This is a genomic window from Mesorhizobium sp. ES1-4 (assembly GCF_020164745.1).
In the GTDB taxonomy this organism is placed as follows: domain Bacteria; phylum Pseudomonadota; class Alphaproteobacteria; order Rhizobiales; family Rhizobiaceae; genus Mesorhizobium.
In genome coordinates, this window is sequence record NZ_JAIUGV010000011.1 from 1 (window position 1) to 223506 (window position 223506).

A 223506-nucleotide genomic window follows, 5' to 3' on the forward strand; every position below is an offset into this window, starting at 1 on the left:
TTTGTTCGAGCCAGCCGAATGCAGAAACTTCTTCAAAGCTGCCGGATATGAGGCCAATTAATCGCGACACGCTTTAGTTGCCTTCCATGCCGCCCTGTGCGCCTTATCGCAACCGGCGGCCGCGCGTACGAGCACTGCCGGAATAGATGGCTCAACAGTACGCGATTGCGTCGCGGGAACCGTCCTGGCTGTCATTTGTCCAACCGCGTTTATCTCTGATCAAAAGAACCATGGCCACCCTAAAACGCACGACGGCAAAGGTCTTCTATTATGCGCGAAACGTCATCCGCGATATCGCACCCCAGGCGATCTTCCGGCAACGGTTGGCGGGCCGCCTGGAACAGGCCAGGCTTTCGGATGAAGCCGTGCGCCGACGGCTGAACCACTACAACAAGCTGCGGCACGCGTTCACGCCAAGCCCGGATGCAGTGCGCATCGACAAGATGCCTTTTGAACCGAGCATGTACTATTACGACCTCAAGGAATTCGCCCGCTATTTCGATCCGTCATTGCTCATCGACCTTGAGTTCGGCGACGTTATCGGCGTGCCCAAAGTGCCGACGCTCGTCAAGGATCGGCCGATCCGCGCCGGTAACGGCAATGCTATCGTCATGAAGTTCAACAAGTTCCGCCACTTCCACATGCCCGTCGATAGCGTCGCCTTCGCCGACAAACGCCCGGTCGTGGTCTGGCGCGGCGACCTCAACAATCCGATCAGGACACGGTTCCTGGATGCCGCGCGCGGCTTGCCGTTCTGCGACGTCGGTTCGCACAAGCGCAATGCACCGGCTTTGTACAGCAAGCCATTCCTCAGCATCAGCCAGCACCTGCGCTATCGCTACATCGTCTCGCTCGAGGGCAATGACGTGGCGACCAACCTCAAATGGATCATGAATTCCAACTCGCTCTGCCTGATGCCGCCGCCGACCTACGAAACATGGTTTGGCGAGAGTCAGCTCGAAGCCGGTGTCCACTATGCGCCGCTCGATCCGGATTTCGCCGATCTCGGTGAAAAAGTGCGCTATTTCGAAGCCCATCCGGCCGCGGCGGAGCGCATCGTCGCCGCAGCCAATGCCTATTGCCGCAAGTTCTCCAACGAACAGGACGAGCAGGCAATCTCCCTGCTCGTGCTCTACAAGTATTTCGTGCTTGGCGGCCAGATCGAACCTGATCCCGAGCTCTGGCGGTTCATCGAGGGTTAGATGCTACGCAGGCTTCGGCCAGCCGCGGTGTCGGCGATCGCGCTTGGGCTGCAATAAAACCGTCACTGCTGGTCTATATTGAAGTCGGCTCAGGTGTTTCCATTCCAAGGCCGCTGGCCGGCAGTTGGGGCGCCAATGGTAACCGACAGGGCCTGCAAGCGGAGCAGCTGACATGACCGAGCTAAAACAGAATTCGCCTGCCAAGGACTGGCTTGAAGCCGAGCTCGCCGACACGCTCGACGAGGACTATGAGCTCGAATTGTCGGAACCCGCGCTGTCGATGGAGATCGCCAAGATCTACAAGAACTCGCATCCGCCTTCGATCGATCGCATGCAGTATTTTCGCGACCTGATCAGCCTCCAGTCCGAATTGATCAAGCTGCAATCTTGGGTTGCCTACCACAAAAAGAAGCTGGTGGTGATTTTCGAGGGCCGCGATTCCGCCGGCAAGGGCGGAGTCATCAAGCGCATCACCCAGCGGCTCAATCCGCGTATCTGCCGCGTCGTGGCGCTCCCGGCGCCGACCGAACGCGAAAAGTCGCAATGGTATTTCCAGCGCTATGTCCCGCATCTGCCGGCAGGCGGCGAGATCGTGTTGCTCGACCGCTCCTGGTACAACCGCTCCGGCGTCGAGCGGGTGATGGGTTTTGCCAACTCCGAGCAGGTCGAGGAGTTTTTCCATGACGTGCCGGAGTTCGAGCGCATGCTGGTGCGCTCCGGCATCACCTTGGTCAAATACTGGTTCTCGATCACCGACGAGGAGCAGCAGATGCGCTTCCTGATGCGCATCCACGACCCGATGAAACAGTGGAAGCTGTCGCCGATGGACCTGCAGTCGCGGGTGCGCTGGGAGCAGTATACCAAGGCCAAGGAGGAGACCTTCGCCCGTACCAACATCCCGGAAGCACCGTGGTTCATCGTCGAGGGCAACGACAAGAAGCGGGCGCGGCTGAACTGCATCGATCATCTTTTGAAGCAGATGCCGTATGAAGATGTGCCGCACGAGGAGATCACGCTGCCCGAGCGTGTCTTCAATCCGGAATACGAGCGCCAGGTTCTGCCGCGCGAGCTTTACGTGCCGGAGAAATATTGAGCGATTTCCCCTTTCTCCCGGTTGCGGGAGAAGGGGGCGCGAATGACTGGGCTACGCTCGCTCGATCATCACGTGCGTCGCAAGTTCCGTTGCCACCTGCTCCGTGCACTGATAGCCAAGCTTCGGCATGTCGAGACCAGCAAAAAGGCTCTCGCCCGTGCCAAGCAGCACCGGCGAGATCGCCAGATGCATCTCGTCGATCAGCCTCTCCTCCAGGTATTGCCGGATCGTAGCGACACCGCCGCCGACCCGCACGTCCTTGCCGTTAGCCGCTGCTCTCGCCTGTTCGAGCGCCGAATGGATGCCGCCGGTCACAAAATAAAAGGTGGTGCCGCCTTCCATGATGATCGGCGCCCGCTCGTGGTGGGTCAGCACGAAAACCGGCACATGATAGGGCGGGTTGTCGCCCCACCAGCCTTTCCAGCTGTCGTCGAGCCATTTGCCGCGGGTCGGCGCGAACATGTTGCGGCCGAGGATCCAGGCGCCGATATTCTCGAAGCTGCGCGCCGCGAATGTCTCGTTGGTATCGGTGGTGCCGCCATCCTGTCCGAGCACCATCTTGCGGAAGGTGCGGGTGCCGAATACCCACTTGTGCAAGGATTGTCCGCCGACACCGAGCGGATTTTGCAAATCCTGATCGGGACCGGCACCGTAGCCGTCGAGCGACAGCGTGAATGCGTTGATGCGCAATTTGGACACGGGATTGTCCTTAGATGATCTTATTTCGCAAGCAGTTTATTTTAGCAAGCAGATTGCGAAAGACAACCGGGATTTCCAGGGAAGACGACGGCTCCTGCCAGATATTGCCGCAAGACGATATCCGGATCGTATTACCGGGAGTTGGACAGGGGGCCGCCATGTCGACGGCCGTCTCTGGAGGCATTCGCCATACCTGCGTCGAGGTACGGACTGCCGGCCGCCTTCGGCCTTGCGGCTACGATAACCGCAGCAGCCGCTTTGTGTCACCGGAATGCGAAGGAACCGCCGACCGGTCGAAAGAGTGGTGACATCTGTCGAAGGCCTGCCGGCGAAGTCGGACTACCCCCTCAGCATCTCCGCCACCTCAGGCGCGAAATAGGTAAGCACGCCGTCGCAGCCGGCGCGCTTGAAGGCAAGCAAGCTCTCCAGCATCGCCTTCTCGCCGTCGATCCAGCCGTTGGCATCAGCCGCCTTGATCATCGAATATTCGCCCGACACCTGGTAGGCGAACGTCGGCATCTGGAATTCGTCCTTCAGCCGACGGATGATGTCGAGATAGGGCAGGCCGGGCTTGACCATCAGCATGTCGGCGCCCTCGGCGATGTCCTGTTCGGCCTCGCGCACCGCCTCGTCCGAATTGGCGTGGTCGATATAATAGGTCTTCTTGTCACCCTTGAGCAGCCCGGCGGTGCCGACCGCCTCGCGATAGGGGCCGTAGAAGGCCGAGGCGAATTTGGTGGCGTAGGACATGATCGCCACGTCCTGGAAACCGTTGGCATCGAGCGCGTCGCGGATGGCACCGATACGGCCGTCCATCATGTCTGACGGCGCAATGATGTCGGCGCCCGCGGCAGCCTGGATGACGGCCGCCGCCGCGACCTGCTCCACGGTCTCGTCGTTGACGATGATGCCCTCGCGCAGGATGCCGTCATGGCCATGGCTGGTGAACGGATCGAGAGCGGCGTCGGTGATGATGCCGATCTCGGGCACCGCCTTCTTTATGGCGCGGGTGGCGCGGTTGATGACATTGTCGGGGTCGAGGATATGCGAGCCGCTCTGGTCGCGCAGGCCGAGATCGACATTGGGAAAGGTGGCGAGAGCCGGGATGCCGAGTTTAGCCGCGCGTTCGGCCTCCTTGACGGCAAGGTCGACCGACAGGCGAAAGACCCCCGGCATTGCGGCAATCGGTTCGCGCACATCTTTGCCCTCGACGACGAAGATCGGCCAGATCAGGTCGTCGACCGAAAGCCTGTTCTCCCGCACGAGCCGGCGCGACCAGTCGGCCTTGCGCATGCGGCGCAGGCGGCGGCTGCCGGTGACGTCGTCGACGCTGCGCGCGCCGGCAGGTTTTGCAGGGGTGAATCTGTTCATGGCCAAAACTCCGGATCGGCGGCTTTTATCACGAGCCCTTGGTGCTGACCAATGCGACACGTTTGTGCCAGCTTTTCTTCGCCGGCAGAAAGTGCCGATGGGCGGGAAAAGCAGCCGCGCGGTCCGCTCAGGGTTCCCCATTGCCGGAAAGAATCTGTGCCACGCCGCCGATGGCCACACGGAACGCCTCGTCGAAGCTGACGCCACGCACCTGCCAACGATAGGTCTTGCCATGATCGCCCAGTCGCCAATCGGCGATCCAGCCTAGCTCCTTGTCGCTCCATATGATGCTGCCGGCGAGTGCTCTGGCGCCACCGGCCTGTCTGGCCAACCGGTCCAGCCTTGCCATGTCGGCCACGCGCAGCGCTTCGTCGTCCAGGTCACCAAGCTGCGCGGCCGTCGGAAAGACGACATGCATCAAGGTTGGACCAGCGGCATTGACGAAGGATTCACGCATCGTCTTGCCACGCTCTTCCTCGGCGCTCAGCGCGAAATGGCGAGCGCCCTGTTCGGCCGTGAGGAAGACGGTGAGTGTCGGCCGCTCGCCAAGCCAGGGCCGGCTGCCAAGCGACGCCAGCACCTTGTCGATTACATCGGGCTTGTAGAGGCAGGTGAGATCATGCGGTCGGTCATGCGTGCCTTGCTCGTCATGGATCGGAATGCCCTCAAGCCGGTCATGATAGCGGAAGGAGTCGACGAAGCTGCCGGCCTTGTCGCGCAGTTCCGCCATTTCTGGTTTCTTCAGCAATCGCCGATCGCCTGAAACCCTGACCAAGACCCGGTCCAGGCAGTCCTTGAAGCCTATCTGGCGGTTCACTTCGCCCTGGCCTGTGACGATGGTCCGCGCCTGGTAGAGCTTTTCGGTCGTGGCTGCGAATGCGCGCGACGCGAGGCAGGCGATCATAAGTCCGACGGTCAAAAGCGCGATACGAAGAAATCTGGACATGGCCGAGCCTCCTCAAAGCCGCCTCCGCGCCGCAGTGTAGGCACGTCGCTTGCAACGGCGATCCTGGTAGCATCCGCCAACGCTTGCCGCCAAGACCGTGGCCGACAGGCTGTTGCCATTGACGCACCCATGCGCCGCCTTTAGCACTTCAGTCCCGCAGGCGCGGGGAAGGGATTCTCTGGCGATGGATTTTGGTGGAGGCGACGAAATTCGCTTCGAAAGGTTGGGCAGGGCCGGCGTCGTCACGCTGACGCGGCCGCGGGCGCTCAATGCCGTCACCCATCGCATGGTCAAGGCGCTGGACAAAGCCCTGCGTTCCTGGGAGCGCGACGATAGCGTGGCCGTCGTCGTCGTCAAGGCCGAGGGTAGGGCGTTTTCGGCCGGTGGCGATATCCTGCACATCTACGAGGCAGGCCGGGCTGGAAAACCGCCGGTCGAGTTCTTCGCCGACGAGTACCGGCTCAACGCCTACATCGCGCGTTTCAAGAAACCCTATGTGGCGCTCATCGACGGCATCGTCATGGGCGGCGGCGTCGGCATTTCCTTCCACGGTTCGCACCGGGTGATGACCGAGAATGCCCAGTTCGCCATGCCGGAGGTCGGCATCGGCTTTTTCCCTGATGTCGGCGCCAGTCATCTGTTGCCCGGCCTTGGCGGTTCCTTCGGCATGTATCTGGCGCTGACCGGCAACCGCATCCGCCATGGCGACGCGCTGTGGTCGGGGCTGGCCACCCACACCATCAAGGCCGATGACCAGGCAAGCTTCCTCGATCGGCTGGCGCTGACAGGCGATCCGGAAGCGGTGCTGCGCGGTCTTTTTGTTCCGGCGAAGCGGGAGACCGACGGGCCGATCCTGGAGGCGATCTCCCGTCATTTCGCCCAACCGTCGCTGCCGGACCTCATCAACAGCCTGGATCGGGCGGGCAAGGACGAATTCGCGGCCAGGACGCTGGCGACGGTCCGCATGCGCTCGCCGACCAGCCTTCGCGTCGCCTGGCGGCAGATGAGTGCCGGGCTGACATTGTCGATGGACGACTGCATGAGGATGGAGTTCCGCATCCTGAACCGCATGCTGGCGGGCCACGATTTCTATGAAGGCATCCGCGCCGCCATCATCGAGAAGGGCTCGAAGCCGCGCTGGCGGCCGGCGCAGATCGATGCGGTCGCGGAGGCGGACGTAGCGGCCTATTTCGCACCGCTCGGCGATCGGGAGCTTGAGCTGTGAGCGAGGTGACTTCGAGACGCGTCATTCTTCAGCCCTCGACCGTCGAGGTGATCTTCGCCTGGTTCCAGCGCCTCATCGCGGGCTACTGCCTGCTGTTCGGCATCCTGTACTGGATCAAGCTGATCGGATTCTATCCGGGCTCGCTGTGGCGCTTCGACCTTATGCCGGTGCATTGGCAGGTGGCGGCGGTGATGCTCGCCGTGTTCTTTCCCTTCGCCGCCGCGGGGCTGTGGATGCTGGCGTCCTGGGGCCCGGTGATCTGGTTCATGTGCGCGGTCACCGAGACCGTCATGTATGCCGGTTTCCCCGAGCTTTTCGGCCATCGTCTGCTAATCATCGTGTCGCATGCCTGTGTGGCACTGCTCTACATCGTCTTTCGCGTCGTCATCCACCTGCAGAAACGACCGGCACGGCACTAAGCCCTTGTGCGCGTTGACGACTTGGCAGCCGCCTGAATCCGGCCCCGCGACGGTTGCCTAAATCTTTAGGTTAATCATCCTTGCTCGGGTGACCGTTCGTTAAGCCTCTTCCGAAACCTCTTACCGGTAAGCTCTTGTTAGCCCTAGCGTTTAAGTCGAATTTTATGAGTATTCGATAGTGTCGCGATCAAGGTGAAAAACAAAAAATCACCAGGGCGACAAACGAGAGGCAAAGACAATGATCAATTCGCGTCCGGCGGCGAAGACCGCCAACGTTTCCGACGATCGCCGCGAGGCTATCCGTTCCCTGTACATGGAATCGCTGCAGCTGGTCGAGCGTCTGCACCGCCGCCTGCTTGATGTGATCAAGGACGAATTCGACCGCAACGGCCGTTCCGACATCAATGCCATCCAGGCGCTGCTGCTCTTCAACATCGGCAATTCTGAGCTGACCGCCGGCGAACTGCGCTCGCGTGGCTACTATCTCGGCTCGAACGTCTCCTACAACCTGAAGAAGCTGGTCGATCTCGGCTTCATCAACCACCAGCGCTCGCGCATCGACCGCCGCTCGGTCCGCGTCTCGCTGACGCCGAAGGGCAATGAAGTGGCTGATGTGGTCGCCGGTCTTTATGAGCGTCATGTCGGCTCGATCGAACAGGTCGGCGGCATCAACACCGACGAGTTCAAGCAGATGAACCGCGCCCTGCAGCGGCTCGACCGCTTCTGGAACGACACCATCGCCTACCGGATGTAAGGGCTAAGTAGCTGGCCTTACCGGCTTATAGCGAGGCAGTTTGGGCATGCAGAAGGATAGCGGGGCAGTAAAATGCCTACCGGCGCATGGTTGCGCCCAGTACCCACAGCTACCGCCCTTGAGGGGCGGCAGCGTCGGGTGGGATAGCCGCCCGCAGCGGTTTTTCGGTGCCGAAAGCGGAGTTCTTCTTAGCTTAATGCGCTGCCACTTTCTTCTTTGAAGCGGCTCTGGGTTGCCCCGACTTGGCCTTGGAAGCTGAATCCTTGGAGTGGGCAGCCATCGCAGGCGTTGCGCCGGTCTTCCTGGCAGGTGTCCTCTTGGCAGCGGCCGGCTTCGCAGCCGTAGCCTCTTTCGGAGCGGCCTTCTTGGGCGCTGCTTTTGGAGCGGCCCTTTTCTTCGCTGGTTTCTCCTTCGAAGAGAAGATGCCGGTAATGCTGTCGATGATGGACATTGAGCTACCCTCCGTTGATCCGCTACTCAATGCGCAAGGAGCCTAGACGGCTCCTGTGGGGCCATGAGGCGCCGCCATACCGTCAGACTGCCCGTTCTTTCGATGATGCGGAAAATGGTCCTGAGACTATGATGGGCTTTTTTGGGCGGTTGGTGGAACAAGGCGCGCGACCATCGGTTCGGGTCAGCTCTTATGTTCAGAAAGGCTCCGTCATGTCCGTTCAGCGCATCGTCACCGCCGCAGCATTCGCAGCCGGCGTCCTTGTCAGCAGCCAAGCACTCGCAAAAAGCGATTCGGATTTTCTGACCGACGCCATCAAAGGCGACAATTCCGAGATCGCCCTCGGGACGCTTGCGACGCAAAAGGGTGATAGTAGTGGCATCAAGAAGTTCGGCCGAACGTTGGCGAAGGATCATGCAAAGGCTAAGAAACAGGCTCTCTCGGTTGGCAAGAAGCTGGGTGTGTCTGACACGAGCGACCTCACCGACGAGGCAACCGCCGAGACGAAGAAGCTGAACGGTCTTTCGGGGACGGCTTTCGATCAGGAGTTTGCCACCTACATGGTGTCCGACCACCAGAAGGACATCGCCGAGTTCCAGGACGAGGTGAAGACCGGCAGCGGCAAGGTCGCCAAGCTCGCCAGTAAGACCTTACCGACACTTGAGAAGCACCTGAAAATGGCCCAGGCGCTGGCAAAACCATGACGAGCCAATCCAGCGTCGAAAGTCGGACGATCGAGCTGGAATACTACGACCGGCCACTCTCTGGTTTCATTGGCTCTCCCGGCTGATGCACATCGTCTTGTACATATTGCTTGCGCAGAGAGCGTGTTGGGTTCTTGTTGCGGTGGGCCCAGGGAGAGGAGTTTACGTTCTTCGGGCTATTCACGATTCCTGCCCTGATGGCGCGGAATCGAGACTTCGCCCACACTCTTGAAGAGCTACACAACTATGTCGGATGGGCGATCGTGATATTGGCGGCGGGACACGCCATCGCGCTCGTTCACCACTACGTTTTGCGGGACAAGGTTCTCGGCAGGATGTGGGCTCATCAGTAGCGGCTAAGGTATCCTGCGCACGCGGCCGCATGCATGACGCTTTCAATCGCCGCCAGTTCTGGCCCGCGCCACGGCGGCCGAAAGGACCTCCAGTCGGCGCCGGTACCGAAAAGCACCGGTCCCTTTCGTTTCGGAGCGCGGCCTAGGCCGTTTTGGGCTCAAGGCCACGTTGCCGCCATATTCCAATGGAACCGAGGATGCCGGTGATGCTGCGGTGAAGGCCGTGCGTTCATCCGAAACCGTATGGTGCTCGCGCGTTTGTGGCCGATGCGGACATGGTTGGCTGATTGTTAAGATTGCCAACTTTAGAGTGCGGGCAAGATCGCCCCTTGATTGAATGCTACAAGAATGTCTGGAACGTCCATGAGAACCAGCCGCCGCTTTTTCCTTTCCGGAGCCTCCGCACTCGTCGCCGCCGCGATGGCCGGTCGTGCGAATGCGCAGGATGTGATCGGGGATATCCTGAAATCCTCGGCCCGGGGCAATTGGGACGACCAGTTCGATGCCCGCACCAGCGAACGCGGCAAGGTGGCCTCGACACTGCCGATCTTCAGCCTGCAGACGGTCGCCTTCACCGAGCAGGCGGTCGCCCAATATCAGAACATTGTCGGGCAGGGCGGCTGGACAGACGTTCCCGCGACCAAGAAGCTTCAACTGGGTGTCGACGATCCGGACGTGGTGCCGCTGCGCAAGCGTCTGATGATTGCAGGCGACCTGTCGCAGAGCGCCGGCATTTCGACGGCCTTCGATTCCTATGTCGACTCGGCGGTCAAGCGCTTCCAGCTGCGCCATGGCCTGCCGGCGGACGGCTCGATGGGCAAATACACCTATGCCGCGATGAACGTGTCGGCGCAAATCCGGCTCGGCCAGTTGCAGACCAATCTGCAGCGTCTGAAAGAGAAGGCCGGCACGCTCGGCAGCCGCTATGTGCTGGTCGACATTCCGGCGGCGCAGGTCGAGGCGGTCGAGAACGACCGTGTCGTGCTTCGCCACACCGCGATCGTCGGCAAGATCGATCGCCAGACGCCGATCGTCAATTCCAAGATCAACGAGATCATCGTCAATCCGTACTGGAACGCACCGGTCTCGATCGTGCGCAAGGACATCATTCCGCTGATGCGGAAGGACCCCGATTACCTTAAGAACAGCCATATCCGCCTGTTCGCGCCCGATGGCAGCGAAGTCGATCCGATGAACGTGGACTGGTCGACGGACGATGCCGCCAAGTACCGTTTCCGTCAGGATCCCGGGTCGGAAAACGCCATGGCGTCGGTCAAGATCAATTTCCCGAGCCCAGATGGCGTCTATATGCACGACACGCCGCAGCAGAGCCTGTTCGGCAAGATGATGCGCTTCGATTCCTCGGGCTGCGTGCGCGTCCAGAACGTGCGCGATCTCGTCACCTGGATCCTGCGCGACACGCCCGGCTGGGATCGCCAGCATTTCGAGGCGGCCATCAAGACCGGCCAGAACACGCCGATCCAGGTCACCAACCCGGTGCCGGTGCATTTCCTCTATCTCTCGGCCTGGTCGACAGGACCCGGCGTCGTCCAGTTCCGCGACGACGTGTATGCCCTCGACGGCGCCAGCGAACTGCAGATGACGTCTTCGCTCTAACGATCTGATATTCCTGCGGAAAAGCCGCCTTCGAGGCGGCCTTTTCGTCACGGGTGCATGAGATCAGCGGCGGTTCTCACCGCTTGCGTGCGGTTGTCGGCGCCGGGCTTGCGCCTGGCATTATCGACATCAACTCTTGTATTCCATGCTAGCCCTCGGGGCGTGCAACACCGTTCACCCGGTGCTCCCAGGCAGCCGTGCGCTGAGGCCGTGTGCCGGCCGCTGCGGATTGAGCCAGGGCTGCCGCCATTCTCCACTCCCTTGGACCGGCTGGACGAAGCTCCGGCGATTGCGCATGGTCGGCGAAGCAGCCGGAATCGTGCCATGGTCGTCGCCATCTTCATTCTCGTCGTGCTGGTCTTCGTGGCGCTGTCCGGCGCGCTCGTCCGGCTGGTTCGCGTGCCGCTGCCGGTGCTGCAGATCGCCATCGGCGCGGCCTTGGCCTGGCCAGCCAGCGGCCTGCATCTCAAGATCGATCCGGAACTTTTCCTGCTGGTGTTCATCCCACCGCTTTTGTTCGGGGACGCCTTCGCGGCGCCCAAACGCGAACTCGTCGCCTTGCGCGGACCCATACTCGATCTTGCCATCGGGCTCGTCTTCTTCACCATTGTCGGATTCGGCTATGCCTTGCACTGGCTGGTGCCCAGCATTCCGCTCGTCGTCGCTTTCGCGTTGGCCGCCGTGCTGTCGCCGACCGACGCCGTGGCGGTGTCCTCGATCGTCGACAGGAATGTGGTTCCGGCCCGGCTGATGCACATACTGGAGGGCGAGTCGCTGCTCAACGACGCGTCAGGCCTGGTCATGTTCCGCTTCGCGGTGGCGGCGGCATTGACCGGCAGCTTCTCGCTCACTGGAGCCTCGCTCAGCTTCCTCTACGCCGTCGCCGCTGGCATGCTGGCCGGTGTCGCGGCCCTGTTCATCGCCGCCAAGGCGCTGCAACTGCTCAACCGCATTGGCGGCGTGCCGGCCGAGGCGCAGGTGCTCATCACGATCCTGCTGCCCTTCGTCGCCTATCTCGGCGCCGAGCACTTCGGGGCCTCGGGTGTCCTGGCGGCGGTCACCGCCGGTCTGTTGACCGGAACTACCGGTATAGTCCGCTTCCTCGGCGTGTCGGCGCGCATGCAGACCCTGTCGCTTTGGGCGACGCTCACTTTCGTCTTCAATGGGGCTCTGTTCATTCTGCTGGGCCTGCAGCTTCCCGACATCATCCGCAACGTCCCACCGGAATTGTCCAGCCGGCATTGGCTGATCGAGCCGGTGGCGACGGTGGTGATCCTGACGCTCTGCCTGATCGGGCTGCGCTTCCTGTGGATCTGGGTCGGCGACATTGGCCAGGCGGTCGCAGCGCGTCTCAGCAAGCGCGAGGCTGAACCGTTCGGATTTCGCATCCGGCTCGCCGGATCGGTGGCTGGCGTGCGTGGCGCCATCACACTGGCGGGCATCCTGTCCCTGCCGCTGGTTTTGCAGGACGGTTCGCCTTTTCCGGCACGCGATGTGGTGATCTTCCTTGCCGCCGGCGTCATCATCTGCTCGCTCCTCATTGCCAGCCTTGCCTTGCCCGGGATAGCGCGGGGGCTGGTCGAGCCAGGCGAGGATCCCGCGGCTGCGGAGGAGCGCCGGGCGCGTGTCGGCGCCGCCAATGCGGCGATCGCCAGGATCGAGAGCATCGTCAACGAAACAGGCGAGGGCGACGCGGTCGACGCCCGGCTGGTTGTCGCGGACAGCATCGTGGCAGGTTACCGTAGACGCATCGCAGCCTCGGACGAAGCCGACGACGCCCGGGCCGAGGCTCGCGAGGCCGGCAGGCTGGAGCTGGAACTCAGGGCGGCGGGCATCGAAGCCGAGCGCGCCGCGCTACGCGACATGTTCCGCGGCGGGGAGATCAACGATCACACGCTGCGCGCCCTGCTTTCCGAAATCACCTTGACCGAAGCCTTGCTGAACCAGCGGCGGGAGAGGAAATAGCGGTCCGCCCGAGCCTTTGCCGCAAACCGGCCAGCAAATTTCGCGCCGCAAACGTGGCGAGCCCCAAACAACTGTGTTAATGGCCCGGCAAACGCAAAGCATGTCGCCCAGAACGTTCAGTGGTTTGGGACGACGGCATGCACGAATTTGCCCTTCCAACCCTAGGGGAACTCAGGCCATGGCAACAGCAGCGGCGGCGTCCAACAAATTCGAATCCTTCTTCGAAACCACTTTGGAAGATGCCGATCCGGAGATTTTCGGCGCCATCCGCAACGAACTCGGTCGCCAGCGCCACGAGATCGAACTGATCGCCTCTGAAAACATCGTCTCGCGCGCCGTGCTTGAGGCGCAGGGGTCGATCATGACCAACAAATATGCCGAGGGCTATCCGGGCAAGCGCTACTATGGCGGCTGCCAGTTCGTCGACGTGGCCGAGGAACTGGCAATCGAGCGTGCCAAAAAACTCTTCGGCTGCAACTTCGCCAACGTCCAGCCGAATTCCGGCAGCCAGATGAACCAGGCGGTGTTCCTGGCTCTGCTGCAGCCCGGCGACACCTTCATGGGCCTCGATCTCAATTCAGGTGGCCATCTCACCCATGGCTCGCCGGTCAACATGAGCGGCAAGTGGTTCAAGGTTGTCTCCTATGGCGTGCGCAAGGACGACCATCTGCTCGACATGGACGCCATCGAGAAGACCGCGCACGAGACCAAGCCGAAGCTGATCCTGGCCGGCGGCACCGCCTATTCGCGCATCTGGGACTGGAAGCGTTTTCGCGAGATCGCCGATGCGGTCGGTGCCTATCTGATGGTCGACATGGCGCACATCGCAGGCCTCGTCGCAGGCGGTGTGCATCCCTCGCCCCTGCCGCACGCCCATGTGGTGACGACCACCACGCACAAATCGCTGCGCGGCCCTCGCGGCGGCATGATCGTGTGCAATGACGAGGATATCGCCAAGAAGATGAATTCGGCGGTGTTCCCCGGCCTTCAGGGCGGCCCGCTGATGCATGTCATCGCTGCCAAGGCGGTGGCCTTCGGCGAGGCGCTGAAGCCTAGCTTCAAGGTCTATGCCGAAAGCGTCGCCGCCAACGCCAAGGCGCTCGCTTCCAGCCTCAAGGAAACCGGCCTCGACATCGTTTCCGGCGGCACCGACAACCACCTGATGCTGGTCGACCTCAGGCCCAAGAACGCCACCGGCAAGCGCGCCGAGGCGGCGCTTGGCCGCGCCAACATCACCTGCAACAAGAACGGCATCCCCTTCGACCCGGAAAAGCCCTTCGTCACTTCGGGCGTGCGGCTCGGTACACCCGCCGGCACGACGCGCGGCTTCGGCCAGGCCGAATTCCGTGAGATCGGCAAGCTGATCGCCGAGGTGCTGGACGGGCTCAAGGTCGCCAATTCCGACGAAGGCAATGCCGCGGTCGAGGCTGCGGTCAAGGCCAAGGTCGTGGCGCTGACCGACCGCTTCCCGCTCTATCCATATCTCGGTTGACCATCCCTATCTCGGTTGACCAGACGCAAAGCGTCATCTTTTATCCACCGGCGGTGCGTCACCCCTAATCGGGTGACGCATGAACTGGAGAAATGATGATGCGCAATTTTTGTCTTGCCTGGCTCGCCGCCTTCGGCTGGCTGACCGTTTGCGGGCCTGTTTTGGCGCAGACGCAGCCCGCTCCCGACATGCCGGCCACCAGCACGTTCGGCCGCTGGACAACCATGGTCGATACGCTCGACACCGGCCAGGATGCGCACAAGACCTGCGCCGCTTCCACGGCCTTCTTCGACGCGGGTGGCAATTCGGGCACGTTGACATTGTCGATCTCGACCGGCGATGCGCTGCCACCCGATGCCTATCCGACCGTCTTGATCACCATCGACAACCGGACCCTGCCGACCGACAAGAAGATCGCGGCTGTTTTCGGCGATCCCGGCGTCAAGGTTTCCGCGACGGTTTACGCCAACGATGCCGTGAATGGCCGCCCCAGCTGGACGATCGACAACCAGGCCAAGACAAGTCTCGCGCTGCTGCGGGCCATGCGAAAAGTCATCTCGCTCGATGTCACGTTCGGCAAGCAGACTATAGCCAGCATTCCGATGGACGGTTTCACGAAGGCCTATCGCAACCTCGGCGCAGCTTGCGGCTTCCCAACCAAGGACGTTGCACCTTGATGGCCTGGCTTGAGCAACGGCTTGCCGCGCTGGCAATCTCCCTCGCGCCTCGCTATCTCTGAGGCACGGCAGGCCCGTCGAAGAACCGGAACTGCTTCAATCCATATCGGAAAGGCTCTAAGCCTTTTACCTCACCAGATTCGCGAACCCAAGGCTCTCCATGCGCTGTCCCTATTGCCAGTCCGAAGATACGCAGGTGAAGGATTCGCGCCCCGCCGAGGACGGCGCGGCAATCCGCAGGCGGCGCGTCTGTCCCGATTGCGGCGGCCGCTTCACCACCTTCGAGCGCGTGCAGTTGCGCGACCTGGTCGTGGTCAAGAAGTCGGGACGAAAAGTGCCGTTCGACCGCGACAAGCTGCTGCGCTCGGTCGAGATCGCCTTGCGCAAGCGCAATGTCGACCCCGAACGCATTGACCGCGCGGTGACCGGCATCGTTCGCCAGCTCGAAAGTTCCGGCGAAACGGAAGTGGCTTCCGGTGATGTCGGCCGGCTGGTCATGGACGCGCTGAAGTCGCTCGACGACGTCGCCTATGTGCGCTTCGCCTCGGTCTATCGCAATTTCCGTGAGGCCAAGGATTTCCACGAACTGCTTGGAGAGTTGAAGGGGGACGAGGAAAAGAGCGAAGAGGACGCCGGCTGAGCATGGCAGCACCGCAACACAGTGAGGCCGGACAAGCGGCCCTTGACGGCCGTTTCATGGCGGCGGCCTTGCGGCTCTCGCGCAAGCACGCCGGTCGCACCGCGACCAATCCATCCGTCGGCACGATCATCGTGCGTGACGACGGCGCAGGCCCGATGATCGTCGGCACCGGCGTCACCGCGATTGGTGGCCGGCCGCACGCCGAGACCGAGGCGCTGGCGGAGGCCGCCGGTCTCGCGCGCGGCGCCACCGCCTATGTCACGCTCGAGCCTTGCGCCCATCATGGCCGCACGCCGCCTTGCGCCAACGCGCTGGTCAACGCCGGCATCGCGCGCGTCGTGGGTGCGGCCAGCGACCCCGACCCGCGGGTCTCCGGCAAGGGTTATGCCATCCTACGCGACGCCGGTGTCGAAGTGGTGGAAAAGGTACTGACCACCGAAGCCGCCGAACAGATGGCGGGCTATTTGATTCGCTCTCTGAGAAAGCGCCCGGAAGTGATTCTGAAGCTTGCGCTTTCCAGTGACGGCAAGATCGGCAGGGAAGGCGCGGGCCAGGTTGCGATAACAGGCGACGTGGCGCGCCGCGAAGTTTACCTGATGCGCGCCGAGGCGGACGCCGTTCTGGTCGGCATCGGCACGGCGCTGGAAGATGATCCGGCGCTGACGGTGCGTTTGCCCGGACTGGAGAACCGTTCGCCCGCACGCATCGTGCTCGACCGCCAGATCAGGCTGCCGGAAGGCTCGAAGCTGGTGTCGGGCGTCGATCGCGTACCGCTATATGTCGCGGCTTGCCTGGAGGCCGATCCGCAGCGCCGGGCGGCGCTTGAGCGCGCCGGCGTGCGCTTTATCGGCACCGAGACGCACGATGGCGGCGTGGCGTTGCCCGAACTGCTTGAGGATCTGGCGGCGCTCGGCATGGCAAGCGTGCTGGTCGAGGGCGGTGCCAAGGTGGCGAGCGCCTTCCTGGCCGACGGGCTGGTCGACCGCATCGTGCTGTTCCAGGGGCCGGAAGCGATCGGCGGTGACGGCATTGCATCGCCCGTCGACTCTGACCATATCCCGGCAGGGTTTCGCAAGCTGCGCGAAATGCGGTTCGGCGAAGACGGCTACGCCGAATGGATCAGGGATTTGCAGGGATAGCGATCGATGTTTACCGGGATTGTCACCGATATCGGCACCGTGGCCGCCGTCCGCCAACTGCGGGAAGGGTTGGGACTGCGCATCGACACCGCCTATGATCCAGAGACCATCGCTATTGGCGCCTCCATCTCCTGCGGCGGCGTCTGCCTGACGGTCACCGCTTTGCCTGACGGCGGGGCGAACGCGCGCTGGTTCGAGGTCGAGGCCTGGGAGGAGGCGCTCAGGCTGACGACGGCGGCGGGCTGGAAAACCGGCACCAGGATCAATCTGGAGCGCGCGCTGAAGATCGGCGACGAGCTCGGCGGCCATATCGTTTCGGGCCATGTCGACGGCACCGCCGAGATCGTCGAGCGCAGGGATGAAGGCGATGCGGTGCGCTTCACGCTGGAAGCGCCGCGCGATCTGGCGAAATTCATCGCGCCAAAGGGCTCGGTCGCGCTCGACGGCACCTCGCTCACCGTCAACAGGGTCCAGGGCACCCGCTTCGACGTGCTGTTGATCCACCATTCGCTGACCGTCACTACCTGGGGCGAGCGCAAGGCCGGCGACCGCGTCAATCTTGAGATCGACACCATGGCCCGCTACGCCGCGCGCTTGGCGGAGGCGGCGAAAGAGGGGCTTTGAAAATTTGCATGACCGGCCGGTCATGGTGTCTCACACCCCTCCCAGCAATCTTCCGCTTGCGATCACCCCTGCTTCGGCCTAAGTCACCGGCAACCCCCCGGAGACTTTTATGGCTGGTACATCCCAACACGGCAAAGCCTTCATTCGTCCGAAGACAAAGGCGCATCTGCTCATTATCGAAGCGCGCTTTCACGATGGCCTCGCCGACGCGTTGCTCGACGGCGCGACAAGCGCGCTCGATGAAGCGGGCGCGACTTATGACGTCGTCACCGTTCCAGGTTCGCTCGAGATCCCTGCGGTGATCACCTTCGCGCTGGACGGCGCGGCGGAAGGCGGCACGCATTACGACGGCTTCGTTGCGCTCGGCAGCATCATCCGCGGCGACACCTATCATTTCGACATCGTCGCCAATGAATCCAGCCGCGCGCTCATGGACCTGACCGTGCAGGACTCGGTCTGCATCGGCAACGGCATCCTGACCACCGAGAACGATGCACAGGCGTGGACGCGGGCCAAGCGCTCGGAAGGCGACAAGGGCGGCTTTGCCGCGCGTGCGGCGCTGACCATGATCGCGCTCAAGGAACAACTGGGAGCGCGATCGTGAGCGAACCCGCTTCGCCCGGACAGCCCCCGGCGCGCCAGGCCAACAAGCGCGGTGCTGCTCGGCTCGCCGCCGTGCAGGCGCTCTACCAGATGGATGTGGCCGGCAGCGGCGTCTTCGAGATTACCGCCGAGTATGAGGCGTTCCGCCTCGGCAAGGAAGTCGACGGTGCACTCTATCGCGAAGCGGACGCGCAGTGGTTTCGCGCCATCCTGACAGGCGTTGTCGAAAACCAGAAGACCATCGATCCGATCATCCGCCAGGCGCTGACGGATGACTGGCCGCTGTCCAGGCTCGATTCGACGCTGCGCGCCATGCTGCGTGCCGGCGTCTATGAGTTGATGAAGCGCGAGGATGTGCCAGTCGCCGTCATCGTCACCGAATATGTCGACATCGCCAAGGCCTTCTACGAGGAAGACGAGCCGAAGCTGGTCAACGCCGTGCTCGACCGTGTGTCACGCCGTGTGCGTGGCGAGGGCCGCGGCAAGGACGCTTCATGACGGCCATTGCCGGGGAGGCGCGGCGCACCGCGCTGATCCTCGCCGCCTCGCAGGCGGTCATCGGTTCGGCGGCACCCATCGCCATTTCCATGGGCGCGCTGGCCGGGCAATACCTGCTCGGCGCCGACAAGTCCCTGGCGACGGCGCCCATCACCGGCTTCAATCTTGGCGTGGCGCTCGGCGCCTTGCCGGCGGCGGCCATCGTCCGTAGGCTGGGCCAGCGCGGCGGCTTCATGACCGGAACCGTCGTCACCGCGCTCGGCGGGCTGGTCGCCACCCTGGCTTTGTTCCATGGCAGCTTCTGGCTGTTCGCGTTCGCGCTGCTCCTCATCGGCGTCGGCGGCGCCTTCGTCCAGCAGTTCCGTTTTGCCGCGGCCGACAACGCACCGCCGGGGTTCAAGGCGCGCGCCATCTCCTTCGTGCTCGCCGGTGGCATCGTCACCGCCATCCTCGGGCCTCAGATCGTCATCTTCACCCGCGAATTTTTCGCGCCTGTCATGTTTGCCGGTTCTTTCGCCTCGATCCTGCCGCTGGCCGCGGTCGGCGCCATCATCCTGTCGTTCCTGCGTTTGCCGGCGAGGGCCGCCAGCAAGGTGGATGTTGCCGACGGCGATGCCAGGCCCCTTTCCGAAATCGTCACCAAGCCGCGTTTCGTCGCGGCACTCTTCTGCGCCGTCGGCAGCTACGCGCTGATGAGTTTCGTCATGACCGGCGCGCCGCTTGCCATGGTTGGCTGTGGCCTGTCCGAGGACGATGCGACGCTGGGCATCTCCTGGCATGTCATGGCGATGTTCGGGCCAAGCTTCTTCACCGGTTCGCTGATCCATCGCTTCGGCGCCGAGCGCATTGTCGCCACCGGCCTGCTGTTGCTGACCGGCTGTGCCATCGTTGCCCTGTCGGGCCTGGCGCTGTGGCAATTCTGGACGGCGCTGATCCTGCTCGGCCTCGGCTGGAATTTCGCCTTCATCGGTGCCACCGCCATGGTGGCGGGCAGCTACCAGCCTTCAGAAAAGGGCAAGGTGCAGGGCTTCCATGACTTCGTCCTGTTCGGCTCCGTCGCCTGCGCGTCGCTGATGTCGGGCATGGTCTACAACGCCTGGGGCTGGACCATGCTCAACTGGATGATCTTTCCGGTCGCAGCACTTTGCTTCGTGGCGCTCGGCGCGCTGAAGATAACGAGGCTGCGGTCGGCTTGACGCCAGGTTGAAAGTCATGCGTCCGGCGGCAGAACCTGAAGCACCCGCGCTATGAACATATGGAACTCAGCCATGTAGTTGCGCAGGAAGTCCTCGGTGGATTCAACCGTCACCTCGCCGTCGTCCGTGATCAGCCCCGGCGTGAACTGGATGTAGGCTTCGGGGGCATTCATCTGCGGCGAGTTGCAGAAACTCAGAACGCTGCGCAGACTTTGTTGGGCTATAGCGGTCGCGATGGCGCCCGGCGATGTTCCGATGACGGCGGACGGTTTGCGCGCGAATGAATTTTTGCCGTAGGGGCGGCTGGCCCAGTCGATGGCATTCTTCAGTCCGCCAGGGATCGAGCGGTTATACTCTGGCGTGACGAACAGCACGGCCTGGACGGAGGCGATCGCCTTTTTGAAAGCCTGGGCGGCCGGGGGGAAATTGGAGTCATAGTCGTAACTGTAGAGCGGCAAATCGTTGAAGGCGATTTCCGTCATTTCGAGCTCGGGCGGGGCAAGTTGAACAAGCGCCTTCGCGAGCTTGCGGTTGATGGATTCCCGGGCAAGGCTGCCGATGAGATAACCGACCTTGTGTATGGCCATGACACGCTCTCCGTGTTTGCCACCCGCACCCTCAGGCATTATCCACCGGATGGTGGCCGATCGCCAGCCCGCTGTTGCCGCCGCCCCGAAATCAGCGGGTGGGTAACAAAAATATTGCGCTGATCCCCCTTCTTATGAAACCGTGTGCCCCGACTGGCCGTTGAAGCCATGCTCATATGCGGCCGCCGCATTCCGGTTCACAGCAAGGGATTTTCACAATGTTTTCAACCAAGCACCTGGTCGGCGCCGTTGTCGCGCTGGGCCTGTCAGCCGCTTCCGCGAACGCTCAGGTCGTCGTGTCCTCGAAGATCGACACCGAGGGCGGCGTGCTCGGCAACATTATCCAGCTCGTTCTCAACGCCAACAACATCAAGACCACCGATCGCATCCAACTCGGCGGCACGCCCGTGGTGCGCAAGGCGATCACCGCCGGTGAAATCGACATCTATCCTGAATATACCGGCAATGCCGCCTTCTTCTTCGAGAAGGCCGATGATCCGGTGTGGAAGGATGCCGCCAAGGCCTATGAGACGGCCAAGAAGCTCGACTACGACGCCAATAAGATCGTCTGGCTGTCGCCGGCGCCGGCCAACAACACCTGGGCGATCGCGCTGCGCAAGGAAGTCGCCGAAACCAACAAGCTCGCCACACTGTCCGACTTTGGCAAATATGTCGCCGGCGGCGGCAAGGTGGTGCTGGCGGCCTCCGCCGAGTTCGTCAATTCGGCTGCAGCCCTGCCGGCCTTCCAGACCACCTATGGCTTCACACTGAAGCCGGATCAGTTGATCACGCTCTCGGGGGGCGATACGGCAGCAACCATCGCCGCGGCGGCCAACCAGACCAGCGGTGCCAACGCCGCCATGGTCTACGGCACCGATGGCGGCATCGCACCGTCGGGCCTCGTCGTGCTCGACGACGACAAGGGCGTGCAGCCGGTCTACCAGCCGGCGCCGATCATCCGCGAATCCGTGCTGAAGGAGCACCCGGAAATCGAGACGCTGCTGAAGCCGGTCTTCGCCAAGCTCGATCTGGTCACGCTGCAGGAACTGAACGGTCGCGTGCAGGTCGGCGGCGAGCCGGTCAAGGGCGTCGCCGAGGACTTTTTGAAGAAGAACGGGTTTTTGAAATAGTCGGCCAGAGATCTCGGCACAAGTGCAGGTTGAACAGGTGCGGTCGGCGAAGCTGCCAATCTCCCCCCTTGCGCCCCGCAAGGGGGGAGATTGCGCTTCGCCTTGGCTTTCGCCAATCGTCGGCGAAAGCTCTTCTCTCTGCCGGAGCGCTCCTCACCGGGGGCAGCCATGACCATACGCTTCGACAAGCTCGGTGTGGTGATCGCCGCGCTCGCCGCTTACGGAGCGTTTCTCGCGCCGTTCGCCACCTTCCGCGCCAACCGCATCGTTCCCGGTCAGGCACGCTCGATCCTTGAAGCCTTGCCGGAAACGGCCGGTCCGCTGCTTTTGGCGATCCTCGTCCTGGCAACCTTTGTCGCCCTGTTCAGGACGCCGCTCGTCTTGCGCCTCGCAGCCAGCGTCGTGACGCTTGTCGCGGTCGCGCTGCTCATCGGCGTCGCCGGTACCTTCCTTACTCCGGCCGGCAATACCTTTGCCCGCGTCTCGCCGGCCTCCGGCTTCTGGATACTCATTTTTGCCTTCACGCTTTTGCTCGCCGACGTCCTGACCAGGCTCGACCTGTCGCCCTGGGCGCGCATGGGCGTGCTTGTCGTTGCTGCGCTGGCCATAGGCTTGCTGCTGATTTCGGGACGCTGGGACAGTCTCTCGATCCTCAAGGAATATTACAACCGCGCCGACAGCTTTTGGGCCGAGGGCTCCAAACACGTGACCCTGGCGCTCGGCTCGTTGCTTGCCGCCGTGATCGTCGGCCTGCCGCTCGGCATCCTGTGCCATCGCGTCGAGAGCCTCCGGGCTGGCGTCCTCAACGTCTTGAACATCATCCAGACCATTCCTTCGATCGCGCTATTCGGCCTGCTGATCGCGCCGCTCGGCTGGGTCGCACTCCATGTGCCGGGGGCTGCCGCGCTCGGTATAAGGGGCATCGGCACGGCGCCCGCCTTCGTCGCCCTGTTCCTCTATTCGCTGCTGCCGGTGGTGGCCAACACCGTTGTCGGCCTTGCCGGCGTGCCGCGTGCCGCCAACGACGCGGCACGGGGCATGGGCATGACGGACCGCCAGCGCCTGTTCGGTGTCGAGTTTCCGCTGGCCTTTCCGGTGATCCTGACCGGCATCCGCATTGTCCTGGTGCAGAATATCGGCCTTGCCACCATCGCCGCGCTGATCGGCGGCGGCGGGTTCGGCGTGTTCGTGTTCCAGGGCGTCGGCCAGACGGCGATGGACCTGGTGCTGCTCGGCGCAATGCCCACCGTGGCACTCGCCTTCGCCGCGGCCATCATCCTCGACGCGGTGATCGAAATGACCGCCACCAAGCGCAGGGTAGAGACCGCATGATCGAGATCGAAGGCATCACCAAGCGCTATGACGCGACGACGGTGGTCGACAACGTTTCAATGGTCATTGAGCCGCGCACCATCGCCGTCATTGTCGGCACTTCGGGGTCCGGCAAGACGACGCTGCTGCGCATGATCAACCGGCTGGTCGAGCCGACATCAGGCATCATCAGGCTCGATGGCGCCGACAATCGATCGGTGCCCGGTTACGAACTGCGCCGCAGCATCGGCTATGCAATCCAGGGCCACGGCCTGTTTCCGCATCGCACCGTGGCGCAGAACATCGCCACCGTGCCGGTGCTGCTTGGCTGGGACAAGGCTCGCATCAAGGCCCGCGTGGATGAACTGATGACGCTCTATCAGCTCGACCCCCAGGAATTCGGGCCGCGCTACCCGCACGAACTGTCCGGCGGCCAGCAGCAGCGCGTCGGCGTTGCCCGCGCACTTGCCGCCGAACCTAACGTGCTTTTGATGGATGAGCCGTTCGGCGCACTCGACCCGATCATCCGCACCAAGGCGCAGGAGGATTTGCTGGCGATCCAGAAGCGCTTCGGCACCACCATCATCCTCGTCACCCATGACATGGAGGAAGCCGTGCACATGGGCGACAAGATCGCCGTCATGGATGCCGGCAAGCTGGTGCAATATGCCAAGCCCGCCGAGATCCTGGCAAGCCCGGCAAGCAGCTTCGTCGAGACCTTGGTCGGCGCGAGTGAGAGGCCATTCAGGCTGTTGTCGCTCGGCCGGGTGCGTGACGCGGTGGAGAACGGCACCGCCGATGGCGAGGCGATCCCCGGCGACGCCAGCCAGCGTGATGCGCTCGCGGAACTTCTCTGGTCCGGCAGGCCGGCGTTGCCCGTGGAGGGCGCCGACGGCAAGCCGCTCGGCCGCGTCACCATGGATGGCCTGGTCAAGCGGGCGGCGAGGCCGGCATGAAAGCCTGGCTGCCCCTGCTGCTCAGGCTTGCGCTGGTGGTGTTGCTGGTTGCCTTCATCACCAGCCCGGGTTGGTTCGCGCCATTGCTGAAGCCGCTGACCGAAAACAACGCTCCCGCGATCTACAACCAAGGCAGCCTGCTGACGCTGACGCTGCTGCATCTGCGAACGGTATTGATCGCGACCGTCGCGGCCACCATCGTTGCGGTGGCGCTCGCCATCCTCGTCACCCGGCCTGCTGGCGCCGAATTCCTGCCGCTATCACGCAGCCTGGTCAACATCGGCCAGACCTTTCCGCCGGTGGCGGTGCTGGCACTCGCCGTGCCGGCGGTCGGCTTCGGCGAGAAGCCGACGCTGATCGCCCTGTTCCTCTACGGCCTGCTGCCGATCTTCGAGAACGCGCTCACCGGACTGACGACGCTACCGGCCAATGTCGTCGAAGCGGCGCGCGGTGCCGGCATGACCGGCTGGCAAAGGCTCACCAAGGTCGAACTGCCGCTCAGCGCGCCGATCATCCTCGGCGGCATCAGGCTGTCGGTGGTGATCGGGTTGGCCACCGCCACCATCGGCTCGACGGTGGCCGCCAGGACGCTCGGCGAGGTGATCATCGCCGGCTTGCTGTCGAACAATCTCGCCTTCATCCTGCAGGGCGGTCTGATCGTCGCGGCGCTTGCGGTGCTCATCTATGACGGACTGTCCGCGGTCGAGCGCTACGCGGCCCGCCGCATGGGCAGAGAGGCGGACTGACTCGTGCCCGAGGCCGGGATCGATTTCAATCGATCTAACCGCCGGGCGATCACGGCGCGCACTCGCCCGTCTTCACCTTTTGGGCGAAAGCCGGGCAAGAACCGAACAATATCTTGACGTTCGCAGCCCTGTTTCGCATACACCGATGCGAAGAGGGGGATTCCATGCACGGGATTCCGTCTTTGTCTCAACGGCCCAGGGAGGGGTTCTTTTGGGCCAACAATCGAGGAAAACCCGGCAATGACCATAATTTCCGCCGTCATCGCCTGCGGCTTGCTTTCTGTCCTTTACGCCATATGGGCGACACGATCGGTCCTGGCGGCCGATCAGGGCAACGCACGCATGCAGGAAATCTCCGCCGCCATTCGCGAAGGCGCGCAGGCGTATCTGGCACGCCAATACACCACCATCGCCATCGTCGGCGTGGTCGTGCTCCTGCTCGCCTGGTGGCTGCTGTCGATAACCGCCGCCATTGGCTTCCTGATCGGTGCCGTTCTGTCGGGCGCCGCCGGTTTCATCGGCATGCATGTTTCGGTGCGGGCAAATGTACGCACCGCGCAAGCGGCTTCCAACAGCCTTGCCGCCGGCCTCGATATCGCCTTCAAGTCGGGCGCGATCACCGGCATGCTGGTTGCTGGCCTGGCCCTGCTTGGCGTGTCGATCTATTACCTCATCCTCACTCATTTCCTCGGCCTTCAGCCCAACGACCGGATCGTCATCGACTCGCTGGTCTCGCTCGGCTTCGGCGCCTCGCTGATCTCGATCTTCGCCCGCCTCGGCGGCGGCATTTTCACCAAGGGCGCCGATGTCGGCGGTGATCTGGTCGGCAAGGTCGAAGCCGGAATTCCGGAGGATGATCCGCGCAACCCGGCCACCATCGCCGACAATGTCGGCGACAATGTCGGCGACTGCGCCGGCATGGCCGCCGACCTGTTCGAGACCTATGCGGTGACGGTTGTCGCCACCATGGTGCTTGGCGCCATCTTCTTTGGCGGCACCGCCATCCTTGGTGCCGCGATGCTCTACCCGCTCGCCATCTGCGGCGCCTGCATCCTGACCTCGATCGTCGGCACTTTCTTCGTCAAGCTCGGCGCCAACGGCTCGATCATGGGCGCGCTCTACAAGGGCCTGATCGTTACCGGCCTGCTGTCGGTCGTTGGCCTCGGCGTCGCCACCTCGGCCACGCTCGGCTGGGGCGAGGTCGGCACGGTCGCCGGCATCGCCATCACCGGCAAGAACCTGTTCATCTGCGGCCTCATCGGCCTGCTGGTGACCGGTTTGATCGTGGTGATCACCGAGTACTACACCGGCACCAACAAGCGTCCGGTCAACTCGATCGCCCAGGCGTCGGTTACCGGCCACGGCACCAACGTCATCCAGGGCCTCGCGGTCTCGCTGGAATCGACGGCGCTGCCGGCGATCGTCATCGTCGGCGGCATCATCGCCACCTACCAGCTCGGCGGCCTCTACGGCACGGCGATCGCCGTCACCACCATGCTCGGCCTCGCCGGCATGATCGTGGCGCTCGACGCTTTCGGCCCGGTCACCGACAATGCCGGCGGCATCGCCGAAATGGCGGGCCTGCCCAAGGAAGTGCGTCACTCCACCGACGCGCTCGACGCGGTCGGCAACACCACCAAGGCGGTGACGAAGGGCTATGCTATCGGTTCGGCCGGCCTCGGCGCGCTGGTGCTGTTCGCGGCCTATTCGAACGATCTGAAGTTCTTTGCCGCCAATGGCGACAAGTATCCCTACTTCCAGGGCATGGGCGAGATCTCCTTCGATCTGTCCAATCCCTACGTCGTTGCGGGCCTGATTTTCGGCGGCCTCATTCCGTACCTGTTCGGCGGCATTGCCATGACGGCGGTCGGCCGCGCGGCAGGCGCCATCGTCGAGGAAGTGCGCAAGCAGTTCCGCGAGGATCCGGGCATCATGGCCGGCACCTCGAAGCCGAACTATGCGCGTGCGGTCGATCTCCTGACCAAGGCGGCAATCCGGGAAATGATCATCCCCTCGCTGCTGCCGGTGCTGGCGCCGCTCGTGGTCTATTTCGGCGTGCTGCTGATCTCGGGCTCGAAGGCGTCCGCCTTCGCCGCGCTTGGCGCCTCATTGCTCGGCGTCATCGTTAACGGCCTGTTCGTCGCCATCTCGATGACTTCGGGCGGTGGCGCCTGGGACAACGCCAAGAAGTCGTTCGAGGACGGTTTCACCGACAAGGACGGCGTCAAGCACCTCAAGGGCTCCGAGGCACACAAGGCTTCGGTGACCGGCGATACGGTAGGCGATCCCTACAAGGACACCGCCGGTCCGGCGGTCAACCCGGCGATCAAGATTACCAACATCGTGGCGCTCCTGTTGCTGGCCGTGCTCGCACACGGCTGACCGAGAGCGGTTGAAAAACAAACCCGCGGGGAGCGATTTCCGCGGGTTTTCATTTCAGGTGACTGGCCGCTTGGTCCCGGCGATCCATCCCATGGCAAGCCGGCTTGGGCTTGATCAAACAAAAACCCGTGGGATCGCTCCCACGGGTTTTCGGTCGCCTGAGACATTTGTTCCCCAGGTCGGGGAAGCAGGATTCCTAGCAATTCCAGGAAGAGTGCGTAGCAGTTTTCCGTCCGGAGTTGCGTGAAAACAAAGAGTTGGAGCGGTTCAGCGATTCCACCAAGCACTGAACCGCACTACGGATCAGGGAGTGCCGCCACCGGGAATGCCGGGCGCCAGCTTGCTCGCGCCGTTGATGATCTGGCTGAGGAAGTTCTGGTCCTTGCCGCCGGTCGGCGTGGTGCGCGAAATGAAGTCGAAGATCTTGCCATCCTTCAAGCCGTATTTGGCAATCTGGGTGACGCGGCTGTCAGGGCCGAAATAAACCGCCAGCACCTTCTGGTCGACCAGCCTCGGCTTGTCGAAGGCGACGTAGCGCTTGCGCGTCTGCGAGATGTAGTAAAACGCCTCGTTATCGAAAGTCGCCGTGGTTGACGGCGTGCCGAGCGCCAGAAGCACCTGCTCGCGGCTGGACCCGACCGGCACCGAATCGATCGCCTGCTGATCGAGGACATAACCCTGGGTGAACGTCTCGCTCGGACTGAGGTCGCCGACCATCTTATTGGTGTGGCATGCGGACAGCGCCGCTACGACAGCCAGCAAAGAGATCGCACCGGCAGCACTCGAAGTGAAAGTCGACTTGAAATTCAGCGCGCGCAACAACAATTCTCCATTCCATCGCCGCAACTTGCGCTGGGCCGCAAAACCGGTAAACCAGCTTGCTTGCCGATGCAACAAGGCCATTCAACAAACGGTCCCCGGAGACCATCCCCATGTTCCAGCGCCTTTTTGGCCGCGAACGCCATGCCAACCGCGCCATCACCGACGCGCTTTACGCACAAATCGTGGCGGCGGCGCGGCAGGCTGTTTTTTATTCCCATTGGAATGTGCCGGACACGCCGCTTGGCCGTTTCGAGATGCTTTCGCTGCACATGTTCCTGCTCCAGCACCGGCTGCGCGGCGAGGACGGCGTGGCGCAGGAGATCGCGCAGGTGCTGATCGACGAATTCTTCCTCGACGTCGATCATTCCCTGCGGGAACTGGGCATTGGCGATGTCGGTGTGCCAAAACGCATGAAGAAGCTGGCGAAGATGTTCTATGGCCGCACCGCCGCTTATGATGATGCGCTGGAACGAAACGATCATGAAGCGCTGGCTGCGGCCCTTGCCCGCAACGTCCGGCCCGATGCCGGCGCCTGGCCGGAAGCATCGCGTCTGGCCGGGTATGTCGCCGACGCCAGCCGGCAACTGAGCGCGCAGCCGGCCGAATCGATTGTTGCCGGCACTGTGGCATTTCCAGGAGCCAACGGAGGCTGATCGATGAAACACGCGGATATGAAAAGCGCGGTATCCTTTTTCGCCAATGTCGCCCGGCTGCCGCAGAAGGGGCTGCCGGTTGTGATCGAGGCCGACGCCGAACAGCGCGCCGCACTCGCCGAGGCGCATGGGCTGCTGTCGGTCGAAGCCTATCGCGCCGAACTGCTGGTCGCGTCGTGGAAGCGCAATGGCGTCAAGGTCAGCGGCCGTGTCGAAGCCGACATCACCCAGGCCTGCATCGTCACGCTCGACCCCGTCCCGGCGCATATCGATGAGCCGGTCGAGGCACTGCTCTTGCCGGAGGACTCCAAGCTCGGACGGCAGGGGTTCGAAGGCGGCGGCGAGATCCTGCTCGACGCGGACGGGCCCGACAGTCCCGAGACATTTTCGGGCGACACCATCGATGTCGGGGCGCTTGCCGAACAGTTCTTCGGATTGGCGATCGACCCCTATCCGCGCAAGCCCGGCGCCTCGCTTGGCGCCGGTGAAGATACCGGATCGGCCGAGAATGAATTTCAGCAAAAACTGCGATCCTTGCTGGGAAAATCCTGAAAACCTCGCCCACGACGGAAAAGTCGGTTGTGCGACAGCCCAAAACCGCTATTTTCGCCGAACCTTTGCGATCACTAAAGCGACTTGCCGCCTAACCGTGAGATGAATACCGCGTGATCAGGATTTCCATCGATGCCATGGGCGGCGATCACGGACCAACCGTGGTCATTCCAGCGCTCATGACGGTCGCGACCCGCCGTCCCGACATCCGCTTCGTCATCTACGGACGTGAGGAACTGGTTCGCCCCGAACTGGCCAGGTTCCCCAAATTGGCCGAGGTCTGCGAGTTCTTCCACTGCGAGATCGCGGTCGGTATGGATGACAAACCCAGCCAGGCGCTGCGCCATGGCCGCTGGAAATCGTCGATGTGGAAGGCAGTCGAGGCGGTCAAGTCGGGCGCCGCGGACGCATGCGTCTCCGCCGGCAACACCGGTGCGCTGATGGCGATGTCGAAATTCTGCCTGCGCACCATGGCCACCATCGATCGCCCGGCGATCGCGGCATTGTGGCCGACATTGCGTGGCGAAAGCGTGGTCCTGGACGTGGGCGCCACGATCGGCGCCGACGCGCACCAACTCATCGATTTTGCCATTCTCGGTACCGGCATGGCGCGTTCCGTATTCGGAATCGCCCGGCCCACGGTCGGTCTGCTCAATGTCGGCGTGGAAGAGATCAAGGGCCAGGAAGAGGTCAAGGAGGCGGGACGCATGTTGCGCGAAGCCAACATGGCCTCGATGAACTATCATGGCTTTGTCGAAGGCGACGACATCGGCAAGGGTACGGTCGACGTCGTGGTGACGGAAGGCTTCGCCGGCAACATCGCGCTGAAGACGGCGGAAGGCACCGCGCGTCAGATAGGTGGTTATCTCCGCGCCGCGATGAGCCGCACCCTGATGGCAAGGATCGGCTATGTCTTCGCCAGGGGAGCATTCGACCGCCTGCGCGAAAAGATGGATGTCGGCCGCTCCAATGGCGGGGTGTTCCTGGGGCTGAACGGCATCGTCGTCAAAAGCCATGGCGGCGCCGATTCAGACGGTTTCGCCGCGGCGATCGAACTCGGCTACGACATGGTGCGCAACAATCTGCTCGACCGCATCGAAGCCGACCTCGATCTGTTTCATGCGCGCAACCCGCATGCCCTGACATCTAGGAAATCCGACGTCGTTACCGACGCAAAGGAATAGGAAAGAATTTTGATCAGATCAGTTGTGCGCGGCACGGGCGCCGCGCTGCCCCGCCGCATCATGAAGAACGCCGATTTTGAAGGCATGGTCGAGACCTCCGACGAGTGGATTGCCCAGCGCACCGGCATCCGCCAGCGTCATATCGCGGCTGATGACGAGACGACGGCGTCCCTGGGCGAAGCCGCGGCGCGCGCCGCCCTTGCCGATGCCGGATTGACCCCGGACGATATCGATCTGATCGTGCTGGCGACCTCGACGCCCAACAACACGTTCCCGGCCACCGCGGTCGAGATTCAGAACCGGCTCGGCATGCATCATGGCTTTGCCTTCGATATGCAGGCGGTGTGCTCCGGCTTCGTCTATGCGGTGACGACAGCCGATCTCTATATCCGCGGCGGCCTGGCAAGGCGCGTGCTGGTGATCGGCTCGGAGACTTTCTCGCGCATCCTCGACTGGAACGACCGCTCGACCTGCGTGCTGTTTGGCGACGGCGCCGGTGCGCTCGTTGTGGAAGCGGGCGAGGGTGCCGGCACGATCGCCGACCGGGGTGTGCTGGCGGCCAGCCTGCGTTCCGACGGCGCCCACAAGGACAAGCTCTTCGTCGACGGCGGGCCGTCGACGACGGGAACGGTCGGTCATCTGCGCATGGAAGGCCGCGAGGTCTTCAAACACGCGGTCGGCATGATCACCGATGTCATCGAGGCGACCTTCTCGGCCGCAGGCATCGCAGCCGACGATCTTGACTGGTTCGTGCCCCACCAGGCCAATAAACGGATTATTGACGCTTCGGCGAAAAAGCTCGGGATAGCAGAGCAAAAGGTGGTGGTGACCGTCAATTTGCACGGTAACACCTCGGCTGCTTCCGTACCGCTGGCGTTGTCGGTGGCCGTCGCCGACGGTCGCATCAAGAAGGGGGACCTGGTGCTCCTGGAGGCGATGGGCGGTGGCTTCACCTGGGGCGCCGTCCTGGTTCGCTGGTAAGTGAATAACGGTCCGGTTTCGGTCCTTGACCTTGCCGGATCAATTACTTAGGCTCTGCCTTTGTTGTGCCGATTTTATGTTTGAACTGATGGGACGGTCGCATGGGGGGAAAAACACTTACGCGCGCCGACCTTGCCGAGGCCGTCTACCGAAAGGTCGGTCTGTCGCGTACTGAATCGGCCGAACTCGTCGAGGCGGTGCTGGACGAAATCTGTGAAGCGATCGTGCGCGGCGAGACGGTCAAGCTGTCGTCCTTCGCAACATTTCATGTCCGCTCCAAGAATGAGCGGATCGGGCGCAATCCCAAGACCGGGGAGGAAGTGCCGATCCTGCCGCGCCGGGTGATGACCTTCAAATCGTCCAACGTGTTGAAGAACCGCATCTTGCGTTCCCACCAGAACAGCAAGGCCAAGGGCGGCAAATAGCCTCCATTGCACGGTTGAAAAACCGGCCCCGCGATGATGGCGGGCTTGAATATTGCTTCACAAACCGCTGAAATAAGGTCCGATTCGGCAGCATGGCCGGATTGGTGTTCTGGCGTATGATCGATTCCGCGCTGGCGGAACAAGCTCTTATCCTCTTTGAGCGTGATCTCGTCTGAAGACCGTTCCGGGCCACGCTCCAGCGTGAGGATTTCGCCCATGGACAAGAGCCCTGACGCCTTCCGCACCATCAGCGAGGTCGCCGAAGATCTCGACCTGCCACAGCATGTGCTGCGTTTCTGGGAGACGCGCTTCAACCAGATCAAGCCGATGAAGCGCGGCGGCGGCCGTCGCTACTACCGGCCGCAGGATGTCGAACTGATCAAGGGCATCCGCCATATGCTCTACGATCAGGGCTACACAATAAAGGGCGTGCAGAAGCTGCTGCGCGAAAACGGCAATCATTTCCTGGTCGCCATCGGCAATGGTGACATGGCCGCCGTCGAGGCGATCTCGCAGCGCAAACAGGCCGACCAGGTGCCGCTGACGCCGGCCGCGCAGCCGCGCAGCGGAGATGATGAACTGGTTGGCCAGCCAAGGGTGAAGCCCAGCCGGCGCTTTTTCGGCATGGGCAAGAGCGACGAGGAAGGTCCGGTTGCGCCGGACGCGTCGAAACTCTCGCGTGACAATCGCGCGCTGCTGCAGGAGGCGCTGTTCGACCTGCTGGAATGCAAGCGCCTGCTTGACCAGGTGCGCTGACCGCGCCCGAGTGCCTTCGACGCCTCGAAAACCGGAACCGCCGGTCGGGTGAGGCGTTACGTTTCCTTCTGCAAGGCAAGGAAACGCGTGATGGCATCATATTCGACCCTTTCGGACATCGACCTCGAAAAGCAGGTTGCGGCTCTCTCGAGGGAACTCGCGGCGTTGCGCAAGGCAGTGTCAAAGCGGGGTGGCGCTTACTATGAAGGCGGCCGCGTTGCTGCGCTCGATACATATTCGGATCTTGCGGAGCGTCTGCGCGATGCCATGCCGGCGATCCGCAAGCAGGGCAGGGTCATCGAAAGATCGGCCCGCGACCATCCCGCGGCAGCCGCCGCGGTTGGGCTTGTGGTGCTGGGCCTTGCAGCCAGCCTGCTGTTCAGCCGGCGCTGACTGCCACCCCGGGACAGGATGGCGGTTCGCCTTAACAGGCCTGGCCGCCATTTCCATTCATATCAGCGGCTTGTGATGCCGCTCTGGCAGCTGGCACGAAGCGCGTCGGCATAAAAGCCCATCGCGCCCTTATGCCGCCCGCGCAGGAAAGCGGATTGATCGAGGCGCCACAGCCGTTCGATTTCCGCGGCGATCGCCGGATTCGTCCATGTGCCGTATCCGGCCGCCGAATAGACGGTCGCCTCGCCGCTGTAGAGACGATCGTCGGTAACCAGGAAGTCGATCCTGATATAGTCGAGGTCGCCGGCTATCCGGGGTGCGATCAAGATCGCGTGGCGAACATAGTCGATGAGCCGCGCGTTGACGGGCAAGGCCTGATCCTCGGCGGGATAGTCCGGATCACGGCCGGGCAACGGATTTGCTTCCCGGTCGAACAGCAGCGAACGCCTGGCGTGCTTATCCTCCGCCCAGACATGGCATATCGCGCCGCTGCAGACATGGACCTTGATGTCGGTGGCTATCGTGCCACCGGAAAGCGCCAGCCGCTCCTCCAAGAAAACAGTCGGTACGACAGGCCAATAGGCCCATTCGCCATTGCGCCGGCCGTAGCGTTTCTTGAGCCAGCGGCTCGCCTTGCGCACGATGGCAGTGCGATCCGGCTCGCCATCGGAGACGAATATGTTCATTGCGCTGCCATGGTTTGCCTTGACCACGATGTCTCCGGCCAGCAGGCCCGCCGGGATGTCTGCGGCGTCGCGCCCGGACCAACGTGTTTCTGGCGTGGCGATCCCGGGACAAATGTTCCGGATATGGGCCTTGGCCGAGAGCTTGTCGGTCAGCGTCACGAACAGCGGGTTGCGATCGAGGATTTTTCGCCACAGCAACAGCTCATGGTAACGCACGGGTGCGGCCGGATTGGGCAGATAGCCCAGCTTCACGACAAATCGCACGACAAGGACCGGATGTCGCAGCGTTAGCCACAATCGCGCGATTGACAGGACAATGCGATCTGTCCGGGAAAGATCGGCCTTGGCCGTCATCGGGATACCTGGCTTTGTTGGCGAAGCCTGACCCGGTGTTGCATCCAGGTCAGAAAGATCCCCTGCCGTATCGCGATTTGGCGTCGTGCGAAAGATTTCGATTATCGTCGCGGGCTTGGCGTCGAAAGTCCTGGCCCGGCGGTGTCATTCGACAGGCCCGATTTATGTCGTGCATGTCGTCGCGCAACCCAGAGAAGACCAGCCTTGAACAAGAAGGCAAGGCCGGTCTTCTCGTTGGCAGTCCGGTATGGCCTAGGCCTTCTTCATCATCTTCTTCATGTGGTGGTGATGATGATGGTGGTGATGATGAGGGCGAGGGTGGTGGCGATGATGATGATGGTGACGATGCTTTACCATCGGGGCAGCGTCCGCGCTCGTCGCGCCGATACCGGCACCGTGAAAGCGATTGCAGCTGCAAGCCCGAGGGCCGAGAGGAGGGTCTTCTTCATTGGATCGTTTCCTTTTTTTCGCGGGCATATTAAATCGGGTCGATAGCCCGACCGCCGCGCATGGAATTACGCTCCAGAATTTTTTCGTCAGTATTTCCCGATTGTAGAATTTGGTTTCTGAACTGTTTCTGGGTAACCGGAGGGCTTGCACCGTTGTCAGGGTGCTGGCCGAAAGCGGTATCGCCTCTTCTGGCTCAAATCGGCGCGTAGAATCCGCGATAAGCGTCTCCGGGAAACCAGCCAAGGCCTGCTTGGCGGATTTCCTGTTGATGCCATGGCGTTCTCCGGCAGGCTGGACTTGCCGATTTGCAGGCCGCGCGTGTTTATACATGCGGCATCCAAATCCGCGCCAATCGCATCTGCCGTGCATCGGGTCTGAACCGTGAGTTTTTCGATATGAGCCTGGACTCCGTTGTTGCCTTCTTCGCGGCTCACGCGCCTGATGTCGAAGTCATCGTCACGCAAGCGAGTTCGGCGACGGTGACGCTGGCGGCGGAGGCGCATGGTGTGTTGCCGGCGCAGATCGCCAAGACGATCTGCCTTCGCGTCGGCGAGCGCACCATGCTGGTGGTGACCAGCGGCATCGCCAGGCTGGACAACCGCAAGTTCAAAGACCAGTTCGGCAGCAAGCCGCGTATGCTCGATGCCGCCGAGGTTGTCGAGGCAACCAGCCATCCGGTCGGCGGCGTCTGTCCGTTCGGCCTGCCGGCGCCGCTGCCGGTCTACTGCGACGTCTCGCTGCGCGAATTCGCCGAGGTCGTACCCGCCGCCGGCGCCGCCAATGCCGCTGTCCGGATTGCACCGCAGCGCATGGCCGATCTTACCAGTGCCGAGTGGGTCGACGTGTGCCAAGCCCAGTAGCCGGAGCTTGAGCCGGGCAAAGCAGGCGATTCGACAATCGGGTGATGCGGCAGAAGGACCTTCGGGGGCAAGTCCTGCTTAATAATGGTCGGAGTGGCCGGATTCGAACCGACGACCCCTTGACCCCCAGTCAAGTGCGCTACCGGGCTGCGCTACACTCCGGACCGGTCGCGATGTATCGTGATAACCCGGCTCGGGTCAACCGGTTTCCGCGATAATTATCTCGCCGCGACGGTGGGTTTGAATGCGGCGGGCAATACCGGCTGCAACAGCCGCTGGTGGCGGTATTCCAGGGCGATGGCGCCCCAGATCAAGCCGAGCAGCAGGTACATATGGCGCCAGTGGTCGATGTCGATGAAGGTGCCGAGCCCGATATTGCCGATGAAGGCGACGTAGGCGCACAACAGGTAGGGCTGCCACGGCCGGTCGCGCAACAGGATGCGGAACCCGGTTGAAATCGTCCAGACGACCAGCGTCAGGAACGAGACGAAGCCGAGCCAACCATAATCCATCAGCATCTTCAGCCAGATGTCATGCGTGTCCTCGCCGTAGATCGTGCCGAAGACCAGCGGCCCGATGCCGAACGGATGCTCCATGGCCATCTGGAAACCGATCGTGTAACGGGCGAAGCGGCCAAGGCGGGCGGTGTCGTAGCTCTGTTCGAGATGGGCGCGGTTGAAAAACATCTCCGCCACGCCAGGCAACTGCAAGATGACGATGATGGCGATGGCCAGCAGCGACAGCGCGGCGATGGTCATGATCACCACGCGCAGCCGGAACATGCCGCTGGCGCTCTGCAGGAACAGGCAGCCGGTGAGCAGGACGGCCGAGACCGCGAACATGCCCCAGGCGCCGCGCGAGAACGAGAAGAAAATGCCGGCACTGATGACCAGCAGCGGCACAGCCAGCAGCGGCATGCGTGTGACCGGTCCGGTCAGCAACAGATAGAGCAGGTAGATGCCGGGCAGCACCAGGAACGGGCCGAACACGTTCGGGTCCTGGAAGGCACCGGCGGCGCGGTCGTATTTGGTGAACATTTCCGCGCCCGGGAAAGCATGGAAATAGCCAGCAATGCCAAGCAGCGACGTCGCTACCGCCGAAACGACATAGGCATTGAAGATCAGCCGGTAGAGGCTGGGCTGCGTGGCGGTGACCGATGCGAAGAACACCGCGCTGAAGGCGAGAAACAGTGACACCGCAAGATAGAGCGGCGTGTTGGCGAGGTCCGCCATCTGCGTCATCGAGATCATGCCGCCGATGTTCATCGTCACCAGCAGCACCAGCAGCGGCATGGCCGCGCGCGAAATCCTCAGGCCGAACAAGGCCCAGATGGCGATCAGCGCGGCCATGTAGATTTCGTAAGGCGCCGGCTCGCTGATGACGAAGCCGGATAAAAGAATACCGAGCACAACCGCGCCCGAGGAAATCAGTGCGATCAGCTTGGCGTTGACCGCCGCGCGCGGCAGATCATGGCTGATCGCGCTCAATAGGCGTTTTCCGTGTTGAGCAGCCGAATCGGCGTCAGGAACAGGATCCGCAGATCGAACAGCAGCGACCAGTTCTCGATGTAATAGAGGTCGTATTCGGTCCGCATGCGGATCTTTTCATTGGTGTCCATCTCGCCGCGCCAGCCGTTGATCTGTGCCCAGCCGGTGACGCCGGGCTTGACCTTGTGGCGCGCGAAATAACCGTCGACCACCTCGTTATAGAGCAGGTTGTGCGACTGCGCGGCAATGGCGTGCGGGCGCGGACCGATGAGCGACAGCGAGCCGAACAGCGAGTTGAAGAATTGCGGCAGTTCGTCGATCGAGGTCTTGCGGATGAAACGGCCGACGCGGGTGACGCGCGGATCGTTCTTGGTCACCGTCTGCTTGGCCGTCGGATCCGACCTGTCGGTGTACATGGAACGGAACTTGTAGACCTCGATCACCTCGTTGTTGAAGCCGTGCCGTTTCTGCTTGAACAGAACCGGCCCCTTGCTGTCGAGCTTGATGGCGATTGCAGTGGCCAGCATCACAGGCGAGAACGCGACGATGCCGATGAGGCTGAAGATGATGTCGAAGGCGCGTTTGGCGACTGAATCCCAGTCGTTGATCGGCTTGTCGAAGATGTCGAGCATCGGCACCGAACCGATGTAGGAATAGGCGCGCGGACGGAACTGCAACGCATTGGAATGCGCCGACAACCGGATGTCGACCGGCAGCACCCATAGTTTCTTCAGCAATTGCAGGACGCGCGATTCGGCGGTCAGCGGCAACGACACGATCAGCATGTCGATACGGGCGATGCGGGCGAATTCGATCAGTTCCGAAATGGTGCCGAGCTTGGGATAGCCGGCGACGAGGGCCGGCGAACGCTTGTCGCTGCGATCATCGAAGATGCCGCAGATGCGGATGTCGTTGTAAGGCTGCTTTTCCACCGAGCGGATGAGCGCTTCCGCCGCTTTGCCGCCGCCTACGATGACGGCGCGCCGTTCCATGCTGCCATCGCGCGCCCAGCGCCGGATCAGCTTCGACATCACCAGCCTGAGACAGAAGAGGCAGACGAAGGCGACGACGAACCACGTGCCGAGCAGCAGGCGTGAATAGTCTTGCGACATCTTCAAGGCGAACGCCGTCAACGCCATCAGGGCGAAGGTGCCGGCCCAGACCAGAATGATGCGCCCAAAATTGGCGATCGGCCGCATCAGCGACACCACCTGGTAGCAATCCGTGACATCGAGCAGCACCACGGCGAGGAACGACGCGGCGGCCATCATCAGCGGGTATTGCCAGGCGAGGTAATTGAAGAACCCGACATAATAGAAATAGACGCAGAGCCCGGAGACAAACAGCACCGCGAACTCGACCATGCGCAGCACGCCGCTGACCATGATCGGCGACATCGTATCGCGCCGATATTGCGACGCCACCTGCCGGGCAACGTCGTTCATGCCGCCAGGCTTGTCGCCGTCGGCGGGGTCGTCGAATTTACGCACCGCCTCCGATGAAAAGCGGCGCGCGGGATCAATGTCGTTCATGGAACAGTCCGCAAGCTTCCCCGGGGTGATTAGCAAAAGAGAGCTAAGAAACCCTTGAAACAACCTATGGCTTTGGAAGGGCTCGAGCTAACTTTGGAGCGCGGCGAAGTAGGCCTTCTCGATTTCGGCGGCCATGACGTCGGCGCCGAAGCGTGCCCTGAGCGTGGATTCATCGGGCATTAATTTGCGGTAGGCGGCAAGGTCTCCCAGCGCCTGGCTCATCTTGTCGGCGAGTTCAGTCGGATCTGGCCGGATCAGGGCAGGGGAGTCCGAACCGAAAATCTCCGGTATGCCACCAACCGACGTCGCGATCATTGGTCTTGCCGCGGCAAGTGCCTCCAGCACGATATAGGGCATGGCTTCGGCGCGCGAAGGAACGACGACGAGCGCCGCCAGTATAAAGGCCTCCCGGGCCGGCATCGGCGGCAGAAAGCGGACATTGCCTTCAAGCCCGAGGCGTTTCACCTGCGCATGATAGCGGGGCAGGTCGTCGCCGTCGCCGACCATCACCGCATGCGGCGCGCGACCGAGTCGGGGAGCGGCGGCGGCCAGGGCATCGAGGAAGATGTCAGGGCCCTTGAGGTCCCGCATCATGCCGATATAGAGCAAATCGGCCGCATCGGCCCTGGCGGTCACCGGCTCGAATTCGGTGTCGCGCAGTCCGTTATAGACCAGCGTGTTCGGGATCGGCGGTTCGCCCACCTTCCTGCGATAGGTCCGCCGTTCGTAGTCGGACACGAACAGCAGGCAATCGGTGAAGCGTGCCATGAAGTGCTCGAGGGCGAAGAACAGCTTTCCGGTGACGGTGTTCTCGTCATAGTGCAGAGAGCCGCCATGCGGCGAATAGAGGCGGGCCACGCGAGACCTTGATACCCGCAACAATGAGCCGAACAGACGGGCATAGGCGCCACCCTTGGCGCCGTGCCCGTGCAACACGTCCGGCCGCAATTCCTTGATGATCCTGTAGGTGCGCCGGGCCGAGGCGATATCGCCCGGGCCGACATGGCGCTGCATCGGCGTGCGATGGATGCCGAGCGCCAGCATGTCCTTCATCTGTCCGAACAGACGCTCCTCGAATTCGCCGCCTGTGGTCGAGTCGCAGACGATGCCGACCATGTGGCCGGCGGCGACCTGCGCTTCCGTCAGGTCGCGCACGTGCCGGAAAATTCCTCCGACTGGTGAGCGGAAGCAGTGGACGATCCTGAGCTTGTCCGCCACGAGGTGTCTGTCAGAACAGGCGTTCGCGGACGTAGACGGTGTCTCCCGGCAGCAGCGGATCGGAGGTGACCACGCGGCCGGTTATCACCTTGCCGTTGATGTCGCGGGTGATGTCGACGCTCTCCTGGTTGGCGCGCGGCGTGAAGCCTCCGGCGATGGCGATGGCCTTCTGCACCGTCAGGCCGGGCACGTAGGAATACTGGCCGGCGGCCCCCACTTCGCCCATGACGAAGATCGGCCGGTAACGATCGATCTCGACCGAGACGTCGGGATCGCGCAGATAGCCTTGCCGCAACTTGTCGGCGATCTCCTTCTCCATCTGTTGCGCGGTGTGGCCACGTGCCGGAATGGCGCCGACGAGCGGGAAGGAGATGTAGCCGGACTGATCAACGCTGTAGCTATTGGTCAGGCCATCCTGCTCGAACACGGTGACGCGGACGCGGTCGCCGGCACCGAGACGGTAGGGCTGGTCGAGGACCTCGTGAAAGGCGGCCGGGGTCGGCCGGTAGCTGGAGCAGCCGGCGAGCATCGATACGGCAAGCAGTGCGCGAAAGAGGGAAGCAGCGCTTTTCATGATCGGAAACGTACCTTCGACTGGCCGCTGCGGCGTCGCAGCAAACATCTGGGATCGGGTTCGTTATCATCCTGTTAGGGTTAATGGCCGGTAAAGGAGCTCGCCGATCGCGCTCGCCAGGCAAGGTTTTGCGATTTTATCGTTTTTCTGTCGCCCTCCAGTAAACCCTAACGGAAGCTTGCCGTGATCTTAACGGCTGAGTTACCATAGTTGTTTACGGTACATTCCGACCCAGTTTCGGAGTAGGGATGCATGTCCGTTCAATCCGCGGCCGCAGACGTCGACGTCGATCTCAGGCAGCTCTTCGCCAGCCTCGGGCGGAACTGGCTGCGGATTCTGATCTTCGTTCTCGTGGTGACGGGACTTGCCTTCACGGCCGCTTCATTCGCGACCCGGCACTACAAGGCCCAGACCCAGGTGGAAATCGCTCCGCGCGAATCCGTCTACACCCGTCCGTCCGGCAGCAACAATGACGCCGACAAGCCGATCCTCGACGAGCAGGGCGTTGCCACCCAGGTCCAGATAATTTCGTCCAACGAAGTCCTCAAGCAGGTTGCCCAGAAGCTTGGCCTGTCGCGGCGGCCCGAATTCGACGAAACGATCAATATGTCGCCCCTGAGCCGCCTGCTGCTCCTGCTTGGATTGAAAAGCGACCCGATGGACGTTCCAATCGACGAACGCGTGCTGAAGAAGATGCGCGAGAAGCTCAACGTCTACGGCGTTGAAAAGACTCGCATCATTGCCATCGAGTTCTCGTCGGAGGATCCGAAGCTCGCCGCCGCCGTCCCCGATGCCATTGCCGCCGCTTATATCGCGGGGCAGGGTGCGGCCAAGAGCGAATCGAACACCGCCGCCGCGGACTTCCTGGCGCCCGAGATCGCCGACCTGTCCAAGCAGGTCAAGGATGCCGAAGCCAAGGTCGCGGCTTACCGCGCCCAGTCGGGCCTCCTGATGGGCGGTAACAACTCCACCCTGGCCACCCAGCAATTGGCCGAGCTGTCGACCGAACTGTCACGGGTGCGGGCCAACCGCGCCGCGGCCGAAGGCACCGCCGAGAGCGTGCGCAAGGCGCTGCAGAATGGCGGATCGCTGGATTCACTGCCGGAAGTGCTGTCTTCCGATCTGATCCAGCGTTTGCGGGAACGGCAGGTCGAACTGCGCGCCAACATCGCCGATATGTCGACGACGCTGCTCGACAATCATCCGCGTATTCGCGCCGCCAAATCACAGCTCGCCGATCTCGACGCGCAGATCCGCAGCGAGGCCCAGAAGATCATGAAGGGCCTAGCGATGCAGGCCGATGCCGCCAAGGCGCGCGAAAGCCAGCTCGTCGCCGACGTCAACACGCTCAAGGCTGCTTCGGCTCAGGCCGGCGAGCAGCAGGTCGGTCTCGACGCGCTGCAGCGCGATGCCGCCGCCAAGCGCCAGCAGCTCGAACTTTACCTGACCAATTATCGCGAGGCCGCGTCGCGTCAGGATCGCAACTATGTTCCGGTCGACGCCCGCATCACCTCGCCGGCCTCGGTGCCGTCAGAGCCATACTTCCCCAAGATCGGGCCGATCGTCGGCGCTGCCGCCGCGGCTTCACTTCTGCTGGCGACGATATTCACGCTGCTGCGGGAGCTCTTCTCGGGCCGCGCCATGCGCCCGGCCCTGGGCGCGCGGTTTGAACCGATCGACGAGGTGGCGATGCCGCCCGCCAATCATCAGGAGCCAGCTGCCGGCCCGGAAGTCGCCAACGCGTTCGCCAATCGTGCCGCCGAGACCTCATGGCCTGAACCGCTCTCGGAAACACCGGCGCAGCCGCCGGCTGCCGCCGAGGTCGAGCCCGTGGCCAAAGTGGAGCCTGCCGCCGAACCTGAACCGGTGGCCAAATCCGGACCCGCGGCCGAACCTGGACCCGTGGCCGAGCTTGAACCCGTGGCCGAGCCTGAGTCCATGGCTGAGCCGGAGCCCGCCGTGGAGGACCGGCGGCCACGCTCCGTGCTCGGCGAGATCGACATCGAGAAAGCCGCCGAAAAGCTGATCGCCAGCGGAAGCGCGCGCGCCATATTCGTTTCCCCGGAAGGCGACGAAGCCGCGGCGTCGGCGATCCTGGTCGCACGTGAGGTTTCCGACGCCGGCCTGCGCGTCCTGTTGCTCGACCTCACGGCTTCGGGTGCTGCCTCTCGGCCGATGCTGGACAGCGGGCTTTTCCCCGGGATCACCAATCTGCTGGCGTCGCAAGCGCAGTTCAGCGATGTGATCCATTCCGATCTCTATTCCGACTGCCATGTCATTCCCGTCGGCACCGCCGATCCGGTCCGTGCCATGCGAGCCGCCGACCGGCTGCCGATCATCATGCAGTCGCTGACAACAGCCTATGATCTGGTGGTGGTCGAATGCGGGCCGGCCGATGCGCAGGGTATTGGCCGTCTGGGCGGGGAGGCCACCGAGGTGTTCCTGTCCATGCTGGAGCCCGACGACGAGGTGACGCGGGCCGCGGTCAAGCTGATCGAGAGCGGCTATCCCGACTTGACGCTGGTGACGCCGCTCGGCCACGAGCCGCCCGGCACTCCGCTGCCGGGTCGACGCTCCGCGGCTTGAAAGAACAGCTGTTGAGGCCCCATCAGGTCGATCTCAGTTCCACGTCGTCACGCCGAATATGCTGTTGGCGTATTGGGGCTAGTTTTCGTCTTCCGTGGGCAGGGGCGCTGTCTGTCCGATGGCCTTGCGGCGCAGCGTCTTAGCCAGCTTCCAGATCGTCGGGCTGTTCTTGACAAAGGCCTTCAGCCGCGCGCCCTGGCGAAGTGCCGCTGCCAGCGCACGGCCCTTGAGCGTCAGCGGGACCAGGACCTCGAGATGCTGCGTTTCGATATCGCACCATAGCCGCTTGTAGGGCTCGTCTCCGACGGAGAAATCATAAACCGCGAAGCCGGTTTCACAGGCTTCCTGGATGTTATCGAAAAATAGGAAATCGCCTGGGCTGGTGTGGGAAAGGTCATCCTCGGCGATCGCTCCGAACTCGCAGATCAGGCGCCTGCCCGAGCGGCTCGATCCGGTGACGGCGCGCAGCTTGCCCGCGACCTCCAGCCCGTGCAGCACGAAGCAAGGCTTGTCCTCGGCAAGCGCTTGGGTGAAGAGTCCCCGGAAGAAGGCGCGTGTCCGGTCATCGCCGAAAACGTTGGCAATGCCCATCTTGCGGAAGCGCTGTTCCTTCATCTCGAAGAACGCATCGAGCAGCCTCTCCACCTCGTCGGCGCTGCGCGCCTCGATGCGCCGGTGGCTCCCGACGGCCTCGAACTTGCGCATCTGCGAACGATGCTTCTTGCGTTTGCGCTTGCCGCTGGCACGCAGCAGCAGCGCATCGAATCCGCCGCTGAGATCGACGGCCAGCGAAAGATTGGGGCTGGCGAAATGATCGAGCGATGCCAGCGGATTGGCGATGCCGTCGAGATCGGGCAGCACTCTTTCCAGTGCGATGAGATCGATGTCGGGCCGGAATTTGGCGATCGCCGCGAGCATCGTCCGGATGGCGGTGAGGTCGCCGCTGGCCAGCCATTGCGGTTCGGCGGCGCAGAAATTGCCATTCGCGTGGCGGCCGCCCATGAACTGGGCGACCCGCAGGGGGCCGCGCTTGACCACCTCCAGCGCCAGTGCGAAAGCCGGCTTGCCCTCCAGTTCAAGCGTGGCGATGAGCAGATCGGGCTTGACCTCGGCGGCCCAGTTCAAGACCCACGCCGCACTTTGCGCCGGCGCACAAACCGCTGAACCACAGAATTTCGCGTAGGACGCTAGCCCCTCGGCGGCGGCAACGGAAACCGACAGTCCCGCGGCATTCCCGGGCAATGCGCGTGCCGAAGCTTGGGCCGCCGCGAGCCGCTTGCCATCAAACGACGCGGTTGCGTCAACCATACCTCAATCCTTAAGGCGTATTGATCCCGATTTGGGGGGCGCTTGGGCGTATTCCGTGCTTCGATAGCCTAGGCGCAAAAGGTGAATGAATGATCGACGGTGGGGAGGCAATCCGGAAACTGGCGCTCAACGTCGCCCGCTATACCGGCCTCGCACCACTGGCCAGGCCGTTTGTCGGCGGCATCGGCGCCATCCTGATGCTGCATCGCGTGACCGCGACGCCCGAAAAGCCCGACAGCGTCAACCGTCACCTCAACATCGAGCCCGGTTTCCTAGATGCCGTGATCGCCGACATGAAAGCGAACGGCTATTGCTTCGTCTCGATGGACGAAGCCGTGGAGCGCATCAAGGCAGGCGGCAAGGGCGGCCGGTTCGCCACCATCACCGCCGACGATGCTTATCGTGACAATATGACGGAGGCCCTGCCGGTGCTTGAGAAGCATGGCGCGCCTCTCACCATCTATGTCGCTCCCGGGCTCATCGATGGCACTGCCCACCTTTGGTGGGATGTGATCGAGGATATCGTCAATGCCCGCGATCGCCTCACTCTGGCGACATCGGACGGTTCGACGGTGATCGACTGTGCGACCCCCGCGAAGAAACAGCAGGCCATCGCCCGCCTGCACGCCTATTTCAGCACGGAGATCCGCGAGGAGGACCTGCGGACCGTGTTGCGCGACCTGGCCGCTTCTAATGGCGTCGACGCGGACGCCCCGCGCCTGCGCACGCTGATGAACTGGGACGATATCCGCACCGTCGCCGCGCACCCGCTGGTTACAATAGGCGCCCATACGATCAACCACAGCAACCTGAAGCGGCTTTCGGAGGCCGATGCGCGGCACGAGATCGGTGCCGTCAGGGATATGCTGCGGACCGGGCTTGGCGAGGAGCCGCGCCATTTCGCCTATCCCTACGGCTACGCCAGCGCCGTCGGCTGCCGCGAAGTGGGCTTTGCGCGCGACGCCGGCTATGCCTCCGCGGTGACCACCCGCCACGGCGTGCTGCGCGCCGAGCATGCCGGCTTCCTGCAGGCCTTGCCGCGCATTTCGGTAAATGGCCGCTATCAGAGCCTGGCCCATATCCGCACCATGCTGTCTGGCGTGACGACGCCACTCGCCAATGCCGGCAGGATGCTCGTCACCGTTTGACCGGCGGCCTCACCGGGCAGGGCTCAACGCTTGGCGCGCGGCTCCAGCATCAGCCATTTGATGATGCCCATCGCCGGCAGCACCCAGAGCAGACCGCTGAGGAGGAAGAACAGGAATTGCACCAGCGGCCCCGATTCCGACAGCCGGGCGACCGCGAAGATCGAGGCGACCAGCGCGTAGATGATGACCAGCGCCAACAGCAGGAACATTCCGATCAGCTTTTTCAGGCGAATGGGCATGGCACGATCTCGTTGATGGCTACCGCTTAAGCCGAACGCGGGACGCGCGCAACCCACGACACCAGGCGCGACGGCGTGCCGCGCTGCCCGGTCTTGCCAGCAGGAGTGCGATGGTTCACCAATCCGCGACATTCAACCTGCCGGGATATAGTCATGGCCGCCATCTCCGCCGCCGCGCCCTATCGGGCCCGCGACCGCGACCTGCATAACCGGGCACTCGTACGCGGCTGGCTGTATGTCGTGCTCCTGGTGCTGTTCGCGCTGGTCCTGGTTGGCGGCGCCACGCGGTTGACCGAATCCGGCCTGTCGATCACCGAATGGCAGCCGATCCATGGCGTCATCCCGCCGCTCAACGACGCCGAGTGGCAGGAGGAATTCCAGCGCTATCAGCAGATCCCGCAATACACCAAACTCAACAAAGGCATGAGCGTCGAGGCGTTCAAGTCGATATTCTGGTGGGAATGGGCGCATCGCCTTTTGGCGCGCAGCGTCGGCCTGGTCTTTGCCTTGCCGCTGCTGGTCTTCTGGGCGACGCGCCGCATCGAGCGCGGCCTCGGGCCGAAACTGGTCGGCATTCTGCTGCTCGGCGGACTGCAGGGAGCCATCGGCTGGTGGATGGTGGCCTCCGGCCTGGTCGACCGCGTGTCGGTGAGCCAGTACCGGCTCGCCACGCATCTGACGCTGGCGGCGCTGATCTTCACCGCGACAATGGTTGTCGCACGGGGCCTCGCTCCCTACTCCGAGCCCGCTGCCGATCGCTCGACGCAGAGATTGGCCGGTTTCATCGTGCTTCTGGTGCTGATCCAGATCTATCTCGGCGGTCTGGTCGCCGGTCTCGACGCCGGCATGAGCTACAACACCTGGCCGCTGATGGACGGCAGGGTCATTCCCGGCGATCTGCTTATCCTCGAGCCGGTGTGGCGCAACTTCTTCGAGAACCCGAAGACGGTGCAGTTCATCCATCGGCTCGGCGCCTATACCGTCTTTGCCGTCGCGCTTTGGCACATGATCGCCACGCGTCGGCGGCTGCCCGGCTCAACGCATGCGCGACGCGCGACATTGTTGTTCGTTCTGGTGCTTGTGCAGGCTTCGATCGGTATCGCTACGCTGCTGATGCAGGTTCCCCTGCACATGGCGCTGACCCATCAGGCTTTTGCGCTTGTCGTGCTGGGCTTTGCCGCCGCCCACTGGCGAGGCACCAAGGGCGCCTATCCCTTGCCCAACGAGATTGCCGTCGGACGCTGAGTGCGGCCAATCACATCCAGAATTCGTTCGACTGCGTTGTTTTCTGGCCGTCGAATTCGGCCTGACGCAGCGCGGCGGCGGATTGGGCGGACTGGCCCTGATTGGCCTTGGCCGCCTTGTCGGCGGCTTTGGCGGCGTCCGCGGCGGGTTTCGTCCGGTTGGCTGGCGCGTCCATCACAGACCGAGCATCAGATCCATGTTCTGGACGGCTGCACCCGAGGCGCCCTTGCCGAGATTGTCGTAGACCGCCAGCAGCAGCGCCTGCGCCCTGCTGTCGTTGGCAAAGACATAGACCTTCATGCGGTTGGTGCCGTTGTAGACCTCCGGATCGATGTCCGGTACGCGCTCCAGATGCGCATAGGGCGCCACCTCGACCACGCCGCCGGTGATCGCGGCGAAATGGTCCGCAATGGCGGCGTGAAGTTCGGCGCCCGTCGGTACCCGATCGAGGGCACCGAGCTGCAACGGCACCACTGTGATCATGCCTTGCGCGAAATTGCCCACCGCCGGCTGCATGATCGGGTCATGCGACAGCTTCGCATAGGCCTTCAATTCCGGCACGTGCTTGTGCTGCAGGGTCAGGCCGTAGGGCAGGAACTCCGGGGCGTCCTCGCCCTTGGCGACGTAGTCTTCGATCATCGGGCGCCCGCCGCCCGAATAACCGGTAATGCCGTTGACCGCGATCGGGGAACTCGCCGGCAACAGGCCAGCGGTGATCAGTGGCCTGAGCGTCGCGATCGGCCCCTGCGGCCAGCAACCGGGATTGGCGACGCGCTTTGCCGTGGCGATCTTCTTCGCCTGCTCCTTGTCCAGTTCGGCGAAGCCATATTCCCAGCCTTCGGCCACACGATGCGCGGTTGACGCATCGATGACCTTGGTGGTGGCGTTGGTGATCAGCGAGACGCTTTCCTTGGCTGCATCGTCGGGCAAGCACAGGATCGCGATATCGGCGGCGTTGAGGAATTCGGCGCGCGCCGCCGTTTCCTTGCGGCGCTCGACCGGAATGGAAATGATCTCCAGATCGCCGCGCTCGGCTAGCAGCGCCCGGATCTGGAGACCGGTGGTGCCGTGCTCGCCGTCGATGAAGATTTTCGGTTTCATTGCCTGATCAATTCCCTGAGGACTATATGCCGTTGCCTTGATTGACCGCGGCGCCATTGTGGTTGCCGTTGTTCAGCTCATCGAGCCGCGCCTTTCGCTCCGCCAGCAGGCCGAGATACTGCATGGCCACCATCGAGCCTGCGATGGCCGTTATATCGGCGTGATCATAGGCCGGCGCAACCTCCACGACATCGGCGCCGACAATATCGACCTGGTTGAGCTGGCGCAGCGTCGACAGGATCTTCGCCGAGGACGGCCCCCCCGCGACAGGCGTGCCGGTGCCGGGCGCATAGGCCGGGTCGAGGCAGTCGATGTCGAAGGTCAGATAGGTCTTCTTGCCGCCGGTGCGATCGACGATGGCGTAGGCGATGTCGGAAGCCCGCATTTCCTCGATTTCATGGCCATGGAGGATCTTGATGCCGAACGTGTCGGGCGCATGGGTGCGGATGCCGACCTGGATCGAACGGTCGGGATCGATGATGCCTTCCTTGACCGCGCGGCCGACGAAGGAACCATGGTCGATGCGCTTGCCGTCATCGGGCCATGTGTCCTGGTGGGCGTCGAACTGCACCAGGGCGAGCGGCCCGTGGATAGCGGCGTGCGCCTTGAGCAGCGGCCAGGTGACGAAATGATCTCCGCCGAGGGTCAGCAGGAAGGCGCCCGATTTCAGGATCTTGGCGGCTTCGCGCTCGATCGTGCCGGGTGTCTTCTGATGGTTGCCCGAGTCGAGCAGGCAGTCGCCATAATCCACAACCGCGAGATGTTCGAACAGATCGCGCGAGAACGGGTACTGCGGGTCGTTGTCGAGGATCGCCGAGGCACGGCGGATCGCCTGTGGCCCGAACCGGGCGCCGGGCCGATTGGTGACGGCGGCGTCGAATGGAATGCCCCACACCACCGCGTCCGCGCCCTTCACATCCTTGGTGTACCGGCGACGCATGAACGACAGCGCCCCGGAATAGGTCGGCTCGAATGCAGCGCCCGTTTTCGAGCGGGCGGTGAAGGCATGGTCGATGTTCTTGGTCGCCATTACGGGTCCTCGTTTTCATCGGGGTGCAACAACTACAGAACCGGCATGGAAGATACCAGTCACGGCTTGGGGAGACGCAACCGCGCCGCCCGGGTGCCACGGCAAGACACGATTTGTTTCGTCATGACGCAGACCGCGTTTCTTAATCCGTCGCATGCCGTGATGTCGACCCGCACGTTCGCCGGCGACCGCTTCCGGGTTCTCGATTCGTGGCGCGGCATCTGCGCGTTGTTGGTTGCACTGTTTCATTTCCCGACCGCCTCGGCGATCTCGCAGAGCAGCTTCATCGGTTCGTCCTATTTTTCGTCGACTTCAGCATGATTCCATTGCAGGGGCGCGACGGGCTCGGGCCACAGGCGGCCCGCGGATGAGCTGGACTGTTGCCGAAATGGTCATGCTGGCCGTCATCGCTCTATTTGTCTCGCTGCGGGCGACAACGACGCCGGCATTGCCGCGCCCCTGGTGTTCGCCCTGGCGCTGTTTCTCTTCGCCCATCAAGGCGACCCACGTCTTCTCTTCGCCCATCAAGGCGACCCACGTCGCCGGCCAACCGCCAATGCATGTCGCCCAAAGTGATCTCGGTTTTGGCGGAGACGACATGCATAAAACAAGACAGGCGCGTCGCCTGAATCCGTTTCGACGCGACGCGCTTTAGCCGGCTTCGTTCACCTGGATGTCACTGATGTCGCCTATCCCCGGCTCGATCCGGCAAGGAGCGATTCTCGATGCGGACGATCTGGCTGAGCCTTCTGCTTTCCACCGCGCTGGCGGCCGCCTCCGGCCAGGCGTCGGCCGGCGAAACACACGCCAGGCAGATCCTTGACCGCTTCGAACATGCCAATCAGTGGCGCGACCATGTCATGGTAGCTGCCCATCGCGCCGGCAGCATGCAGGCCGGCAAGACGCTCTACGCGGAAAATTCACTTGCCGCCGTGGAAGGCTCGATCGCCATCGGCGCCGAAATCGTCGAGGTCGACATCCGGCGCTCGAAGGACGGCGAGTTCATCGTCATGCATGACAGCTGGCTCGACCGCACGACGACCTGCAAGGGCGAGGTCACCAACTACACGCTGGCCGAGTTGAAGAGATGCCGGCTGGTGATCGAGGGCACCCATGCCGTCACCAGCGAAACCGTCTCTACATTGCGCGAGATGCTGATGGCGACAAGGGACAGGATCCTCATCAACCTCGACAACAAGCTCGACGTCGGCGACCTCCCGGGCATGATCGCGGTGGCTCGGGATCTCGGCATGGCCGACCAGGTCATCGTCAAGGAAAACCTGTGGAACCAGAGCAGGATCACGACGGTGAAGGCCGCCATGGCCGCGGCAGGCGCTGGCTTCCAGTTCATGCCGATCATCGCCGATGACGCGGTGCACGATGCCGGCTTCGCCTCGACGGTCGACCACGCTTTCGCGCCGAGCGCGATCGAGTTGATCAACTGGCGGGCTGGCGCGGAGACGTTGACCGAAACCGGCGGACCGCTGTTCAGCACGCGTATGCGCGCCGAGGCGGTAAAGGGCGACTGGCATATCTGGGCAGACACCTATGCCATCGTCAACAAGCCAGGCGGCTTCCTCGCCGGTGGCCGCGGCGACGAACTGGCGGTCCAGGCCAGCCTGCCGCGCGAAGCCTGGGGTTTCTGGGCCGATCGCGGCGCCACCATCATCCAGACCGACGAGCCGAAGGCGGCGATCGCCTGGCTGGCGGCGAACGGTTATCGCGTGCCTTACGCGACGGATATCAAGTCGGCTGGGCCGGCGCATACGGCCAGCATCAACTAAAGCATGATGCCGAAAAGTGTGAAGCGGTTTTCAGACGACACCATGCTGTATCTCTTTGATTTAGAGCCGGATGATTTCAGGTCGACCCGACCTGAAATCATCCGGCTCTAGGAGCAGGCGGGTGAAGCCGCCGGTGTTTGCCTTCCCTGGGGGATGACGGGCAGGGCAGAAGGACGTCGTCCCGGCAACCTGTCGGTCAATGAATTTGCAATCCCAAAAGAAAAAGGCCGCCGGAGGCGGCCTTTTCGATGTCCGAAATTCGAAACGCTTAGCGCTTCGAGAACTGGAACGAACGGCGGGCCTTGGCCTTGCCGTACTTCTTGCGCTCGACGACGCGGCTGTCGCGGGTCAGGAAGCCACCTTTCTTGAGCACGGCGCGCAGCGCGGGCTCGTAGTAGGTCAGCGCCTTGGAAATGCCGTGACGAACAGCGCCGGCCTGGCCGGAGAGGCCGCCGCCGACGACGGTGGCGACGATGTCGTACTGGCCCGAACGGTTGGACGCGATGATCGGCTGGTTGAGGATCATCTGCAGGACCGGACGCGCGAAATAGGTCGCGAATTCCTTGTCGTTGACGACGATCTTGCCGGAACCCGGCTTCACCCAGACGCGCGCGATGGCGTTCTTGCGCTTGCCGGTGGCATAGGCGCGGCCCGACTTGTCGAGCTTCTGGACGTGGACGGGGGCTGCCGCCTGGGCGTTCGTGTTGCCGGTGGCGGCGCCCAGTTCTGCGAGCGAGGAAAGCTCAGCCATCTTATGCGACCTTCTTGTTCTTGGAATTCAGCTTGGCCACGTCGAGGACCTCTGGCTGCTGGGCGACATGCGGATGCTCCGCGCCTGCATAGACGCGCAGGTTCTTCATCTGGCGACGGCCGAGCGGACCACGCGGGACCATGCGCTCAACAGCCTTTTCGACGACACGCTCGGGGAAACGGCCCTCGAGCAGCTGGCGCGCGGTGCGCTCCTTGATGCCGCCTGGGTGGCCGGTGTGCCAGTAATAGACCTTGTCGGTGAACTTCTTGCCGGTGAACACCACCTTGTCGGCATTGATGACGATGACATTGTCGCCGTCGTCGACATGCGGGGTGAAGGTCGGCTTGTGCTTGCCGCGAAGATGATTGGCGATGACAGTGGCGAGACGGCCAACGACGAGACCCTCGGCGTCGATCAGGATCCACTTCTTCACCACATCCGCAGGCTTCTGCGAAAAGGTTGTCATGTTTTTCTGCTCTCGGTTTGGACCTTCCCCAATCCACAAATGACAAGGAAGGCGTTTCTTGTTGCTTGGATTGGCGAAAGACGCTTGTCATCAGCCAATAACAAAACGGCGGCCTTTGCGGGCCGCTGCTTCGTGATGGCTTATAGGCGAGCGGAGTAATCGCGTCAAGGCAGCGGAAAAGTCTCGCGGCGCGGAAAATAACGTAGAAACAATAGCTTGGATCAAAGGTATTATTTTACCACATCTGCGGTGCGCTTCGGCGGGATCGAATAGGTGCCCGTGGCATGCGCTACAGTCTGTCCATCCGGACCGGCGACGATATCGATGTCGAACACCATCAGGCTCTTTCCCAGCTTCAGGATGCGGCAATGCCCCTCTATCGGCCCGGCCTCGGCCTTGCGCACGAAGTTGATGTTGAGGTTGGTGGTGACCGAGAGCGCATCCGGCCCGGCATGACTGAGCACGCAGACATAACCGCCAATATCGGCCAGCGTGAAAAGGGCAGGGCCTGACACCGTGCCGCCGGGACGCAAATGCCGTTCGCCGGCATTGAGCCGCACGATGCAGCCGCCGGGAAACACGTCGATCGCCTCGTAGGCGGCGGAACTCTCGTTGAGTTGCGGAAACACGGCCGCCATCAGCACATTGATTTGCGCTGCGGTCAGCACCGGCTTGAGATTGGTCTGGGCGGGCATGTCGGTCTCTCGTTCTGCGCAAAGCCTTAATGAACGCGGTGGGGCGTTTCTGGCAACACATACGTCGCCCTGGCGCAAGCGATGGGTGTTGGACGAAAGCCGATCCGCTATTAGATAGTCTGGCAGCCCGACCGGAATCGCGGAGACCCCAGCCATGGCCGAAATCCTTGCCATCAAGCCTGCCGCCGTCGAGGGGCCGATCGCGACGAGCCTGGACAAGGGCGTGTTGCGCTTGACTCTCGCCAATCCGCCAGCCAACGCCTTGTCGCTGGGGGTGATGGCGACGCTAACGGCGGAACTCGACCGCGCCAGGGCTGACCGGGCCGTTCGTGTCATCGTCCTGTCGGCGGCCGGCAAGGTGTTCTGCGCCGGCCACGACCTCAAGGAGATGACCGCGCGCCGCGCCGATGCCGATCGCGGCAAGGCTTTTTTTGAAGAGACCTTCGCCGCTTGCGCCATGCTGATGCAGACGATCGTGCGCCATCCCTTGCCTGTCATCGCCGAGGTGGACGGCCTGGCGACAGCCGCTGGCCTGCAACTGGTTGCGAGCTGCGACCTGGCGATCGCCTCGCATGAGGCGACCTTCTGTACGCCGGGCGTCAATATCGGCCTGTTCTGCTCGACGCCGATGGTGGCGCTGTCGCGCAATGTATCACGCAAGCAGGCAATGGAGATGCTTCTGACCGGCGAGACGATCGATGCCGCGACGGCGAAGGAATTCGGCCTCGTCAACCGCGTCGTGCCGCGCGAATACCTGAATCAGATTGTCACCAAATACGCGCAAACCATTGCTTCCAAATCATCTTTGGTGGTGAAGACCGGCAAGGAAGCCTTTTACGCGCAGGCCGAGATGGGCTTGGCGGATGCCTATGCATATACCGGTCGCGTCATGGTCGAGAACATGCTGGCGCGCGACGCGGAAGAGGGCATTGGTGCTTTCTTCGGCAAGCGCAAGCCGGAATGGACGGACGAATAGGAAACCATGGAACCGCGCATCTCCATCATCACCATCGCGACGGACGATCTCGATCGTGCGGTGCGTTTCTACGAGGCAATGGGTCTGAGGCGTCACGCCGGGATCACCGATGGTATCGCTTTCTTCCAGATGGGCGGCGCCATTCTCGGCCTGTTTCCGCGGGCCAGCGCCGAGGAGGATGCGGGGTTCGCCTTCGCCAGGGCGCCCTCGGCCGTCTATCTCGCCTACAACACTCGCTCCGATGCCGAAGTCGACGAGGTGCTGGCGCAAGCCGAAAGGGCTGGCGGGCGCGTCGTCAAGCCGGCCGGCCGCGCCTTCTGGGGCGGCTGGTATGGCTATTTCGCCGACGCTGATGGACATGTCTGGGAAGTCGCGCACAACCCTGCTTTTCCGATCGCGGACGACGGCACGATTTCGCTGCCGGATTGATGGGCTACCGCAAGCAGCTGACACGGCTCAAGGCGCCGTATCTCAAGCGTATTCTGCTTGACCCTGAGCGCGTGACCGAATGGGAAAAATACCCCTGGAACCTGCCGCTGTTTCGCGGCCACGAATTCCAGCTCGAATTCACCACGCCGATCACCATCATCGTCGGCGAGAACGGCACCGGCAAATCCACGTTGCTCGAGGCGATCGGCGCACTGGCCGGCTATGACGAGGCCGGCGGAGGCAAGGGCTATCGGCCGGTCGACCACTCCAGCGCCATCGACAAGAGTGGAGCGGCGCTGGCGAACACATTCCGTGGCCACTGGCTGCCAAAAGTCACCGCCGGCTGGTTCTTTCGCGCCGAATCCTTCTACTCGGTGGCCCGCTATCTCGACCAGGCGGCGCTGGATTCTGGTGGCGCGCCGCCGGATTTCCTGTCCTGGTCGCATGGCGAAGGCTTCATCCGCTTCTTCGAGGAGCGCTGCCGCAGGCAAGGCATCTATATCCTCGACGAGCCCGAAAGCGCGCTATCGCCGTCGCGCCAGATCGAATTGCTCAAGATGTTGCGGCGCATGGATCGATCGGGCACCGCCCAGGTGATCATGGCGACCCATTCGCCGCTGCTGATGGCCTGTCCCGGCGCGCAATTGTTCCGCATCAGCCGCTTCGGGCTCGATCCGACCGATTTCACCGACACCGATCACTTTCGCATGATGCGCGACTTCTGCTCCGATCCGCGCTCCTTTATGGAGGAAGCGCTCGAGGAGGACGACGTGTGAGCGTCAACGACGATGATCTCAACTGGCGGGTCGAACAGGCTTGCCGAGAAGGCTGGCCCGCCGCCACCGAACGGGTCTCGGATGGCTGGCTTCTGCGGCGGTCGGGCGGCAGGGTCCGTCGCCCCAATTCGGTCAATCCGTTGCGTGGCGAGCGAACCGCACCGGCTGAGGTCTTGGCGGTCGCGGAGGCCTTTTACGCGGATCACTGCCAGACACCGTTGTTCCGGGTTCCCAGTATCGCGGATGAGATGGACGGGGTGCTCGATCGGCACGGCTATGTCAGGGAAGGTGGCACGATTCATCTCTACAATAACATCGAAGACTTGGCGCAAGTGCGCGACGAGCAGGTTGCCGTTTCATCGGCGCCAACCGAAAACTGGTTCGATGCGCGCTTTCGCATGGAATCCTATGACGATGCCGAGCGCCGCATCTTCCGCGAGATGACGGCACTGATCGTGGGTGACAGGGCCTTCGTGTCGTGTGAGCAGGAAGGCATGATCGTTGCGATCGCCTTCGGCGTCATTCGCGATGGTCTGCTTGTCGTGGAGTCGGTTGGAACCGACAGCCGTTTCAGGCAGCAAGGCCTGGGCCGCCGCACCGTTGGCGGGCTGGTGGATTGGGCGCGGCGCGCAGGCGCCTCGGCGGCATGCTTGCAGGTGGTCGCCGACAACACGCCCGGCCGTGCGCTTTACGCCTCGCTCGGGTTCAGCCAGGAACTCTATCGATATCATTATCGCAGGAAGGCAATTGCCCAGTGAATCACGACAGCTACGACAATGCCTATATCGGCGGCATCCTCAATTCGGTGAAGACCATCGCCATGGTCGGCGCGTCGGCGAATGATGTCAGGCCGAGCTATTTCGTGCTGAAATACCTGCTGGCCAAGGGGTTTTCGGTGTTCCCGATCAATCCAGGCCAGGCCGGCAAGGAAATCCTCGGCCGGATGACCTATGCCAGGCTTGCCGACATACCGGAGGCGATCGACATGGTCGACATTTTCCGCAATGCCGCTGCGGTTCCCGGCATCGTCGACGAGGTGTTGCAACTCGATCCCTTGCCGAAAGTCATCTGGATGCAGCTTGGCGTGCGTCATGACGAGGCCGCCGCGCGTGCCGAGGCGGCGGGCATCAAGGTGGTGATGAACCGCTGCCCCAAGATCGAATATGGCAAGCTGTCCGGCGAGATCGGCTGGACCGGTGTCAATTCCGGAGTGCTGTCGTCGAAGAAGCCGCTGATGCGCCAGGGCTTCCAGAGTTTTGGGGTGCGGCAGAAATAGACGCGATACAGAGCGCAAAATTATTCCGCGGAATACCGCATTATCCTGCGGTGTGATCGAAGGATCGGCGCCGAAAGGTATTTTCTTCTTTGCATTCGCACGCCGCCTTCGCCAAGAATGCGCGGCCGATTTAAAAGCTCAAAGGGAGGTTTCAGTGACCCGTTCGCCCGGTTTCAACACGCTCGCCGTCCATGCCGGAGCCAAGCCAGATCCGGCCACCGGCGCGCGCGCCACGCCGATTTACCAGACGACCTCCTTCGTCTTCGACGACGCTGATCACGCCGCTTCGCTGTTCGGGCTGAAGGCTTTCGGCAACATCTACACCCGCATCATGAACCCGACCCAGGCGGTGCTCGAGGAGCGCGTCGCGGCCCTCGAGGGTGGCACGGCCGCGTTGGCGGTTGCATCCGGCCATGCCGCGCAGGTGATCGTCTTCCACAATCTGATGCAGCCCGGCGACAATTTCGTCGCCGCCAACAAGCTTTACGGTGGTTCCATCAACCAGTTCGGCCATGCCTTCAAGAACTATGGCTGGGAGGTGCGCTGGGCCGACACCAATGATCTCTCGACCTTCGAGAGCCAGATCGACGACAGGACCAAGGCGATCTTCATCGAGAGCCTGGCCAATCCGGGTGGCACCTTCGTCGACATCGAGAAGATCGGCGACATCGCGCGCAAGCACGGCCTGCCGTTGATCGTCGACAACACGCTGGCCTCGCCCTATCTGATCCGCCCGATCGAGCACGGCGCCGACATCGTCGTCCATTCGCTGACCAAGTTCATCGGCGGCCACGGCAATTCGATCGGCGGCGTCATTGTCGACGGAGGCACCTTCGATTGGTCGAAGTCGGGCAAGTACCCGATGTTGTCGGAACCGCGCCCCGAATATGGCGGCCTCGTCCTGCACGAAACCTTCGGCAATTTCGCTTTCGCCATCGCCGCGCGCGTGCTCGGCCTGCGCGATCTTGGACCTGCGATCTCGCCCTTCAATGCCTTCCTCATCCTGACCGGACTCGAAACCTTGCCGCTGCGCATGCAGCGCCACTGCGACAACGCGATCACGGTCGCCGGCTGGCTGTCCAACCATCCCAAGGTCGCCTGGGTGAACTATCCCGGCCTGCCGGGGGACAAGAACAACGCCTTGCAGAAGAAATATTCGCCGCTAGGCTCCGGCGCCGTATTCACCTTCGGCCTCAAGGGCGGCTACGAGGCTGGCATCAAGTTCGTCGAGGCACTCGAACTCTTCTCGCATCTGGCCAATGTCGGCGACACCAAGTCATTGGTCATTCATCCGGCCTCGACCACGCACCGCCAGCTTTCCGACGAGCAGAAGGTCAAGGCGGGCGCCGGGCCGGACACGGTGCGGCTGTCCATCGGCATCGAGGATGTCACCGACATCGTCGCCGACCTCGAACAGGCGCTCGCCAAGGTTTGATTGCCGATGACCGCGTTTCTTTCCGTCGATACAAAAAGCGTCGAGCCAGAATCCGGCGCGCCCGCGCCGGATCGCCTGATCTCGGGCGATCCGAAATTCCGCACCTGGAACGTCGAGGAGCGCGACGGTGGCCTCTATGCCGGCATCTGGGAATCGACCCCGGGCAAATGGCGCATCGCCTATGACGAATGGGAGTTCTGCCACATTCTCTCTGGCGTCTCGGTAATCGCGGAGGAAGGCGGCGAAGCGCGCACGGTCAAGAACGGCGACAGTTTCGTGCTGCGCCCGGGCTTCAAGGGAAGCTGGGAAGTGCTTGAAACGACTCGCAAGGAGTACGTGATCAAGCTTTGAAAGCTTGATCACGTATCGAGGATCGGATCGGATTCCGGGCAACTCGCCAGCTAGAAATCGACGGCGAGCGATTCCAGCCCATGGAAGTGGTAGGTGTCGCGGAAGCGCGGGATTTCGGCAAGACGCAGTTGCGGGTGCCGCTCGAACAAGGTCTTCAGCGAAACCTGCAGTTCAAGGCGCGCGAGCGGCGCGCCGATGCAGAAATGGATCCCGGCGCCGAACGACACATTTTTCTGGTCGGTCCGCTCCGGACGAAAGGCCTGCGGCTCGGCGAAGGCAAGCGGGTCATGATTGGCCATGCCAAGCAAAAGCCCTATCGTCTGGCCCGGCCGTACGACGATGCCGGGTGAGAGTTCGATCTCCTCATAGGCATAGCGCGTGAACATGTGCAACGGCGCGTCGAAGCGCAGGCACTCCTCGACCGTCGCCGCGGTCGCTTGCGCCGAGGTGAAGAAGCGGCGCGGGTCGCCGCCTTGCGCCAGGATGGAGTGGATGGCATTGCCGGTCTGGTGCACGGTCTTCATGCCCGGCGTTGAGCAGCAGGATGGCCGAGGAAACCAGTTCGTCCTCCGATAATTTCTGGCCGTCTTCCTGGGCCGAGATCAGCAGCGATAGCAGGTCATCGCCCGGGTTCTTGCGCCGCTCGGTGACGTAGCCGCGCAGGAAATCGGAAAATTCGCGTGCGGCACGGTTGGCGGTGTCCTCGGTCTCGCGTGTGCGGCCATGGATGTACATGGCGACCATCCGATGCGACCAGTCGAGCAGTTGCGGCCCCATATCGACAGGCACGCCAAGCATTTCGGCGATGATGATGATCGGCAACGGGGAGGCGAAGGCCGGCAAGAGATCGACGGACTTGCCAGGTTCGAAGCGATCGATCAATTCGTTGGCGAGCACTTCGACACGCGGCCGCAACCGTTCCACCTGGCGTGAGACGAAGGCACGGTTGACCAGTGTTCTCAGCCGGGTGTGGACCGGCGGCTCAAGCTCCAGCATCGAATTGGCTTCAACGCCGTCGAATGCCTTGAGATGGCTTCGGTCCTGTCCGATGCCACGGCTGTCGGGAATGCCGGCCGGGTTCTGGCGGCCGAAGCGGCGGTCACGCAGCAGTCTGTTGACATCGGCGAAGCCGCCAAAGCACCAGAAGCCGAACTCTTCCCAGAAAAACCCATTCGACGCTTGGTGCAGGAAGCCGTAGGCCTCGTAAGGGTTCAGGAAGAAAGCCGGTTCGCGCGGGTCGAGCTGGAGCCGGCGAGTGGCTGGATCAAAGGCGAGGTAGGAGAGCGTCGGTTTGGTCATGCCGGACCCATAGCGCGGCTTGCCAGCCTCATTCCAGACCGTATGTTGGCGACCCACGGGTTTAGATGTCGGCGGACCCACGAATTGAGCCAGCTGGTGTGGTTGCGGAATGCCTGAACGGATAAATGTGATCGTAGCGGCGCGGGTATCGCCGGTCTTTCCACGGCGTGGTCGCTGCGGTCGGGCGTCGTGTGGCCAAAGCCATCGGCGATAGCGATGTTGGCGGCCTCAAGGACTGGCTTCGGGCAGAGCTAGCGTAACGCGATCCTAATCCTGGCAATGCCTCGGAATATGCACACGCCGCCAGCCGGATGAGCCTTCGCGCATCAGCACGCGCCGCTCGACGGTCTGGTATGAGGCAGGAATGTCGATGAATAGCCTTTGCTCGGGCCGCACCAGCACCTCCTCGGCGATCCTGTCATGTTGCGCCGGAATGAAGACGCGGCGCGTGCGCTCGGGCTGGATCACCACCATCTCGGCGACGCGTTCGTAGCGCGCCTTGTGCCAGACCTTGCACAGCACCCGGCGGCCATGGATGACGCGCCATTCCCAGGAATAACCGCCGCCGTCGACCCTGACCGTGTGATAGATGGTCCGGGTGATTGCCGGGACCACTTCGTATCGAACCTGTGCCGGAACGGTCGTCACCAGGCGCTCGCGCGTGCCGTAGATCGGCGGGTCATAGTCGACCTGCCGGCCGGGGGGACTGACCATGACGTCTTCGTAGACCGTGTCATAAACGGCCGGTGTGCGGACGGGCTCGTAGCATTCGACGGCGCGGCCGCCGGCCGAAGTTTGCGAAATCGAGCCGAGCACGGTCAGCCCGGCAATGGCGAAGCATGCGGTTTTCCCTGACATGGCACTCCCCTGAACGGCACAATGACGGTTCAACGTAGAATTTTAGGGATGTCGTTGCGGAGAAAAGCGGTCCGACGCATTGCGTTGAGTGACGAGGTTAAGAAACTGCTACCTGGCACGGACCGGCTCCGTATTCTGGCCCGGCATTGCGTCAGCTGCTTCTAATCCTTGCCCGGAAGCTTGATTCGACTTACCCAGATGGCTAGGACGGGTCGGCCTTGCACAAGGATGAGCCGGCATCCTATTTACATCTTGACGATCCAGAACCGATTCTGCCCGAGCTGCCAGCCTGTCCGGCGCCGGAATCCCACCGCGAGACAAGAGATAACTGATGAAGAATCCCGTCGAAACCTACATGAACCTCGTTCCGATGGTGGTCGAACAGACCAATCGCGGCGAGCGGGCCTACGACATTTTCTCGCGCCTCCTCAAGGAGCGCATCATTTTCATCACCGGTCCGGTCGAGGATGGCATGGCGACGCTGGTCTGCGCGCAGCTCCTGTTCCTCGAAGCCGAGAACCCGAAGAAGGAAATCAACCTTTATATAAATTCGCCGGGTGGCGTCGTCACCTCGGGCATGGCCATCTACGACACCATGCAGTTCATCAAGCCGGCCGTGTCGACGCTGTGCATCGGCCAGGCGGCCTCGATGGGCTCGCTGCTCCTGACCGCCGGCCACAAGGACATGCGTTTTGCCACGCCGAACGCCCGCATCATGGTTCACCAGCCGTCCGGCGGTTTCCAGGGCCAGGCGTCCGACATCGAGCGTCATGCCCAGGACATCATCAAACTGAAGCGCCGCCTCAACGAGGTCTATGTCAAGCATACCGGCAAGAGCTATGAGGAGATCGAGAAGACGCTCGACCGCGACCATTTCATGACAGCCGACGAGGCCAAGGATTTCGGCCTCATCGACAAAGTGATTTCGTCGCGCGAGGCGGCCGAAGGAGCGCTGGCATAAAGACTGGTTGGCAGTTGGATGGCGCCATGATGCGCTTTTGGCGCGTCTTGCGGCATTTCGGCCACAATTGGCTGTTCCCTCGGACGTTGGGATTGCCTACGTTAAGGCTATGTTGATTTTCGACGGCTTAGCTTTGTGTGGGGAAGCTGCGAATCATTGCGACGTTTTCTGATTTGTGTTTCGTACGGAATGCGTTGCGGGAGCCGGGACACTGGCGGCGGCGCATTCCCGCGATAAATAGAGTATGCGCCCTTTCAGCCAGACCATCGGCGGGCGGCCATGAAAGGACATGAAAATGAGCAAGGTCGGCAACAACAGCGGTGATTCCAAGAACACGCTTTATTGCTCGTTTTGCGGCAAGAGCCAGCACGAGGTGCGCAAGCTGATCGCCGGCCCGACGGTGTTCATCTGCGACGAGTGTGTCGAGCTCTGCATGGACATCATCCGCGAGGAGAACAAGACCTCGATGGTGAAGTCGCGCGAGGGCGTGCCGACCCCGCAGGAGATCCTCAAGGTTCTTGACGACTATGTCATCGGCCAGCCCTACGCCAAGCGCGTGCTGTCGGTGGCGGTGCACAACCACTACAAGCGCCTCGCGCATGCCGGCAAGAACAACGATGTCGAGTTGGCCAAGTCCAACATCCTGCTGATCGGCCCGACCGGCTGCGGCAAGACGCTGTTGGCGCAGACGCTGGCCCGCATTATCGACGTGCCCTTCACCATGGCGGACGCCACGACGCTGACCGAGGCCGGTTATGTCGGCGAGGACGTCGAGAACATCATCCTGAAGCTGTTGCAATCGGCCGACTACAATGTCGAGCGCGCGCAGCGCGGCATCGTCTACATCGACGAAATCGACAAGATTTCGCGCAAGTCCGACAATCCCTCGATCACGCGGGACGTGTCGGGCGAGGGCGTGCAGCAGGCGCTGCTCAAGATCATGGAAGGCACGGTGGCCTCGGTGCCGCCCCAGGGCGGCAGGAAGCATCCGCAGCAGGAATTCCTGCAGGTCGACACCGCCAACATCCTGTTCATCTGCGGCGGCGCTTTCGCCGGGCTGGACAAGATCATCTCGGATCGCGGCCGGAAAACCTCGATCGGTTTTGGTGCCGTCGTCGCTTCGCCAGAGGATCGCCGCACGGGTGACGTGTTCCGGCTTGTCGAACCCGAGGATCTGTTGAAATTCGGCCTCATTCCGGAGTTTGTCGGCCGTCTGCCGGTCCTGGCGACGCTGGAAGACCTCGACGAGCCGGCGCTGATCCAGATCCTGACCGAGCCGAAGAATGCGCTGGTCAAGCAGTATCAGCGGCTGTTCGAGATGGAAAATGTCGACCTGACTTTCCACGAGAACGCGCTTTCGGCGATCGCCAAGCGCGCCATCGAGCGCAAGACCGGCGCGCGCGGCCTGCGTTCGATCATGGAAGCGATCCTGCTCGACACCATGTTCGAACTGCCCGCCCTCGAAGGCGTGCGCGAAGTGGTGATTTCGGAGGAAGTGGTGACCGGCAGTGCCCGGCCGCTCTACATTTATTCCGAACAGAAGGAAAAGAAGGGCAACGTCAGCGCGTGATATCGCACCTGATCCCCTGTTTTTGTGGAACGGCGCCCTTGCGGCGCCGTTTTGCTGTAAGGGCTTGAGACCTTTGCACAGGAGTGGATCGCTGACGATGTTAACTCTTGATCTTTGCCCCTCTTGCATCCACCTAACACGAGAAGGCCGAGGTGCCCGATTTCTGTGCTGTAAAACTCCCGTCACAAACGGTGGTAGGCGGAACGATCCCCGGTCGTTAATATGAGATTCGCGGTTGGCCTGATGGCGACCGCGACATGAAAGGTTGGACAATGGCCAAAATATCCAAGGCTCCCAGCGACGGCGTCTTCGCGGTCCTCCCACTGCGCGACATTGTGGTGTTCCCGCACATGATCGTTCCGCTCTTCGTCGGGCGCGAAAAGTCGATCAAGGCGCTGGAAGAGGTGATGGGTCAGGAAAAGCAGATCCTGCTTGCCACCCAGATGAATGCGGCTGACGACGATCCCGAGCCCGATGCGATCTTCGACATCGGCACGCTCGCCAATGTGCTGCAGTTGCTGAAGCTGCCCGACGGCACCGTCAAGGTTCTGGTCGAGGGCGCCTCGCGTGCGAAAATCGTCTCCTTCACCGACCGTCCCGACTTCCATGAGGCCAAGGCCACGGCACTGGTCGAACCGGAAGAGGAAGAGGTCGAGGTCGAGGCGCTGGCTCGTTCGGTCGTCACCGACTTCGAGAACTACGTCAAGCTGAACAAGAAGATCTCGCCCGAAGTGGTGGGAGCCGCCAGCCAGATCGACGACTATTCCAAGCTCGCCGACACGGTTGCCTCGCATCTTGCCATCAAAATCCCTGAAAAGCAGGAAATGCTGGCCACGCTCTCGGTCAAGGAGCGGCTGGAAAAGGCGATGGGCTTCATGGAAGCCGAAATCTCCGTCCTGCAGGTGGAGAAGCGTATCCGCTCGCGCGTCAAGCGCCAGATGGAGAAGACGCAGCGCGAATACTACCTCAACGAGCAGATGAAGGCGATCCAGAAGGAACTCGGCGAAGGCGAGGACGGCCGCGACGAGGCCGCCGAGATCGAGGCGCGCATCAAGAAGACCAAGCTCTCCAAGGAGGCTCGCGAAAAGGCGGATGCCGAATTGAAGAAGCTCAGGACGATGTCGCCGATGTCGGCTGAATCGACTGTCGTGCGCAACTATCTCGACTGGCTGCTGTCGATCCCGTGGGGCAAGAACTCCAAGGTCAAGCAGGACCTCGCCTACGCGCAGAACGTGCTCGACACTGACCATTTCGGCCTCGACAAGGTCAAGGACCGCATCGTCGAGTACCTCGCCGTGCAAAGCCGCCAGAAGAAGCTGAAGGGGCCGATCCTGTGCCTTGTCGGCCCTCCCGGCGTCGGCAAGACCTCGCTCGGCAAGTCGATCGCCAAGGCGACGGGCCGCGAATTCATCCGCATGGCGCTTGGCGGCGTGCGTGACGAAGCCGAGATCCGTGGCCACCGGCGTACCTATATCGGCTCGATGCCCGGCAAGGTCATCCAGTCGATGAAGAAGGCAAAGAAGTCCAACCCGCTCTTCCTGCTCGACGAGATCGACAAGATGGGCCAGGACTTCCGTGGCGACCCGTCGTCGGCCTTGCTCGAGGTGCTCGACCCCGAACAGAACTCGACGTTCATGGACCATTACCTCGAGGTCGAATACGACCTGTCGAGCGTGATGTTCGTGACGACGGCGAATACGCTGAACATCCCTGCGCCCTTGATGGACCGCATGGAGATCATCCGTATCGCCGGCTACACCGAGGACGAGAAGATCGAGATCGCCAAGCGGCACCTGATGCCCAAGGTGATCCGTGACCACGCGCTGCAGCCGAAGGAGTTCTCCGTCGGCGAGGATGCGATCCGCGCCATCATCCAGACCTACACCCGTGAAGCGGGCGTCAGGAGCCTGGAGCGCGAGCTGATGAAGCTCGGGCGCAAGGCGGTGACCGAGATCCTGAAGACGAAGAAGAAGACGGTGAGCATCACGGCGGCGAACATCGCCGATTACCTTGGTGTCCAGCGTTATCGCTTCGGTCAGGTCGAGGCGGACGATCAGGTCGGCGTCGTCACCGGGCTTGCCTGGACGGAAGTCGGCGGCGAGTTGCTGACGATCGAAGGTGTCATGATGCCCGGCAAGGGCCGCATGACGGTAACCGGCAATCTGCGCGACGTGATGAAGGAATCGATTTCGGCGGCTGCCTCTTATGTCCGCTCGCGCGCCATCGATTTCGGCATCGAGCCGCCGCTGTTCGACAAGCGCGACATCCACGTCCACTTGCCGGAAGGCGCTACCCCGAAGGACGGCCCGTCCGCGGGTGCCGCGATGGCCACGGCCATTGTGTCGGTCCTGACGGGCATTCCGGTGCGGGCCGATGTGGCGATGACCGGCGAGATAACGCTGCGCGGCCGTATCTTGCCGATCGGCGGCCTCAAGGAGAAGCTGCTCGCCGCATTGCGCGGTGGCATCAAGAAGGTGCTGATCCCGGAAGACAACGCCAAGGATTTGGCGGAGATCCCGGACAATGTGAAGAACGGCATGGAAATCATTCCGGTCTCACGCGTCGGGGAGGTGTTGCGCCATGCGCTGGTGCGGATGCCGGAGCCGATCGAATGGGTCGAGCCGGTCAATCCGCCTGCCGCGACCGACAGTGCCGACGATGCAGGAAAGTCGCTCGCGCATTAGTTTTATCTAAAGTTGCAGCGCACAAATGGAAAGCCGGGCCTCGCGCCCGGCTTTTTCATGTGAAAAATCCCGGAATTCCGGGCTTTTTCCGCCGTTTTCCTGCGTTTTCGACTTGGTTGCGGGAACGCTTCTTTCTAAAGTCCGTTTCCTGCCGGATGAGTCGTAAGTTCCGGTGTTCTCATGGAAGGGAATTTTTATGAACAAGAACGAACTGGTGTCCGCTGTCGCCGACGCCGCGAGCATTTCGAAGGGTGACGCGCAGTCGGCAGTGGATGCGGTATTTTCCGCGATCACCGGCGAACTGAAGAAGGGCGGCGACGTACGGCTTGTCGGCTTCGGAAATTTCACCGTGTCGAAGCGTGCGGCATCGACCGGCCGCAATCCGCAGACTGGCGCGGAAGTGCAGATTCCGGCGCGTACCGTGCCGAAATTCTCGGCCGGCAAGGGCCTCAAGGACGCCGTGAACTAAGCGCGTTTTATTTTCAAGAACCCAGAAAAGCCGGGCCAGCCCGGCTTTTCATTTTTGTACGTGTATCCGGGTGGATCGGAAGCTCCTCAGGCTGTCGGCGCGTCGGCACGCATCAAGCCTTCCTTCTTGAGATCGGTCCAGAGCGCTGCGGGGAGCTTTGCGTCCAGCAGCGACCGGTTGCTCTCGACTTCGCTGGGCCGCTGACCGCCGGGGATGACCGAAACGACTGACGGATGCAGCAGCGGGAATTGCAGCGCGGCCTCGATCAGCCTGATGCCATGGCGTTTGCAGATGGCCTCGATGCGGGTCACGGAGTCGAGCACATCCTGGGGCGCTTCGGAATAGTTATAGTAGGCGCCGGGCTTCGGACCGGTCGCCAGGATGCCGGAATTGTAGGGGCCGCCGAGGACGATGCCGATGCCGCGGTTCTCGCAAAGCGGCAGGAAGGAGGTCAGAGCCTCTTGTTCCAACAGCGTATAGCGCCCGGCAAGCAGGAACAGGTCGAAATCGCCGCGCTCGGCCAGCGTCTGCGCCACCTGCCACTCGTTGATGCCGCCGCCGAACGCCTTGATGACGCCCTGGTCACGCAAGGCGAGCAGGCCATAATAGCCAGAGCGCATGAACTCCTCGATGCGCTGGTCGGACGCCTCCTTGCTGCCGTGGGTGAAGATGTCGACATCGTGCACGAACAGGATGTCGATACGGTCGACGCCGAGCCGCTCCAGCGATGCCTCGAACGAGCGCATGATGCCGTCATAGCTGTAGTCGTAGACCTCCTTGCGCGACGGCGTGTCGAAGAATTTGCCGATGCCAGTACGCTCCTCGGGGGGGCAGGCGCGCATAATGCGGCCGACCTTGCTCGACAGCACATAGTCGTCGCGCTTCCTGGAGCGCAGGAACGGGTTGAGACGCGTTTCCGACAGGCCGAGCCCGTAGAGGGGCGCGGTGTCGTAGTAGCGGCAACCGGTCGCCCAGGCAGCCTCCAGCGTCGCATTGGCGTCCTCGTCGGAGACGGCGCGGTAAAGATTGCCGAGCGGCGCCGTGCCGAAGCCCAGTTCCGTGAAGGTGATGCCGCCATTGCCGATGCGGTCGAAATGCCGTGTCTTCATGTCCTGCCCGTTTGCCTTGCTGATTTGTCTGACATGACACTATCATGCCCGCGGCTCGGCAAAAGCACCACTGAGCGTTGGACACGCATTTTCGCGGTTGCTAGCATGAATGAAATCAAGCCGTTCCGGGGAAATGCGTGATCGCGAATTGCCAGTCGTCTTCGAGTGCCGGCACTCTGGCGGTGCTGCCGTGAGTAACTCCGGCTCGCGGATGTTCAGTACCGCGCTCGACGAGCTTGGCGCGGTGTTGGCGCGCGTCGATGGCGACCGGATCGACGCCGCCTGCGGGATGCTGGCGGGCGCCAGACAGATCGTCGCCTATGGCTGCGGCCGCGAAGCTTTGCAGGTGAAGGGCTTTGCCATGCGGCTCTATCATCTTGGCCTGCCGGTTTCGGTCGTCGGCGACATGACCACGCCGCCTGTGGGGCAGGGCGATGTCTTCCTTGTCAGTTCCGGGCCTGGTGAAACCTCGACCGTGCTTACCCTGATGGGCATAGCGCGTGAGGCAGGCGCGACGGTTCTGCTCGTGACCGCCCAGGCAGGGGGCAGCGCCGCAGGGTTAGCCGATTTGACGCTGCTGATCCCGGCGCAGACCATGGCCAACGATCAGGGGCCGCAAAAGACGTCGGTGCTGCCGATGGGCTCGGTGTTCGAGGGAGCATTGTTCCTGTTGTTCGAGATCATGGTGCTGAAACTCAGGGAATTGACCGCGGCGTCGCCGGAAGCCATGCGCGCGCGTCACACCAACATGGAATAGATCATGCGATACGAACTGATGCTGCCGCACCAGATCCGCAAGGCGATCGCGCAGAACTGGCCGGTCGCACTGCCGCTCGGCGTGCTGGAATACCATGGCGAGCACATGGCCGTCGGCATGGATACGCTGGCCGTCATAAAGACGCTGGAGCTGTTCGAAAAGGCGAGCGACATCGTCATCCTGCCGCCCTTCTACTATGGCGCGGCGAGCTATGCAGTGGCGCCGCCGGAAGGCAGCGGCTCCATTCAGGTCGGCGGCAATCAACTGGCGCCGTTCGGCGAGGAGCTGTTCTACAGCCTGCTTCGCACCGGCTTTCGCAACATCCACGCCATCATTCATCACCAGACCGAGAATTTCGCCGCCGGCATGCCGACCGATCTCGCTTTCAAGACCGCCGGCAGACAGGCGATCTTCCGCTTCCTCGAGAAGCAGCGCGGCGAGGGCTGGTGGGGTTCCGAGACGATGGCCGACTACTATGCCGGACATGCAGCGGGCGAAAATTTCTTCAACTGGGTGCAGGTGCATCCGCTGATGCCGTCCGCCATGAACGGCAAGTATCCGTTCGACCATGCCGGTATCGGCGAGACCTCGCTGATGCTGGCGCTATGCCCGGAAGCGGTGGATGCCACGCACTTCGAGGACAATACCGGCTGGTATACGGCCAGCGCCAAGGACGCCTCGGCGGAACTCGGGAACAAGGGCGTCGCCATGATCATGGATCACCTGCGTGAGGTGCTGAAGGCCTAGCGCGATCTTACCTTTCTCCCACGGAGGAAGAGGTCACTTCACCGCCCCGGCCGTCATGCCCATGATCAGGTAGCGTTCGAGCGCGATGCCGATGACCGCCAGCGGCGCGATCGCAGCGGTGGCAAGGGCGGCCATCGACCACCAGTTGATGCCTTGCGACCCCGTCTGGCTCGCTACCATCACCGGGATTGTCTTGGCGTCCGTCGAGGTCAGAAGGGCGGCGAAGAAATACTCGTTCCAGCACAGCACCATCGCCAGGATGAAGGCGGCGACCATGCCCGGCAGCGCGATCGGCATGACGATGCGGAAAAAGGCGCCCCAGATCGACAGGCCATCGACGAGGGCAGCTTCTTCCAGTTCGACAGGAATGGAATTGAACTGGTCGCGCATGATCCAGATGACGATCGGCAGCACCATCAGCGTGTAGAGCAGGATCAGCCCGACGCGGGTGTCGAGCAGGCCGACCTCGCGGTAGAGCACCAGGAAGGGCAGGGCGAGCACCACCGGCGGCAGGATCAACTGCGACAGGAAGAAGAACGATATGTCTTCATTCTTGAACCAGGCGAACTTGTAGCGGTAGCGCGTGAGGCCGTAGGCGGCGAGGCTGCCGATGACGATGGCGAGGCTCGACGCGCCGACCGACGTGATGACCGAATTCATGAAGCGCTTGAGGAACTCGTCGCGCACGGTCGATGTCTGGAAGATCGAGTCCGGCGACAGGCCTAGCGACCGCCAGCCCTTCCAGTCCGGCTGGAAGTCGACGAAGGGGATCAGATGCCCTTGCGTGACGTCGACCGCCGATTTGAACGAGGTCGTTATCGTCCAGTAGATGGGGAACAGGCAGATGAAGGCCCAGAAGACAAGCGCGCCATAGATGAAGACGCGGCTGGTGATGAAGCTCGCCGGAGACCGGATTTCGGAGACGGTATAGTCGGTGGTCTGAACGCTCATGATCCGGCCACTCAGTTGACGTTGCGCACGAAGCGGTTGGCGATCTTCAGGAGCCAGGTCACGAACACGACGATGATGACGAGATAGGCCATCGCCAGCATCGTGCCGTAGCCGACGTTCGAGCGGTCGCGGTATTCGCGGTAGATGAAGCTCGACACGGAATCGGTGGCGCCCCCCGGACCGCCCGACGTCACCGTGATGATGATGTCCGCAAGCTTCAGCTTGAAGATGATGCGCAGCACGACGGCGGTCACCGACACCGGCAGCATCAGCGGGAAGGTAACCTGCCAGAAGGTCTGCCATGCATTGGCGCCGTCGACGCGCGCCGCCTCGAGCACCTCGCGCGACATCGCCTGCAGTCCGGCCAGCAGCATGATCATCATGAATGGAATGAAGGTCCAGGCGTCCAGTATCATGACGGAGATACGCGCGGTGATCGGATCCGAGAAGAAAGCCGGATTCTGCCAGCCGAGATGGCGCGCCAGCGTTGCCGCCGGCCCGAACCGGTATTCCATCAGCGATTTGCCGATCATCCATGACACGGCGACCGGCGACAGCATCAGCGGCATCAGGAAGACGACGCGGAAGAATTTTCGCGCCCGGATCTGAGCGTTGAGCAACAGCGCCAGCCCGAAGGCGATGACATATTCGACCAGTACCGCCAGCACATAGAGCACCATGTTGAACAGCGCATTGCGGTAGTACGGGTCGGCGAGCATCTGCCAGAAATTGTCCAGCCCGTTGAATTTTCGACCCGAGAACGAACTCAGGTTCCAGTCGGTCAGCGCGATGTAGAAGCCGAACAGCGTTGGGAAGATAACCATGGCTATGGTAAACAGCAGGGCCGGCAGCAGGAACAGCGCACGCTGGCCGTCCTCGCCACGCGTCAGCACCTGACCGATGCCGATAGCCACGCCCCACAGCACGTAGGCATAGACGACCGGTCGCCACGTCTCGAAGCCGATCGTGTCGACTTCGGTCTTGTAGAGGATCTGAAGCAGGATCATCGCCAGGAGGCCGAACGTGGCCGCGGCCATCAGTGCCCAGCCGAGGCGTTTGCGGCCAGGCGGGATCAGGTCCAGTGGTGCGGAATTTGCCGGCCACGCATTCGTGGTCGAAGTCTGTTCAGCCACGCCTCTCGCCTCTTCTGCCACACTGACCGACGGGAGCCGGTCAAAATTCGGCCCGGCGATGATGTGACGCCGGGCCGTGACTTTTATCAAGGGTCCACTTAGACGCCGAGCGAGGCCTTGTAGAGCTTGATCTGCTTCTCCCGGCCGATCTGGTCGGTCAGCTTCTCCCAGGCCGCGGCGATGGCATCGGCGCCTTCCTGTGCCTTCATCTTGCCAGCGAACGTATTGGCCAGGATGTCCTCGGCGGCGCTGTAGTATTGGAAGATGCCGGGGATACGCGGCTCGATAGCGCCGTTCGGATGGTTGTAGGAGTTGAACTGGGAGTCGAGATAGTTCGAGATGAACGCCTTGTCGTAGCCGGCGGCCACCCATTCGTCGATGTCGTGCTGGCTGTTGCGGTAGCACTGGAAGCCGGACGGATACATTGCCGTCCAGATTGCCAGGTCCTTGCCACCGAGATGCGCCGCCGCGCTCCAGGCGGCCTTGTGCTTCTTCGGATCGCTGTCGACGCGGGCCATGACATAGACGCCCCAGCCGAGATAGGCGAGGTTGGGCGCGTAGTTCGGTCCGCTCGGCAGCTTTTCCCATTGGCCGGTCTTGGAATTGTAGACGTCATCCGAGCCCGGCAGGATATCGAAGCCGCAAAGGTCGCCAATCACGGAGGAATCGTTGGTTTTGACGTTGGAGCCGATGTCGCCCCACCAGGGGATCATCGACCCGGTGCCGGCCAGGAATTGCTGGAAACCGGTGGTGTTCGGGTCGGCGTTGATCTGGTCGGCGGGTTCGGAAGGCAGGGCGTCGATGACGTCCTGTATGGCGCGCACCCAGGCCGGATTGTTGATGCGCGGCTTCATGGTGTCGGCGTCGAACAGCCAGGCCTTGTCGTCGGGGTGCTTGGCGTAGGCTGTCGCGCGGCTGCCCAGGAAGTAGAAGCCGAAACCACCCCAAGGCTTTGGCGCGTCAAGGTAGCCGTAGACGTCCTGGCCGTTGAACTTCTTGCCCTTGAGGAATTTGGTTACGGCCTGCACCTGCTGCCAGGTCTTCGGCACGCCCCATTCGCCGGCACCGCCGCCGTCTTTCCACTGCTTGGCGAGGTCGGCATCGGCGAACACGTCGGTGCGGTAGTTGAAATTGTGAGTGTCGCCGTCAATGGTCACGCGGTACTGCTTGCCGTCCCACGTGCCGACCGGCGGCTTCAGGTAGTTGACCAGGTCGTCCATATCGATCTGCTTCTTGACCCAGTCGGGCATTTCCGACGTGAGCCCCTTGCCGCACACGTCGCCTTCGAAAGGCGCGCCCATCTCGGCAATGTCGAAGTCCACGGTGCCAGTGGCGATCGACTGCTGCAAGCGGGCGTTGTAGTCGGCCTGCGCCAGGTCGATCCAGCTGATCTTGGCACCGGTGTAGGCTTCCCAGGGCTTTAGGAAGCCGCGGAACAGCACGTTGTGCAGGTTCTGGTTGTTGAGACCCATGAACTTGAGCTCGACACCGGCGAACTCGCCTTCCTTGACACTGGCCTTGGTCGCATCGAGGCAGAGCTCGCCGACCTTCTGGAAATCGGCATCGGTCGGCTGGCCTTTGCCGACGCCGGGAATCTGCAGGATTTTTGCACGAAGTTCGCTTGCCGCGGAGGCAGGACGCGTCAAGGCGCCGAGGCCCGCGCCCGATGCCGCCGCGATCGCGGCCATCGACGCCGCGCCTTTCAATATGTCGCGTCTGGTGGCGCCGGCACGGACCAGTTTCTCGTAAATGTCTACTCTCATCGATTATTCCTCCCAGAACATCTGTGTGAATGGATGTGGCCAAACTTCTCAGGCGCTGGAGCGCCCACGATTCTCCCGGCTCGGAAGCGAACTATGCAGGTCCCCACCTGCTCGATTGAAGTTCCGATTTCGCGGTTCGGGCGACCAGTATTCGGACCAGCGCCAGTCACTATTCTCACAACCAAACGCCGTGTCAACGAGAACAGGTTTTTATCAATAAGAGACCGACTTGCCCTGACCGGTCGCGTTGGCTAGCTTCTGCGCCTACGGCCAGTGGAGCCGATGGGGGAACGATGGCTCAAGTCGCGATCAGCAATGTGGCCAAGGCATTTGGAACCGTCAAGGTTCTGCACGAAGTCAGCGTCGATATTGCCGATGGCGAGTTCGTCGTGCTTGTCGGCCCGTCCGGTTGCGGCAAGTCCACGCTGCTCAGGATGGTGGCCGGGCTCGAGACCGTCTCCGGCGGAACGATCGCCATCGGCGACCATGTGGTCAATCACCTGCCGCCAGCAAAACGCGACATCGCCATGGTGTTCCAGAACTATGCGCTCTATCCGCACAAGACGGTCGAGCAGAACATGGCCTTCGCCCTCAAGCTGCGCAGGACCGATCCGGCCGTGGTCGCCGAACGGGTCAAGCGCGCCGCGGACATCCTCGACCTCGGCCCCTATCTGAAGCGCTATCCGCGCCAGCTCTCCGGCGGCCAGCGTCAACGCGTCGCCATGGGGCGCGCGATCGTGCGCAATCCGCAGGTATTCCTTTTCGATGAGCCGCTTTCGAACCTCGACGCCAAGCTGCGCGTGCAGATGCGCACCGAGATCAAGGAACTGCACCAGCGGCTGAAGACCACCACCATCTATGTCACACACGACCAGATCGAAGCCATGACGATGGCCGACAAGATCGTCGTCATGCGTGACGGCCGTATCGAACAGGTCGGCGCGCCGCTGGAACTTTTCGACCGGCCGGCGAACCTTTTCGTTGCCGGCTTCATCGGCTCGCCTTCGATGAACCTGCTCAAGGGTACCGGGCGCAAGGCCGGGGTCGACATTGCCGGAACGCTGTTCCCGGTCGATCCGAACAACGCCGTCGAGGCGGGGCGCTCCGTCGTCTATGGCGTCCGGCCCGAATATCTCGAAATCCATCCCGATGGCGTGCCGGCGAAGATTTCGGTGGTCGAGCCGACCGGTTCGGAAACCCTGGTCTTTTTGCGCTTTGGCGACAGCGAAATGGTGGCGCTGTTTCGCGAGCGCCACGACTTCAAGCCCGGCGATACGCTGAAGCTTCGGCCAAGGCTCGACCATATCCATCTGTTCGATGCCGAGACCGGCAAGCGTCTCTGACCTCCAACCCAGTTCACGAGGACCATCATGCTCAAAGGGATCGATCCGCTGCTCAATGCCGACGTGCTCCAGGCGTTGCGGGCGATGGGCCATGGCGATGACCTGATCATCGCCGACACCAACTTTCCCTCCGATTCGGTGGCCCGCCAGACGGCGCTCGGCCGGCTGCTGCGCATCGATGCCTCGGCGGCGCAGGTGGTCAAGGCGGTGCTGTCGCTCTACCCGCTGGACACGTTCGTCGACGACTCGGCAGCCCGCATGGAGATCGTCGGCAAACCCGACGAGATCCCGGCGGTGCAGATGGAAGTGCAGAAGGAGATCGACGCCGCCGAGGGCAAATCATGGCCGATGGTGCCGGTCGAGCGTTACGCCTTCTACGAGCGCGCCAAGCAGGCCTATTGCGTCATCCAGACCGGCGAGCGTCGCTTCTACGGCTGCTTTGCCTTGCGCAAGGGCGTCGTCCCGCCGGATGCGGAGTAGAGGGATGGCCTCCTGCAAGCCGATCGTCATCCTCGGTGTCTTTGTAGCCGACACCGCCTATCGCGCCGATCGCCAGCCACGCATGGGCGAAACGATCCTCGGCAATTCCTTCAAGCTGGGACCAGGCGGCAAGGGATCGAACCAGGCGGTGGCTGCCGGCAAGCTTGGGGCCGACGTCACCTTCCTGACCCGGCTCGGTGTCGATGCCTTCGCCGAGATGGCCAGGCGGACCTGGCAAGACGCCGGCGTGAAGAGCGCGGCCATCGAGACGCCGGACAGCTATACGGGTGCCGCCTACATCTTCGTCGAGGAGGGAAGCGGCAACAACGCCATCATCGTCAGCCCTGGCGCGGCGATGCTGATCTCGCCCGGGGACATCGAGACCAATGCCGCACTGATCCGTGGCGCCGGTGTTTTCGTGACGCAGCTAGAACAGCCGATCGAGACCGCGATGCGGGCGCTGGAGATCGCGCGCGGGGCAGGGGTGACGACCATTCTGAATCCGGCACCAGCGGCCAGGCTTCCCGACAGCATCTACACGCTTTGCGACTATCTCACGCCCAATGAGACCGAAGCCGAGGAATTGACCGGGATGAAAGTCTCTTCGGTCGACGAGGCCCGCGCCGCTGCCGGCATGCTGCTCGAAAAGGGCGTCGGCACGGTTATCGTCACGCTCGGCGAAAAGGGTGCGTTGCTGCATTCGAAGGATCGCTCGGAGCATGTTCCCGCCATGAGCGCGGGGCCCGTGGTGGAGACCACGGGAGCGGGCGATGCGTTCAATGGTGGCCTGGCCGCGGCACTGGCGCGCGGCGTCGAGCCGCTGCCAGCGGTCCGTTTCGCCTGCGCCGTTGCCGGCATTTCCGTGACAAGGCCGGGCACTGCACCGTCGATGCCGACACTGCAGGAGGTCGAGGCGCTGCTGGCCAAGGGCGACGAGGCTTGAACGGCTTGAATGGTGGGCGATGACGGGCTCGAACCGCCGACATCTTCGGTGTAAACGAAGCGCTCTACCAACTGAGCTAATCGCCCGCTCCGGGCCGGACCTTTAAGCGGTCGGGACCAGCTTCGCAAGGCCAAATGAACAGGCGATGCCCCGATCGCCGGCCGTATTTGCGAACAAAACACCGGCTGTCAAAAAACCTTCTCCAGTTTGCTGTTATGATGGTTTGGTGCGCTTGACACCCGGTGGCGAACCCCTTATCCAGCGCCCCAACGACGAACACGGCTGACACGTGCTCGTCAATGCGCGGGTGTAGCTCAGTTGGTTAGAGTGCCGGCCTGTCACGCCGGAGGTCGCGGGTTCGAGCCCCGTCACTCGCGCCACTCTCAATCTCTTGTTATGCAAGGGTTTTAATGGGAGTGGCGCCGAAGCCGAGTTGGATAATTTCTACTCTTTTTTCTGCGCCGCTCGCGTCAGGGATTTTGAGCGCTGTTCAGTTCCTGAATTTCCTCGATCAGGTTTTTGACCAATATCTGGTATACTTTCGTGAGTTCCGTTGGTGTGAATTCGACCCGGATGTCGTACGAGCCGGCATAGTTCACCTGCAAATTCGCTGTCCCGAACAGCGTCGTGGTACCGTCGCGAATATCGGTCGCCACGATCAGGTTTTCGACAGGCTGTTCGAGCAGGATGACGCCAGCTTCGCCGGGATGGTTATGTGTCGTTGTCCTAATTCTCACGTCAGCCTCCTATCTGAACTTCCCAAACCTGCAAAAGATATAGCACACGGAACAAACTTTCGGGTCGCGGGGTTTCTCTTGCCACGTAGAGGGAGACACACATGATCCGTTGGCTGGTTAGAATTGGCTCACTGTTCCTCGCATACAAACTTGGCGAAGAGGTCGGGCGCGCGCAGGCACGCACCGACTTGCGGGCGCCGTTGGATTACGAGCGGTTGCCGGCCGACAGAGAAAGAGACGATTTTTCGGTTGAACGGTTCTGATTTGCAGCACCATTCGAATTCGCGGCGCTCTTGTGCGCTGTTCAAAGATCGAGTCGTGCCATCACGGCGGCACCATCCGGAAATCCTTGCCCTCGGGCAGCAATTGCCCGCCATCGACGACGATGGTCGTGCCGGTGATGTAGCTGGCGTCGTCCGAAGCGAGGAACAGGAAGGCGTTGGCCACGTCGCGCGGGCTGCCGAGCCGGCCGAGCGGGATCGAATCTTCCATGTTCCTGATATAGGCGGCGCCGCGATGCTGCTGGATGGCTTCGGTAAGGATATTCCCGGGTTCGACGCCGTTGACGGTGATGCCGTAGCCGGAGAACTCCAGCGCCGCGGCGCGAATGAAGCCATTGATGCCTGCCTTCGTCGCCGAATAATGGCCGTGGCCGGGACTGGTGACATGCGGGCCGGTGATGGATGAAGTGTAGAGCATGCGGCCAAAGCGCTGCGCCTTCATCGGCACCAGGGCCGCGCGGCTGGCATTGAAAGTGCCGCGCAAATTGACGGCCATGACGCGGTCCCAGTCGTCGGCGCTGGTGTTTTCGATCAGCTGCCAAGGATAGATGCCGGCATTCTGGACGATGATGTCGAGGCGGCCGTGGTGTTCCAGTGAAAGCGCCACCGCGGCCTCGGCGTCGCGCATTTGCGAGATGTCGGTGCGGATGAAGGGGACACCGAGTTCATCCGCGCTTGCTTGTCCGGCCTCGGCTTCGGAATCGGCGAGCACCAGCCTTGCGCCTTCTTCGGCGAAGCGCTGTGCGATGCCCTTGCCGATGCCGCGCGCCGCGCCGACGATCAGCGCCACCTTGTCTTTCAGTCGTCCGGTCATGCGTACCATCCTGTCATGCCAATCCCCGCCTCATGCCGATCTCTCTCATGCCAGTCTTTGGCGAATGGTTTGCTTGAATGCGTCGAGCAGCACGGCGGCCAGCACCAGCAGGCCGTGGATGACCTGGGTGAAATTGGCGGGCAGGCCCATTAGGTTGATCGCCGTGTTGATGGCAGAGAGCAGGAGCACGCCGGCGTAGACGCCGGGCAAAGTGCCGACGCCGCCCTTCAGGCTGACGCCGCCGATAACCACGGCCGCGAAGGCATTGAACAGAAGGCCGATGCCCAGATTTGCGGTGGCGCCCGAAGTGCGGATCGCCAGCAGCCAGCCGGCAAGCCCCGCGATGGCGCCGGCAAGCACGAAGGCGATGACGAGGTTGCGGTTCACCCGGATGCCGGCGCGGAAGGTCGCGGTCTCATTGCCGCCGATCATCACGAGGTGCCTGCCGAACGGCGTCTTGGCCATGATCAGCGAGAAGACCACGAAACAGGCCACCGCGATCCAGGCCGTCAGAGGCAGGCCGATCAGGCGCTGGATGCCGAACCAGCGGATGGCAGGTGCCAGATCCTGCGCCGAGCGGCCGCCCGAAATGACCAGCACGAGGCCGCGTACCCAGATGTAGGATGCCAGCGTGATGATGAAGGCGCTCATCTTGACCCTGACCACGAGATAGCCGTTGAAGGCGCCGATGAGGCCGCCGACGGCCAGCGCCAGCAGCAGCGAAACCGGAACCATCAGCCATTGCGGGTGCAACTGGACGCCGAGGCCGATGCCCGAGGAACAAAACAGGATGCCGACCGCCATCGCGCTGAGCGCGGCGACGGATTCGACCGACAGGTCCATGTGACCGGCAATGATGACCAGCGCCAGGCCGATCGACATCACGCCGAGCACGCTCGACGCCTCGATGATGTTGGCGAAGATGCCGAGCTGGAAATAGTTCGGGATGAACAGCGAGAAGACGACCAGGACAAGGAGCAGCATGAACCAGACAAGATTGTCGAGGACGAACTCCAGGGCGTGGCGTGTGCGAGGGTTCATGTGTCGATCCGGTTGGCGTGCGCAATCAGGGCCGCGGCAGATTGCCTGCGCCTCGTTTCATGCGGGCAGGGGAGGGCTCCGGGCCGGCTATGGCCCGGAGCGGTTGGGCCGTCTGTCTATTCGACCGACTTGACCGAATCCGTCGGCGGCTTCTGGTTGCCCCAGAAGGCCGGATTGTCGACGTTCTCCTTGGTGATGGCAGCACCCGGAATCTTGATGTTCGGGCCCCAGGCTTCCTTTGTGACGGTCGACTTCAGGCCAAGCACATCGTATTCGCCTGGCTTGATCTCGTCCTTCTTGACGACCTTGTCCATGAACATGGCAACGGCCGCGGCCTGTGCGTAGAGCGGCTGCTCGACTTCGACGTTGAGCCAGCCCTTGCGGATCAGGTCGAGACCGACCGGCGCGCCGTTCGAACTCATCAGCATGACGTCGCCTGGCTTCTTGCCGGCGGCCTCGAGCGAGGCGACGGCGGCGACCGAGAGGTGAGCGGCATGGCTGAAGATCAGGTCGATGTCGGGGTTGGCCAGCATCTGGTCGGCAACGATGGTGCCGGCATTGCTGGCCTCCCATTGCATGGCCGGCAGCGAGATGATCTTGACGTCCGGAAACGCCTTCATCTTCTCCTCGAAACCCTTCTGGATGTCGAGCGTGTAGGGATCGCCGGGATCGCCAAGCACCTGCAGGACCTTGCCCTTCACCGAGCCGTTCTTGGCTTTCAGAAGCTTTTCGGCCTGCTCGGCGGCAACGTAGCCGATCTCGACGGTACCCGCGACCGAGGTAAAGTCGGAAGGTGTCGACGTGATCTGGCGGTCGAACTCGATCACTGGAATGCCGGCGGCGCGCGCTGCCTCGATGGATGGTTTAAGCGCGTTGAAATCGACGGCGGCCAGGATGATCGCAGTCGGCTTCAGCGCGATGACGTCGTTCATCTGCGATTGCTGGGCGTCGGTCTTGTTGTCGGCGTTCAGCGTCTTCATCTCGTAGCCGGTCTGTTTCAGGAACAGCTCCAGTGCGCTCACCGAGCCGGTCTGGAACTCGTCGAGCAGTGTCGGCACCATGTAATAGACGGTACCCTTGGACTGGGCGAATGCCGGCATGAGCGTGGCAAAGGCCAGTGCCAGGATACCGAAGACAGCAAGAAGTATTCGCTTCATGTCGTTGGCTCCCTGTTAAGCCGGACCCCTCTTTGTCCCTCAGCCCGCCGGTCCGGCACCGGCAAGCGTCTCCCCGGTGATCATGTTGATCACCGCATCGGGACTTGTTTTGTTTCTGGCTACATCGCCGGCCACGACGCCTTGCCGGATCACCACGATCCGGTCGGCGACCTGGAAAGCCTGCTGCATGATGTGGGTGATGATGACGACGCCGATGCCCTGGCTCGCCACCTGGCGGATCATGTCGAGACCGCGCCGCGTCTGCTCGACGCCAAGTGCGGCGAACGGCTCATCGAGCAGCACCAGCTTGCCGCCCCAATGCACGAAGCGGTTGAGCTCGATAGCCTGGCGCTGGCCGCCCGAGAGATGCTCGACATTGGTGCGCAGCGATGGAATGCGGGTGCCGGCGCTGGCCAGCGCCTTGCCGACGACGGCCTCCATGGCGCGTTCATCGAGGACGGGAATGCCAAGCACCTTCCTGGTGATCTCGCGGCCCATGAAGAAATTGGCCACCACGTCGACATTGGTGCAAAGCGAGAGGTCCTGGTAGACGGTTTCGATACCCGCCGCCTTGGCTTCCGCCGGCGACCGGGCCAGGAATTCCTTGCCCTCGAACAGCATGCGGCCGGAGGTCGGTTCAAGGCCGCCTGATATGATCTTGACCAGCGTCGATTTGCCGGCGCCGTTGTCGCCGAGCAGCGCCACCACCTCGCCCCTGCCGATGGAAAAACTGATCCCCTTCAGCGCTTCGATCGCGCCATAGTTCTTGGTCACTTTGTCGAGCACCAGCAGGGGTTCGCTCACGCGGCAATCTCCCGAGCCGAAAGGATGTCGCGGCCGCGCTCGCGTTCGGCCGCGAACATCTGGCCGAAGCGGGGCGACAACACCCCGGAGACGGCGAGTGCCGCAGCACCGCGCAGCACGGCATGCTGGCCGCCGCCGGCGACGATGACACGCGCCGTCTTGCGGTCCGCGCGGGCCGAAACCGAATTGTGCAGCGGTTCGGCCGCGTCTGCCAGGCGCTCGAGCAACTCCGATGCCGCCAGGCCGCCGAGCACGACCGTCTCCGGGTCGAAGAGGTTTTCGATGATGGCGATGGCATTGCGGAAGATCGGGCCGACTTGCGCCACCCAATCGGCGTCGCTGCCGGCGCGTCGGCCTCGCGCGTCGAGCGAGAGGTAGCGCTCCAGGCAGCCTCGGTTGCCGCAGGGGCAGAGTTCGCCGTCAGGGACCACGGGAATGTGGCCGATCTCGCCCGCATTGCCCCAGGCGCCGCGCAGAACGGCGCCGTCATGCATCATCGCGCCGCCAAGCCCGACGCCGAAATAGAGATAATAATAGTCGGAATGGCGGGATCCGATGCCATAGAGCCGCTCGCCCATCGCGGCGGCGGCCATGTCGCTCTCGAAGAATGCCGGCAATCCCGTGGCGGATGTCAGCCGCTCACGCAGCGCCACGTGCTTCCAGCCGGTCATCGTGGTCGGGCCGACAAAGCTCATGGAATCGACGTCGAATGGACCCGGAAGCGCCATGCCGATGCCGATGACGCGGCCGCCGGGCCGCTTGCCCGTCAGGTCGCGGACCATGGCGCCAATCTGGTCGAACGCATGATCGGGCGCCGCATTGGGCGCTTCGCGGTGTGAACTCTCGACGACGTCGCCGCTCAGGTTGATCAACGCGGCGTCTATTCCAAGCGGCGTCAGATGGATGCCGACGGCATAGCCGCCTTCCGGGTTGATACGCAGCGTCGCCGGAGGCAGCCCGCGCCCTTTCGGCTCTTCGCGCACGGACAGTATGTAGCCTTGTTCCTCCAGCTCGCGAACGATGGTCGACACGGTCTGGACGGTGAGCCCGACATGCCTGGCAATGTCGGCACGTGCAATCGGGCCTTGACGGCGGATCGACTCCAGCACGATGCGCCGGTTGTACGGCCGCCCGAATTCCTGATTGGTCCCCCGCAATGCCATGCCTTGCGCCCCACTTGACGTAAGGTTCGCATCAAATATTTATTCAGTCAAATGGAATTCAAAAATGTCCGGAACACGGACCCAACGCCGGTCATGTGGCACCTTACCTTCGCCGGATCGGTATTTGATGATCCAGCGTACACGCGGTTTGCAGACCTCCCGCCGCTTCAATCGCGGATGGCCGACAGCGGCTTAGCGGCCAAGGAAGATGGGGGCCTGACCGTGCCGGTGGCTCCGGGCACAAGCGAGCGGGTGCCCTCGCTAGAGATATTGCGCGACTTTCTTGCCGACGGTCAGAAAGCGCAGGGGATCGATGGCTTCGCCATTGTGGCGCACTTCATAGTGCAGATGCGGCCCGGTCGATCGGCCGCTGCTGCCGGTCTTGCCGATGACGGCGCCGGCGTCCAGTTTCTCGCCTACGGTCACGTCGATTTCGCTCAGATGCCCGTAGCGGGTCGCAAAGCCGTTGCCGTGATCGACTTCCACCATGCGGCCATAACCGCCGTTCCAGCCGGCCTTGGTGACGACGCCGGACGCTGTCACCCGCGCCGCCATGCCGATGGGCGCCCTGAAATCCATTCCCGAATGCAGCGCGGCCGTGCCGAGGATGGGATCGGTGCGCACGCCGAACGGGCTGGTGACGGAATGGCCGGGGGCGGGGTTGGCAAGCGGCAGCTGGCGCGCTTCCTTTTTCAGCTGATCGAGCGTGTTCAGCGCCTCGTCCAACTCCTTGACCTTGCTGTCGAAGATCATCGAGGAATCGAGTGGGATCAGCGGTCCGCCTACATCGTTTTCGTTCTTGCCGAAATCGCCGTCGACCGGCAGTCCGGCCGCTTGCAGCGCCTGCTGGATGGCGTCGGCGCTCTTGTAGGCATTGTCCGCGAGCGTGCTGATGCGGTTGAGCTGTTCGTTCTCGATGGATTTCAGCGACTGGTTGATCGAGACGAACAGTTTGTCGGCACGATCGGCGGCTGAATCGCTGGGCACCGGATCGGTGCGGGTCGACCACAAGGAGAATGGCTTTGTGTCGGCGGCGCCGAGATCCGCGCCAAGGCTGGCAACCGCGTAGTTCCGCGCGGGCCGGTTGATGCTGCCGGTCACTTCGGCGCCCTTGTCCGGCTTGGCGGCGACGGCGGGATCTCCGGGGGGCACCGTTCCGACATCGTTTTCGGCGCGTTCGAGCAGCGGGCCGAGACGGCCATGCCGCTGGCTGAGCTGCGTCTGGCGTTCAAGCAGTTCGCTGACCTTGGTCTCCATCAATTGCTGGTCGAGCAACTGCCTGCTGGTGATGCGGTCGACTTGGGCGCGAAGCGCTGAAATCCGGTCCTCATAAGCCTGCTGCATGCGCGCCTGGCGCGCGGTGGTGGCGCCGATCAGGTCGTCGCGCAGCACGAGATAGGAGGTGGCCAGGAGGTAGCCGATGGCAATGGCCGCGAGCGCCGAACCGATGAATGCCGCGAGCCAGGGGCGGATCGTGAAGTGCCTGATCTCGTTGCCTCGGGCGATGATGACGGTGTGGGGTTCCCTGCGCCTGCCGAAGACTGCGGACTGACCGGTTGCGTTCACGGGACCAAGCTTTCGTTTACGACACCACGATAGCTCGATTACACATTATTAGGGTTAACAAAGGCTTGCCATACCGAACGGGTGGCGTCGAACGCACGCGGCGCGGGCAAGGGGTTGCATGAAAATCGCCATATCGCGGCTGCCATGTCGCGAAATCTTGACGACGAGCCCCAATATCCTGCCAGCAGCGACCAGTCACCCGCAGAGCAAGGCCCAGTTTTCTTAACTGTCTTCGGTTGCATTTAATTGACGTTTTTCGAGTAAAGGCGTGCTGGTATTTTGGATTCGTCGTGACGGTGGGAATGCTGAACGATCTGGTTGGCAAGATCCTCGACAAGATTTCAGGCGCCAGCCTGCTGGCGACTGGGCTTTTGCTGCTGACTGCCTTTGTCAGCGCGCTCGTGGCCTATTGGCGCACGGTCGAGGAGAAGAGCTGGAAGGAGTTTTTCGAGTTCGTCATTCCGCATGAGGTCATCACTCATCCGTCCGCGAAGGCCGACCTGCTGTTCTGGGTAACGAAGAAGGCCTTGATGCCTTTCCTGATGCTGCCCGCCGGAATCGTCTTCGTCACGGCGGTGGGCTACGGGACCAATTGGCTGTTTTCGACATTGTTCCAGTTCCAGCCGCCTCTGATCGAGGGGCCGGCGGGCCCGGCGACGGTGCTGATCTTCACCGTCAGCATGCTGCTCGCCTACGACATTTCCTATTATCTCTATCACGTGGCCCAGCATCGCTATCCGCTGCTTTGGGAACTGCACAAAGTGCATCACTCGGCCGAGGTGATGGTGGGGATCACCAAGGATCGGGTCCATCCGCTCGACGAGTTGATGAATCGGGCCTGGGACGGCATCGTCGTGGGGCTCTGTTTCGGCATCTGGTCGCTGATTTCGCTCAATCTTGTCGAACTGACCGTCTTTGGCGTCAACGTCTATGTCATGCGTAACATCCTGATGATGGATTTCGTCAGGCACACGCATTTCAAGATATCGTTCGGGCCGCTCAACAACGTGATCCTGTGTCCTCATTGGCACCAGTTGCATCACAGCGTCGATCCGCGCCACTACGACAAGAACTTCGGGCTGCTCTTTTCATTCTGGGATCGGCTCTTCGGAACACTGTGCGTGCCGAGGCCCGACGAGGACTTCAAGTTCGGGCTGGTCGACCGCGACGTGCGCGACTACCAGTCGCTCGCCGGCCTTTACGTCATGCCGCTGAAGCGGATGTGGGGGCATATTGCCAAGCGCATCCGGCTTGGGAAGTCACGGTCACGCACCGCGCGATCATCGGAAGGGACCCGGCCATGAACGCTCCGGTCACGCTCGCCATCCCGCGGACACGCAGCTTCGAAGTCGTGACATCGGCAGTGCGCCTTGCCGAGATCGCACCCGCCTGGCGCGCGCTCTGGCAGCAGGCTGGCGGACTTGTCTTCCAGCACCCGGACTGGATCGCGGCCTGGTGGCGCACCACCCCGCATCAGGAGCGGCGCACGCTCAGGATCGGGCTTGCCTGGAACGGCGACCGGCTCGATGGCGTGATAGCGCTCGCGACCTTCAGGCGCTCGGGCATCCGTGTGCTCGAATGGGCGGCGAAGGATCACAGTGACTATGGCGACGCGCTGGTTGCGCCCGAAAGCGACCCGCTGGTCATTTCCCGTCTCTGGCAGCATGTTTTTGACCAGGGCGGTTTCGACCTGATCTATCTCAACCGTCTGCTGCCGGATGCCGGTGTTCATGCCCTGCTGGAGCCGGCCCACGGCAAGGCGCTTCGGCCCAACCACCGTACTGAAATCAGCTATCGTGTCGCGGGTCCCTGGCAGCGTGGGGCGGAATGGTTCGAGACGTTGTCCAAGAAGGGCCGGCAGAACTATCGTCGTGGCCGCAAGTTCATGGAAGAGAGCGGTACATTGCGTTTCCGGCTCCTGGACGCGAAGGACCCGCGCGAGCCGGTGCTCGAGCGGGTCGCGACGCTGAAGCGCCTCTGGCTCGCCCGGCATGGTCGCGCTTCGGACCTGTTCGATCAGGGCTCGCCGGTACTCTCCGCGCTGATTGCGGTGCTGGCCGACCTCGGGCTGTTGCGCATCTTCGTGCTCGAGCTCGACGACACGATCGTTGCCGTCTCGATCAACTTCGAGCAACGCGGCACGATGATGGCTTTCGTCACCACCTATGATCCCGAATACGAGCGCGCCTCGCCTGGCATGGTACTGATGATGGACTATATCCAGTGGTCGCTCGACCGTGGCCTTGCCGAGATCGATTTTCTCTGCGGCGGTGAGGATTTCAAGCGGCGCTTCGCCACGCGTTCGGTCAGGCTGTCATCGATGATTGGCGCGCGCGGCTTGCGCGGTCATGTCGCCGCGCTGGCCGATCGTGTGAACCATGCTTCTAAGTCCTGGAGGACGCAGCGCCAGTCGAAGGCCGAGGCGCCTGACGAGTAACGACCACAATTGTCGATTGCTTTCGTGGGCTTTGACGGCGCGGTCAAAGCGCGCGAACGGCTTCCAGGACTTCCTCGGCATGACCCTTGACCCGGACCTTGCGCCAGATCCTGGCGATCCGCCCGTCGCGGCCGATCAGGAACGTCGCTCGCTCGACGCCCATGTACTTGCGGCCGTACATCGATTTCTCGACCCACAGATGGTAGGCCTCGATCACCTTGCGCTCTTCGTCGGCGGCGAGGTCGATGGTGAGGTCGTATTTCGCCTTGAATTTGTCGTGTTTCTTGGTGCTATCGGGCGACAGGCCAATGACCACGGCGCCGGCCTTCTCGAATTCCGGCTTCAGCTGTGAAAAGCTGATCGCCTCTTGGGTGCAGCTTGTCGTGTCGTCCTGTGGATAGAAATAGAGCACAATCGGCTTGCCGGCGGACGCGGCGAGGCTGAGCGATCCGCCACCATCCCGCGGCAGATCGAATTGCGGCGCGGGATCGCCTACGTCGAGGTCAGCCATATCGATGCCCTTGTTTGAGGTTACGCGCGAAGGCACAGGGATATAGTGTCGAGCGGGGATTCGTCCACGAGCGAATTCGTACAACGGAAGATTGCGTGGATCAGGAGCAACCGCAGCACGAGAAGATCAGGTTCAGGCGGGACGAGATCACCGACCTGGGGGGCTTGCCGTCCGCGTGCCGCGTGCCGCCGCTCGGTCAGGCTGCCATCGGCCGCGGCGTGCGTATGCTTTCGCGCGCGTTTGCCGGCCTTGTCGCATTCATCATGCTGGCCGCGGTGGCCGTCTATCTCATCGGCCTTTACGGCATCGGGTCGGACAGGCTGCGTGTCGAGGCGGAGAGCGCCATAGAGAGGCTGGCGGGCGTCGACGTCAATGTCGCGGTCGGGCCGGCGCGCATCACACTCGACGGTTCGAGCTTTGTCGCTCTCCAGGTCAGCGATGTCAGCCTGAAGACCAGCGACGGCAAACCCATGGCGGATGCTGGTCGTGTGCGTTTCGGTATGCGCCTCGTGCCGCTGCTGTGGGGCGAGGTGCGGCTGACCAGCGCCAGGATCTCGGATGCGCGCATCGTCACGGCCGCCATGCCATCGGGCGGCGACTGGACAGCCGAACTGCGCAATGACGACGGGCTGATCGATCCTGAAAAACTGTCCGACGCGGTGTTCCGCAACGTCGGCGATGCACTCGATGCGGTGCGCGAGGATTCGATGCGTCGCATCGATCTTCACAATGTGGAATTCATCCTGCCCGAGGCCGCCACCGTCAAGTCGATCAAGGTGGCCGACGCCACCGTCGTGCAATCCGGGCCTGGCGCTATCGCGTTGTCGTCGCGGGTGGACGTCGACGGCAGGGCTGTGACCACTGCCGCATCCGCCGCCCGCGATAGCGTGACCAGTCGCGTGACCGCACTGGATGCCACGATCGGCATTGCCAACGGCAACGAAGCCGCGGGTGGAAGTAGGTTGGGCGCGGTCACCATCAAGCTAAAAGGATCGCAAGGGGCAGGCGACACCGCCTCGCGGCTGACGGCCGCCCTGTCGTCCACGGGGTCCGTGCTCGATCTGGGCTCGCACGGGCAGGTGCCCGCCGACATCGATCTCAACGCTACTCTTGTCCACGGCAGCAACAAGATTCAGGTGGACAGGCTGTTGCTCAAGACCGGTCGCTCGGCCTTCGATTTCGCTGGCTCGATCGGACCCAAGCCTTCGACCGGCGCCGCGGGCGAGGAGCCTGCCTACCGCTATGACCTGACCAGCGACGGTTCGACGCTGGCGCCTTCGGAGTCGCCTGAGCCCGCCCTGACCTTCCTTGCCCGCATTGCCGGCGTCTATCAGACCAAAAGCCATAAATTGGTAGCCGAGCAGATCGCTGTTCGGTCCGCCGCTTCCAGTGAGGTGCTTGGCACCGCTGCCGTGGAATTCGTTGATGGCAAGGCCCCCGGGATCAATCTGGCGCTCAACGTCCACAATATGCCGGTCTCTCACGTCAAACAGCTCTGGCCCTGGTTTTCGGCGCGCAATGCGCGGCTCTGGGTGCTGGACAATCTGTTCGGCGGCCGCGTCGTCGATGCCAACCTCCAATTCCAGGTGGTTCCGGATCGCCTCGGCAATGGCGTGCCGCTGTCCGCCGATGAGGTCTTCGGCCGCTTCCAAATCGAGGGCGCGCGTTTCGACACGGCCGGCCGCATTCCGCCGATCCGCGACGCGGTGGGCGTCGTCGGGTTCCACGGCAACGACGTCGAAATTTCGCTGTCGTCGGGCACCGTCTTCATGCCCAGCGGCCGCACCGTGGCGGCCAGCAACGGCACGCTGACGGTCAAGGCGGCCAACCGCCCGCCGGTCATCGGCGCTCTCGATATCGATGTTGCCGGCGATGCGTCCGCCGTCGCCGAACTTGCCTCCTACGAACCGATCAATGCCATGCGTCATGTCGGCTTCCTGCCGGAAGACCTCTCCGGCGGCGTCACCGGCCACGTCAAGGCGGATATCCCGCTGCAGTCCGGCGTCGACACTTCGAAGCTCGATTGGCTGGTGTCGCTCGACTACACCGGCCTGTCACTGGCCAAGCCGTTCGAGGGACAGACCGTGACCGATGCCGATGGCTCGATCACCGTCGATCCGCAAAAGGCTGTCATTTCCGCCAAGGCGTCGCTGAACGGCATTCCGGCTGAACTCGACCTCGTCGAGCCGCTGGCGGATGACGGGCCGGCGCGCAGCCGCAAGGTAGCCCTGGTGCTCGACGACAAGACCCGCGCCGCCGCCATGCCTGGCCTGACGCCGCTGCTTGGCGGAACCGTGAAGGTCGCGATCGACAAGAGCGGCAGCGGCAACCAGAATGTCTCGGCCGACCTGACCAACGCCAGGCTGGATATTCCCTGGGCCGGCTGGAGCAAGGGGGCGGGGGTGCCTGCCAACGCCACATTCGTCATGACCAAGTCCGGCGACATCACGACGCTGTCCGACTTCAGCCTCGACGGAAAGTCATTCTCCGTCAACGGCACTGTCGTGCTGGTCGGCGGCGCCCTGTCTTCGGCCAGGTTCAGCAAGGTCGCCTTGAACAGGGGCGACGACGTGGCGGTTTCGGTAAAGCGTTCGGGCAAGGGCTATGCGGTCGACATAAACGGCAGCGCGCTCGATGCGCGTTCACTCATCAAGCAGTTCACGTCCGATGTGGACACCGCGACCAAGACGACGGGAACAGACAACATTTCCGTCAGCGCCAATGTCGAACAGCTGACCGGTTTCCATGACGAGCAACTGTCCAACCTGAAGCTCGACTACAGTGCGGCTGGTTCAAGGGTGAACGGACTGAGGGTCAGCGCGACGGCGAGTTCCGGCGCCGCCATTGCCATCAGCAACACCACCGGCGACGGCGGGCGCTCGCTCAAAGTGCAATCTGCGGACGCCGGCGCCATCCTGCGGTTCCTCAACATCTATGAGCACATGGAAGGCGGATCGATCACGCTGGCATTGACGGGGACCAGCGACGGCCCGATGAAGGGCAAGGTCGACACCACCAACTTCTTCGTCGTCAACGAACCGAAACTCGCCTCCATCGTCTCGACCACGCCGGCCGGCGACAGCCGCAGCCTCAACCAGGCGGTGAAAGGCAAGCTCGACACCTCGCGGGTGAAGTTCGAACGTGGTTACGCCGAGATCGACAAGGGCGGCGGCTATCTGAAGCTGGCCAACGGCGTGCTGCGTGGGCCGCGCATCGGCACGACCTTCCAGGGCATCCTCTACGACCAGAACAACAATATGGATATGACCGGCACCTTCATGCCGGTCTATGGCCTCAACCGCATTTTTGGCGAGTTGCCCATCGTCGGCGCGCTTCTGGGCAATGGCCGCGACCGCGGCCTGATCGGCGTCACCTACCGGCTGCGGGGCAATGCCAACAAGCCGGTGCTCGACGTCAACCCGCTGTCGGTGATCGCGCCGGGCATATTCAGGTCGATCTTCGAGTATCGGTGAGCGGTCTCAGGCCGGCCGCACCAGGACGTGCTTTTTCTTGCCCAATGAAAGCTTTACGACATTTTCCGGACTCAAGTCCTGAAGCGTGACCATGCGACGGTCGTCGCTTATTTGCTGGTCGTTCAGGCGCACGGCGCCGCCCTGGACATGCCGCCTCGCCTCGCCGTTGGATGATGCCAGCCCGGCGCTGACCAGCAGCGAGAGGATGCCGACGCCGGCCTCCAGCGCGGCCCTGTCCGTCTCGATGGTCGGCAACGTGTCGGCGAGCGCGCCTTCCTCGAAGGTTTTGCGCGCGGTCTCGCTGGCCTGTTCGGCGGCCGCGCGGCCATGCAGATGGGCGGTGATCTCGGTGGCGAGGATCTTCTTTGCCTCGTTGATCTCGGAGCCGCCCAGCCGCTCGAGCCGTGCGACCTCGTCCAGCGGCAGCGTGGTGTAGAGTTTCAGGAAGCGGGCAACGTCGGCATCCTCGGTGTTGCGCCAGTACTGCCAGAACTCGTAAGGGCTCAGCATCTCCGGATCGAGCCAGACCGCCCCCGAGGCCGACTTGCCCATCTTGGCACCGGACGAGGTGGTGAGCAGTGGCGTGGTCAGTGCATAGAGTTGCGCATCCTCCATGCGTCGGCCGAGATCGATGCCGTTGATGATGTTGCCCCATTGGTCGGAGCCGCCCATCTGCAGGCGGCAGCCAAGGCGCTTGTAGAGTTCGACGAAATCATAAGCCTGCAGGATCATGTAGTTGAATTCGAGAAACGACAGCGACTGCTCGCGATCGAGCCGCAACTTGACGGAATCGAACGCAAGCATGCGGTTGACGGAAAAGTGCCGGCCGACATCGCGCAGGAAATTGACGTAGTTGATCTCCATCAGCCAGTCGGCGTTGTTGACCATGATCGCGTCGTTCGGACCATTCCCGAATTTGAGGTAGGGCATGAAGTTGCGGCGGATACCGGCGAGATTGTCGTCGATATCCTGCGGGGTCAAAAGCTTGCGCGCCTCGTCCTTGAAGGAGGGGTCGCCGATCATCGACGTGCCGCCGCCCATCAGCGCGATCGGCCGGTGGCCGGTCTGCTGCAGCCAGTGCAGCATCATGATCTGGATCAGCGAGCCGGCATGCAGGCTCTTGGCGGTCGCATCGAAACCGATATAGGCCGTTACCGTCTCCGTGGCGAAGAGCTGGTCGAGGCCGGCATCATCCGAGGTCTGATGGATGAAGCCGCGCTCGCTCATCGTGCGCAGGAAATCGGATTTGAAGGCAGGCATGTTTTCTTTCCCGAAAGCGTACGCCCGGTCCGTCGCGGGCATATGTGACCGCGCGCGTTTAGCATCCAAGCGCAATCAGCAAAAGTGGATTCCGGTTTTGCGCTGGATTGCGCGTCATACAAGAGTTCGCAATCAGCAAAAGTGGATTCCGGTTTTGCGCTGGATTGCGCGTCATACAGGAGTTCGCAATCAGCAAAAGTGGATTCCGGTTTTGCGGTCCGCACGGATGGTGCCAGCGGCGATCCGGCTGCAATGCTTGCTTCATCGTTTCGGCTGGCGTAATGAGGCGCCGCGCCAAAGGTTCTTGCAGCCCACGACCTCAAGCCGCACCGCACGGCATTCACAAATGCCATATCCTACGACAGAGCCCGACGCGATATGCCGGACGCATTGATATCCATCGTCATTCCCTGCAGGAACGAGGCGGCAAACCTGCCGCTCTTGATCGACGAGATCGAGGCGGCGATGGCCGGCCGCGACTTCGAACTGATCATCGTCAATGACGGCTCGACTGACGAGACCGCTGCCGTGCTCGCCGAACAGGCCGCGCTTCGCCCGTTTCCGCTGCGCGAGTTGCGGCATGAAAAATCCGCCGGCCAGAGCCTCTCGGTGCGTTCGGGCGCCTGGGCGGCGCGCGGCGCCATCGTCGCGACGATCGACGGCGACGGCCAGAACGATCCGCAGTACATTCCGGTGTTGGTCGACGCCTTGCGCCAGGCCGGCCCCGATTTTGGCGCCGCACAGGGGCAGCGCCTCAAGCGCCGCGACAGCAAGGTCAAGCAACTGGCGTCGCGGTTCGCCAACTGGCTGCGGAATGCCATCCTGCATGACGAGACGCGCGACACCGGCTGTGGCCTGAAAGCGGTCCACACCGAAATCCTGCGCAGACTGCCGTTCTTCGACGGCACCCATCGCTTCGTTCCGGCACTGGTCATCCAGGAGGGGTATCGCATCGTGCATTGCGACGTCGTCGACCGCTCGCGCCGGCACGGCAAATCGAATTACGGCATTTTCGATCGCGGCCTGCAGGGCGCGGCCGATCTCATCGGTGTCTGGTGGCTGCGCCGGCGGCGCCGCAGAATGCCAGAAGTAAAGGAAATCAAGCGTGTTTAATGTGCTTCAGGAACTGGGGACCTGGCTTCACCAGGTTTTCATCAAGCAGTTCGATGCGTGGGTTCTGCTCGGTTTCATCGCCCAGTTCTTCTTCACCATGCGTTTTGTCGTGCAGTGGCTCGCCTCGGAAAAGGCCAAGCGCAGCGTCGTGCCGGTGGCTTTCTGGTTCTTCTCCCTGTTCGGTGGTGGACTGCTTCTGCTCTATGCCATCCAGCGCCAGGACCCGGTGTTCATCGCCGGGCAGGCCATGGGCATGTTCATCTACATCAGAAATCTCTGGCTGATCGCCAATGAGCGCAAGGCGGCGATGACCAAGGTCGATTGAGCTGTCGCCAAAATGATCGGAGAGACTCAAAAATGGCATTGAACAGGAACTACATACTTCTCTTCCTGTTCAGCCTGATGATGACGGCTTCGGGCCTGGCATCCATGCCGCCGATCGACCGCGATGAGCCGCGCTTCGTTCAGGCCACCAAACAGATGGTCGAGAGCGGCGACTATATCGACATCCGCTTTCAGGAGACATCGCGCTACCAGAAGCCGATCGGCATCTACTGGCTGCAATCGGCGGCCGTGGCGCTGAGCGGTCAGGGGGCCGGGGCGCCGATCTGGGTCTATCGCACGGTTTCGGCGCTTGGCATTGCCATTGCCGTGCTGGCGATCGCCTGGACCGGGACCAATCTTTTCGGTGCCAATGCCGGGATCGCCGCCGGGCTGGTGATGGCGGGGATCTTCGCCACGGCTTTCGAGGGCCGCGACGCCAAGACCGATGCGATGCTGCTGGCCTGCTGCGTGGCGGCGCAAGGCGCGCTGGCGCAGATTTATGTCGCATCGCGCCGCAACGAAACGGTCGGAGGCCATCTCTGGTGGATCTTCTGGATCGCACAAGGGGCCGCGATCCTGATCAAGGGGCCGATTGCGCCGCTGCTGTCCGCGTTGACCGTCGCCGCCCTGTTTGCATTCGAGCGCGACGGGCGCTGGTTGTCGAAGCTCAGGGTTGGGCGCGGCCTGCTGCTTGTCCTGGTGATTGCTTTACCCTGGCTCGCCGCGATTACCTGGAAAAGCCATGGCGCTTTCCTGCAGCAGGCTGTCGGCAAGGACATGCTCGGCAAAGTCGCGTCAGGCGCGGAATCGCACGGCCTGCCACCCGGCTTCTATATGCTGACCTATTCGCTGTTCATGTGGCCGTTCGGCCTGATCGCGGTCGGCGCTGGCCTGCAGGCCCTCAACCGTCTGCGCGACGATGTCCGGCTGCGCTTCTGTCTCGCCTGGTACATTCCGTTCTGGCTCGTCTTCGAACTCATTCCTACCAAGTTGCCGCATTACGTGCTGCCGGCCTATCCCGGCATGGCGCTGCTGATCGGCTGGCTGCTGACATTGCAGCCGCAGGACGCCAATGCACCGCTCAGGCGTTGGCAGCAATGGTTGTGGTGGTCGACCGCCTTCGGCCTTGTCGTGGTCAGCCTAGGCCTGGCGGCTGTCTGCGTCGGAGCGCCGATCTACCTCGCCCACACTTTCTCCTGGTGGAGCATTCCGGCGGCCGCGGCCGCACTCGGCGCGGGCCACCTTGCGTTCTCCCGGCGGTTGCAGGTGCCGTTGCCCCGCATCGGCGCCACCGCCGCCTGTGCGGGCATCGCCTATGCCTTGCTGTTCGAGGTCATCGCCCCGTCGCTGAAGCCGATATGGCTGAGCCCGGCAATCAGGAAAGCGGTGCTTGCCAACAAACCTTGCGATACGACCGTGCTGGCCTCGGCGCGCTATCAGGAGCCGAGCCTGGTGTTCCTGGTCGGCACGAAAACGGTGCTGACCAATGTCGGTGGCGTGGCGGAGCATCTGCTCGCCGATCCCGCTTGCTCCCTTGGCCTGGCGCCGATCGGCGACGAACAGAAACTGAATGGCATGCTGTCCGTGCAAGGCAAGTCGGCGAACCGCGTCGCCGAGATCGACGGCCTCAACTATTCGTCGGGAGACAAGCTGTCCCTCGGTCTCTACCGTATAGCGCAATAACTTCGATGATGGGATCGAGTTCCAAATGCTCGTGAAATCGCGCCCTCCAGTTTCCAACTCGCTCCTTGGAATAGGACGCCGATCCCTCGGCAATTTTAGCGATACCCTGCAGATCGCAAGGCGGCGCCTTGCCGTTCGCCCCGCTCGCTATCCCAACATCTCATGGTGGGCGTGGGGCCTGGTCTGGGTCTTTCTGACTGCAGCGGCCTTTGTTCGTCTCGATACGCCGGCAGGAGTAGCCCACGGCCAGTGGTCCGCGGGTGTGGCCAGGCTTGCCGAGTTCTTCACGCAGTTCGGACTGGGCGGCTGGTATCTCATCCCGTCCGCGCTGCTGCTTGTCGCTGCCAATCTGACGGATTGGCGAAGCCTTTCGCGACGCGCGCTGATGCTGGTCTACAGTTGGACCTGTCTGGCTTTCCTGGTGCTGAGCGCCGTTGGCCTGTCCGGCCTCACCGTCAATGTCCTGAAATATGCCATTGGCAGGGCCCGCCCGCTCTACTTCCAGGATTTTGGCGTCCTTGCGCTGCACCCTTTTGCCTTCGATGCGCGCTTTGCGGGCTTTCCCTCAGGCCATGCCACGACGATGGGCGCCGTGTTCGGTATCCTGCTGCTTTTGTTTCCGCGGCGTTGGTACATCGCTTTGGTGGTCACGGCCTGCATCGCCTCGACCAGGGTCTTCGTCGGCGCGCACTACCCCAGCGACACCGTCGCCGGCTTCGGCCTCGGCTGCGCCTTCGCGCTGGCGTGCGGACTGGTCTTTGCCAGGCTCGGCTTCATCTTCCGGCCGGCGCGCTCGGGATTGCCGGTACGCAAGCCATCGTTCCGCTTGGTTGCGCCCGAAAAATAGCCGGTTCCGGATAATCGGCAGCGCGGCCTTGCGTCGAGCAGGCGGGCATTGCCCGCTGCCGCGAATATGCCTGGCCCGATGTCTTAGCGCAGCCGCTTCGGTCGCGGATCGGACAACTCTCCCGCCAGCCGGCGATCGAGATAGTCGGCGCATTCCTCGATCAGCACATCGGCGTCATTGGCGAAGAAATGGTTGGCGCCGGGCAGCGTCTTCTGCGTGATGGTGATGCCCTTTTGCGTGTGCAGCTTGTCGACCAGGCCTTGCACATCCTTCGGCGGCGCCACCTTGTCGGCGTCGCCATGGATGATGAGACCCGAGGACGGGCAGGGCGCCAGGAACGAGAAATCATAGGTGTTGGGCTGCGGCGCGATCGAGATAAAGCCTTCGATCTCGGGCCGGCGCATCAGAAGCTGCATGCCGATCCACGAGCCGAAGGAATAGCCAGCCACCCAGCAGCTCTTGGAGTCCGGATGCAACGACTGTACCCAGTCCAAAGCGGCGGCGGCATCCGACAATTCGCCGGTGCCGTGATCGAATTCACCCTGGCTGCGGCCGATGCCGCGGAAATTGAAGCGCAGCGTGGTGAAATCACGCTTCTGGAACATGTAGAACAGGTCATAGACGATCTTGTTGTTCATCGTGCCGCCGAACTGCGGGTGCGGGTGCAACACGATGGCAATCGGCGCGCTCTTTTCCTTCGAGGGCTGGTAGCGTCCCTCCAGGCGGCCGGCCGGACCGGTGAAAATGACCTCAGGCATGAAATACTCCACGTGACATATACAAGTGCGCGGCGCCCGGAACGCTCTTCCTCTGGCCCCGCTTCCACAGACCTTGACGCAGGGCGAGCGTCTTCATAGAAGCTAGTTTAGAATTGTTCAAAACTGGGTGGCCGAGACGCAATCGCCCGGCCGCCCTCGCCGCAAGCCGCGTAAATAGGACGGCTTGCCTTGGAATTTCAAGGAAATAACGCCATACGTCGGCGGAATGGCTTCTGAAGGGAAGAACTGGACGAAAATGGCCGCGATACGCGCCTATCTCGACTATAATGCCAGTGCGCCGCTGCTTTCAGCGGCGCGCGAGGCCATGGTCGCGACGTTTGATGCGGCCAACCCCTCGTCGGTCCATGCCGAGGGGCGTGCGGCGCGCAGACTGGTCGACCATGCCAGGCGCGACGTGGCGGCACTGGTCAACGGCAAGGCCGAACATGTTGTCTTCACCTCGGGCGCGACCGAGGCCGCCTCGACGCTTCTGACGCCGGACTGGCAGATGGGGCGGGGCGCCATTCGCATGAGCCGGCTCTACGTCTGCGAGGCCGATCATCCCTGCCTGCTGAATGGCGGCCGCTTCCCGGCGAACCTGGTCGTGCGGATCGGCGTCGACGCCGATGGCATCGTCGATCTCGAGGCCTTGACGGCGGCGCTCGCCGGGCACGACAAGGCCGATGGCTTGCCCTTGGTCGCGATCCACGCCGCCAACAACGAAACCGGCGTCATCCAGCCGATCGATCGCATCGCCGAGGTCGTCAAGGCGGCCGGCGGCATTCTCGTCGTCGACGCGGTTCAGGCCGCCGGCCGTGTTTCGATCGATATGTCAGCGGGTTACGCCGATTACCTGATTCTGTCTTCGCACAAGATCGGTGGCCCCAAAGGCGTCGGCGCCATCGTTGCCGCCGCCGACCTGATGATGCCAAAGCCTTTGATCAATGGCGGCGGCCAGGAGAAGGGCCATCGCGGCGGCACTGAAAACCTCGCGGCCATTGCCGGTTTTGGTGCGGCCGCACGCGAGGCCTTGGCCGGATTGCAGGCTATGGACGCGGTGCGGGCTCGCCGCGACGAAATCGAAGCCATCGTGAAAATGCTGGTGCCCGACGCGGAAATCTTCGGAGCCGGCGCGCCAAGGCTTGCCAACACGACATTCTTCGCTATTCCCGGCGTCAAAGCCGAAACCGCCCAGATCGCCTTCGATCTGGCGGGCGTGGCGCTTTCCGCCGGCTCCGCCTGCTCGTCGGGCAAGGTCGGGCCGAGTCATGTGCTGAAGGCCATGGGGCGCGGTGACAGCCTTGGCGCCTTGCGCGTGTCGGTCGGTGCCGCGACCGGCGCCAGGGACATCGAACTGTTCCGCACCGCGCTGGCGGGTATTGTCGCGCGGAGGGCGGGTAAAGAGAAGGCCGCCTAGCGGTCGGAGCATCGGACCGGGAAGGTCCGATGCTTGAGAAAAACGGATTTGGGCCTTTCGGCCTGGTAGAGCCGTGCGTTTGATGTTGGCCGGGTGAATTTCCGGTCGAGACGCACTATATGGAACTTACGCTGCCGCGGACGCTTCCTGGGCGTCCATCTGGCGGTGCCATAGTTTGAAAACTGTCGGGCCTTGACCCCGGCGTGGATGGAGAACGCATATGCCTGCTGTGCAGGACACGATCGATCGGGTTCGAAAGATCGACGTCGACCAATACAAATATGGATTCCAGACCGAGATCGCTGTCGACAAGGCCCCAAAGGGCCTTAGCGAGGACATCATCCGTTTCATTTCGGCCAAGAAGGATGAACCGTCCTGGATGCTGGAATGGCGCCTCGAAGCCTATCGCCGCTGGCTGACGCTGGAAGAGCCGACCTGGGCGCGCGTCAACTATCCCAAGATCGATTTTCAGGACATCTATTATTACGCGGCGCCAAAGAGCACGCCCGGGCCGACTTCGCTCAGCGATGTCGATCCCGAGATATTGAAGGTCTATGAGAAACTCGGCATTCCGTTGAAAGAGCAGGAAATCCTTGCCGGCGTGCAGAAGACCGATGTCTCGGAACTCGAGGAAGCCAGCGACAACGTCTACAAATCGGGCCGCGTCGCCGTCGATGCGGTGTTCGATTCCGTCTCCGTCGTCACCACTTTCAAGAAGGAACTGGCGCAGGCCGGCGTCATCTTCTGCTCGATCTCGGAAGCGATCCGCGAGCATCCGGAGTTGGTCCAGAAATATCTCGGTTCGGTCGTGCCGACCTCCGACAATTTCTACGCGACGCTGAATTCGGCCGTCTTCACCGACGGCTCCTTCGTCTTCGTGCCCAAGGGCGTGCGCTGCCCGATGGAGCTGTCGACCTACTTCCGCATGAACGAGAAGAACACCGGCCAGTTCGAGCGCACGCTGATCATCGCCGAGGAGGGGGCCTACGTCTCCTATCTCGAGGGCTGCACGGCGCCGCAGCGCGACGAGAACCAGCTTCATGCTGCGGTGGTCGAACTGGTCGCGCTCGACGATGCCGAAATAAAATACTCTACGGTGCAGAACTGGTACCCGGGCGACGCCGAGGGCAAGGGCGGCATCTACAACTTCGTCACCAAACGCGGCGACTGCCGTGGCGACCGCTCGAAGATCTCGTGGACGCAAGTCGAAACCGGCTCGGCGATCACCTGGAAGTATCCGAGCTGCATCCTGCGCGGCGACGATTCCCAAGGCGAGTTCTATTCGATCGCCGTGTCGAACGGCTACCAGCAGGTCGACAGCGGCACCAAGATGATCCATCTCGGCAAGAACACGTCGAGCCGCATCATCTCCAAGGGCATCGCTGCCGGCTTTTCGCAGAACACCTATCGCGGTCAGGTCTCGGCGCATCGCAAGGCGACCAACGCCCGCAACTTCACCAACTGCGACTCGCTCCTGATCGGCGACCAGTGCGGCGCGCACACCGTGCCCTACATGGAGGCCAAAAACTCGACGGCGCAGTTCGAGCATGAAGCGACAACGTCCAAGATTTCCGAAGATCAGAAATTCTACGTCATGCAGCGCGGCATTCCGGAAGAGGAAGCGATCGCGCTGATCGTCAACGGCTTCGTCAAGGACGTCATCCAGCAACTGCCGATGGAGTTCGCGGTCGAGGCGCAGAAGCTGATCGGCATCTCGCTGGAAGGTTCGGTGGGCTGACCGCCCAGACAAATATTCAGGAAACAAAAATGCTTGAGATCAAGAACCTGCATGCCCGCATCGTCGATGACGGCACCGAAATCATCCGCGGCTTGAACCTGACGGTGAAAGCCGGCGAGGTCGCCGCCATCATGGGCCCGAACGGTTCGGGCAAGTCGACGCTGTCCTACATCCTCGCCGGCCGCGAGGACTATGAGGTGACCGAGGGCGACATCCTCTACAACGGCCGGTCGATCCTCGAAATGGATCCGGCCGAACGTGCTACGTCGGGCATTTTCCTCGCCTTCCAGTATCCGATGGAGATACCGGGCGTGGCGACGATGGAATTCCTGAAGGTGGCGATGAACGAGCAGCGCAAGGCGCGCGGCGAGGAGCCGCTGAAGATCCCGGAATTCCTGAAGCGGGTGAAGGAAGCCGCCGCCTCGCTCAACATGGACATGGCGATGCTGAAGCGGCCGCTCAATGTCGGCTTCTCCGGCGGCGAGAAGAAGCGCGCCGAGATCCTGCAGATGAAGCTTTTGGAGCCAAGGCTCTGCGTGCTCGACGAGACCGATTCCGGCCTCGACATCGATGCGCTGAAGATCGTGTCCGACGGTGTCAACGCGCTGCGTTCGCCCGACCGCGCCTTCCTGGTCATCACCCACTACCAGCGTCTGCTCGAGCACATCGTGCCCGACAGCGTGCATGTGCTTTACAAGGGCCAGGTCATCAAGTCGGGTGACAAGTCGCTGGCGCTCGACCTCGAAGCCAACGGCTATGCCGGCGTCATCGGCGAAGCCGCGTGAAATGGCAGAGGCAAGACTGATGAACATGCACCCACAACCGCAGCGGACACCCGCCGAGACAGCGTTGATCGACGCGTTCGGGGACCGGCTGTCGCTGCTGCCGGGTGACGGCGCGGTGATGCTGAAGCGTGACGACGCCATCGAAGCTATCAAGCACGGCCTGCCGACGCGACGCATCGAATCCTGGCACTACACCGACCTGCGCCGGCTGTTGAACGCGGTGCCGGATTTCGACCCGACTGCTGTAGCCAAGCCCATTGCGCCGATTGTCGAAGGCTCCGCTGTCCTGTCGATCCTGAACGGAAATTCCGGCACGAAACTACCGGCGGTCGAGGGTGTGACCGTGCAGCGCCTGACTGAAAAGCTGACCGATGGAAGCATCGCGCCGGGCCTTGATACCTATGGCAGCGACGATGCCATCGGCGCGCTGAACACGGCCTTCGTCGCCGACGGCTACTTTGTCGACATCGCCGATGGCGCTCAACTGGAAAAGCCGATCGAACTGCAGAATCTGCAAGCCGGTGGCCAGGCCCATGTGCGCCTGCCGGTGCGGGTCGGCGCCGGCGCCAAGGCCGTCATCGTCGAGCGTCAAGCCGGCGAGGGCGCTGCGCTGACGAGTTCCGTGAGCCAACTCGTGCTCGGCGAAGGCGCCGAGGTGACGTGGCTGATCGTCCAGGAGCAACCGGAAACGGCAACGCATCTGGCGCAGTTCAAGGCTCATATCGGCAAGAACGCGAAACTGACGCTGTTCGTCATGAACGCCGGCGGCCGGCTGGTGCGCCAGGAGATCATGGTCAAGGCGACGGGTGAAGGCGCCGACTTCAAGCTGCGCGGCATCAACCTTTTGGCCGGCGACACGCACACCGACGTGACCATGGTGCTCGATCACGCCGTCCCGCACACGACATCGACCGAGGTCATCCGCAATGTGGTGACGGGCAAGGCGCGCGGGGTCTTCCAGGGCCGCATCAACGTCCACCAATATGCGCAGAAGACCAATGCCAAGATGGCATGCAACACGCTGCTTTTGTCGGACGATGGCGAGTTCGCGACCAAGCCGGAGCTCGAAATCTTCGCCGACGACGTCGTCTGCGGCCATGGCGCGACGGTCACCGAGATCGACCACGACCACCTGTTCTACCTGATGGCGCGCGGCGTCGACGAAAAGAGCGCCCGCGGCCTGCTGGTCAAGGCCTTCGTCGCCGAGGTGATCGAGGAACTGGATGACGAGGCGATCGTCGAGGCGCTGGAAGCGCGGCTCGACGAGTGGTTCGTGACACACGGGTGATGCTGATGAACGCTCCAGGCAAGCCCGGAGATTTCTATGACGTCGAGGCGATCCGCCGCGATTTCCCGATCCTGTCGCGTGAGGTCTATGGCAAGCCGCTCGTCTATCTCGACAACGGCGCCTCGGCGCAGAAGCCGCAGGTGGTGCTCGATGCCATCCAGCATGCCTATTCCCAGGAATACGCCAACGTCCATCGCGGCCTGCATTTCCTGTCCAATGCCGCTACCGATGCCTATGAGAAGGCGCGAGAGACGGTGCGTCGCTTCCTCAACGCGCCAAACACCGACAACATCGTCTTCACCTCGAACACGACTTCGGCGATCAACACCGTCGCTTATGGCTACGGCATGCCGAACATCGGCGAGGGCGACGAGATCGTGCTGTCGATCATGGAGCACCATTCCAACATCGTGCCCTGGCATTTCATCCGCGAACGGCAGGGTGCCAAGCTGGTCTGGGTACCGGTCGACGATCTCGGCGTCTTCCACATCGAGGAATTCGAAAAGCGGCTGACCGACAGGACAAAGCTCGTCGCCATCACGCAGATGTCGAATGCGCTGGGCACGGTGACGCCGATCAAGGAGATTGTCCGGATCGCGCATGCGCGCGGCATTCCCGTACTCGTCGACGGCAGCCAGAGCGCCGTGCATATGCCGATCGACGTGCAGGACCTCGACTGCGATTTTTTCGTCTTTACCGGCCACAAGGTCTACGGCCCTTCGGGCATCGGCGTTCTTTACGGCAAGAAGGACATTCTCGCCGGTATGCGCCCTTTCATGGGCGGCGGCGAGATGATCGAGGAGGTGACGGAAGACATCGTTACCTACAACGACCCGCCGCACCGTTTCGAGGCGGGTACGCCGCCGATCGTCCAGGCGATCGGGCTGGGTGCCGCGCTCGACTACATGGAGTCTGTCGGCCGCGGGCGCATCGCGGCGCATGAGGAAGACCTCAAGAATTACGCCCATGAGCGGCTGCGCGCCATCAACTCGCTCCGCATCTTCGGCGACGCGCCTGATAAGGGCGCCATCATCTCGTTCGAACTCCAGGGCATTCATGCCCATGACGTCTCGATGGTGATAGACAGGCAAGGCGTGGCCGTGCGCGCGGGCACCCATTGCGCCCAGCCGCTGTTGAAACGCTTTGGCGTAACCTCCACATGCAGGGCATCGTTCGGCATGTATAATACCAGGGCCGAAGTCGACGCTTTGGCAGAGGCGCTGGAAAAAGCGCGCAAGTTCTTCGGGTGACGACCATGGATGATGCGAGCACCACTGCCGAGACCGCCCTTGAGACCGCCACCAACGGCGTCGTCTCCGCCAACGCCATTCCCGCCGATGAACTGGCGCGGCTGACCGATGACATCGTTTCGGCGCTGAAGACCGTGTACGACCCGGAAATCCCGGCCGACATCTATGAACTCGGCCTGGTCTACAAGATCGATATCGAGGACGACCGCTCGGTCAAGATCGACATGACCCTGACCGCGCCCGGCTGCCCGGTGGCCGGCGAGATGCCCGGCTGGGTGGAAAATGCCGTCGGCGCCGTCGAAGGCGTGTCCGGCGTCGAGGTCAACATGACCTTCGATCCGCCCTGGACGCCTGATCGCATGTCGGAAGAGGCGCAGGTCGCGGTTGGGTGGTACTAGCGCCGAGCCTGGCACCCTTGCGCCAGGGGTAAAACTTCACCATTTTAGGTGAGGAATCATTCGGCGGGCCTTGAACCCGCAGGGAATGGAGTAGGAAAAGAATGGGACGCTTTGCCGTCATCACGATGACCGAAAAGGCCGCCGAGCGGGTCCGCGAGATCGTCGCCACGCGCGACAACGCGCATGGCATTCGGCTTGGCATCAAGAAGGGTGGCTGCGCCGGCATGGAATATACGGTCGATCTGGTCACCGAACCCAATACCAAGGACGACCATGTCGAGCGCGACGGCGCCCATGTCTATGTTGCGCCGGAAGCGGCCCTGTTCCTGTTCGGTACCGAGATGGATTTCGAGCAGACGACGCTGCGCACCGGCTTCACTTTCCACAACCCGAACCAAAGCTCGGCTTGTGGCTGCGGCGAATCGGTCGAGTTGAAGCCGGCGGACCTGAAGGCACTGGCCGAAGCACGCGCCTCGGCCTGAGCCCTTCCTTCGCCCCGTTTACGTTGGCCCGAAGGGCCGGATGAGGGGCAGCGCCAGCCTCTACACCATTCGCCTGGCCTGCCTGCCGGAATCTTCTCCCCGTAAACGGGGCGAAGAAGCTACTCCACCCACATGCCTGTCCGTTTGTGCCAGTCGGCGATCGATTCCTCGGGGTAGAGGTCGAACGCCTTGTCGCGCTTGCCGATCTCGGGCTCGACCCAGTTCGCCTTGTATTTCAGCATCAGATGCACCTTTTCGGGCGGCTTCGGCAGGTTGCTGTCAATCGCCGAGGCGAAGGGATGGATCAGATCCGGCCAGGTCGGATCGTAGAGCCAGAGCGCCGACCCGCATTTGCGGCAGAAGTTGCGCTCCCCGGTCGAGACCTCGCAGTGGGGGCGCTCGTCGTCTTCGATCTCGGCCCGATAGACACCGAGGCTTTTCTTGCCCCTGATGTTCAGCGTCTCGTAATCGGCGCCGAGATTGATGGCGTAACCGCCGCCGCCTTGCTGCTTGCGGCAGATCGAGCAGTAGCACAGCATGAACGGCACCGGCGTGTGGCTTTCCACTTCGAAGCGCACGGCGTTGCAGCGACAGGATCCCTTGAGAAGAAGCGGCATGGCAAAAACTCCGACAGGACAGTTTCAACCTGTCAGCATGATCTTGGTTGCGGCGATGACAAGGCCAAATGCTGGTGACATGATCGCGGCATGGACAATGAGCGCATCGCGGAACTGTTCGAGGGCCTTGGCCCGGTCAGCATCCGAAAACTGTTCGGCGGCAAGGGCATCTATTTCGACGGCGTCATCGTCGCCATCGTGCTGCGCGGCGAATTGCTGCTGAAGGCCGACGAGCAGAGCGCGCCCGACTTCGAAGCCGCCGGTTGCCGGCAGTGGACCTACACCGGCACGCGTCACGGCAAGCTGGTGGCGATGCCTTATTGGAGTATTCCCGACAGCGCCTTTGACGATCCTGATGAAATGACGGAATGGGTGCGGCGCGCCTATGAAGCCGGGCGGCGCGCCGGCAAGTAGATTCCCGCTAGCGCGGGCCGCCCCCTCGCCGTTGACGCCGCAAGCTCCTCTCCCCTCGGGGAGAGGTCGGATTGCCCCGCATTGCCCCTTTGCAATTCGGTCTTGGCAATCCGGGTGAGGGGGGACTTTCTTGGCGGTCCTACAGCGCCTTCGCTATCTCTGCCGCCAGCCTGGCATTGTTCTCGACCAGCGCGATGTTGGTTTTCAGGCTACGGCCGCCGGTGAGTTCGAGGATTTTTCCCAGCAGGAACGGCGTCACCGCCTTGCCGGTAACGTTGAGGGCTTCGGCCGCCTTCTGCGCGGCTTCGATGTAGCCGGCCATTTCTTCAGCGGGGATTTCGTGGTTTTCCGGCACCGGATTGGCGATGAGCATGCCGCCGCCAAGCCCCAGCGCCAGCCGCGTCTTGTAGAAATGCGCGATGTCCTCCGGCTTATACAGGGTCAATGGCGCGCGGAACGGCGACTGCCGCGACCAGAAGGCCGGCATGGTCTCGCAGCCATGGCCGACCACGGGCACGCCGCGCGTCTCCAGCACTTCAAGCGTCTTTTCGATGTCGAGGATGGCCTTGGCGCCGGCGGACACGACGATGACCGGTGTGCGCGCCAGTTCATCGAGGTCGGCCGAGATGTCGAAACTCTTTTCCGCGCCCTTGTGCACGCCGCCAATACCGCCGGTGGCGAACACTTTTATCCCAACCATGTCAGCCGCGATCATGGTCGCCGCGACCGTGGTGCCGCCCGTGCGCCCTTGCGCGACCGCGAAGCCGATGTCGGCGCGCGACAGCTTCATGGCGTCACCCGTCATGGCCAGCGATTCGCGCTCGCCGTCGGAAAGGCCGATCTTGATGCGGCCGCCAACCACCGCGATCGTTGCCGGCACCGCGCCGCCGTCGCTGATGATCTTTTCGACATTCGCCGCCATGGCGCCATTGTCGGGGTAGGGCATGCCATGGGTGATGATGGTGCTCTCCAGCGCCACCACCGGTCGGCCGGCGGCCAGGGCCTGCGCCACCGGTGCGTGGACATCGATGAAAAGGCGGGCGGTCTCTGGGGTCATCTCAAATCTCCAATCGCGGCGCATCAATCAGAGCGCGTAAACGTCACTGCGGCGCTATGAATTTGCCGGTCTCATGCCACTTCCCTGGCATCCGGCACAAGGGCCAGCGCTTCCGCGAAGCTCGCCGCGGTGAATTCGGGCACCGCGTTGGCGCTTTCGATGGCCAGTGTCGCCGCCGCGACGCCTTCGCGCAGGGCCTGGCGCAGCGGCAGGCCGCGCAGCAGCGCCGCGACCGTCGCACCCGCCAGCGCGTCGCCCGCGCCGGTGACATCGGCGACTTTTCTGGGAGCAGGCGGCAGGATCGAAAAGGCGCCTGTGTCGTCGAAACCCAGCACAGGACCACTGCCTGCCGTGACCACGCCGCTGGTAAGCCCGCTGCATCGCAAGCCGTCGATCACTTCCCGCTCGGCGGCACTTGCATTGACGCCGGCCAGAACAACGGCCTCCCGCCGGTTCATGAACAGCTGGGCCAGCCCGCCGAGCACCGGTATCAGCCGCGTCACCTTGGCCGGTGAAATCGCGATGGCGAAAACCGGTCTACCCGCGGCAAGCGACAGCAGCCGCTCCAGCGCGGCCGACGGCAGATTGGCGTCGCACAGGATGGCATCGGCGGCGGCCACCTCCTGGCGTATCCTGGAACGCCGGATCTGCTTGGGAAAAGCTAGGTCGTACAGCGCCATGTCGGCAAAACCGACGATCAATTCGCCTTCGCGGTCGATCAGTGCGGTGTAGCTCGGCGTGGCACGGTCGAGGAACACCGCCGACAGGTCGACGATGCCTGCCTCCGCAATGGCCCGTGAAACCGTGTCGGCCGACGCATCGCCGCCGCGCACCGACAGTAGCGAAGCCGAGACACCACGGCGCACCGTGCTGCGCAGCGCGTTGAAGACGCCACCGCCGACATCCTCGCGCATCGTGCCGGGATTGGAGGCTGCCGGCACATAAGGACCGGACACCTGGCCACGCCGGTCTATGTGGGCACCGCCCACCGCCAGTATCTTCGCGGATTTCACCATGGCGGCGATATGACCTTTGTTGTTGCAGGCGCACAAGCGCTAGAGTGCGCGACAGAGCTTCGCATGCAGGACGGCGATTCGGCGGAACAGGACAATCGAGCGGTTCCGCCCAATTTGGGCCTGTTCCTGCCAGGGTTCGCGAGACAAAAAAAGAACAGATCGGAATATCTCTTGATTTTCAGTCGGTTGTCGCCCCTTGCCAAATGAGAACAAAAAAGGTACAAAGTGGCAGGGATTACGGATTGTCCGGCCTTCATTGACGACCAAGGGGTGATGTATCATGGCTCAGAATTCTTTGCGGCTGGTAGAGGATAAGGCAGTGGACAAATCAAAGGCTCTGGATGCGGCGCTGTCGCAAATCGAGCGGGCTTTCGGCAAGGGCTCGATCATGCGGCTCGGCGCCAACGAGCAGGTCGTCGAGATCGAAACGGTGCCGACGGGTTCGCTTGGCCTCGATATCGCGCTCGGCGTCGGCGGTCTGCCGCGCGGCCGCATCATCGAAATCTACGGGCCGGAAAGCTCGGGCAAGACGACGCTGGCGTTGCACACGGTGGCGGAGGCCCAGAAGAAGGGCGGCATCTGCGCGTTCGTCGATGCCGAGCACGCGCTCGATCCGGTCTATGCCCGCAAGCTTGGCGTCGATCTTGAAAACCTTTTGATCTCGCAGCCCGACACCGGCGAGCAGGCGCTCGAGATCTGCGACACGCTGGTGCGTTCGGGCGCCATCGACGTGCTGGTGGTCGATTCGGTGGCGGCGCTGACGCCGCGTGCGGAAATCGAGGGCGAGATGGGCGATTCCTTGCCCGGCCTGCAGGCCCGGCTGATGAGCCAGGCGCTGCGCAAGCTGACCGCATCGATCTCGCGCTCCAACACCATGGTCATCTTCATCAACCAGATCCGCATGAAGATCGGCGTCATGTTCGGCTCGCCCGAAACGACGACCGGCGGCAATGCGCTGAAATTCTACGCTTCGGTTCGCCTCGACATCCGCCGTATCGGCTCGGTCAAGGATCGCGACGAGGTGGTCGGCAACCAGACCCGCGTCAAGGTGGTCAAGAACAAGCTGGCACCGCCCTTCAAGGTGGTCGAGTTCGACATCATGTATGGCGAGGGCGTCTCCAAGACCGGCGAACTGGTCGATCTCGGCGTCAAGGCCGGCGTGGTCGAGAAGTCGGGTGCCTGGTTCTCCTACAATTCGCAGCGTCTCGGCCAGGGCCGCGAGAATGCAAAACTGTTCCTGCGCGACAATCCCGACACCGCGCGCGAAATCGAACTGGCGCTCAGGCAGAATGCCGGACTGATCGCCGAGAAATTCCTCGAAAATGGCGGCTCCGAGGGCAATGGCGATGACGGTTTTGAAGACGAAGCCGGCGCGATGTAGGGCAACAGCCAGAGTTTGGCCATAAATCCAGCCTATTATCTGACGCTTAAGTAATAGAGTTCTTTAGTACCGCGTTCAAAACCGCCGGCCTTCGCGCCGGCGGTTTTCGTTTTTAGGGACTGGCAAACTCCTGGATTGGCCCAATTCCGTGTTTCTGGACAGGGTCGGGCGTGCCCGCTAAAAGGCCAAGTCTATTTTCTGAAAAAGCAGAGACCAGTTTCCGCCGGCTGCGCCGGCGGTTTTCGCGAAGAGGCAGCAGTCATGAGTGGCGTGAACGAGATCCGGTCGACATTCCTCGACTATTTCCGCAAGGAGGGGCACGAAGTCGTGGCCTCGAGCCCGCTCGTGCCGCGCAACGATCCGACCTTGATGTTCACCAATGCCGGCATGGTGCAGTTCAAGAACGTCTTCACCGGTTTGGAGAAGCGGTCCTATTCGCGCGCCACCACTGCCCAAAAGAGCGTTCGCGCCGGCGGCAAACACAACGACCTCGACAATGTCGGCTATACCGCGCGCCACCTGACCTTTTTCGAGATGCTCGGCAATTTCTCCTTCGGCGATTATTTCAAGGAGCGCGCCGTCGAGCTTGCCTGGAACCTGATCACCAGGGAATTCGGGCTGAGGAAGGACAAGCTACTGGTCACCGTCTACCACACGGATGATGAGGCGGCCGGCTTCTGGAAGAAGATCGCCGGTTTCTCCGACGATCGCATCATCCGCATCCCGACCTCCGACAATTTCTGGGCGATGGGCGATACCGGACCTTGCGGGCCGTGCTCGGAAATCTTCATCGATCGCGGCGAGCACATCTGGGGTGGCCCTCCCGGCAGTCCCGAGGAGGACGGCGATCGGTTCCTCGAATTCTGGAACCTGGTGTTCATGCAGTATGAGCAGGTGACGAAAGAGGAGCGCATCGACCTGCCGCGCCCGTCGATCGACACCGGCATGGGCCTGGAGCGCATGGCGTCCATCCTGCAGGGCGTGGAAAGCGTCTTCGAAACCGACCTGTTCCGGCACCTGATCGACGCGGCGTCCTCGGCGCTTGGGCGCGCGCCTGATTCGGAAACGGTTGCGTCCTACCGCGTCATTGCCGATCACCTGCGCTCGTCCGCCTTCCTGGTCGCCGACGGTGTGCTGCCGTCGAATGAAGGCCGCGGCTATGTGCTGCGCCGCATCATGCGCCGCGCCATGCGCCATGCGCAGTTGCTCGGTGCCCGCGATCCTTTGATGTGGAAGCTGGTGCCGGCGCTGGTGCGCGAGATGGGCCAGGCCTATCCGGAACTGGTGCGCGGCGAGACGATGATTACCGAGACCCTGAAACTCGAGGAGACGCGGTTCCGCAAGACACTGGTGCGCGGTCTCGGGCTGCTGTCCGAAGCGACGGAGAAGCTCGGCGCCGGTGATATGCTGGATGGCGAGACGGCATTCAAGCTCTACGACACCTATGGCTTCCCGCTCGACCTGACGCAGGACGCGCTGCGCCAGCGCAACATCTCGGTTAATCTTTCCGGCTTCACCGATGCGATGGAGCAGCAGAGGGCGGAGGCGCGTAAGCACTGGGCCGGGTCAGGCGAGGCCGCCACCGAGACGGTCTGGTTCCCCATCCGCGAGAAGACAGGCGCCACCGAATTCCTCGGCTACGAGACAGAGGAAGCGGAAGGTCTCGTCCAGGCGCTGGTCAAGGACGGCAAGACCGTCGATAGCGCCGGCAAGGGTGAGGCGATTGCCGTGGTCGTCAACCAGACGCCGTTCTATGCCGAATCCGGCGGCCAGATGGGTGATACCGGCGTCATTTCCGGCGAAGGCTTCGCGATCGAGATCTCCGATACGCAGAAGAAGGCCGATGGGCTGTTCGTCCATATCGGCAAGGTGACGAACGGCACGGTCAAGCCAGGTGCCGCGGTCGAGTTGAAGGTCGACCATAACAGGCGCTCCAGGCTACGCGCGAACCATTCGGCGACGCATCTGATCCACGAGGCGCTGCGCGAAGTGCTGGGCACGCATGTCGCCCAGAAGGGCTCGCTGGTCGCGCCCGAGCGCCTGCGCTTCGACATCTCGCACAACAAGCCGATCTCGGCCGAGGAACTCGAAGAAGTCGAGCGCATGTCCAACGAGATCGTCGTGCAGAACGGCCCGGTGACCACGCGGCTGATGTCGGTCGACGACGCCATTGCCGAGGGCGCCATGGCGCTGTTCGGCGAGAAGTATGGCGACGAGGTGCGCGTCGTCTCCATGGGCACCGGCTTGCACGGCGCCAAGGCCAACCGGCCCTATTCGGTCGAGCTATGCGGCGGCACGCATGTCAGGGCGACCGGCGATATCGGCCTGGTGCGCATCGTCTCGGACAGCGCGGTCGCCGCCGGGGTCCGGCGCATCGAGGCGCTGACCGGCGAAGCCGCGCGCAGGCATCTGGACGAGCAGGATCGGCGCCTGAAGACGGCGGCGGCAACGCTGAAGATTTCACCGGCCGACGTGCCCGCGCGTGTCGAAGCGCTGCTCGAAGAGCGCAAGAAGCTCGAAAAGGAGTTGACCGAAGCGCGCAAGAAACTGGCGCTGGGCGGCGGCGCGGGAGCTGGTGCGCCCGCTGAGAACGAAGTGGTCGCGGGTGTCGGCTTCCTCGGCAAGGCAGTCTCCGGCGTCTCGCCGAAGGATCTGAAGCCGCTGGCCGATGCCGGCAAGACTTCGCTCGGCTCCGGCGTCGTTGTTTTCGTCGGCGCCGGCGAGGACAACAAGGCGAGCGTCGTGGTTGCCGTGACCGATGATCTCGTCGGCCGCTTCAGCGCCGTCGACCTGGTGCGCGTGGCGTCCGCCGCATTGGGTGGACAGGGCGGCGGCGGGCGGCCCGACATGGCACAGGCAGGCGGTCCGGATGCGTCGAAGGCCAATGACGCGATCGCCGCGGTGAGGGCCGCGCTCGAAGCAGCATGATCGATTGCGGTTGGGCAATCGCTTCGGGGCGAATTGCTTTGTATTGAGGGGTGGCGCAGGCGTCGACGGTTCCCCCGCCGATCGGCCTCCTTCGAGGGCGGGACCACGATTGCGGCCGTCGCCGGATCAATCGGGCTGCGCGGTATGCGTGAAGCTCGGGCGAGCAGCGATGCGCGCGTACCAGTCGCTCATGCCGGAGAAACGGGCGAGCAGTTCGCGCCCATCGGCAACCTTGACGAAATAGCCGATAATCGGCGCGGCATGCAGGTCGGCGAGCGTCAACTGGTCGCCGAGCAGCCATGGTCCTTCCACCTTTAGTGACATCAGAACCTTGAGCACCGTCTCCGCGTGGCGCAGGCCGTCGGCGATCAAGCTTTCCTCGGGCGCCTCCTTCTCCAGCCGCTCGACCGCGACGTCCCAGACCATCGCCCGGTAGCCGTAGGCGTCGAGCATGCCGATGATCTGGCCCATCCTGGCGCGGCCGCGCGCGTCGCGGGGCTGTAAAGCCGGACCGTCGAACGCCTCGTCAACGTAGCGCGCGATCGCACTGGTCTCGAAGAGCCGGAAACCGTCATGCTCAAAAGCCGGGATGCGGCCAAACGGGTGGTGTTCGAGATACCACGCCGGAATGCCGTCAGCGGCAAAGATGTCGAGCGGCACAAGCTCGTAGTCGATGCCTTTCTCCTCCAGCGCCATCCGTGCGATGCGCACGTAAACGCTGTAGTCCGCGCCGTAGAGCACCGGTTTGGTCATGCTGCCAGCCATCGCTTTTGCTCTCGTTGGCCCAAAATGCGAAGGCTCCTTTCGGAGCCTTCGGCATGTTCGCGGTTACGCCATCGCCTTCTGCAGGTTCTCGTCGATCTTGTCGAGGAAGCCGGTGGTCGAGAGCCAGGGCTGGTCGGGGCCGATCAGCAATGACAGGTCCTTGGTCATGTAACCGCTCTCGACGGTCTGGATGCAGACCTTTTCCAGCGTCTCGGCGAAGCGTTTCAGTTCGGCGTTGTCGTCGAGCTTGGCGCGGTGCGCGAGGCCCCGCGTCCAGGCGAAGATCGAGGCGATCGAATTGGTCGAGGTTTCCTCGCCCTTCTGATGCTGGCGGTAATGGCGGGTGACGGTGCCGTGCGCGGCTTCCGCTTCGACGGTCTTGCCATCCGGCGTCATCAGCACCGAGGTCATCAGGCCGAGCGAGCCGAAGCCTTGAGCCACCGTGTCGGACTGCACGTCGCCGTCATAGTTCTTGCAGGCCCAGACATAGCCGCCCGACCATTTCAGGCTCGATGCCACCATGTCGTCGATCAGGCGGTGCTCGTACCACAGCTTCTTCGACTTGAACTCGGCTTCGAATTCCGCCTCGTAGACTTCCTGGAAGATGTCCTTGAAGCGGCCATCATAGGCCTTGAGGATGGTGTTCTTGGTCGACAGATAGACCGGATAATTGCGCAGCAGGCCGTAGTTCAGCGAGGCGCGCGCGAATTCGCGGATCGACTCGTCGAGATTGTACATGGCCATCGCAACGCCGGCGCCGGGCGCGTCGAACACGTCATGCTCGATCACCGTGCCGTCCTCGCCGACGAACTTGATCGTCAGCTTGCCCTTTCCGGGAAAGCGGAAATCGGTGGCGCGGTACTGGTCGCCGAAGGCATGGCGACCGACGATGATCGGCTTGGTCCAGCCTGGCACCAGGCGCGGCACGTTCTTCATGATGATCGGCTCGCGGAAGATGGTGCCGCCGAGGATGTTGCGGATGGTGCCGTTGGGCGACTTCCACATCTTCTTCAGCTTGAACTCCTCGACGCGCTGTTCGTCGGGGGTGATGGTCGCGCATTTCACGCCGACGCCGTATTTCTTGATGGCGTTGGCCGAATCGATCGTCACCTGGTCGTTGGTGGCGTCGCGGTGCTCGATGCCGAGGTCGTAATATTCGAGCTTCAGGTCGAGATAAGGGTGGATCAGCTTGTCCTTGATGAACTGCCAGATGATGCGGGTCATCTCGTCGCCGTCGAGTTCGACGACCGGGTTCGCCACCTTGATCTTCGCCATGGAAAGAATGCCTCGTTGTTGGGAATGGGACGGCCTTGCCCGCGTGGCGTTGGCCGGGGATGCCGCCCGTATATCAAAGCGCTTTTGGCCGCGCAAACGGCGATGGTCACGAATGTGCGGCCATGGCCGCCACCATTTGCGAATGCTTCATTTTCGCGGCCGAATGTGGCAGGGACGCTGAAATGCCGCAAACAGCAGTTCATTGACGATCATGCCCATCACCAAGGATACCACTGACCCCGCAACCGCCGGCCCGGCGATCGTCCTGGTCGAGCCGCAGCTCGGCGAGAACATCGGCATGGTCGCTCGCGCCATGGCCAATTTTGGTCTTTCGGAGCTGCGCCTAGTCAACCCGCGCGACGGCTGGCCGAGCGAGAAGGCACGTGCCGCCGCCAGTCGCGCCGACCATGTCATCGACGCCGTCAAGGTGTTCGGCGATCTGGCCTCGGCGCTCGCCGACCTGAACTTCGTCTTCGCCACCACCGCCAGGCAGCGCGACGGTTTCAAATCCGTGCGTGGCCCGGTGGAAGCTGGCAGGATGCTCCGTGCCCGCCACGGAATGGGGCAACGCACCGGCATCCTTTTCGGGCGCGAACGCTTCGGCCTCTACAATGACGAGGTTGGCCTTGCCGACGAAATCGTCACTTTCCCGGTCGACCCCGATTTCTCCTCGCTCAATATCGCCCAGGCGGCCTTGCTGATGTCCTATGAGTGGATGAAGTCGGGCCTGGAGGATGAGACGAAGACCAACTTTACTGGGCCGGAGATGAATCCGGCAAGCAAGGAAGAATTGCACGGGCTGTTCGCCTATCTGGAAGGCGCGTTGGAAGCGCGCGGCTATTTTCGACCGGCGCCGAAGAAGCCGAAAATGGTCGACAATTTGCGCGCGGTGCTGACCCGCGCCGGCTTTGCCGAACCGGAGCTCAAGGTGTTGCGCGGCATCATCTCGTCGCTGGATCGGTTCTCACCGGCGATGCCGCGCGGCGATGGGTCACCGGGCGATGATCCGAGGCGTTTGCCCGCGGCCGCCGCGCGCGCCCGCAAGGCGGAGGCTGCCGGCCAGGTGCCGGACGCTGACGGCGACGATGCGGACACGCCGCCGCAGGGCGGCAAGGGAACCGACAATGACTGAGCAGCCGATCCTGATGTTCGATTCCGGCGTCGGCGGACTCACCGTTTTGCGCGAGGCGCGCGTCCTGATGCCCGACCGCCGCTTCATCTATGTCGCCGACGATGCCGCTTTTCCGTTTGGCGCCTGGGAAGAGCCGGCGCTGCGGACCCATATACTTGAGCTGTTCGCCAGATTGCTCGACCGCTTCGCACCGGCCCTTTCGGTCATCGCCTGCAACACCGCCTCGACGCTGGTGATCGACGCCTTGCGCGAACGATTTCCCGGCCATCCGTTCGTCGGCACGGTGCCCGCGGTCAAGCCGGCGGCCGAGCGCACCCGCTCCGGCCTGGTCTCGGTGCTGGCGACCCCGGGCACGGTAAAGCGCCAGTACACGCGCGACCTGATCAGCAAATGGGCGCAGAAATGCCATGTCCGCCTGGTCGGCAGCGACAGGCTGGCGGGCCTGTCCGAAGCCTATATGCGCGAGGGCTTTGTCGACGAGGAGGCCGTTCGCGCCGAGATCGCGCCCTGCTTCATCGAACGCGAGGGCATGCGCACCGACATCGTGGTGCTGGCCTGCACGCATTACCCGTTTCTGGTCAATCGCATGCGCAAGACCGCGCCCTGGCCGGTCGACTGGATCGATCCGGCCGAGGCGATCGCACGGCGAGCCCTTTCGCTGCTGCCGCCCGTCTATGAGGCGCTGCCGCAAGGCGAGCCTGACATGGCGGTCTTCACCTCGGGCAAGGCGGACTTCGCCGTCAGCCGGCTGATGCAGGGATTCGGGCTGACCGTGCGCCAGTAGACGGCTGCTGCCACTCAAACAGGTTCGAAGACGATGCTGCGTCGATCCGGATCGGCCAGGACCAGCCTTAGTTTCAGATCGTCGCCCTGTCTGAGCCCCGAGGCCTTTACGTTGGCTACGACTGGCATGTCGGCAAGCTGAACGCGCACGCCATGGTCGACGAAGTCGGTGACGACGGCCTCGAATGTCTTCCCCTCGTGTCCCCTGAGCATTACGGCTTCGGCAAGGTCGATGGCCGCGTGGTTGATCTGCGAAGCGCGGCTATCCGCACGGCCCATCGCCTTCGGCAACCTGGCGAACGCGTCGGTGACGACCTGCGGCACGGGCTGGCCGTTGGTGATAGCCAGCGCGCAGCGCACGACATAGCGATCGGCAAGCCGCCTGAGTGGCGCGGTTGCGTGGGCATAGGTCGCGGCCATGGCCTCATGCCAGGGAACAACGCCGTCCTTGTAGGCTTGATAGGACGCGCCGGAGCTTGCATGGCGTATTTCCAGCATCAGCGCTGCTTGTTGCGGATCGGCCGGATCGAGGGTTCGCTGATAGTCCCGCAAGCTGGCGGAGGCTGGCCAGGACAGTCCGAGAGCTTGTGCCGCGTTGCGCAGCCTTTGCACCTTGAAGGCATCCGGCTCCGACATCACCCGGAACAAGCCGGTATGATGCGCAAGCATGGCATCGGCAATCGCCATGTTGGCGGCCAGCGAAAGCGCGGCATTGTCCTGCTCGGATTGCAGCAGCGGTCTGAACGAAAGCCGGAATGTGCCATCGGCAAGCCTTTCCACCTCCTGCTCGGGTGGGTCGACGCGGGAAGCCCCGCGACGCTTTTCGTTCGTCGCCATGCGCCGCGCCATTTCAGCGAAGCCGGCCGGAACGTCGGATGCCTTCACGCTGTCATAGGCGAGCTTTGCCCGGCTTTGAATGATTGCCCGCTCCGCGCCGTCCAGTTTCGTCGCACCGTCCTGCGCAACCCGAACCGTGAAGATAACGGCTGGGCGGGGTCCATCCGGCAACAGGCTCGCCGCAGCCTCGGCAATCGCCGGCGGGTAGAGCCCGGCCCTGCCGTCCGGCAAGTAGAGCGTCTCGCCTCGCGTCCAGGCTTCGAGATCCACCGGGTCGCCGTCCTGGACGAACCAGGCCACATCGGCGATGGCATAATGCAGCAGAAGATCACTGCCGCTCGCCTCGATCGAGAACGCTTGATCGAGATCGGTGGAGGCAGCCGGATCGAGCGTCACGAAAGGCATCGCCCTTCGATCGGCATGCTGGTCGGGCACACGTCTGGTTGCGGCCTCCGCCGTGGCCAATACGTCAGCCGGAAATCCATCCGGCACGTGCAATTCGGTGCGGATTTTCGCCAGGCCGGCGGAGAGAACCTGTGAGGGATCTGTCAGGGATTTCATTCAGCCGTCCTACACTGGGGTTCCGGACACGGGAAGGCTGCCAACGAAAATCGTCAAGCCCAGCCATGGGCTGGCACCCAGGCGGACCGGAACATGCCGCTGGCGCTGGAACCGCCGCCCAAGCGCGGCGTTTTCTCCTGACAGCAAAGGAGACCCGCCATGCCTGCCACCTCGAAAGCCCAGCAGAAGGCCGCCGGCGCCGCCCTCTCGGCCAAGCGCGGCGAGACAAAAAAGAGCGAACTCAAGGGCGCATCAAAGAGCATGTATGAATCGATGGATGAAAAGCAGCTCGAGGAATTCGCCGAGACCAAGCGCAAGGGCTTGCCTGACAAGAAGCCATAAGCTTGCCCTCATTGCCGGTGGTGGTCGCAGCTTTCGGCAACAGTCCCCGATCACGAACTCGGCAACCTCAAAAAAGGTCGCACGGAGCCCGTTACTCTAGCTCCAGCCCGTAATCGCTCCCGGTCGATGCCCGACGGCAACTGCAAGCGAAAGGAGCCCACGACGGATCGCGGGCTCCTGGAAATTGACAAAGTATCGAACTGCGCTCTGTTGTTCGGCCGCTTACCAGCGGTGGCAGCGCCTAACTCTTTCGACGATCACCCTGCGATGGCCATGCCGCCACACCACGCGCTTTTTGACGATGACCCGGCAGACCTGCTTGTGGCCGTGCCAATGGCGCGCCATGGCCGGTTCCGGGGCAACCGCCATCGAACCTGCAAGCACCGCGGCGCCTGCCAGGGTAAGGAAGAACTTCTTCATGCAATTTGGCTCCTTTAGCTCCAGTCCCTTCCTGGTGCCGTTGGCGCAAAACCTCCCGCCATTCCGGCATCGCTCAACGCCGGCAACGCTATATGGTTGCGTTGCGCCGTGCTACTCACAAGCTTGACACCGGTTAAATCTCGGTTTAACCAGCCGCCAACGCCGGGCAGCGATGTCCGGTGTTTGTTTTGCATACGCAAGATCTGTCACCATAGCTGTTTCCGATCTTGTTTGAACTGACGTGTCCCGTGGGTTTTCCGCCGCGTTGCGTGGGAAAACCCTGTCAGGTCTCGAAAACGGAGGCCAGAGGAGGGCGCGTTTCCTTCACCCGGACCATGAGGTGCCGGGTGTGTTGTTTTGAAAAGGGAATGCGATGAGCAAGCGCGAATCCGCGAAATACAAGATCGACCGCCGTCTTGGCGAAAATATCTGGGGCCGCCCGAAGTCCCCGGTCAACAAGCGTGAATACGGTCCCGGCCAGCATGGCCAGCGCCGCAAGGGCAAGCTTTCCGACTTCGGCCTGCAGCTGCGCGCCAAGCAGAAGCTGAAGGGTCACTATGGCGACGTTTCGGAAAAGCAGTTCCGCAAGGTCTATGAAGAGGCTGACCGCCGCAAGGGCGACACCTCGGAGAACTTGATCGGCCTGCTCGAATCGCGTCTCGACGCGGTCGTCTACCGCGCCAAGTTCGTGCCGACCATTTTCGCCGCCCGCCAGTTCGTCAACCACGGCCACGTCAACGTCAACGGCAAGCGCGTCAACATCGGCTCGTACCGCTGCAAGCCGGGCGATGTCGTCGAAGTGCGCGAAAAGTCGAAGCAGCTGGTCATCGTCCTGGAATCGGTCGGCCTCGCCGAGCGCGACGTGCCGGACTACATCGAAGCCGATCACAACAAGATGGTCGCGACCTTCTCGCGCATCCCCGGCCTCGCCGACGTTCCGTTCGCCGTGCAGATGGAACCGAACCTGGTCGTCGAATTCTACTCGCGCTAAGCGAACGCTTTTCTGCGCTATCGGAAAAGGCCGCCTTCGAGGCGGCCTTTTTGCTTTGGGTCATTCGCTTTGCCGTTTCGATTTTCCGGCCGATGCGTTAATCCGGGCGGAAGTCACATTCCGGGGCCGACGCGCCATGAATATGCTGCAAGACATCGAGACGCTCGAGCCGGCCGCCGAAACCGGCTCCCATCCGCTGTTCGCTGATGTGCCGTCCTCGGTCGAATTCAACAAACTGCGCAAGCGGCTGCTGCGGCAGACCCGCCAGGCGATCGAGGACTTCTCGATGGTCAAGCCGGGTGAGCGCTGGCTGGTGGCGCTGTCAGGCGGCAAGGATTCCTACGGCCTGCTGGCCATGCTGCTCGACCTCAAATGGCGCGGACTGCTGCCGGTCGAATTGCTGGCCTGCAACCTCGACCAGGGCCAGCCGAATTTCCCCAAGCACATCCTGCCCGACTATCTCGACGCCAACGGCATAGCGCACCGCATCGAATACCGGGACACCTATTCGGTCGTCACCGACAAGCTGCCCCAGGGCAGCACCTATTGTTCGCTCTGTTCGCGGCTGCGGCGCGGCCATCTCTACCGGATAGCGCGTGAGGAAGGATGCGCGGCGCTGGTTCTCGGCCATCATCGCGAGGACATTCTCGAGACCTTCTTCATGAACCTGTTCCATGGCGGCCGGCTTGCCGCCATGCCGCCAAAACTGCTCAACGACGACGGCGACGTCATGGTGTTGCGGCCGCTGAGCTACTGCGCCGAGGTCGATCTGGAGAAATTCGCTGCCGCGATGCGATTCCCGATCATCCCTTGCGATCTCTGCGGCAGCCAGGAAGGGCTGCAGCGCAACGCCATGAAGGCGATGCTCGAGGACATCGAAAGGCGCATGCCCGGCCGCAAGGACACCATGATCCGCGCACTGTCCAACACCAGGCCGTCGCATCTGCTCGACCGAAAGCTGTTCGATTTCGCCGCTCTCAACGAAACCCTCGCGATCAGGCAAGACATTTCCGATGACGTTTGACGATACCGCGATCGACTGGCTGGCCGGCATTCTGGCCGAGGCAGCCCAAGCTGAAATCATGCCGCGCTTCCGCCGATTGGGCGATGGCGACATCCGCCAGAAGACTTCCGCCGCCGACCTGGTGACGGAGGCCGATGTCAACGCCGAGCGGCTGATCTCCGCCAGGCTGCGCGACCGCTATCCTTCGGCCATGGTGGTGGGCGAAGAGGCCTGTTCCGAAAATCCGGCGCTGCTCGACGGCCTGGGCGATGCCGAACTGGCATTCACTGTCGACCCGGTCGACGGCACCTTCAACTTCGCATCCGGCGTACCGCTGTTCGGGGTCATGCTGGCGGTGGTGGTCAGGGGCGAGACGGTCGCGGGCATCATCCATGATCCTGTCGGCAAGGATTGGCTCATCGCCGCCAGGGGCGCCGGCAGCCATATCAGGCATGCCCATGGCAGCCTGGAGAAAGTCCATGTGGCGCCGCCCGTGCCGATCTCGCAGATGACGGGCGCGGTTTCCTGGCAATATCTCGACGAGCCGGAGCGCTCACGCCTTGCGCGCAACCAGACCAAGGCATTGTCTCAGTTCGCCTATCGCTGCGCGGCCCACGAATATCGCCTGCTGGCCAGCGGGCATGCGCATTTTGTCGTCTACAACAAGCTGATGCCCTGGGATCATCTGCCCGGCGTGCTGATCCATCAGGAAGCTGGCGGCCACGCCGCGCGCATCGATGGCAGCGCCTATCTGCCTTCGCATGTCGACGGCGGCCTGCTGGTCGCGCCGGACCAGGACAGCTGGCAGGAACTGCGCCGGGAACTGTGGGCGGAATAGGTTAGCTTCCGCGTGGTGTCGGCGGCAAGCTCAATGCAGGTCGGTAACGTGCCCTGACACAGGTGCGTTCTGCGGCTGGAACATCTTGCCGCGCTCGGCAACGAGAATCATCAACAGCGCTGCGACCGAGACGCCGCAAAAACCAGCGGCCAACGGCGTCACCGTGCCGTTGAAAGCCTGGCCGATCAGCGTGCCGAGAATGCCGCCGAGAAACGTTTGCATGAAACCCAGGATGGACGACGCCGTGCCGGCCAATTGACCAAGCGGTTCCATGGCCAAGGCGTTGAAATTGGCGCCGAGGCAGCCAAACGGCAGCATGGCGCCGGCAAAGAAGGTGATGAACAGCCAGAGCGGCATTTTCATTTCCAGTGAAACCACCAGCCAGGCCAGGCTGATCGCCAGAAACAGCAGCAGCGCGCTTTGCGACAGGCGGCGCATCCCGACGCGGCCGACGAGGCGCGAGTTCAGAAAATTGGAGAAGGCGAGCACGCCCGCGACACCGGCAAAGATGACGGGAAACATCTCGCCGACGTTGAAGATGTTGACATAAATCTGCTGCGCCGAGGCGATGAAGCCGAACATGGCGCCGAAGATGAAAGTGCTGGCGAAGGCATAGCAGAGCGCGATGCGGTTGGTGAGCACGATACGGAAGCCGCCGATTATGGAGGAGACGGTCAGTGACCGGCGATATTCGGGATGCAGCGTCTCGGGCAAGCGCAGCAGCGACCATGCCGACACGACCAGGGCGCCGACCGCCATGGTGACGAATATCCAATGCCAGGTCGCGAACAGCATGATGAACTGGCCGATGCCTGGCGCCACGACCGGGATGGCCATGAACACCATGAAGATCAGCGACATGACTTCGGCCATGCGCCGCCCATCGAATGTATCGCGCACGATCGAGACCGCAATGACGCGCGTGGCGGCCGCGCCAAGCCCTTGCACGGCCCTGCATATCAGAAGCGTTTCAAAGCTCGGCGCGATAGCGGCCGCAGCGGCCGCCGCCACGTAGATGATCAGGCCGGCGACCAGCGGCGAGCGACGCCCGAAACGGTCCGAGATCGGCCCGAAGAACAGTTGGCCTCCGCCGAAGCCCAGTATATAGGCGGTGACCACATATTGCCGGTGGTTTTCATTCTCGACGCCCAGCGAGGCGCCAATTTGCTGCAGCGCTGGCAGCATGATGTCGATGGCGAGCGAATTGAGCGCCATCAGCGCCGCGCAGAGCGCGATGAACTCCCAGCGCGGAATAGGCAATTGGCTTGCCCGCGGCGAGGTGCTTGCCCCTTGCGGCGCTGATTTCTGCTGGTCCACGGCAAGTCCGATCTCTCAAACGACAACGCGCCGGTGGGCCGGCGCATTGGCTCGTCCTGGTCCCGCTCTCCGGGATGTAAAAATTGCCGAGGTGGGGCCGCCCCGGTGGCCAGGGCACGCCGATATCGACATGCCCGAAACTGAAGTCAGGCGGCGCCTTTGACGCCGACGCCCTTCTCGACCAGGAAGGTCTGCAACTCGCCAGCCTGGAACATTTCGCGGATGATATCGCAGCCGCCGACGAATTCGCCCTTGACGTAGAGCTGCGGGATCGTCGGCCAGTTGGAATAGTCCTTGATGCCTTGGCGCAGTTCCGCGGAGTCCAGCACATTCACGCCTTTATAGTCGGCGCCGATATAGTCGAGGATCTGCACGACCTGACCGGAAAATCCGCATTGCGGAAAGCCGGGGGTGCCTTTCATGAAGAGGACGACGTCGTTGCCCTTCACTTCGTTGTCGATGTAGTCGTTGATACCGCTCATGGAATATCCTTTCACGCCCGTGGGAGCCAGGCTCGAAACATGTCTTTCAAATAAACCCATAGGTTGCCCGAAACAAGACTTTAGCCGCGCCAGCGCCGAAATGGCGTAAAGGATGGGCCGCTTTGTGCCAAGCGTGTGGGCTGGAAATGCCTCAGTCGGGAACGCTGGTCTGCAGCGCCAGCGCGTGCAGCACGCCGCCCATATTGCCCTTCAGCGCGTCATAGACCATCTGGTGCTGCTGGACGCGGCTTTTTCCCCGAAAGCTCTCGGCCACGACCTCGGCCGCGTAGTGATCGCCATCGCCGGCGAGGTCGCGGATCGTCACGCGGGCGTCCGGTATGCCGTCCTTGATCAGTTTTTCGATGTCGTGGGCGTCCATTGCCATTGCAGAAATTCCTGTTTCGAGAGGGCGGCGGCGCGGCGGCCCGTGCGATGAGAGTCGGGCAAGCCTAAAGCCTTTCCAATCCGGATTGAAGCGGTTCCGTCCAGCGCCCGTTCTGTTGGTGCTCAGGAGATGGTTTCGCCCGGCTCTTGTGCCGGACCGTCCTCGCGCATCGAAAAGGCGCGGCCCAGGCTGAAGGCCAGCACGTAGAGCGGGATGTTGACCGCCATGTTGGCAATCGGCAGATAGCCGGTCACTCGCCATACGGGCGAGAAGAACGGCTGGCCGTACCCGTCGCAGACAAGTGAAGAGCCATACTCCCACAAGGCTCCCAAGACGGCCGAGACGGCAAAAAGCTTGATGCAGGTGATGATGTGCCTGGCCCGCCTTGGCTCCGGCAGGAGCCGGTTCCAAAGCCCCAGGCAGACGATCGGGACAGCGTAGATGACATTCTGCAGCACCAGCATCGGAAGCGTACCGTTAGCCGCGGCAAGGAACTCGCCACGTGTTTCCAGCCTGGGGCAAACCTCGCTTGAGGTTGTCGAAAGCAGGAAGAAGACGAACGGCCCGAGGCACCAGACGAAGAACAGCGACGGCCAGAAAACGACTGCAAGCAGCGCCCGTACGGCCAGTTTCTTATGATTGAGCAGGGTATTTTCCGAAAACCGGTTTCCACTTTTCGGAATCATGCTCTAATCAACTGGCCTGGTCCATGAAGCGCGGGAACCAGCCCTCATGGGCGGCGGTCAGGTCGCTGACCGGGATTGCTCTGGCATCGCCGAGCTTCAGCGCCTTGCCCCCCGTCGAGCCGATCCATGGCGCGAAGATGCCGAGTTCGCCCTGCTGCTTGCGGATCGCGTCCCATTCATCACCATGCGGATCGATCGACAGCGTCAGGAGATAGCGGCCCTGGTCTTCGCCGAACCAGACCGGGATCGGGTCCGTGCCGACAAGCCCGGGAACGATCGCGCCGATGCCCGACGCCATGGCCATTTCGGCCAACGCGACAGCGATGCCGCCGTCGGAGACATCATGCGCAGCGGTGACGATGCCGGACGCGATCAACGAGCGCACATGGTCTCCGACGCGCTTCTCGTGCTCGAGATCGACCGGCGGCGGCGGGCCTTCGCTGCGCCCATGGATGTCGCGCATATACGCCGACTGGCCAAGATGCGTTCCCCAGGTAGCCGGTGCGCCGACCAGCAGGATCATCTGGCCTTCCGCCGCGAAGCCGATCCGCGCCATCTTCGACCAGTCCGATATCAGGCCGACGCCGCCGATGGTCGGTGTCGGCAGGATGCCCTGGCCGTTGGTTTCGTTGTAGAGCGAGACGTTGCCCGACACGATCGGGAAACCAAGCGCCCGGCAGGCATCGCCGATGCCTTTCACTGCGCCGACCAGCTGGCCCATGATCTCCGGCCGTTCGGGATTGCCGAAATTGAGATTGTCGGTGGCGGCGAGCGGCAGCGCGCCGGTGGCGGTGAGGTTGCGCCAGCATTCGGCCACGGCCTGCTTGCCGCCTTCGTAGGGATCGGCCTCGCAATAGCGCGGCGTCACGTCCGAGGAGAAGGCGAGCGCCTTGGTCGCATGGCCATCGACGCGCACGACGCCGGCGTCGCCGCCGGGAAGCTGCAGCGAATTGCCCTGGATCAGCGTGTCGTATTGCTCCCAGACCCAACGGCGCGACGAAAGATCCGGCCCGCCAAGCAGCTTAAGCAGCGCATCGGCGACATCGGCCTGCGGAATGTCGGTGGGGGAAAGCGGCAGGGGCTTCTTCGACTCGATCCACGGCCGGTCATATTCGGGCGCCTTGTCGCCGAGATCCTTGATCGGCAAGTCGGCGACCTGCTCACCCTGGTGCAGCACGCGGAAGCGCAGATCGTCGGTGGTCTTGCCGACGATGGCGAAGTCGAGGCCCCATTTGTGGAATATCGCCTCGGCTTCCTTTTCCTTTTCGGGGCGCAGCACCATCAGCATGCGCTCCTGGCTCTCCGACAGCATCATCTCGTAGGCGCTCATGCGCTCTTCGCGAACCGGCACCTTGTCGAGGTCGAGCTCGATCCCGAGGTCGCCCTTGGCGCCCATTTCGACGGCGGAACAGGTGAGGCCGGCCGCGCCCATGTCCTGGATGGCGATGACGGCGCCCGAGGCCATCAGTTCGAGACAGGCCTCGAGCAGGCATTTTTCGGTGAAGGGATCGCCGACCTGGACGGTCGGACGCTTCTCGTCGATCTTGTCGTCGAATTCGGCGGACGCCATGGTCGCGCCGCCGACACCGTCGCGGCCGGTCTTGGCGCCGAGATAGACGACAGGCAGGCCGACGCCCTTGGCCTCGGACAGGAAAATGGCATTGGTCTTGGCGATGCCCGCGGCGAAGGCGTTGACCAGGATGTTGCCGTTGTAGCGGGCGTCGAAATTGACCTCGCCGCCGACCGTCGGCACGCCGAAGGCATTGCCGTAACCGCCGACGCCGGAAACCACGCCGGCGACGAGATGCCTGGTCTTGGGATGGTCAGGAGCGCCGAAGCGCAGTGCGTTCATCGCCGCGATCGGCCGCGCGCCCATGGTGAAGACGTCGCGCAGGATGCCGCCGACGCCGGTCGCTGCACCCTGATAGGGCTCGATGAAGGACGGGTGATTGTGGCTTTCCATCTTGAAGACGACGCAGTCGCCGTCACCGATGTCGACCACGCCGGCATTTTCGCCCGGGCCCTGGATGACCCGCGGGCCGGTGGTCGGCAAGGTGCGCAGCCATTTCTTCGAGGATTTGTAGGAGCAGTGCTCGTTCCACATCGCCGAGAAGATGCCGAGTTCGGTAAAGCTCGGTTCGCGTCCGACCAGATCCAATATGCGCTGATACTCGTCGGGCTTCAGCCCATGCGCGGCGATGAGGTCCGATGTGATCGGCACGGAATTGGAAATGGTCATGGGCGGCGATTTATGTCCATGGAGCAGGGATTTTGAGTCTCCTCTTATCGCAAGCTTTGCAGCCGATACACCCCGTCGGCGGAGGAAAAGGGGCAGAAAGCAACAGGGTGATGGCCGCGATGGATCGCGGTAGGCTCTTTTCGCGAGCAAGGCGAACGGCCAGCGATTGCCCCCGCAAGGCCAATTGGAACGCCATGATGTTCCAGCCGTTAGGTCCCTATCACTCAGGAGATAAGAGAATGGCCACCAAGCAAGGCAAGAACGATAATCGCATTTCGGACAAGGAGGCTCTGCACATGGCCGAGACAACAGACGTTTCGCCCCGGCAGGCCAAGGAACTGGCCGAGAAGCACGGCAAGAAAAAGGCCGAGAAGGAAGCCAAGAACTTCAAGGCCGAAGGCTGATCCAAGTCCGCTCGACAATTCATCCGTTCGCAAGGCGGAGTCTCGAGGCAAGCAGGGCGGGTGGCCGGGAAATCAGGAAAAACTGTCGTAACCCGCGCGGCCCTCGTCCAGCAGCCGCCGGATGACCGCGACGCCGCCGGCGATATCCTCGCGCCGCCTCGGCTGCGAAACGCCAAAGCGCACTCCATGGAAAACCCGCTCCGAGCGCCCCGCCTTGAACTCATCCTCATCATCGATCAGCACGCCCTGCTCCAGGCAGGCGTTCTTGAACGTGCCGGAAAGCCAGGGATCGGGCAGGGTGAGCCAGACGAACGGCACTTTGTCGTGCGATTTGAACGAGAAGCCTGCCAGACTTTCGCGTACCATGGACATGCGGGCGCTGATCTCCGCGATGCTGCGCTTCCGGATCTCGCTGGCCTGGCCGGAAAGCACCAGCCGGGCATTCACCTCGGCCAACAGGAACGGCATGCCACCGGTCATCATCTTGTGGGCGACCCGGATGCGGTGGCGGTAGGCAGGAGGGCAAGAAAGCCAGCCGCCACGAAGACCGGCGGCGACGGATTTCGACAGGCCGCCGGCAATGATGGTGCGTTCGGGCGCGAATTCGGCAAGCAGCGGTGTCGGGTCGTCGGTCAGGTGCCCGTAGAGGTCATCCTCGATCAGGATGATGTTATACTCACGGGCGACGCGCGCGATCGCCTCGCGGCGCGCCGCCGACAAGGTCACCAAGGTCGGATTCTGCGCCGTGGGGATCAGGAACATCATCCTGGGGTGCTTTTGCGCGCAGACGCGTTCGAAATCGGCCGGATCGAGGCCTTCATCGTCCGAAGCCACCAGCGCGGTGCGCCGGCCGATCAGGCCGGCACTGCGGGAAATCTGCGAGTAGGTAAGGTGCTCGAAGGCGACATAGTCGCCGGGCGTGGTCAGGGCGGCGATCGCGGCCATGACGGCGGCATGGGTGCCGAGGGTAGGGACGATCGTATCGGCCGTTGGCCGGAAGGCGTTACGTGAAAGCCACCTGGCGCCGGCTTCGTACCAGCGATCCGGGAAATCGCGCGTGTAGCTCGAAATCTCATAGGGGTGGTCCTGTGCGGCGCGCGACAGGACTTCGGCTACAATGGCACCCTGGCCGATGTCAGGGGCCGCGGTGCTGTCGAAACGCAGCTTGTCCTTGGGCGCATCGACATAACGCGTGCCTTCCACGCTGGTGTCGGGCACCTCCGGCTTCGTAACGCCGATGTTCTCGCCAAGCACATAGGTTCCCCGTCCGACCTCGCCACTGACGAGACCGCGCTCACGCAGCACTTGATAGGCCCGCCCGACCGTGCCGACCGTGGCGCCGATATCGTAGGCGAGGTCGCGCTGTGGCGGCAGCTTGGCCCCCGCACCGATCACCCCCCGGTCGATATCCGCCTCGATGGAATCCGCGAGGCGCTGATACAGCGGACCTGAACCGATGAGATCTGGAATCCAATTTGTCATGGTGACAATTTTCTATATTGCGCCGTTTTGTGAGTCAATACATACCTATATTGCGCTAAAAGGGTGCAATTGACAATTCCGGCAGAAAGAAAATGGATACAATCGGAACATTCCGCCTCTCAAGAACCGAAATGCTCAGCCGGCCTGGACGTCCGTTTGGGCAGCGCGGCTTCGCCAGCCGACTTGTGCAAGTGCTCAGGTCGCTGGCGAAATGGATCGACTATCTGCTGGAGCGCAGGCGCGGCCGGCTGGCACTGCTGGAGATGACGGACGACCAACTCAAGGACATCGGCATCTCACGCTGCGACGCGCATCGCGAGGGCATCAAGCCGTTCTGGGAATAGCGCCCGGCCTATCGGGCGCCTTTGCTCCTGAGGCTCCCGATACCATGGTCGACGAAAACGGCGGCGACGCAGATCACCAGGAACAACGCGATGATGGCGAGCGCCGCGACGGCGACGCTCGCCATGCCGTTCTTGGCGATGTCGAGGAAGGGGTATGGCACCTCGCCCGCCAGCGGCGCCCGTGCCAGCGTATAGGCCAGATAGGCAATGGGATAGGTAACCCACCAGGAGATGTCGCTCCATCTCGTTCTGCCATCGGCGCCTGATATCAGCCACCCAGCACGAACAGCACCGGCGTCACGTAGTGCAGCAGGACGTCGCAAAGCAGGAACAGGCCCTGTGGCTGCCAGAGCGGCGCCAGCACGGTGGCATAGACGATGAGGACCAGGGTGATCGAAACTGCGACGCCCCCTCGCATCCGCGGTCCGGCAAAGGCCGGCAGCCACGCATAGCCGCTGGATGACAACAGCGAGGTGTGGACCAGCACGGCGCCGATGTTGGTCAGGATGGTGAAGAAGCTGAGATAGAAGACGATCGAGCCGGGCAGGCCGCGGCCCGCTTCCATCGACGCTGGAATGGTGATCGAGAACTGCAGGGCGAGCGCAATAAGGCCGACAACCAATCCCGCGATCTGCAGGAAGCGGCCCACGGCAGGTTCAGGCGGTGGCTGCGCAGGCCGGATTGCCCGCCTGCCAGCGCGCGATATCCGAACTGATGCGCCCGCCAAGCGGGTCGTTCATTAACGGTCCGAAGACGTCGACGCGGCTTGAGCTTCCTTGTGCCTGCACGACCAGCAACGGTTTGCCGCCATAGTGCTTGGCCGGCACCAGCAGGAAGCGCGGCGTGCCGCTGAACGAGTTCAGCTCATTGGCCATCTGATACTGCTTGAAAGCCGGATCCTTGCTGGCGATCCAGCATTTGTGGGCCGATATCGCCACCTGTTCCATGGCCAGCAGCGCGGCGCTTTTGCCCGAGGGCACGGGCGTGCTCTTGGGGCTCGACTGGCACGATGCCAGCGCGAACCCCGCCACGGCGACGATGACGATCGTGCTGGTCTTGATCAAGCGGCACCCATCTCGAGTTCGGACAGAAAGACAGTCAGGCCGTCTGTCATCTCGCCCCACACCCTGGACAGGGCGGGATGCTGCGAGGCGATCTGCTCATAGGCATCGAATTTGGGATAGGCATCGAGCAGGTCGTGCCGGCCCGTCATGGCGCGGAAATTGTTGAAGATGAACCGCGTCGGCGTCAGCCAGGCATCGGCGAAGCTGATGTCGTGGCCGAGCGCGAAGGGACCTTGCGCCATGCGTGCCTCGATGGCCGCCAGCCCATGGTGGAGACGGACGAATTGGGCGTCGATCTCGACAGGGTTGCGCTTCGGCACGAAATGCAGCTCGAAAAGCTTCATCGTCGGCGTCAGCACATCGAGATCGGTGATGCGGGCGAACATGCGCACTAGGGCGCGGTCCTTCGAATCGGGCGGCAACAGCGCCGGCTCGGGAAACCGCTCCTCGAAATATTCCGCGATGACCACCGATTCGACGATGGTTTCGCCCGAGCCGGTGATCAGAACCGGAATCCGATTCATCGGTGAGATGGCGCGAAACTCTTCAGGAATGGGAAAACCCTGCGGCGGCGCGATGATCTTGAGCGGCACGTCCTTGATGTAGGCCAGTGCCCGCACGATCGAAGAGTAGGGCGACAACGGCCGCGAATAGAGTTTCATGACCGTCTCTCCCTCACGCTATGATCTTGAATTACCGCAATTCTTAAGGTCGCGGTTGCAAACTTCAAGCGGCAATGCCCAAGGCACCTTCGAACAGTGCCCTGCCGTCACTGCCGCCATGCGCTGCTTCTATCAGGTTCTCGGGATGCGGCATCAGACCAAGCACATTGCCTTGTTCATTGACGATGCCGGCGATGTCGTTGATCGAGCCGTTCGGATTGGTGCCTTCGGCATAGCGGAACACCACCTGGCCTTCGCCTTCGATCCGGGCAAGCGTGTCGGCGTCGGCAAAGTAATTGCCGTCGTGATGCGCCACCGGCGAACGGATGATCTGGCCCGGCTGGTAGCGGCGGGTGAACATGGTGTTGGCGTTGGCGATCTCGAGCTTGACCTGCCGGCAGACGAATTTCAGCGAGGTGTTGCGCATCAGCGCACCGGGCAGCAGACCGGCCTCGACCAGGATCTGGAACCCGTTGCAGACGCCGATGACCATGACGCCCCTGGCCGCCTTTTCGGCGACCGCCCGCATCACCGGCATGCGCGCGGCGATCGCGCCGCAGCGCAGATAATCGCCGAAGGAGAAGCCGCCCGGAATAGCGATCAGGTCGACATCGGGGATTTCCGTGTCGGTCTGCCAGACGGTTGCCGGCGGTTTGCCGGAAATCTTGGTCAGCGCCGCGATCATGTCGCGGTCGCGATTGAGTCCGGGGAGAAGGACGACGGCGGATTTCATTTTGGTTCTTAAGGCCTCTGAGCTTCGGTAAGTTCGCGCAGGTCGAGACGGCGTTCTACGCGTTCAGGTCTGTCACTTTGCGTTGCCACCATGTGCCTCGCATAACATTCAATTCGTCTCCGAAACGTCCCGACGAAGCTCACCAATTTCGTGATGCACGTGCTTCAGCAGCTCGAACATCAACTCATTCGTGACTTCCGGCATGCTTCCTCCGACACAACCTCAGGTGAGTGTCACACTATAGTTCTCGATGACCGTGTTCGCCAGAAGCTTGTCGCACATGGCCTTGAGGTCGGCTTCGGCCTTGGCCTTGTCGGTCTCCGCCAGCTCGACGTCGAACACCTTGCCCTGCCGCACCGCGCCGACGCCACCGAAGCCCAGCCCCGACAGTGCGTGCTCGATTGCCTTGCCCTGTGGGTCCAGAACGCCATTTTTGAGGGTGACGGTAATGCGGGCCTTGATCACGCTGGACATGCTCCTGTTCTGGGTTTGGGGTGGCAAACCGCTATCAGTGCGGCTTGCCCTTGAAGCCATCGGTCGAGGCGACGAGCACCGGACCGGTGGGGCGCGGCGGCTCGTTCTCGTTCATGATGCCGAGGCGGCGGGCGACTTCCTGGTAGGCCTCGACGAGGCCGCCCATGTCGCGCCGGAAACGGTCCTTGTCGAGCTTGTCCTGCGTCGCCACGTCCCACAGGCGGCAGGAGTCCGGCGAAATCTCGTCGGCGACGACGATGCGCATCATGTCGCCCTCGAACAGGCGGCCGCATTCGATCTTGAAGTCGACGAGCTGGATGCCAACCCCCATGAACAGGCCGGAGAGGAAATCGTTGACGCGGATGGCCAGCGCCATGATGTCGTCGATCTCCTGCGGGCTCGCCCAGCCGAATGCCGTGACGTGCTCTTCCGAAACCATCGGGTCATCGAGCGCGTCGGCCTTGTAATAGAATTCGATGATCGAGCGCGGCAGGACGGTGCCTTCCTCGATGCCGAGGCGCTTGGACAACGAACCGGCGGCGACATTGCGCACCACCACTTCAAGCGGGATAATCTCGACTTCCTTGATCAGCTGCTCGCGCATGTTGAGCCGGCGGATGAAGTGGGTCGGAATGCCCATGCGGTTCAAATGATTGAAGATGTATTCGGAAATGCGGTTGTTGAGCACGCCCTTGCCGTCGATCACCTCGTGTTTCTTCTTGTTGAACGCCGTTGCGTCGTCCTTGAAGAACTGGATCAGCGTGCCCGGTTCCGGCCCCTCATAGAGGATCTTGGCCTTGCCTTCATAAATGCGGCGGCGATTTTTCATCTGATTTTTCTCTGGATTTCCGGACAGGCGGCAAGCGGCCACTTCCTGTCCGTGCGCCTGAATTGGTGCGGCGACGGTGACGTACAATGCCGGGTCTATCCCAATCACATCGTTTGCTCAATCGGCAAATCCTTCCAATCAACCGCTTTCGGGACTGAAATGCCGCAGCGCAGCATATGACGAAGCATATTGACCGGCCCGCGACCTTTTGGTTTGTGCTTCGACAACACACATATTCACCGCCAACGAATCGGATTTGACCCGGAGGGACGCCATGAGCAGCATGAAAGACCGCGAAGAGGGCTTCGAGCGCAAATTTGCATTCGACGAGGAGCTTCGGTTCAAGGCTTCGGCGCGGCGCAACAAGGCGCTTGGTCTGTGGGCCGCCGAAAAGCTCGGAAAATCCGGTGCCGACGCCGATACCTACGCCAAGGAAGTCGTCGTTTCCGACATCGAGGAAGCCGGCGACCACGATGTGTTCCGCAAGATACGCAGGGATTTCGATGCCGCCGGCATCGAGCAATCCGATCATCAGATCCGCCGCACCATGGACGAACTGATGGCGCAGGCGATCGAGCAGATCAAAAACACCTGATCCATCACACTGGACCAATCGACCGCCCGGCCGCGCCGGGCGGTTTTTCTTTGCCTTCGCCATGGTTTCGGGCTGAAACTGCGATCCCTAACAAGGAAGAGATCAGATGTCCCTGAAGTCCCGTCTTGCCGCCGATGAAACCCTGGTCACCGCGTGGTCGGGCGTGCCGGACGCGCTGACAGTGGAGATACTCGCCAGGCAGGACTTCGATGCGGTCACACTCGACATGCAGCATGGCGGCCATCACGAGGACAGCGTCCTGCGCGGTCTGGCGCCGGTGCTGGCTACCGGAAAGCCGGCGCTGGTGCGCATTCCCGTTGGCCGCTTCGACATGGCCAGCCGGGCTCTCGATTTCGGCGCCGAAGCGGTCATTGCACCCATGGTCAACTCGGTGGCCGATGCAAAGCTGTTCGCCGCGGCCATGAAATATCCGCCGCTCGGCGAGCGCTCGTGGGGTCCGACCTATGCCTTTCCGCGCCATGGCAAGGGCGACTATGCCGAATGGCTGCGCGACACCAACCAGCGCACCTTGGCTTTTGCCATGGTCGAGACGCGCGCCGCGCTCGATGCGCTCGATGGCATCCTCGACACGCCGGGCATCGACGGCATTTTCCTCGGGCCATCCGATTTCTCGATCGCCTGGACCAACGGCGCCACGGTCAGTTCCACGCTGGAAAGCATGATGGAGACGGTGGCCTCGGTTGCCGAGCGCACCCGCAAGGCCGGCAAGCATGCGGCGATCTACGTCGTCGAACCGGCCATCGCCGGCCGTGTCGTATCGATGGGCTACCGGCTGCTCGCCACGGGCTCCGAGCATGCGCTTATTTCGCTGGGGGCAAAAAACCTGCTCAAGGACATCAAGGATTCGATCGGCGCCTGATGCTAGGGCTTCAGGTCCGTCAGGAACTTGGCGAACGTCATCGAACCCTCCGGCCAGGGGCCAAAGCCTGAATCCTCGCTGAGATGACCGGTCTCGCCGGCGTCGATGAACAGCGAGCCCCAGGCGCCGGCGATGTCCTCGGCGACATCGAAGGGACAGAAGGGATCGTTGCGGCTGGCGATCACGATGGACGGAAACGGCAGCGGCTCACGCGGATAGGGGCCGAAGGTCATCAGGTGTCTCGGCTTGATCTTGGGATTGGCGACGTCGGGGGGCGCCACGAAGAAGGCGCCGGCGACCAGCTTCTGAAATTGCGGAATGGCTTGTATGGCCGCCGCCACTCCCAGTGAATGGGCAACGAGAACGACAGGTTTCTCGGCCTCGTTGACCGCTTTGGCCACACTCGCCGTCCAGTCCTCGCGCACCGGCTTCGACCATTCGGCCTGCTCCACGCGACGCGCCGTCGACAGTTTCGATTGCCAGCGGGTCTGCCAATGCTCGGGCCCGGAATTGGTGTAACCGGGAACGATCAGAATATCTGCGTCTTTGACCTTCATGGCGCTGAGATAGCGAGCGCGATTGTCTCATGCAACCGTTGATGGTTGCGCTCATCTTCGAAACGGTGAACAACATGTTCGCTTTTCGCTGTCTTGTGTGAACGATCACGATCGACGATCTGTCGCGAGGAGAGAAACAGCCGGATTTTGGCGCCGGCATCACGTAGAATGATCGGGGCACGGGACTTCTGGCTTTGGAGGTCACCAAGCGCCGCAACGGAGACCAATGATGAGCGAACTGCCATTTGCCGCCACCACGCCGGTGAGCGTCGCCCGGGTCGGGCTGAAGGCGCGTGACGCCGAAGGCCTCGCGGCCTACTACCGCCGGGTTGTCGGCCTGCAGGAGCTGAGCCGCGCCGACGGCGCGATCACCCTGGGTGCTGCGGGCCGTCCGCTGTTGGTCCTCGAGCCGGACGCGTCCGCCAAGCCGGACGATCCGCGCAGCGCGGGGCTCTTTCACACGGCCTTCCTGCTGCCCAGCCGTGCCGACCTCGGTCGCTGGATCAACCACGCCATATCAGACAAGATCGCCATCGAGGGTGCTTCGGACCATCTGGTCAGCGAAGCGCTGTACCTGACCGACCCCGAGGGCAACGGGATCGAGATCTATGCCGATCGCCGCCCGCAGGACTGGAAATGGAACGGTGACAGGATTGCCATGGCGACCGAGCGGATGAACATTCCTTCTGTCGTTGCCGAGGTGCCGGCCGGCGATGCGGGCTGGCAGGGCGCGCCGGAAAACAGCATCGTCGGCCATGTCCATTTGCGCGTCGGCAGGCCGGAAGAGGCCGAAGCCTGGTGGAACCAGGAATTCGGCTTCGACACGGTCGCCAAATATGGCGGCCAGGCGGTGTTCCTGTCTTCAGGCCATTACCACCATCATATCGGCGCCAACGCATGGCAAAGCGCCGGCGCCGGCCGCCGCGACCCGTCCCGCTCGGGCCTCGCCTGGGTCGAGATGCGTTCCGACAATGTGAGCAGCGAAACGACCCGTGAAGACCCGTGGGGCACGGTGATCAGGACGGTGCCAGGCAAGGCCTGATCGAGCGTCGACACAGCTTCTCTCCCCGTCACTGTATGTACGTCTAGAGCATGATGCCGAAAAGTGTGAAGCGGTTTTCGGGCAACATCATGCTCTATCTCTTTGATTTAGAGACGGATTCAGATTCAGGTCGACTCGACCTGAAATCATCCGGCTCTAGAGACGGGGAGAGGGAAAGCTAGGCCTCTCCGAACACCCGCTTGAAGATCGTGTCGACATGCTTGGTGTGGTAGCCCAGGTCGAATTTCTCGCGGACTTGCGCCTCCGGAAGCGCTGCGGTCACTTCTTTGTCGGCCAAAAGTTCTTCAAGGAAATCAGCGCCTTGTTCCCATACTTTCATCGCGTTTCGCTGCACCAGCCGATAGGAGTCCTCGCGCGACAAGCCGGCCTGCGTCAGTGCCAGCATCACGCGCTGGGAATGCACGAGGCCGCGGAACTTGTTCATGTTGTTCAGCATGTTCTGAGGATAGACGACCAGCTTGTCGACGACGCTGGTCAGGCGTGACAGGGCGAAATCAAGCGTCACGGTGGCGTCTGGGCCGATCATGCGCTCGACCGAGGAGTGCGAGATGTCGCGCTCGTGCCAGAGCGCCACGTTTTCCATCGCGGGCAACGCCATGGAACGCACCATGCGGGCAAGGCCGGTGAGGTTTTCGGTCAGCACCGGGTTGCGCTTGTGCGGCATTGCCGACGAGCCTTTCTGACCCGGCGAAAAATACTCTTCCGCTTCCAGCACCTCGGTGCGCTGCAGATGCCGGACCTCGATCGCCAGCCTCTCGATCGAGGAGGCGATGACGCCGAGCGTGGCGAAGAACATGGCGTGGCGGTCGCGCGGGATGACCTGCGTCGATACCGGTTCCGGCTTCAGGCCGAGCTTCTGGGCAACATGCTCCTCGACATAGGGCTCGATGTTGGCGAAGGTGCCGACCGCCCCTGAAATGGCACAGGTCGCGATGTCTTCGCGCGCGTGCACCAGCCGCTCGCGGCAGCGCGAGAACTCGGCATAGGCCTGCGCCAGCTTGATGCCGAAGGTGGTCGGTTCGGCGTGGATGCCGTGGCTACGGCCGATGGTGACGGTGTCCTTGTGCTCGAAGGCGCGGCGCTTGAGTGCGGCAAGCAACGCATCGATGTCGGCGAGCAGGATGTCGCTGGCACGGGTGAGTTGCACCGCAAAGCAGGTGTCGAGCACGTCCGAAGAGGTCATGCCCTGATGGATGAAGCGCGCGTCGGGCCCGACGAATTCGGCAAGATGGGTGAGGAAGGCGATCACGTCGTGCTTGGTGACGCGCTCGATCGCGTCGATCTTGTCGACGTCGAATTCCGCCGCGCTTCCCTTTTCCCAGATGGTTTTGGCCGCTTCCTTGGGAATGACGCCCAGTTCGGCCAGCGCATCGCAGGCATGGGCCTCGATTTCGAACCAGATGCGAAACCTGGTTTCGGGCGACCAGATGGCGACCATTTCCGGCCGGGAGTAGCGAGGGATCATACGGATCGTTTTCCAGCTTCGCGTTGCGTTGGCCGCGTCCTAACAGAGGTGGGCAAAATGCTCAACGTTGCTGCCGCGCAAACCAGAGGCGTGCACTACGGCTGACGAGACGCCATCTCCCTGGTGAGAGGATCGCCAAGTCAAAACGCCGTGCCGACCACAGCCGATGCATCCAATCCGCTCGCAATTTGTTATTGTCGGCAATCCCAATGGAGAACCACCATGACCGACACCAGCAAAATTCGTGAGCACATGGAAGTCGTCGGCGCCGATGGCGTGCATATTGGCACCGTCGACAAGGTTGATGGCCAGCGCATCAAGCTGACCAAGGCCGATAGCGGCGAGGGCGCTCACAAGGGCCATCACCATTATATTTCGCTGGCCCTCGTCGCTGAGGTCGATGGCAAGAAGGTGTGGCTGTCCGCGAATTCCGATGTCGCGGTGACGTTCGAGGAAGAAAAATCCGATCCAGTTTGATCGAAGGCTTTAGCCGGACTAGCGGCGCGCCGACCAGACCGGAAACAGGTCGTTGTCGGCTCGCGTCGCGGCAAACACGCCACGGCTGATGGCGCGCGCCATCGTGGCCCCGGCAGCGGCGTAGAGGTCGACCGCCGCGTCGGCGGTGAGTTCGATCCCGCTCTTGCCGGTGGCCAGCGCGAACACCAGGTCCCCGTCGGCCGGCGTATGCGTCGGCCAGATGGCGCGCACGAAGCCGTCATGTGCCGAAATCGCCAAACGTTTGGCGGCGGCCTTGGTGAGGACCGCGTCCGTGGCGATGACCGCTATGGTCGTGTTGCCGCCTTCCGTCTGCCGTCCCTGATCCCCGCGGTATTTCAGCAAGATCGTCCTCGCGTCTTCGGGCATGGGCACGGGATAGCCGAGCTTGCCGAATTCATTGCCGATCTCGAAGGGTGCCGCCCAGAAATGGCGGGTGCTGCCGACGGTCACCGAGCCGGTCGGATTGACGGCGGCCAGCGCGCCGATGGTGACGCCATTGTCCAGCAGCGTCGAGGCGGAACCCAAGCCGCCCTTCAGCCCCGAAGTCAGCGCGCCGGTGCCGGCGCCCGCCGTGCCCAGCTGGAAATCGACGGCGGCAGCCTGCACCGAGTCATAGCCGAGGTCGCGATAGGGCGGATATCGGCCCCAGTCCTTGTCGCCGCCATTGCGCAGGTCGAACAGGATCGCCGCCGGCACGATCGGCACCCGGAACCCGCCCACCTCGAAGCCGATGCCGCGTTCGCGCAGTGCGGCCTGAACGCCCGACGCGGCATCGAGGCCGAAAGCCGAACCCCCCGACAGCACGACGGCATGGATTTTCTCGATGGAATTGTGCGGTTCCAGCAAATCCGTCTCACGGGTGCCCGGCGCGCCACCAAGAATCTGGACACCGGCTACGACCGGCTCGTCGCAAAGCACAGTTGTCACGCCTGACTTCAGCCTGGCATCGGAAGCATTGCCGACGCGCAGGCCGGCAACGTCCGATATGAGGTTGCGCGGGCCGGTACGAAACATCAGTTGTTTTCCAGGGGCACGAAGCGGGTGCCGTCGAAGCGGAACACACGGTAGGGGCTCTGGGTGAGGTCACCCTTGGCGTCGAAGCGGATCGGCCCGATCGCCGTGGTGAAGTCATGCCCGGTGAGTGCGTCGGTCAGCGGCTTGCCGGAGCTTGCAGCGTCCGCCGCCGCCTTGGCGATCTCGACGGCTGCATAGGCCGGCAAGGTGTAGCCGTCCGGCATGATCTTTTGCGCGGCGAAGCCTTCCAGCACTTTCGGGTCGGCGACATCGGCCCATTCGGGCGGCGCGATCATCAGCGTGCCCGTCGCATAAGGAACGTCGCCCGGCGGCGTGCGCAGGTTTTCGCCGCCGGCAAAGACGATGCCCGCCTGGAGTTGAGCTGCATCGCGCCCCATGATGGCGATGTCATCGCCGTCGCCGCCGGCAAAGACATGCGTGGCGCCGGCCTTTTTCAGTCGTCCGATCAGGCCGATCTGGTTGTCGAGCTGCGGCCGGAACGTGTCGACGAAGACCGGTTTCAGCGCAGCCTGCTCCGCCGCGGCGCGAAATGTCTCGGCGATCTCGCGGCCATAGATGGTGCCGTCGTCGATGATGGCGAACAGGTCGTCACGCCAGAGCCGGGTGAGGTTAGAGGCGACTGCGTTGCGCTCGTCATCGCCACGCGGCCCGAGACGATAGACCGGCCAGCCGGTCTTGGCGCGGCGGTCGGTCAGGCTTTCGGTTCGCACGCCGACGGTGATGACCGGGATGTTGGCATCCTTCAGGACAGGCATCGCGGCCTCGATCGCCTCCGTGCAGAGGAAGCCGATCACGACATTGACCTTGGCTGCGGCGAACTCCCTGGCCGCCGCGGCACCGCCGTCCCCGGTGCAGGCGTCATCCACGATCTTGAGCTGGACGCCTTTCACCTCTGCCGCCAGCCCGGCGCCGGCCTCGATCTGTTTGCCGAGGATAGCCGATGGTCCCGACAGGGGCGCGGCGACGCCGATCGTGAGCGTCTGGGCGCCGGCGGCACCGGTCAGCAACAGCCAGGCCAGCGCGATGGATATCGTTGCCCCCGATCGCATCCTGCCGAACCGTCCCTCCAAGCCCGCGACACGCGCGCGGGCACCAATTCCCGCCAAGACCTAAAGGCTGTCCGGTCTTGGTGCAACACGCGAATTCGGGATATGGGCCAAGCACTTCGCTTGTGGCATGGGATATCTGGCCATATATGTCAGGCGAACAATGGCCATGGAAAAATTCCAGTGCTGAAGAAGAACGATATTGGACCGCAAGCGTATCGCGACGCGATGAGCCATTTTGCCGGTCACGTCCATGTGGTTACCACCGACGGACCCGCCGGCAGGCGCGGGACGACGGTGATCGCCGCCTGTTCGGTGTCGGACACGCCGCCGACCATCCTGGTCTGCCTCAATCGTGAAAATGCCAAGAATGAGCTGTTCGTGAAGAACGGCAGATTTGCCCTGAACACGCTGGCTTCGCATCAGGAACCGCTGTCGATCGGATTTTCCGGCATGACCGGCCTGCCGGTCGAAGAGCGCTTTGCGCTCGGCGAATGGGACGTGATTTCCACCGGCGCACCGACGCTGAAGGGCGCGCTCGCCGTATTCGACTGCGAGTTGATCGACACCAAGGACCTCGCCACCCATCGTGTGCTTTTTGGCAAGGTGACAGGCCTGCGCATGGGCGATAATTTGCGACCGCTGATCTACCACGCGCGCGGCTACCACGTCCTGGAAAGTGGGGCGGCCGCACCCACGGAGAACGAATGAGCGACTTGAAACCGCGCCCTGCGCCGCGGACGATCGACGAGACGCTCGATCTGCTGACCGGCGCGGACTATGTCGCGGACCGGTCGCTGGCAACGGTGCTTTTCTTGTCGCTGCGCATGAAACGGCCGCTTTTTCTCGAGGGCGAGGCCGGCGTCGGCAAGACCGAGATCGCCAAGGTGTTGGCCGAGGCGCTTGGCCGCCGGCTGATCCGCCTGCAGTGCTATGAAGGGCTCGACGTCTCCTCGGCGGTCTATGAATGGAACTACGCCGCGCAGATGATCGAGATCCGCATGGAGGAGGCGGCTGGCAAGGTCGATCGCTCCGCCATGGAGCGTAACGTCTTTTCTGAAAAATACCTGATCCGCCGGCCGGTGCTCGATGCGCTGACCGGCAAGGCAAATGCGGCCCCGGTCTTCCTGATCGACGAACTCGACCGCACCGACGAGGCCTTCGAAGCCTTCCTGCTCGAAATCCTCTCGGACTTTCAGGTGACGGTGCCTGAGTTGGGCACGATCAAGGCCGAAGAGCCGCCGATCGTCATCATCACCACCAACCGAACGCGCGAGATTCACGACGCGCTGAAGCGGCGCTGCCTCTATCACTGGGTCGATTATCCCAATGCCGAGCGCGAACTTGAGATCGTGCGCCGCAAGGTGCCTCGGGCCAACCAGCGCCTTTCGGCCGAAGTGGTGTCGTTCATCCAGAAGCTGCGCCAGATCGAGCTGTTCAAGGTGCCGGGCGTCGCCGAGACCATCGACTGGGCCGGTGCGCTGACCGAACTCGACAAGGTGGCGCTCGATCCGGAGACCGTGTCCGACACGATCGGCGTATTGTTGAAGTACCAGGACGACATTGCCCGCATCGGCGCGGGCGAAGGCCGGCGCATCCTCGACCAGGTCAAGGCCGAGCTCGCGGCGGCGGAGTAGCGGGAATGAAGGCGTCCCGTCCTGACCCCAGAGAGGCGACGGCGGACGGCCGGATCGCCGACAACATCGTCTATTTCGCCCGCACCCTGCGCAAGGCCGGCATGCGCGTCGGGCCGGCCTCGGTCAAGGATGCGATCGAGGCGGTGCTCGTCGCCGGCATCGGCTCGCGCGATGATTTCTACTGGACGCTGCACGCCGTTCTTGTGTCCAGGCACGAGGATCACCAGACCTTCGACGAAGCCTTCAGGCTGTTCTGGAAATCGCGCGAACTGATCGAGAAACTGCTGGCGATGTTTTCGCCGGTGGCGCCTGACGTCAGGGAGAAGCAGAAGCCGCGTCCGGCTGAAAGCCGCGTCAGCCAGGCGATGTTCGAGGGTCATCAGAAGAACCAGCCGCCGCGGGAAATCCCCGAGATAGAGGTCGATGCCCGCTTTACCTTCTCCGGCAATGAGCTGTTGCGCGGCAAGGATTTCGCGCAGATGAACGCTGCCGAGATGGCCGATGCCAAAAATGCCATCGCGGCGTTGCGGCTGCCCGTCGATATGGTGCGGACAAGGCGCTTCAAGGCCGATGCCCGTGGCCGCCGCATCGATCCACGCGCCATGATGCGCTCGGCGGCACGCACCGGCGGTGAACTGATCCTGCCGAAATTCCGCTCGCTCCGCGAGGTCCACCCGCCGCTGGTGGTGCTCGCCGATATCTCTGGTTCGATGAGCCAGTACACGCGAATCTTCCTGCATTTCCTGCATGCGCTGACGGAAAAGCGCCGGCGCGTGCACACCTTCGTCTTTGGCACGCGGCTGACCAATCTTACCCGGCAGATGCGCCACCGGGACCCCGATGCCGCCCTTGCCGAGTGCGCGGCGGCGGTCAAGGACTGGTCGGGCGGCACGCGCATCGGCGATACGCTGGCCGAGTTCAACCTTGTATGGTCTCGTCGGGTGCTGGGGCAGGGCGCGGTCGTGCTTCTGATCACCGACGGGCTGGAGCGCGATGATGTCGTGGGCTTGTCGGAAGAGATGGAGCGGCTGCACAAATCCTGCCGGCGGCTGATCTGGCTGAATCCGTTGCTGCGCTTCGACGGTTTTCAGGCGCGCCCGCGCGGTGTGAAGGCGATGCTGCCACATGTCGACGAATTCCGCTCTGTACACAATCTCGACGCGCTCGCCGATCTCTGCGCCTCGCTGGACAAGAAATCGGCGCTTTCGGTCGATCCGCGGCGGTGGATGGATGCTGGCGCGAGGCGCGCCGCATAGCCATATGTCTCCCTGCTCCTTGGAAAAACAGACCGTGAGAGAAGCAACCATGAGCGACAGCATTTATCTCGATGAGGCCCGCGATCCGCTGATCATCGCGGAAGCCTGGATGAAGGACGGCAAGGATGTCGCTATCGCCACCGTGGTGGAAACTTGGGGTTCGGCGCCGCGTCCGGTCGGCAGCCACCTTGTCATCGATGCCGATGGCAACTTCCACGGCTCCGTTTCGGGCGGCTGCGTCGAGGGCGCTGTCGTGACCGAGGCGGTCGACGTCATCGGCTCCGGCAAAGCCAGGATGCTTGAGTTCGGCGTTGCAGATGAGACGGCCTGGCAGGTGGGCCTGTCCTGTGGCGGCCGCATCAAGGTCTATGTGGAAAGGCTCGGCTGATCCAATGGATCCCTACGCGCTGAAAACGCTCAATGCCGAGCGGCGCGCCCGCCGCGCGGCGATCCTCGTCACCGATCTCGGTGATGGCCGTGACCGTATCGTGCGCGAGGGCGACCAGGTCGCCGGCGATCTCGGAGCGGCGATCGCCAAGGCGTTTCGATCCGGCAGTTCCGGTGCCGTCGAGGCGGAAGGACGGACCTTCTTTCTCAATGCGCACCTGCCGCAGCCGCGCCTGATGGTGATCGGCGCCGTCCATATCAGCCAGGCGCTCGCGCCGATGGCCAGGATCGCCGGCTATCCCCTCGAGATCATCGATCCGCGCTCCGCCTTCGCCACGCCGGACCGTTTTCCTGATGTCGCCTTGCATGCCGACTGGCCGCAGGATGTGCTGGATCGCCAGCCGCTCGACAGTTACACCGCGCTCGCAGCCGTCACCCATGACCCGAAGATTGATGATTTCGCGCTGAAGGCGGCACTCGACGCCAACTGTTTCTATGTCGGGGCGCTCGGCAGCCGCAAGACGCATGCCAAGCGCGTCGAGCGCTTGCTGGCGCTGGGCGCGAGTGCCGACCAGGTCGCGCGTATCCACGCGCCGATCGGCCTGGACATCGGGGCGGCAAGCCCCGCCGAGATCGCCGTCGCCATTCTTGCGCAGACAATCCTTGCCTTCCGCTCGCGCGGCCTCGATGTGAAGGGCGCGGCGGCGTGAAATTCGGTCCGATACCGATCGAGGCCGCCGAGGGGGCGGTGCTGGCGCACGCCACCACCGCCGGCGAAAGGCGATTTCGCAAGGCGCACAGGCTGAGCGCCGAAGATGTCTCCACGCTCAAGAGGGCCGGCATCGTGGAAATCGTCGCGGCCGTGTTGGCCCCGGACGATCTCGGCGAGGACGCCGCGGCGCAAAGAATTGCCGAGAGCATGACCTTTGGCGGCATCGAGGCGCGGCCCGCCGCCACCGGTCGGGTCAACCTCCACGCCAAGGCGGCTGGCATCTTCACGGTCGATGCAACTGTCATCGACGCCATCAATGCCGTCGATCCCGCCATCACCATCGCCACGCTGGCCCGGCACGCGCCGGTGGAGAAGGGCCAGATGGTTGCGACGGTGAAGATCATTCCCTTCGCGGTCTCTACCGCGCTGGTCGATGCCGTGAGGGAAGTCTGCGCCGACGGCGAAATCTTTGCCGTCAACGCCTACCGGCCGGTGCGTGTCGGTGTCATTCAGACCGTGCTGCCGGGCATCAAGCCCGGTGTGCTCGACAAGACGTTGCGCGTCACCGAAGCACGGCTGGCGCGCTCGGGCGGCAGGCTGACGGCGGAGCGCCGCACGCCGCATGAGATCGCTCCTGTCGCCGAGGCCGCCATCGCGCTGGCGCGCGACAACGACATGGTGGTGATCTTCGGGGCCTCCGCCATGAGCGATTTCGCCGATGTCGTTCCGGCGGCGATCGAGAGGGCCGGCGGGACTGTCGTGCGTGCGGGCATGCCCGTCGATCCCGGGAATCTGCTGGTGCTCGGCACGCTCGCCGGCAAGCGCGTCATCGGCGCGCCTGGCTGCGCCCGCAGCCCCAAGGAGAACGGCTTCGACTGGGTGCTCGACCGGTTGATTGCCGGCCTTGACGTCACGGCGGGCGACATCGCCGGCATGGGTGTCGGCGGCCTGCTGATGGAGATACCGACGCGGCCGCAGCCGCGCGAGCCGCTGCCGGCCAGAAACCGGCTCAAGGTCGGCATCGTGCTTCTGGCGGCGGGCCGGTCGAGCCGCATGGGCGGACCGAACAAGCTGATGGCGCTGTTCGACGGCCAGCCGTTGGTGCGCCGCACCACCGAACGCGCTCTCGCCTCGAAGGCTTCGGGCACGATCGTCGTCACTGGCCATCAGCGCGAGCGCGTCCGCGCGGCATTGTCAGGCCTCGACGTTACCTTCGCCGATAATCCCGACTTTGCCGACGGCCTGTCCACGTCGCTGAAAGCCGGTATTGCCTATCTGCCGCAAGACATCGCCGGTGCAATGATCGTTCTCGCAGACATGCCGGGCGTGGCACCTGACGACCTCGACCGGCTGATCGATGCGTTCCGCACGGCCGGAGGCAATTCCGTGGTTCGCGCCTCGCACGAAGGCAAACGCGGCAATCCGGTGCTCCTGCCGCGTTCGCTGTTCGCGGCCATCGCCCATCTCGAAGGCGACACCGGCGCACGCCATCTGGTCGAGGCCGAGGGGCTCGATGTCATCGATGTCGAGATCGGCGAGGGCGCGTCCGTCGACGTCGACACGCGAGAAGCGCTGAAAGGCGCCGGCGGCGTGCTGCAGGATTGACAAACCCGGGCCGAATTACGCAAGCCTTCGGCATGGCTTTTCGTTTTCTTTTTCCTCTCCACGCCTTTGTGGCCGCTGCATCTCTTCTAGGCATCGCCGGTCATGCCGACGCGCTCGAGCTAAAACCCTTCAAGGACGATCTCTTCGCCTATCCGGCCACGCTCTCGTCTGACGGCAATGGCGCCTACACGGTCCTCGACTACCGTGAAATGCGCGACATCAACCAGCGCGACGAGGTGCCGGAAAAGCGTGTACATCCGCAATATACCGATACCAGTGTGCGCAAGGTGCAGCAGGATCTGATGCTGAAGACGGATGCCGGCGATGTCAGGCACGTCGCCGTCGGCAAGACGCAAGGCGCCGCCGTCATCGTGCTCTACCTGCACGGGCAAGGGGGCAGCCGCAAGCAGGGCGTCGACGACTTCACCTTCGGCGGCAATTTCAACCGCATCAAGAACCTGATGGCCGGCAGTGGCGGCCTCTATATCTCTCCGGATTTCCCCGACTTCGGCGACAAGGGAGCGGCGCAGGTCGCGGCCGTGATCGATCATTATGCCGACCAATCTCCGGGCGCGAAAGTCTTCGTCGCGTGCGGCTCGATGGGTGGGGCGCTGTGCTGGAAGCTTGCGGGACGCAAGGACACGGGCGGCCGCATCGACGGTTTGTTGCTCCTGGGTTCCCTTTGGGACGAGAGCTTTTTCAGCAGTCCCGCCTTCAAACGCCGCGTGCCGGTCTTCTTCGGCCAGGGCAGCCATGACGTGGTCTTTCCGGTCGCAAGTCAGGAAGCCTTCTTCCGCTCGATCCTTGCGAAATCAAAGACCTATCCGACCCGTTTTGTTCGTTTCGAAACCGGTACCCACGGCACGCCAATCCGCATGGTCGACTGGCGTGGAACGCTCAACTGGATGCTGTCGAAAGCGCCGCAATAGCCAATGCATCGGCCGCTCTAAGGCGCGGTGTTGTAGTCGACGATCGTCTGCGGATTCTCCTCGCCGTCATAGGACGCGTCGACGTCATACTGGACCAGCGAAAAATCGCCGTTGCGGAACAGATAGATCCCGGCATCGGAAGCATCGCCGACGCCGCGCCATTTGTTGAACGTGGTGATGGTGTGAGCCACCTGGTCATAGTCGGAATTGACCGCCCACCCTGTGGTCCGGAAGCCGATCACCGTCACGCTCAACAGCTTACCGTCGCTGTCGTTGTTCTCGTAGCGTATATCGGTCTCCGGCTCGGCGAACTGCAATTGCCTGACACCGTCCGCCTCGTCGGTCATGTAGTAGACCGAGCTTTCATTGTAGGCGGCGGCCGAGCAGGAGAAGTGGAACAGCCGGGTTTCCTTGTCCGGATCGCCCGGCTGAGCATTCTTGTCCTTGTACGTGATCGAAAAGACTTCCGGCTCTTTGGCCAGGAGTTGCTTGTCGCACTGGTCGCCATAGGTCGCAAGGAAAGCCTTCTTGGCCTGCTCCAGCGCCGTATCCTTCTTCGGCGGCGGCGGACCGTCACCGCAGCTCGGCGGCAACGCTTCGTCGAAATCCGCGGTGGATGGTTTCAGCGCGCCCTTGTCGATGAAGATCGGCTGGAACGGCGGCGCCTGGATCTGGGCGTTGACCTGGCGCAGCGTGTAGCAGCCGGCGAAGACCTTCGCCTCGCCCCTCTTGTCGGTTGCCTGGATGGCGACCGGCACGTTGTAATAGATGCTGCCTGCTGCGCCCTCGTCGGAAATAGCGCCGGTCTTGACCTCCACCGTATCGGTGCCGTCATAGCCTTTGACGAATGTATCGAAATCCTTTGCCGGCTTTGTATCGCCGTAATAACCCCAGGCGCGGGCGAATTCATGCCGGTTGATGGCGCTGTAGAGAGAGCGGACGACCGCATCCGCGCTCGACCGGTCATCGACGTAAGGCGCTTCAGGCCTGTCGCTGGCTGCCAATGCTGCTTGGCCTGCAGGGGCAAGGCAGAGAAGGGCAGTCGCTGCGAGAAGGACGCGTCTCATCGGGAATCTCCGCTCGATAACGAAGATTCTACCATGGCGATTGCGGCGACGTGGTGACGCCGTGCGGCTGCGGCTTGAAGAATCGTGCGCGGAGGCGCTACCTGCCTTCCGCCGGCGCTCAGACCGGACAGGAGATCTGACGTGACGATATCGATGTATGAGGCATCCGTTCCCGTGTTTTCAGCCAGGCTGAAGGCACTTTCCAGTGTGCTGGCGGCCGCCGAACAGAATGCGATTGACCGCAAGATCGACCCGCAGGTGTTTTTGACCGCGCGGCTTGCGCCCGACATGTTCGCTTTGACCCGGCAGGTGCAGATCGCAACCGACCATGCCAAGGGAGCGCCTTCGCGGCTGGCTGGCCGCGAAGTACCGAAATATGAGGACAATGAGGCAAGCTTTGCCGATCTCGAGGCGAGGATCGCCAAGACACTGGCCCATCTGTCGACTTTTTCGACCGCCGATATCGACGGTTCCGAAGACAAGACGATCGAGTTGAAGCTCGGCGGACGTAAAACGACGATAGGCGGCATGCAGTACCTGCTGCATCTGGCCATGCCCAACTTCTATTTCCACCTCACCACCGGCTACGACATCCTTCGCCACAATGGCGTGCCGCTGGGCAAGGCGACGTTTCTGGGATCGCGTTGAAGGTGCAATGCGAGATGTCCCGGATCGGTCCGGGACATCTCGCAGCCTGCTTAGCGGATGGACATTTCGCGGGCGATGCGCGGGAAATCCGCGGGCTTGATGCCGATATCGGCGCGCTCGGCATTGCTCATCGAATGAAGCAGCGCGAGCGCCGCGCGGTATCTCAGATGTTCCTGCGGGCGCGGGCGGGCGAACATTTCCGTGAAGAAACCCATGATTCAGGCTCCTGGTTGGTCCTCCACGGCAGCCAATATAGGTGAATCGTGACAATTGTGCAGTGCAGCATTTGCATGCCTGCCATGTCCGGATGATTTTTCATAAAATTCTCGTGCGGCGCGGTGAAACATTCGCGCAACGCCCGCCGTACACTTGGATGCTGGCACATGGCCGGTTTTTCCTCGCCACTCCTGGCGAATTTCCGGGCTGCACGAAGGTGCAGTCCGGCTTTTTGTTTATTGAGCCGGACGCAATCTTTCGAACAGCTAAATTCATCAAGACCGTTGGCATCTATTCTTAACGAGCGGGTCCTATGTTTCTGATAACAGAACAGTCGAGCAAGGGAGGCCGACATCGCTACCAGCGCCACGCGTGATTTCGCTTCGTTGCTCGACGACCTCTTCGTTGCCTCCAACAAGGGTGATGGCATCGAGAGCGACGAGGCGGGCGCGCGTCCGTCCATTCCGTTCGACTATCTGTCGGTGGCCGATGAGCTCCATTCCGGTCGCATCAAGGTATCCGCCGCGGAATATCGCGAGGCAGGCTCCGATTTGGCGAGCGAATTCGCCGCCTTGCTGGACCACGCCAAGCTGGCCCTGGCCGGCGAAGAGCCGAAGCCCGAGGAAAAGCTGCCGCCGATCGATCCTGAATCGATCGCTGCCGAACTGGGACTGGATCGGCCCAAGGGGGGCGCCGATTTCAGCCGCATGCGCCGCAGCTTTGCCTTCGCCAACCATCCCGATCGCGTCGCCCCGCATCTGCGCCAGCGCGCCATGATCCGCATGCAGATCGCGAATATGCTGATCGACGAGGCCAAGCGCCGGGCCTTGGCCGGCGCACGCCGCTAGAGCCGGATGATTTCAGGTCGAGTCGACCTGAAATCTGAATCCGACTCTAAATCAAAGAGATAGAGCATGATGTCATCCGAAAACCGCTTCACACTTTTCGGCATCATGCTCTAGACGCCGTTCAATTCCCGCAAAAGTCGGTCCGGCCAGGCTTGGAGAGTGTCTCCGCTTTCCTGTAAGATGCGATCTCCTCCCGCGCACCGCGCAAGCCTTCCCTCCGGAGCAGAAATTCCCATGCACAAACGCCGTCTCGGTGGGACCGATCTTCTTGTTACCCAGATTTGCCTTGGTTCGATGACCTGGGGCCAACAGAACACCGAAGCCGAGGGCCATGCCCAGATGGACCTGGCCTTTTCGCGTGGCGTCAATTTCATCGACACCGCCGAGCTCTATCCGATCCCGCCCAAGGCGGAGACGCAGGGACGGACCGAGAGGATCATCGGCACCTGGATGAAGGCCAAGGGCAATCGCGACAAGGTGATCCTTGCCTCGAAGGTCGTCGGCCGCACGGCCAACCGCTGGTTTCGCGGCGACCGGCCCTCACAATTGGTGCGGGCCGATATCTTTGATGCCATCGACAAGTCGCTGGCCAAGCTCGGCACGGACTATCTCGACCTTTATCAAATCCACTGGCCGGAACGAGACATTCCCTGGGGCGCCAACCCGACACGCGTCGGCGCGGTGGGGCGGCGTGCCGATTCTGTCGGCGCGTCAGTCGGCGAGACGCCGATCGCCGAGACGCTTGCGGTGTTCGACGAATTGGTGCGGGCAGGAAAAATCCGCCATTTCGGCCTTTCGAACGAGAGTTCGTGGGGCGTGATGCGCTTCCTTGCGGAGGCAGGCAAAGGGATCGGTCCGCGCGTCGCCTCGATCCAGAACGCCTATAATCTGGTCAACCGCACCTTCGAGGTGAACCTTGCGGAGGTCTGCGAGCGCGAAGAGGTGTCGCTGCTCGCCTATTCGCCACTGGCGCAGGGCTATCTGACCGGCAAATACGACCATGGCGCCCGCCCGCAGGGCTCGCGCTCGCAGCTCTTCAATCGCGGTCAGCGTTACGAGACGCCCAATGCCGCCGAAGCGCAGCTCGAATACAATGACCTGGGGCGCTCTTTCGGCCTGGAGCCGGCGCTGTTTGCCAATGCCTATGTGTCGAGCCGGCCTTTTGTCACGTCGAACATTGTCGGCGCGACATCGGTTGCACAGCTCGAGATGGCGCTGTCTTCCGTCGATGTCGTCTGGACCGAAGAAATGCAGAAGGCGGTGGATGCGGTTCACCAGCGGGTCGGCAATCCCTGCCCGTGACCGGGCCAGGAATTTCAAGCAACAGCAAAGGGGTGGAGACAATGGTGGATTTTTCGATCGAGGCCGTGCGTGGAAAATTTCCCGCTCTCTCGCTGACCGACAAAGGACGCCGGCGCATCTATCTCGACAATCCTGCCGGCACGCAGGTGCCTCAGGCGGTGGCCGACGCGGTCTCGCGCTGCCTGTTGACGACCAACGCCAACCTTGGCGGCTATTTTGAAACGACGGTCGCGGCGCAGCAGGTCGTTGACGATGCGCATCAGGCGATGGCCGATTTCCTTGGCGCGGCGAGCCCCCGGGAGATCGTCATTGGCGCCAACATGACGACGCTGACCTATCACATGTCACGCACGCTTGGCCGCACGATGAAGCCCGGCGACGAGATCATCCTCACCCGCATGGACCATGAGGGCAATGTGTCGCCCTGGCTGCAACTGGCCGAGGACCTTGGCCTCGTCGTGCGCTGGCTGCCGTTCGATGAAAAGACCTGGCAGGTCGAGGAGGCGACGCTCGCCGGTCTGCTATCCGGGAAGACACGGCTGGTGGCATTGAACTACGCCAGCAATCTCACCGGCTCGATCAACCGGGTCAAGTCCTTGACGCAACTTGCGAAACAGGGCGGCTCGCTGGTTTATGTCGATGCCGTGCAGTTCGCGCCGCATGGTTTGATCGACGTGCAGGAGCTCGGCTGCGATTTCCTGATCTGCTCGGCATACAAATTCTTCGGTCCGCACATGGGCATTTTATGGGGCCGGCGCGAGGTCATCGAAGAGCTGGAGGCCTATAAATGCCGCTGCTCCTCGAACGGCCTGCCGGAGCGCTTCGAACTCGGCACACCGCAGATCGAACTGATGGCCGGGCTCACCGCCACGGTCGACTATTTTGCCGGGCTCGGCGCCTCGGCCGGTGAGGGTGGGTCGAGAAGGCGCAGGATTGCCAAGGCGTTCGAAGCCTCCATCGCCTATGAAAATCCGCTGGCGCAAAGGCTGATCAATGGCATGTCCGACATTTCAGGGCTGACAGTCCACGGCATCACCGATCCGAAACGGCTGCGCGATCGTGTGCCGACGGTCTCGTTCACCGTGGACGGTATAGCGCCAGAAACGATCGTGCGGCAGATGAACGCCGAAAACATCTTCCTGTGGTCGGGCCACAACTATGCCTGGGAAATCGTCCATCAACTCGGCATTCCAGCCGAGCAAGGCGTCGTGCGCATCGGCATCGCGCATTACAATACGGCGCCCGAAATCGACGAGACGCTGGAGAGCGTGCACCGGGTGGTTGGCATGCTCAGGCAGCAACGTTCTTGACGTGGGCTCGAACGGTCACCGCGCCTTGCCGCCAAAACCGGTGAGGAAGGCGGTAAGATTGTCGCTGAGTTCGTCGCAGAGATAGCCGCCTTCCTGGACGATGACCGTGGGCAGTCCGAGCCCGGCGATGGCCTCGCCGATGCGCGAGAAGCCTGGCGTCGTCACCGAAAGTCCGCCGAACGGATCGCGCTCGAAGGCGTCGAGCCCGAGCGCCACGACCAGCGCATCGGGCGAGAAGGCGCGAATGCGCTGGAATGCCACGGCGAGCGCCTCCAGAAACGCGGCATCCGCGGATTTGCGTGGCAGCGGCAGGTTGAAGTTGTAGCCGAGGCCAGGCCCTTCGCCGCGCTCGTCGGCATGGCCCCAGAAGAAGGGATAGAAGCGCACGGGATCGGCATGCAGCGAGACGGTGAGTACGTCGGGCCGCGCATAGAAGATGCCTTGCGTTCCGTTGCCGTGATGGAGGTCGACATCGAGGATGGCCACGCGCGCGGCCTGCTTGCGCAGCACCTGGGCCGCGACGGCCGAGTTGTTGATGAAGCAGAAGCCGCCGGCGACATCTGCAAAGGCGTGATGGCCAGGCGGGCGGCACAGCGCATAGGCGCCGGAAGCGCCTGCCATGACCGTTTCCGCCGCTTCAACCGCGCTCCAGGCGCTCCACAGCGCGCTTTGCCAGGTCTCGCCGGAGATCGGGCAGGCGGTGTCAGCCATGTGGTAGCCGGCCTGGCCGACCGCCGAGGCCGGATAGGAACCGCTGCGCGCGATGGGATGGATGTTGGGAATCACCTCGGCAGAGGCGCCCTCGATGCGCTGCCAACGCTCAAAAATGTGCTTGAGGAAGTCGAGATATTCGGGCGTATGTACCGCCGCGACCGGACCAAGCCCATGATCGCGGGGCCGTTCGATCGTGCAGCCGGCAGATTTTGCGCCGGCTAACAATCTCTCGACGCGCTCCGGCTTTTCCGGATTGGGCTGCGGCGCGCCACTGGAAAGAAAGGCCTTGGGGTCGTGCCGCTTCTGCTCCTCGGCATAGAACGCTTTCATTCCTGTTCCCCGTTTTCCGGCGCGTCCGCAAAGGCGAAAAACGCCTCGCCGACGATTTTCTGAGTCTGCTCGTAGCTCGACCAGGCAATGCCCAGCCTCTCGTAAAAACCCTTGGCGCCCTCGTTGTCGGTGTCGACGGACAGCCTGAGATAGACCCCGCCATCCCTGCGGCACTCGGCCGCCACGCGCCGCAGCAGGCGTTCGCCGATCTTGCGGCCGCGAAACCGGTCCTCGACATAGAGGTCCTGCACATAGACGCCAGGCCGTCCCATCCAGGTCGAGAAGATCGGAAAGTGTAGGCAAAGCCCGGCGAATTCGCCATCAACTTCGGCAATCAAGGTCGAGAAGGCGGGCTTTTCGCCGAAACCCCAGATTCTGAGATCGTCCGCCGTCGAGATGATTTCCTCGGGCGCGCCGATATGGGTGCCGAGCTTCAGGATGGCCGCGTGGATGGTTTCGACGTCATCGATGGTGCCGGGGCGGAGGATAACAGCATTGGAGGCTGGATTAGTCACCGTCTTGTCTCAAAACGCCACCCGGTCGCCGCCCTTGAGCGCCAGCATGTCGCGCGCTTCAGCCGGCGTGGCAACCTCCAGCGACAGCCCATCGAGGATGCCACGGATGCGGCGCACCTGGTCGGCGTTGGATTTCGCCAACTGGCGGCCGTCATAGAGACTGTCTTCCAACCCGACACGCACATTGCCCCCCATGGCCGCGGCGATCGAGATCAGTGGCATCTGGTTGCGCCCGGCGGCCAGCACCGAGAACTGGTAGCTGTCGCCAAACAATTTGTCGGCGATACGCTTCATATGGATGAGATTGTCGGGATCGGCGCCGATGCCGCCCAGAATGCCCAGCACGAACTGGATGAACAGTGGCCCCGAAACCAGCCCCCGGTCGCGGAAATACGCCAGCGAATAGAGGTGGCCGACATCGTAGCACTCGAATTCGAAGCGCGTGCCACAGCCCTTGCCCAGTCTGTCGAGCACACCTTCCATGTCGGCAAAGGTGTTCTTGAAGATGGTGTCGCGGGTGGCTTCGAGCAGTTTGGGCTCCCATTCGTGCTGCCACTCCCGGGGCTTGTCGAGCATCGGGAACAGCGCGAAATTCATCGAGCCCATATTGAGGGAGCACATTTCGGGCTCGGCCCGCAGCGGTGCCGCCAGCCGCTGGTCCAGCGTCATCAGCGAGGAGCCACCGGTGGTGATGTTGATCACCGCCGATGTCGCCTGCTTAATGCGCGGCAGGAACTGCATGTAGACGTCCGGATCGGCCGTCGGCCGTCCGTCCTTGGGGTCGCGGGCATGCAGATGCAGGATCGAGGCGCCGGCTTCGGCCGCCGCGATGGCGTCAGCGGCAATCTGGTCCGGCGTCACCGGCAGGTAGGGCGACATCGACGGCGTGTGCACCGAGCCTGTGACGGCGCAGGTGATGATGACTTTTCGCGGCGCCATTCCTTTACCCCCGGCCTTCGACAGGCAGGTCGAGTTCGGAGGCCAGAACCTCAAGCGAATCGCCGATGATCGAGATGATCTCGCCGACCTGATCGCTGGTGACGATCATCGGCGGTGCGACCATGAAATTGTCGCCGTCGACGCCGCCCTTGACCCTGCGGCCATAGATGATCAGCCCCCGTTCATAGGCGAGGTCGAGCAACCGCTGCGTCGCTTTCTTGCTCTGCTCGATCGGTTTCAGCGTATCGGGATCGGCGACCATTTCGGCACCTGTAAGCAGCCCCTTGCCGCGCACGTCGGCAATGAACGGAAAGCGCTTCGCCAGCCCCTTCAATCCGTTCATCAGAACATCGCCCATGGCAGCCGCATTGGCGATCAGATCGAGCCGGTCCATTTCGCCCAGCACCGCAAGCCCGGCTGCGCAGGCCAGCGGGTTGCCGGCGTAGGTGTGGCCGTGCTGGAAGCCGCCGGAAGCGAGCAGCGGCTCGACCAGTCGCATAGGCGCCGCCAGCGCCCCGAGCGGCGCATAGCCCGAGCCCAGTCCCTTCGACAGCGCGACGATGTCCGGCTTGCAGTTCCAGTGGTCGCCGCCGAGGAACTTGCCGGTGCGGCCGGCACCGCTCATCACTTCGTCATGGATGAGCAGGATGCCGTAGCGGTCGCAGATCTCGCGGACCCGGGCATAGTAGCTGTCGGGGGCCACCAGGGCCGCGGTCGCGGCCCCGCCGATCGGTTCCATGATGAAAGCGACGACGCTTTCGGCACCTTCCGCGAGGATCTTTTCCTCCAGCATGTCGGCGTAGCGGACGCCGCGCTGTTCCATCGAGAGATTGTCGCGGTCGCGCCAGGCGGTCGGCGCCGGCACCGTCGGCATCACCCGCATCATCGGTTCAAAAGTCTCGGCCAGCGCGTCGTCGCCGGTGATCGAAAGCGAACCCAAAGTGCCGCCATGATAGGAGGGGAAGCGCGTGATCACCTTCCAGCGGCTGGGCTGGCCGGTGGCGACAGCCCATTGCCGCGCCAGCTTGATACAGGATTCCGTCGCCTCCGAGCCGCCCGAAACGAAGAAGATACGGTCCATGCCTTCCGGCAGTTTTCCCGCGAGTTCACGCGCGAGTTCTTCCGCCGGCTCGTTCTCGAAATGAAGGCGGTAGGCGAAGGTGGCGCGGTCCATCTGCCGCTTCATAGCGTCCAGCACGTTGCGGTTGGAATGGCCGATATTGGCGACCATGGGGCCGCTCGATCCATCGATGAAACGGCGGCCGTCCTGCGTCCACATGTAGATGCCTTCGGCGCGGTCGATCAGCGGCCGGCGCAGGCTGGACAGATAGAACAAATGCGATTGACGCCGGGCGTCGGCGTCTTGAATGGCAGGCTGGACCTTAGACATGTCAGGACTTTCCAAGATAGCGATCGAGGACATTTTGGGTGACCCGTTCGACCATCGGGTCTTGTCTTAGCAGGCCGGCAACCCATTCGCAGCTTCCGGCGTGGAATACTTCGCCCTTGCCGCGTGGAAAATTGACGATCATGCCATTGCTGCGTTTGACCTTTTCAAGATTGGCGTCGCTCCCCTCGCCAAACAGCGTTTCGGCGCTGAAGCGGCCATCCTCGTCGGTCAGGAACTGGTCCTCGACCGGGATGTCGGCACTTTCCTCGACCTGGCTTGCCATGCCGACGGCCAGCACCTGCAAGCCGTCGGGCGCACCGCTGGTCGCGGTCGGGTAGGGCAGGCCACCGCGTAGTTCGAAATCGAGCCCATCGACCTCATAACCATAGACATGGCTGTCGGCGCCGAGCAGGTCGCCGTAGTAGATGCCGGTGCCGGCGAAGGCCCAATGCTCGGGCCGGTAGACCGGAAAACCGCGCACGCCCCGCGGCGCGCAGCCGCCCCAGCCCGCGTAGAGGCCACGGGTGGCGTTGAGCCCGAAGGTCGCGGAACCCGGTCGGCCGATTTCGGGCGCTTCCCAGGAATTGGTGGCGCGCGTCACGTCGCCACCGCGATAGGCGGGATCTTCGGCGCGCGCGCGGTATTTGTAGCAGACCTGCCGGCGGCCTTCGTCCTCAAGCCGCGTCTGCCACATGAAATTGCCGGCAAAGCGTGCCGCATGGCCGCCGCGCTCGACATAGCTGTCGACCGCGTCGCGCATCTCCCAGGTCCAGTATTCGTCATGGCCGACAAAGGCCGCGCAGTCGTATCCGTCGAGAATCTCCGGCGAAAAATGCAGGTCGTGCTGGCTGGCGAGGTCGACGCCGTAGCCTTGTCGTTCGGCAAAGCGAAAAAAATGGCTGTCGTAGCTGGCCCAGCCCGAGGAGGCGTATTTCTTCGAATGACCGGTGGCGAGCGCCCATTCCATGTGCGGATAACGCGGCACGGTCTTCGGCGGCACCGCGACCTCCAGTGGCACGCGCGGCGCATCCCTGGGCAGCACGACGAAGCCGCGGCACCAGGGGCGCTGCGTCGACACGATGGGCGAATACCGGTCGCGGTCCGGCCCGGTGATGCCCTGATAATGGTTGGAGCCGCCCCAGGTGTTGTAGGCAAGCCAGGTACCTGTCGCCGCAACCTGCAGCATGCGGCCGGGTTTTCGGCCAGGCTGGGGGCTGACGATGAACAAATGGTGGCATTGGATCGGCTTGCCGCCGCGTCCATCGGCGGTCAGCGTCACGCGGTAGGGCCCGGACGACCAGTCGCTCCCTACGCGAAGCTCAAAGGAGGCTTCCCAGCCGCAGCCTTCGGCCGAGCACTGGTCCGGACTGTCCTGCCAGCGTGCCGCGATGCCCGATTTCTCGAACATTTTCGTCTCGGTGCCGCCGTCCCGAACGATCGTCATCCCGAAGGACGGAGCGGTCGAGCTGACATACAGCGTAACCGTCTCACCGGCACGATACGAAAACCGGTCGCTGTAGCACCAGATTTCGCCGCGCTCGCCGTCCATCCCGGGCCATTCGTAATAATGGCCGCGCACCGCGTGGCGGCGCTGCTCCACGGTCAGTCCGAAATCGGGGAATTCAGGGATCAATCTGGTCATCATCTTGCTCAGGCGGAAAGATGTTTCTTGAGGAAGGCGCGCGTGCGTTCCTTCTGCGGCGAACGGAAGATCTCGATCGGTGGGCCTTCCTCGACGACCACGCCGCCGTCCATGAACAGCACACGGTCCGCGACTTCGCCAGCAAAGCGCATCTCATGGGTTTACGATGAGCACGGTCATGTGCTCGGCCGCAAGCTGTTTCATCACCGCGTTGACCTCGTCGACCAGTCTGAATTCTGTCCTCTGGATGGAGCGCGAAGGCTTGTTCTTGGGAGGCGTTGGGGCGCTCTCCTGCCGGTAATGATTGCCTTTGCTCCAGCATTGCGCAAATAGATAATGGAAATAGAGAGCATAGATATCAGGAATGGCATTGCCGCGCCCCGAACGGCTGGTCTGGGATCTCGACTGGAACCTGCTGCGCACATTCGTCGTCATCGCCGAGGTGAAAAGCATCACGCGCGCCGCCGAGCGCCTCAATCTCAAGCAACCCAGCGTCAGCAACGCTCTGCGGCGCCTGGAGGATCGGGTTGGCCGGCGACTGGTCGAGCGCGATGCGACACGCTTCGAACTCACCGAGGTCGGGCGCCTGATCTATGAGCAGAGCGTGGAGGTGTTCGGCACCATATCGCAACTGCCGCTGCTGATGCGCGGAATCAGCGACGAGGTCACTGGCCACGTCATGGTCGCGACCGCCAGCCACGTCGTCTCACCACTCTTCGACCGGGCGCTGGCGGAATTCCACCGCAACTACCCGCGCGCCTCCATCACAATCTCGGTCGCGGCAAGCACGGAAGTCGCCAAGCAGGTGCGGGAGCGCCGCGCTTCCTTCGGCATCTGCCTTGTCGGCCAGCGAGATCCGACGCTGGATTACGCGATGGTCTACCGCGAGTTTTTCGGCTTTTTCTGCGGCCCGCGGCACAGGCTCTATGGAAAAACCGGGCTGACGCTTGCCGACCTGCGAGGCGAGCCGTCCGTGTCCTTCCAGACCGATCACATTTCGGATGCCTTGCGGCCGGTGGCGTTGCTGCGCAGCGAGGCCAAGCTGAACGCCGATGTCGTCGGTGTGTCGTCTAGCCTGGAAGAGGTGCGGCGCATGATCGTCGCTGGGCTCGGCATCGGCCCACTGCCGCTGCATGTGGCGCGGCGCGACGTGGCGGACGGGGCGCTGTGGCGGCTGCCGCCCTACGATGCGCCGCCGGCTATCGACATATTCCTGCTGACCAATCCCGATAAGGCGATGAATCGGGCGGAGAAGGCGCTTTTGTCCGGGATTCAGGCCTTGATCGCCGAAACGCCCCTGCAGGATCGTATCTACGGCGATTGAAAGGCTAGCGTCGCCCTATTCGACGAGGAAGGCCGAAGCGCGGTCACGCATTGGATCGTCCAGCGCCACCGAGGCGCGCGCGGCAAGGTCGAAGCGCACGCTGGTCGTCCGGCTCGATGCATGGACTACACCGTCGAGCGAGCCTGACATGACCTGTTCGAAGGTGACGGAGGTCCGGCCGATTTTCGCGACATGCGAGCGGATGGTGATCAGCGAGCTGGCTTTCGTTTCGTGGCGATAGTAGATCTCGGTGCGCACGTCGGCCATCCGATCCTTGACACCTGGCTGCCGTCCTGTCCGGCGATATGGCCGAGCAGCTGGAAACTGGCATCGTCGAACATCGCCGCGTATGGCGCACGTTCATGTCTCCCATCACGTCGCACATCCAGCATGGGCTACGCCGACGAAGGTGAGTAGGGATTTGGTCATGGTGCGGTGCCCCGGTTGAGATCGCGAGACGCCATATCGAAACGCGTGTGAGAAGCAAACCGGTGGACGGGACGATATTCATTAGCCGCGCCCTTGGCCCTCCTGAACAAACCGACTATCTCAGGAAGACGGCGGCCGTTCCGCCACGGGGACAGGCATGCTGAGGGTGCAAAAGGTCAAGGTCGACGACATCTACGTGCCCACCGCGCGCAAGAAGACGCTGCATCCTGAAACTGTCCGGCATCTCGCCGAGGACATATTGGAGAACGGCATGAAGACGCCGATCCAGGTCCGCCACGACGGCAAGCGCCATATCCTCGTTGAAGGCCTGCATCGGCTCGAAGCCGCAAAATGGCTCGGCGAGACAGAGATCGACGCCTATCTGGTGCAAGCCAAGCGCCACTGAGGCGCGCTCCTTCGTCCAACCCGCGCAATCTCCGAGCGAGACGGCAGGCCTGCTGTTCAGGAAACCCTGGTGCGGCGCGGCTGCCTCAGATGCTTGATGCCGCTCATCTCGACGAAGTTCGTCGCCGACTCCCAGAGATAGTCGCCATAGAGAAACGGCTCGAAGGGTTCGGCGCCCGCCAATGGCAGGGCCGCGATTTCCGCGTCGACGCGCGGCTCGTAGAAGAACGGGATGGAGAACCGCACCGTTTTTGGCGCAATGACCCGGTGCCGTGTTGCTCGCACGCGGCTGCCGGTCCAGCGTTCCAGCAACTGGCCGAAATTGACCGCCAGCGTGCCGTTGGCTGGTGGCACGTCGATCCATTCGCCGGCCAGGTTCTTTGCCTGCAAGCCGTCGACGCCGTCCTGCGCCAGCAAGGTGACGAAGCCTGAATCGGCATGTTCGCGGCCGATGATGGTGCGCGTCTCGCCTTTGTGGATCACCGAGAACTCCGGGCCGCTTGTGTCGACGCCGGCATTGGCGTCGCGCAGGGGATAGCGGATCAGGCGCAGCGTCGAGATGCCGCCGTCGAAATATGGATCGAAGATCGTTTCCGGGAGGCCAAGCCCGCGGGCGATCGACCGCATCAGCATGTTGCCGACCGTCTCCATCGCGCGATAATAGTCGGCTGTGGCGGTTCGCCAGCCGGGCAAGGCATTTTCGGCCGGCAATGGGGTCGGCTCGCACAAGGGATCGTCGGAAAGAGCCCCGCGCGCCGGATCGGCAAGGTCCGGCCCCATGTCGATACCTTCCTTGTAGGAAACGGCTTTCGGCTGCAGCGGGAACCAGCCGCGGTAGAAATTCTTGCTCGTATGATCGAAATTCCAGCGCAGCAATTCCCGCTTCCCGGCATCGGGAAGCGCGAAGATGCGCAGCAATCGCGCGCGCTTGTCCGGTGTCAGCCAGTCATCGCCGGGAAAATCCCGGACCGCCACGAAGCCGATGCCGGACGCGGCGGCCATGATCCTGGCGTCGGCGCGGTCGCGGGCCGGCGAGGGCGGTCCGAACAGGTCTATAATGCCGATCGTTTCGATGTCCGGTGTCATGAAGGTCCTGCCGCATCACGATAGTCGATGACCTTGTATCAAAGCTTTTCAATTGACCCAACCGGCCACGCCGGTACCTTCCGCCTGTTCACTCCACCAACGGATCCTGGCGATGGCAGAATATGAGGGCGGATGCCTGTGCGGGGCGGTGCGCTATCGCACCGACGCCGCCCCCGTCAACGAGAGAATCTGTCATTGCCGACTCTGCCAGAAGGCGATCGGCGCGGCCTTCAATGCGCGTGTCCTGTTCCGCATCGACGATGTTACGGTCGAGGGCCCGTGGGCCACGGTCTATACCTCGCCGGACCTCAAGCGCGGCTTCTGTCCGAACTGCGGCACGACGATGTTTTCGCGGCGCGATTCCGCCGGCACCATCGGTTTGACCACCGGCTCGCTCGACGACCCATCGCTGTTCAGGCCCCAGATGCATATCTGGACCGCTTCGAAACAGCCCTGGGTGATGCTGGACGACGGCCTGCCGCAATATGAAGGCGCTCCGCCGGCCTAGGCTTCCTCCTTCCCGTCCACACGAGAGGCCTGCCTAGGCATGGCCAAAAATTAATCCAAACAGACACGCGATAGCCGGCAAAGCGTCATTGGCAGGCCATCTTTGTCTCCCTATCTAAGCGTCGCGGGCCCGGCATTCGAGGAGACGACGGATGAACGACAGCATCAGCACCCTGGACGAGCTTTTGAGCGATCCGATGGTCCTGCTTGTGATGGAGCGCGACCGTGTGCGCCCTGAACAGGTCCGCATGCTGCTGGAGCGGGCCCGCCGGCCTTCACGCGAGGAACCGGTTGTCCCTCCGGCGCATGTGATCGCCAGGACCTGCCAGAAACTGTGGCTGTGCCCCTGAATCGCCTTGCTGATTTGCCCCTTTCCGCGACACAGGCCGGCCCTTGGGCCGGTTTTGAACTGCGTGCATTCGGCGCGGCGGCGCCAGCTTACAAATCCGTAAATTGATTATACGATCCGTGACGGTAAGGCTTGCTCCCGGACTGGCCGATAGGGGCCGGTTCATCGCAATTTAGATCTCTCGCACACGGAACCCGACATGGCTGACATCTGCACTCAAGGCGTGGATACGGGCTTCGTTGGCCTTGGATTTGCCAAGGTCGCGTTTCTAGGCCTGGTGCAGGGCATCACCGAATTGCTGCCAATTTCCTCGACCGCCCACATGCGCATCGTGCCGGCGGTGCTTGGCTGGCAGGATCCGGGTTCCGCCTTCTCCGCAGCCATGCAGCTTGCCGCTCTTGCCGCCGTGGTCAGCTATTTCTGGGGCGATGTGAGGGATCTCCTCTTCGGATCGATCAACGCCCTCACGCGCCGCGATTTTGCCGACCGGCATTTCCGCCTGGCGCTTTGGATCGTGCTCGCGACGATCCCCATCGTCATTGCCGGCGTGGCTCTCTCGGGCGTTCTCAACACCTGCAATTCGCCGCTGCGCAGCCTGAGTGTGATCGGCTGGGCCTGCATCGTCATGGCGATCCTGCTGGCGCTGGCCGAGATTTTCGCCCGCCACCGCCGCAGCATGGGGGAAGCTTCGCTTGCCGACGCGCTTCTGGTCGGCGTCGCCCAGGTCGGCGCGCTGATACCCGGCGTTTCGCGCTCGGGCTCGACTTTGACGGCGGCATTGGGGCTCGGCTTCAAGCGGGCCGAGGCGGCACGCTTCTCGTTCCTGCTCGGGCTGCCGGCCATCGCGCTCGCCGGCCTCAAGGAATTGTGGGAACTGCACAAGGTTCACCTCGATGCCTATGGCTGGTCGGTTCTCGGCCTCGGACTGGTGGTCGCCTCGATCTCCGCCTTCTTCGCCATCTGGGGCCTGATGCGTGTGCTCGAACGCTTCTCCGCATGGCCTTTCGTCATCTATCGAGGTGTGCTCGGGGTCGTCCTGCTGCTGGGCGTGGCAACCGGATGGCTTGCCTAGGCCGGATCGCACGCTTCCGGTGTTGCGCCGCTGCAACCGCCACGGTGCATCGGGCAACGCCCGAAGATGTGATCGGAAGCCTTCATTGACTCCCGCCAATGTCCGCCCTTAACGTTCTGTTAATAAAACAGGGGGCGGAGCCGCATGGCATCCTCGTTGGGTTTGCGCCGGAAGGCGAAGGGGCTGGGGCTCACGATTGCCTTGATTGCTTTCTGTTCGGCGGCGAATTCCGCCTACACGGCTCCCGTTTCCATGGTTGTCGGCGGCTCAACCTCCCAGCCGATAGGTCACTATGATTTTTGCCGGATTCATGCCGCCGAGTGCTCGATCCGTACGCCCGATAGCGAGCCGGAACGCATGACCGCCAAGCTGTCGCGGGAGATCAGCGCCGTAAACCTTTCGGTCAACACGCGCGTCAGTCCGATGAGCGACATGGACAATTACGGCAAGGAGGAATGGTGGGCTTATCCGGACAATGGCTTCGGCGATTGCGAGGATTACGCGCTGGAAAAGCGGCGCGAGCTCAACAGTCTTGGCATCGCCGTAGCCAATCTCCTGATGACGGTGGTTCGCAAGCCGGACGGCGAGGGCCACGCCGTGCTGACGGTGCGCACCGACAAGGGTGACTTCATTCTCGATAATCTCGTCGACAAGGTTCGTCTCTGGAACCAGACGCCGTATTGGTATCTGAAAAGACAGGCGAGCGACAACACGGGACACTGGGTTTCCATCCTTGCCGGCGAAGAGAAGCTGGTCAGCGCCGTCAAATAGCCGTGGCCGGGCGTCCCGGCCGTCATCCACGCTTTCCCCTGAGCAAATCCTTCATCCTGCCGGCGAGCGGTGCTATCCACGACATTTCGTTGGAACCGACAATCCGGAACGCTGATGGATTTTTTGACACTGCTGCATTCGGCGCCCTTGTTGCTGACTTTGGTCAAGGCCGCGTTGCCCCAGGCGGTCGCCACGACGATGGCGTTGGGCCAGTGGTTGGCGGCGGTGCCGCCGTGCCGTGACGTCGCCTTCGAGGCGGCCAGCTTTCTTGTCTGCGAGGTCGATCCGAAGCTGTATTCGATCGAATTGTTCTGGAAAGACCCGGCAGGCAAGCCGTTTCAATCGCTGCACAATCTCGACAGCGCCCAGCGCACCGCCGGCCGTACCATGCTGTTTGCCATCAATGCGGGCATGTATCACCCCGACCTCAGGCCGGTCGGCCTCTATGTCGAACGCAGCCATGAAATGGCCGGTGTGAAGATGGGGTCGGGCAGCGGAAATTTTTCGCTGCAGCCGAACGGCATCTTCTACATCGGCGGCGGCAAGGCCGTCGTCCGGGCGACCAGGGACTTCGTCAGGCAACGGCCAGCCACCGACTATGCGACACAATCGGGCCCAATGCTGGTGATCGACGGCCAGCTTCACCCGAAATTCCGGGCCGACGGCACCTCGCGCAAGAGCCGGGACGGCGTCGGCGTGCGAAAGGACGGGATCGTCGTCTTTGCCATCTCGAACGGCACGGTGACGTTCCATGCCTTTGCCCGCCTGTTTCGCGACGCGCTCGGCTGCGATAACGCGCTCTTTCTCGACGGCACGATATCGAGCCTGCTCGCTCCGGCCATTGGCCGTAACGACGACTACTGGAACCTTGGCCCGATGATCGGCGTCTTCAGGAAACGCGGCTGACGCCCTGTCACCCTCGATCATGACAGGCCCTAGAACGGTTCAGCGTTTGATAGAATCGCTGAACCGTTCTACTCTTTGTTTTCACGCAATTCCGGACGGAAAACCGCTACGCACTTTTCCTGGAATTGCTCTAAGCTTGTACATCGCGCTTGCCGCGCAGTCTGATGACAACCACGGCGACGATGATCGCCGCTACGATGGCGGCGGTCACCGCCAGGCCGAACAGGCTGGTCGCGTCGAGTTCGGGCAGGCTGCCCGCTCCCTTCGCCACCAGCCATCCGGGCGACAGCACGACCGGCGCCCATATGACCGCCGACAGGATGTTGGCGATCTGGAAGCGGCGCCTGTTCATGCCCATCATGCCCGCGACCAGCGGCACTGTGGCACGCACCGGGCCGAAGAAGCGGCCGACGAAAACCGCGGCGAAACCGTAGCGGTGGAAGAACAGGCGCGCCCTGGCGATCTCGCGGCGATAGCGGTTGAGCGGCCATTTGTGCACGACGCCACGCCCGAGCCATTTGCCGAGAAAATAGGATATGGTATCGCCGAGCGCCGCGCCAACCATCGCGGCGAGGAGAACGGGCAGGGGCTGGACGATACCGGCGCCCACCAGGCCGCCGACGATGATCAGCACCGTGGTGCCGGGCAACAGGATGCCGACCAGCACCAGCGATTCGCCGAAGGCCAGCAATCCGACCACGAGGCCTGCCCAGGCCTGATGGTTCTCGATGAAAGAAACGCTCTGGTCGATGAACGACTGCACGCAAGCTGCCTTTGAAAGTGTTCCTCAGCTGCCGCTGTCGAGCAGGCTCCTGAGTTCGTCGAGCTTGTCGTTGACGAGCCAGCCGTAATAATTCTCCACCGGCAGCTTGCCGCCCTTGCCACCGGCAAGGGCGGCCGCCCGCAGCCGTGGCTGGCCGACATTGTAGAGCGTCGCGGTGATCCCGGGATTGCCCGAAATGTCGAAGCCTTGTTCCTTGTAGGCATCGATGGCGTCGCGCACGATCGCGGCAATGTAGACGATGCTGCGGTCCGGATCCATGACGTCGCGATAGATCGCCTGCGGGTTATCCGGCGTGAGCCTGTCGTAGCCGCTCACCTTGTTGACCAGGTCCGTCACTTCGAGCGCGGTCAGCGGGCTGATCTGGCCGAGGCCGAAGGTCTGGCCGGCGAAGAACGGCTGGAAGAACGCCTGCTGGAAGGTCATCGCGTCGTAACCGACGCCGTCGACCAACTTGCCACGGAAATGCTCGACCCAGACCCTGTCGCGGCAGCTCCACAGGGAAGCACTGTCCTTGGCCGCCGCGCAGCTGGCGAACTCCGGACGCTTGACAAAGGACTGCACCGTGACGCCCTTGTAGCGGAAGGCGAAGTCGAGGCCGGAATAGGACAGCGCCTTCACATAGTAGGTCTGCGCCGAGCCGACGGCGGTGACGTTGTAAGTATGCTCACCGACCAGCGCACCGACGACATGGATGGGGTCGATGTCGTAGACCGCCGCCACCTGCTTGATGTGGCCCACCAGCCTCTTCTCGCGCTTCAACAGCGCGACGATTTTTTCGTACTTCTCATCGTAGGTGGTCTTGAAGGCGCGGGTTCGGGTTGCCGATGCCTCCGGAATGGCCGGCTGTGTCGCGGAACGGTTCCCCTTGGGAACGACGACCAGCCCGCTCGCATGCGCGGCCTGTATCGAAAAAGCTTCTCCGCCGGGAGCGACGAGCAGTAGGATCAGGAGAAGTCGCTGCAACGCGGTCATCGAGTGCCTTTTGAAGAATCCTGGGAACGCCTGCAAAAAACGCCGCACGCCGTTCTCAACAGCCACATCATGGCGCTGTCAAGGCTTGGCAGCGCGTCCGCCGGCGACTGTCTGAAAGCGGCCACAGCTATGGTAAAAACTTGATTCAAACTTTATTGGTAATTTCTCGTTCATAACTCGTCTGGTTGTCCGTTGGCCGTCGCCTTCGGTCTGTTGTGTTTGAGTACAGGTCCAGATGCGGTTGCCAGGCGTCGTCAGTTTCATGATCGCATCGTTGTGCCTTGCCGGCTGTTCGTCGACATCGGGCATGGACGCGCTCGACCTGCAGAAGCCCTCCAATGAAACCACCAGTTCGGTGGTCCGGCCAAGCGCGCCGATCGCATCCGTTCCGGTGGCAAGGGCGAACGCGCCGCGCAAGCGGGTTGAGATTGCATCCGATGACGACACTGCTCGGCCCTTCGGCCTGGCGGAGGAAGAGACGGTGGCGTTTCCGGCGCCTGAGCTGCCCGACAGCGTCGAGCCGCCGATCGAGGAGGCTGCCCTGGTGTCGCCGCCCAGGCTGTTGTCGCGGGCGGCACCACCCATGCTGGCGGGCCCGGTCACGCGTTACGGCTTCCGCGATGCCAAGCCGATCGACTTCGGCCGCTCGTCGCCCCGTCACCTTGCCGTGCACGGCGTCGACGTGTCGCGCTGGCAGGGTGACGTGAATTGGGAAAAGCTTCGCGCCCAGGGCGCCAACTTCGCCTACATCAAGGCGACCGACGGCGGCGACCATCTCGATCCCCTGTTCATGAAGAACTGGCGCAATGCCGACGCCGCCGGTCTGAAGCGCGGCGCCTATCACTTCTTCTACTGGTGCCGCACCGCCGGCGAGCAGGCCGACTGGTTCATTCGCAACGTGCCGAAGGTGGACGGCGCGCTGCCGCCGGTGATCGACGTCGAGTGGAACGGCGACTCCTCCTGCAAGCGGCGCCCGTCGCGCGAAAAGGTGTTGGAGAAGATGCAGGTTTTCATGGACAAGCTGGAGCGTCACTATGGCCAGCGTCCGATCATCTACACCGCGCCGGATTTCTATCACGACAATCTCCGCGGCGCCTTCCCAGATTATCCCTTCTGGCTGCGCGCCGTAGCCCGGCACCCGTCAAAGGTCTATCCCGACCGCAAGTGGCTGTTCTGGCAGTATTCCGGCTCCGGCCTGTCGCATGGCGTGACCGGCCGCATCGATCTCAACGTCTTCCATGGCGACGAGCGGCAATGGCGTGCCTGGGCTGCCGGGGGTAGTGGTCGGCAGATGATGGCTGAGTCGGACTAGAGCAATTCCAGGAAAAGTGCGTAGCGGTTTCCGTCCGGAATTGCGTGAAAACAAAGAGTTAGAGCGGTTCAGCGATTCTATCAAACGCTGAACCGCTCTAGGCGCCAGCCGCACAGGCGATCCATCCCCAGCCTATCGGAACTGGTTGCTCCCGCCGTTCTTCTCCTCGCTCAGCCGCAGCCGCGTCCTCAGGCCCATGATCTCGGCAATCGCGGCATCGATCATGGCGAGAAGCGTCAGCGTGTCGTGCTGGGTCGGATCGGCCCTTACATAGGCGAGTTGGTTCACGATATCGGTGTCGTCGTCGGCTTCGTCGCTCATGTGCATCGTCCTGGCTGTTGTCATCCTGAATCTTATCCGATCGGTTCGATCGTCAGATGGCCCTTTTAGCACGTCCAGGCAGTGGTCGAGCATACGGCGATGGTGTGTTCGTGGTTGGCGATCCTGCTCCGCCAGCAAACGTCATGGTGTTCGCAATGGACAGAATGGACCGATTGTTTTCTGGCCAGCAGGCATTGAGCCGTGTTCCGCGGTCACCGGCAACCTTCGAGCGACCGCCACCGGCGGTCGCCCTCGGTCAACAAGGTTTCTGGTCGTAAACGTAAATCTAGCCGTCTGTCGCCGCCATCCGAGCGGTGCGAGCCACCTTCAATCGCCGCGAGCGCCAGGAAAGGATCGTCGGCAGGACTGCCACTGCCGCCGCCATGACCCACAACACGATGCAGATAGCGCTGGAGAAGAGGATCGACAACTCGCCGCCGCTGATCGCGAGGGCGTTTCGAAGGTTGATTTCCATGACATGGCCGAGCACGAAGCCAAGGATGATCGGCGCCATGTCGAAGCCCGCCTTGCGCAGCAGCCAGCCGGCCATGCCGATACCGAACATCAGAAAGATCGCGAAGACGGAGGCATGGCTCGAATAGACGCCGACAATCGACAAGACCAGGATGCCGGGAACCAGAAGCCAGTTCGGGACTGTCAGCACGCGGGCGAAGATATTGACCAGCGGAAGATTGAGCAGCAGCAGCAGAAAGTTACCGATGAACAGCGACGCCACCAGGCCGCCGACGATCTCCGGCCGTTCGGTCAGCAGCATCGGTCCCGGCTGGATGTTGTAAAGCATCAAGGCGCCAAGCATGACGGCGGTAGTGCCGGAGCCTGGAATCCCGAGGGTCAGCATCGGCACGAAGGCCCCGCAGGCAGTGGCGTTGTTGGCGGCTTCCGGCGCCGCCAACCCGCGCACGTCACCCTTGCCGAAGGTGTCCTCGGTGTCCGACAGGCGCTTTTCGGTGGTGTAGGCGATGGCGCTGGAAACGGAAGCGCCGGTGCCGGGCAGCACGCCGACGACGAAGCCGATCACCGAGCTGCGCAGCATGGTGCCTGTGCATCGCGCGACGTCGGCGGCGCGCACGGTCATGCGTCCGAGTTCGCGGATCACAGTAAAGCCGCGGCCCTGATGCTCGAGGATGACCAGCGCTTCCGAGATCGAAAACAGGCCGATCACCAGCACCACGAATTCGATGCCGTCCCCGAGTTCGGGCTGATTGAAGGTGAAGCGGTAGGCGCCCGACGTGGCATCGAGGCCGACAGTGGCGAGCATCAGGCCGAGCGTGCAGCCTATCAGCGTCTTGACGGGCTGGTTGCCGACCATCGAGCCGAGGGTGGCGAAAGCGAAGACCATCAACACGAAATATTCGGCCGGGCCGAAGCCGATCGCCAAGCTGGCGAGCACCGGCGCGAACAGCGCCAGGCCGATGGAACCGAGAATGCCTCCGACGAAGGACGAGATGCCGGACAGCGTCAGGGCTTCGCCGGCCCGTCCCTGCCGCGCCATCGGATAGCCGTCGAGCGCCGTCATCACGGCGCCGGCATCGCCCGGCACATTGAGCAGTATCGACGAAATGCGCCCGCCATATTCGGCGCCGCAATAGATGGCCGACAAAAGGATCATGGTGCTTTCGGCGGGAAGGCCCATCGAGTAGGCGATCGGCAGCAACAGGGCGATGCCGTTGATGGGGCCGATGGCGGGAAGCGCACCGACAAGCGTGCCGATGAAGCAGCCGATCAGGCCGACGAGAAGGTTCTGGCCGGTCAGGGCAACGGCGAAACCATGCCAGAGATAATCGAGGTTCATGGCGTATGCCTTTCCGGTAAGGAGCGACCGACCCGCGGTCAGCCGAACAGTGTGCCCGTGGGCAGATAGACTTGCAGCAGGTACGAGAAGATGAACCACCACAGCGCCGCATGGCCGGCCGCGCCGACCGCCGCGTAACCGAGCGGTGCGCCGAAGATCAGGCCCGTGCCGAAGGTCAGCAGGAAGATTGACACCGCGAATCCCACCGTCTCGAAGATCGCGATGCAGACCACCAGCAACAGCGGGACGGCGAGCACGCGCCACAAAAGGCGTCCGGACGGAAACGCCTCGGCAGTGCCTGGCGAGCGCACATAGAGCAGGCACAGCAGCCCGAGAATGATGGCCAGGCCCACTGGCACCATGCGAGGCCCGAGCGGGTCGGACGAGAAGGCGTATTCGATGCTGGCGCCGCCTATGCCATAGGCGACGGCCAGGCCGAACAGACACAATGCCGAGATGCGGCCGATCAGATGAGCAGTTCCGGCCTTGTCAGACATTGCGGCCCTCCGTTGATAGATTTTGAAGTCATTCGTGCGGGCTTCGGCAACGGACCTCCCAAAAAATCGGGGAGGATCCGTTTCCTTTTGCGGGTTACATCCCGGCGTCCTTGGCGAGTTGCTTGAAGCGCGCGACATCGGCCTTTACGCGTTCGTCGAAGGGCTTGCCGATCATGGTGAACTCGAACAGCCCGCGCTCCTCGCGCTCCTTGGCGAATTCGGGGGTCTTGCTGGCAGCCTCGAAGGCTTTCACCCACCAGTCGAAATCGGCGTCGGAGACATCCTTGCCGACGTAGTAGCCGCGCCAGATCGGCCAGTCGATGTCAAAGCCCTGTTCGTGCGCGGTTGGAACGTCGGCCAGTGCACCCGTCAGCCGCTGCGGCGCCATGACGGCAAGGATACGGACCTTGCCGGCGACATGGTGCTTGACCATTTCGGCGGCGTCGCCCGATCCGACCTGGACGTGCCCGCCTTCGAGTGCCGTGAGAACGGCGCCACCACCTTCGAGGGCAGCGTAGTGCATCTTCTTGGGCTCCTGGCCGGCAGCCTTGGCGAGAAGCGAGGCCTTCATCCAGTCCTGCGAACCGACGGCGCCGCCGCCGGCGATGGCAAAGGAAGACGGGTCGGCCTTGTAGGCCTCGACGAGATCCTTGAGCGTCTTGTAGGGCGAGTCGGCATTCACGACGAGAACCCCGTAATCCGCGCCAAGCGCGCCGAGCCATCGTACGGCATTCTCGTCATACTGGCCGAATTTGCCCTGGGCGATCAGCAGCGCCGAGCCCGAAGAAGCGGCGGTGATCAGGTTGCCGTCCTTGGCGCGCTTGGCAATGACATGGTTGTAGGCGACCGCACCGACCCCGCCTTCCATGTAGGTCACGGCCATCGGCTGTGAAATCTGCTTGGTGGCAAGCAATGCGTTGGCGGCGAGGCGGCAGGTGAGATCGAAGCCGCCGCCGGGCTTGGCGCCGGCGAGGCATTCCGGCTTCGCCGGCTGGGCCAGCGCCGTGCCGCCCGCGGCCACTGCCACAAGGGCGGCAGCGGCCACCATCTTCGTTAGAAATCGGATCATCGTTTTCTCCTCATGGACGTGGAATGCCGGGGCGGAAAACCAAACCGCCAGCGGCGGGCGAGCGCACGAACCCTTCGATCGCCACAGCGATGGCCGCGTTCGATCAAACGTCTCGTCTGTTTCGGGGCTCTCCTCCCCCGCGCATGTCCGGACACTCCTCGTGGCGCGGACAGGCGCAGCTCTGATACACCTCAAAACTGTCACCATGCTGTCATGCCCGCCGGTGGCGGCGGTGGCGGCTTTGGCGCTTGAAAGCCGCCGGGTTCAGTGCAAGACCTTGCGGATGCGTATCCTGCTGGTCGAAGACACTCACGATGTCGGCGAGGCGATCGTCCGCCGCTTCGAGGCGGTCGGACACACCGTCGATTGGGAACCGCATGGCGATGCGGCGTCGGAGATTCTCGACTTCACCGAATTCGACCTTGTCATACTCGACGTCATGCTGCCGGGCCTCGACGGTTTCGAGATCCTGCGGCGGCTTCGGCAACGGAGCAATGCCGTGCCGGTGCTGATGCTTACCGCGCGCTCGGAAGTCGATGACCGCGTCAGCGCACTGGATCTCGGCGCCGACGACTATCTGGTCAAACCGTTCGATTTTCGCGAGCTCGAAGCGCGCGCAAGGGTGCTGATGCGCCGGCGCGGCGGCGAGGCGACGAACCTTGTCGTCTGCGGTGACATCGTGCTCGACCGTGCCAATCGCAGTGTGCGCGTCGGCAAGCGCGAGGTGCAGCTGAAGCGCCGCGAGATCAGCCTTCTCGAGATTCTGGCGACCAAACCCGGCCGGGTTTTCGGCAAGGACGAATTGCTGGACCAACTGTTCGGGTTCGACGAGGCCGCCGGCGCCAACGCAATCGAGCTCTACATCGGCCGCCTGCGAAAGAAGCTGGAAGGCGCCAAGGCGCACATCGTCACAGTGCGGCACATCGGCTATAAGCTTGTCTCCGATGCAGAGCATTGAGCGATCCCTCTTTTCGCGGCTGGTGCTGCGCGTCGCGCTGGTGTTGGCGCTGGGTGCGGCCATTCTGGTCACCGCCGCCTGGTACTATGCGCGTGCCGCCGCCGACGATGCCTATGATCGACTGCTGCAAGGCGCGGCGTTCCAGATGACCGAGAGCCTGACGGTCGAAAACGGAATGCTCACCTTCCAGCTGCCGCCGTCCGCTTTCGAACTGCTCGGCCTGGCCGGGCGGGACCGCATCTTCTACAGGGTGATGGCGCCGTCGGGCCGGACGCTGACCGGCTATGACGATCTTCCGCCCGGGATCGATCTTGGCGCGGTGCGGTCGACCCCGGTGTTTCACTCGGCCGTCTATCGTGGCACGCCGGTCCGCGTGGCGGTCACGGGCCGCGCACTGTCCGACCCGGCGGTTTCCGGATGGGCTCACATCATCATCGCCCAGACAACCGAGGCGCGGGCGGAACTGGCATCCCAGCTGACGCTGCGGGCCAGCGTCCTGGTCGCCGTCATGAGCGTTCTGGCACTTGCCGGCTCGGCCTTGGCAGTACGCTATTCGCTGCGTCCGGTGGCCGATCTTGGCGAGGCGCTGCGCTCGCGCGATCCGCAAGACCTCACACCGCTTGCCGTGGCGGTGCCGCGCGAGCTATCGCCCTTCGTCGCCTCAATCAACCATTTCATGAACCGGCTCGACGACCGGATGAAGCTGCTGCAGCGCTTCGTCGCCGACAGTGCCCACCAACTGCGCACACCGCTTACCGCGCTTTCGGCGCAGGTGAGCCTGATCAATGACGACAGCTTGTCCGACCGCGACCGCCGCCATCTGACAAGAGTGCGCGACCGCGCGGCGGAACTGTCGCGTTTCACCAATCAGCTGCTCAGCCATGCCATGGTCATCCATCGGTTCGATTCGGCGCAACTGACGCCGGTCAATCTCACCGAAGCGGCGCGCAAGGCCTTTCGCGCCGCCGTTCCGATCACCATAGATCCGGACATCGTCGTTTCCTTCGAGGCCCCGGACGAGGAGGTGACCGTGCTCGGCGACGCCCTCAGCCTGCGCGAGGCAATCGTCAACGTCATCGACAATGCCTTGCGCCATGGGACCATTTCCCGGCTCGAAGTGCGCGTTGCGGCCCGCGATGGGCTGGCGATGGTCGACGTGGAGGACGACGGCCCGGGCCTTTCGGCGGCGGACTTCGACTATCTGACCAGGCGGTTTACCTCCACCAAAAGCGGCGAGGGCAGCGCGGGACTTGGCTTCGCCATCGCTTCCGAGGTCGCGGCCGTTCTCGGCGGCGCGCTTCGGTTTCGCGAGAAGACCGGCGCACACGGTTTCACCGTGGTGCTGGAATTGCCGCTTCATGCGCAGGAGAAATCATGAGAGCGACCCTGGCCACGCTGTGCGCCCTGGCTTTGCTGCTGTTTGCCGGCGTCGCCGGCGCCGTCGAAGGCGACCGGGTGTTCTTCAAATCGCAACAGGTTCAGTCGGCGGTGCTGACCATCCATGCGGCGACCGATCTCGACGCCATGCGGCCGCTCGTCCTCGACTTCCAGCAAATTGCGCCCGGCGTGTCGGTGGAGTTCTCCGACTACGTCACCAACGACCTGTTCCGCGAGGCGGAGCAGGCGTGCCGCCAGGGCAGCGGGCCAGGCGACATCCTTTTGTCGTCGTCGGTGGACCAACTGGTGAAACTGGCCAATGACGGCTGCGCCCTGCAGCATGTCTCGGCCGAAGCGCGCTCGGCGCCGGCATGGGCCGACTGGCGCGAGGAGGTCTACGGCTTCACCTTCGAGCCGGCCGTCATCGTCTACGATTCCACGAAAGTACCGCCCCGGGACGTCCCTCATACGCATGACGAGCTCGCCGATCTTCTGCGCCGCGAGCCCGAGGTCTACCGCGGTCGCATCGGCACCTACGATGTCGCCGCCTCCGGCATCGGCTATCTGCTGGCCTTCAACGACGCACGCCAGGCGCCGACGATCTACGGGCGGCTGCTGGAAAGCTTCAGCCGGGCGGAAGCGGTCAAACGCTGCTGCAACGCTGAGGTTCTCGGCGAAGTCGCCAATGGCAACATTCGCATCGCCTATAATATTCTGGGGTCCTACGCCTATGCCGCGTACCGCAAGAACCCCAACCTGAAGATCGTCGTGCCGCGCGACTACGCGCTGATCCTGTCCAGGGGCGTGATGATCCCAACAACCTCCGGCAACCCCGATCTCGCGGCGCGGTTTCTCGACTATCTGCTGTCCGAGCGGGGTCAGCGCGTCGCCCGCGAACAGGCGTTTTTCTTCTCGGAGAAATCGCCCTTGCCCGACGGCGTCGACGGGCCGGCGGCACTGATGGAATCGGGCATAGGCCGACCCATCCGCATCGGCCCCGCTTTGCTTGCCGCTCAGGACAGGATTCTGCGTGAGCGCTTCATCGCCGACTGGGCGAGCCTGATTGCCAAACCGTTGAATTGATTCCCCTCGACAGCGATGCCGCGTTCCTTCGATTTCCGACCAGTCCGGCCGACCGCCGGACCTCGGAGGGCAACTGGTGGCTGGCAATTAGCGAATGATCAATCTTGCGGGGAAACGATGCCCAAGCGCGGTTCCACCGCGCACGGCATCAAGCGGCTACGATCGCCGGATGAATGCCGCCAATGCGACACTGCTCCACAAATTGCCGCCCCAGGCCGAGCAAAACTCCGCCTGTCGCAGCCCGCATGGCTGGCCTTCCGCGACAGCGACGCGAAGGTATGCGACGCGCTCTAGGGGACAAGGCAAGGCACGATGTACGTGCCCATGCAGGCTGCCGACGCGACCAACGCCATTCGGGATCGGGCGGTTGAGCTGGAGCCCTATGTTCGCGTCATGGCGATCGAGGAGTGATGGGGCCATCCAGTCGGATCGGCTACGCCTCTACGTATTCCGCCAAGCTGACGCCTTCGGGAGTATCTTGCCCGTCGGCAAGCAAGCCCTCGATGTGGAACCGGATGGCATCACGGATTTCGATTTTTGCCTCATCGGCAGTCGCAGCCGTTGCAATGCAGCCTGGGAGGTCCGGCACAAAAGCGGAAAAATTGTTTCCCGCTTTTTCAATCACCACCGCGTAACGCATATAGTCACTCCTTCAAACCGGACTGCTTGAGGATGCTGTTCAGCGTGCCTGGCGCAACCTCTTCAGGCGGTTTGCCGGCCAAGGATACTGGGTTGACGGCTAAGCGGGTTCATACTCTTCCCGAAGTTTTTCCGACCTTGCCAGAATCGATGCGTACAGTTTGACGAAGTCTGATTTTTCCTGGCCGTTAAGCGGAACATCTGACGGAGCAAAAGATTGGCCACGTATCACGTCGAGAATTCTGAACTCTTCTGGGGAATATTTTCCAACTGACGACATAATCGCCCAAAGTCCAAGCCTTGCTGCATCGGCGCCCAGCGGAGGATCTTCGGAAAAGTATGGGTAAATGATTCGATTCTTCGAATTCCCGATTGCCAAGGCCAACAGGTTTTCTACCTTGACCGTGCAGCCCAACTCTGGAAATTCGATTGCGCCCTTAACCGCAAGCATCTCAGATTTGGACGCCTCATTTGTCCATCGCCGCTTGTTATCCCACCAATCAAGGAAGCCATCCCTCAATTCCGGGTATAAGCGCTCGCGCCTCTTATTAGTAGCAATGCGCTCGGCTACAGAAACCCCGAGGTATTTCTCCCCGTTCACGTGACCTTTAGCATCGCGCCAAAAAGGCACATGAAAATCGCCCCCTTCGCTTTTTTCTCCAGCCTGTTTGCGAATCTCGTCACGAATGTCTCCCCGTAGCATTGAAATCTGCTTCGAGTTCTCGGCAAACATGAGGGTGAGTAGCTTCCGTAAATGTATCTTTTTCAGTGACATCAACAATCTCCAACGGGAATGGTTGCGAAGAAAAAAGGCCACCCAAAAGGGTGGCCTTTCGATTACTTTTCTTTGCGAACGCCTTTGAAGGGCTTGTCATCGGCCTTCTGATCCATGAACTTACCGGTGTCGGTGTCCCGTTTAGTCCAGCGATCATTTTGGGGATTGTAGACCTGGGACCGGTCGCGCACTGCGCCATTCCTGTGACCGTCGTCCTTGGGTGGGTTGGTGGCCATGCTCTTTGCTCCTTTCTCCCGCATCACTTGATGCCCCGCGCTTTGTCGCGCTTGACATCGGTTGATCACGAGAACAGCATGCCCACGCTTTAGCGAGCGAGTGAGCTGCAAGGGCGGCGGGTCCGCCTTGGCTGTTCACGAAAGGCGGTGCGAGAAATTGCACCGCCTTTTTCTTTGCATACATGAACCTCTGCCTCGATCCGGCGTTTGCCAAGTCCCCACTGTTATCCACATGGCCTTGTTGACGAATCAAGTTTTTGACTTTATCTCTTTACACCTACATATGCGCACGCAGTCGTAATTTGACACCATATCTATGTGGTGAGGCTAGTCAATGCCTCTGTCGCGAGAGTTGTGGACAACCGGTTTTCCACAGCCGTCATCCTAGATTTTTTCCCTGTTTCTGTCGCTGATAGCCGAATCACCTTGGACCCGAATTCGGTGCGAGTTCAGGCGTCAGGCTCACTGACCTACTCCCTGTCTAATGCTTCCATCGGCCCGATCTTGCGACCGGACCGATGATGTTACGGTTTAGCGTCTTGTAGGCATCCGCAAAGTTGTGCCCCACCCCCTTCGGATCTAATTGAAATTGTTGACGAATTTTCTAGGCATTTATTCCACACCCAAAGTTGTACCCCCAGGACACCCAAAGTTGTGCCCCCAGTTTCAAATTAGCTGACGATCGGCGGCTCGGTGGTAGCTGCGGGTAGGCTGAAAGCTTCTCCAGCTGGTGGGTTGCGAAGGCAGCCCCTTCCATGACCTGGGAGGAGCCCCCGATGACCTACAAGCATTCCAACCTCCGGAACCGGATTCAGGCGAAGGCCAACCTCAAACGGCTCATGCCTTGGGTAGAGATGAACATGAAGGAGTTCGACGACCAGACCTGGCAGGCAACCGGCATCTCGGAGGAGTTCTTCGCTCACATGTCGGAGGAGCGTTTCTCCGGCATCCATATCTACCCTGATCAGGTCAGGGGGTGGCATGCCGATCTCGTTTTTGAGGGCATTGGACAAGGTTACGCGGACAAGCTCGGCAACCCCGAGGACCGGCCGCTGGATACTAAGGAGAATGCGGAGAGGCACGCCATTTGGATGATGGTATCCCTGCTGCCTCATCTGAGGGCGAGGACGAAGAGCGGTTACGGCGATGCGGCGTATGTCGATTTCAAGTTCGAGAACGCGACGGTCAAAATCCCGGCGGGTGCGATCGACTACCTCATCTATCAGTACACGAAACCGGACCACACGCTGGCGGATCTCGAGTCCTATGCAAGGACGCGGCTGGCCGACATCAGCGATGCACTTCCCTTCGATGGTGCGACTACCAACCGGCACCTCAGGCGCATGCGTGAGGATCACCGTGGAGAGATCGAAAACGCGTGTGCCGCGGCCTTGGCGGTAGGGATCACGGAGTGGCAGCCGGAGGAGCCTTCACCGCCTATGGCGCTCGGCCACTGAGCGTCTATGGGCGGACGGTCAGACTTTTGCCTGCCGCCGGGTTACATTCGAGGTTAGATGTAATGGGCGTCCGTTCCGCGGCCTTCAGCTTGCGCAGCGCCTTCAGCGCGGATTCCTGATCGTAGTCCCAGGCAGCAGGATCGGTGCTTTCAAACTCGTCGACGGCCTCCCGGCGGTAGAAGAACGCTCCGGCGGATGCGGGTACAAGCTCGGGCAGGATGCCTGCCAACTTCAGGGTGGCTCTCACGCGCTTATGGTGAAGGCCGGTTTGCTGGCACAGTTCGCCCAGCGAAACGTAGTCGACAAGGAATGCTGCAATGCTCTCCATCGCCACGAGAGGTAGCATACGCCGCGCGTCATGACTGTATTCCTCGACCATCTCGAGATGGCCTTCGGCGATCAGCTTGTTGATGCCCCGGTCGTGCGCGCCGGGGATGAAGTCGCGAGCCTCTTCCTTTGTGAGGTGGGTACGCGTTCCCCGCGACCTGATGATCTTCGTAACTTCCTCTGCATCGAGAAGGAGGGCGCCGTAGTCTGTCCGGCCCTTCAGTCGGCCCTTCCACTTGAGTTGATCCGAGAAGATCATCGCGAGCACGTCGGGGATCGTGCACGTCGCCACCTTGCGGACGCCTGACACGTCCATCTGTCTTTCGGTGAGTTCGGAAACCTCGACGGCTCCCTTGAAGATCTGTTCCCTGACACGCTCGACCTCCTCAAGGGAAAAGCGGCGCTTGCCATTCCTCCGGTCAGTGTCGGCAAGGACGCGGATATGGCCGTGAACGACCATGTCGTTCAGGTGCATCCTCGGAACGCCCAGAACCTTTTCGACCGCCGGCGCTGTGACCGCTTTACGGAGCTCCGACACCACAGAGTCAATCTCCGCTGCTTTCACGAGAATTCGGTGGTCGAGTTTTCCAGACTGGTCGGCAGCTTCCTCAATCCCGAGGCGCTTGAACAGGCGGCGGATGCTCAGGGCGTGCATGCCGGAGTCCCGGGCGGCGGTCCGGACGGTGTGCACCTTGCGCTCCGTCGCCGTTACCCCGAGCACGTCCGTCCCCGGCTCGACGGGCATCGTCTCGAGCGCGAACTCGCGGACCAGATCCCGGGGCTTGGCCCAGGCCGGGTCCTTGGCGGTTTTTTGGAGGAGACCGTAAGCGTAGCCGTAGGTGTCCCGTGGTCCCCAGAAGCCTCGTGTCGAGGATTGCGCATCCGTCAGTCTCTGCAGCAATTGCCGCAACGCTGTCTCACCGGCGCTTGCGATCTCGAATCCAGCATCTGCGGCAGCTGCCCAATCTAGAGCGTTGAACTTCGAAGTGGGGACTTTCGGCGTATGCAGGGCGGATACTCCCAGCGCCTCGCAGAACGGGGCCGCGACGAATAGCGGAAGGTCGTCCAGCCAATTCCCTTCCGATCGACGACCTTCGATCCGGTCCTGCAGCCACGCCTGGAATGGCGACTGTCCGGCTTGTGGCGCCTCATCCGCGTGCTGGTGAAGTTCCGGGATCAGAATGCGCATCGTCTGGTTGAAATCGAATGGCGCGAACGGAATCCGCTCTGGACTGGTGACGGTCAGATGGACACGGTGCCGGCCACAAGACCGGAAATGCGAGATCGTCCATTCGAGGCGCAGCCACGGCCTGCTATACGAGACGCCGTCGTACTTCTGCATGTCCTCGATCGCGCAATGGGGACAGAACCTGAAATACGTCCTGTTCACGGACAGCCTCGGGAGAACCTCTCCTGCCACCTGATAATGTCGCGAATTCTTCTCGAATGGAGTGTATCGGAGAAGCTTTTCGATGTCGGCACTTCCCAGGATGGCGATCCTCCGGATTTCGGACTCTTCCGCCTTGTCGAGATTCCTGTTTGCGATCGCCATGTCCCTGAGAAGGTATTTCAGCGAGCGACCATTCACGGCCGCCAGCCGGGATGCGAAGCCTGCCGCAGTCTCCTGGTGTTCGAGCGGATAGGCGAAAGCGAGAGGCTTCACCTCTTTCTTCAGTACGCGCATGATCAGTCTTCCTCGACTTCCAGGAAGAGGCCCGGATCAAGCCTCATGAAGTCGTCGGCCAGGAAGATGTTCATCTCCGGCCTGCCGCGGGCGTGAGAATGCGCGGCATACGCACGTGCGAGAAAATTGCGGGTGAGTTCGGTAGAGCGCTTCCTCGCCGCCTGCTGAATGCCAGCGAGGACGACCTGAGTGATGCGACCGTACCGATAGCGCGCGGCGTGGGCGATCCGCTCCGGAACATCGCTCTGAATCGCCTGGGTAGGGTCGATGTGTGCCGCCTCGCACATTTCTCTGGTGATCCTGATGACTAGGTCGCGTTCTTCGGGATGCGAGAGATCAACGTCTGGAAGGGGCAGGGGCATATGCCGACGCTCGAACTGCTCGTCCAACTGGGCGATCTTCGTGATCTCGGGCATCCCGGACATGACGAAGCTGACTGGCCAGGCTTGATAGTTCAGCACGCCCTTCAGCGCCTTTCGCAACTTTTCCCGGTCGTGATCGGTTTGCGTAAGGTTCAAAAGGTGCTGGGTCTCGTCCAGATGGATCAGCAGCACCTTCCTCAGATGAAGCTGCGATGGAAGGATATGCCAGACCTCGCCCTGTTCGAGGTTGCGGGTGATCTCGTAGCCAATGGCCTCGAGGATCGCGATGCCAAGAAACTTGAGAGTGGCCGGCCCCATCAGCGAATAGAATACGGAAGGATAGATGGTGCCGAAGGTTCGGCGGAGTGGCTTGAACAGGGGATGCTGTGCGATGATCCGCTGCGAGATGGAAGTCTTGCCCGCACCGCTGTCCCCCGTGACAACGAAAAGGCGTCCGTCGTCGCGCCGGTCTCCCTTTTTCGCCATCATGTTCGTCACGAACTCGCCGAAGCTGTCCGTAGCAACGCGGTCGCGGCCGCATTCGACGTAGACGCCCTTAGCCCGTTCGAGGACTTCCTTGACGTACTGATCGTCCTCGGAGAGCCTGCCTGTGAGCTCCTGAAGATAGTCCTCGTCGGACATGTCGTCGTCCCAATTGGACGGAAGGTTCTTGCCACGGCGCATCTTACTCATCGTCATCCCCGTCGTAGGTGTTCATGCTGCGGCTGCGGCGCTTCTTGATCTCGGCCACTTTCGCGTCCGTCGGGTCGGCGGGGGTCGGACCGGGGCGGGTCTTCTTGGTCTTGCCGATCACGCGTCCGATTTCGTGGTCCTCCGACTGTTCGGCCGCGTGATTGATGGAGCCCATCGCAGCACGACCGCCGCGCTCCATGATCTTCTCGAGAATGTCGAGGACTGCGCGGGTGAGCGGCAGGTCGCTCGCCTTCCCGATCGCGGCGGCGATTTCCGAGACCGTCAGAGGCGTCGCGTCCGCTACGTTCAGTACGCGCTGCAGCCGGGGATGTCATGCAGATTTCCGCGAGGTCAGCGATACCGCCCGCGCTGCTCGTATGGAAGACACTCCTGACGCCAAGGCAAACAGGGATGCGGTCCCGTCGGTCCAAAGCCCGTTTTACGAACCACCATTCGCGCGGGTGTCTGGCAAGCGGGCCGTAGATTGCGCAAGGCCTAAGGATCGTGACGGGGACGCCGGCCGAGAGCAGGGCATGCTCCATGGCGATTTTTCGCGTCGAATAGGTCTGCGGTCCCGGCTCGACGGTACGAGTTTCCTCGCTGATCGGTCCGTCGAAGACAGGGAACCCAGTGTTCTGGCTTCGTCCAGCGACCTGCCAACCTCATCAGCGTAGACGCTGGACGACGAGACGACGACCAGCGAGCCGATCCGGTTGCAGGCGGCGAGCAGGTCGATGGCATCCGGCAAGTCATAGGCGGTGGGAACGAATACGGCGTCTATCGGGCATTCGAGGTCACGGATAACCCCTTCATAGCTGCCATTCGTCCCCTCGATCGGGAGAAGGCCGCGTTGCAGGAGGGCCGCGGGCGGTATCCTGTTGCCGCGCGTCGCACCCCAAACCTGCCATCCGCTTGCAAGCAGTCGGTCGGTGACAGATGCGCCAAGCTGACCTGTCACCCCAAAAACCAGGGCCTTGTTCATCGGGTCAGTTTAGGCGACTACGCGTTTGGATCAACTTTTGCCCACTCAGTTCCGATCTTCCACCTGATTGGCGGTTGCTGCCGAAGGCCGCGGACTGGCAAGTACGTCGAGCGATCAGTGCCGTGTCGTCGAGGGAAGCACGTCGATCGCCTCAAAGCATGACGCGCTGTGACAGGGCTAGCGGTTTCCATCAGCCGCTGCCTACGGCCTGGCTGCTCCGCGATGAGATCTTCGATCCGACAGGCAACGCCAGCGATACTCGCTTTCACCTTGTAGCTACACTGAAAATCAATCCCGAGCTCGTCCGATTCCTTGATGGTTTTCTCGATGACCATGTGGTTGTTGCTGTCACCGCCGTGCCGCCCGCACAGCTCGAAGGCGAATATTGAAAAGGGGAGAACTATAGATACGGCGTTGGACTTCTGCTATCGTCGTCCGGTCGGTGCACAAGCGGGGGCGCGGTGTCACAAAAGAAGTTGCTGGACCGTGTGGCCATTGCTGCACTCCCGAAAATCGATGAATCAAAGGTAAGTGAACGCCCGCTCTGGTGGTGGGTGCTTTTTTGGCCTGGGAAGCTCGTCCTGTGGGTTCAATACATGTGGCCGGGGCGTATATCTTCTGCATTTGGCAGCGCCAGACGACGCAACGTGCCGTTAATCCAGGTTCTTTACAGCCTTTACTTCTACCTTTGCGTCGTCCTCGCTTTGGGATGGCTGATCATTTCCATGCATTGAGACGAGCGGACCGGAATGGCGAGAAGAAGAAAAAATGACGACGGCGCGACCTTCGTCATAGGTGCCGTAGTGATCGTAGGGATCGTCGTTCTTACAATCCTACTCACAGCAACTGTGTTTGCCCCAGCGATCTTGATGGTGGCCTTTGCCGTGTACCAGCTAAAGGCGGGTACCCGCCCGATGGTCGAGGAACCTCATGAATCCGAACTTCTCAACCTGTCCACGGTTGAAGAGGAACTCGCCGCCAAAATTGGTCGTCTAGAGGAAATCGAGGAGGTGGCTTTTGACGCAGATTTAATGAGGAACGCAGATTACAGCTTCCACCGCGGGAGCAGGTTGGGCAAACAGCTTAATGCGGAAATAGAGTCGCTAGGGCCGCGCGTATCCGAACTCCAGCGCCTAGCGGGCGATGTCCGCGCTGCGCCGCTTGCCAGCTTTCAGCAATGGGTCCACGTGACCGCAATGCGGTCAGCCATCGGACGGACTCTTGTCGTGTACCTAGCTATCTTTGCGGGTTCGTACTGGTTGGTAATGGGCCCTTGGAAGGATCTGGGCGCTTTCACCGCCCGGCACGTCTTGTTTCACGCAGGCAATATGAGCGAAGTCGTATACGGCGCCGCATTCGTTTCAGGGTTATCAAGTACCATTGTGCTGTATCTGGTCTACCGTTCCCGGACCGGTCGTATTTTGTCCGAGCATGCTGAAATCGCCCAACGGTGGACGGAATTCGCGTCGTTTGAGGTCAGCCCGACGAAAGAGATCGCCGACGAGGAGGTCTATGAAGAAGATGTTTCGTCGCACCAGCATAGGAGCGTGCTAGACGACGCAAAACGCGCTTGGCACGAGGTTCTTGGTGTCTCCTCTCGGGCTTCAGCCGACGAGATCAATGCCGCTTACCGAGCGAAAATGATGAAGAACCACCCCGACAAGGTAGCCGAACTCGACGACGAATTCAGGCAGTTGGCTGAATCGCGGGCTAAGATGCTGAACTGGGCAAGAGACGAAGGCATTCAGGCATCAGGATGAAGCCAGGTTTGGGGCGCACTTCGCCTTGCAATTCAGGTACTGTTGCTCACCCAACAAGCAGAGGTCGACCGCAGGCCCCTCGGTGCTCCTCAATCTGTCAAGCAGAGTTAATCGCAGAGATCAAAGGGAGCCTAGGTCGTCAGGCAACCGCCACGGGGATGCAGAATGGGCGCCTGGCGGATACTACCGTCAGCGGCAATTCATCCGTCGAAACCGGATCGCCATACGAGTTCGCGTACTTTCCATCGGTGAGGCCACATGTTAGCGTCTGGCTCGGCGGACTTGTTTCGCCCGGCCGACGCTCTGAGCCAACCCACCCCCCCGCGCCCAATGAGCGTCGGCCGATTGCTCCGTCAGCATGCCCTGCATTGGCTATTAGGCCAGCGCGTTGTCCAGCTCTGGGATAGGTTTAGCCGATTCTTTTCTCGCCTGCCGCGCTGGTGTGGCGGCGCGGACTGGCACCGCCGCGAGGCAACGACGGCCTAAGGCGATCGAGATGGTGCCGACTGGCTGGCCGTCGGCGTGGTCAGTCCGGCAAAGGTCTCGCCTTGACTACAAAGCTTTCCATTCCTAGCGCAGATGCAGCAGGCGCGGCGATGCTCACCGGAGTGTTGACAAAGGCGTTGCCCGATGGAGATTATATTGACGCAGGGCGGTGCGATTTCGTGCAAGTCGATCATCATGAGCAAACATAGAGACCGTCGCGAGACGCATAGGCATCGCTATGACGATGAGCGCGCCTTCTTCTCGGAAGACCCTGTCGAGCCGAGCTACTTTCAGCGCTCCTCGGCGACGGCGGAGCCTCGCGGTGATGTGGTTCAACGCCAGCAAGGGCTTTGGATTTGTGAAGCTGTCGGACGGTGCCGAGGCCTATTGGCATATCCGCGTGCTCGAGTCTGCCGGGAGCCGTGGTGTTTCCGAGGGGATGCATCTCAAAGTCCGGATCGAAGAAGGCCCACGAGGCCGACACGTCGGGCAGGTGCTCAACATTCACGACGAAACGGCGATTGCTCCACCGCCCCCGCGTCGGGTTGAGAGTGCGGGCGCTGGCTCAAATGCGATGGCAGAAACCGAGGGCACCGTCAGATGGTACAATTCCGAGAAGGGCTTCGGCTTCATCTCGATCACGAGTGAGGAGAAGGACGTTTTCGTCCATGCCACCGCGTTAGGTCGGTCAGGACTCACGATGCTCGTGGAGGGGCAGAAAGTGTTTATTGAATGCGGACAAGGTAAGAAAGGCCTCGAGGTTCGCAGCATTCGCCTCTCGTAAGGCATCCCATCGGTATGGCACCAAACCGCATGAATGGCGGGCGGCGAGAATGAAGCTGTTTTATGTACAGGGCTGGCTTCGGCGATGCGGTGGGTCGGTCCAAGAACGTCCAACCGGCGCTGTCGGCGATCCAATCGCCAGTCTCCGCGCGAAGCTCCGCGGTACGGTCATGTCGCAGGGAATGCGAAGTTCATACGGAGATCATTCCTCCGCGGCTCCGGGCTATTTTGAGGGCGAGCTACGCCCCTTGTCGGGCAGGCCTCCCGTGAGGCAAACGGTGCTTTGCGCCTACGGGTGGGGCTCGTCCGCACCCGAGCAGGCGAAAGTGCGGATCTAGGGTTTGGGGGGTGGAGTTTTGAGAGTTTCGTGGTGACCGAACTCAGTGCGTCGCCCCGTTGCTCTCGGCCTCAATTCGTTTCAAGGAAAGTCGAAAACCACGTCCACACTTACCGCGACTAAGGCCGTCTGTTACAAAATCATAAAGGCCAAAAGGGGCTACTGTCGAAGAAGAACGCCCCCGAATTGCGCCCACAAGCGTTCGCATTCTCTCGCCCTCAGGCTCGGCGTCCCCGGCTGGCCGTAGAAGACCATCGCGCCGCGAACGTCGTATCCGAGCACCGAGGCGTTGGCGACGAACTGAATGGCCATTCCCAAGGTGACGGCACCGATCTTGGCCTCAGTTTTGTTGGTGAGGTCTATTACACCAAAAACTTCTGCACTCTCGCTCTTCACGGCCAGAACGGAGTTCGAGATCGCATTGTTCCCTAGGAGCATTTGAGTTAGTCGCCCGCTGATAACGGCTTCCCCAACTCTCTGCCCCAAAGTTTGTTCCCAATCGCCAGTCGTCGCCTATCATAGGTAATCGCGTGCTGCACTTAACGTGGCGTAATTACCGGACAAGGAGTTTTTCGAGAGAGAACGCAATGCTATATCCAGGTCGATTTTTGGAGCCGCGCGAAATCGCGATGCTCGCCCGCGTTGTTCAGACAGTCTGCAGAGAGCGCGGCCTTTCCCCTGTTTCTCAACAAGGGGAGCACTTAGCTTCGCACTTGCTCAAGCTGTTTATGAATGGTTTGACCGGGGAGCACGAGTTGCTCGAGGTCGAGAGGGGCCCGGCTCGAGGGTATGACCGACTGCTCCAGCAGGTTTCTGCTAGTCACGCAGGGACGAGGGAAGTCGCGTGATTCCTACGGTCGAGCCGCTCTCGAACGCGCTTGGCCGCTTCGCCGCTTTGGGGCAGCCTCCCAGACTTGCCTTCGATTAGCATCTGATTGCGGCGCCCGTTGAGGTGAACAAGGTCGAGGCATAGAAGACGAGTCTCGGCGAGTTTGGATTGCCCAGCTGCCGCTCGAGAGCTTGATAATGGGCGAGACGGTTGTGCCGAGCACGACATCATTGCCGTCGATGGCGGACGAACCGGCAGGGCAGTCGCTGCCCGTACGCCACAGGAGAAAAGACAACCTGGCGAGCCGATTTTCCACGCCTAAGCGAACAAGGGCAAGGAACCTACTGGGCTCGGCGAAGTTCGGGAGCTTCCCGCCCGCTCGGAGAAGTCGAATGTCCAAAGACCATCCTCATTCGTTGTCCCGACGTGAAGTCATGGCCGCGGCAGGAGTCGTCGGAATAGCGGCCGGCGTCGCGGGGTCGGCCAGCGCCCAGCAAACAAGCCTCAACCCCACAGGGAATGGACCTGCCATGCAAGATCCCCGCTCCAAGTACCCCAAGCCGCCGTTCGAAGCACAGACCCAGCCCTGGCCCGGTCTGGCGCGCGAAATGAAGCCCAAACCGGACCACGGGGAGACCAGCTATAAAGGTTCAGGACGGCTGGCGGGGCGCAAGGCCCTCATCACTGGCGGCGATTCCGGCATGGGCCGGGCTGCTGCTATAGCCTATGCGCGCGAAGGAGCGGACGTCGCGATTAATTATTATCCGTCGGAAGAGCCGGACGCGAGCGAAGTCATCCAGCTCATCCGCGATGTCGGCAGAACCGGCATCGGGATACCCGGCGATCTGCGGGCAGAGGCCTTCTGCCAAAAGCTGGTGGCCGACGCCGTACAGCAGCTCGGCGGACTCGATATCGTCGTTTGCAATGCCGGACGGCAGCAGGCGAGATCTTCCATCTTGGACATCACGACCGACGATTTCGATGCCACGATGAAGACCAACATCTACGCGCCGTTCTGGATCATCAAGGCGGCGCTGCCGCATCTGAAGCCAGGATCGTGCATCATCGGCACTACGTCGGAACAAGCCTACGATCCTTCGCCTGAGCTTTACGACTACGCCCAGACCAAGGCCGCGACAATGAATTATGTGAAGTCGTTAGCGAAGCAGCTTGGACCCAAGGGCATTCGCGTCAACGGCGTAGCGCCTGGGCCAATCTGGACTCCGCTTCAGATAAGCGGCGGTGCGTCGGAAGAAAAGTACAGGAAATTCGGCAGCACGACTGCGCTGGAACGCCCGGGCCAACCTGCGGAACTGGCTTCGATTTACGTGCAGCTGGCGGCTGACGACGCCAGCTTCGCAACCGGAAACATCTATGGCTCTGGCGGAGGTCAGGGACAGCCGTGATCAAGGCGAGGGGCAGCACCATGTTGGCGCCGCCAAGCACATCGCCGGAGTGTCGGTCGGCGCGCGGCGGGCTAATCCGGTCCGCGGCGCCCACATAATGGCATGTCTTCACCACCGTCAGAGCCATGCAAGAAGGACTAGATTTCATCCATGTCGATCTCCCGTCACCGTTCCGGCCGATCGCAGAGAAGATTCGGCCGACAGCTTCCTGGACCTCGTTCTCGGACAGCGACCCGTCAGCATTGGTGTCCAGAAGCGCGAGTATAACTGGCATCCCGACGCCGTGCATCATGCGAGAACCGTGACGGCGAGCCATCCTATGCTCACCGGCCGGCCTCCATTGCGGTGCCGCTGCCAACCGCCCCCACGGCGGGAAGCTTCCTCTTGGCGGTCGACACCCTCCTCTTGCCGATTGTTCCTTCCGAACGGGGCCGATCCCGTTTCTGCGAACCCTCGCGCATTGAGACCGAAGGCACTCGAGTGCTTGATGGACTCAAGGCAATGCTCCGGCACCTCGAACATGCCCCATTAGAAAGATCGCCGAGAATTCGCTAGCGCTTACGTCGACCTCAACCAAGTCCATCCGGTTCGTGAAAGCAACGGGCGATCGCAGAAGGTCTTCTTCTCCTTGATCGCGCGCCGTTATGGGATCCAGCTAAACTGGGCTGAGATTTCCCCGGAAGAGCATAACAAGGCCGCGATCGACGGGTCATTCGGCGAGCTTGGCCTGATGGATCAGCATTTCAGGTCGATGGCCGTACGGACCCTAATAAGGCTGGTTCTGATCGAAAGCCGACCGTGAGGATTGCAGATGTGGAGGGGCGGAGCGGTTGACCTTCTTGAGCGCCCGGTCGTCTGCTCCACAGTGCGACCTGCCGCAGGCATTCAGGAGGCCAGGCAATCGGGGGAGCAGCGCCGCGACCGCGCATAATGACAATGCCGCTCTTACGCTGGCTGTTCCTCGCTGAAATTGGGTGAAGCAGTCTCCAGGGGACCTATCCGGTCGAACCGCACGGAATGCCCCCGCTGGACGGCGCTTCGGGCCAGCAGATGATCCAGTTGGGCATCTTCAATGGGGCTGCGGACCACCTGACGAATGGCCTTGCATGCCAGTTCGGTCGACACGAAGTCATACCTCCTGCTTCTGGCGAGAACATATTGTTCAACCAGCATCTTCACGCGCCTGAGCGCGATGTCGTCGGCATGTTGCATTTGGTGGTTCCTCCTGCGCGCCGAACTGCCGAACGGCTAGGTTGTTCCACCTGATTGAAAACTTGGAAAGCCCGCGCCTCCCGGCCGGGGAGCGCGCGGGCTGATCAGGTCGAGGGGAACCCAATCGCGCAGCGTCAAACGAGGGGAGCGACGACGCCGCACGACACCGAACTTGCATCGACGCCAGTTGTTCCACTTCGCCTTCTTCGCGTTGTTCGCGCCTGAACGCACCCGAGGAGATCGCCTGCTTTCGCAGCCGGGAATTCGACCGATCCCCTCCGGAACAATCAGACGCCCCGCTGGTTCGGCCAGAACGAACCTCGGAGGACGTGATGAATAATGCGAGGCTGGCCTTGGTGACGGGCGCATCGAGCGGCATTGGTAAGGAACTTGCCAAACTGTGTGCCAAGGACGGCTATAACTTGGTCATAGCTGCCGACGAGCCGGCGGTCCAACGGGCAGCCGAGGCTCTGGCTTCGCACGATGTGACGGTTGAGGCCATTGAGGCCGACCTGGCGTCCGTCGAGGGTGTCGATCAGCTCGTCACGAAGATCGGCGATCGCGACATCGACCTTCTGTTCCTGAACGCCGGACGCGGTCTCGGCGACAGCTTCATCGACCAGGACTGGCAGAAAGTTCGCCGGGTCATCGACACCAACATTACGGGCACGGTCTACCTTGCGCATGAACTCGGCGCCAGGATGGCACGCCGTGGCTGTGGCCGAATTCTGTTCACCGGCTCGATTGCAGGCTTCATGCCCGGCACTTTCCAGGCCGTCTACAACGGCACCAAGGCATTTATCGATTCCTTCGGGATCGCACTGCGCCATGAGATGCGGGACACCGGCGTCACGGTCACGGTGCTGATGCCCGGGGCGACTCAGACGCGGTTCTTCGAACGTGCCGAGATGATGGACACCAAGGTCGGTACCGACGAGAAGGACAATCCGGCCGATGTTGCCAGAACCGGCTACGAGGCGATGATGGCGGGCGAGGAACAAGTGATCACCGGCTGGGTGAACAAGCTGCAGGTCGCCGCCGCGCATGTCACTCCGGCAGGTACGCTGGCTGAACAGCACCGCAAAATGGCCGAGCCGGGGTCCGCGTCCAGAGACTGAACGCCGACCCCTTGCGAAGGTCGCAGACTGATCCCCGGTGGCCGCTCCTTTGCTTGAATGAATGGGGCATCGCCGACACCTCAAGCAGTTAACGCAGGAGCAACATCATGAAAGCCCTCACATGGCACGGCAAAGGCGACATACGCTGCGATCAGGTGCAGGATCCGGCCATCGAGGATGACCGTGATGTCATCATCAAGGTCACCTGTTGCGCGATATGCGGCTCGGACCTGCACCTGATGGACGGGTACATGCCCACCATGGAATCGGGCGACGTGCTTGGACACGAGACAATGGGAGAGGTCGTCGAGGTCGGCCGCGGCCATTCGAAGTTCAAGAAGGGCGACCGCATCGTGGTGCCTTTCAACATTTCGTGCGGCGAGTGCTGGTTTTGCCAGAAGGGGCTGTTCTCGCTTTGCGACCGGTCCAATCCCAATGCCAAGCAGGCGGCCGAAGCGATGGGGCAATCGCCGGCAGGCCTGTTCGGTTATTCGCATCTCGTCGGCGGGTATTGGGGCGGCCAAGCCGAGTATCTTCGCGTTCCATTCGCCGATGTCGGCCCGATCAAGGTGCCGGAAGGCGTGGACGACGAGCAGGTGCTGTTTCTTTCCGACATCTTTCCGACCGGCTACATGGCAGCCGAAAACGCGGGTATCGAACCCGGTGAGACCGTCGCGATCTGGGGCTGCGGCCCGGTTGGCCAATTCGCCATCCAGAGCGCGTGGATGCTGGGCGCCGGACGCGTGATCGCGATCGACAAGGTTCCGGAACGACTTGCCATGGCTCGCGAACACGGCAGGGCCGAGACACTCGATTTTAGCAATTCCAACATCTATGACGCCCTGATGGCGATGACCGATGGTCGCGGCCCGGATCGCTGCATCGATTGCGTCGGCACCGAAGCCGATGCCGGCGCCAGTGCCGACTCCATGCTCGACAAGGTAAAGGCGGCTGCGTTCATCGGCACCGACAGGCCGCATGTGCTGCGCGAAGCAATCTACTGCTGCCGCAAAGGCGGCACCATCTCCATCCCGGGCGTCTATATCGGTCTCGTCGACCATATTCCCTTCGGCGCCGCGATGAACAAAGGCCTGACCTTTCATATGGGGCAGACCCATACGCAACGATATCTCGAACCGCTTTTGGCCAAGGTCCAGGCCGGGGAAATCGACCCGTCCTTCGTGATCACGCACAGGGCCGATCTCGAAGCCGGGCCCGATCTCTACAAGACGTTTCGCGACAAGCAGGACGGCTGCATCAAGGTGGTCATGCGGCCGCATGGCTGAGCCCATCCAACAGTGGCAAGAGCCGCTTGGTCGTGACGTGGCTCTCTCGTCAGCATCGCGCCATTGCTGTCGCGGAATTTTCAATCGTGCCGACGATTGAGGTTCGTGTGCCAGGAAAGGAACCAGAATCTGGCAGCAAAATCTTCTGCATTGTCCACGGCGGCTTCGTCAGCGCGTCCGACTTGTAACGCGCTGTGCGCTTACTCTTACGGCGAGCCCGATCGCCTCCTCTCATTGCCAACACCGGCGGGACGTCACTTCCAGGAGCGCGAGCGCCGCATCGATCTGACGCTCGAAGACCTCCGTACACAATCATGTGCCCGCAAAATCGAACCGAGGGAATTCTTCTGGAGCGGCTGCGCGCGTTGGGCGGTGAGGTCGAACGTCCGCGGATGTGGTTGCGATCGATGTGGGGGGCAACAGCGTTGATCTGGCAATCATGCGACATGGCAAAGCGGAACAGATCCGAACCAACTGGCTGATCGGCTGTGACGGTGCTCATAGCGTGGTGCGCGCCGCCGCCGGTGTGGCATTCGACGGCGGTGCATACGAGGAAAGCTTCGTCCTTGCCGATGTCCAGATGGAGTGGCCTCTCTCTCGCGAGGAGGTAAGCTTGTTTTTTTCACCGGCAGGATTGGTGGTGGTGGCGCCGTTGCCGGATGAGCGCTATCGGATCGTCGCTACCATTGATACAGCCCCCGAGCATCCCGATATTGTGTTCCTGCAGCGAATCCTTGACTCCCGCGGGCCACAGAGCGCGGGTTCGACCATCCAGGAAATAGCCTGGAGTTCGCGTTTCCACCTTCAACATCGTGTCACCGCCACGCCACGCGTCGGACAGGTGCTGCTATGCGGAGACGCCGCGCATGTCCATAGCCCGGCAGGCGGGCAAGGTATGAGCCTGGCATCCAGGATGCTGTATCACTCGTTCCACCTTTGCTCGAAGCTGTCCGGAGCGGCGCCACCACGGCGCTGGATGCATGGGCGGCCCGCCGCCATGAGATCGCGTTAGACGTGGTCACGATGACGGATCGAATGACACGGGCAGCAACACTTAAATCCGCGCCAGCACGTTTGCTGCGCAACAGCGCACTTGCGATCGCCGGCCATATTCCTGGCGTGCCCGCTAAGCTGGCGCGGCTGCTGGCCGAGCTTGATAACCGTTAGTTGTGGACCTGGAGGGCAAGGCGTGATCTTGGCTGTGGCAACACTGAGTTTTGCAAGCGCCAGCACCTGATGGCGCCAAATATGCGGTCTTATGTAGCAAACGCGCCAACTTCCCGCGCGACCTAAAGGGTGGGTTCCCATAAAATCCGGGGATGCCAAGAGTAGCGCCCATAGTCCGCTCCACCCGATACCAGCACGCCATCAACACCCTTGTCGCCAAGCGTGCGGAGATATCCGGCAGATCCGCCTGGCTGACCAGCTACAGCACATAGACGCGGTGCTGCTGATTCTTGGCTACAAGGGCGATCCGTCCCAAATCGTGCCGCTACAGCGCACGCCAAGCCGGCTCCGCAAGGGCGAGCTTTACAGGCTTATCCTCAAGCACGAAGCGGACGGCAGCGCGTCGAACCGGGAACCCGCGACTCGCATTGTGCTGGCGAGGGGATGGGATGCCGCGCTGATTAAGCCGCTCATGAACAATATCTCGGAGCCATATTGGTCAGTCCTGCCGAATACCCCCGCTTCCTTGGTATCAAAACGACGTTGAATCCATCGCGGATCGGCATTAGAAAAAGGTACCTACAATGTTAGCTATTGGGAGGTAGCGATGGTTGAAAGCCGTACAGACATCGCGCGGGCGATGATCGACGCCACCATCATCTTGCAGCGCCGCTCTTTAACTGACATCGCCTTAATCCATAGCGATCTGGACCAGTCCCGGCGGGCAATTGCTGCATCACGCGACCTTCTAAAGCGGTTCCGCCAGCGCAAGTTAGACGAAGCGATAAGGCAAGACCTCCGGATATCAGCTTTCGACGCTGACATTCTCCGCAAGGCCTTTCGGGAGTTGATCTTGGAAACGAACGCGCCGGAGACTCAATGGCGCGATCTCGCCCGGAGCCTGGTTTACGAGTTTACCGGGTGCGAGCGGGTTCAATCCGGCTTGGTGGATTGGATTGTGCGGAAGTAGGCCCCGGCACCTTGGTCTGCACCGGGGCCTTTGACATGTACGAGATACTCAAGCATGTCGGCCAGATTAGAGGCCCGGCGGGGTTGAGGGGGACTCATTGCCGAGCCTGGCTGGCGGCGCCGCCGAGTTGGTATCGTCGCCAGCTTACGGCACAGTAGCATTGTGAGCGTCGGGCTGGCGTCATTCGAACAGACGAGCAGCGCACCTCGCCAGACGGTCAAGGGATTGTCGAGTCTGGAAGCTAGGGCTCGAGCTACGTCACCGGCGACGCCGCCGCAGCCGGCGTCGCCGGTCAATTGTTCCGCCTTATCCATTCTGATTTCGGTTCGGCGACAGAGTTAAGCCGAAGCCGTGCCAAACTTTATCGCATTTCCTGATGAATGGCGCGACGAATGGCGGCCTCAGCGCTCGTTCGATCCACGAAAAATTCGGTGATCTTACGCCAATCCGCGAGCCGGGTCCCTCTGTACACCTCGGCGCTGACACAGCATCTGATTGTCAATAGGAACGTTCGATCGGCTTAAAGCTAAGCGGAGCGTCAAAGGCGGGGGTCAACCGCCGGTCCTACTACAGTCGCTCTGAGAGATGGGCGGCGAACCATGGACGATTTGCTTCCGCAAATTGCTAATTTCTATAACAAATCAATGCTTTGGTAGTAAACCACACATTCCGCCACAAGCCAGCAATGTGCGGAAAGGCCGCGAAAAAGCAACAAATACAACCGAACCGCCGGCGCCCAATGGGCGCCCTTTTATCTCGCCGTCTTATTTGGTCGTATTCTGTGAGACTTGTTTGCCATCGGCTTTCCTTTTCCAAGCTACCATAATACACTATTCTATGCTCTATGCCACGATTCCGTATTCTGGCGTCGAGTTCCGATGCGCCGTGCAGTCTTCCGCGCTCTGCGACGGCGTAGCAGCGCTGCTTATTTACAGCACGGGAACCATCGTGGCGCACTTTTCCATCGGAGGGAGGGAGCATCGTCACAGGCAATCCGGCGCGGTCCGGCCGTCTCGCGATCGGCGCGGCCGCAGGCAAGATAACGTGCGTTCCGTCGTTCCTGGTCTGCATCGCTCCTCTGGAGCGGATCTCTTGTGTCAGATGGCGCCCGTCACCGTATGTACGCCATGCATCTCAACTTCCGTAGCGCCGCTCATCCATGCGCTCCCAGAAGCCCATCGCCAGCGCCTTGAAAGCCCCTCAAATCGGCTTGGGAATTGCCATTGGTCATGTTTTAGCGGGGTTGATCGCATACCGATCCTCGCTCTTCAGGCACGTGCAGCCTATCGATTTGTGCGGTCAGTCGACACAGCATTAACAACCAGCAGGCACCCCGCGAAAGACGCGGCTCCAACTAGCAGTTCGTCTGCGGTCAGCCCGAGAAAATGGACGAAATCAAAAGCCAACACCACTGCCATCGCTCTTTACCGATCATAGGGTCCGGGAACACATCGCATAGGTAGAACCGTTAGATAGCGCTAATGTTCCGATCTGGACTCTACGCGTCATTAGCGGTGACGAACGGCGCATATTTACCGTCACTTCCCGCACGGACTTCAACAGCGCCTCGTGCAGCGCCTGCATTGCGCGATAGTGATAGCAATGCGGCGATATAAACGGCTTCACGATGCCTTTGTGCAGCGCCGCGGCCCGGCAACGTGATTTACCCCGCGACTTGGTCGCTCCGACGGCCTTTCCGGTACGCGGAGCCATGCAGGCTGAGATCGACCCCACCTCGGAACAAAACAACCGGAGGCTTGTTTGGCCGCCAGCACGGTCGAACTCCTGGCAACCGTCGAACTCCTGGCGATGACGAAGCAGGACATGTGCCGCTTCCAGGGCGTGCCAACAAGTCTGCGCTGACAAGACGGAAACGGGTGTGAGCGGTCTCGACCGAGCAGGGCAGTCGTTCGCACAGACCAGACACGACGCAGGAGCCCGGACATGAAGGTGGTAATTGGACTGTTTGACAACCATGAGGATGCAAACGAAGCCATAGATGAATTGGGTGGGACGGGGGTTCCGCTTTCCGACATCAGCATCGTGGCCAGTGGTGCGAACGGCTGGTATGCCGACCATCGCTCGCGGGCCACGGAGGATGCCGCGGCCGGGGCTGGCATAGGCGGGCTGATCGGCGGTGCGGCAGGACTTCTGGCAGGGCTTGGCATAATCGCTATCCCAGGTCTCGGCCCCGTGGTGGCGGCCGGATGGTTGGCCGCCACCGCTACCGGTGCTGCTGGCGCTGCGGCCGCGGGTGGTGCGACTGGCGGGATCATCGGCGCAATGACGAATTCTGGCGTCCCCGAAAGGGACGCCGACGTTTGCGCGGAAGGCATTCGCCAGGGCGGTACGCTCGTGGTTGCCAAGGTCGAGGACCAAGTGGTTCCAAACGCCGAACAGATTCTTCGGGCGAGGTCAGTAGATCTAGTGGAACGACGCAGCCAATATGAAGCGGCAGGGTGGACCGGCTTCCATCCCTATGCCGGCTAGACAATCCCGTTGTGCATTCCTTGCGCCTGCCGGACGGCAAAGGCTTCCCGCTCGTGATGCTATCCCTCGACGCGATGTCGATCTGGCACGCCCGGGAAGATCACAGGCGAACTGATGAGCGGCTTTAATGGAGCGTTGGCCCTGGGTGCAGGCACTGTGCTGGCGCTCGGATTGCTCGGCGGCTATGTCAAGAACCGGTTGTGGCTGGCCGAAAGCACGGTCTGCCTCATCCTGGGGATAGTTCTGGGGCCAATGGTGCTTGGATGGGCAGATCTTGCCGCGCTGCCAATTGATCCCTTCACGCTCCTCAAGGAAGCGGCACGCCTCACATTGGGGATTTCCGTCATGGCGGCCGCCCTGCGGCTGCCGCGTGGTTTTGTACGCCAGTGTGCTACCGGCCTTGCGATTGTACTGGGGCCAAGAATGCTGTTGATGTTCTTGTCAGGCTCGCTCCTCGCTGGGACAATCCTCAATCAGCGGCCGCTCGTCGCTCTGCTGGTCGGCGGGGACGGATCCGGTCGTGGCGGGGGCGATCACCGGCGGAAGAGCCGCCGAACGCATGCTTCCAAACCGTCATGTTGAGCTCCAGCCCTGAATATAAGCAATTCTAGATCAGACCCTTCGCATCCGCAATACGAAATTGTGCGCCGCACCATAGGCGAGGGGACGAGCTCGAAAACATCGATCGGGTGAGCCATTCGAGACTCTTCTCAACGGTTGGCGTCATTCGTGTCACATTCTTCCTTGCTAAATTTCCAGTCCATGGCTCCCGAAAGGTTGTCTCAATTCAGGGGAGTTCCGAGTGCATGAGTAAAACCGACGATCAATTCGCCTTCATCGTGTCCTCGGTCACCGACGCTGGTCGGAAAGGCTCCTGACGACGCCGCCGACGGCTTCATGAGATCGATACGAGGCTACCGGACGGAGTCTTGAGCAAGCCGGGCGAGGCAAGGCCAACCCAGCGGCCTGCCGATAACCGGTGCTGGCCGCCCAATCTAGAAAGAAAGGCGGGCGACGAGCTTCGCAGGCTTCACGCTTGGAGTGGCAGGCTTTACCGCCTCTGGAACCCGGAAGGCCTTCAAGTTCTGCGCCTTGGTGGTCGAACTGGCTATGATAGCCTCTGCGGCGGCGATGTCCCTTTCGCTCAACGCCGTTTGAATCGCGCGGAATTCGCTCGCGCAAGTTTATGGATTTGGACATTTGCGGCGATCATCGCCGGAAAATCCGAAGGATGATAAACAGTAGCCTAGCTAGAAGCGCCTCCTCTACTGGCGCAGGTGTTCAGGATAGGTGTCATGACCTTGATGTGCGCGTCGATGCGGTCACGGACCTTTGGCGTCACCACTTCGCGCTCGGGCAGATGCCACCATCGGTCGTTGACGAGGGAGATGGTTTCTACCACAGCATTCATGACCGCCTGCTCAGGGAGTCGCGCCCGGCGGGCAAATGCTTTCCACCGCGACACTGTCAGCGCCTTGAACGACCGCTCCCCTCCTAGTGATAAGGCCATTGAATCGTTCGGGATATAAGCCACCGTTGACAGTACGTCATAGGTTGGAGCGAGCGCTGGGCTATTGCCATCGCCTGGATAGATCAGGGACCAATTCTTCAAGTGCATGTCGCCGTTGCCAGTCACAGCAGCAAGGGTCAGCCGTCGAACAAATTCGAGAGCCGCGGCTGATGAAACAGCCTCGTTCAAGCTGGCTGCGATATTGTGATAGGCCCCTTCGTACTTGCGCGCAGGATCGACACCAAACACCTGAGCGAAATCCTCCATGTGAATCCGCTTACCCTCAGCGCTGCGGTCGAAGCGCCTGACAAGAAGAACCTTGCCCTCTGAGGGCGCGTTGAACTCCTCGGGGATCCACTCGCAATCCGACCTATCGACCAACTCCCGCTCAGGAACCTCCATTCCTATCGCTGCCGCGAGAGCAAGGTTTGCGAATTCATTCTCGGAAACACCGGGAAATGCCACGGGGGGAAATTTTGCGATGTAATGTCCCTGCTGCTCCCCCACCGGCAGCGTGAGCGGGCCATCGTTTCCCTTTGTGATCGATAGCTTCATCTGAATGCCAGCCAACGAGAAGCGAACCTTTGGCGTCTCGTTTAACCTCGGTCGATCACTGGGGAATACCTGCACGGCGCCCGACAGATCGGCGCCAAGAGCTGCTAGAAGATCAAAATCGTTGCGTCGTCGGACGCTATCTTGGTGGTGTATTTCCATAGCCTCGCGAAGGTAGCCCTCCGGCAACAGATTCGCGAAGAATGCCGGAAGGATGCCCGCAAGCGGTTTTCGAGGCTTCCGCAGTTCGCCGGTCGCTGAGTGAAAGGAAAGGCTCAAAGGCGGGGAGCCACCCCTGTCGCGATAATCCTGTTCGAACGAAAAGGTATGGACGGGGCTACGAAGAATGGTGCCGATCTTGCAATCAGCCAGAACAACGTCGAGAGAATGTGTCGACTTCGGCGATTGCAAATCGTGGATCATGTCGAACCATGCGGAGTCAGTTTGGCTTTACGGCTCTGTCACTTCGGGGTTTCGAGGGGTCATAGCGCAGGCCTTCTTGCATTCGTTGATATGCTCTTCTGCGACCCCCGCGAACCGCTTGTCCTCTGGTAATTGGGAACCCTGCCAATTCATACGCCTTCAGCATCGATCCGAAGCGTTCTTCGAAAACACGACGTTGCGGAAGTGTTGGATCGCCATCCACCAAAGCGCTCGAGACATACCCGAACGTGGCATGCAACTGTCGTATGCCATCCAAGAGCTCTGCGTCTGAGTACTGTCGGCGCCGTTGACTGCGCCTTTTCCGAGCTGCCTTGATCGTCCCCCCTTTGGTGGTCGGGAAACCTGCCAACTCATACGCTGCAACCATCGATCCAAATCGCTTAGCAAAAATCCAGTTCTTGGGAAGCTCTTCATCGGCATTTATCAGGGCGATTGTGACATACCCGAACGTGGCGTGTAACCGCCGAATGCCATTCAAGAGTTCTTGGTCAGAATGCTTTCTATCCAGCCTTGCGTATCTGGGTTTGTATCCGACAGTAGCGTACGCCGCTTGCAAGTCCCCGAAATGACTGAGATACGTTCGAGAGTTGGGCGTGTATGGGCAACTGTCTATGATTGCTCCAGTCAGTTTGCCTTTTTCTCGCAAGAGTCGCTTGAGCCTGCTTACCATATCCGGTTTCGTGTAAGCGTAGCCGCGCTTGTAGCCCATCTCCCGCTGGGCTTTTGCGAACCGCTTGGGATCCACAATCGCGTCCATCACACGCGTTCTGATCCATAAGCTTGGAGGATTTCGCTTTGTGCCTCCCCTCATTTTCCGGCACGTCTTGTTATAGACGTAGAATCCCAACATCAGCTCGCTGGATAGGACTGTCCTGACCCGCGCTACGGCCCATGCGGAGCCATCCGTAGAAGGTACTTGCTCGTCATTCAGGGTTCTCACGATGCTACTCATGCTTCGCCTTTGATCGACGAACATACGAAAAATGCGCCGAACGATTTTCAGTTCGTCGGGTGGCCCTGCAACGTAAATTACGCGGTCTGTGCTCACCCCTTTCCCTTCACCCGGGTTTAGGAGAAAGCGCGGTCGCCCTTCCTTGCTAACCAACATCCGTCTTACCCCGTAGGGGATAGCGCCACCTTGCTTGAAACCAAGTCGCGCCTGCTGAGCCTGCGCTCTTGAAACTTTGGCGGATAGCTCCCGGCTGTATTCGCTGGCCATGACCCGTTTGAGGTTTTTGACAATCGTCGACACCATACTGCCGTCGTTTTCAAAAGGTTCTCCGCAGTATCGAACCGATACACCCGAATTTCTGCAGAGGAATTCGTAGTGAGCCGATTGGTCGGTATCTTGAAATCGCCCCCATCTACTAACGTCAAGTACGAGTACCGTAGAGTACGTCTGTTCACCAGTCATCACGTCTGTCAACAGCTGCTTCAGGCCGTCTCTTCCTTTCAGACTTAGGCCACTTTTTCCGGCATCTGAATATGTGCGGACGATAGCGAAGCCTCTCGCCTCGGCATACTCCGCAATGGCAGCAATCTGATTTTCCAAGGAATACTGCTGATGGTCGGTTGACATGCGAATGTATTGAGCCGCCGGAACGCGAAGCGAACTCGTTAACGCCTTCACCTCAAAGCCTCCCTGACGCACCTTGTTGAGAGTTGCGTTTTATCTGGATAATAAATCTAAACGGCCGATTGCACAATAAAGCCTATGCTCTATATGTATGGCATTATGCTGGTGTGCACTATAGTGTACATCCGGAGCGCAGGGATTACGCATAATTGCTATGGACAGACCTATACGAACGGCAGAGCTTGCGGGACTTTGCCCGCGCGGTTTCTAGGCTGCAACCCGAAAGGCAGCCTGACCAAATGAGGGCTGCGCCAGCCCGCTCCGCCTCTTTCATGGTAATTGCACCCGCCAACGTTTCCTAATAGGAAGCAGGCCGAAACAAGGAATAGCAGAATGGACGAGGCAAGCAGGCAGATGAATTCTGATTTGCTGCAACTCACGGCGGATATTGTGGCGGCTTATGTGCAAAAGAACGCCGTGCCTGCGTCCGGCCTCCCGGATTTGATCGCCAGCGTTAATTCTGCTCCGCCGCCGCCAAACCTCACACCAGCAGTGAACCCTAAGAAGTCGGTATTTCCCGATTACATCGTGAGCCTTGAGAACGGGCGCAAATTCAAATCTATGAAGCGCCATCTTGGTCTGATGGGCATGACACCTGACCAGTACAGAACCAAGTGGGGTCTCGCAAAAGACTATCCTATGGTGGCGCCGAGCTATGCGGCTCAGCGGTCGACCCTCGCGAAGTCCATGGGCCTCGGTCGGAAACCGGCCGCTAAAGCCCCTGCCAACAAAGCCGCCAGGAATAAATCGGGTGGTCGGCAACCAAAGCCGTAAGGTTGAGGTCGCACCTCGCCAGCGCTGGCATTTCTGCACGTCGGCGGACAAGGCTTGAGCCGTGGTCGGCGCGGCCCACGAAAATGAGGGCCACGCTGATTGAGAATCAGATCAGCAAAGCGACGGCGGTCGCGAACAGTCTTGAGGTCCCGCTTCGAGGCCGACAGCCCACAGCGAGATAGGTGCATATACATCGGGTAAGAAGTTCATGCAGCTTCGGCGATGTATGGCGTCGCGGAGATGCGAGCGTTGAGCACTTCCTGCGCCACTTCGATTGCGTCGTCGTCGACATGCGCCGTCACCAGGACGATGCCTTCGAAAGAATTCGCATCGTTTTGCTTCACTGGGGCGGCTGCCATCCATCCGATCAGCGCGCCAGCAATGCTGGCGCAAACGATTCTCGCCACGTGAGGGTCGATCCCAAAGGCCGCGAATGCTGCCAAGCAGACTAATCCGCTGAACGTCCCACCCAGAATGGCGGGTGCGAAGATCCCCAAATTAGCCAATTCGTCGCGGTAAGGCCCGATAACGGTTATCTTTACGCAAGCATTTCCCGCCGCGACAAGATCGCCTGCTGCTTCGGACGCTTCGACACGGGAGTCAAAAAGTCTGCTGATCGTTCGCATAGGTGGCGACGTTGTCCAGTGGTAATTCGGTGACAAAGGAGGCGGCGATAAGATCGTCGCCGTCGACCCGGCCGAGCGCGTCCTCCATGAGCGCGGCGACCTTCTGGAAGGTTCTCAATTCGCCCTCGGTGATCTCGGCCGCCTGCATCCTGGCCCTCAGGTTGGCCACGCGTGTGCCCAAAGTACGAGACGTTACAGTTCCACCTAGCATGGTTCGATAACCTTGTGAGTTGGCAAGCGGCGCGCGTTTTCGCCGTGCGGGCGATACGATATTTTGCTACTTGCCTGTTGCAGAGATGGCGCCTGCTCATATTTGGCAAAGAGCCTAACCTTGTCAGAATAGGTGATCCGAAACTGGCGTCGACATCCCTCGCATCGGTGCAAGGAAATGACTTGGAACCAACTGCCCGCCCTTTCCAAAGCTAAATCGCAATGGGGGACATTCGAACGCCATCTTACATGCAGCCAATTTTGAAGAGAGCGACATCATACCTCCAGCATCGGGAGCAACGAAGTCGGCCTACCGCCAATGGCGGCAGGCCGAGAGTAGCCTCACTGGATTATCTTGACGATCTTGCGAGTACCCGGGTCGACCACAACGGTGCGATTGTCGATCACGGTGTAGCGATATTTGACGTTGGGAACTTCATGGAGTTCCACGGTATCGGGCAAGGCTGTGCCGATGTTGAGTTCCACACCCGGGACCTTGACTGAAGCCAGCGGCTGCTTGGTCACGTATTCCTTGATGACTGTTTCCTGCTCAGGCTGGACGATGATGTCCTCCGCGGCGGCGGCGCCGACACCAGCGAGCAACAGAACCGCAGCGGCGGCGGCAGAATACTTTCTCATAGAGAAGACCTCCAATTGAAATCAGCGCGGCCAAACGTTGTTAACGCGCAGAGGTCAAACTCCAAGTGAGGTCGAACGTTCCCAACGTGGGGCTTCGGTCGGTTGAGACCGGACTTAAGTCCCGTCGCAAGACGCAAACGTCCTGCCTGCATGCCGCATACTTTCTGACAGCAAGTTAACGATCGCAAAGCCTACCGCCTTCCTTGGTTGAAGAACTCTGCTGCGCCTTGCTGCGCCACTGAGCCTCGAGGTTTGCGCGCTCCCTACCGCATCAGGCCCGCGGCGCGCAGAGCTTCTTCTATGACCCTTTGTACCGCTTGACCCTGCGATAACTTCACGTCCATTCGAGCCGGTTCCGCAGGCCTGGCCCTCGCCGGCTCCACGGACCCTCTCCGAAGATGAGATGCTGATGGCCTCATCGCGACCCTTGACGTAGAAGACCTCGGCGGAGCGGACCTAGCCCTCGCTGACCCTCTCGCGTCGTCGGCATCGCCGAGACCCCAGAACCGTGCCATCTCCTGGGTTGAAGAAATACCCACATCGAGCATGTAAGTTGCGGCCGTGCCGAGGCCGTTGCCGATGGGCGCACCGTGGCCCATGCCCGCAATCATATTGATCTCGATCTTCGCTTCTCCTGCTTCGTCAGCCCAGATCTGCCGGCTGAGTCCGCGCTCGCTCGTCGAATACGTCGGCGCCTTGTCGAGTTTGTGCAGGGCGCGCCACTGCGCAGCGATGGACTCCGCGTTGGCTGAGGCCACCGTGTGATCGGCGGAGCCCTGCCAGATCGAAATCCTGGGCCACTGCCCGTTGTGATCGGAAGCCTTTCGCACAAGCCGTTGCAGTTCTTGCTCGGAGGGACCGCCGTGGCCGCGCATGCGATCGAAAGCTTCGGGCACGGTTGTCGCGCAGCCGAAGGGCAGCCCGGCAATGATGCCGCCGCCGGCGAACACGTCGGGATAGGTCGCGAGCATCGCTGCGGCCATGGCGCCGCCGGCCGAGAGACCGGTGACAAATATCTGCTTTCGGTCCAGGCGGTGGGTAACGACCATCGTTTCGATCATCTCCCGGATCGAAAAGACCTCGCCGCAATCTCGCGTGGTATCTGCCGGCAGGAACCAGTTGAAGCAGAGGTTCGGGTTGTTGGCGCGTTGCTGCTCGGGATAGAGAAGCGCGAAACCGACCTTGTCAGCGAGTTGAGACCATCCTGAGTGGTGGTCGTAGCCGGCGGCATTCTGGGTGCAACCGTGCAGCACGACGACCAGCGGCGCGCCGTCCGAGAGGTCAGCAGGCAGATAATATCGTGCCTGCAACGCCCCGGGATTGGAGCCGAATTTTCCGAGGGTGGAGAGGCGATCGGCGGCTGTGAAAGAGGTGGGATGTGTGTTTTGTAGCCCGCGCAGGGCTGCAAGGCGCGCGATCGTATCGGAGACTTTTCGCAATTGAGTCGTCCTTGTTTTTTGACGCCCAAGATTGGACGGCGTGTGTGCAACGCGCTCGCAGCAATATCGTTGCTGCACTGCACAATAATAAGGAGGCTGTGGCCTCTCGCTTTGTTCGTTATGACAACGCTGCGGCGAGGAAAGCAATGCAAACTAAGACGATGACTGTTATGGTCCTCAACAGGACCATCCTCAGAACGATCGCTTTCCGGCGATCTCGGGCCAATAAGCTGCCTGTCTGCAGTCGGCCCCGTTCCCGTCAGAAGCAGCCCAGCGGGATTGCGCCCAAGGTCGGTCGTTAAAGCTGCGTTGGCCGACCTCCAAAAGCGGACGTTCCCATGGCACGACCGCGTGCCAGCTGAACTTTGGATATCGACGGACTTTTCTTAGATTTGGCACTGCGCATTTTGAGCAGCAGCGCGAGGTGATCGCTTAGGCGAGCCAACATAATAGCGGCGGGCAGACTAGGTCCAGGGCGTATGGCCTGCGACGCATCAAGCAATCCGATCCCATGTGAGCGTTCGCATTACGGGCTCGCCAGAGGCGGTTGTCGTATCGAGCTCGATGACGAGCTGTCCATCTCGCGTGCCGAGACGGCGGATCACGACCATGCCGACGTTCTGGGGTGTCAGTGCGGCAATCAGGCGGTGCTCCACAAGCCCGTCATCGCGGATGCGGTAGGTGCCGAAATATGCGTCATAGCCCCCTACAGCCCCTGTGTTGTTCGACGAGGCAGGCATCGTCTTTGCCGTCGCCCGGTCGCGCTTCATGAACTGGGCCGAAAAGTGCCCCGTCGCGTACGTGATCATGGCGATGGGATCGGAGCCCAGCGAGGGCTCATCTCGAACGTTGCCGTCCGTAGCGCGGTCAATGCGGCTCAGCAGCCGCCAGGTGCCTTCAAACTCGGACATTCTGGTCACCACTACCACACGGTCCAGCGGTCCGCCATGCCGTCGCCACCACAGGGGCCGTTCACCGCCGGAACATTGTGAAGGGACCGGGGGAGGCAAATTCAAATGAGCAACGCCGCCTCTCCCACCCGTTTCGTCGATACTCAAGGCGAAGAGGCCGCGCTTACTCGCAGGTTTGCCCAAAACCGACTGCTCGCGGCCGCAACATGTCTCGCAGGCCTGGTAGGCGATGATGTGGGGTTGAGGGGGTGAGTGGTGCGGCCCGAGGGCCGCCGGCACGGCGCCGCGAGTTTTAGGCCGTCACGATCTTGCCGTCCCACTCGCCACCCGAGGGACACGAGGCGTGCTCATGGAACAGCTTCCAGCTGCCGCCGCGCCGCTTGAAGCAGTCCGTCTGGCGGACGAGCGCGTGCTTGGCGTCACCGTTCTTGAGGACGATGTTGACTTCCTGGATGGTGCAGACCACGCCCATATCTCCGCTGACGGTGACGTCTTCTTGCAGGATATTGATGCCGCACGACTTAAACCCTTTGAAGACGCGATCGAACATCTTCATTGCCGGCTGGATGCCACGCGAGGCAAACGGCGGGATGTCGAACCACAGTGCGTCGTCCGCCCAGTGCCGCGTGCTTTGTTCGCCCGTCATGGAAGCCGCCATCTCCTTCACGATCGCAGTCAGCGCTTCCGTGTCGCCCTGCTGATTTTCAGCAATCTTGGTCATTTTCCATTCTCCTTCGTCGAGTTGCTCGGGTTGCCTTCAACCCGATGGGAAGAGGCTAGTCCATCCCTTGGAGGAGGGGTAGAATGGCGGATGGAATAGGATCAATTCCCAAGTTGGAATGGTGGAGGGTGAATTTGGATCGGATGGCAGCGATCAGGCTCTTCGTTCGGGTAGTCGAGAGTGGCAGCTTTTCGGCCGTAGCCCGCTCGCTCGGCGTCGGCCAGCCGGCCGTCAGCAAGCAAGTTGCAGCGCTTGAGGCGCACCTGGGTGCGCAGCTGCTGCAGCGCACCTCACGCAGCCTCACGCTCACCGAGTCCGGCCGCGACTTCTACGAATCCAGCGTTCGGTTGCTGGGCGACCTCGAAGCCGCTGAATCGCGGGTGGGCCGGGGTCGGGTGGCACCGTCGGGACTGCTCCGCGCCACGGTTGTCCCGGTCTTTGGTCGCATCTACATCGTGCCGCGGCTTGAGCAGTTTTTCGCCCGCTACCCCGACGTGTCGGTGGAATTGGTCGTGGCTGACCGGATGATGAATCTGATCGAAAACGGTATCGACCTCGCCGTGCACAACGGCGACCTCTCCGACTCCGGTTTGATTGCCAAGAGGATCGCGCAGACGCCGGTCGTAACCGTGGCGACCCGCGCTTATCTCGAGGCTCACGGCGAGCCGGCAATACCGGCCGAGCTGGAACAGCATTCCTGTATCATATACGCGCCGCAGGGTTCGCCCCGCGTATGGGGGTTCCGGGATCGCTTTGGTCCCGTCATGCATAATCCCAAGTGCGCCTTCCGCACCAACGATGCGGAACAAATACGAGCCGCCGTCCTGTCCGGCATCGGAATCGCTCATGCTCCCGGTTGGTTGTTCGGAGCAGAGATTGCGTCAGGTGTCGTGCGCGAAATCCTGACGGACTATGCGCCGAGGCCATTAGCAATCACAGCCGTGCGGCCAGCGGGCCGCTTCCTCCCTAGCAAAGTCCGGGTCTTCGCCGATTTCCTCGCCGAACTCTTCGCCCAGGAGCCCAGCCTTGCGCTCAATCGTGCCAGCACGGGGGGTGTGTTCGACCAAACGGGTTGACGTCTGGTCCCGCCCGCCGATTCCGAGTGTCGGCTGAGGGCCAATCCGAGACTTCGGTCCCTGCGAAAGGATTTCCGCCTCCGGCCCACACGCTGCCGGTCGGCAACGCGTCCATAACGGCCCCGCTGATCGCAACTTTCTCATAACTGCCGTTTGTTCGTCGCTTCGTTGCTCGCGTTCTCGAGGTTATAAGGGATCGGGAATTTGGGGATCGTCGCCAAGCGGTCGGGCGTTGCCGTTCGATGGCGCCCCTTCGATATCCGCCCCGTGATGGCGAGAACAACATTGTCCTCAGCTTTGACAAAACATATCCGGCGCCGGATGAATTCGTTAGAGCGCGGAAGGTCGCGATGCGACTGCGGGCTGTGTTGCGGCGCCGGATCAAGATATTTTGAAGACTGGGCGCCCCCGGCAGGGGCATTTTCGAGGTTCCGATTTCGTTGGCTTGATGTCAAGGCTGGCCGCCAGCGGCGTCCCAGCCATTTGCAGAAGGATCGATGCCATGAACTTGAAGATTTTCGCGATCGTGCTCGGCACGATTTCAGCCCTTGCCGGCGCCGTAGATGCCCGGGCCGCAGACACGGTTCGCGTGCGCGGCACGGTGGTCAGCCTTGTCGGGTCGACGCTGACGGTGAAAGACCGCGACGGCAAAACCGACACAGTTGCGCTCGCCGACAGATGGACCATCTCCGGCGTTGCCAAGGCCTCTGCGGCCGACATCAAGCAGGGCGATTTCCTAGGCGTCGCCTCGGTCTCTAAGGCCGACGGCGGCAGCGGCGCGCTGGAAGTCGTGATCTTCCCGGCCGCGCTGAAAGGCACCGGTGAAGGCGACCGTGACTGGGACTTGCAACCCAACAGCCGGATGACCAACGGCACCGTCGCCGACGTGACAGAAATCGATGGCCGCGCAGTGACGCTCACCTACGACAATGGCCAGAAAAAGCAGATCGCTATCCCGCAATCAACCCCGATCGTGACCGTCGCGAGCGCCACGCCGTCGGACCTGGCCCCCGGCGTGCCCGTCTTCCTGACGGCCGAGCGGGACAGCGACGGCGCCCTCATTTCGCGTCGCATCGTGGTCGGGAACCACGGCGTCGTTCCGCCGATGTGAGGCGAGCGGGTCGGCGCCCGGTCTGCCGACACGGCATCTATCGGCAAAGGAGCGCACGCGTGATTCGGCACAAAGCCAGACAGGCTCGGCGACGGGACCGAAGCCGCAAACACGGACACCACCAAGCCGCATCCGTTAGAGGCTCTTTATCGTCCAGGTTCCTCTCCGACCGTGTCGCAATCGACAACCGGTCCTAAGTGGACCTGATAAGCCGCAGGGTGCACGCTTGCAGACAGACCCGCAATTTCATTCACGAGCTTGCTTCGGATCGCGTTTGCAAAGTCGGCTGTGCTCGCGTGATAGCCGACATTAAAATTGAACCGCCACAATGTCGCTGACCCTAACTCGCCGGCGGCGCGCCAGGTGCCGTTGCCGCCATTCACAATGCCGTTGGAGTGCGGGCCGGCATTGCCGTCCCAGTAGCTCAGCGTGAGGCCCGCCGAATTGACCAGGTTGACCTGGTTGGCCACGGAGGTCTGCACGAAATAGTTCGGATCGGTGACGTTGAGCCCGTTGTCGGTCAGCGTGCCATTGTAGTTCATGACGCGGTAGACGCCAGGCCCAAAAGTGCCGCCTGCCGTCTGCGTGATGTTCAGCGTGCCGTCCAGCGTCAGGTTACCGCCGACATCGATCAGGTCGTTAAGTGCGCCGCCCGGCACATTCGCCTGGCCGAAATTGTAGTTGAGCGCAGCCGAGCTGGCCAGACTCAGAGCGCCTTTGATGGTGAGCGTGCCTGGAGCGTTGCCGGCAGCACCGGGGCTGATCGCGCCGACGACGTTGACGTCACCGCCGATCGTGCCCGTGCCGCCCAGCGTCCCGAGGGCTGCGATCGTTGTCAGGCCCGTCGCGCCCGACTGGTTGCCGTTGACGATCAGGGTGCCGGCTTGAACGCTGGTCGGGCCGGCGTAGTTGTTGTTGCCCGTAAGCGTGGTCACCCCGGAGCCGAGCTTGGTCAACCCGCCTGTGCCCGAAACCAGCCCGGCGAAGCTGTAGTTATTGTCGAGGTTGAAGGCGAGTGTACCAAGCGTAAGGTCAAGTCCAGACACAAGCCTATCTCCGATCCCATTACAGGATCGGCAACCTCACAGATCGCGATCATTCCCGAAAGGTGGCCCGGAAACACCGCTTACGGAGGTCTGACAAAAAGCAGCTCCACTTCCAAAGTGGGGCCGTGAGTGCAATGCGCCTCATGTCGGCCGTAGAGGGCGGCTTCGCAGCTTCCTGACAGCAGACCTTGCTGGCGATCACGCTGGAGTCATGGTCGCGCCATAAACGAACTTCTGCGAGTTCGCTGGCCAATTTCCGCCTCGCCCGTCGGCGGTCGTTTCAAGATGTATAATGTTGGGCGGCAGGCAACCTCCGTCAGGTCAGCGGGTGTACTTCGACGATTGGCTAAGAAGCCAATCCTCTGCAACAGTTGGATCGGCCATGCTTAGCACTAGGTCGGCAAGTTGCGGCTCGTCAATCAGCTTCGATGCATCAGCAGGCGACAGCCACGCCCGTTTTCGCCGGGACGATTCTATCCAGTCTGGAAGTACCTCGGTGACCGACAGCAGGTAGACCTCGACGGTTACGTTGACGAAGCGATCAGAAAGGCGCTTCCAATAGGAGTATGCCCCAAGGGGTTTCTTCGGCGCATTGCCAAGGACTCCTGCCTCTTCTCGCGCCTCCGTTGTCGCAGCCTTCCTGCCACTCTTACCCTTCATCGGCCAGCCTTTCGGGACGATGAAGCGTCTCGTCGTCCGCGACGTGATGAGTAGCACCTCGACCTTCCCGCCTGGATCCAGCCGAAACGGAACTACCGCGACCTGGCGGATGGGTTTGCCTTTCTTGGCCTTGAGTATGACCTGTTTTTCCTTCGACATCCTGTCGTCAGATTTCATTCCCTGGGCCTCCCGCCGGCGATGGCCGGGAAACAGCGTTGATAACGCTGGTTCTAGTGAGAGTTGTTGCCGTAACGACGATGGTGATCGCAAATCCTATCGATTGCACCCAATCGTTCCCTCCTGTCGCAACGAACTCGCTACACGACAAGCCGCGAGCCGGTGAGCAGGCCGCGCTCTTCCAACACCGGGTAGGCCATCGACGCCAGCAGCGAGTTGATCTGCTTCAGGTCGCGGATGGTGTCGAGGTGGATCGAACTGGTTTCAATGCTTTTGGCGGTGCCGTCGCGCAGGCGCACGAAGTGGCTGGCGCTGGTTTCCTTCTCGCGGTCGCGCAACTGGTCTTTCTCCAGCACGAGTTGGCGGGCGGTCTCGGCATCGCGCGAGACCAGCACGTTGAAGGCAAGCCTTGCGTTGGCCAGCACCGAGGCGTGGAAGGCGCACAGCTCTCGCCAGCCTTCGGGCGTGAATTCCAGCCCGCGCTCGAGCTTCTTCTTCACATGCGCCAGCATGTTGCGCACGATGATGTCGCCGACCTGCTCGAGCTTGACGCAGGCGCCGATCAATTCCTGGCAGCGCAGCGCCTCGTCCTCGGCCAGCGGGTTCCTGGTCAGCTTTGCCAGATAGAGCTTGATCTCCGCATGCTTCCTGTCGACGCGGTCGTCGAGAGAGGCCAGCGCCTTGATCTTGTCGGCGTCGGCGCTTTCATAGAGCTCGATGATGCGTTTGAGCATGATCTCGACCGTCTCGCAGACGCGCACCACCTCGCGCGTGGCGTTGGCCAGGGCCTGGCTGGGCACGTCGAGCGCGCTTTCGTTGAGCGCCGACAGTTCGACGACGTCGAGCGTGGCGGCCGGCGCCGGCCTGGCGCCGAGCGCCACGATCCTTTCGGAAGCCCGGTAGACCAAACCGGCCAGCGGCAGTCCCGCGAGCAGGATGACGACGTTGAACAGAATATGGGCGTTGACGATCTGATCGGCCGCCGTCGGGCCTAGGAAGGCGACATGCGGCCGCAAGATCATGAACAGGATCAGCATGACCAGCGAGCCCAGGCCGCGCATCAGGAGGTTGCCGACCGGCACGACACGCACTTCGGGGCTGGCCGAGCGTGTCAGCATCGGCGCGATCAGCGACGAACCGAGATTGACGCCGAGCACGAGGGCGAAGCCGAGTTCAGGGGTGATCAGGCCGCGGCCGGCAAGTGTCGCCATCAACAGCACCGCCGCGATGCTCGACTGGAACAGCCATGTGATCATCGCGGCCAGCAGGTAGGCGGTGATGGAATCGCTGGAGAAGTAATTGAGAATGACCGGCAGCAGCTGGCTGTTGCGCAGCGGCTCGGACGCCTGGCCGATCATTTCCAGGGACAGGATCAAGAGGCCGATGCCGACCAGGATGCGGCCGGTCTGGCGCCAGTCCCGGCGCTCGGTGGCCATGAACATCACCGTGCCTGATATCAGGCAGAGCGGCACCAACAGGGTGAGATCGAAGGTCAGCAGCTTGACCACCAGGGCCGAGCCTATCTCGGCGCCACGCACGGCCAACTGGCCGGCGGCGCCCGAGACGATGCCGGAACCGGCGAAGGAGCCGACCAGCAGCGTGACCGCCGTCGAGCTTTGCAGCGCGATCGCGAGGCCCGTTCCAGCCAGCACCGCCATGACCGGATTGCGCATGGTGGCGCGCAGACGATGACGCAGCACGTCGCCATAGGCGCGCTCGACTCCGGTCTTGACCATACGGGTGGCAAACAGCATCAGCGCGACTGCACCGGCCAGATGCAGCAGGACGACCGAGCCGCTCATGCCGGGCCACGCATCCAGACAGCAGCCAGCGGCGCGGACGCCATGACAGCAAAAGGGAAGATGACGGCGCGAATCCTGAGCATTGCAAGGATCGATAATACCCCGATTGCTTTTAGCCGGATCATCATTTTTGTCCCACGGACGTGGTCAAATTCGTGATGACCAATCAATCACGTGCGGAGCAACCGCAGATAAATGCCGGCGCGATCTGCACCAACATGACCCAGACCGTGAGTTTCGGCTTATCCATGCTCGCTTAGTTAGGCGGTGAATGCCACGATCCCAATTCAATGATCTCCGGCCCAAACTAATTCGAGCTTGAGTGTCTCGGGATACGGTGGCACTCACCGACTGTACTTTTCGGTCCCAGCTCTGAAACGCTCCCCGCCGATGCGGCTGCGGTAAATGCGCAGAACTAACCGACGCAGCCCTTTGCAGTCTGAATGCGAACGACAGCATTAGGTCAGGTCACGACGACGTCCGCGCCCACCCGATGTCCGCTCTTTGAAGATCCGCAGCCTGAAGTTGCAAGTCCGCTGACGGCCGGCCTACAGGCAGGCTTTGTGGTTGCTTGGGAGCAGGCACAACATGCGATGGCGCTTAGCTCAAGCCCGTCCACGAGAGCCAACCGTCATTGCGCTGATTGCGCTGCACCGGCACTGACGGCGAACGAGACTCGATCTTTCGCAACCCTTTGCACCCAACGTCCACTGCCAATCCGGCCGCGCCCGAAAGCCGCCTGTCCGTTACCGGCCCCGAAGCGGTCAACAGGCGGTTCTACAATTGACCATCGACTGGGGTTCCTGGAAGCTTTTCGAACTTTCTGGGTCAGGTCTCAGCCCGAGTTGCGCGCGCTTATGGACAAAGCGGGACACTAGATTCGGCTTTTGGATAGTTTGGGAGGCATCGACTTTCCGGGACATATGCCTTCCTGATAGTGCGTCAGCACGAACCCTGATACGCGCCCCAAACGGGACATCCCCCGAGGGTGATGCCAACCCTCGTTTTCCTTTGCTGCACATTGGAGCAGCTGATCGTGTCTTTAGGAAAAGTGCTCCTCCAGATAGACGCGGAACTCCCGCTCGAACTGCTCTTGGAGGAGGGACGACATATGCGTGCGGCTGCGCGTTAGATAGACATGGCAGGGCACGTAGGGAAGGAACGGCTTGATGGCGAGCGTTCCGCGCCAGCGTTCCGCTGAGAACTTGTCGACGATGGAGACGCCAAGCCCCTCGGCCACGAGAGCGCAGGCGGCGTCGCTATAATGAGCCTCGAAACGAGTCTCGACGCGAACCCCCGCTTCGTCGAGGCTGCGGTCGACGGCCTGACGCGATCCGTCCTCGCGCCCCAGCGCGATGAAGCTTTCGTCGCGTATGTCAGAAGCCTCGATCGTCTCCTTCTCGCTCAACGGGTGTTCCGCCGGCAGGATGCAGACCGAAGCGGTCTCGAAAATGAGGTCGCAGGTCGTCGCCGGATCGATTACCGGCATAGTCATCAGGCCAATGTCGAGCTGCTTGCTTGCTGCGAGTTCGGAGATCCGTACTGAAGCCTCCGGCTCCAGCGCTAGCCGCAGCTTCGGATGGCGGCGGGCGAAGGCACCGATAAAGCGGGGTAGCACGTAGCTGGACAGCGCGGGATAGGCGCCGATGATCAGCCGGCCCGCATCGAGCTGCTGTATATCGGCCGCCAGCCGCCGCAGCCGCGCCATGCCTTTGACGATATGACCGGCCTCCTCGTGCAACAGGTAGGCCTCCGCGGTCGGAGCCAACCGGCCGCCTTGCCGCACAAACAGCTGGATCTTCAGCGCGTGTTCAAGGTTGGCAATGTGGGCGCTGACGGAAGGCTGCGAGATGTGCAGGAGATTGGCGGCGCCGATCACCGTTCCTGCATCCATCACCGCACGAAACGCCTGCAACTGTCTGTAGTTCATTTTTCTCGACCGATCACTATAGGAAAAAGCTATAGAACACGAAGCTTTTCATATTTGTCAATTGCCGTGGTTTTCGCTTTATTCTCCACCTGCTAGGAGAAGTCTCCCGCTGATTGGCGCCGGAACTGGCCATTGCGGCGCCGCAAATAACCACTGAGCAGAGACTATCGCGATTGCGTCACTCTCCCCGATAGATGGATCGAGGTGGTCCTTTCGCGCGCTGCCAATCAAAAAGAGGGTAACAATGAAAACGGGATTGATACGATGGATGGGCCTAGCGGCCAGCGTCCTCATTTTCCTCACCGGAGCCGCCCGCGCGGACGAGGCCGGCCAATGGTCGAAAATACGCATTGCGACCGAGGGCGCCTATGCTCCCTGGAATTATACCTCCTCCGACGGCAGGCTTGCGGGCTACGAGATCGATCTCGCCCAAGAACTGTGCCGCCGCATGAAGGCCGACTGCGAGATCGTCGCCCAGGACTGGGACGGCATGCTGCCCGCGCTCAACGCCGGAAAGTTCGACGCCATCATCGCGTCAATGTCGGTTACGCCCGAGCGGCAGAAGGTGGCCTCATTCTCTGTGCCTTACGCCAAGGCGCCCAACGCCTTCATGATGATGAAGGACAATCCGCTGGCCTCGGAACTTGGCTCCAGGGTCGACTACAGCCTGAAGAAGGACCCGGAAGGCGCCAAGAAAGCGATCGCTGCGATGGCCACGGCGCTTAAGGGCAAGATCCTCGGCGTCCAGGGCTCCTCGACGGCGGCGACATTTGCCACGGCCGAGCTGAAGGACCTGGTCGAAATCCGCGAATACAAGACGACAGACGAGCATAACCTCGACCTTGCCGCCGGCCGCGTCGACCTGGTCATGGGCAATATCACCATGCTCAAGGCCGCCATGAAGCAGCCGGACCTGGCTGGCGCGACCCTTGCCGGCCCCACATTCATCGAAGGCGTTCTCGGCAGCGGCACGGCTAATGTGGCCATGCGCAAAGACGACACCGCGCTCAAGGCAAAGTTCGACGCGGCCATTGCCGAGGTCAACACCGACGGGTTCAACCGGACCCTAACGGAAAAGTGGTTCGGGGTTGATATCACGCCCAAGGATTGAGTTCAGCCGGGCGGGCGCACATGTGCGGCCGCCCATCTTGTCCATCGGAAAAATTGATAGCATGACCCAGTTTGTCGTTGTGGGTGCCGGGCTCCTCGGCACGTCGATCGCCTATCGCCTCGCGGAACGAGGCCACTCCGTGACTATTGTTGAGCGCGACCATCCCGGCGCCGGCACCAGTGGTTCGAGCTTTGCCTGGACCAACTCGAACGAAAAGACCCCCTACAACTACCACCTGATCAATGCACTGGGGATGCGCGCGCACCGGGAACTCGAAAATGAATTTGGCGCACGTCCCTGGTTTCATGGCGGCGGAGCGATCGAATGGCGCTCGAATGCGCATGAGGCGCAGGAACTCGATGAGCGGGTCGAACGTCTGATCGGATGGAACTATGCGGCCGAATGGATCTCGGCCGACAGGCTGCACAGGCTGGAGCCCGCCGTGGCTCGCGAAGCGTCAGGCGACGCGAAGATCGCTTATTTTGCCGACGAAGGCTGGGTGGACCCCAGCGTCTACATCGAATTTTTCCTCGGCAAGGCCCGCGACCTCGGGGCGAAACTAAGCCGTGAGACCGTCACTGGCGTCGACCTGAGCGGCGACAAAGTCACGGGCGTCAGGATGGCGTCAGGAACGACGATCGGTGCAGACGTGGTCGTCAACTGCACGGGCCGCTGGGCAAATGATCTGGGTCAGGACGTGCGCATGACCTTCCCGCTGGCTCCCACGATCGGCCTTCTCGTTGTGACCGCCCCCGCCCAATCGGGTGTGCGGCGGGTGGTCCGCACCAGTGCAGTCAACCTCCGGCCCGATGGCGCGGGCCGGATCATGCTGCACAGCGAGCACGACGAACAAGGGTTCACGCTGGAAAGCAGTTCGGACGATACTTACCCCGCTGCTGTCGCGATGATCGAGCGCGCATCGCGCATCTATCCGGAGCTTGCAGGGGCCAGGCCCGAGGCAGTGCGGCTGTCGCATCGCGCGATCCCAGGCGACGGCGTGTCGGCCGTCGGTCCGGTCCCGGAAGTAAGCGGCTACTATGCTGCCGTCACCCATAGCGGAGCGACGCTTGCGCCTTGGCTCGGACAAGTTGTTGCCGCCGAACTCGCGGGCGACTCGGACAACGATGCGCTCCAGGATTTTCGGCCGGCCCGGTTCTTCGGACGCCAAACCGACACATCCGCGTCCACTCGGAAGGCCCAGCATGTTTCGACGACTCCGGACCGATGATTTGACCACGACGATCTTCTTCGATGGACGGCCATTGCGGTGCCGGCCAGGCGACAGCGTTGCCGCGGCATTGCTGGCTGCAGGCATTGAGCGGTTCCGCACGACGCCGGTCAGTGGAACCGATCGCATGCCCCATTGCATGATCGGCAATTGCTTCGACTGCCTGGTCGAGATCGATGGGCAGGCCGACCAGCAGGCCTGCCTGGTGCCGGTTAGAGAAGGCTCCCAAGTGCGATCACAACTGGGCACGGGAAGGTTCGACGCAGCATGACCGATGCCCCGCGAACACACTGCGAGCTTGCCATTGTCGGCGGCGGCCCGGCAGGCCTGGCGGCCGCGGCACTCGCTGCGGAACTTGGCGTGGAAACAATACTGTTCGACGAGCAGCCAACGCCTGGCGGACAGATCTATCGGAACATAGAAGCTAACAGCCGCAAGCACGACGCATTGAGCAATATTCTCGGCGCCGACTACGCCAAGGGACTTGCGCTGGTGGAGCGGTTCCGCAGGAGCGGTGCCGCATACGAGCCCCTGAGCGCTGTCTGGCAGATATCGGCTGCAGGCAAGCTCGGTGTATCGCAAAAGGGCCGAGCCTATCTGACGAGAGCCGGCAGGGTCATTCTGGCAACTGGCGCAATGGAGCGTCCGGTTCCGATTCCAGGATGGACGCTGCCCGGCGTCATGGGAGCAGGTGCGGCACAGACGCTTATGAAAGCGTCCGGCCTGGTGCCAGAAGAACCGACTGTGATCGCCGGTTCAGGGCCTCTTGCCTATCTCGTGGCGCTTCAGGTCATGAAAGCAGGCGCGCCGCTGAGTGCCGTCATCGACACATCGCAAAAAGGACTGTTCGAGACCGGATTCGCAGCACTGCCAGTGCTATCGGGCTTTGGTCGCGATCTGCTGAAGGGCCTGTCCTGGATGGCTGCGTTGCGAAAGGCCCGCATCCCCGTCTTCAGTGGGCGCAACCTCGCGGTCGAGGGCATTTCGCGCGTGGAGGCCGTCAGCTTCGAAACTCGCGGCAAGCGGCAGCGGCTGCCGGCGTCGCTTCTACTTCTGCATGAGGGTGTGGTCCCCAACAACCAGATCACCGCAAGTCTACGCTGCAGGCATGTGTGGGACACCGCGCAGATGGCTTGGCGTCCCTGGACGGACGAGTGGGGTGCAACGAGCACGGAGTTGGTGGCCGTCGCTGGCGATGGCGCGGGTATCTCCGGCGCCAGAGCGGCGGCGCATCGTGGACGACTGGCTGCACTTGATGCTGCCTGCCGCATCGGTCGCATTTCGCGGGCCGAACGCGACGAGCGCGCGCTTCCCGAGCGTCGGCATCTCCAGCGGGAGGCCCGGTTCCGTGCGTTCCTCGACAGCACCTACCGCCCCACCGAAGCTGTACGCCGGTTAGCCGACGAGGCAATCGCCTGCCGCTGCGAGGAGGTGACAGCTGGCGAGCTGCGCGCGTTCGTCGCAGAGGGCTTCACTGACATCAACCAGCTCAAGTCCTTCTCCAGATGCGGCATGGGTCAGTGCCAGGGCCGCATGTGCGGTGGCACTGTCGCCCGCGTCCTGGCGCAGAGCCTCGAAACTGACATCGAGACCGTCGGCTACTACCGGTTGCGCCTGCCGGTGAAGCCGCTGCCTGTCGCTCAGCTTGCCGAGCTCGGCAACGCCGAACGCGATTTGAGGCCGTCGCCAATGGGTGTCGACGGTGACCCGAGCCAGCGCGTTTGAGCGATGAGAAGCAGAAGCCGCACAATGGGACGGATTGGGAAGCCGCAATGACCGCGACAGACGCAATCGTGATCGGCGGTGGCATCCACGGTTGCTGCACGGCGCTCCACCTCGCGCTGCGGGGCCTACGTACAATCGTGCTGGAAAAAAACACCGTCGGTCGCCACGCCTCGGGCGTCAACGCGGGCGGCGTACGGCAATTGATGCGCCACCAAGCCGAAGTACCGTTATCCATAGCCGCAATGGACGCCTGGGAGCGCCTGGACGACCTGCTTGGTCCAGATCTGGCAAGAAACTGCGAATTCATCGGCAGTGTCGGGCAGATTGGCATCGCCGAAAGCGAAGCCGAGATGGAATGGTGCCATGCGCGGGTGACCCAAATGCGCTCGCTCGGCCACGAGTTTGAGGAAGTGATCGACGCCAGAGAACTCAGGCGTCTGGTTCCTGCCGCAGCCGATATCTGCCGTGGCGGCATCATCTCGCGCCGGGACGGTCATGCCAATCCGTTCCGCACGACGCAATCATTTCGGCTGCGTGCCGAGCAGCTTGGCGTCCGCTTCATGGAGCGGACGCGCGTGACCGGGCTCGAGCAGGGCGACCGCTGCTGGACCGTAGTGACCGAGAGCGGCGTCTTCAGGGCCGATATTTTGATCAACTGCGGCGGAGCGTGGGCCTGGCAAGTCGCGGAAATGATCGGCGAGCACCTGCCCAGGACGCATTTTGCCTCGACGCTGATGGTGACGTCTCGCATGCCCCATTTCATCGACCCCGTGGTGATCGGCATCGACCGGGTGCTTTCGTTCAAACAGACGGAAGCCGGCACAGTCGTCATCGGGGGAGGGGTTCTCGGCGATCCCGACCTGAATAGCGAGACGGCTGACACCGTTGCGGACCGAATGGTGGTGAGCGCCCAGACCGTCTGCGAATTTTTCCCGATCCTGCGCCGCGCGACCATCGTGCGAAGCTGGGCCGGACTGGAAGCCCTGATGCCAGACGTCATACCGGTGATCGGTCCCAGTCAGGTCGCCCGCAATCTCTGGCACGCTTTCGGCTTTTCCGGGCACGGGTTCCAGCTCGGCCCTATCGTCGGCTCGGTCATTGCTGATCTGGTCGCCACTGGTGAAAGTGCCATTCCGATAGCCGCGTTCAACCCGGGCCGCTTCTCGAGCAACGACATGCTGGGGACCACGCGCATTCCTGACCGCAAAGTCTCACAGGAGGCTGGTCATGAATGATTTCGGGCTGATGACCGTCTTCAGCTTTGCACCCGGGGGCTGGGGTGCCGCCATGGCGGCTGCAAGCGCAATGACGATCGCGGTCGCAATGGCAGGCTTCATCGCCGGAGCGATCATAGGCACGTTCGGGGCGTGGGCGAAGATTTCCGGAGGAAGGATCGTCCGCTCGGTCGCCGATGGCTACACGACGGTTCTGCGCGGCATTCCCGACCTTCTGGTGATATATCTTTTCTACTTCGGCTCCAGCGCCGTCCTGACACCCATCGGCCGGTTCTTTGGAGCCAACGGCTTCCTCAGCCTGCCGGCTTTTTTCGCCGGCTGCCTGGCAATTGCGATCGTGTCGGGCGCCTATCACACCGAAGTCTTCCGTGGGGCCTATCAGGTCGTAGCGCTTGGAGAGATCGATGCAGCCTACGCCACGGGCATGTCGCGAGCGCTCGCGTTCCGGCGCATCATCGCGCCGCTCACGTTGCGCTTCGCCTTGCCGGGCCTGGCAAACATCTGGCAGCTCGTTCTCAAGGAATCGTCGCTGATCTCGGTGACGGGGCTTGTCGAAATCCTGCGCCAGTCTCAGATCGGCGCGGGCTCGACCAAGCAGCCCTTCACCTTCTTTCTGGCGGCGGCGATCCTCTATCTGCTCATTTCCTCCGCCTCGGGATGGGTATTGCAGTTCGCCGAAAGGCACTTCACTCGCGGGCTCAGGAGGGGGTAATGGACTTTTCCTTCTTTCTCAGTGCCTTTCTTCGACTGCTGCCCGGCGTCCCGTTGACCCTGCAACTGGCTTTCGTATCGGTGGGGCTCGGAATGGTCCTTGCCCTCATCCTGGCTTTGCTGCGTCTATCACGCATCCGCCCATTCGAGTGGATCGCGCGCGTCTATATCTTCCTGTTTCGCTCGACGCCGCTGTTGGTCCAGATCTTTCTGATCTATTACGGCCTCAGTCAGTTCCAGACAGTTCGCTACAGTGTGCTATGGCCGATCCTGCGCCAGCCTTACTGGTGCGCCATCATCGCGCTTGCGCTGAACACGGCTGCCTATGGCAGCGAAATAATCCGGGGTGGGCTGCGTTCCGTGCCCGAAGGCCAGATAGAGGCCGCCCGTGCCTGTGGCATGAGCCGCATCACCGTGTTCCGGCGTATCGTGCTGCCCCTTGCCATCCGGCAGGCTCTTCCGGCCTACGGCAACGAAATCATCCTGATGGTGAAGGCGACGGCGCTGGCCTCGGTGATCACCATGATGGAAATCACTGGCCTTGCTGCGAAGCTGATTTCCGAGAGCTACCGCGCGGTCGAAGTCTTCGTCGTCGCGGGAAGCATCTATCTGATTATCAACTACGTCATAACGCGCGTCATCCATCTCCTGGAATACTGGCTGACGCCGCATCTGAGATCTGTATCGACACCGGTCGTCATCGAGAGAGAGGATGCAGCATGAGCCTGCCGCAACAACAGCACGAGCCGGCAGATGAGATAGTGCCAGCCGTCCGCATCCGCGATCTCCGAAAAGCTTACGGGGCTTTCGAAGTGCTCAAAGGCGTTTCGCTCGACGCCAACGATGGGGATGTGGTCTCGATTCTTGGATCCTCGGGCTCCGGCAAGTCCACAATGTTGCGTTGCATCAACATGTTGGAAACTCCGACCGGAGGGGAAGTCTCGATAGGTGGCGAGACCATCCGGATGAAGCAGACGAAAGCCGGCCCGAAGCCCGCCGACCGGGCGCAGGTAGACCGCCTGCGCGCCCATGTCGGCATGGTCTTTCAGAGCTTCAATCTGTGGTCGCACAAGACAGTGCTGGAGAATGTGATCGAGGCTCCGCTCCACGTCCAGGGCCGTTCGCGCGCTGAATGTGTCGAGGAGGCCAAGGAGCTGTTGGCCAAGGTCGGCATCTCCGACAAGATCAATCATTATCCGATCCATCTTTCGGGCGGTCAGCAGCAGCGTGCCGCCATCGCGCGAGCGCTCGGTCAACGCCCCCGCGTAATGCTGTTCGATGAACCCACCTCCGCCCTCGACCCCGAGCTTGTCGGCGAGGTGCTGAAAGTGATGCGGGCGCTGGCGGAAGAGGGGCGCACCATGCTGGTGGTCACGCACGAGATGGGCTTTGCCCGGGACGTGTCGAGCAAGGTCGTCTTTCTTCACAAGGGAGTTGTTGAAGAGGAGGGGCGACCCGACGAAGTTTTCAGCTCAAGTCGCTCTGAACGCCTTCGCCAGTTCTTGACGCGATAACAGCAAAGACCCTCGCGTTCAGTTGGGCGTCCGGTCAAACTGCTGGACAAATTTGATCATCGGAGACATTCGCTCGCCATCGGGGGGTCGAGACGGGAGAGCGCTACCACCTTTCCCCCCCACTCGGAGAGCATGCGATATTTTCTACAGTGTCGGGCGTGATGCGCCTGTCTCGGTGCTGCAAAGACCGGTAGGGAGCGGAAGAGTCTGACCCGAAAGCTATCCACGACGCGAACGCCAGCTTGCGCCCAATCTCAGTCATAGATGATCGCTTTGCCATCGCCTAAAAGCGGACATTGGCGACCAACAGACCGAGGTGGGTTGCGTCAGAACTTGATCCCACGAGAACTCCGCCAGAATTGGCGCTTGTGTCACAAGTGGGACATAACGCGGCGGCCGAGTATCTGTCTCTACTGCCGCTAGTTCGGGTGGCAATCATTTCCTCACCGTGGGCTCTCGGCCAAAGAGAACAATATACCTAAGTGTAAATTAGATTATTCTTATGTAGATAGCGAAATTTTCTTCTGCGGATACCGCCCAGCCTCTTATCTGACGATCACGGATGTGTTACCGAATTTGCTGCGGGGGTAGTGCGGCGGCAACTGCAGCAATCCCAAAAAGCGGCGGAAATATATGGTGTCGGGCACCGCGCTTGGCATTGCTGATGTTGTGCGCGCCTATACGGGGCGGGCCAGGCCTAAGATCAAGGCTGGCTGGTCGAGGCGGTACCATAGGCTGATTTGAAGGTTTGGCGATGAAATCCAATTGGCTGTTTTTCTCTGGTTGGGTGATCGTCGTTGCGGGTGCCCTGCTTTTGGTGCGGGTGATTTCTGGGGGGAAAGGCATTCATGGAAGGCATTGCCAACTTGTGCCAGTCCAGGCAACGGACTGCACCTTGTTTGCGGGATCGATAGCGATATCTCCGTTATTTTTCCCGTTTACGCTGCTCCCGTATCTGTTGTTCTGTTTATATAAAGTAAAGATGCTTCCTGCTCAAAATTATACGTCCGAGCAGAACGTATTTTCGACGAATGTCGTGTTCTTGAGCCTTCTCTCTTCGTCCTTAGTGGCTATGTTGTTCGCCACCATGCTGTCTGAGAGCCTTGGAGTTCCGGATAGAGACCAGATCACCCGTCTCATTCAAGACGTATCGCTCTTCAAGGAGAATATTGCCGAATATTCGGAATATGGAAATAAGTTCTATTCGACGAGCAGCTCCGAAAACGCTATTTTCGCCCTGGTTATATCTCCATATTTTAGTTTAGTTCCTCTTTTATTGTTCAATTACTATTTTATTAGATTTCCCGGTCATTTGATGAGCGTCAAGTCGCGTGCTTACCAATTGTTTGATGGCGGAGATAAGAATCTCTCGATCATCAGGAGAGCATTTTATGTTCTTTCGTTGGTTTCTGTTGGCTCTGTTGTGTTCAAATTTGTTACATACTTTGCGCCGAGCGTCCCTCCTTCGCGGATGACATTTTTTAGGTACCCTATAGATGGGGAGTTTTTCTATTTTCTGGATGCCTCCAATGGAATTATTTCGGCGCTTCAGTTTGCGCTTGTTAACTTCGCAGAGGTGACGCTTCTGCTCTTATATATTGCGATGTCGATCATCTTTCGACCAGCAAGTGGCGTATCGCGCGGTGATTAGTTTAGCGTTCTGTATCAACCATCAATAGGCGATCACACAGTCCACTATTGGCAAGATCTACCAGCGGAGGGCACAGATGGACCAGGATGACATCGAGCGGCTGACGGCTCTCAAGAATGATTTGGATCGGGAGAGCAATAATACGACCATCTATTTTGCCGCCCAGGAGAATATGTTGCGACAGGCTGCGCGTATCGCAGACACTGCTGCCGACGCTTCACGGTTTTTGGCTGCTGCCATCGGTGGTGCAATGATAGCCTGCTTTAATTTCTGCTTTGCCTTTTTGCCCATAAGACGAATCATAGCATAATCGGATACTAATGTGTTGTCGAAGGAGAGGCTGTGGATGCTCACCGGCTTTAGGCAGTTCCTCTCTAATGGCTCGCCCTTCCGAAGAGGCGGGCCATTTTGCTCTCAGCGGCAAGCGTAGAGCGTCCATCAGGCAAGTCTTGACGAATTTTAGCACTGCCGCATATGCGGGCGATGCTCTGGTTTTCATCTCCGGTCCCGGTCAAGACGAAACAGATCGGAGTGACCCGCATGGTCAGCAATGTTGATGCGGCAGCCGAAGAGCTGCTGACGTGGGAAAACCACGGCCCCAAGTGGCGCGCTGCGGTCGATGCGTGCATTGCCGCTGCGGAAGGCACCGGCACGATCGAGAATGCGCGCAAAGCGTTCCTTGCCGCCGCCAAGGCCAATGGAATGCTGTCCGGCGGCAGCGCATAAGAAAGCCCGCCAGGAAAAGGTCACTCGATGGCCCGCTGCCGCGTGGATTTTGGGGGAAGCGGCAGCGGGCCATGGCGGGATAGAGGCCCGCCGAGCAGCAGAGACATTAGCTGCCGGTCGCATTCGTAAACGGCTCGGGCTCGATCTGCGACTTACGGATTGGTAAACTACCTGTGTACAGCTACAGCCCTGAAATTGTCTGGAGTTCGCATTGAGCATGGGCGACGTCAAAACTTGGTCCATAGCCGATCTGCACATAATCAGCCTGGTTGCTAGTCTGGCAGCCCTATAGTGCTGCAACGGCACCAAGTGCTATCGTTTTTTTCTTTATTTTCACCCCCCAGCCCTCCCGAGGCCAAAGGACGACGTCTCTCAAAGTTGATTGCCGTGCAAGCGGTGAGAACTACTGACGCAATTCAGACAGAAACTATGTTTGAAAATTCTGATTATGGAGTACCCAGATATAAGGGAATATTCGCTGTGCCCGACGCTTGGAAGGCGGCCCGGCGGCTGGAGTGTTCATTTAGGCTGGCTGCCGTCCTTCGTCCGACTTATCATCGGCCATCGGGATCTTTCGACCGCGCCGACACCGGCGTGGGGTGCTAACACCCCAGTATCGATTTGCTGGCAGCCTCGGTCGCCGCTGTGATCCCGTTCGCAATGTTGCATCGTACGATAACGTGGCGTTAGCCGCTCGGGAACAAGTTGGGCCAACCGAAGTTCGACCGTCAGGCGGCAGACGCATCCTCCACCTGCAGCCTTGGCGCACCGGCCCGCTGCTTCCCTCGGCAGCGGGCCCACTTGACAGCCCTTCGGAGGGAGAAATGGGAGAACAACAGATGATCAAAAAGCCCTACGACAAGCCGACCCTTGAAAAGCGGCAGCGCCTCTCTAGCGTCACGGCTGGGCCCGCTACCTCGATAACCATCATAGTTCCGCCGACTTGATCTTTCGATCCAGAAGCCCGCCTCGGTTCACGCCAGGCGGGCTTTTGCGTTTGCGTCTTCCGACAAACGGTGCGGATAGACAGAGCCTCATTCGGTCAGCTTCTCCACCGTGGTGACGATTGCTCTGGCAAGCGCCTCGGCCTCATCGATCGGCGCCGGTCCGTAAAGCGCATTGACCATTTCTCGGCTGGGCAGGACACCCGCCGGACACGTTTGCTCGATCGCCATTCTGATTAAGCCGAGGGCCTCGTCGCAGTCCTCGGCACGGATCATTATCGTCGGCCGGGCGCTAAGCCGCTCGAAACTCTCCGCCTCATCTTTTGGCAAGGGCTTTCGCCTCTCGCTCTAACGTATCCCGATCATTGCCGTGCTTTTTGATGAGGTCTCGCACCTCAGGCATGGTGAGCTGGAATTTCCGCGCGAAGTAGGCGACCTCATAATCCTCGCCACCCGAAACGCGATCGCGGTCGCGGAACTCGCGCTTGGTCTTGTCGTCTGCCATTGCCTTTCCTCCTGTTGGCGAGATTCGCAACGTGCGATCGGCCGCTTTGTTTCCGCCTCCGCTTACAGTTCCGGAACAATTTTAGACAAAGCTAATTGACGCGGGTCTCGCGAGTTCAGTGCATGCGTTTGAACGTCATCGAGCCGCTGATGCCGACCCTGGTGGAGAAGCCTCCCGAGGGCGACGGCTGGATTCACGAGGTGAAGTTCGACGGTTACCGATCGCAGATCGTCAAAGACGAAACCGGCGTTCGCATCTTCACCCGCCGCGGGCTGGACTGGACAGCGAAATACCGCGATCTCGCCAAGGCAGCCAGCGACCTCGATTTGGAGAGCGCCATCGTCGACGGCGAGATCATCGTGCTTAACGCGGCCGGTCTGTCGGACTTCGGCGCCCTGCGCAAAGCCATCACCAGCCGGCAGCATGACCTCTAATTCGTCGCCTTTGATTTGCTGCACCTCAACGGGCACAGTCTGCGCGACATGCCGCTGGAGGACCGGCGCGAGATCCTTTCCGAGATGATCCACGAGGGACAGCGCATCCAATTCAGCCAGGCGTTACCGGGCGAGGCGAGCGCCATCTTCCACCTGATCGACCAGGCCGGCATGGAAGGCATGGTCTCAAAGCGCAGGACAGCAAACATCGCAGCGGCCCATCAACGAACTGGCTGAAGGCGAAGTGCTACACGGTCAAGGAATACGAGCTGCTAGGTGTCGAACGAGAGCCCGGAAAAGACTTTCGCTTTGATGGCCGATCGCAAGACTGGGCAGTATGTAGGCTCGGCCTTCATCAACTCCGGCCGGGCCGTCCGCGAACGGCTGTGAAAGCGCGTTCAGGAGCATGCCGGCCCGGCGCCCAAGGGCATGAAGCGGCCGGCGACGCAATGGGTCAAACCCGGGATTGTCGGCGGGATAAAGCACTTGCGCGGCGAGGAGGATTTGCGGCACGCTTCATTCTAGGGATTTCCGGGAGGATGATGATGCCAATTCGGGGAAAGGCGACTGATGCAGGTATATTCAACACCTCTGAACTGGCTCTGCTCGGGCGCGTCTTTGACCGCCTCAAAGTGGAGGGTCAAGCGCCCGGAGATGGTGACGCCGTAGCCTCCCGCATCATCGCGAATTACATGGCCGGCATCAAAGACGAGGACGAACTTTTAGCGCTCTCGAGACAAGCGCTAGGACGCTAGACAGATTGTGGGTGCGAGCGCTCAATAGCAAATGCTATTTCAAGGCAGAATTCCTCCGGGAACATTTCTCACTTTCGGCGCTTCTGGCCCTTTAAGCCATGGAGGCTGTCGTGCGTCGGAAGGTAGATCGGGAAAGGTTCGAGAAGGCGGATCGAGAAAGTCGGCTGGTCCTTGAGGCGGAGCGCCAGGCTAGGGAGGCAAAGACGGCCCGATTGAAGGAGCAGCGACTTAGCGAGGCGGCTGCGAGGCTGCTGGAGGAACTGAACCGGCCGGACGAGCTTAAGGCTTGATGAGCACGCGCGGCCTCAACTTCCTCCATCAATGGATCGCGAACAACGTCCCCGAGACCGCCAAGGCGGACGTGATTTCCGTGGACGAACTCACCCACAAGCTCATTGCCGATGCCAAATCAGTCGGCATCAAGCGGGGCGAGATCGACGAGGAAGTCGAAAGCCTGCATCGCACAATTCTCGCCGCGATCGTGCATTAAGCGTGCCGGGGTAAGGGGCGGCTTGACTCGTTCCCAGTGCGTTCCCAGTTTGGTCTTCCCTAACGTAACTGGGCAGCTCTGAAAATGTGCGGACGTGTTTTCGTGAAGACCACAATCCCCGACATGGTTCGTCGGTTCGAGTTCGCTCATCCTGGCGAGGTCGAGCGTCTGGGCAACAGCTTCCCGCTCTGGAATGGGGCACCAAGTCTGACCTACCCAATCATCATTCGCGAAGAGCTGTCGACCAGTATGGCGGGTTTCGTGTCGGCGCGGTGGGGGCTCGTGCCTGGTTGGGCTCGGGATGGTGGCGGCCGCCCGCCACCTGTCAACGCCCGATGCGAGACCATCGCTAGCAATGGCTTGTTCAAGAAGGCCTATGCGGCGCGCCGCTGCTTGGTGCCCGTAGACGGCTATTTCGAATGGCAGAAGCTGGATGCGTCGGGGAAGAAAAAGCAACCCTACGCGATCGCCATGAAATCTGACGAGCCCTTCGCCATGGCGGGCATCTGGGAAGAATATGCGGACAAGGTGACCGGCGAACTGATCCGGACCTTTGCAATTGCCACCTGCGAGCCGAACGATCTGATGGCGACCATCCACGACCGCATGCCGGTAATCCTGGCGCCGGCCGACTATATGCGCTGGCTTGGCCCGGAGCTGGACCCTCGCGACCTGATGAAGCCATTCCCCTCTGAACTGATGAAGATGTGGCCGATCCACAGCAAGGTCGGTTCGCCACGGAACAACACCCCCGACATCATCGACGAGATCGGCCGCGGGCCGAGCGACTTGTTCGACGTTTGATCGGCTCAGGTCGATTGCGCGCGGTCATTGGGTTGCTCTGCTTTGTTGGCGGCGACAAGGTCGAGAAAGGTCTTTAGCGCAAGCATCATGGTGCGTGCGCCACGCTCGTTCAGCGTGAATGATTTAGTGCCGTCCTCGGTTAGCAGCCCCGCCAGGCACGCCCTCGGCATGTCCTTGTCATCCACGTCGAGCGTGCATCCGCGCACGGGTGGCAGCATTTCATCATTCGGTTTCTCAGCCATCACAAATACCGCTCGCCGTCGTCCTTGTGCTCGAAACAGAACCAGTGCGGCTCCTGGCGCGGCCTAGCAAAGCCGAAGCCTCCGTGCTTCACGCAGCCGGGGTGCTCACACATGTGGCCCAGCACTCCGGTACGACCTCGCGGCGCCGGCGTCATGCCGTCGGCAAGCTTGGTTGGTTCGTCGCTCATGCTGGATAGATTCCATAAGACGGCTTGACGGGCAAGGAATTTGTTCCCTTTCTGTTCTCATGACGCATTCGTGGATAAGGGCCAAATGGTGGACACGGCCGAAGACAATTTCAGGATCGAAGTTTGGGACCGTGAGGAAAAGACCCATCTCGAAACGATTTCACGCTCGCCGGACGCGATGGTAAGCCAAGCCGCCTGGCA

At 62.0% G+C, this 223506-nt stretch carries 231 protein-coding genes, 3 tRNA genes and 4 pseudogenes (1 of these 238 only partly in view); 137 read left to right on the top strand and 101 right to left on the bottom strand.

Going from position 1 to position 223506, the window contains the following annotated elements; genetic code table 11:
- Positions 1-230 precede the first annotated feature (230 nt).
- Complete coding sequence (locus LB556_RS20980) at positions 231-1202, top strand: glycosyl transferase family 90 (RefSeq protein ID WP_224569647.1); 972 nt, start codon at positions 231-233, stop codon at positions 1200-1202.
- Positions 1203-1374: 172 nt separating this feature from the next.
- The gene (gene ppk2, locus LB556_RS20985) at positions 1375-2295 is read left to right on the top strand and encodes a polyphosphate kinase 2 (protein WP_224569648.1); all 921 of its coding nucleotides are present in this window, start codon (positions 1375-1377) and stop codon (positions 2293-2295) included.
- Between the two features lie 51 nt (positions 2296-2346).
- On the opposite strand, the gene LB556_RS20990 is transcribed toward ppk2, so the two are convergent.
- The 3 genes from LB556_RS20990 to LB556_RS21000 all read right to left on the bottom strand — a co-directional run bounded on the left by LB556_RS20990 (position 2347) and on the right by LB556_RS21000 (position 5311).
- On the bottom strand, positions 2347-2994 hold the full coding sequence (locus LB556_RS20990) for a dihydrofolate reductase family protein (protein ID WP_224569649.1): 648 nt from the start codon (positions 2992-2994) through the stop codon (positions 2347-2349).
- Positions 2995-3333: 339 nt separating this feature from the next.
- Positions 3334-4365, bottom strand: a complete 1032-nt coding sequence (gene hemB, locus LB556_RS20995; protein WP_224569650.1) for a porphobilinogen synthase — start codon at positions 4363-4365, stop codon at positions 3334-3336.
- A 127-nt stretch (positions 4366-4492) separates the two neighbouring features.
- A complete protein-coding gene (locus LB556_RS21000; protein ID WP_224569651.1) occupies positions 4493-5311 on the bottom strand; it encodes a DUF2066 domain-containing protein in 819 nt (272 codons plus the stop codon).
- A gap of 184 nt (positions 5312-5495) precedes the next feature.
- On the opposite strand from LB556_RS21000, the gene LB556_RS21005 reads away from it, so the two are divergent.
- The 3 genes from LB556_RS21005 (at position 5496) to ldtR (ending at position 7709) form a co-directional block, all read left to right on the top strand.
- Positions 5496-6536 carry an enoyl-CoA hydratase/isomerase family protein gene (locus tag LB556_RS21005; RefSeq protein ID WP_224569652.1) on the top strand — a complete coding sequence of 347 codons (1041 nt, stop codon included), beginning with the start codon at positions 5496-5498 and terminating at the stop codon, positions 6534-6536.
- The gene (locus LB556_RS21010) at positions 6533-6955 is read left to right on the top strand and encodes a DUF6163 family protein (RefSeq protein WP_224569653.1); all 423 of its coding nucleotides are present in this window, start codon (positions 6533-6535) and stop codon (positions 6953-6955) included. Before LB556_RS21005 ends, LB556_RS21010 begins: the two co-directional genes overlap by 4 nt.
- Positions 6956-7193: 238 nt before the next feature.
- Positions 7194-7709: a transcriptional regulator LdtR gene (gene ldtR / locus LB556_RS21015; RefSeq protein WP_013896002.1), complete on the top strand. Its 516-nt coding sequence runs from the start codon at positions 7194-7196 to the stop codon at positions 7707-7709.
- A 193-nt stretch (positions 7710-7902) separates the two neighbouring features.
- Here ldtR and LB556_RS21020 read toward each other — a convergent pair whose 3' ends face one another.
- Complete coding sequence (locus LB556_RS21020; protein WP_224569654.1) at positions 7903-8160, bottom strand: hypothetical protein; 258 nt, start codon at positions 8158-8160, stop codon at positions 7903-7905.
- A 212-nt stretch (positions 8161-8372) separates the two neighbouring features.
- On the opposite strand from LB556_RS21020, the gene LB556_RS21025 reads away from it, so the two are divergent.
- The 11 genes from LB556_RS21025 (at position 8373) to LB556_RS21075 (ending at position 19668) form a co-directional block, all read left to right on the top strand.
- The gene (locus LB556_RS21025) at positions 8373-8864 is read left to right on the top strand and encodes a DUF4142 domain-containing protein (RefSeq protein ID WP_224569655.1); all 492 of its coding nucleotides are present in this window, start codon (positions 8373-8375) and stop codon (positions 8862-8864) included.
- Between the two features lie 716 nt (positions 8865-9580).
- Positions 9581-10834 carry a murein L,D-transpeptidase gene (locus LB556_RS21030; RefSeq protein WP_224569656.1) on the top strand — a complete coding sequence of 418 codons (1254 nt, stop codon included), beginning with the start codon at positions 9581-9583 and terminating at the stop codon, positions 10832-10834.
- 324 nt (positions 10835-11158) lie between these two features.
- The gene (locus tag LB556_RS21035; RefSeq protein WP_224569657.1) at positions 11159-12799 is read left to right on the top strand and encodes a Na+/H+ antiporter; all 1641 of its coding nucleotides are present in this window, start codon (positions 11159-11161) and stop codon (positions 12797-12799) included.
- Between the two features lie 178 nt (positions 12800-12977).
- Positions 12978-14291: a serine hydroxymethyltransferase gene (gene glyA / locus LB556_RS21040; protein ID WP_224569658.1), complete on the top strand. Its 1314-nt coding sequence runs from the start codon at positions 12978-12980 to the stop codon at positions 14289-14291.
- Positions 14292-14389: 98 nt separating this feature from the next.
- Complete coding sequence (locus LB556_RS21045; RefSeq protein WP_411908602.1) at positions 14390-14968, top strand: hypothetical protein; 579 nt, start codon at positions 14390-14392, stop codon at positions 14966-14968.
- 160 nt (positions 14969-15128) lie between these two features.
- Positions 15129-15608, top strand: a complete 480-nt coding sequence (nrdR, locus tag LB556_RS21050; RefSeq protein WP_224569660.1) for a transcriptional regulator NrdR — start codon at positions 15129-15131, stop codon at positions 15606-15608.
- A 2-nt stretch (positions 15609-15610) separates the two neighbouring features.
- Positions 15611-16747, top strand: coding sequence for a bifunctional diaminohydroxyphosphoribosylaminopyrimidine deaminase/5-amino-6-(5-phosphoribosylamino)uracil reductase RibD (ribD, locus tag LB556_RS21055; protein ID WP_224569661.1), 1137 nt, complete (start codon positions 15611-15613; stop codon positions 16745-16747).
- A gap of 6 nt (positions 16748-16753) precedes the next feature.
- Positions 16754-17371 (top strand): riboflavin synthase, encoded by a 618-nt coding sequence (locus LB556_RS21060; protein WP_224569662.1) that lies wholly within the window; start codon positions 16754-16756, stop codon positions 17369-17371.
- 109 nt (positions 17372-17480) lie between these two features.
- Complete coding sequence (gene ribH / locus LB556_RS21065; RefSeq protein ID WP_224569663.1) at positions 17481-17975, top strand: 6,7-dimethyl-8-ribityllumazine synthase; 495 nt, start codon at positions 17481-17483, stop codon at positions 17973-17975.
- Positions 17972-18472, top strand: a complete 501-nt coding sequence (gene nusB, locus LB556_RS21070) for a transcription antitermination factor NusB (protein ID WP_224569664.1) — start codon at positions 17972-17974, stop codon at positions 18470-18472. The genes ribH and nusB overlap by 4 nt, the downstream gene beginning before the upstream one ends.
- Positions 18469-19668, top strand: a complete 1200-nt coding sequence (locus tag LB556_RS21075; protein ID WP_224569665.1) for an MFS transporter — start codon at positions 18469-18471, stop codon at positions 19666-19668. Before nusB ends, LB556_RS21075 begins: the two co-directional genes overlap by 4 nt.
- A 14-nt stretch (positions 19669-19682) precedes the next feature.
- On the opposite strand, the gene LB556_RS21080 is transcribed toward LB556_RS21075, so the two are convergent.
- Positions 19683-20255: an NADPH-dependent FMN reductase gene (locus tag LB556_RS21080; RefSeq protein WP_224569865.1), complete on the bottom strand. Its 573-nt coding sequence runs from the start codon at positions 20253-20255 to the stop codon at positions 19683-19685.
- 218 nt (positions 20256-20473) lie between these two features.
- Between LB556_RS21080 and LB556_RS21085 the strand changes: the two genes are divergently transcribed.
- The 5 genes from LB556_RS21085 to LB556_RS21105 all read left to right on the top strand — a co-directional run bounded on the left by LB556_RS21085 (position 20474) and on the right by LB556_RS21105 (position 26780).
- Positions 20474-21385: an ABC transporter substrate-binding protein gene (locus LB556_RS21085; protein WP_224569666.1), complete on the top strand. Its 912-nt coding sequence runs from the start codon at positions 20474-20476 to the stop codon at positions 21383-21385.
- Between the two features lie 168 nt (positions 21386-21553).
- Positions 21554-22717: an ABC transporter permease gene (locus LB556_RS21090; RefSeq protein WP_224569667.1), complete on the top strand. Its 1164-nt coding sequence runs from the start codon at positions 21554-21556 to the stop codon at positions 22715-22717.
- Positions 22714-23652, top strand: a complete 939-nt coding sequence (locus tag LB556_RS21095) for an ABC transporter ATP-binding protein (RefSeq protein WP_224569668.1) — start codon at positions 22714-22716, stop codon at positions 23650-23652. The genes LB556_RS21090 and LB556_RS21095 overlap by 4 nt, the downstream gene beginning before the upstream one ends.
- Positions 23649-24398 (top strand): ABC transporter permease, encoded by a 750-nt coding sequence (locus tag LB556_RS21100; protein WP_224569669.1) that lies wholly within the window; start codon positions 23649-23651, stop codon positions 24396-24398. Before LB556_RS21095 ends, LB556_RS21100 begins: the two co-directional genes overlap by 4 nt.
- Before the next feature lie 240 nt (positions 24399-24638).
- On the top strand, positions 24639-26780 hold the full coding sequence (locus LB556_RS21105) for a sodium-translocating pyrophosphatase (protein ID WP_224569670.1): 2142 nt from the start codon (positions 24639-24641) through the stop codon (positions 26778-26780).
- A 303-nt stretch (positions 26781-27083) separates the two neighbouring features.
- Here LB556_RS21105 and LB556_RS21110 read toward each other — a convergent pair whose 3' ends face one another.
- A complete protein-coding gene (locus tag LB556_RS21110; protein ID WP_224569671.1) occupies positions 27084-27599 on the bottom strand; it encodes an outer membrane protein assembly factor BamE in 516 nt (171 codons plus the stop codon).
- A gap of 113 nt (positions 27600-27712) precedes the next feature.
- Between LB556_RS21110 and LB556_RS21115 the strand changes: the two genes are divergently transcribed.
- The 7 genes from LB556_RS21115 (at position 27713) to LB556_RS21145 (ending at position 32546) form a co-directional block, all read left to right on the top strand.
- The gene (locus LB556_RS21115) at positions 27713-28255 is read left to right on the top strand and encodes a ubiquinol-cytochrome C chaperone family protein (protein ID WP_224569672.1); all 543 of its coding nucleotides are present in this window, start codon (positions 27713-27715) and stop codon (positions 28253-28255) included.
- Positions 28256-28258: 3 nt separating this feature from the next.
- Entirely contained in the window at positions 28259-28807 is a 549-nt protein-coding gene (locus LB556_RS21120) for a YceD family protein (protein ID WP_224569673.1), read from the top strand.
- Positions 28808-28920: 113 nt separating this feature from the next.
- Complete coding sequence (gene plsX / locus LB556_RS21125) at positions 28921-29991, top strand: phosphate acyltransferase PlsX (RefSeq protein ID WP_224569674.1); 1071 nt, start codon at positions 28921-28923, stop codon at positions 29989-29991.
- A 9-nt stretch (positions 29992-30000) separates the two neighbouring features.
- Complete coding sequence (locus tag LB556_RS21130; protein ID WP_224569675.1) at positions 30001-30972, top strand: beta-ketoacyl-ACP synthase III; 972 nt, start codon at positions 30001-30003, stop codon at positions 30970-30972.
- Between the two features lie 101 nt (positions 30973-31073).
- Positions 31074-31397, top strand: a complete 324-nt coding sequence (locus tag LB556_RS21135) for an integration host factor subunit alpha (RefSeq protein ID WP_010915609.1) — start codon at positions 31074-31076, stop codon at positions 31395-31397.
- Positions 31398-31613: 216 nt separating this feature from the next.
- A complete protein-coding gene (locus LB556_RS21140; RefSeq protein WP_224569676.1) occupies positions 31614-32153 on the top strand; it encodes a MerR family transcriptional regulator in 540 nt (179 codons plus the stop codon).
- Between the two features lie 90 nt (positions 32154-32243).
- On the top strand, positions 32244-32546 hold the full coding sequence (locus tag LB556_RS21145) for a hypothetical protein (RefSeq protein ID WP_224569677.1): 303 nt from the start codon (positions 32244-32246) through the stop codon (positions 32544-32546).
- Positions 32547-32608: 62 nt separating this feature from the next.
- Here LB556_RS21145 and LB556_RS21150 read toward each other — a convergent pair whose 3' ends face one another.
- Positions 32609-33484, bottom strand: coding sequence for an ATP-grasp fold amidoligase family protein (locus LB556_RS21150; RefSeq protein WP_224569678.1), 876 nt, complete (start codon positions 33482-33484; stop codon positions 32609-32611).
- A gap of 306 nt (positions 33485-33790) precedes the next feature.
- Here LB556_RS21150 and LB556_RS21155 point away from each other — a divergent pair, with 306 nt between their 5' ends.
- Together LB556_RS21155 and LB556_RS21160 are read left to right on the top strand one after the other, a co-directional pair.
- A complete protein-coding gene (locus LB556_RS21155) occupies positions 33791-34081 on the top strand; it encodes a hypothetical protein (RefSeq protein WP_224569679.1) in 291 nt (96 codons plus the stop codon).
- 350 nt (positions 34082-34431) lie between these two features.
- The gene (locus LB556_RS21160; protein ID WP_224569680.1) at positions 34432-34896 is read left to right on the top strand and encodes a YbaK/EbsC family protein; all 465 of its coding nucleotides are present in this window, start codon (positions 34432-34434) and stop codon (positions 34894-34896) included.
- An 85-nt stretch (positions 34897-34981) separates the two neighbouring features.
- On the opposite strand, the gene LB556_RS21165 is transcribed toward LB556_RS21160, so the two are convergent.
- The 5 genes from LB556_RS21165 to LB556_RS21185 all read right to left on the bottom strand — a co-directional run bounded on the left by LB556_RS21165 (position 34982) and on the right by LB556_RS21185 (position 39707).
- Positions 34982-35058, bottom strand: a tRNA-Pro gene (locus LB556_RS21165).
- Positions 35059-35114: 56 nt separating this feature from the next.
- The gene (locus LB556_RS21170) at positions 35115-36383 is read right to left on the bottom strand and encodes an O-antigen ligase family protein (RefSeq protein ID WP_224569681.1); all 1269 of its coding nucleotides are present in this window, start codon (positions 36381-36383) and stop codon (positions 35115-35117) included.
- Positions 36380-37915, bottom strand: coding sequence for an undecaprenyl-phosphate glucose phosphotransferase (locus tag LB556_RS21175; protein ID WP_224569682.1), 1536 nt, complete (start codon positions 37913-37915; stop codon positions 36380-36382). Before LB556_RS21175 ends, LB556_RS21170 begins: the two co-directional genes overlap by 4 nt.
- Before the next feature lie 87 nt (positions 37916-38002).
- Positions 38003-39133 (bottom strand): glycosyltransferase, encoded by a 1131-nt coding sequence (locus LB556_RS21180; RefSeq protein WP_224569683.1) that lies wholly within the window; start codon positions 39131-39133, stop codon positions 38003-38005.
- Positions 39134-39143: 10 nt separating this feature from the next.
- Positions 39144-39707: a polysaccharide biosynthesis/export family protein gene (locus LB556_RS21185; RefSeq protein ID WP_224569684.1), complete on the bottom strand. Its 564-nt coding sequence runs from the start codon at positions 39705-39707 to the stop codon at positions 39144-39146.
- 252 nt (positions 39708-39959) lie between these two features.
- Between LB556_RS21185 and LB556_RS21190 the strand changes: the two genes are divergently transcribed.
- Positions 39960-42293 (top strand): exopolysaccharide transport family protein, encoded by a 2334-nt coding sequence (locus tag LB556_RS21190; RefSeq protein ID WP_224569685.1) that lies wholly within the window; start codon positions 39960-39962, stop codon positions 42291-42293.
- A 78-nt stretch (positions 42294-42371) separates the two neighbouring features.
- Here LB556_RS21190 and LB556_RS21195 read toward each other — a convergent pair whose 3' ends face one another.
- Positions 42372-43601 (bottom strand): GNAT family N-acetyltransferase, encoded by a 1230-nt coding sequence (locus tag LB556_RS21195; RefSeq protein WP_224569686.1) that lies wholly within the window; start codon positions 43599-43601, stop codon positions 42372-42374.
- Positions 43602-43690: 89 nt separating this feature from the next.
- Here LB556_RS21195 and LB556_RS21200 point away from each other — a divergent pair, with 89 nt between their 5' ends.
- Positions 43691-44749: a polysaccharide deacetylase family protein gene (locus LB556_RS21200; protein ID WP_224569687.1), complete on the top strand. Its 1059-nt coding sequence runs from the start codon at positions 43691-43693 to the stop codon at positions 44747-44749.
- 23 nt (positions 44750-44772) lie between these two features.
- Here the strand turns inward: LB556_RS21200 and LB556_RS21205 are convergent, their stop codons facing one another.
- Positions 44773-44988, bottom strand: coding sequence for a DUF2842 domain-containing protein (locus LB556_RS21205; protein ID WP_224569688.1), 216 nt, complete (start codon positions 44986-44988; stop codon positions 44773-44775).
- Between the two features lie 153 nt (positions 44989-45141).
- Here LB556_RS21205 and LB556_RS21210 point away from each other — a divergent pair, with 153 nt between their 5' ends.
- The gene (locus LB556_RS21210) at positions 45142-46233 is read left to right on the top strand and encodes a COX15/CtaA family protein (protein WP_224569689.1); all 1092 of its coding nucleotides are present in this window, start codon (positions 45142-45144) and stop codon (positions 46231-46233) included.
- Positions 46234-46243: 10 nt separating this feature from the next.
- On the opposite strand, the gene LB556_RS21215 is transcribed toward LB556_RS21210, so the two are convergent.
- The 3 genes from LB556_RS21215 to speB are packed head-to-tail and all read right to left on the bottom strand — an operon-like array spanning position 46244 to position 48364.
- Entirely contained in the window at positions 46244-46408 is a 165-nt protein-coding gene (locus LB556_RS21215) for a hypothetical protein (protein WP_224569690.1), read from the bottom strand.
- Positions 46408-47334, bottom strand: coding sequence for an N-acetyl-gamma-glutamyl-phosphate reductase (gene argC / locus LB556_RS21220; protein ID WP_224569691.1), 927 nt, complete (start codon positions 47332-47334; stop codon positions 46408-46410). The genes LB556_RS21215 and argC overlap by 1 nt, the downstream gene beginning before the upstream one ends.
- A gap of 22 nt (positions 47335-47356) precedes the next feature.
- Complete coding sequence (gene speB / locus LB556_RS21225) at positions 47357-48364, bottom strand: agmatinase (protein WP_224569692.1); 1008 nt, start codon at positions 48362-48364, stop codon at positions 47357-47359.
- A 123-nt stretch (positions 48365-48487) separates the two neighbouring features.
- Here speB and LB556_RS21230 point away from each other — a divergent pair, with 123 nt between their 5' ends.
- The 3 genes from LB556_RS21230 (at position 48488) to LB556_RS21240 (ending at position 50148) form a co-directional block, all read left to right on the top strand.
- Positions 48488-48685, top strand: coding sequence for a hypothetical protein (locus tag LB556_RS21230; protein WP_224569693.1), 198 nt, complete (start codon positions 48488-48490; stop codon positions 48683-48685).
- 73 nt (positions 48686-48758) lie between these two features.
- A complete protein-coding gene (locus tag LB556_RS21235; RefSeq protein WP_224569694.1) occupies positions 48759-49019 on the top strand; it encodes a hypothetical protein in 261 nt (86 codons plus the stop codon).
- Positions 49020-49089: 70 nt separating this feature from the next.
- Positions 49090-50148, top strand: a complete 1059-nt coding sequence (locus LB556_RS21240; RefSeq protein WP_224569695.1) for a glycerophosphodiester phosphodiesterase family protein — start codon at positions 49090-49092, stop codon at positions 50146-50148.
- A 268-nt stretch (positions 50149-50416) separates the two neighbouring features.
- Here LB556_RS21240 and rpsI read toward each other — a convergent pair whose 3' ends face one another.
- From rpsI to LB556_RS21255, 3 genes are all read right to left on the bottom strand, one after another.
- On the bottom strand, positions 50417-50899 hold the full coding sequence (gene rpsI, locus LB556_RS21245; protein WP_224569696.1) for a 30S ribosomal protein S9: 483 nt from the start codon (positions 50897-50899) through the stop codon (positions 50417-50419).
- A 1-nt stretch (position 50900) separates the two neighbouring features.
- The gene (rplM, locus tag LB556_RS21250) at positions 50901-51365 is read right to left on the bottom strand and encodes a 50S ribosomal protein L13 (protein WP_010915638.1); all 465 of its coding nucleotides are present in this window, start codon (positions 51363-51365) and stop codon (positions 50901-50903) included.
- Positions 51366-51595: 230 nt separating this feature from the next.
- Positions 51596-52060 (bottom strand): PaaI family thioesterase, encoded by a 465-nt coding sequence (locus LB556_RS21255; RefSeq protein ID WP_224569697.1) that lies wholly within the window; start codon positions 52058-52060, stop codon positions 51596-51598.
- A gap of 154 nt (positions 52061-52214) precedes the next feature.
- On the opposite strand from LB556_RS21255, the gene LB556_RS21260 reads away from it, so the two are divergent.
- The 7 genes from LB556_RS21260 to LB556_RS21290 all read left to right on the top strand — a co-directional run bounded on the left by LB556_RS21260 (position 52215) and on the right by LB556_RS21290 (position 57303).
- The gene (locus LB556_RS21260; protein WP_224569698.1) at positions 52215-53036 is read left to right on the top strand and encodes an enoyl-CoA hydratase; all 822 of its coding nucleotides are present in this window, start codon (positions 52215-52217) and stop codon (positions 53034-53036) included.
- A 6-nt stretch (positions 53037-53042) separates the two neighbouring features.
- A complete protein-coding gene (locus tag LB556_RS21265; RefSeq protein WP_224569699.1) occupies positions 53043-53465 on the top strand; it encodes a VOC family protein in 423 nt (140 codons plus the stop codon).
- Positions 53465-54241 carry an AAA family ATPase gene (locus LB556_RS21270; RefSeq protein WP_224569700.1) on the top strand — a complete coding sequence of 259 codons (777 nt, stop codon included), beginning with the start codon at positions 53465-53467 and terminating at the stop codon, positions 54239-54241. The genes LB556_RS21265 and LB556_RS21270 overlap by 1 nt, the downstream gene beginning before the upstream one ends.
- Positions 54238-54999 (top strand): GNAT family N-acetyltransferase, encoded by a 762-nt coding sequence (locus tag LB556_RS31865; protein ID WP_224569701.1) that lies wholly within the window; start codon positions 54238-54240, stop codon positions 54997-54999. The genes LB556_RS21270 and LB556_RS31865 overlap by 4 nt, the downstream gene beginning before the upstream one ends.
- On the top strand, positions 54996-55517 hold the full coding sequence (locus tag LB556_RS21280) for a CoA-binding protein (RefSeq protein ID WP_224569702.1): 522 nt from the start codon (positions 54996-54998) through the stop codon (positions 55515-55517). The genes LB556_RS31865 and LB556_RS21280 overlap by 4 nt, the downstream gene beginning before the upstream one ends.
- A gap of 154 nt (positions 55518-55671) precedes the next feature.
- A complete protein-coding gene (locus LB556_RS21285) occupies positions 55672-56952 on the top strand; it encodes an O-acetylhomoserine aminocarboxypropyltransferase (RefSeq protein WP_224569703.1) in 1281 nt (426 codons plus the stop codon).
- A 6-nt stretch (positions 56953-56958) separates the two neighbouring features.
- Positions 56959-57303: a cupin domain-containing protein gene (locus LB556_RS21290; protein ID WP_224569704.1), complete on the top strand. Its 345-nt coding sequence runs from the start codon at positions 56959-56961 to the stop codon at positions 57301-57303.
- A gap of 50 nt (positions 57304-57353) precedes the next feature.
- On the opposite strand, the pseudogene LB556_RS21295 reads toward LB556_RS21290, so the two are convergent.
- Positions 57354-58602 (bottom strand): annotated as a pseudogene (locus LB556_RS21295) (cytochrome P450).
- A gap of 267 nt (positions 58603-58869) precedes the next feature.
- Entirely contained in the window at positions 58870-59460 is a 591-nt protein-coding gene (locus LB556_RS21300) for a hypothetical protein (RefSeq protein WP_224569705.1), read from the bottom strand.
- 331 nt (positions 59461-59791) lie between these two features.
- Between LB556_RS21300 and clpP the strand changes: the two genes are divergently transcribed.
- The 4 genes from clpP to LB556_RS21320 all read left to right on the top strand — a co-directional run bounded on the left by clpP (position 59792) and on the right by LB556_RS21320 (position 65144).
- Entirely contained in the window at positions 59792-60421 is a 630-nt protein-coding gene (gene clpP, locus LB556_RS21305; protein ID WP_140809241.1) for an ATP-dependent Clp endopeptidase proteolytic subunit ClpP, read from the top strand.
- A 295-nt stretch (positions 60422-60716) separates the two neighbouring features.
- On the top strand, positions 60717-61991 hold the full coding sequence (gene clpX, locus LB556_RS21310) for an ATP-dependent Clp protease ATP-binding subunit ClpX (protein ID WP_013532190.1): 1275 nt from the start codon (positions 60717-60719) through the stop codon (positions 61989-61991).
- 272 nt (positions 61992-62263) lie between these two features.
- Positions 62264-64675 carry an endopeptidase La gene (gene lon / locus LB556_RS21315; RefSeq protein ID WP_224569866.1) on the top strand — a complete coding sequence of 804 codons (2412 nt, stop codon included), beginning with the start codon at positions 62264-62266 and terminating at the stop codon, positions 64673-64675.
- A 196-nt stretch (positions 64676-64871) separates the two neighbouring features.
- Positions 64872-65144, top strand: coding sequence for an HU family DNA-binding protein (locus LB556_RS21320; protein WP_224569706.1), 273 nt, complete (start codon positions 64872-64874; stop codon positions 65142-65144).
- An 86-nt stretch (positions 65145-65230) separates the two neighbouring features.
- Here LB556_RS21320 and LB556_RS21325 read toward each other — a convergent pair whose 3' ends face one another.
- Positions 65231-66253 (bottom strand): aldo/keto reductase, encoded by a 1023-nt coding sequence (locus LB556_RS21325; protein ID WP_224569707.1) that lies wholly within the window; start codon positions 66251-66253, stop codon positions 65231-65233.
- A 211-nt stretch (positions 66254-66464) separates the two neighbouring features.
- Here LB556_RS21325 and LB556_RS21330 point away from each other — a divergent pair, with 211 nt between their 5' ends.
- Together LB556_RS21330 and LB556_RS21335 are read left to right on the top strand one after the other, a co-directional pair.
- Entirely contained in the window at positions 66465-67010 is a 546-nt protein-coding gene (locus tag LB556_RS21330) for an SIS domain-containing protein (RefSeq protein WP_224569708.1), read from the top strand.
- Positions 67011-67013: 3 nt separating this feature from the next.
- Positions 67014-67757: a creatininase family protein gene (locus tag LB556_RS21335; protein ID WP_224569709.1), complete on the top strand. Its 744-nt coding sequence runs from the start codon at positions 67014-67016 to the stop codon at positions 67755-67757.
- A gap of 33 nt (positions 67758-67790) precedes the next feature.
- Here LB556_RS21335 and LB556_RS21340 read toward each other — a convergent pair whose 3' ends face one another.
- The 3 genes from LB556_RS21340 to LB556_RS21350 form a co-directional block, all read right to left on the bottom strand.
- Entirely contained in the window at positions 67791-68708 is a 918-nt protein-coding gene (locus LB556_RS21340) for a carbohydrate ABC transporter permease (protein WP_224569710.1), read from the bottom strand.
- Between the two features lie 11 nt (positions 68709-68719).
- Positions 68720-69841 carry a carbohydrate ABC transporter permease gene (locus tag LB556_RS21345; RefSeq protein ID WP_224569711.1) on the bottom strand — a complete coding sequence of 374 codons (1122 nt, stop codon included), beginning with the start codon at positions 69839-69841 and terminating at the stop codon, positions 68720-68722.
- 98 nt (positions 69842-69939) lie between these two features.
- Positions 69940-71604: an ABC transporter substrate-binding protein gene (locus LB556_RS21350; RefSeq protein ID WP_224569712.1), complete on the bottom strand. Its 1665-nt coding sequence runs from the start codon at positions 71602-71604 to the stop codon at positions 69940-69942.
- Between the two features lie 293 nt (positions 71605-71897).
- On the opposite strand from LB556_RS21350, the gene LB556_RS21355 reads away from it, so the two are divergent.
- Genes LB556_RS21355 through rbsK form a run of 3 tightly spaced genes read left to right on the top strand, consistent with a single transcriptional unit; the run spans position 71898 to position 74370 of the window.
- On the top strand, positions 71898-72947 hold the full coding sequence (locus tag LB556_RS21355; protein ID WP_224569713.1) for an ABC transporter ATP-binding protein: 1050 nt from the start codon (positions 71898-71900) through the stop codon (positions 72945-72947).
- 27 nt (positions 72948-72974) lie between these two features.
- Positions 72975-73427, top strand: a complete 453-nt coding sequence (locus LB556_RS21360) for an RbsD/FucU family protein (protein ID WP_224569714.1) — start codon at positions 72975-72977, stop codon at positions 73425-73427.
- Between the two features lie 4 nt (positions 73428-73431).
- Positions 73432-74370 (top strand): ribokinase, encoded by a 939-nt coding sequence (rbsK, locus tag LB556_RS21365; protein WP_224569715.1) that lies wholly within the window; start codon positions 73432-73434, stop codon positions 74368-74370.
- A gap of 10 nt (positions 74371-74380) precedes the next feature.
- Here rbsK and LB556_RS21370 read toward each other — a convergent pair.
- Positions 74381-74456, bottom strand: a tRNA-Val gene (locus LB556_RS21370).
- Positions 74457-74673: 217 nt separating this feature from the next.
- Between LB556_RS21370 and LB556_RS21375 the strand changes: the two genes are divergently transcribed.
- A tRNA-Asp gene (locus LB556_RS21375) sits at positions 74674-74750 on the top strand.
- Positions 74751-74840: 90 nt separating this feature from the next.
- Here LB556_RS21375 and LB556_RS21380 read toward each other — a convergent pair.
- A complete protein-coding gene (locus tag LB556_RS21380; RefSeq protein ID WP_224569716.1) occupies positions 74841-75107 on the bottom strand; it encodes a hypothetical protein in 267 nt (88 codons plus the stop codon).
- 101 nt (positions 75108-75208) lie between these two features.
- Between LB556_RS21380 and LB556_RS21385 the strand changes: the two genes are divergently transcribed.
- Positions 75209-75370, top strand: coding sequence for a hypothetical protein (locus LB556_RS21385; protein ID WP_224569717.1), 162 nt, complete (start codon positions 75209-75211; stop codon positions 75368-75370).
- Positions 75371-75431: 61 nt separating this feature from the next.
- Here LB556_RS21385 and LB556_RS21390 read toward each other — a convergent pair whose 3' ends face one another.
- From LB556_RS21390 to LB556_RS21415, 6 genes are all read right to left on the bottom strand, one after another.
- Positions 75432-76202 (bottom strand): SDR family NAD(P)-dependent oxidoreductase, encoded by a 771-nt coding sequence (locus LB556_RS21390; protein ID WP_224569718.1) that lies wholly within the window; start codon positions 76200-76202, stop codon positions 75432-75434.
- Between the two features lie 45 nt (positions 76203-76247).
- A complete protein-coding gene (locus LB556_RS21395) occupies positions 76248-77243 on the bottom strand; it encodes an ABC transporter permease (protein ID WP_224569719.1) in 996 nt (331 codons plus the stop codon).
- Between the two features lie 116 nt (positions 77244-77359).
- The gene (locus LB556_RS21400; RefSeq protein WP_224569720.1) at positions 77360-78400 is read right to left on the bottom strand and encodes a sugar ABC transporter substrate-binding protein; all 1041 of its coding nucleotides are present in this window, start codon (positions 78398-78400) and stop codon (positions 77360-77362) included.
- A 39-nt stretch (positions 78401-78439) separates the two neighbouring features.
- Positions 78440-79204, bottom strand: a complete 765-nt coding sequence (locus tag LB556_RS21405) for an ATP-binding cassette domain-containing protein (protein ID WP_224569721.1) — start codon at positions 79202-79204, stop codon at positions 78440-78442.
- The gene (locus LB556_RS21410; RefSeq protein WP_224569722.1) at positions 79201-80367 is read right to left on the bottom strand and encodes an ROK family transcriptional regulator; all 1167 of its coding nucleotides are present in this window, start codon (positions 80365-80367) and stop codon (positions 79201-79203) included. The genes LB556_RS21405 and LB556_RS21410 overlap by 4 nt, the downstream gene beginning before the upstream one ends.
- A 261-nt stretch (positions 80368-80628) precedes the next feature.
- Positions 80629-81933 (bottom strand): M23 family metallopeptidase, encoded by a 1305-nt coding sequence (locus tag LB556_RS21415; RefSeq protein WP_224569723.1) that lies wholly within the window; start codon positions 81931-81933, stop codon positions 80629-80631.
- Between the two features lie 302 nt (positions 81934-82235).
- On the opposite strand from LB556_RS21415, the gene LB556_RS21420 reads away from it, so the two are divergent.
- Both LB556_RS21420 and LB556_RS21425 read left to right on the top strand, forming a co-directional pair.
- Entirely contained in the window at positions 82236-83237 is a 1002-nt protein-coding gene (locus LB556_RS21420) for a sterol desaturase family protein (RefSeq protein WP_224569867.1), read from the top strand.
- Complete coding sequence (locus LB556_RS21425; protein ID WP_224569724.1) at positions 83234-84370, top strand: GNAT family N-acetyltransferase; 1137 nt, start codon at positions 83234-83236, stop codon at positions 84368-84370. Before LB556_RS21420 ends, LB556_RS21425 begins: the two co-directional genes overlap by 4 nt.
- Before the next feature lie 43 nt (positions 84371-84413).
- Here LB556_RS21425 and LB556_RS21430 read toward each other — a convergent pair whose 3' ends face one another.
- Complete coding sequence (locus tag LB556_RS21430; RefSeq protein WP_224569725.1) at positions 84414-84881, bottom strand: peroxiredoxin; 468 nt, start codon at positions 84879-84881, stop codon at positions 84414-84416.
- A 95-nt stretch (positions 84882-84976) separates the two neighbouring features.
- Here LB556_RS21430 and LB556_RS21435 point away from each other — a divergent pair, with 95 nt between their 5' ends.
- The gene (locus tag LB556_RS21435; protein ID WP_224569726.1) at positions 84977-88354 is read left to right on the top strand and encodes a DUF3971 domain-containing protein; all 3378 of its coding nucleotides are present in this window, start codon (positions 84977-84979) and stop codon (positions 88352-88354) included.
- A gap of 6 nt (positions 88355-88360) precedes the next feature.
- Here the strand turns inward: LB556_RS21435 and tyrS are convergent, their stop codons facing one another.
- Complete coding sequence (gene tyrS / locus LB556_RS21440; protein WP_224569727.1) at positions 88361-89614, bottom strand: tyrosine--tRNA ligase; 1254 nt, start codon at positions 89612-89614, stop codon at positions 88361-88363.
- Between the two features lie 378 nt (positions 89615-89992).
- Here tyrS and LB556_RS21445 point away from each other — a divergent pair, with 378 nt between their 5' ends.
- The 4 genes from LB556_RS21445 to LB556_RS21460 are packed head-to-tail and all read left to right on the top strand — an operon-like array spanning position 89993 to position 93581.
- Positions 89993-90727 (top strand): glycosyltransferase family 2 protein, encoded by a 735-nt coding sequence (locus LB556_RS21445; protein WP_224569728.1) that lies wholly within the window; start codon positions 89993-89995, stop codon positions 90725-90727.
- Entirely contained in the window at positions 90720-91052 is a 333-nt protein-coding gene (locus LB556_RS21450; protein WP_224569729.1) for a lipid-A-disaccharide synthase N-terminal domain-containing protein, read from the top strand. The genes LB556_RS21445 and LB556_RS21450 overlap by 8 nt, the downstream gene beginning before the upstream one ends.
- Positions 91053-91084: 32 nt before the next feature.
- Positions 91085-92734 (top strand): ArnT family glycosyltransferase, encoded by a 1650-nt coding sequence (locus tag LB556_RS21455; RefSeq protein WP_224569730.1) that lies wholly within the window; start codon positions 91085-91087, stop codon positions 92732-92734.
- A gap of 25 nt (positions 92735-92759) precedes the next feature.
- Positions 92760-93581: a phosphatase PAP2 family protein gene (locus tag LB556_RS21460; protein ID WP_224569731.1), complete on the top strand. Its 822-nt coding sequence runs from the start codon at positions 92760-92762 to the stop codon at positions 93579-93581.
- An 83-nt stretch (positions 93582-93664) separates the two neighbouring features.
- Here LB556_RS21460 and LB556_RS21465 read toward each other — a convergent pair whose 3' ends face one another.
- Entirely contained in the window at positions 93665-94339 is a 675-nt protein-coding gene (locus LB556_RS21465) for an alpha/beta hydrolase (protein ID WP_027028091.1), read from the bottom strand.
- 256 nt (positions 94340-94595) lie between these two features.
- Here LB556_RS21465 and LB556_RS21470 point away from each other — a divergent pair, with 256 nt between their 5' ends.
- The 3 genes from LB556_RS21470 (at position 94596) to sufC (ending at position 98279) form a co-directional block, all read left to right on the top strand.
- A complete protein-coding gene (locus tag LB556_RS21470; RefSeq protein ID WP_224569732.1) occupies positions 94596-95756 on the top strand; it encodes a cysteine desulfurase family protein in 1161 nt (386 codons plus the stop codon).
- Positions 95757-95976: 220 nt separating this feature from the next.
- The gene (gene sufB, locus LB556_RS21475; RefSeq protein ID WP_224569733.1) at positions 95977-97494 is read left to right on the top strand and encodes a Fe-S cluster assembly protein SufB; all 1518 of its coding nucleotides are present in this window, start codon (positions 95977-95979) and stop codon (positions 97492-97494) included.
- A 29-nt stretch (positions 97495-97523) separates the two neighbouring features.
- Positions 97524-98279 (top strand): Fe-S cluster assembly ATPase SufC, encoded by a 756-nt coding sequence (sufC, locus tag LB556_RS21480; protein WP_224569734.1) that lies wholly within the window; start codon positions 97524-97526, stop codon positions 98277-98279.
- Positions 98280-98468: 189 nt separating this feature from the next.
- Here sufC and LB556_RS32025 read toward each other — a convergent pair whose 3' ends face one another.
- Positions 98469-98660 carry a PEP-CTERM sorting domain-containing protein gene (locus LB556_RS32025; RefSeq protein ID WP_224569735.1) on the bottom strand — a complete coding sequence of 64 codons (192 nt, stop codon included), beginning with the start codon at positions 98658-98660 and terminating at the stop codon, positions 98469-98471.
- On the opposite strand from LB556_RS32025, the gene sufD reads away from it, so the two are divergent.
- From sufD to sufA, 4 genes are all read left to right on the top strand, one after another.
- Positions 98623-99567 (top strand): Fe-S cluster assembly protein SufD, encoded by a 945-nt coding sequence (gene sufD, locus LB556_RS21490; protein WP_224569736.1) that lies wholly within the window; start codon positions 98623-98625, stop codon positions 99565-99567. The genes LB556_RS32025 and sufD overlap by 38 nt on opposite strands.
- A gap of 5 nt (positions 99568-99572) precedes the next feature.
- Positions 99573-100817 carry a cysteine desulfurase gene (locus LB556_RS21495; RefSeq protein ID WP_224569737.1) on the top strand — a complete coding sequence of 415 codons (1245 nt, stop codon included), beginning with the start codon at positions 99573-99575 and terminating at the stop codon, positions 100815-100817.
- Between the two features lie 5 nt (positions 100818-100822).
- Positions 100823-101215, top strand: coding sequence for an SUF system Fe-S cluster assembly protein (locus LB556_RS21500; RefSeq protein ID WP_224569738.1), 393 nt, complete (start codon positions 100823-100825; stop codon positions 101213-101215).
- A gap of 101 nt (positions 101216-101316) precedes the next feature.
- A complete protein-coding gene (sufA, locus tag LB556_RS21505) occupies positions 101317-101697 on the top strand; it encodes a Fe-S cluster assembly scaffold SufA (RefSeq protein ID WP_224569739.1) in 381 nt (126 codons plus the stop codon).
- A 119-nt stretch (positions 101698-101816) separates the two neighbouring features.
- Here sufA and LB556_RS21510 read toward each other — a convergent pair whose 3' ends face one another.
- Positions 101817-102314: a GFA family protein gene (locus tag LB556_RS21510; RefSeq protein WP_224569740.1), complete on the bottom strand. Its 498-nt coding sequence runs from the start codon at positions 102312-102314 to the stop codon at positions 101817-101819.
- Positions 102315-102404: 90 nt separating this feature from the next.
- Here LB556_RS21510 and LB556_RS21515 point away from each other — a divergent pair, with 90 nt between their 5' ends.
- Positions 102405-102728 carry a TfoX/Sxy family protein gene (locus tag LB556_RS21515; protein ID WP_224569741.1) on the top strand — a complete coding sequence of 108 codons (324 nt, stop codon included), beginning with the start codon at positions 102405-102407 and terminating at the stop codon, positions 102726-102728.
- 139 nt (positions 102729-102867) lie between these two features.
- Here LB556_RS21515 and LB556_RS21520 read toward each other — a convergent pair whose 3' ends face one another.
- Positions 102868-103785 (bottom strand): pseudouridine-5'-phosphate glycosidase, encoded by a 918-nt coding sequence (locus LB556_RS21520; RefSeq protein ID WP_224569742.1) that lies wholly within the window; start codon positions 103783-103785, stop codon positions 102868-102870.
- 71 nt (positions 103786-103856) lie between these two features.
- The gene (locus LB556_RS21525) at positions 103857-104801 is read right to left on the bottom strand and encodes a carbohydrate kinase family protein (RefSeq protein ID WP_224569743.1); all 945 of its coding nucleotides are present in this window, start codon (positions 104799-104801) and stop codon (positions 103857-103859) included.
- Between the two features lie 280 nt (positions 104802-105081).
- On the opposite strand from LB556_RS21525, the gene recA reads away from it, so the two are divergent.
- Positions 105082-106182 carry a recombinase RecA gene (gene recA / locus LB556_RS21530; protein ID WP_013895892.1) on the top strand — a complete coding sequence of 367 codons (1101 nt, stop codon included), beginning with the start codon at positions 105082-105084 and terminating at the stop codon, positions 106180-106182.
- Positions 106183-106443: 261 nt separating this feature from the next.
- On the top strand, positions 106444-109110 hold the full coding sequence (alaS, locus tag LB556_RS21535; RefSeq protein WP_224569744.1) for an alanine--tRNA ligase: 2667 nt from the start codon (positions 106444-106446) through the stop codon (positions 109108-109110).
- Positions 109111-109236: 126 nt separating this feature from the next.
- Here the strand turns inward: alaS and LB556_RS21540 are convergent, their stop codons facing one another.
- Complete coding sequence (locus tag LB556_RS21540) at positions 109237-109863, bottom strand: glutathione S-transferase family protein (protein WP_224569745.1); 627 nt, start codon at positions 109861-109863, stop codon at positions 109237-109239.
- Between the two features lie 75 nt (positions 109864-109938).
- The gene (locus LB556_RS21545; protein ID WP_224569746.1) at positions 109939-111150 is read right to left on the bottom strand and encodes an NADP-dependent isocitrate dehydrogenase; all 1212 of its coding nucleotides are present in this window, start codon (positions 111148-111150) and stop codon (positions 109939-109941) included.
- Positions 111151-111361: 211 nt separating this feature from the next.
- On the opposite strand from LB556_RS21545, the gene LB556_RS21550 reads away from it, so the two are divergent.
- Positions 111362-112282, top strand: a complete 921-nt coding sequence (locus tag LB556_RS21550; protein WP_224569868.1) for an RNA methyltransferase — start codon at positions 111362-111364, stop codon at positions 112280-112282.
- Complete coding sequence (gene murI / locus LB556_RS21555) at positions 112275-113066, top strand: glutamate racemase (RefSeq protein ID WP_224569747.1); 792 nt, start codon at positions 112275-112277, stop codon at positions 113064-113066. Before LB556_RS21550 ends, murI begins: the two co-directional genes overlap by 8 nt.
- A gap of 14 nt (positions 113067-113080) precedes the next feature.
- On the opposite strand, the gene LB556_RS21560 is transcribed toward murI, so the two are convergent.
- Positions 113081-114463, bottom strand: coding sequence for an RNB domain-containing ribonuclease (locus tag LB556_RS21560; protein WP_224569748.1), 1383 nt, complete (start codon positions 114461-114463; stop codon positions 113081-113083).
- Positions 114464-114622: 159 nt separating this feature from the next.
- Here LB556_RS21560 and LB556_RS21565 point away from each other — a divergent pair, with 159 nt between their 5' ends.
- Positions 114623-114805, top strand: coding sequence for a DUF3008 family protein (locus LB556_RS21565; RefSeq protein WP_224569749.1), 183 nt, complete (start codon positions 114623-114625; stop codon positions 114803-114805).
- A gap of 222 nt (positions 114806-115027) precedes the next feature.
- Here the strand turns inward: LB556_RS21565 and LB556_RS21570 are convergent, their stop codons facing one another.
- Complete coding sequence (locus LB556_RS21570; RefSeq protein ID WP_140506376.1) at positions 115028-115225, bottom strand: hypothetical protein; 198 nt, start codon at positions 115223-115225, stop codon at positions 115028-115030.
- 373 nt (positions 115226-115598) lie between these two features.
- On the opposite strand from LB556_RS21570, the gene rpsD reads away from it, so the two are divergent.
- From rpsD to LB556_RS21585, 3 genes are all read left to right on the top strand, one after another.
- The gene (gene rpsD, locus LB556_RS21575; RefSeq protein ID WP_013895883.1) at positions 115599-116216 is read left to right on the top strand and encodes a 30S ribosomal protein S4; all 618 of its coding nucleotides are present in this window, start codon (positions 115599-115601) and stop codon (positions 116214-116216) included.
- Between the two features lie 136 nt (positions 116217-116352).
- Entirely contained in the window at positions 116353-117240 is an 888-nt protein-coding gene (gene ttcA, locus LB556_RS21580) for a tRNA 2-thiocytidine(32) synthetase TtcA (protein ID WP_224569750.1), read from the top strand.
- Positions 117230-118057 carry an inositol monophosphatase family protein gene (locus LB556_RS21585; protein WP_224569751.1) on the top strand — a complete coding sequence of 276 codons (828 nt, stop codon included), beginning with the start codon at positions 117230-117232 and terminating at the stop codon, positions 118055-118057. Before ttcA ends, LB556_RS21585 begins: the two co-directional genes overlap by 11 nt.
- Positions 118058-118087: 30 nt before the next feature.
- Here the strand turns inward: LB556_RS21585 and LB556_RS21590 are convergent, their stop codons facing one another.
- The 5 genes from LB556_RS21590 to purL form a co-directional block, all read right to left on the bottom strand.
- Positions 118088-119374, bottom strand: a complete 1287-nt coding sequence (locus LB556_RS21590) for a multidrug effflux MFS transporter (protein ID WP_411908601.1) — start codon at positions 119372-119374, stop codon at positions 118088-118090.
- A gap of 146 nt (positions 119375-119520) precedes the next feature.
- Positions 119521-119856, bottom strand: a complete 336-nt coding sequence (grxD, locus tag LB556_RS21595; protein WP_224569752.1) for a Grx4 family monothiol glutaredoxin — start codon at positions 119854-119856, stop codon at positions 119521-119523.
- Between the two features lie 151 nt (positions 119857-120007).
- Positions 120008-120241 carry a BolA/IbaG family iron-sulfur metabolism protein gene (locus tag LB556_RS21600; RefSeq protein ID WP_015318146.1) on the bottom strand — a complete coding sequence of 78 codons (234 nt, stop codon included), beginning with the start codon at positions 120239-120241 and terminating at the stop codon, positions 120008-120010.
- Positions 120242-120363: 122 nt separating this feature from the next.
- On the bottom strand, positions 120364-120927 hold the full coding sequence (locus tag LB556_RS21605; protein ID WP_224569753.1) for a hypothetical protein: 564 nt from the start codon (positions 120925-120927) through the stop codon (positions 120364-120366).
- A gap of 7 nt (positions 120928-120934) precedes the next feature.
- The gene (purL, locus tag LB556_RS21610) at positions 120935-123166 is read right to left on the bottom strand and encodes a phosphoribosylformylglycinamidine synthase subunit PurL (RefSeq protein WP_224569754.1); all 2232 of its coding nucleotides are present in this window, start codon (positions 123164-123166) and stop codon (positions 120935-120937) included.
- A 239-nt stretch (positions 123167-123405) separates the two neighbouring features.
- Between purL and LB556_RS21615 the strand changes: the two genes are divergently transcribed.
- The gene (locus tag LB556_RS21615) at positions 123406-123570 is read left to right on the top strand and encodes a hypothetical protein (protein WP_224569755.1); all 165 of its coding nucleotides are present in this window, start codon (positions 123406-123408) and stop codon (positions 123568-123570) included.
- 72 nt (positions 123571-123642) lie between these two features.
- Here the strand turns inward: LB556_RS21615 and LB556_RS21620 are convergent, their stop codons facing one another.
- Positions 123643-125052 carry a PLP-dependent aminotransferase family protein gene (locus tag LB556_RS21620; protein ID WP_224569756.1) on the bottom strand — a complete coding sequence of 470 codons (1410 nt, stop codon included), beginning with the start codon at positions 125050-125052 and terminating at the stop codon, positions 123643-123645.
- A 92-nt stretch (positions 125053-125144) separates the two neighbouring features.
- Between LB556_RS21620 and LB556_RS21625 the strand changes: the two genes are divergently transcribed.
- A complete protein-coding gene (locus LB556_RS21625) occupies positions 125145-125396 on the top strand; it encodes a DUF1127 domain-containing protein (protein WP_224569757.1) in 252 nt (83 codons plus the stop codon).
- Between the two features lie 8 nt (positions 125397-125404).
- Here LB556_RS21625 and LB556_RS21630 read toward each other — a convergent pair.
- The 6 genes and pseudogenes from LB556_RS21630 to purC all read right to left on the bottom strand — a co-directional run bounded on the left by LB556_RS21630 (position 125405) and on the right by purC (position 129158).
- A pseudogene (locus LB556_RS21630) lies at positions 125405-126045 on the bottom strand (Pr6Pr family membrane protein).
- Positions 126046-126052: 7 nt separating this feature from the next.
- Positions 126053-126460, bottom strand: a complete 408-nt coding sequence (locus tag LB556_RS21635) for a hypothetical protein (protein WP_224569758.1) — start codon at positions 126458-126460, stop codon at positions 126053-126055.
- Positions 126457-127122, bottom strand: a complete 666-nt coding sequence (locus tag LB556_RS21640; protein ID WP_224569759.1) for a glutathione S-transferase family protein — start codon at positions 127120-127122, stop codon at positions 126457-126459. The genes LB556_RS21635 and LB556_RS21640 overlap by 4 nt, the downstream gene beginning before the upstream one ends.
- 64 nt (positions 127123-127186) lie before the next feature.
- Positions 127187-127855, bottom strand: a complete 669-nt coding sequence (purQ, locus tag LB556_RS21645; RefSeq protein ID WP_224569760.1) for a phosphoribosylformylglycinamidine synthase subunit PurQ — start codon at positions 127853-127855, stop codon at positions 127187-127189.
- Between the two features lie 222 nt (positions 127856-128077).
- A complete protein-coding gene (gene purS, locus LB556_RS21650) occupies positions 128078-128320 on the bottom strand; it encodes a phosphoribosylformylglycinamidine synthase subunit PurS (protein ID WP_224569870.1) in 243 nt (80 codons plus the stop codon).
- A gap of 43 nt (positions 128321-128363) precedes the next feature.
- Positions 128364-129158 carry a phosphoribosylaminoimidazolesuccinocarboxamide synthase gene (purC, locus tag LB556_RS21655; RefSeq protein ID WP_224569761.1) on the bottom strand — a complete coding sequence of 265 codons (795 nt, stop codon included), beginning with the start codon at positions 129156-129158 and terminating at the stop codon, positions 128364-128366.
- A 274-nt stretch (positions 129159-129432) separates the two neighbouring features.
- On the opposite strand from purC, the gene LB556_RS21660 reads away from it, so the two are divergent.
- Both LB556_RS21660 and LB556_RS21665 read left to right on the top strand, forming a co-directional pair.
- Positions 129433-129753 carry a DUF1476 domain-containing protein gene (locus tag LB556_RS21660; RefSeq protein ID WP_224569762.1) on the top strand — a complete coding sequence of 107 codons (321 nt, stop codon included), beginning with the start codon at positions 129433-129435 and terminating at the stop codon, positions 129751-129753.
- Between the two features lie 106 nt (positions 129754-129859).
- Entirely contained in the window at positions 129860-130633 is a 774-nt protein-coding gene (locus tag LB556_RS21665; RefSeq protein ID WP_224569763.1) for an HpcH/HpaI aldolase family protein, read from the top strand.
- A 2-nt stretch (positions 130634-130635) separates the two neighbouring features.
- Here LB556_RS21665 and LB556_RS21670 read toward each other — a convergent pair whose 3' ends face one another.
- The gene (locus LB556_RS21670) at positions 130636-131190 is read right to left on the bottom strand and encodes an RBBP9/YdeN family alpha/beta hydrolase (RefSeq protein ID WP_224569764.1); all 555 of its coding nucleotides are present in this window, start codon (positions 131188-131190) and stop codon (positions 130636-130638) included.
- A 229-nt stretch (positions 131191-131419) separates the two neighbouring features.
- On the opposite strand from LB556_RS21670, the gene LB556_RS21675 reads away from it, so the two are divergent.
- Positions 131420-132232 (top strand): VOC family protein, encoded by an 813-nt coding sequence (locus LB556_RS21675; RefSeq protein WP_224569871.1) that lies wholly within the window; start codon positions 131420-131422, stop codon positions 132230-132232.
- A 178-nt stretch (positions 132233-132410) separates the two neighbouring features.
- On the opposite strand, the gene purB is transcribed toward LB556_RS21675, so the two are convergent.
- Positions 132411-133718 carry an adenylosuccinate lyase gene (purB, locus tag LB556_RS21680; protein ID WP_224569765.1) on the bottom strand — a complete coding sequence of 436 codons (1308 nt, stop codon included), beginning with the start codon at positions 133716-133718 and terminating at the stop codon, positions 132411-132413.
- 222 nt (positions 133719-133940) lie between these two features.
- On the opposite strand from purB, the gene LB556_RS21685 reads away from it, so the two are divergent.
- Complete coding sequence (locus LB556_RS21685) at positions 133941-134195, top strand: DUF2171 domain-containing protein (RefSeq protein WP_023773164.1); 255 nt, start codon at positions 133941-133943, stop codon at positions 134193-134195.
- An 18-nt stretch (positions 134196-134213) separates the two neighbouring features.
- On the opposite strand, the gene LB556_RS21690 is transcribed toward LB556_RS21685, so the two are convergent.
- Positions 134214-135230 (bottom strand): P1 family peptidase, encoded by a 1017-nt coding sequence (locus LB556_RS21690; RefSeq protein WP_224569766.1) that lies wholly within the window; start codon positions 135228-135230, stop codon positions 134214-134216.
- Positions 135230-136300: a branched-chain amino acid ABC transporter substrate-binding protein gene (locus LB556_RS21695; RefSeq protein WP_224569767.1), complete on the bottom strand. Its 1071-nt coding sequence runs from the start codon at positions 136298-136300 to the stop codon at positions 135230-135232. Before LB556_RS21695 ends, LB556_RS21690 begins: the two co-directional genes overlap by 1 nt.
- Before the next feature lie 180 nt (positions 136301-136480).
- Here LB556_RS21695 and LB556_RS21700 point away from each other — a divergent pair, with 180 nt between their 5' ends.
- The 7 genes from LB556_RS21700 to LB556_RS21730 are packed head-to-tail and all read left to right on the top strand — an operon-like array spanning position 136481 to position 142823.
- A complete protein-coding gene (locus LB556_RS21700; RefSeq protein ID WP_224569768.1) occupies positions 136481-137008 on the top strand; it encodes a flavin reductase in 528 nt (175 codons plus the stop codon).
- Positions 137005-137934, top strand: coding sequence for an AAA family ATPase (locus LB556_RS21705; protein WP_224569769.1), 930 nt, complete (start codon positions 137005-137007; stop codon positions 137932-137934). Before LB556_RS21700 ends, LB556_RS21705 begins: the two co-directional genes overlap by 4 nt.
- Positions 137935-137939: 5 nt before the next feature.
- A complete protein-coding gene (locus LB556_RS21710; protein ID WP_224569770.1) occupies positions 137940-139190 on the top strand; it encodes a vWA domain-containing protein in 1251 nt (416 codons plus the stop codon).
- Positions 139191-139239: 49 nt separating this feature from the next.
- Entirely contained in the window at positions 139240-139578 is a 339-nt protein-coding gene (locus tag LB556_RS21715) for an XdhC family protein (protein ID WP_127280086.1), read from the top strand.
- Positions 139579-139582: 4 nt separating this feature from the next.
- A complete protein-coding gene (locus tag LB556_RS21720; protein WP_224569771.1) occupies positions 139583-140287 on the top strand; it encodes an XdhC family protein in 705 nt (234 codons plus the stop codon).
- Positions 140284-141894, top strand: a complete 1611-nt coding sequence (locus LB556_RS21725) for an NTP transferase domain-containing protein (protein ID WP_224569772.1) — start codon at positions 140284-140286, stop codon at positions 141892-141894. The genes LB556_RS21720 and LB556_RS21725 overlap by 4 nt, the downstream gene beginning before the upstream one ends.
- 32 nt (positions 141895-141926) lie before the next feature.
- On the top strand, positions 141927-142823 hold the full coding sequence (locus tag LB556_RS21730; RefSeq protein WP_224569773.1) for an alpha/beta hydrolase family protein: 897 nt from the start codon (positions 141927-141929) through the stop codon (positions 142821-142823).
- A gap of 17 nt (positions 142824-142840) precedes the next feature.
- Here LB556_RS21730 and LB556_RS21735 read toward each other — a convergent pair whose 3' ends face one another.
- Positions 142841-143890: a DUF1176 domain-containing protein gene (locus LB556_RS21735; protein WP_224569774.1), complete on the bottom strand. Its 1050-nt coding sequence runs from the start codon at positions 143888-143890 to the stop codon at positions 142841-142843.
- Positions 143891-144031: 141 nt separating this feature from the next.
- Between LB556_RS21735 and LB556_RS21740 the strand changes: the two genes are divergently transcribed.
- Positions 144032-144538 carry a DUF1993 family protein gene (locus LB556_RS21740; protein ID WP_224569775.1) on the top strand — a complete coding sequence of 169 codons (507 nt, stop codon included), beginning with the start codon at positions 144032-144034 and terminating at the stop codon, positions 144536-144538.
- A 50-nt stretch (positions 144539-144588) separates the two neighbouring features.
- Here LB556_RS21740 and LB556_RS21745 read toward each other — a convergent pair whose 3' ends face one another.
- Positions 144589-144753, bottom strand: a complete 165-nt coding sequence (locus tag LB556_RS21745; RefSeq protein WP_224569776.1) for a hypothetical protein — start codon at positions 144751-144753, stop codon at positions 144589-144591.
- Between the two features lie 41 nt (positions 144754-144794).
- Between LB556_RS21745 and LB556_RS21750 the strand changes: the two genes are divergently transcribed.
- The 4 genes from LB556_RS21750 to LB556_RS21765 all read left to right on the top strand — a co-directional run bounded on the left by LB556_RS21750 (position 144795) and on the right by LB556_RS21765 (position 148214).
- Positions 144795-145055: a hypothetical protein gene (locus LB556_RS21750; RefSeq protein WP_224569777.1), complete on the top strand. Its 261-nt coding sequence runs from the start codon at positions 144795-144797 to the stop codon at positions 145053-145055.
- A gap of 85 nt (positions 145056-145140) precedes the next feature.
- Positions 145141-145602 carry a hypothetical protein gene (locus tag LB556_RS21755; RefSeq protein WP_224569778.1) on the top strand — a complete coding sequence of 154 codons (462 nt, stop codon included), beginning with the start codon at positions 145141-145143 and terminating at the stop codon, positions 145600-145602.
- Between the two features lie 234 nt (positions 145603-145836).
- Positions 145837-146904 (top strand): aldo/keto reductase, encoded by a 1068-nt coding sequence (locus tag LB556_RS21760; RefSeq protein WP_224569779.1) that lies wholly within the window; start codon positions 145837-145839, stop codon positions 146902-146904.
- 41 nt (positions 146905-146945) lie between these two features.
- Positions 146946-148214 (top strand): cysteine desulfurase-like protein, encoded by a 1269-nt coding sequence (locus tag LB556_RS21765; protein ID WP_224569780.1) that lies wholly within the window; start codon positions 146946-146948, stop codon positions 148212-148214.
- Positions 148215-148229: 15 nt separating this feature from the next.
- Here LB556_RS21765 and LB556_RS21770 read toward each other — a convergent pair whose 3' ends face one another.
- The 6 genes and pseudogenes from LB556_RS21770 to LB556_RS21795 all read right to left on the bottom strand — a co-directional run.
- Entirely contained in the window at positions 148230-149258 is a 1029-nt protein-coding gene (locus tag LB556_RS21770) for a histone deacetylase family protein (protein WP_224569781.1), read from the bottom strand.
- A complete protein-coding gene (locus LB556_RS21775; protein WP_224569782.1) occupies positions 149255-149773 on the bottom strand; it encodes a GNAT family N-acetyltransferase in 519 nt (172 codons plus the stop codon). Before LB556_RS21775 ends, LB556_RS21770 begins: the two co-directional genes overlap by 4 nt.
- A gap of 9 nt (positions 149774-149782) precedes the next feature.
- The gene (locus tag LB556_RS21780; RefSeq protein WP_224569783.1) at positions 149783-150712 is read right to left on the bottom strand and encodes a 3-keto-5-aminohexanoate cleavage protein; all 930 of its coding nucleotides are present in this window, start codon (positions 150710-150712) and stop codon (positions 149783-149785) included.
- Between the two features lie 4 nt (positions 150713-150716).
- Positions 150717-152102, bottom strand: coding sequence for an aspartate aminotransferase family protein (locus tag LB556_RS21785; RefSeq protein WP_224569784.1), 1386 nt, complete (start codon positions 152100-152102; stop codon positions 150717-150719).
- Between the two features lies 1 nt (position 152103).
- Positions 152104-153744 (bottom strand): N,N-dimethylformamidase beta subunit family domain-containing protein, encoded by a 1641-nt coding sequence (locus LB556_RS21790; RefSeq protein WP_411908603.1) that lies wholly within the window; start codon positions 153742-153744, stop codon positions 152104-152106.
- An 8-nt stretch (positions 153745-153752) separates the two neighbouring features.
- Positions 153753-153972 (bottom strand): annotated as a pseudogene (locus tag LB556_RS21795) (polar amino acid ABC transporter ATP-binding protein); the annotation flags it as partial.
- Between the two features lie 136 nt (positions 153973-154108).
- On the opposite strand from LB556_RS21795, the gene LB556_RS21800 reads away from it, so the two are divergent.
- A complete protein-coding gene (locus tag LB556_RS21800; RefSeq protein WP_224569786.1) occupies positions 154109-155068 on the top strand; it encodes a LysR family transcriptional regulator in 960 nt (319 codons plus the stop codon).
- Between the two features lie 15 nt (positions 155069-155083).
- Here the strand turns inward: LB556_RS21800 and LB556_RS21805 are convergent, their stop codons facing one another.
- Entirely contained in the window at positions 155084-155335 is a 252-nt protein-coding gene (locus LB556_RS21805) for an acyl-CoA thioesterase (protein WP_224569787.1), read from the bottom strand.
- Between the two features lie 319 nt (positions 155336-155654).
- Between LB556_RS21805 and LB556_RS21810 the strand changes: the two genes are divergently transcribed.
- On the top strand, positions 155655-155903 hold the full coding sequence (locus LB556_RS21810; RefSeq protein WP_008875526.1) for a ParB N-terminal domain-containing protein: 249 nt from the start codon (positions 155655-155657) through the stop codon (positions 155901-155903).
- Between the two features lie 56 nt (positions 155904-155959).
- Here LB556_RS21810 and LB556_RS21815 read toward each other — a convergent pair whose 3' ends face one another.
- Positions 155960-156988, bottom strand: coding sequence for an isopenicillin N synthase family dioxygenase (locus LB556_RS21815; protein WP_224569788.1), 1029 nt, complete (start codon positions 156986-156988; stop codon positions 155960-155962).
- Positions 156989-157100: 112 nt separating this feature from the next.
- On the opposite strand from LB556_RS21815, the gene LB556_RS21820 reads away from it, so the two are divergent.
- The 5 genes from LB556_RS21820 (at position 157101) to LB556_RS21840 (ending at position 160593) form a co-directional block, all read left to right on the top strand.
- Positions 157101-157496 carry a GFA family protein gene (locus LB556_RS21820; protein WP_224569789.1) on the top strand — a complete coding sequence of 132 codons (396 nt, stop codon included), beginning with the start codon at positions 157101-157103 and terminating at the stop codon, positions 157494-157496.
- 151 nt (positions 157497-157647) lie between these two features.
- Positions 157648-157845, top strand: coding sequence for a hypothetical protein (locus tag LB556_RS21825; RefSeq protein ID WP_224569790.1), 198 nt, complete (start codon positions 157648-157650; stop codon positions 157843-157845).
- A 198-nt stretch (positions 157846-158043) separates the two neighbouring features.
- Positions 158044-158916, top strand: coding sequence for an undecaprenyl-diphosphate phosphatase (locus tag LB556_RS21830; RefSeq protein WP_224569791.1), 873 nt, complete (start codon positions 158044-158046; stop codon positions 158914-158916).
- A gap of 144 nt (positions 158917-159060) precedes the next feature.
- Entirely contained in the window at positions 159061-159687 is a 627-nt protein-coding gene (locus LB556_RS21835; protein WP_224569792.1) for a transglutaminase-like cysteine peptidase, read from the top strand.
- 114 nt (positions 159688-159801) lie between these two features.
- Positions 159802-160593 carry a phosphodiester glycosidase family protein gene (locus LB556_RS21840; protein ID WP_224569793.1) on the top strand — a complete coding sequence of 264 codons (792 nt, stop codon included), beginning with the start codon at positions 159802-159804 and terminating at the stop codon, positions 160591-160593.
- A 130-nt stretch (positions 160594-160723) separates the two neighbouring features.
- Here LB556_RS21840 and LB556_RS21845 read toward each other — a convergent pair whose 3' ends face one another.
- On the bottom strand, positions 160724-161356 hold the full coding sequence (locus tag LB556_RS21845; protein ID WP_224569794.1) for a DedA family protein: 633 nt from the start codon (positions 161354-161356) through the stop codon (positions 160724-160726).
- 24 nt (positions 161357-161380) lie between these two features.
- The gene (locus tag LB556_RS21850; protein ID WP_224569795.1) at positions 161381-162349 is read right to left on the bottom strand and encodes a DUF1402 family protein; all 969 of its coding nucleotides are present in this window, start codon (positions 162347-162349) and stop codon (positions 161381-161383) included.
- Positions 162350-162584: 235 nt separating this feature from the next.
- Between LB556_RS21850 and LB556_RS21855 the strand changes: the two genes are divergently transcribed.
- On the top strand, positions 162585-163661 hold the full coding sequence (locus LB556_RS21855) for a GH25 family lysozyme (RefSeq protein WP_224569796.1): 1077 nt from the start codon (positions 162585-162587) through the stop codon (positions 163659-163661).
- A gap of 132 nt (positions 163662-163793) precedes the next feature.
- Here LB556_RS21855 and LB556_RS21860 read toward each other — a convergent pair whose 3' ends face one another.
- The 4 genes from LB556_RS21860 to LB556_RS21875 all read right to left on the bottom strand — a co-directional run bounded on the left by LB556_RS21860 (position 163794) and on the right by LB556_RS21875 (position 167361).
- On the bottom strand, positions 163794-163982 hold the full coding sequence (locus LB556_RS21860) for a hypothetical protein (protein WP_224569797.1): 189 nt from the start codon (positions 163980-163982) through the stop codon (positions 163794-163796).
- 286 nt (positions 163983-164268) lie between these two features.
- Positions 164269-165795: a tripartite tricarboxylate transporter permease gene (locus LB556_RS21865; protein ID WP_224569798.1), complete on the bottom strand. Its 1527-nt coding sequence runs from the start codon at positions 165793-165795 to the stop codon at positions 164269-164271.
- Between the two features lie 38 nt (positions 165796-165833).
- Positions 165834-166292 (bottom strand): tripartite tricarboxylate transporter TctB family protein, encoded by a 459-nt coding sequence (locus LB556_RS21870; RefSeq protein ID WP_224569799.1) that lies wholly within the window; start codon positions 166290-166292, stop codon positions 165834-165836.
- A gap of 94 nt (positions 166293-166386) precedes the next feature.
- The gene (locus LB556_RS21875; protein ID WP_224569800.1) at positions 166387-167361 is read right to left on the bottom strand and encodes a Bug family tripartite tricarboxylate transporter substrate binding protein; all 975 of its coding nucleotides are present in this window, start codon (positions 167359-167361) and stop codon (positions 166387-166389) included.
- 283 nt (positions 167362-167644) lie between these two features.
- Here LB556_RS21875 and LB556_RS21880 point away from each other — a divergent pair, with 283 nt between their 5' ends.
- The 3 genes from LB556_RS21880 to LB556_RS21890 are packed head-to-tail and all read left to right on the top strand — an operon-like array spanning position 167645 to position 170779.
- Entirely contained in the window at positions 167645-168319 is a 675-nt protein-coding gene (locus tag LB556_RS21880; RefSeq protein WP_224569872.1) for a response regulator transcription factor, read from the top strand.
- Positions 168306-169697, top strand: coding sequence for a sensor histidine kinase (locus tag LB556_RS21885; RefSeq protein ID WP_224569801.1), 1392 nt, complete (start codon positions 168306-168308; stop codon positions 169695-169697). The genes LB556_RS21880 and LB556_RS21885 overlap by 14 nt, the downstream gene beginning before the upstream one ends.
- On the top strand, positions 169694-170779 hold the full coding sequence (locus LB556_RS21890) for an ABC transporter substrate-binding protein (protein ID WP_224569802.1): 1086 nt from the start codon (positions 169694-169696) through the stop codon (positions 170777-170779). Before LB556_RS21885 ends, LB556_RS21890 begins: the two co-directional genes overlap by 4 nt.
- A 433-nt stretch (positions 170780-171212) precedes the next feature.
- On the opposite strand, the gene LB556_RS21895 is transcribed toward LB556_RS21890, so the two are convergent.
- The 3 genes from LB556_RS21895 to LB556_RS21905 form a co-directional block, all read right to left on the bottom strand.
- Positions 171213-171419, bottom strand: coding sequence for a type II toxin-antitoxin system HicB family antitoxin (locus tag LB556_RS21895; RefSeq protein ID WP_224569803.1), 207 nt, complete (start codon positions 171417-171419; stop codon positions 171213-171215).
- 99 nt (positions 171420-171518) lie between these two features.
- Positions 171519-172193, bottom strand: a complete 675-nt coding sequence (locus tag LB556_RS21900; protein WP_224569804.1) for a hypothetical protein — start codon at positions 172191-172193, stop codon at positions 171519-171521.
- A gap of 62 nt (positions 172194-172255) precedes the next feature.
- Positions 172256-172429: a hypothetical protein gene (locus LB556_RS21905; protein WP_224569805.1), complete on the bottom strand. Its 174-nt coding sequence runs from the start codon at positions 172427-172429 to the stop codon at positions 172256-172258.
- A 776-nt stretch (positions 172430-173205) separates the two neighbouring features.
- On the opposite strand from LB556_RS21905, the gene LB556_RS21910 reads away from it, so the two are divergent.
- On the top strand, positions 173206-173886 hold the full coding sequence (locus LB556_RS21910) for a hypothetical protein (RefSeq protein ID WP_224569806.1): 681 nt from the start codon (positions 173206-173208) through the stop codon (positions 173884-173886).
- A 4-nt stretch (positions 173887-173890) separates the two neighbouring features.
- Here LB556_RS21910 and LB556_RS21915 read toward each other — a convergent pair whose 3' ends face one another.
- From LB556_RS21915 to LB556_RS21925, 3 genes are read right to left on the bottom strand one after another with little or no spacing between them, the layout of a single operon-like run.
- The gene (locus tag LB556_RS21915; protein ID WP_224569807.1) at positions 173891-175897 is read right to left on the bottom strand and encodes a TniQ family protein; all 2007 of its coding nucleotides are present in this window, start codon (positions 175895-175897) and stop codon (positions 173891-173893) included.
- Positions 175898-175899: 2 nt separating this feature from the next.
- Positions 175900-176952, bottom strand: a complete 1053-nt coding sequence (locus LB556_RS21920) for an ATP-binding protein (RefSeq protein ID WP_224569808.1) — start codon at positions 176950-176952, stop codon at positions 175900-175902.
- Positions 176945-177151, bottom strand: a complete 207-nt coding sequence (locus LB556_RS21925) for a hypothetical protein (protein ID WP_224569809.1) — start codon at positions 177149-177151, stop codon at positions 176945-176947. The genes LB556_RS21920 and LB556_RS21925 overlap by 8 nt, the downstream gene beginning before the upstream one ends.
- A gap of 941 nt (positions 177152-178092) precedes the next feature.
- Here LB556_RS21925 and LB556_RS21930 point away from each other — a divergent pair.
- The 3 genes from LB556_RS21930 (at position 178093) to LB556_RS31870 (ending at position 180964) form a co-directional block, all read left to right on the top strand.
- A complete protein-coding gene (locus LB556_RS21930; RefSeq protein WP_224569810.1) occupies positions 178093-178323 on the top strand; it encodes a hypothetical protein in 231 nt (76 codons plus the stop codon).
- 360 nt (positions 178324-178683) lie between these two features.
- Positions 178684-179694, top strand: coding sequence for a J domain-containing protein (locus LB556_RS21935; RefSeq protein ID WP_224569811.1), 1011 nt, complete (start codon positions 178684-178686; stop codon positions 179692-179694).
- Between the two features lie 811 nt (positions 179695-180505).
- Positions 180506-180964: a cold-shock protein gene (locus LB556_RS31870; RefSeq protein ID WP_318011297.1), complete on the top strand. Its 459-nt coding sequence runs from the start codon at positions 180506-180508 to the stop codon at positions 180962-180964.
- 495 nt (positions 180965-181459) lie between these two features.
- On the opposite strand, the gene LB556_RS21950 is transcribed toward LB556_RS31870, so the two are convergent.
- Positions 181460-181738: a hypothetical protein gene (locus LB556_RS21950; RefSeq protein WP_224569812.1), complete on the bottom strand. Its 279-nt coding sequence runs from the start codon at positions 181736-181738 to the stop codon at positions 181460-181462.
- A gap of 921 nt (positions 181739-182659) precedes the next feature.
- Between LB556_RS21950 and LB556_RS21955 the strand changes: the two genes are divergently transcribed.
- On the top strand, positions 182660-183535 hold the full coding sequence (locus LB556_RS21955) for an SDR family oxidoreductase (protein WP_224569874.1): 876 nt from the start codon (positions 182660-182662) through the stop codon (positions 183533-183535).
- A 945-nt stretch (positions 183536-184480) separates the two neighbouring features.
- Here LB556_RS21955 and LB556_RS21960 read toward each other — a convergent pair.
- A complete protein-coding gene (locus LB556_RS21960; RefSeq protein ID WP_224569813.1) occupies positions 184481-184747 on the bottom strand; it encodes a hypothetical protein in 267 nt (88 codons plus the stop codon).
- 332 nt (positions 184748-185079) lie between these two features.
- Between LB556_RS21960 and LB556_RS21965 the strand changes: the two genes are divergently transcribed.
- The 8 genes from LB556_RS21965 (at position 185080) to LB556_RS22005 (ending at position 192360) form a co-directional block, all read left to right on the top strand.
- Positions 185080-185865, top strand: coding sequence for an SDR family NAD(P)-dependent oxidoreductase (locus LB556_RS21965; protein WP_224569814.1), 786 nt, complete (start codon positions 185080-185082; stop codon positions 185863-185865).
- A 107-nt stretch (positions 185866-185972) separates the two neighbouring features.
- Entirely contained in the window at positions 185973-187151 is a 1179-nt protein-coding gene (locus LB556_RS21970; RefSeq protein WP_224569815.1) for a zinc-dependent alcohol dehydrogenase, read from the top strand.
- 394 nt (positions 187152-187545) lie between these two features.
- A complete protein-coding gene (locus tag LB556_RS21975) occupies positions 187546-188163 on the top strand; it encodes an FAD-dependent monooxygenase (RefSeq protein ID WP_224569816.1) in 618 nt (205 codons plus the stop codon).
- A gap of 2 nt (positions 188164-188165) precedes the next feature.
- A complete protein-coding gene (locus tag LB556_RS21980; RefSeq protein ID WP_224569817.1) occupies positions 188166-188318 on the top strand; it encodes a hypothetical protein in 153 nt (50 codons plus the stop codon).
- 277 nt (positions 188319-188595) lie between these two features.
- Positions 188596-188865 carry a hypothetical protein gene (locus LB556_RS21985; RefSeq protein WP_224569818.1) on the top strand — a complete coding sequence of 90 codons (270 nt, stop codon included), beginning with the start codon at positions 188596-188598 and terminating at the stop codon, positions 188863-188865.
- Between the two features lie 60 nt (positions 188866-188925).
- A complete protein-coding gene (locus LB556_RS21990; protein WP_224569819.1) occupies positions 188926-189288 on the top strand; it encodes a hypothetical protein in 363 nt (120 codons plus the stop codon).
- Positions 189289-191232: 1944 nt separating this feature from the next.
- Complete coding sequence (locus LB556_RS22000; RefSeq protein WP_224569821.1) at positions 191233-191778, top strand: hypothetical protein; 546 nt, start codon at positions 191233-191235, stop codon at positions 191776-191778.
- A 114-nt stretch (positions 191779-191892) separates the two neighbouring features.
- Complete coding sequence (locus tag LB556_RS22005; protein ID WP_224569822.1) at positions 191893-192360, top strand: hypothetical protein; 468 nt, start codon at positions 191893-191895, stop codon at positions 192358-192360.
- Positions 192361-193024: 664 nt separating this feature from the next.
- Here the strand turns inward: LB556_RS22005 and LB556_RS22010 are convergent.
- Both LB556_RS22010 and LB556_RS22015 read right to left on the bottom strand, forming a co-directional pair.
- Positions 193025-194263: a type II toxin-antitoxin system HipA family toxin gene (locus LB556_RS22010; protein ID WP_224569823.1), complete on the bottom strand. Its 1239-nt coding sequence runs from the start codon at positions 194261-194263 to the stop codon at positions 193025-193027.
- 16 nt (positions 194264-194279) lie between these two features.
- Entirely contained in the window at positions 194280-195914 is a 1635-nt protein-coding gene (locus LB556_RS22015; RefSeq protein ID WP_224569824.1) for a recombinase family protein, read from the bottom strand.
- A 339-nt stretch (positions 195915-196253) separates the two neighbouring features.
- Here LB556_RS22015 and LB556_RS22020 point away from each other — a divergent pair, with 339 nt between their 5' ends.
- Positions 196254-196694, top strand: coding sequence for a MucR family transcriptional regulator (locus LB556_RS22020; RefSeq protein WP_224569825.1), 441 nt, complete (start codon positions 196254-196256; stop codon positions 196692-196694).
- A gap of 206 nt (positions 196695-196900) precedes the next feature.
- Here LB556_RS22020 and LB556_RS22025 read toward each other — a convergent pair whose 3' ends face one another.
- The 6 genes from LB556_RS22025 to LB556_RS22050 form a co-directional block, all read right to left on the bottom strand.
- Positions 196901-197320, bottom strand: a complete 420-nt coding sequence (locus LB556_RS22025; RefSeq protein ID WP_224569826.1) for a hypothetical protein — start codon at positions 197318-197320, stop codon at positions 196901-196903.
- The gene (locus tag LB556_RS22030) at positions 197295-197468 is read right to left on the bottom strand and encodes a hypothetical protein (protein WP_318011299.1); all 174 of its coding nucleotides are present in this window, start codon (positions 197466-197468) and stop codon (positions 197295-197297) included. Before LB556_RS22030 ends, LB556_RS22025 begins: the two co-directional genes overlap by 26 nt.
- A gap of 404 nt (positions 197469-197872) precedes the next feature.
- Complete coding sequence (locus tag LB556_RS22035; RefSeq protein ID WP_224569828.1) at positions 197873-198169, bottom strand: DUF1236 domain-containing protein; 297 nt, start codon at positions 198167-198169, stop codon at positions 197873-197875.
- 263 nt (positions 198170-198432) lie between these two features.
- Complete coding sequence (locus LB556_RS22040; RefSeq protein ID WP_224569829.1) at positions 198433-199608, bottom strand: alpha/beta hydrolase family esterase; 1176 nt, start codon at positions 199606-199608, stop codon at positions 198433-198435.
- 494 nt (positions 199609-200102) lie between these two features.
- Positions 200103-200519 (bottom strand): lipocalin-like domain-containing protein, encoded by a 417-nt coding sequence (locus LB556_RS22045; protein WP_140749533.1) that lies wholly within the window; start codon positions 200517-200519, stop codon positions 200103-200105.
- A 292-nt stretch (positions 200520-200811) separates the two neighbouring features.
- Complete coding sequence (locus LB556_RS22050; protein WP_224569830.1) at positions 200812-201240, bottom strand: YybH family protein; 429 nt, start codon at positions 201238-201240, stop codon at positions 200812-200814.
- An 83-nt stretch (positions 201241-201323) separates the two neighbouring features.
- On the opposite strand from LB556_RS22050, the gene LB556_RS22055 reads away from it, so the two are divergent.
- Entirely contained in the window at positions 201324-202316 is a 993-nt protein-coding gene (locus tag LB556_RS22055) for a LysR family transcriptional regulator (protein ID WP_224569831.1), read from the top strand.
- A 502-nt stretch (positions 202317-202818) separates the two neighbouring features.
- Positions 202819-203427 carry a hypothetical protein gene (locus LB556_RS22060; protein WP_224569875.1) on the top strand — a complete coding sequence of 203 codons (609 nt, stop codon included), beginning with the start codon at positions 202819-202821 and terminating at the stop codon, positions 203425-203427.
- 146 nt (positions 203428-203573) lie between these two features.
- On the opposite strand, the gene LB556_RS22065 is transcribed toward LB556_RS22060, so the two are convergent.
- The 4 genes from LB556_RS22065 to LB556_RS22080 all read right to left on the bottom strand — a co-directional run bounded on the left by LB556_RS22065 (position 203574) and on the right by LB556_RS22080 (position 209042).
- Positions 203574-204473, bottom strand: a complete 900-nt coding sequence (locus LB556_RS22065) for an autotransporter-associated beta strand repeat-containing protein (RefSeq protein WP_224569832.1) — start codon at positions 204471-204473, stop codon at positions 203574-203576.
- Positions 204474-204794: 321 nt separating this feature from the next.
- The gene (locus LB556_RS22070; RefSeq protein WP_224569833.1) at positions 204795-205310 is read right to left on the bottom strand and encodes an NUDIX hydrolase; all 516 of its coding nucleotides are present in this window, start codon (positions 205308-205310) and stop codon (positions 204795-204797) included.
- Between the two features lie 140 nt (positions 205311-205450).
- Positions 205451-207112: a Na/Pi cotransporter family protein gene (locus tag LB556_RS22075; protein WP_224569834.1), complete on the bottom strand. Its 1662-nt coding sequence runs from the start codon at positions 207110-207112 to the stop codon at positions 205451-205453.
- Between the two features lie 1042 nt (positions 207113-208154).
- Positions 208155-209042 carry a LysR substrate-binding domain-containing protein gene (locus LB556_RS22080; protein ID WP_224569835.1) on the bottom strand — a complete coding sequence of 296 codons (888 nt, stop codon included), beginning with the start codon at positions 209040-209042 and terminating at the stop codon, positions 208155-208157.
- 244 nt (positions 209043-209286) lie between these two features.
- Between LB556_RS22080 and LB556_RS22085 the strand changes: the two genes are divergently transcribed.
- The 11 genes from LB556_RS22085 to LB556_RS22135 all read left to right on the top strand — a co-directional run bounded on the left by LB556_RS22085 (position 209287) and on the right by LB556_RS22135 (position 218943).
- The gene (locus LB556_RS22085; protein ID WP_224569836.1) at positions 209287-210153 is read left to right on the top strand and encodes a transporter substrate-binding domain-containing protein; all 867 of its coding nucleotides are present in this window, start codon (positions 209287-209289) and stop codon (positions 210151-210153) included.
- A 61-nt stretch (positions 210154-210214) separates the two neighbouring features.
- Positions 210215-211381 carry an NAD(P)/FAD-dependent oxidoreductase gene (locus tag LB556_RS22090; RefSeq protein WP_224569837.1) on the top strand — a complete coding sequence of 389 codons (1167 nt, stop codon included), beginning with the start codon at positions 210215-210217 and terminating at the stop codon, positions 211379-211381.
- A complete protein-coding gene (locus LB556_RS22095) occupies positions 211356-211652 on the top strand; it encodes a (2Fe-2S)-binding protein (protein ID WP_140709768.1) in 297 nt (98 codons plus the stop codon). Before LB556_RS22090 ends, LB556_RS22095 begins: the two co-directional genes overlap by 26 nt.
- On the top strand, positions 211649-213106 hold the full coding sequence (locus LB556_RS22100; RefSeq protein ID WP_224569838.1) for an NAD(P)/FAD-dependent oxidoreductase: 1458 nt from the start codon (positions 211649-211651) through the stop codon (positions 213104-213106). The genes LB556_RS22095 and LB556_RS22100 overlap by 4 nt, the downstream gene beginning before the upstream one ends.
- Before the next feature lie 47 nt (positions 213107-213153).
- A complete protein-coding gene (locus tag LB556_RS22105; protein ID WP_224569839.1) occupies positions 213154-214341 on the top strand; it encodes an NAD(P)/FAD-dependent oxidoreductase in 1188 nt (395 codons plus the stop codon).
- A complete protein-coding gene (locus LB556_RS22110; protein ID WP_224569840.1) occupies positions 214334-215053 on the top strand; it encodes an ABC transporter permease in 720 nt (239 codons plus the stop codon). The genes LB556_RS22105 and LB556_RS22110 overlap by 8 nt, the downstream gene beginning before the upstream one ends.
- Positions 215053-215775, top strand: a complete 723-nt coding sequence (locus LB556_RS22115; protein ID WP_224569841.1) for an ABC transporter permease — start codon at positions 215053-215055, stop codon at positions 215773-215775. Before LB556_RS22110 ends, LB556_RS22115 begins: the two co-directional genes overlap by 1 nt.
- Complete coding sequence (locus LB556_RS22120) at positions 215772-216566, top strand: ABC transporter ATP-binding protein (RefSeq protein WP_224569842.1); 795 nt, start codon at positions 215772-215774, stop codon at positions 216564-216566. Before LB556_RS22115 ends, LB556_RS22120 begins: the two co-directional genes overlap by 4 nt.
- Before the next feature lie 754 nt (positions 216567-217320).
- Entirely contained in the window at positions 217321-218217 is an 897-nt protein-coding gene (locus LB556_RS22125; RefSeq protein ID WP_224569843.1) for a hypothetical protein, read from the top strand.
- Between the two features lie 76 nt (positions 218218-218293).
- On the top strand, positions 218294-218527 hold the full coding sequence (locus LB556_RS22130; RefSeq protein WP_224569844.1) for a hypothetical protein: 234 nt from the start codon (positions 218294-218296) through the stop codon (positions 218525-218527).
- Between the two features lie 164 nt (positions 218528-218691).
- A complete protein-coding gene (locus LB556_RS22135) occupies positions 218692-218943 on the top strand; it encodes a DUF982 domain-containing protein (RefSeq protein WP_224569845.1) in 252 nt (83 codons plus the stop codon).
- 1034 nt (positions 218944-219977) lie between these two features.
- Here LB556_RS22135 and LB556_RS22140 read toward each other — a convergent pair.
- Together LB556_RS22140 and LB556_RS22145 are read right to left on the bottom strand one after the other, a co-directional pair.
- A complete protein-coding gene (locus LB556_RS22140; RefSeq protein ID WP_318011300.1) occupies positions 219978-220217 on the bottom strand; it encodes a hypothetical protein in 240 nt (79 codons plus the stop codon).
- On the bottom strand, positions 220204-220392 hold the full coding sequence (locus tag LB556_RS22145; RefSeq protein WP_224569846.1) for a DUF3606 domain-containing protein: 189 nt from the start codon (positions 220390-220392) through the stop codon (positions 220204-220206). Before LB556_RS22145 ends, LB556_RS22140 begins: the two co-directional genes overlap by 14 nt.
- 122 nt (positions 220393-220514) lie before the next feature.
- Between LB556_RS22145 and LB556_RS22150 the strand changes: the two are divergent.
- The 3 genes and pseudogenes from LB556_RS22150 (at position 220515) to LB556_RS22165 (ending at position 222875) form a co-directional block, all read left to right on the top strand.
- Positions 220515-221397 (top strand): annotated as a pseudogene (locus tag LB556_RS22150) (RNA ligase family protein).
- 473 nt (positions 221398-221870) lie between these two features.
- Complete coding sequence (locus tag LB556_RS22160; protein ID WP_224569847.1) at positions 221871-222071, top strand: DUF768 domain-containing protein; 201 nt, start codon at positions 221871-221873, stop codon at positions 222069-222071.
- Positions 222072-222155: 84 nt separating this feature from the next.
- Positions 222156-222875, top strand: a complete 720-nt coding sequence (locus LB556_RS22165) for an SOS response-associated peptidase (protein ID WP_224569848.1) — start codon at positions 222156-222158, stop codon at positions 222873-222875.
- A gap of 5 nt (positions 222876-222880) precedes the next feature.
- On the opposite strand, the gene LB556_RS22170 is transcribed toward LB556_RS22165, so the two are convergent.
- Positions 222881-223117 (bottom strand): hypothetical protein, encoded by a 237-nt coding sequence (locus tag LB556_RS22170; RefSeq protein ID WP_224569849.1) that lies wholly within the window; start codon positions 223115-223117, stop codon positions 222881-222883.
- The gene (locus LB556_RS22175) at positions 223117-223305 is read right to left on the bottom strand and encodes a hypothetical protein (protein WP_224569879.1); all 189 of its coding nucleotides are present in this window, start codon (positions 223303-223305) and stop codon (positions 223117-223119) included. The genes LB556_RS22170 and LB556_RS22175 overlap by 1 nt, the downstream gene beginning before the upstream one ends.
- An 85-nt stretch (positions 223306-223390) precedes the next feature.
- Here LB556_RS22175 and LB556_RS22180 point away from each other — a divergent pair, with 85 nt between their 5' ends.
- Positions 223391-223506, top strand: partial view of a hypothetical protein gene (locus LB556_RS22180; RefSeq protein ID WP_224569850.1) — the 5' portion only. 346 nt of this gene lie beyond the right edge of the window; only the first 116 of its 462 coding nucleotides appear in the window; it begins with the start codon at positions 223391-223393; its stop codon lies off the right edge, out of view.

Excerpts from the sequence above, each read along its gene's own strand:
- LB556_RS22075 (WP_224569834.1), bottom strand. The coding sequence starts at position 207,112 with ATGAGCGGCTCGGTCGTCCTGCTGCATCTGGCCGGTGCAGTCGCGCTG.
- LB556_RS32025 (WP_224569735.1), bottom strand. The coding sequence starts at position 98,660 with ATGCTTCCATCGGTCAGCTTTTCAGTCAGGCGCTGCACGGTCACACCC.
- LB556_RS20980 (WP_224569647.1), top strand. The coding sequence starts at position 231 with ATGGCCACCCTAAAACGCACGACGGCAAAGGTCTTCTATTATGCGCGA.
- LB556_RS21425 (WP_224569724.1), top strand. The coding sequence starts at position 83,234 with ATGAACGCTCCGGTCACGCTCGCCATCCCGCGGACACGCAGCTTCGAA.
- LB556_RS21515 (WP_224569741.1), top strand. The coding sequence starts at position 102,405 with ATGGACAATGAGCGCATCGCGGAACTGTTCGAGGGCCTTGGCCCGGTC.
- glyA (WP_224569658.1), top strand. The coding sequence starts at position 12,978 with ATGGCAACAGCAGCGGCGGCGTCCAACAAATTCGAATCCTTCTTCGAA.
- LB556_RS21905 (WP_224569805.1), bottom strand. The coding sequence starts at position 172,429 with ATGGCCACCAACCCACCCAAGGACGACGGTCACAGGAATGGCGCAGTG.
- LB556_RS21885 (WP_224569801.1), top strand. The coding sequence starts at position 168,306 with ATGCAGAGCATTGAGCGATCCCTCTTTTCGCGGCTGGTGCTGCGCGTC.
- LB556_RS21900 (WP_224569804.1), bottom strand. The coding sequence starts at position 172,193 with ATGTCACTGAAAAAGATACATTTACGGAAGCTACTCACCCTCATGTTT.
- LB556_RS21790 (WP_411908603.1), bottom strand. The coding sequence starts at position 153,744 with ATGACCAGATTGATCCCTGAATTCCCCGATTTCGGACTGACCGTGGAG.
- LB556_RS22170 (WP_224569849.1), bottom strand. The coding sequence starts at position 223,117 with ATGGCTGAGAAACCGAATGATGAAATGCTGCCACCCGTGCGCGGATGC.
- ribH (WP_224569663.1), top strand. The coding sequence starts at position 17,481 with ATGGCTGGTACATCCCAACACGGCAAAGCCTTCATTCGTCCGAAGACA.
- LB556_RS21455 (WP_224569730.1), top strand. The coding sequence starts at position 91,085 with ATGGCATTGAACAGGAACTACATACTTCTCTTCCTGTTCAGCCTGATG.
- LB556_RS21835 (WP_224569792.1), top strand. The coding sequence starts at position 159,061 with ATGGCATCCTCGTTGGGTTTGCGCCGGAAGGCGAAGGGGCTGGGGCTC.
- LB556_RS21665 (WP_224569763.1), top strand. The coding sequence starts at position 129,860 with ATGTCCCTGAAGTCCCGTCTTGCCGCCGATGAAACCCTGGTCACCGCG.
- LB556_RS21025 (WP_224569655.1), top strand. The coding sequence starts at position 8,373 with ATGTCCGTTCAGCGCATCGTCACCGCCGCAGCATTCGCAGCCGGCGTC.
- LB556_RS21230 (WP_224569693.1), top strand. The coding sequence starts at position 48,488 with ATGACGCAGACCGCGTTTCTTAATCCGTCGCATGCCGTGATGTCGACC.
- LB556_RS21185 (WP_224569684.1), bottom strand. The coding sequence starts at position 39,707 with ATGAAAAGCGCTGCTTCCCTCTTTCGCGCACTGCTTGCCGTATCGATG.
- LB556_RS21465 (WP_027028091.1), bottom strand. The coding sequence starts at position 94,339 with ATGCCTGAGGTCATTTTCACCGGTCCGGCCGGCCGCCTGGAGGGACGC.
- LB556_RS21355 (WP_224569713.1), top strand. The coding sequence starts at position 71,898 with ATGGCTCAAGTCGCGATCAGCAATGTGGCCAAGGCATTTGGAACCGTC.
- rplM (WP_010915638.1), bottom strand. The coding sequence starts at position 51,365 with ATGACAACCTTTTCGCAGAAGCCTGCGGATGTGGTGAAGAAGTGGATC.
- LB556_RS21715 (WP_127280086.1), top strand. The coding sequence starts at position 139,240 with ATGAGCGACAGCATTTATCTCGATGAGGCCCGCGATCCGCTGATCATC.
- LB556_RS21640 (WP_224569759.1), bottom strand. The coding sequence starts at position 127,122 with ATGAAACTCTATTCGCGGCCGTTGTCGCCCTACTCTTCGATCGTGCGG.
- LB556_RS21685 (WP_023773164.1), top strand. The coding sequence starts at position 133,941 with ATGACCGACACCAGCAAAATTCGTGAGCACATGGAAGTCGTCGGCGCC.
- grxD (WP_224569752.1), bottom strand. The coding sequence starts at position 119,856 with ATGAGCGGTATCAACGACTACATCGACAACGAAGTGAAGGGCAACGAC.
- LB556_RS21390 (WP_224569718.1), bottom strand. The coding sequence starts at position 76,202 with ATGACCGGACGACTGAAAGACAAGGTGGCGCTGATCGTCGGCGCGGCG.
- LB556_RS22175 (WP_224569879.1), bottom strand. The coding sequence starts at position 223,305 with ATGAGCGACGAACCAACCAAGCTTGCCGACGGCATGACGCCGGCGCCG.
- murI (WP_224569747.1), top strand. The coding sequence starts at position 112,275 with ATGACTGAGCAGCCGATCCTGATGTTCGATTCCGGCGTCGGCGGACTC.
- LB556_RS21255 (WP_224569697.1), bottom strand. The coding sequence starts at position 52,060 with ATGCCCGCCCAGACCAATCTCAAGCCGGTGCTGACCGCAGCGCAAATC.
- LB556_RS21615 (WP_224569755.1), top strand. The coding sequence starts at position 123,406 with ATGGCCACCAAGCAAGGCAAGAACGATAATCGCATTTCGGACAAGGAG.
- LB556_RS22035 (WP_224569828.1), bottom strand. The coding sequence starts at position 198,169 with ATGAGAAAGTATTCTGCCGCCGCCGCTGCGGTTCTGTTGCTCGCTGGT.
- lon (WP_224569866.1), top strand. The coding sequence starts at position 62,264 with ATGGCCAAAATATCCAAGGCTCCCAGCGACGGCGTCTTCGCGGTCCTC.
- sufA (WP_224569739.1), top strand. The coding sequence starts at position 101,317 with ATGGGACGCTTTGCCGTCATCACGATGACCGAAAAGGCCGCCGAGCGG.
- LB556_RS21360 (WP_224569714.1), top strand. The coding sequence starts at position 72,975 with ATGCTCAAAGGGATCGATCCGCTGCTCAATGCCGACGTGCTCCAGGCG.
- LB556_RS21915 (WP_224569807.1), bottom strand. The coding sequence starts at position 175,897 with ATGCGCGTACTGAAGAAAGAGGTGAAGCCTCTCGCTTTCGCCTATCCG.
- LB556_RS21045 (WP_411908602.1), top strand. The coding sequence starts at position 14,390 with ATGCGCAATTTTTGTCTTGCCTGGCTCGCCGCCTTCGGCTGGCTGACC.
- LB556_RS21160 (WP_224569680.1), top strand. The coding sequence starts at position 34,432 with ATGAGCCTGGACTCCGTTGTTGCCTTCTTCGCGGCTCACGCGCCTGAT.
- LB556_RS22070 (WP_224569833.1), bottom strand. The coding sequence starts at position 205,310 with ATGAAATCTGACGACAGGATGTCGAAGGAAAAACAGGTCATACTCAAG.
- LB556_RS22095 (WP_140709768.1), top strand. The coding sequence starts at position 211,356 with ATGTTTCGACGACTCCGGACCGATGATTTGACCACGACGATCTTCTTC.
- LB556_RS21525 (WP_224569743.1), bottom strand. The coding sequence starts at position 104,801 with ATGGTGAAATCCGCGAAGATACTGGCGGTGGGCGGTGCCCACATAGAC.
- LB556_RS21570 (WP_140506376.1), bottom strand. The coding sequence starts at position 115,225 with ATGAAGAAGTTCTTCCTTACCCTGGCAGGCGCCGCGGTGCTTGCAGGT.
- LB556_RS21815 (WP_224569788.1), bottom strand. The coding sequence starts at position 156,988 with ATGACACCGGACATCGAAACGATCGGCATTATAGACCTGTTCGGACCG.
- LB556_RS21240 (WP_224569695.1), top strand. The coding sequence starts at position 49,090 with ATGCGGACGATCTGGCTGAGCCTTCTGCTTTCCACCGCGCTGGCGGCC.
- LB556_RS22165 (WP_224569848.1), top strand. The coding sequence starts at position 222,156 with ATGTGCGGACGTGTTTTCGTGAAGACCACAATCCCCGACATGGTTCGT.
- LB556_RS21745 (WP_224569776.1), bottom strand. The coding sequence starts at position 144,753 with ATGGGTTTCTTCACGGAAATGTTCGCCCGCCCGCGCCCGCAGGAACAT.
- LB556_RS21620 (WP_224569756.1), bottom strand. The coding sequence starts at position 125,052 with ATGACAAATTGGATTCCAGATCTCATCGGTTCAGGTCCGCTGTATCAG.
- LB556_RS21420 (WP_224569867.1), top strand. The coding sequence starts at position 82,236 with ATGCTGAACGATCTGGTTGGCAAGATCCTCGACAAGATTTCAGGCGCC.
- LB556_RS21500 (WP_224569738.1), top strand. The coding sequence starts at position 100,823 with ATGGATGATGCGAGCACCACTGCCGAGACCGCCCTTGAGACCGCCACC.
- LB556_RS21710 (WP_224569770.1), top strand. The coding sequence starts at position 137,940 with ATGAAGGCGTCCCGTCCTGACCCCAGAGAGGCGACGGCGGACGGCCGG.
- LB556_RS21950 (WP_224569812.1), bottom strand. The coding sequence starts at position 181,738 with ATGCTCCTAGGGAACAATGCGATCTCGAACTCCGTTCTGGCCGTGAAG.
- LB556_RS21235 (WP_224569694.1), top strand. The coding sequence starts at position 48,759 with ATGCTGGCCGTCATCGCTCTATTTGTCTCGCTGCGGGCGACAACGACG.
- nrdR (WP_224569660.1), top strand. The coding sequence starts at position 15,129 with ATGCGCTGTCCCTATTGCCAGTCCGAAGATACGCAGGTGAAGGATTCG.
- tyrS (WP_224569727.1), bottom strand. The coding sequence starts at position 89,614 with ATGCCTGCCTTCAAATCCGATTTCCTGCGCACGATGAGCGAGCGCGGC.
- LB556_RS21300 (WP_224569705.1), bottom strand. The coding sequence starts at position 59,460 with ATGTCAGGGAAAACCGCATGCTTCGCCATTGCCGGGCTGACCGTGCTC.
- LB556_RS22090 (WP_224569837.1), top strand. The coding sequence starts at position 210,215 with ATGACCCAGTTTGTCGTTGTGGGTGCCGGGCTCCTCGGCACGTCGATC.
- LB556_RS22105 (WP_224569839.1), top strand. The coding sequence starts at position 213,154 with ATGACCGCGACAGACGCAATCGTGATCGGCGGTGGCATCCACGGTTGC.
- LB556_RS21085 (WP_224569666.1), top strand. The coding sequence starts at position 20,474 with ATGTTTTCAACCAAGCACCTGGTCGGCGCCGTTGTCGCGCTGGGCCTG.
- LB556_RS21410 (WP_224569722.1), bottom strand. The coding sequence starts at position 80,367 with ATGGCATTGCGGGGGACCAATCAGGAATTCGGGCGGCCGTACAACCGG.
- LB556_RS21140 (WP_224569676.1), top strand. The coding sequence starts at position 31,614 with ATGGACAAGAGCCCTGACGCCTTCCGCACCATCAGCGAGGTCGCCGAA.
- LB556_RS21320 (WP_224569706.1), top strand. The coding sequence starts at position 64,872 with ATGAACAAGAACGAACTGGTGTCCGCTGTCGCCGACGCCGCGAGCATT.
- LB556_RS22160 (WP_224569847.1), top strand. The coding sequence starts at position 221,871 with ATGAGCACGCGCGGCCTCAACTTCCTCCATCAATGGATCGCGAACAAC.
- LB556_RS21920 (WP_224569808.1), bottom strand. The coding sequence starts at position 176,952 with ATGAGTAAGATGCGCCGTGGCAAGAACCTTCCGTCCAATTGGGACGAC.
- LB556_RS21605 (WP_224569753.1), bottom strand. The coding sequence starts at position 120,927 with ATGATTCCGAAAAGTGGAAACCGGTTTTCGGAAAATACCCTGCTCAAT.
- LB556_RS21100 (WP_224569669.1), top strand. The coding sequence starts at position 23,649 with ATGAAAGCCTGGCTGCCCCTGCTGCTCAGGCTTGCGCTGGTGGTGTTG.
- LB556_RS21960 (WP_224569813.1), bottom strand. The coding sequence starts at position 184,747 with ATGCAACATGCCGACGACATCGCGCTCAGGCGCGTGAAGATGCTGGTT.
- LB556_RS21430 (WP_224569725.1), bottom strand. The coding sequence starts at position 84,881 with ATGGCTGACCTCGACGTAGGCGATCCCGCGCCGCAATTCGATCTGCCG.
- LB556_RS21470 (WP_224569732.1), top strand. The coding sequence starts at position 94,596 with ATGGCCGCGATACGCGCCTATCTCGACTATAATGCCAGTGCGCCGCTG.
- LB556_RS22115 (WP_224569841.1), top strand. The coding sequence starts at position 215,053 with ATGGACTTTTCCTTCTTTCTCAGTGCCTTTCTTCGACTGCTGCCCGGC.
- LB556_RS21800 (WP_224569786.1), top strand. The coding sequence starts at position 154,109 with ATGGCATTGCCGCGCCCCGAACGGCTGGTCTGGGATCTCGACTGGAAC.
- ldtR (WP_013896002.1), top strand. The coding sequence starts at position 7,194 with ATGATCAATTCGCGTCCGGCGGCGAAGACCGCCAACGTTTCCGACGAT.
- LB556_RS21135 (WP_010915609.1), top strand. The coding sequence starts at position 31,074 with ATGGGGGGAAAAACACTTACGCGCGCCGACCTTGCCGAGGCCGTCTAC.
- LB556_RS21990 (WP_224569819.1), top strand. The coding sequence starts at position 188,926 with ATGGTTGAAAGCCGTACAGACATCGCGCGGGCGATGATCGACGCCACC.
- LB556_RS21445 (WP_224569728.1), top strand. The coding sequence starts at position 89,993 with ATGCCGGACGCATTGATATCCATCGTCATTCCCTGCAGGAACGAGGCG.
- LB556_RS21105 (WP_224569670.1), top strand. The coding sequence starts at position 24,639 with ATGACCATAATTTCCGCCGTCATCGCCTGCGGCTTGCTTTCTGTCCTT.
- speB (WP_224569692.1), bottom strand. The coding sequence starts at position 48,364 with ATGGCGACCAAGAACATCGACCATGCCTTCACCGCCCGCTCGAAAACG.
- LB556_RS21385 (WP_224569717.1), top strand. The coding sequence starts at position 75,209 with ATGATCCGTTGGCTGGTTAGAATTGGCTCACTGTTCCTCGCATACAAA.
- LB556_RS21660 (WP_224569762.1), top strand. The coding sequence starts at position 129,433 with ATGAGCAGCATGAAAGACCGCGAAGAGGGCTTCGAGCGCAAATTTGCA.
- LB556_RS21675 (WP_224569871.1), top strand. The coding sequence starts at position 131,420 with ATGAGCGAACTGCCATTTGCCGCCACCACGCCGGTGAGCGTCGCCCGG.
- LB556_RS22025 (WP_224569826.1), bottom strand. The coding sequence starts at position 197,320 with ATGCGAACGATCAGCAGACTTTTTGACTCCCGTGTCGAAGCGTCCGAA.
- LB556_RS21260 (WP_224569698.1), top strand. The coding sequence starts at position 52,215 with ATGGCCGAAATCCTTGCCATCAAGCCTGCCGCCGTCGAGGGGCCGATC.
- LB556_RS21840 (WP_224569793.1), top strand. The coding sequence starts at position 159,802 with ATGGATTTTTTGACACTGCTGCATTCGGCGCCCTTGTTGCTGACTTTG.
- LB556_RS22055 (WP_224569831.1), top strand. The coding sequence starts at position 201,324 with ATGGCGGATGGAATAGGATCAATTCCCAAGTTGGAATGGTGGAGGGTG.
- LB556_RS21200 (WP_224569687.1), top strand. The coding sequence starts at position 43,691 with ATGATCGACGGTGGGGAGGCAATCCGGAAACTGGCGCTCAACGTCGCC.
- LB556_RS22050 (WP_224569830.1), bottom strand. The coding sequence starts at position 201,240 with ATGACCAAGATTGCTGAAAATCAGCAGGGCGACACGGAAGCGCTGACT.
- LB556_RS21850 (WP_224569795.1), bottom strand. The coding sequence starts at position 162,349 with ATGACCGCGTTGCAGCGACTTCTCCTGATCCTACTGCTCGTCGCTCCC.
- LB556_RS22135 (WP_224569845.1), top strand. The coding sequence starts at position 218,692 with ATGCGGGCGATGCTCTGGTTTTCATCTCCGGTCCCGGTCAAGACGAAA.
- LB556_RS21195 (WP_224569686.1), bottom strand. The coding sequence starts at position 43,601 with ATGGTTGACGCAACCGCGTCGTTTGATGGCAAGCGGCTCGCGGCGGCC.
- LB556_RS21000 (WP_224569651.1), bottom strand. The coding sequence starts at position 5,311 with ATGTCCAGATTTCTTCGTATCGCGCTTTTGACCGTCGGACTTATGATC.
- LB556_RS21095 (WP_224569668.1), top strand. The coding sequence starts at position 22,714 with ATGATCGAGATCGAAGGCATCACCAAGCGCTATGACGCGACGACGGTG.
- LB556_RS21340 (WP_224569710.1), bottom strand. The coding sequence starts at position 68,708 with ATGAGCGTTCAGACCACCGACTATACCGTCTCCGAAATCCGGTCTCCG.
- LB556_RS21705 (WP_224569769.1), top strand. The coding sequence starts at position 137,005 with ATGAGCGACTTGAAACCGCGCCCTGCGCCGCGGACGATCGACGAGACG.
- LB556_RS21765 (WP_224569780.1), top strand. The coding sequence starts at position 146,946 with ATGGTGGATTTTTCGATCGAGGCCGTGCGTGGAAAATTTCCCGCTCTC.
- rbsK (WP_224569715.1), top strand. The coding sequence starts at position 73,432 with ATGGCCTCCTGCAAGCCGATCGTCATCCTCGGTGTCTTTGTAGCCGAC.
- LB556_RS21720 (WP_224569771.1), top strand. The coding sequence starts at position 139,583 with ATGGATCCCTACGCGCTGAAAACGCTCAATGCCGAGCGGCGCGCCCGC.
- alaS (WP_224569744.1), top strand. The coding sequence starts at position 106,444 with ATGAGTGGCGTGAACGAGATCCGGTCGACATTCCTCGACTATTTCCGC.
- LB556_RS21770 (WP_224569781.1), bottom strand. The coding sequence starts at position 149,258 with ATGAAAGCGTTCTATGCCGAGGAGCAGAAGCGGCACGACCCCAAGGCC.
- LB556_RS21400 (WP_224569720.1), bottom strand. The coding sequence starts at position 78,400 with ATGAAGCGAATACTTCTTGCTGTCTTCGGTATCCTGGCACTGGCCTTT.
- LB556_RS21550 (WP_224569868.1), top strand. The coding sequence starts at position 111,362 with ATGCCCATCACCAAGGATACCACTGACCCCGCAACCGCCGGCCCGGCG.
- sufC (WP_224569734.1), top strand. The coding sequence starts at position 97,524 with ATGCTTGAGATCAAGAACCTGCATGCCCGCATCGTCGATGACGGCACC.
- purB (WP_224569765.1), bottom strand. The coding sequence starts at position 133,718 with ATGATCCCTCGCTACTCCCGGCCGGAAATGGTCGCCATCTGGTCGCCC.
- LB556_RS21820 (WP_224569789.1), top strand. The coding sequence starts at position 157,101 with ATGGCAGAATATGAGGGCGGATGCCTGTGCGGGGCGGTGCGCTATCGC.
- LB556_RS22020 (WP_224569825.1), top strand. The coding sequence starts at position 196,254 with ATGGACGAGGCAAGCAGGCAGATGAATTCTGATTTGCTGCAACTCACG.
- LB556_RS21760 (WP_224569779.1), top strand. The coding sequence starts at position 145,837 with ATGCACAAACGCCGTCTCGGTGGGACCGATCTTCTTGTTACCCAGATT.
- LB556_RS21560 (WP_224569748.1), bottom strand. The coding sequence starts at position 114,463 with ATGAAATCCCTGACAGATCCCTCACAGGTTCTCTCCGCCGGCCTGGCG.
- LB556_RS22060 (WP_224569875.1), top strand. The coding sequence starts at position 202,819 with ATGAACTTGAAGATTTTCGCGATCGTGCTCGGCACGATTTCAGCCCTT.
- LB556_RS21210 (WP_224569689.1), top strand. The coding sequence starts at position 45,142 with ATGGCCGCCATCTCCGCCGCCGCGCCCTATCGGGCCCGCGACCGCGAC.
- LB556_RS21955 (WP_224569874.1), top strand. The coding sequence starts at position 182,660 with ATGCAAGATCCCCGCTCCAAGTACCCCAAGCCGCCGTTCGAAGCACAG.
- LB556_RS21115 (WP_224569672.1), top strand. The coding sequence starts at position 27,713 with ATGTTCCAGCGCCTTTTTGGCCGCGAACGCCATGCCAACCGCGCCATC.
- LB556_RS21175 (WP_224569682.1), bottom strand. The coding sequence starts at position 37,915 with ATGAACGACATTGATCCCGCGCGCCGCTTTTCATCGGAGGCGGTGCGT.
- ttcA (WP_224569750.1), top strand. The coding sequence starts at position 116,353 with ATGAATATGCTGCAAGACATCGAGACGCTCGAGCCGGCCGCCGAAACC.
- LB556_RS21970 (WP_224569815.1), top strand. The coding sequence starts at position 185,973 with ATGAAAGCCCTCACATGGCACGGCAAAGGCGACATACGCTGCGATCAG.
- LB556_RS21060 (WP_224569662.1), top strand. The coding sequence starts at position 16,754 with ATGTTTACCGGGATTGTCACCGATATCGGCACCGTGGCCGCCGTCCGC.
- LB556_RS22010 (WP_224569823.1), bottom strand. The coding sequence starts at position 194,263 with ATGATCCACGATTTGCAATCGCCGAAGTCGACACATTCTCTCGACGTT.
- argC (WP_224569691.1), bottom strand. The coding sequence starts at position 47,334 with ATGAAACCGAAAATCTTCATCGACGGCGAGCACGGCACCACCGGTCTC.
- LB556_RS21325 (WP_224569707.1), bottom strand. The coding sequence starts at position 66,253 with ATGAAGACACGGCATTTCGACCGCATCGGCAATGGCGGCATCACCTTC.
- LB556_RS21965 (WP_224569814.1), top strand. The coding sequence starts at position 185,080 with ATGAATAATGCGAGGCTGGCCTTGGTGACGGGCGCATCGAGCGGCATT.
- LB556_RS22045 (WP_140749533.1), bottom strand. The coding sequence starts at position 200,519 with ATGTCCGAGTTTGAAGGCACCTGGCGGCTGCTGAGCCGCATTGACCGC.
- LB556_RS21540 (WP_224569745.1), bottom strand. The coding sequence starts at position 109,863 with ATGACCAAACCGGTGCTCTACGGCGCGGACTACAGCGTTTACGTGCGC.
- LB556_RS21205 (WP_224569688.1), bottom strand. The coding sequence starts at position 44,988 with ATGCCCATTCGCCTGAAAAAGCTGATCGGAATGTTCCTGCTGTTGGCG.
- recA (WP_013895892.1), top strand. The coding sequence starts at position 105,082 with ATGGCTCAGAATTCTTTGCGGCTGGTAGAGGATAAGGCAGTGGACAAA.
- LB556_RS21270 (WP_224569700.1), top strand. The coding sequence starts at position 53,465 with ATGGGCTACCGCAAGCAGCTGACACGGCTCAAGGCGCCGTATCTCAAG.
- LB556_RS21190 (WP_224569685.1), top strand. The coding sequence starts at position 39,960 with ATGTCCGTTCAATCCGCGGCCGCAGACGTCGACGTCGATCTCAGGCAG.
- ribD (WP_224569661.1), top strand. The coding sequence starts at position 15,611 with ATGGCAGCACCGCAACACAGTGAGGCCGGACAAGCGGCCCTTGACGGC.
- LB556_RS21290 (WP_224569704.1), top strand. The coding sequence starts at position 56,959 with ATGACCGCGTTTCTTTCCGTCGATACAAAAAGCGTCGAGCCAGAATCC.
- LB556_RS22085 (WP_224569836.1), top strand. The coding sequence starts at position 209,287 with ATGAAAACGGGATTGATACGATGGATGGGCCTAGCGGCCAGCGTCCTC.
- LB556_RS21005 (WP_224569652.1), top strand. The coding sequence starts at position 5,496 with ATGGATTTTGGTGGAGGCGACGAAATTCGCTTCGAAAGGTTGGGCAGG.
- hemB (WP_224569650.1), bottom strand. The coding sequence starts at position 4,365 with ATGAACAGATTCACCCCTGCAAAACCTGCCGGCGCGCGCAGCGTCGAC.
- LB556_RS21935 (WP_224569811.1), top strand. The coding sequence starts at position 178,684 with ATGGCGAGAAGAAGAAAAAATGACGACGGCGCGACCTTCGTCATAGGT.
- LB556_RS21510 (WP_224569740.1), bottom strand. The coding sequence starts at position 102,314 with ATGCCGCTTCTTCTCAAGGGATCCTGTCGCTGCAACGCCGTGCGCTTC.
- LB556_RS21855 (WP_224569796.1), top strand. The coding sequence starts at position 162,585 with ATGCGGTTGCCAGGCGTCGTCAGTTTCATGATCGCATCGTTGTGCCTT.
- LB556_RS22080 (WP_224569835.1), bottom strand. The coding sequence starts at position 209,042 with ATGAACTACAGACAGTTGCAGGCGTTTCGTGCGGTGATGGATGCAGGA.
- LB556_RS21030 (WP_224569656.1), top strand. The coding sequence starts at position 9,581 with ATGAGAACCAGCCGCCGCTTTTTCCTTTCCGGAGCCTCCGCACTCGTC.
- LB556_RS22100 (WP_224569838.1), top strand. The coding sequence starts at position 211,649 with ATGACCGATGCCCCGCGAACACACTGCGAGCTTGCCATTGTCGGCGGC.
- LB556_RS21215 (WP_224569690.1), bottom strand. The coding sequence starts at position 46,408 with ATGGACGCGCCAGCCAACCGGACGAAACCCGCCGCGGACGCCGCCAAA.
- LB556_RS21875 (WP_224569800.1), bottom strand. The coding sequence starts at position 167,361 with ATGATCCGATTTCTAACGAAGATGGTGGCCGCTGCCGCCCTTGTGGCA.
- rpsD (WP_013895883.1), top strand. The coding sequence starts at position 115,599 with ATGAGCAAGCGCGAATCCGCGAAATACAAGATCGACCGCCGTCTTGGC.
- LB556_RS22030 (WP_318011299.1), bottom strand. The coding sequence starts at position 197,468 with ATGCAGGCGGCCGAGATCACCGAGGGCGAATTGAGAACCTTCCAGAAG.
- LB556_RS21035 (WP_224569657.1), top strand. The coding sequence starts at position 11,159 with ATGGTCGTCGCCATCTTCATTCTCGTCGTGCTGGTCTTCGTGGCGCTG.
- LB556_RS21735 (WP_224569774.1), bottom strand. The coding sequence starts at position 143,890 with ATGAGACGCGTCCTTCTCGCAGCGACTGCCCTTCTCTGCCTTGCCCCT.
- LB556_RS21825 (WP_224569790.1), top strand. The coding sequence starts at position 157,648 with ATGAACGACAGCATCAGCACCCTGGACGAGCTTTTGAGCGATCCGATG.
- LB556_RS21695 (WP_224569767.1), bottom strand. The coding sequence starts at position 136,300 with ATGCGATCGGGGGCAACGATATCCATCGCGCTGGCCTGGCTGTTGCTG.
- LB556_RS21785 (WP_224569784.1), bottom strand. The coding sequence starts at position 152,102 with ATGTCTAAGGTCCAGCCTGCCATTCAAGACGCCGACGCCCGGCGTCAA.
- LB556_RS21870 (WP_224569799.1), bottom strand. The coding sequence starts at position 166,292 with ATGTCTGACAAGGCCGGAACTGCTCATCTGATCGGCCGCATCTCGGCA.
- LB556_RS21690 (WP_224569766.1), bottom strand. The coding sequence starts at position 135,230 with ATGTTTCGTACCGGCCCGCGCAACCTCATATCGGACGTTGCCGGCCTG.
- LB556_RS21090 (WP_224569667.1), top strand. The coding sequence starts at position 21,554 with ATGACCATACGCTTCGACAAGCTCGGTGTGGTGATCGCCGCGCTCGCC.
- LB556_RS21265 (WP_224569699.1), top strand. The coding sequence starts at position 53,043 with ATGGAACCGCGCATCTCCATCATCACCATCGCGACGGACGATCTCGAT.
- purC (WP_224569761.1), bottom strand. The coding sequence starts at position 129,158 with ATGAAAAATCGCCGCCGCATTTATGAAGGCAAGGCCAAGATCCTCTAT.
- LB556_RS21120 (WP_224569673.1), top strand. The coding sequence starts at position 28,259 with ATGAAACACGCGGATATGAAAAGCGCGGTATCCTTTTTCGCCAATGTC.
- LB556_RS22000 (WP_224569821.1), top strand. The coding sequence starts at position 191,233 with ATGAAGGTGGTAATTGGACTGTTTGACAACCATGAGGATGCAAACGAA.
- clpX (WP_013532190.1), top strand. The coding sequence starts at position 60,717 with ATGAGCAAGGTCGGCAACAACAGCGGTGATTCCAAGAACACGCTTTAT.
- LB556_RS21830 (WP_224569791.1), top strand. The coding sequence starts at position 158,044 with ATGGCTGACATCTGCACTCAAGGCGTGGATACGGGCTTCGTTGGCCTT.
- LB556_RS21910 (WP_224569806.1), top strand. The coding sequence starts at position 173,206 with ATGACCTACAAGCATTCCAACCTCCGGAACCGGATTCAGGCGAAGGCC.
- LB556_RS31870 (WP_318011297.1), top strand. The coding sequence starts at position 180,506 with ATGTGGTTCAACGCCAGCAAGGGCTTTGGATTTGTGAAGCTGTCGGAC.
- ppk2 (WP_224569648.1), top strand. The coding sequence starts at position 1,375 with ATGACCGAGCTAAAACAGAATTCGCCTGCCAAGGACTGGCTTGAAGCC.
- purL (WP_224569754.1), bottom strand. The coding sequence starts at position 123,166 with ATGACCATTTCCAATTCCGTGCCGATCACATCGGACCTCATCGCCGCG.
- sufB (WP_224569733.1), top strand. The coding sequence starts at position 95,977 with ATGCCTGCTGTGCAGGACACGATCGATCGGGTTCGAAAGATCGACGTC.
- LB556_RS21890 (WP_224569802.1), top strand. The coding sequence starts at position 169,694 with ATGAGAGCGACCCTGGCCACGCTGTGCGCCCTGGCTTTGCTGCTGTTT.
- LB556_RS21350 (WP_224569712.1), bottom strand. The coding sequence starts at position 71,604 with ATGAGAGTAGACATTTACGAGAAACTGGTCCGTGCCGGCGCCACCAGA.
- LB556_RS21075 (WP_224569665.1), top strand. The coding sequence starts at position 18,469 with ATGACGGCCATTGCCGGGGAGGCGCGGCGCACCGCGCTGATCCTCGCC.
- LB556_RS21545 (WP_224569746.1), bottom strand. The coding sequence starts at position 111,150 with ATGGCGAAGATCAAGGTGGCGAACCCGGTCGTCGAACTCGACGGCGAC.
- LB556_RS21330 (WP_224569708.1), top strand. The coding sequence starts at position 66,465 with ATGTTCAGTACCGCGCTCGACGAGCTTGGCGCGGTGTTGGCGCGCGTC.
- LB556_RS21460 (WP_224569731.1), top strand. The coding sequence starts at position 92,760 with ATGCTCGTGAAATCGCGCCCTCCAGTTTCCAACTCGCTCCTTGGAATA.
- LB556_RS21520 (WP_224569742.1), bottom strand. The coding sequence starts at position 103,785 with ATGACCCCAGAGACCGCCCGCCTTTTCATCGATGTCCACGCACCGGTG.
- purQ (WP_224569760.1), bottom strand. The coding sequence starts at position 127,855 with ATGAAATCCGCCGTCGTCCTTCTCCCCGGACTCAATCGCGACCGCGAC.
- LB556_RS21020 (WP_224569654.1), bottom strand. The coding sequence starts at position 8,160 with ATGTCCATCATCGACAGCATTACCGGCATCTTCTCTTCGAAGGAGAAA.
- LB556_RS22110 (WP_224569840.1), top strand. The coding sequence starts at position 214,334 with ATGAATGATTTCGGGCTGATGACCGTCTTCAGCTTTGCACCCGGGGGC.
- LB556_RS21865 (WP_224569798.1), bottom strand. The coding sequence starts at position 165,795 with ATGAACCTCGATTATCTCTGGCATGGTTTCGCCGTTGCCCTGACCGGC.
- LB556_RS21600 (WP_015318146.1), bottom strand. The coding sequence starts at position 120,241 with ATGGCAATGGACGCCCACGACATCGAAAAACTGATCAAGGACGGCATA.
- LB556_RS21930 (WP_224569810.1), top strand. The coding sequence starts at position 178,093 with ATGACGCGCTGTGACAGGGCTAGCGGTTTCCATCAGCCGCTGCCTACG.
- LB556_RS21565 (WP_224569749.1), top strand. The coding sequence starts at position 114,623 with ATGCCTGCCACCTCGAAAGCCCAGCAGAAGGCCGCCGGCGCCGCCCTC.
- clpP (WP_140809241.1), top strand. The coding sequence starts at position 59,792 with ATGAAGAATCCCGTCGAAACCTACATGAACCTCGTTCCGATGGTGGTC.
- LB556_RS22145 (WP_224569846.1), bottom strand. The coding sequence starts at position 220,392 with ATGGCAGACGACAAGACCAAGCGCGAGTTCCGCGACCGCGATCGCGTT.
- LB556_RS21880 (WP_224569872.1), top strand. The coding sequence starts at position 167,645 with ATGCGTATCCTGCTGGTCGAAGACACTCACGATGTCGGCGAGGCGATC.
- LB556_RS21585 (WP_224569751.1), top strand. The coding sequence starts at position 117,230 with ATGACGTTTGACGATACCGCGATCGACTGGCTGGCCGGCATTCTGGCC.
- LB556_RS21145 (WP_224569677.1), top strand. The coding sequence starts at position 32,244 with ATGGCATCATATTCGACCCTTTCGGACATCGACCTCGAAAAGCAGGTT.
- LB556_RS21625 (WP_224569757.1), top strand. The coding sequence starts at position 125,145 with ATGGATACAATCGGAACATTCCGCCTCTCAAGAACCGAAATGCTCAGC.
- LB556_RS22120 (WP_224569842.1), top strand. The coding sequence starts at position 215,772 with ATGAGCCTGCCGCAACAACAGCACGAGCCGGCAGATGAGATAGTGCCA.
- LB556_RS22125 (WP_224569843.1), top strand. The coding sequence starts at position 217,321 with ATGAAATCCAATTGGCTGTTTTTCTCTGGTTGGGTGATCGTCGTTGCG.
- LB556_RS21670 (WP_224569764.1), bottom strand. The coding sequence starts at position 131,190 with ATGAAGGTCAAAGACGCAGATATTCTGATCGTTCCCGGTTACACCAAT.
- LB556_RS21860 (WP_224569797.1), bottom strand. The coding sequence starts at position 163,982 with ATGAGCGACGAAGCCGACGACGACACCGATATCGTGAACCAACTCGCC.
- LB556_RS22130 (WP_224569844.1), top strand. The coding sequence starts at position 218,294 with ATGGACCAGGATGACATCGAGCGGCTGACGGCTCTCAAGAATGATTTG.
- LB556_RS21925 (WP_224569809.1), bottom strand. The coding sequence starts at position 177,151 with ATGGAGCGCGGCGGTCGTGCTGCGATGGGCTCCATCAATCACGCGGCC.
- LB556_RS21080 (WP_224569865.1), bottom strand. The coding sequence starts at position 20,255 with ATGGCCATACACAAGGTCGGTTATCTCATCGGCAGCCTTGCCCGGGAA.
- LB556_RS21805 (WP_224569787.1), bottom strand. The coding sequence starts at position 155,335 with ATGGCCGACGTGCGCACCGAGATCTACTATCGCCACGAAACGAAAGCC.
- LB556_RS21730 (WP_224569773.1), top strand. The coding sequence starts at position 141,927 with ATGGCTTTTCGTTTTCTTTTTCCTCTCCACGCCTTTGTGGCCGCTGCA.
- LB556_RS21780 (WP_224569783.1), bottom strand. The coding sequence starts at position 150,712 with ATGGCGCCGCGAAAAGTCATCATCACCTGCGCCGTCACAGGCTCGGTG.
- LB556_RS22005 (WP_224569822.1), top strand. The coding sequence starts at position 191,893 with ATGAGCGGCTTTAATGGAGCGTTGGCCCTGGGTGCAGGCACTGTGCTG.
- LB556_RS21810 (WP_008875526.1), top strand. The coding sequence starts at position 155,655 with ATGCTGAGGGTGCAAAAGGTCAAGGTCGACGACATCTACGTGCCCACC.
- LB556_RS21895 (WP_224569803.1), bottom strand. The coding sequence starts at position 171,419 with ATGCGTTACGCGGTGGTGATTGAAAAAGCGGGAAACAATTTTTCCGCT.
- rpsI (WP_224569696.1), bottom strand. The coding sequence starts at position 50,899 with ATGGCTGAGCTTTCCTCGCTCGCAGAACTGGGCGCCGCCACCGGCAAC.
- LB556_RS21395 (WP_224569719.1), bottom strand. The coding sequence starts at position 77,243 with ATGAACCCTCGCACACGCCACGCCCTGGAGTTCGTCCTCGACAATCTT.
- LB556_RS21495 (WP_224569737.1), top strand. The coding sequence starts at position 99,573 with ATGAACGCTCCAGGCAAGCCCGGAGATTTCTATGACGTCGAGGCGATC.
- LB556_RS21335 (WP_224569709.1), top strand. The coding sequence starts at position 67,014 with ATGCGATACGAACTGATGCTGCCGCACCAGATCCGCAAGGCGATCGCG.